Source organism: Zhurongbacter thermophilus (genome assembly GCF_026184435.1).
GTDB lineage: Bacteria > Coprothermobacterota > Coprothermobacteria > Coprothermobacterales > JAADFF01 > JAADFF01.
On sequence record NZ_CP046447.1, the window covers coordinates 403,700 to 634,385 of the forward strand.

Consider the following 230,686-nt stretch of genomic DNA (forward strand, 5'->3'; position numbering starts at 1 on the left):
GTTTTACTACAAAAAATTCCCACAACCTCATTCAGAATATATGCTTCGTCGAAAAGCCCGTTTATTTTTTGAGACTTCGCCTAATGATAGTAAGACATTGTATGAAATGCTTGTAAAAGAGAAAAAGAAACTGAGTTTAGGAGACATGCTTCGCTATGCTTATCTTCTTGGTCCTATTGATGGAAGAGCGTTTTTAAACAAGATTGGACAGCAAGAGCAAATAGAGATTTTACTGTCGCTTCCCGATAAGGATTTTGACTATATTATCGAATACCTTAAGAACTTGGAAGAGGCCCCGGTTTTTGAAGGTACTCTTACTGCTCGTAAATGGCGTTCGGAATATATTGCCTTGTCTGTTGAGGTTCTTGCACATCTCCTTGGCGGTGTTTACATGCCATGGTCGGACATGATTCTTCGCAGGCATGGTTTTCTCAAAGATAAATTAAAGATTCCATATTACTTATGGGATAGTGGCTATGCGTATGAATATCATTATGCTTACCTACCTCCGTGGTGGAGAATGGGAGTTGAATATTTAGAATATATATGGGGAGTGAGAATTCTCGTTTTGTCTCGTTCCTCTGCTGGCAAGAGACGTTGTATATGGGGAAGCCGTCATATATGTGCAAATATTGTCGATAGATATGATCGTTTGGCAAAGCCTATAGTAGAGGTGTGATAAGAAAAATGGCAACCGTTGTGATAAAAAAAGTAGAAGGGGAGAATGAATTTCAACATATCATTCCAAGGCTAACGGAGATACTTTTTTCTGCGTATCAGGAGTTTCCTGAGTATGGTGTTGAAAATGAGGCGGAAGCAGAACGTTACCTATGGTGGCTTTATAGAGCTGATCCTGATGGTATGTTTCTTGCTTATGTTGAGGATGAAATAGCAGGTTTTATTGCTTCTCACAGTCAATGGTGGGATAAATATATTGGTGTATTTGTGGGAGAGATTCACGAAATATCTGTTGATAGTGCTTTTCATGGAATGGGGATAGGTAGCCGCCTTATGAAAGTGGCGGAGGATTATTTTGTGGAGAATAAAAGAACGGTTGCAGGTTTATGGGTAGGTGTGAAAAATGATACTGCTATTAGATTTTATGAAAAGCGGGGGTATGTAAGGGCAGAAGTTAGAGGTCCTTGGCTGAGAATGAGAAAATATCTTGGAGGGGTTACTGGTGGCTAGAGATGTCATTGGTGAATCTGTTAAACGGTATATTCAAGCATTTGATGGTGTTGGAGAGACACTTACTGTAAGAGAAATAGCACAAAGAATCAATGTTTCTGAATGGGCTGTTTATAGGGCTTTAAAAGTTCTTGTTGAGAAAGGATATGTTAGGGAATCTCAGATGTATAAGAGTGGTAAAAGGGGAAGGCCTATTAAGACTTATACACTTACGGAAAAGGGCCATAGATTGAGAAAAGCGCTTGGTGGAGCAGTAGACGTTGCGGAAATTAGAGTTATGTTGCAACCAGCTTTTAGATTCTTGGATGACAGAAATCTTGTAAGATCTATAGCTGTTTTAGAGAGATTTCTTAATGATAGACGCAAGAATATAGTGGAGCGAAAGATTGCTCTATGTATGTGGGTTATATATCTTATTCAGTTTTCCAAGGATATGCTAATGATGCCGGATATATCAGATCTGAGGGATGATATTATTTTCAATGTTCTATTGTCTGAAGATGTACCCTCTATAGTAAAGGCTCGTTCTTTCCTCGGTTTAGTATGGCTGGTAATGCCGTACATTGGTAGTGTCAGGAAATTGGTAAGAATACCGGCAGAGATACAGATGTCAGATGATGAAATACTGGGATATGTTTATGTCAACTGGGGTAAGTTTGAAGAATTTGTATTTTCAATATATAAAGAGAGAAAAGGGTAATGGGAACTTCCCATTACCCTTTTATGATAGCCAAGCCTCCTTTAATTGTAAGCATGTCCAGCAGATTATATAAGTTATCGATCATAAATCGAGTGTACAGCCCTACAATGTGTTTTGATGTTGCCAGGGAATTGGCCTCTGAGTAGTTACTCATAACATTTTTAAGTTGTGTAAGAAGTAGTTCTGCTTGGTATCCTGATGAGCTAATAGATACAAATGTGTCAAGTATTAGTGGATATTTCCCTTCTTTCTCCAATTGCTGATTGATAGATTTTATCTGAGATATTTCCCAGCTGTATAACTTATCAAATGCTAATTTGTCTACTTGGAGTTCCGAAACTATAGTATCTGTGGTTGTCGGTGCCTTTAAAAGGATGCCTCGGCTTATATCTGTGTTTTCGCTTAAAAAGTCGGCAATGCCTTTGCTTTGTGCTGTTAGATATAAGAGATAAAATGCATCGGCGTCAGATTGAGATGCTACCTTCTTGTATCTTTCATAGTTGCTTGTTAGCCTATTAACAAGAATACTGCCAATTGTATTGGCTGCCAGCTTATACTTTTCTGTTATCTTGGTGGATATCTTACTCATTTCAGATAGTCCCTGTGTAGAAGTGGGATTATCTGGTAGAGAAATATCTAAAGATTGTTCTATATCTTTCCATGTATTGTTGCAGCGTTTGATGAGTTCTTTTCTTGAAAAGGTTGTGTTGTCGTTGATTGAATATTCCATTTGTTTAAGTGTAGATAGTACTTCTATACCAACACGTGCATATTCAGATGAATAGAGCATAAACATCATTGTGCTGTTATTTATGTTATTTAGCGTTACATCTTTTGATTTGTTTTCCAATATGTCGTTGGCGTTTTTGTACATATTAGTAGTGATATTTTTTAGATTGTATATTGACATGTATGTTGTTCCTATGTCTAGAACAATAGAGGAGCGTTTGGTATCTTTTATTTCTAGCAAGGATTTAAGTTCATTGTATGATGATTCCCATGCTGCAGCTTTGTCTCTAATAAATTCAACCTTACTTTTTGTAGATGTTTTTTCTTCTACTGTCTTCCAATCAATTAGTGTATATGCACCAGCTCTTGCCCTAACAAGTGCGTCAATGCCGGATATTGAAGAATTACCCATATCAATAGTGCCACTAACACCCTTTCCACTTTCTATGAGCTTGTTGAACATACTAAGATATCCCATAGACATAGCGTAAAGTCTGTCTTCTAATGTGGAAGATGCATTGTTCATAATCTCTCCTGCCTGATGTTCATCTATAGTACCTATCTTTTTCCATTGTGAGGTTTGTTTAAGCATGGTTAGTGTGTCAGATGCATACTGTCTACCCCATATATACATAGGCTCGGTAGCCTTGATGTTATCTAGAAAAGTTTTATTATTTTCGTAAATATTGGCTATGTTTTCCGTTTGTCTCTGTATAGCCATAAGTGCTTGGTAAGTTTCAGAATTATATTGGCGATTTGTTGTTTGGCGATGACCTACTGGTAGGAACACCCACACAACGCCAACAATTAGTGATAGTGAAACAAGTATTATTAAAAGTTTTTTGCCTCTTTCGTGCATATTAGCTTACTCCTCTCTATAGGCTATTTCTCCGTTTACGATAGTAAATTTGACTTTATTATATGGGTCTAATATACTGCTTGTGGTAATAATGATATCTGCGTCTTTACCTTCTTTTAGAGAACCTGTTCTGTGATCTATCCCCAATATCTTAGCTGGGTTTATGGTTAATGCCTTTATTGCATCTTTTTCGGGGAGTCCTGCTGCAACAGAATAGATAGCCATTGTTGGCAAGTGTTGAATAGGAACAACAGGATGATCCGTCATAAGAGAGAACAAAATGCCTCTCTTGGCTATTTCTCTTGGTGTTTCGAATGAAGCATTGGCAACTTCAGGTTTGAATCTATCTGTCATGTATGGGCCAAGGATTACGCCAACAACAATGCCATCCTCATAGGCTTTTTTAATGTAGTCGGCAATGATATGCCCATCCATGACATGATCGAGGGTAATTTTGATATTGAATTCCCTAGCTATGCGGATGGCACGAGATATATCATCGGCTCTGTGTGAGTGCACCTTTAGTGGTATTTCCCTTTTCAGAACAGGAATAAGGGCTTCCCATTTACCGTTCCACTCGGGCATTTTAGATAAATCGTCTCCCGCTGCTTCTTTTTTCTTCATGTACTCTAGTGTTTTCTGAAATGCCTCTCTCATGAGGTATGCCTCGGCCATTCTTGTGTATGGCATAGTGTTTCTCGGTCTGTACACCATTTTAGGGTTTTCACCAAATGCAGCTTTCATGGCAACGGGATCTTTAACAATCATGTCGTCTATAACATCTCGTTTGAGTGTTTTTAGGGCAACAAAGGTTCCTCCCAGAACATTGGCAGATCCTGGACCTGTTGCAACGGTGGTAATTCCAGCTTTTCTGGCGTCATCAAAACACATTTCTCTAGGGTTGATACCATCTACTCCACGCATTTGTGGGGTGATAGGTTCAGACATCTCATTGACATCGTCCCCCCTATCCCCGATGATTTCCTCATAGATGCCAATATGGTTATGGGCATCTATGAGGCCGGGCCAGGCATGAAATCCTTCTGCATTGATGGTAAAATCTGCGTCCTCAATGATACTTTCTTTCATCATGGCAATTTTTCCATCTTTGATGAGAATGTCTCCTTTAAAGTCTTGCCCCTCCGCAGTGTGAATCATGGCTCCTTTGATGAGAATTGTTTGCATAAAAAACACCTCCCTATAGTATTGATAGTTTTGTTATTATCTCACTATAATCTTTGAGACTATCAAATATTCCATTATATTCATCAGAGTTCCATATATATATGTGCTTGTATCCTGCAAGTACCATCGACTTTAAACATGCTTCGTCTACTGATATTCCTATGGTATTCCTGAACATACCAGGAGGGGGAACATGGGCAAATGCGAGTGGTGATGGTGGAATAAAAGACATTGAAGAAGATACAAGCAAATTATCAAACAGATAAAGAAAACCACTTATGGACAGAAGTTCTCTTATGTACTTTTCTGCTTCATAATCCATACCTACATAACCGCTAATGATTATATGTTTTTCTCTTTTCAGCTTTTCTAAGGATGACACGAAAGCATAGTCTACTTGGGGTGGGTATTCAAGTAAGGTTTCGAACCACAAAGGATATATAGAAGATACTTCTCTGGTATTGATGTTTAAGAAGGAGAGTACAGTGGCTAACTGGTGTTCTGGTGATGGAACTTTGAAATGTCTTTTGTATCGTTTAATAATTTCATCTAAGTACTCAATAGCTTTTTCTGCTTTGTTAATATGAACACCGTAGACCCTCGAGAGTAAATGTATCCTTTCGTGTTTTCTTTTATTACGAGCTTCCTCCTTATCGTTCCAAATAGTGCCTAAGAGGTCTAAAAGTAAAAAAGTATCAAAGCCCAATCTGGTCAGCCACCTCTTGCATGGCTTTGAGTGTGATGTCAATGAATGTTTCAAGATCTACCCCAAATTTTTCGCAGGTTTTTATAAGCTCGCGATTGGCTCCGGCAGCAAATCGTTTTTCTTTAAAGCGCTTTAGTACACTCTCGGTTTTCAGATCTTTGATTTTTTTACTGGGAAGAACGAGTGTAGAGGCTACAATTAGTCCTGTTAAGGGGTCAACTGCTCTTAGCACCTGTCCCATTAGGCTTTTAGGTTCTACACCATGGGCTTCGTTGTGGGTGTAGATAGCCCAATATATTTCCTCATCATCTATCCCTAATTCATCTCGAACAATTTCTGCACCTCGGATAGAATGTATGTTAATATCCTCTGTTTCCCCAAGATCTATATCGTGAAGAAGACCTGCTATTTCCCATCTCTGAGGATCTTCACCGAAATACTCTGCCCATGCTTTCATGGCAGCGGCGGTGGCAATCATGTGTTTAACGAGATTCTTCTTGGGAACCCTCTTTTTGATTTCTTTTAGTCCTTCTTCGTATGAAATCATCTTAATCACCTCTTCCACATTTTATCATTTTTGTGATACCCTATATATCCTAAGTCTAAAATCTCAGGCTTTGCTACAATTATACTGACTGATGTAAATTGAGAGGTGATAGTGGTGGGAAATACATCGCTTCGAAGAAAGATTTGGGAGACATTTATCGGTTATTTATTCCTTTCTCCAGTTATTATTATTAAGACCCTGTTTACATTTGCCCCATTTGTATTTGTTATCTACATGAGCTTCTTTGCGTTTGATTCTGTGCATATGACACAACCTAGTACATGGAAACCTGTTGGCCTGAGAAACTATGTTTACTTTCTCGTTCCTGCGTCTTCAAGAGTTGAGACAGGTCAGTTGAACATTACCGCTACATGGGAGGATAGAAACATTACTGTCGCTGGGAAAATTGGAAAGAAAGAGGTTTCTGGTATATTAGAATCTTCTGTTCCCGCTAGTGAAAAGATTATTCTTACCTTTACTGGTTCTATCTCATCTGATCCCAATAATTTTGGTACTATGAATGTTTTCATCAAGAGTAATACAGATAATTTACCCAATACTACTATAACTGGTAGTTTAGCTGTGGGGAAAAGGATATATACATTGTCCAACAGTAGTATAGAAGATGGATATATAACCCTTGCCGGTAAGTATGGTGAGGATATAGGCTTTGACCTTGCCGGTATTGTGAATTCCGATAGGCCGGCTATTGGTGGTGTGCATGTTAGCTCTGGTGCGGATCTTTTTTATAAATCTCTATGGTTTACTGTGAAATATGTGCTTTGGGAAGTGCCTATTCTCCTTGTTGTTGCTTTATTTGTGGCTATTCTGCTGTGGGGAAGACTGAAATACCTTGATTTGTATAGAACTGGTATCTTCTTTTCTTATGTCACACCGGCTGTTGCTACTGCTTTGATGTGGAAGGCCATGTTCTACAAGGATGGTTTCTTCAATCATATCCTACAGGCTATGCATTTACCTGTGCCAGGTATATCAACGGCTGCGGGACATGTGACTATGGCATGGTACCAAGTGATGCCTTGGGCTTTTTGGACATTGATTATTTATAGTGTTTGGAAGGGTCTTGGTTTTAATTCTCTAGTATTTTTGGCAGGTCTTATTAATATTCCTGAAGAGCTTATGGAAGCTGCCCGTGTGGATGGTGCCAATGAATGGCAGGTATTTAAAAGTGTTGTATTACCACTTCTATCTCCAACGATCTTTTTCCTTACCATGATTAATCTTATAGGGGCATTCAAAATATTTTCTCCTATACTTGTGTTGACTGGTGGTGGACCTAATAATGAGACAACTTCTATGGTCTACCTTGTGTATCAACTAGGTTTCCAAGACTTTGATTTTGGTAAGGCAGCTGCGGTTTCTGTGATACTCTTTGTCATCATTTTCATTGTGTCATTGCTCCAGAAGTATATTGGCGACAAAGTGGTTTTCTACGCAGGAAAGAAGGGGTGATTGACTGTGAAGGGCGCATTTAAATGGGTGAGATATTTACTGCTTACAATAGTACTTGTCATTAGTTTATTTCCTTTTTATTGGCTTGTGATGGTATCATTTCAGGCTAATCCTGAAGAGGAACTAAAGTTGACCCCTGATACAGGTGTTTATGTAGTGGAAACTTATGATAAAGATGGTAACCTCTTGCAGAGATATACCTATCCCAAAGAAAAGATCTCCGAAATGCCAGAGTATTTCAAAAATAATGATGGGAAGATTTTATACATAAAAAGAGACGACGATGGTAATGTGAAATTTGTCAAAACTTATCCTTCTTGGGATAAAGTGCCTGCGCGTTTTAAAGATGAGGCAGTGCTTGTGAAAGTAAAAAAAGAATCTATATATCTTGGAAACTATAAGGATGCGTGGAGTCAGGTAAAGAAATGTTATACTGACCCGAGAGAATTGAAATCATTGGATCCCCTTCTCCATAAAACATGGATGGATAGGGCTTTTAATGGTCTTTATAATATCATCGTAAAAGGAATCAATGCTGTGTTTGGGACACATATCAATCCTTACTGTATTACTTGGGGTAGATATTTTTACAATGCCCTTGTTCTTGCTACATTCCAGACAGTAGCTGTTGTGCTTGTATCTCTCCTTGGCGGATATGCGTTTGCAGAACTACATTTTCCTGGCAGAGATGCCATATTCCTCCTGCTTATAGGTACAATGATGATTCCCGGTCAGGTACTTCTTGTTCCAAGTTATACCATTATTAGTAAACTGGGATGGATGGATTCATATATGGCACTGACCATACCATGGATTGTCAGTATCTTTGGTATCTTCCTTATGAGGCAATTTTTCCTCTCTCTGCCACGCGATTATTGGGATGCCGTTAGAGTAGATGGCGGTAATCGTTTCCATTATCTCTTCTTGGTAGCATTACCTATGGCTAAATCTTTTGTAGCTACCATAGCTCTGCAAAGTTTTATTGGTGCATGGAATGCATTCTTATGGCCGTTTATTATGACCAGCCACAACGAATTCATTAGGCCTATTGAGGTTGCACTTGCCACATTTATGGGAGAGCAAACACAACTAGGACCACTAGCTGCGGCATCTGTTATAGCTATTGTTCCTGTTGTTATTATGTTCTTCTTTGCTCAGAAGCAGCTCATTGAAGGTGTTATGAAAGGTGGTCTTAAGGGGTAATAATATAAATGGAGTTGTTGTATCCTTTAAGTACCACCTAATATAAAAAGGAGGTGTACCGTATGAAGAAATTTATTACCATGTTGCTGGCAGTAACTATGGTTCTTACTATGGGTATTGTGGCTCCTGCATTTTCTACCCATAAGGCCAATGCTGCCAGTGTAGTAAAGATTGTTCTTCCTACAAAACCTGCAGCAGATGGAAAGTATTACATGGAGGTTAATGGAGAAAAGAAGGTTTTGGATGCTCCACCATTTATTTACAATGGTAGAACACTTGTTTCTGCTAGATGGGTGACCGAAGCCCTTGGTGCTAAACCTGCTATGTGGGATCCCAAGACAAGAGTTGCCGTTTTTGAGATGGATGTTGAGGGAGAGACCATATCTATCACTGTTCAGGACAAGGGTGATCAGTGGGTAAAGACCCCTCTTGGTAATGCTAAGGTGTTTTCTAATGAAGTTTATGTAAAGAATACCTTTGTTTCTGATAAGCCTGTTGCTGTAGTTCTTGATGTTCCCGCAATGAATCCAAAGAAGATTGGTCGTATTTATGTTCCTCTGAGATTTGTATCTGAAACATTTGGTGCCGCAGTTACATGGGATGCCAAGACCAAGTCTGTTGTTATAGAGTGGAATAAAGATAGCATTGTTAACCCAGTAGAGGTTACATTCTGGCATGCCATGAGGGCTAAGCTTGGAGATGCCCTTAATCAGCTTATTGATGAATTCAATATTACACATCCATATATTCTTATTAAGCCTGTTGCCCAGCCTAACTATGGTACTCTGTCTCAGAAGCTTTTGGCTGCTATTTCTGATGGTAAGCCACCTGTCATGGCACAGGCATATGAGAACTGGGTAGACCAGTATCTTAAAGGCGATATTCTGGAGGAAATGGGTAAATATATTGATGGTAAGGTTTCTGGTGTAGATCCACTCTATAAGGGTGACAGAGAGGATATTTTCCCCATCTTCTGGAAAGACACCTATCTTAGTGGTAAGCAGTACATGATGCCATTTAACAAGTCTCTGAGAGTTCTCTATGTTAATTCTGATGAACTTAAATCTCTTGGTGTAGAGGCTCCGAAGACATGGGAAGATCTTGCTGCCATTTCTAAGGAAATTACCGAGCAGACAAATGGTCAGAAGAAGGGTATTGCTGTTTATGTTGGTGCTGAGCTTTGGTACTCCATGGTACATGCATTTGGTGGTAAGGTTATGAATGACGATCTTACTGCATCTATGTATCCAAAGTATCCACAGGCATGGGAGAAGGCATTTGGATTCTTTAAAGACCTTATTGACCAGGGTTATGCATACATTGCTCCACCAAACTATGGTGACCAGAAGGAATTTGGTAAGGGCAATACCATTTTCTACATTGGTACAACAGCAGGTATCACATATGTTGACAAAGCTGTTGGTGGTAAATTCCACTATGATGTCTATCCACTACCAGGTGGAGCTATGACTGTTGAGGGTACAAACCTTGTCATGTTCAAGGGTTCTGAGATTACACCTGAGCAGCAGAAGGCTGCTTGGACCTTTATCAGATGGTTGACCTCTCCAATTCCACAGGCAAAGTGGTCTATGGCTACAGGTTACTTCCCAATTAGACAGTCTTCTTGGAAGCTTGATATTTATCAGGAGTATCTCAAGGATAATCCTTGGAGAAATAGATTCCTGCCAATATTCGAGGGTAAAGTTAGTGGTTATCAGCTTCTTATTACACCTGCAAGCAGTGCATGGGGTAAGGCAAGAAGAGATGTTAGCAACCTTGCTTCTCAGGTTCTGAAAGGACAGATTACTCCTAAAGATGCTGCTCAGCAGCTTCACAATAAGCTCCAGCAGTATATCCAGGAAGAAAATCAGTAATTGATGAAATATTCTGATACTAAGGGGGGGCATCGCTCCCCCTTTTCTTTTGATACAATACAAAGGCTATGAAAAGGGCGTGGAGTTATACAGTACTCTTAATGGGGATATTGTTTCTTATCTTAGGGTTTGCTTCCCCTTATTTGTGGTATTCTTTGCCGGTTAGCATGGAAGTTGGGGCTTTTCGGGTATACTCAACGGGAGAATCTCCGTACAATGTTATTATTGTATCTTCTATGTTTGATAGAGCCCTTTCTTATCGAGCTTACGCCTACAAACTTCAAGATAAAAATGTAGCCCTTGTTGAGTTTAAACAACCAATTCTCACGGCTTCAACGGTGAATTACTATGTAAAACAGATATCTTCCTTGGGGTCGACAGAAACTATATACATAGGCCAAGCCTTTGCTGGGGAAATAATTTCCCATTTTCCTAACTCTATCGTTGTATCTCCCACTACATTTACTATGACATCGACTATAGTTGTTGGTACATCGGATTTTGATGGTTCTCGTATAATAGCAGAGAAACTGGAGAAAAGAGGTATCCATGTTATATGGACAAAGGCTACCCATGTAACGATTCCATACGCTGATGGTATATGTAGGGCTTTGGGTAGTGAAGATTGTTCTTCTCTGTCGGGGCTGTTTTTCAAGATTGTTATGGCTATGATTGGTATGGTTTTTCTATTTTGGTGGCTGTATATGTCGTTAGGTGGTAAGCTTGAGCCTTCGTATGATGTACCTTCTGTTCGTGTATGGCTTTTGTTACTACTGCCTATGGTTGGCTTTGTCATTCCATTTGTTTTGAAGTTTTATAGATTGCCTATTCTTGGTATTGAGGAGCTATTGCCACTAGCAGGATTTGCCTTACTGGTTGGATTCTTTGCTGGTGGAAAGTACCGTTTTACCGATTTTGGTGTGGGACTCTTGCTGGCGCTTATTGTCTATGTGGTATTTATGATACCTATGTATTATCTTGGTATTATTCCGTATATAACTCTAAATAAACTAGCTGTGATACCAGTAATTGCCCTGTTTGTCTCACCATATACTGTAGCACTTGAGCGGTGGAGATATCATTTTAGCACTACGCCATTTGCAGGATTGTGGCTTCCCTTTGTTTATCTTCTTTTATGGTTTCCATTTTTATTATCGGCATTTTTCTATACCAGGCTTCCCTTTTACCATATCTTTTTCTACAGCTACAAATTCTTGTGGATACATATATTTATAGGATTTGTATCGTTACCATTCTTTAGAAAGCATCCAGACTATGTAGGTCTTATGAATGCCTATTTATGGGCCATTTATATGACGCTTCTTTTGGTGGAAATTGCTTAGCTATGAATATACTCCTTGGGTGCTTTGGCAATAGTTCTGAGAAGTTTATCCATATCTTCTTTCCATGATATAGATATACGCATGTGTCCTGTCATCCAGGATGGTTGTGCAAAAACCCTTACAAGTATTCCGTTTTCTTCTAAGAAGTATGAGAGTTTGTCGGGCTGGGCTACTCTTAGAAGTAGGAAGTTTGTTTCTGATGGATATACAACGATATCCATTTCCAGAAGTTTGTCTCTTATATCGTCTCTAATGTTTTCAATTTCTTCCCATACCCTTTCATAATCTTCTATATTCATAAGAGCTTCAAGAGCAGCCATTTGTGCTACTGGAGTGATATCTATATCACGACGTATTTTTCTTAACACTTCTATATTATCTTCATGAGAGATTACAGCCCCTATACGAAGAGAAGCCAACCCAAATGCTTGGGAGAAGGATCTAAGAATAATAAGATTAGGATAGTTCTCTATAAGGTCAGCTGCACCAATAAACGATGTATCGGCAAATGATACATAGGTTTCATCAATAATCAGTGGTACAGAGTCGGGTATTGTATCTAAAATATCCCATATGCGCTCTGCGGGTAAATATTGCCCTGTGGGATTGTGTGGGTTTGTGAGATATATACCGTGAGCATCATAAAGATCAAAGGCTTCTAATATCTCCTCAATTTCCAAAGAGTATATAGGAGTTGGTCTAACTGGAATGGGGTCTATACCGTTTATCTTCATTGTTTGATACGCATGTCCGTATGTAGGTATACGGTATACCATGCGAAAGTTTTTATAGGTGAATGTTCTTAGCACGCTGTCGAGGGCTGGGCTGGATCCAGGAAATAGCAGTATGTTTTCTGGTTTTACTCCTATTGTATCGGCAAATATTTCTACCAGTCGGGTCATTTCTCCATGTGGGAATAGGTTAAGTTTAGGATTTTCGGCCCATGTTTTTACTGCCTCTTCAACCTTAGGGTGAACATAGGGTAGCTCGTTCATGTGTAGTCTGATCATGTTTTCTGTATGTGGTTTGCGGTGATTTTTGAGAAATGGATCTTCCTGTATTTCAACAATGTGTGGATTAACCCATAGCCCTTTATTCATCTTCTTTTACCTCCAACCTTTTGACTTTATACCACGGTACATTACCTCTATTTTTTATTATGTCCCATAAAGCCAATGGAATGACAATGTATACATAGTGTAGAAATATTGTAGTCCATAAACCTTCAATGATAGCCTTCCCGATTGGCATATCCCTTTCTAAATTTAAACTTGCTATTGAGAGACCATATATGGCAAGAACAACAGGGACATATGTAACAAGAAATACCCACGATATATGGGTAAATATAGTGATAATAAGTACAGGGAGTACTGCTATAACAATACTGAAAAATATAAGAAGTGCTAATGCCATCATATCGCCCCATATAACACCGCTGATAGCCTCCATAATACCACCGGCAAACCACCGTATTTGTTGTTTAATGAAGTCGTGCCATGTGTATGGTAATTGAATAATCGTTTGTGGATAGTCTTTGAACCATAGCTTTTTCTTCATAAGGTAGAGCTTTGTAACAAGTGAAAAATCATCAACAAGAGTGTACGGATCCCAGCCGCCTATGGCTCTAATAACTTTCTTTTTAAAGAAGAATCCATTGCCTATAAGTAGAGAACGACCGATAAGACCTCCATGGGTGACAAGTTGTGCCCATGCAAACATGTTGTCTTGCATGCGTGTGAGAATATTTTGATTTCTGTTGAGACCTATATAGCCAGACAGCAGCACATCAACAAAAGGTGACATGATATAGGGTAGATGGTTTTCTATATAATTTTCGGGAAGTATTGTGTCTGCATCTATGACAAGTGCTATATCCCCTCTCATATAATCAAGTGCCTCATTGAGAGATTGGGGTTTGCGGGGTACTCCTTTTTTTCTGTATACTCTCAGCTGTGGTATTTCATCCATTAGTGATACAAGCAGTTCATATGTTCCATCGGTAGAATGGTCATCTATAACGATAATCTCTATATTTTTATGGGTTTGTTTGAGGAGCTTTCGAATGGTTGTTTCTATAACCTCTATCTCATTGTAGACCGGAATTATGATGCTGACAAGTGTCTCTTTGTCGTATGGTTCAGCCAGTTGTTCTAGCCGGTAGTTTCTATACATATAGTGGAGAAATCCAACCAACGCCGAGACAATAATAATAAGTATGTAAAACACAGATAAGCCGACGACTATATGTATAGGTGTAATTTCCACTATGCTCCCCCTTATTTAAATTGGTTCGTATGTAATACTACTGGCATTTTTAATACATTCCGGTAAGAAATACCAATTATTATCGGCTTTTACCTGCTCTATCTTACCATTTTGAATAATGTCTCTGATTATAAGGTCTCTAATAGATACAGTACTGCTGTGGAGTATACCTCTGTCCCTTGCCACTCTAAAGCCGAGGTATCCACCAGAACCACCGGCACGGTATGAATTGACAGCTACCTTATACTCCCTTTCTGGTATAAGATCTGCAGATACCCTCTCACCAAAGGGTTTAGACAGGTCTATAGTGTAGTGAAAGCCCCTGTAGATATCAAAGTTGTAAAAAGCCACAAGGGGGTTTCTTATTAAAGTTACCTTATCATCTTCGCACTGAAAGTCTTTAAAGTATTCTGCCGATTTTTCCAGCATATCCAGTATTTCTTTTCCTGTCATAGAGATAACATATAGGAGATTTTCATACGGATATATGCGGTAAATGTCTTTGATCTTTACAGGTCCTTTCTTCATGACAAATGGTTCTTTTCCCATGAAAGACTGAACACTGATATCTGCACCAGAGTATTTTTCCATAATATATAGCAGATACTCCATACCATCACTGTCTTTGACGGGAGTAAACTCCATATCATCTTCAAGAATACCAATTTCTTGGTTCATATATCTTACGGTAAAATTATGTAGCTCTTCTATAAACTGTGGTGTTTCCGTAATCTGCGATGGCACAAGTTTAATGTCTATGATATTAAATATGTTCTTGTCAATATTGACCGATACATGCATAAGGCCTTCTGCATATGGCGGTGGGGCTACTACCCATGTGTCGCCTATTTTTTGCGGTTCTTTTCTTTCATGGGTGTGTCCATGGAATATTAGAGGAAACTCACCTGGGAATGTCTGAAGTATTTCGTAAAGTGCATTTTCAAATGGTAGATGCCTTGTCTTTGCACCTGTTATAGGATCTTTTTCAAAGCCCATATGGGCAAGTAATATAACATGGTCAAAGTCTTCTTTTAATGTGGGAAGCCATCTTTTTATTGTCTGCACAGAGTCTTCAAATGTATACGGTTTGATATTGTCAGGATGTTCAAACCATGGTACAGCTGGTGTTGTAATGGCAAGGAGGGCTATTTTGACATCGCCAACATATATGGGTAGAAATGGTATAAATGCCTCTTTGTCTCCCCTGAGCACATTGGCCGCAAGATATGCAAACTTGCTGTGTCTAAATATGCTGTCTACAAAGTAGTAACCATAATTGAAGTCATGATTGCCTACTACAACACCGTCATAGCCCAATATCTCAAAGGCAGCCTTCATAGGATGACTTTCCGGACGATACATATATGTTGATATATGTGATATGGGACTACCTTGAAACGAGTCACCAATGTCTATCAAAGTAGTATGTCCGCTGTTTCTTACCTCTTCAATGTAGTTTTTTAGTCCCCATAAGCCTCTTGGTTTTCTCTCATCGGCAATATAGTCATATGCGTGAATATGTCCATGCACATCTGTTGTAGCAAGAATATTAAGGTGCAATGCTATCCCCTCCTGAGCCTCAAAATGGTTAACATTTCAATATGCCACGTTCTGGGAAACATGTCAATAGGTATGATTGTTTCTATTTCGTAATATTCGGATAGTAGGGTAATATCTCTAAACATTGCTGGTGGATGGCATGAAATATATGCTATCTGTCTTGGCTTATAATCAATAATCTTTTCTATGATTTCCTCTGAAATACCAGAGCGGGGAGGGTCAAGTACCAGAGTTTCTGTTCCCGGTAGTACATCATCGGCGACCTCTTCGGCCTTGTTAGGATATACGGTGATAGGAATCTTATTATTTTTACCATTGATTTTCATAGCCCTTGCCGATTCCCGGTTTGCCTCTACACCTATTCTGAAACCGTGATACTGGGCCAGTGGTAGCAGTAGTGCACCAACACCTGCGTACAAGTCTACGATCTTTTCTGATGGTTCAAGATGTGTTTTTAGTATATTAATGATGTGACTTAGCCCTTCGTTGTTTACTTGGAAAAATGCCCTTGGTGGGATAGTAATTTGCAGTCCATCAACTGTCTCTGTCAAACGTGAGTGGCCCCATGAGTTCCATATTTTTCCATGAAGTATTTCCCTATTGTTCTTGTTAATCATAGTGACAAGTCCTGCCCATTTGCCACGTGGAGGGAGTTTCTTGATGACAAAGCTCTCAGGTTCGTACATGACGATTATCATGAGCACCTTTCCACCGTGTTGTCGCATGACAACAGCCCTTGTTGTTTGAGGGAACTGTTCAACCTCGGCGAGTATCTCGGAGAATGACTTGGGTCCTAGAATACAGTCAAGGGTTGGAACAAGAGTTCGCTTGCCTCTTGACCAGAACCCCAATTTTCCACGGTAAAAGTGCCATGTGATGCGGTTTCTATATCTTACAGGCACTGTTGGTCTAATGTCTTCTACAGGTACACCTCCTAAGCCGCTACGGGATAACATGTCCTCTATCATGTGCTCTTTAATGGATAACTCATCTTCATAAGATACACTTCTAAATCGGCAGCCTCCGCACTGTGGGAATACCGGGCAATCTGGTGTCTTTCTCATGGGGGAAGGTTCGTTTATTTCCAGTAGTACACCAAAGTTGGTTCCCTTTTTACGCTGAACTATTTCATATGTGATTTTATCTCCAGGAAGTACATCGTCATCTATTAAAACAACACCCTCTTCAGGATCTCTTATAAGCCCATACCCACCATATACAATTTTTTCTACCTCGGCCATCTTCATAACTTATCCCTCCTATCTTATCTCTTATTCTATAATAAAGGGAAAGGAAAGGTGGAATGGATATGAAGTATACAAGGTATGTTGTTATATTTATGGTAATTGGTCTATTTGTGAGTGTGGCTTCTGTGTTTTCCGTTGCTTCTCAGGATAGTGGTATAGCTTGGATTTATCAGTCACCTCAGAAATATAGGGATCTATACCTTAGGGAGGCAGCTGTTTGTGGTGATATAGCTGTGATATCTCCTGTATCTGTTTCATCTGCTGGCGAGTTTTATCCGTTTACACAAGCTATAGATGTGCAAACTGGTAGTATTATGTGGACTGCCAGTGTAGGTGGTCATGTTATGTGTACCCGTGACGGGATATATCTCCTTGATGATTTTCAACATATTGCAAGGTATTTGTCTATATGGGGATATGTAGAGCGGGAAAGGTATGTCCCCGTGTCTCGTGGACGCTTTATGGTAAAAACGGACTATGGTATTGCCGTTTTGGAGTCTGATGGTACGGTGCTTATTATGGGAGCAGGTTTGACAGGTGGTGCATCTATTACAACATCGTATCCTCCAGCTATTGGTTCCCTGCTTGTGTCTGATGGGCAGATGCTCTTTTGGAAGACCCAAACAAATGACCACTATGCCATTGTAGGGTTTGATATTCTCCATGCAAAGGTGGTATGGGTAAAGCAGATTAATATCCACAAGTCTTATATGGCGCCATACGATAAGTACCTGTTTGTCAGTGGCTTTGAGAAGCTTTATGTTATAGACAAGATGAGTGGCAATATTCTACGCTCTTATGATGTGGCATATTATGAGCCGTATATTGTGGCTTCAAATGGAAAACTGCTTATTCCCCGTAAAGACTGGCTTGATGTGTTTGATAAAGACAACGGACTACTTGTTAGGGTTTATAAAGACAGCGACATGGTATTTTCTGCCTATTCTATAGCAGGTAGTCGTGTTATCAATGTAGATAGTGATGCTGGTAAAGCCTATGCCTGCACTATAACATCAGATTTGCAGTGCATAGCCCGTAAAGTCTGGACTTTTTCTGAAAATATGATTATGGGAGACAAGGTTTATGGTACAGGTCTGAACTTTGTTGTACCTGTCAAAGATGGATGGCTTGTATTTCTGACATATCGCACTGTACCCACAAGGTATATTAATGGCTATGAGGTTATATTCTTAGAGGATAAAGGGGTATCTCCCACAAATGAGTGGGAGACACCCTTTGGTGGTCCTGATGGTGATGGTATGCCGTAGATTATGATTTTTTCTTAGCCAGAAACTCTGGCACGATTTTACCATCTCCTGTAAGCACAAGCTTGGAGAAATATGCTTTGTGTTTGCCTCTACTGTATAACCTTACAGGTTTTTCTGTCTGTCCGTTTTCTAAGAGTTCTTTCATAATGTCGTGTGTTATTTTTCCGCCGTATGTGTTTTCTTCTACTACAAATGTGCATGTAGAAGGATTTTCAAGGGCACCTACACATGCATATCCTCTGTCAGTCTTAACGACATCCTTACCACACAGTGGACATTTACCTATGGCCTCACCCGATGTGGCTGTATGTTTAGGAGTCTCTTTTTCCTCTGCATTTTGTAGTGCAAATTCTGGCACAACCTTACCATCTTCTGTTAGCACAAGATGAGCCCTATAGCTTCTTCGCTTGCCACGGCTATATAACCTTACAGGTTTGGAAGTCTTTCCATTTTTTAGTAGCTCACGGGCCATATCTGGGGTGATTGTTCCGCCATATGTGTTTTTATAGATTTTGAAAGTACATGTTGGTGGGTCTTTCAGTGCATTTTCGCAGAAATAACCTTTGGACTTCACTATGACATTGCCACCACATAGTGGGCATTTGCCCACAATGGCATCTCTTTCTGTTGCCTCTGTGAGGTTTTCTCTAATCTTGTCAAAGTCTTTGCCTCTAATGGTTTCTATAATATGCCTTGTAAGGTCTACTACCTCGTTAATAAATTCTTCTTTTTTCTTCTTGCCCTCTTCAATAAGCCTCAATCTATGTTCCCATTCTCCGGTCAGTAATGGCTCTGTTAGTGTTTTTAGCCCTACACTTCTTAGGGTATCTATGAGCTCAATGCCTTTTCGGGTTGCCTTGAGGGCTTTGCCAACTCTCTCTACATAGCCCCTTTGAATGAGTGTCTCAATGATGGCAGCGCGAGTTGCCGGTGTGCCGAGTCCCTTGCCTTTCATGGCATCTTTGAGTTCTTCATCTTTAATGTCTCTGCCAGCCGTTTCCATCAGTTTAATGAGTGTTCCATCGGTATAACGGGCCGGTGGTTTTGTCTCTTTTTCCTCAAGCTTTATGTCTCTAACATTCAGTATTTCACCTTTGGTAACAACCGGTGTATTTTCCAGTCTCTGCATGTATGCTTCATAACTGCTGACCTTTTCTCCTTCTTCATCTTCACTAAAAGAGCTTTTTATAGAAAAAACATCGTATGGGTATATGGCAAGATATCCCCTGTTTGTCAGTATGCTTAGAGATGCTTTAAATGGTTCACCCGATATATCTATGTCTACATTTTGAGTAGTGTACTCTGCTGGTGGATAGAAAGAGGCAAAAAATCTTCGGGCTACCAGTTCATATGCCTTTTTCAATGTATCTTTCATGTTAGGATGAGGTTTTTTGCCTGTTGGCACTATAGCGTAGTGGTCTGAGACTTTGCTGTCGTCAAATAGTGATGGACGGTATTTAGCCGATATTCTAGCTACATCAAGTTCAGGAAACACATCGGCCAGCGCTTTGGCTATTTTACCTACCTCTTTTTTCATGGCACTGGGTAGGTGGTCAGAATCTGTTCTTGGATATGTGATAAGTCCCATTTCGTATAGATTTTGTAGGTAAGCAAGTGATGTTTTGGCTGTCCAGCCAAAGAGGGCTGATGCCGTTCTTTGGAATGTTGCCAGTCTAAATGGTAATGGTGGTTGTTTTTTTCTCTTGGATGACTTAACTGATTGTGCGATAGCTGTATCTGCCGAAGCCGCCTTTTCATATATTGTTTCTGCTTTTTTCTTATCCCATATCTTGCCATCACCATTGTCTCCTGCATGCCATGCACTAAATGAACCTTTTTTCTCCTCCAGTATGGCCTTAATTTTCCAATAGGGTATTGGTTTAAAGTTTTGGATTTCTTGTTCTCTGTCTACAATAATGGCTAGTGTTGGGGTTTGTACTCTACCTATAGAGAAGAGCTCTTTTCCCACGATAGTTATGGCCCTTGTGCTATTGATACCTACAAGCCAGTCTGCCTCACTGCGTGCTTCTGCCGCTTTGCCAAGGTTTTCCATTTCGTCTTCTTCTCTAAGATTTTTCATAGCCTTCTTTATGGCATCTTTTGTCATAGCTTGTAGCCATAATCTCTTAACGGGTTTATTGATGCCCAGTGATTTTTTGATATATCTAAAGATAAGTTCACCTTCTCTACCGGCATCCATGGCGTTAATAACGGTATCCGCATCTTTAAGGAGTTTCTTTATGGCCGTTATACGCTTTTTCGATGTTCCCTGTATTGGGGTAAGCTGAAATTCCTTTGGCACTATTGGAAGAAACATAAGTTTCCATGCTTTAAACTTTTTATCGTAGGCATCCGGTTCTGCCAGTGTATATAGGTGTCCCTGTGCCCATGTAATAATATAGTCGCCTACCTCAAAGTAGTCTTTTTCCTTTTTTGGTTTACCTAATGCTTTGGCTATGGTCTCTGCCACCGATTTTTTCTCTGTTATGATTAGGGTCTTACCCTTTTTCTTTGCCAAGGAGATCACCTCCTAAATTTACCCCTATTATATACAACATCCCGATATTTGGTGTGTGGCGGTATAATCATTATGTAAAAAACATAAGATTTGATAAGGGGGGATTTGCATGTTTGGCACTATTATGTTGGGCATCATTTTCTTGGTGCTTATTATCTTTATAGCTTCAGCTATAGTAATTGTTAGGCCTTATGAGGTTGGTCTCGTAGAGAGACTTGGAAAATTCTATAAAATGCTTTCTCCAGGTATCAACTTTGTTATTCCTATTATAGATAGGGTTATTAAAGTAGATATGAGAGAGCATGTTATAGATGTACCCCCTCAAGAAGTTATCTGTAAAGATAATGTTGTTGTGGTAGTAGATGCTGTTGTTTATTATCGTATCATAGATGCTCCTAAGGCTATTTACAATGTTGGTAATTATCTGCAAGCTATCATCAAACTGGCTCAAACAAACCTTCGTTCTATTATCGGTGAAATGGAGCTTGACCAGACTCTTTCTGGAAGAGAAGTTATCAATGCCAAGCTTCGTGAGGAATTGGATAAGGCAACAGATCAGTGGGGTGTTAAGGTAACCCGTGTTGAGATTCAGAAGATTGACCCTCCTGCATCTATCCAAGAAGCCATGGCAAAGCAGATGAAGGCTGAGCGTGAAAAGAGAGCCATGATTCTTGAGGCCGAGGGTATGAAGCAGTCTGCTATTCTGAAGGCCGAAGGTCAGAAAGAAGCTCAGATTCGTAAGGCTGAAGGTGATAAAATTGCCGCTATACTTCGTGCCGAAGGTCAGGCAGAAGCCATACGTAAGATTGTAGAGGCCCTGTCTACAGCAGATGAGAAATATCTTACTATCCAATATCTCGAGAAGCTACCAGAGATGGCTAAGCCGGGTAATATGCTTATTCCATATGATGCTCAGTCTTTGGCATCACTTCTGAAGACGATATCTTTTGTGTATAAAGATGGAGGCGATAAGTAATGGGGCATTTTCATATTGCCCTCTGGAATGCCTATTTTCTTATACTCCTGGGCATAGCCATTGTAGTACTTGATTTGTTTACTGTACTGTTTCTTACCCCTATTGGTGTTGCCCTTATTGTATGGGGAATTTTGGATATATTTGGTGCTCCTATAGTTGTGTCAGGTCTTGTCGCTATTATTACCTTGATTGTTGGTTATTATCTCTATGTTAAGTTTGCGCAAACGGTAAAACAAGGACAAGACTTTGGTTCTATTTCACTTATTGGTAAAGAGGGAGTCGTTAAGGAAATTTCCGATGATGGTAGTTTCATTGTAGAAGTCGATTTTGATATGTGGGTTGCCATTCCAGCTAAAGGTTATGAAAATAGGCAGTGGCGTGTGGGTGAGAAAGTTGTAGTAGAGGCTATAGATGGGGTAAAATTAATTGTTAAACCAAAAGAAGAGTAAAAACTGCGGGAGGGATTGAAGTGGAGGCAGGACTAGTAGGTCTTAAGTATAGTGGTAAAAGCACGATCTTTAAAGCACTAACGGAACATAAAGTTCAGACCAAAGAGGGTAGTGTTGTAAAAGGTGCTGCTACCGTTATGGATGAAAGACTTCTGAAACTGGCTGAGGTCTTTCATCCTAAAAAAATAACACCGGCAACAATCACATTTGTTGATGTGCCTGGCTTTACACCGGGTATGGATAAGAAGATGTATCACCAGTTTCTCAGTGAAGTTTCTAAGGTCGATCTCCTTATCAATGTTGTAAGGGCATTTGATGACCCTTATGCACCTCATCCACTTGGTGATATTGATCCTGTGAGAGATGCCACTGCTCTTGATGAGGAGCTACTGCTTAGGGATATGTCTTATACAGAGACAAGACTGTCTAATCGTAAGCTTGACAAAGATACAAGAGCTATCTTGGAGAAGATTCTTGCCTTTTTAGAAACGGAAAAACCACTCAGAGCTGGAGAGTTTTCTGATGAGGAATGGGCGTTTATACAGAGAGAAGGTTATCTAACGGCTAAACCTGAGATGTATGTACTCAATGTTGAAGATGGTTATGATGAGCAGTGGGAAGATGCCTTGCGTGCATATGCCGAAGAAAAAGGTGCACCGATGCTTGTGCTTAATGCCAAACTGGAGTCTGAGATTGCAGAATTACCGGAAGAAGAAAGGCAAGTCTTTATGGAAGAGTTTGGCATTACAGAGCCCGCAATCATGAGGCTTGCCAAAATGGCGATGGATATGATGGGACTGTCTTATTTCTTCACAGCTGGTGAAAAAGAGGTTAGGGCATGGACCATACGCAAAGGGGCCACTGCTGTAGAGGCAGCAGGAGCTATCCATACCGACATTGCCAAAGGATTTATTAGGGCAGAGATTGTTAGGTGGGATGATCTTGTAAAAGCCGGTGGTTGGAAAGAAGCTCATAATCAAGGGTTGGTGCGACTTGAAAAGAAAACGTATGTTATGCAAGATGGAGATGTAGCATTCTTCAGATTCAATGTGTAGGTGGTGTATATGAAGGTTAAAGTTGAGTTTTTTAATATGCTGAGAGACAAACTAGGTGGATTGAAATACATAGAAATGGAAGATGTCTCAACACTTAGAGATGTACTTCAGCGTCTTGATGAGATGTTCCCCCATATTAAAGGTGAGATATGGGATGGGAACAAGGTTAGAGATGACTACATCATAATGATTAATGGTAGGAATATGCTATTTGTTGGTAAGGAAGATGCACCTCTTAAAGATGGTGATGAAATCAGCATATTTCCGCCAGCAGCAGGAGGTTGATGTGTGTGGCATTTAGAAAGAAACTTGGTATTAAACACATTCTAGGTATCTTATTTGGAACGGCTATAGCATCGTTTGGTATGGTTGCTTTCTTACTTCCTAGAGACCTTGCCCCTGGTGGTGTGGGAGGTCTAGCATTGGTAACAAAAGCTGTGCTTCCTCTTCCAGATTGGGTTGGTATTGGTATGATTATGCTTTTTTATAACATTTTTCTGCTAATACTATCGTTTATTATTATTGGGCCTACATTTGGCATTGGCACCATTATTGGTACAGTGGCCTTTTCCTTCTTTATTGACCTGTTCAATAAACTGGGTATACCTCCTCAAGATGTGGTAAAGGAGTTGACAAAGGACCCGCTCCTTGCAGCTATCTATGGTGGTGTACTTGTTGGTGTAGGTTTGGGTATTGTCTTTAAATATGGTGGGTCCACAGGTGGCACTGATATTATTGGTATGCTTGTTAAACACTTCACAGGACTTCCTGTCGGTCAGGGAATGCTTATGGCTGATGGTACCGTTGTTACCCTGATGGGGATAGTTTTCAAGAGTTGGCAGGTTGTCTTGCTTGCCATTATCTCTATCTATATCACAGCTCTTGCTGTGGACATATTGCAGGAGGGTCTTGTAAAGAATAGAAAGTTCCTCATTATCACTGAGAAAGCCGAGGAAATGAAAAAGGCTATACTTGATGACCTTGGTCGTGGTGTAACGGTATTTAAGGCAGAGGGTGGCTATACTGGACAGCCGAAAGATGTGCTAATGGTTGTTGTTTCTCGTAAAGAGGTTGAAGACCTCAGAGAGCTCATTGCCTCTATTGATAAGAGAGCTTTCTATGTTGTCGAGGATGTTGCTATGACAGTTGGAGAAGGCTTTATTCCACATGATGCCATGTAGCTAGGTTGAATTTATACCAGCTGAGTAGATTTAGGAGGGCATATGCCCTCCTTTTTTCTTTTTAACAAAAGAATTTTGTGTGATATACTCAAAATGAATTTTGTCTGTATGGGGGGAAATATGGGGAATTATGCAGAAGTCTTAAATAGACTAAAGCAGTCATTTGGGGCAACATTTCCATTTTATGAGGGAAATCCCTATAAAGTTCTTATTTCGTGTATTTTATCTGCTCGCTCTCGTGATGAGAGAACATACCTTACTGCTGATAGATTGTTTGAAAAGTATCCAGAACCATGCCAGCTTGCTGAAGCCAAGCTGGAGGATGTACAAGATATCTTAAGACATTTGGGTTTATGGCGCGAAAAGTCCAAAAGAGTCATTGATGCGGCAAAGGTCATATGTGAGCTCGGATATGTACCCGATACATTTGAGGAGCTCACAAAGATTCCCGGTATTGGTCGTAAATGTGCCCATATAGTGCTTGCCTATGGTTTTGGCAAGAGGGTTGTAGCCGTTGATACTCATGTTAGGCGTATCTCCAAACGGTTGGGCATTGTGTCTCTTGATGCCAAAGATGAAGATATAGAGCGGGCATGGCTGTCTGTGCTAGGTGATGATGCCAAAGATATTAACCACTATCTTGTGGCACTCGGAAGAAAACTATGCGGACGTACGCCTAAGTGTAGTGAGTGTCCGCTTAATGATATATGCAAGAAACAGGGTGTATAAAAATCTTTCTTAGGGGGGATGCACGATGTCCGTATGGGACAAACTCTTTGGCGGTACTTCTCCTGTTGAGCTGATGATTCAGCATGGTCTTATTGTGGAAAGGGCTTCAGATCTTCTTCCTATTTTGTGGCGTAAGTACATTGCTGGTGAAGATTTTTCTGACATTGCAAAAGAGATCTACGACCTTGAGTCTCAGGCCGATGCCATCAAGCTAGAGATTAGGAAGATTCTCCATAGGGGATTTCTATACCGCTTTGAAAAGCATGACATTATTGAGTACATTAGAGTCCAAGATCGCATTGTTGATCTTATAGAAGATACCGCTAAGATTATGGGTCTTAATTATGTTGAATTACCGGAAGAAGCATCCAAGAAGATGGAGAATCTTATCGATTGTATTGAGAACATGATGGATGTGCTGAAGAAAGCTCTTAAGGAGCTGAGAAATGTTTTAGAGTCTGATTTTGCACGCAGAGAAGTAGGTAAAGAGAGACAGCTTGTGGAGGAAATGGCACAGCTTGAAAGTAAGATTGACGATGCCGTTTATGACTTTGGTAAGTGGCTGTATGCTCAAAAAAACACTATGAATCCTGTGGACATTATGTTTCTTAGAAATCTCGTGCTAACAATAAGTCATATTGCCGATGCCACGGAAAATGTGGCGGACAAAATCAACTCGATGCTGGGATAAAGAGGGGTGATGGGGGATGCATTTTCTTCTTATTCTTGGTTTTGCTATAGGATTTTTAATGGCTGTTGCCATTGGTGCCAATGATGCTGCAAACTCTATGGCTACGGCTGTTGGTGCCAAGGCTATTACGCCACGTCAGGCTATTCTTATCGCGGGTGTGCTTGAGTTTGTTGGTGCTACATTCTTTGGTAAGCAGGTGACAGAGACAATAAGGAAAGGTATTGTAGATCCAGCTAAGCTGTCGAGTTCTGATATTGTTGTTATAGGTTCTATGGCAGCACTCTTAGGGGCCGCCATATGGATTTTCTTGGCAACAAAGTATGGTCTTCCTGTGTCTACAACCCACTCAATTGTCGGTGGCATGATAGGCTACGGTATTGCTGCAGCAGGTTGGAGTGTTGTCAACTGGGATAAGGTTATTACAGTTACCATATCTTGGGTTCTTTCGCCTATTGTAGGTTTGATATTTGCATTTGTCATGTTCAAGTTACTGTCAGCTCTTATACTTCACAGTGATGATCCTGTAAAGAGCACAAAGATATGGGCCCCCGTTTTTATATCTTCAGCCTTTGTCATCATAGGTTTTTCGTTTGGCTTTAAGGTTATGCATGTGAGCTCATGGGCTGATGCAAGCATTTATGGTGTTGGATTTGGTGTTGTAGCACTGGTAGGTTCAATATGGTATGTGCTTTCTATTCTAAAGAAGGCTCAAGGTGATGAGTATAAAAAGGTTGAAGAGGTTTTTAGAATGGCTCAGGTATTTACATCATCATATGTAGCTCTTGCCCACGGTGCCAATGATGTTGCCAATGCCATTGCGCCTGTTGCCGCAATATACATAGCGTTGCAAACTGGTAAAGTGACGGCAACGGCAACAATTCCACGATATATTCTTGCCATAGGTGGTTTGGGTATTGCACTGGGTGTATGGTTGTTTGGTAGAAAGGTCATGACTACTGTTGGTGAAAAACTGACAGAGCTGACCAATACCAGAGGCTTTGTTATAGATTTTTCTACGGCAACGGTTGTTCTTGGTGCCTCTAACTTTGGTATGCCCATATCCACAACACATACTGTTGTTGGTTCGGTTTTAGGTGTAGGCTTTGCCCGTGGTGTGGGATCTGTTAACTTAGGACTGCTCCTTGAGATTGTGGCATCATGGTTCTTCACGGTGCCGGCCGCTGCCGTAGTCTCGTATATATTTTTCTACATATTGAAGTTTATTTTCCTGTGATATAGCATTGTATCTATAACACTGGGCGGGGGTATATCCCCGTCCCCTTTTGATATGCTAATAGCGAGGTGATGCGAAAATGAGAAGACTCTTGGTGGCTACATCTAATCCCCATAAACTGAGAGAGATGAAACAGCTTCTTGAGGGGCTGCCATATGATGTTCTCTCTTTGAGTGATGTTGACATAGATATTGTCATGCCCGAAGAAGATGGTGATACTTTTCGTGACAATGCCTATATTAAGGCAAGGGGCGTGTATGATCAGATAGTAGAGAAATACCCTGATATGTGGGTGCTTGCCGATGATAGCGGTATGAGTGTTGATGCACTTGGTGGTGCTCCCGGTGTGCATTCTGCCAGATATAAGGGGCTTTCTACACCCGAAGAAAGGCTGGAAGAAGTTTTGAGAGAGATGAAAGATGTGCAATGGGAGAACCGCACAGCCCATTTTATAACGGTGATGTGTCTTATTACACACTTTGCCGAAGTTTTTACAGAAGGTATTGTGGCTGGTTACATTACATTTGAGCCTAAAGGCAACAGTGGCTTTGGGTATGATCCCATATTTTACTATCCTCCTCTTGATAAGACATATGCCCAGATGAGTGCAGAAGAAAAGAATAGTATTTCTCACAGGGGTATAGCCAGTAGGAAAATGAAGGTTGTTCTTGAGAAGTTTGCACGGTAAAATGTATAAAAAGCAGGAGGCATGTCTATGAACTGTGGGGTTAGTAGCTAACATATGTATAACAGGTAAGATTACCACATACTACTGGATACTGTGTAGAGGCAGTTTCCGAGTTAGTTGTTTGTAAAAAATCCCCATTTACCGTTATCATATAAGTATGTGTTTCCTTGATGTTGAAAATATGGGAGGTGACATTTATGCCTATGGATATACCTAAGCATATAGACCCTAAAGATATTGAAGGCAAATGGTATGAAAGGTGGAAAAAAGACAAAGTTTTCCACGCAGAGGTAGACTGGAGCAAAAAGCCCTTTTCTATGGTGATTCCACCGCCTAATGTGACAGGCTCACTTCATATGGGGCACGCCCTCAATGTAACCCTCCACGATATTGTATGGAGGTTTAAACATATGCAGGGATATAACACTGTATGGGTACCGGGAACAGACCACGCCGGTATTGCTACACAGACTGTGGTAGAGAGAAAACTTCTTGCTGAAGAGGGTAAAACCCGCTGGGAACTGGGTAAAGAGGAGTTTATTAAAAGGGTATGGCAGTGGAAGGAAGAATCTGGCGGCCGTATCCTTTCCCAGATGGAGCGTATGGGTATATCTGTTGATTGGGATCGCCTACGCTTTACTATGGATGAGGTATGCTCTCGTGCGGTTAGAAGGGCATTCAAAACCCTTTATGATAAAGGGCTCATATATAGGGGAGATTATATCATAAACTGGTGTCCTCACGATATGACAGCTCTTTCTGATCTTGAGGTGGAGCATGAGGAGATAGATGGTTTTCTTGTGTATAGCAAATATCCATTTACCGATGGAACAGGCTACATGGTTGTTGCCACAACAAGACCAGAGACTATACCTGCCGATGTGGCGATAGCTGTTAATCCAAAGGCTGAGTATGTGCTTGTTGAGAAAGATGGTAAAAAATATTTGTTTGGTAAGGTTGTCGTAGATAATGATTCACTTGGTTGGGGTGAGTACAACGTAGTAGAAACCTATAAGGGTAAAGACCTTGTAGGTAAATTTGAAATGAAACTTCCTATTGGCCCTGAAGATAGGGTGATAGGTATTATTACCGATGAAGAGATTGACCCCGACTTTGGTACAGCTGCACTGAAGGTGACTCCAGCCCACGATGCTGTAGACTTTGAAATCGGTAAAAAGTATAATCTGCCCATTATCTCTGTTATTAACCTTGATGGCACAATGAACGAGCAGGCAGGGCCTGAACTTGCAGGACTTGACAGATTTGAGGCAAGAGATAAAGCAATAGAAATAATGGAGCAGAAAGGTCTTGTAGCCCTTAAGCAGCCTTATAAGATACCTGTAGGTAAGTGCTACAGATGTGGCACTATCATAGAACCGATGGTGTCTAAGCAGTGGTTTGTGAAGCTCACCGCCATGGTAGACGAGGCAAAGAAGACCGTTGAAGAGGGAAGAACACGTATTATCCCAGACAGATGGACAAAGGTGTACTTTGACTGGATGAACAACATCAAAGACTGGTGCATTTCCCGTCAGATATGGTGGGGACATAGAATACCAGCTTGGTATTGTAAAGATTGCGGCCATATTACTGTTGCGGAAGAGACACCAGAGAAATGTGAAAAGTGTGGTAGCACCAATATAGAGCAGGATCCCGATGTGCTTGATACATGGTTCTCATCTGCCCTGTGGCCATTTGAGGTCTTTGGCTGGCCTGAGGAAACAGAAGATCTGAAGTATTTCTTCCCAACATCTCTTCTTATTACCGGTTGGGATATTCTCTTCTTCTGGGTATCTAAGATGATATTTATGTCAGTGCACCTGACGGGTAAGGAGCCCTTTAAAGATGTCTATCTCCACGGTCTTGTCAGAGATGAAAAGGGCCAGAAAATGTCTAAGACAAAGGGTAATGTTGTTGATCCACTAGAACTTGTAGATAAGTATGGTGCCGATGGCTTGAGATTTGGACTTGCTCATCTTGTTAGCAAAGGACAGGACATTAAGTTATCTGAAGAGAAAATTGAGCATGGTAGAAACTTCATGACAAAGATATGGAATGCTTCCCGGTATATTCTTATGCGTCTTGATGGGGAAACCCCTGCTAGACCAGAAAATATGGAAAGCGAGTTAACTCTTCCATCTAAGTGGATACTGTCAAGGCTGACGCAAGTGAAAAAGCAGATGACAGAATTACTTGAAGACTATGAATTTGGTGCAGCGGCCCGTCTTATTGAAGATTTCTTCTGGAAAGAGTTTTGTGATTGGTATCTTGAACTGTCCAAATTTGAAGATACTGAGGCGACAAGGTGGACACTTCTTACCGTTTTAAAGGACAGTTTGAAGATGATACATCCATTTATGCCATTTGTCACAGAGGAGATTTGGAGTCTCCTGCCTGACTATGATGGCACATATATTGTTGAAAGTGGCTGGGTATCTCCTGATGAATATATGTGGGAAGATATCCTTGAAGAGGCAGATAAGTTTATGGAAGTAGTCAGAGGTATAAGGGCACTGAAGGCAGATATAGGCCTTGGCATGAAGAAAGTGCCTATGGTATATGTTAAAGGTGAGGGTATAGATGAGTTTATCCAGAGATGGGGTAAGTACATTGAAGGTCTTGCCAGACTGGAAAGCCTTGAGGGAGTAGACACAAAACCCCATGGTGCTTATTCTGTTGTTGCCCGTGATATTGTGCTGTATCTGCCCCTTGAAGGACTCTTGGATATTGAGGCAGAGAAAAAGAGACTCCAGAAAAAACTTGCTCAGCTTGAGAAAGAGATATCTCGTAGAGCGAAGAAGCTTGCCAATGAAAACTTTGTGAAGAAGGCCCCGGCAGAGGTTGTGGAGAAGGTAAAGGCAGAGCTTGAAGATCTCAGTAGTCAGAAAGAAAGGGTGCTTGAGCACCTGAAAGATTTAGAGGCATAAGAAAGGGGAGCTTCGGGCTCCCCTTTTTACATATTCAGATGCTTCCATATATCTTCTATGCGAGGTTTTACATCCTCCAGTATCCTATCTAGCTCTTCTATAGGGTGTGTATATATAAAAGGCTTATCCTTATGCCCCTTTTCATTTCTTATCATGTTTAGAAAAGCCTCTGAAAATGCATTGTTGGCAAATAGCCCATGTAGATATGTACCTATGATACGGTCTTTGTAGTACCCATCTGGTTTGCCATTTAGCATGAGAAAAGGTGAGTCTGTTTCTGTTATACCGTGGTGTATTTCATATCCCAACACAGCTATACCACCTATGACGGGAATATTTTTCATAACATAGCCCTTGCTGAGTCTCAGTATTTTATCCTGTCTAAAGATGGTACTGCCGGGTATTAGTTCCAGTCCTTTATATGCACCGGGTTTGTCCTCAATACCCTCTTCATCTACAATGCTTTCTGTTAGCATCTGAAAGCCACCGCATATGCCTATGATATATGCACCACTTTCCCATGCTTCCCTTATAGCCTTATCTATACCCATGCTTCTAACAAATCTCAGGTCTTCTACAACCTTTCTTGAGCCCGGTAGTATAACCACATCTGCATGTTCTATGTCCCTTATGTTTGTTGTAAATATGAGGTTGACATTGCCTATCAGTGGATCAAAATCATCATGATTGGCCATGTGGGGTGTTTGAATAACGGCTACAGTAATATCGTCTTGGTTGTGGGGTATATTTCTCTTCAGTGCATCCTCTTCGGGAAGATTGTGGTGAATATATGGTAAGACCACTGTGGGTATACTATATCTACGGTAGAGGTAATCTATTCCCTCTTTTAGTAGACTTTCATCTCCCCTAAATTTATTGAGAACAAACACCTTAATGTGATTTCGCTCATCCGGAGATAACAGCTCCATTGTGCCTACAATCTGTGCAAAGCTACCACCCCTGTCTATATCGGCCACGAGTATTCCGTCGGCGTCTGTGTACATAATGGGTCTCATATTGGTGATGTCATATTTTTTCAGGTTAATTTCTGCTGGCGAGCCGGCACCTTCTATAACAATGTAGTCGTGTGTTTTTATCAGTGTGTCAAGGTTTGCTTTTATAATCTCCCATAGTTTTTCGCGGTCTTTACTTACCCAATTTTTACTGTCTATACTGCCAGCAGGCTTACCGTTTATTATCATGTAAGACTCTGTAGGTGCCCCCGGTTTGAGAAGAATGGGATTGTATATAGGTGATGGAATAACCTCTGCTGCCAGGGCCTGATAGTATTGGGCAGAAGATATCTCATAACCTTCTGGGGTCACCTTGGCATTAAGCGACATATTTTGCCCCTTAAATGGCACTACATCGAGATGAAGAAACTTTTTCATATATCGTATGAGCAGTAAAGACAGTGTTGTTTTGCCGGCACCACTCATGGTGCCCAGTACACCTATAGCCTTTTTCATGCGAACAGTCCCACCTGAACTTCTTCCAGTGTATCGGCATCAATAAGTAAGGGTTTGCCGTGTATAGGTAGTGCCACATTGTATATGAGGAATGGATTTTCTGTTTTCCATACCCGGGCATGGTGACTATGTCCGTGAATGGTAATAGTAGGGGGATTGTCTCTGAGGGCATCACACAGCCGCATGCTTGTTAACCCACCCTTATCGTGGGTTTCTTCAATGGTGTTTCCACATACACCATAGTGGCTCAACAGTATTGTGTATGGTGTTTTGGCCTCTTTTACAGCCTGCTTTATCCACTCTATGCGCTTTTCATACCGCTCCTGTATGTCAGGTATATTTCTCATTTGCCAGCTTGTAGGTCTATCGAGTACACCTTCTGTGCCTATGATGGTGAAGTTCCCTAGAGTGTATGTTTCATCTTCTAAAAAGATAATATCAGGAAGAGCTTCCGGCAGGTGTTTTCTTACAAGTTCCTTGTCGGCATTGCCCCACACGGCGATGACAAGAGATGGCTTCCACACATGCATCATCTTTTCATACCACTCTATAAAAGGTTGGTAGACGGCCTTCTTGGTAAGGTCCCCGGCAATAAAAAGCACATCAATCTTTGGCAGTGGTAGTGTGAGCATGTGATAGGCATCACGGGCATACATAGGAATATGTATGTCCGATGTAAAGGCAAATATCACCTTTCTCACCTCTGTCCCATTTCTTTAACAACCTCATTAAGATGTTTCATGATTGTGTCTTCTATGATGGATACCGTATCTTCATCTGTTGCCGTTACATCTATGTCTATTTTGCCATCAAGAATATCTGCCACAACACGGCGTGCTGTTTCATAGCCTATGGCTTTAGCAAATTCTAAATCTTCTTCACTATTCCTGTCGAGCTGAAAATAGCTGATAACGCCCTCTTCACACACATCGGCTACCTTTGCTCCAAACTCTACAAGGTCAAGTATGTATTCCTTTTCCATCGCATATACCTCCTTTATATTCAATGTTTTTATGCATAGCCTATGCTTATGATACAATGAAAGTGTAGGTTATTCCTCATATTTAGGGAAGGGAGGGATGTTCTCTTGGCCCGCATAGGCACAATCCTCGGTGAGCCCGGGGAAAGACTTCTTTTAATGGGTAATGAGGCCATTGCCCGTGGTGTTCTTGAGGCCGATGCTGCCGTTGCCAGCACATATCCCGGTACTCCATCATCTGAAATTCTTATGGTTCTTTCAGAGGTAGCTCCCAAAGTTGGACTTTATGCTGAATATTCTACCAATGAAAAGGTTGCATTTGAGGTGGCTCTTGCCGCATCGTGGAATGGACTCAGGTCTGTTGTCACCATGAAGCATGTTGGTCTCAATGTTGCAGCAGATTCCTTTATGTCTGCTGCGTATCAGGGAACAAAGGGCGGTATGGTTGTAGTGACCGCCGACGACCCCAGCATGTGGTCTTCTCAAAATGAGCAAGACAACCGCATGTATGCCATGTTTGCCAATGTTCCTGTGCTTGATCCTATGGATCCACAGGAAGCCCTTGAGATGACAAAGTATGCTTTCCAGCTTTCTGAAGAGGTCGGTTCTCTTGTTATGCTTCGTCCTACAACAAGGGTCAGTCATACAAGGGCAGATGTTAAGATTGGTGATCTTCCGGAGAACAAGAAAAATGCCGTAAGACTCTGGGGACACTTCGAGAAAAATCCAGAGAAATATGTTGTACTTCCATCTCGTGCCAGAAGAATGCATCCAGAGGTTCTTGAGCGTATAGAAAAGGCAAGAGAAATTCTGGAAAATGCACCATTCAACTGGGAAGAGGGTAGTGGAGAGATAGGTATTATTGTATCTGGTATCTCCTATGTCTATCTGAAAGAAGCCCTTCACAAGCTTGGTATCGAAGATAAGGTTTCTATACTCAAGATAGGTACACCATTCCCTCTACCACTAAAGAAAGTGGAAAGCTTCCTCAGAAAGTTTGAGGGAGGAAAAGTGCTTGTTATTGAAGAGCTTGAGCCTATTGTTGAAAACCAGATTAAAGTTCTTGTGTACGATAAGGGTATTAATGTGGAGATACACGGCAAAGACTACATTCCTCGTATCTATGAGATGACAACACGCCGTATTATAGAGGCTCTTGAGAAGTATCTCGGTATGAAGCATGATGTAGACTTTGCTGCCATTGATGAGCATTTTAAAAAGGTATCTGAAAAATTGCCACCAAGACCACCGACACTCTGTCCTGCATGTCCGCATAGAAACACATTCTATGCTATTAAGCGAAATGCCAAAGGTAAAGGTATTTATACAGGTGATATTGGCTGTTATTCTCTTGGTGCGTTGAAACCTCTTGAGACAATGGATACTATTGTTTCTATGGGTGCATCTATAGGTCTTGGTACCGGTATGGCACATGCTCAGAAAGATAAGAGAGTTTATGCCATCATTGGTGATTCTACATTCTTCCACACAGGTCTATCTGCCCTTGCCAATGCCGTATATAATAAAGCACCCATGACAGTGGTTGTGCTTGATAACCGTATTACTGCTATGACAGGTCATCAGCCTGATCCCTCTACAGGACTGACTGCTACAATGGAGCCCACCAAGTTTATTGATATAGCCGAGATTGCTAAGGCTATGGGTGCAGATTATGTTGCTGTTGTGGATTCTTATGATATTCCAGAGCTTCTCAAGGTGCTTGAAGAGGCAGATAAACATCAGGTATCTGTTGTTGTTTCTAGACAACCATGTTCTCTTCTCAGGACTCGTATTCAGAGGAAGAAAGGCGAGTCTTGGCCACTTTATCAGGTTGATCCTGATAAGTGTACCGGTTGCAAGGTCTGTATTAATGCCCATGGTTGTCCGGCTATTTCCTTTGATAAGGAAAAGAATGTGGCAGTGATAGACGAAGTTATGTGTTGGGGATGCTCTGGCTGTGCTCAGGTATGTCCATTTGATGCCATTTATGAAAAACTGCCCGATGGTGGCAGAAAGTATGATGTCCTTGATGAAGAGAACAAGAGGAGGTGGCAGCAGTGGAATTCAATGTTGTAATATCTGGTGTAGGTGGTCAGGGTATTCTCACAGCTGAGCATCTCCTTGCCCAGACTGCTCTGAGAAAGGGATACAAGGTTAGAGCCGGAGAGATTCATGGTCTTGCCCAGAGATTTGGCAGTGTTGTAGCCTTTGTAAGATTTGGTGAGACTGTTTATGGCGGTAGTGTACCTGATGGTATGGGAGATCTTATTCTTGGGTTTGAGCCAGTAGAGACTATGAGATATATCAACTTTGTTAAAGATGGCGGTGTTGCCATTGTCAATACAAAGAAAATTCCACCTGTACAGGTTTCTATGGGGCTTTATGAATATCCATCGTGGGATGAAATTAAGTCTTGGCTTTCTGAGAGAAATATCAAACTTATAGGTATTCCAGCTGAGGATTTAGCATTAAAGGCTGGTAGTGCTCTTGCTGTTAATACTGTCATGGTTGGTGCCGCTATTAAGCTTGGCCTTTTGCCATTTGAGCCTGAGGATATCAAAGATACTATTAAGGAAATATTCCCAGCGAAACTCCACGATCTGAACTTCAAGGCATTTGACCTTGGCTACGAGGCAGAGCCTGAAATTGCATAAATGGTTAATAGTAGTAAATAAGTGTAGATAAGCAAAGAAGGGGACCATTCAGAGGTCCCCTTCTTTGCTTATTAAGGAATAATTCTTACCCCGTCTGGTGGTATCCACTTCACAGTGCTACCCATTGTCTCAGATATGAATCTGATTGGTACGAATGTTCGGTTTTCGTATATGAGGGGTTTAGCCGAAAGTGTAATATTCTTTCCATTGACGGATGCTACTTGAGAACCTTCATATACTGTCATAGTAATACTTTCCCCTGTGGGTTTTCTTACACTGAAAGATGTTTTACTGGTTAGTGCATCTTTCATGTAGAGCTTTATTATTTTACCTCCTCCTGTTATGGTGACAATACGGTTTTGTTTATCCCAGTCTACTTTGTACCCAAGTCCTTCTGCTACAAATCTTATAGGTACAAGGCTTCTACTATATCTTGGGTCTATAAATGGAAATACCCCTTTGTCCATATGAGAGACTTTACTTCCCTTGAGATAACTGCTATTCCATATTCTTAGTGTAATGGCATTGTTGTATGGAAATGTAGGCTCTATAATCTTCCCATCTTCATCCATACCCGATACATTGCCGTACACAATTTTGCCGGTATATGTCCAACCTGCTGTGAATAAAATATCATATGGTGATGAAGATATGGCCCAAAGTTCTTCTTTTGTGGAAGAACCTCCCCATGCCTTTTCATATCTTACTTTGCCATATTCTGTTAAGGAAGCTATATAAAAATCCTCACTACCTGAATATCCCTTTATCTCTTTGCTGGTGGTGTATCCAACAGCAACAGGTCCTAAAAATGTTGTTGTGATATCAAATAGCTCATCATCTGCAAGGCCTCCCAGCGGTTTTATCCATTTCAGCTTTCCGTCGTATGTCAGTGCTGCAACAAGACCATCAGACGATATACCATCTTTTCCGTGAAATCCCTTTATATCTCCTGAGAATGTTGTACCGGCTATGTACAGTCCTGTGCTATCACCTGTTATACCATAACCGTAATCGTAGTCCTTTCCGCCAAGTGTTTTTTTCCATATAATATTGCCCTCTTTGTCAAGTTTCATGACCAGTATGTCTGTAAGAAATTCGGAAGAGGTGCTACCAATAATGTATATATATCCATCTTTTACAAATATGTCACTAAGCTCGGTACTATCACCTACATGTATGCATTCAGACCATGAAAGATTTCCACTTGTGTCAAACATGGACACAAATCCTTCTCCATCTTCCCCGCATGTAAATGTGCCAGAGGTAGAGTTTGTGTTACCTATAACGACAAGATTATCATCGAGGTAATCGATACCACGAGGCTCATCTGTGCCATTGCCACCAAATGTTTTGAGAAATATTGTTTTTCCTGTTTTTACATCTATTTTGGCAAGAAAAACATCACTGGCGTTGTATCCATCGTCTACCGCACCTGTGGTATATATGTAGCCGCTATGTTCTATTGAGGCAATGCCTATAGCGCCACTATCGGGTAGTAGTGTTTTACTAAGTATCTTTTTGCCTAAGAGAGTCCAAACATCTATCTGAGGGTACTGACTCATGCTATAGCCTGTTGCTATGACATAGCCATCGCTGTAGCTTATAGATAAATAGGCATCGTCTCCGCTTTCATCATATGTAAAATTCCACAGTGATGATGCTTGAGAGATTGGCATGGATATAAGGGTTGTTATTGCCAAGAGTATAGCAACATATCGTATAACTTTCATACTACCACCTCCAAGTATATATACGCACAAAACCATGTATTTGTGACACTTTATGGGTTAGCCTCGTATGTTGCCGTAATAGTTAGTGTTACATGTATATCATCTGCAGAATCTTCGGTTGGTTTGAATTTGACCCATGCGTAGAAGGTGTTGTTAAGATTATTTATATCTGATAGTGGTATATCAGGCAATGTTATAGAAGTAAGCATGCCATTGTCATTGATATCCACATTGGAAGAGTCTAAATAGTAAGTATTTATTTCATTGCAATCGCCGTCAAATATGGTATAACCCCATGTATTGGTGTATATCTCGCTCTTAAAAATATCTATGATATACGACGGATTTGTATAAGCTATGGAGTTCTGATTTGATAAATATACTGTAAAAAGTACTTGATCAAAATAATCGCATTTACTCGTATAAAAATATGCCCAGTCATTTTTTTGTATTGTTATGCTAAGTCCTTGTAGTGTAGATGCACAGGTAGTAGATGGAGAAATTTCTAATATAGGTGAATATCTGTATCCCTCAGAGTCATCGTTGTAAAACCATACTGTGTATCTTTGTAGGGTATCATAACGGTATGCCATGTTTCCGTAACTTGTTATATAAACATCATAACGGTTGTATATTTCACAATATGGACATGATTCATTATTTCTACCTAAGACAGAATAAAGTTCTAAATTGTCTATAGATTCGTTGATGTTATCAAATTCTACATACGTGTATCCGTTACCATCAGATATTACATCTTTTGGTGTATCGCTGTTTAGTTGATATTGAGAAAAAACATCGGCTGTTGCCGTTGGGTATGTGATTGTTGTGTTTTCTTGTAGTTTCCACCTCGACCACCATAATTTTTTCTTCCATATTCCTATATACACTTTGTCTTTATCATCTGGTAGTTTTTCTATTTTGATTTTCTTAATGAAAGCATCAGAGGGAACAAGATTTCTGATAATATCTGTGTCATTAGGTTCTTTATATGCCCACTTTTTATTTAATGTTAGACTGCAAATTTGGTTCTTATTCTTTTCTGTTTTTGTGACATATGCCTTTGTTAATGTCATTGTTGTTGCCATTAAAATATCAGCAGGTTGAGATGTTACAGAGCCTTCTACTCTAAATAATCCTTCACAGCATCTAATAAGGGTAATACTGTTTTCTCTGTTTATTGTTCCCCAGTTGAGGTATGCTTTGGCGTTGACCGTTGTTAGTGGTATCCACACATTCTTTAATTCTTCTGGTATAGGTATGAATACATAATGGTATTGACCATCACTTGTTTGATATGCATTTGCTGCTGATTCTGTATACGTGTTTCCTAAATATGTATAATCTACTTTGGTTTGACTCCAAAGGGAGGCAATACCGTTATCTACCTTGACAACTATATAATTGCCTGTTGCTGTAGATATGCAACTTGGTAATATTTCATCTACGTTGTTAGGATTGGCAACTTCTACTACATCCACTATCTTAAACACACTTTCTACATTTATTGTTATGCTGTCCTCCCCAGTTAAGCCTGAAGCTGAAGCTATGGCCCTTATCGTGTATGTTCCAGGTGTTTGGGGAGCCGTACAAGAAAAAGTATATATATATCCACTGATAGATGTGGGATTTCCGCATGATACACCGCTTATATCTACAGTGGGCTGAACTCCTTGCCTGCTGGCGCCCACGAGGAGATATGACTCTACTGCGACTTCTATATTATCGCCAGGGCTATAGGTTGTTCCATCAAGCGGCGATGTGATATTAACGATGAGTTCTGTAGGTTCATTGACAAATAGGGTTATAGAGTCATCATTTGTAAGAGAGTTTTTCTCAGCCACAGCTTTAATTTCTATACTACCGCTGGCGTTTGCCGGTACAGTATATGTATAAGAATATGTGTCGTTGCTATTTCCAGAAAATATACGAACAAGATTTCCGCCGATATACAACTCTACGCTATCCACCGGATAACTTTGCCCATTTTCCACATAAAAAGCCTCTATCACAATATTGATATTGTCTCCAGGATTGACTTTAGTGCCATCTTCTGGTGAGGTGATTTTTACATATATGCCTTTTGTTGTGACATTAGTATGTATTGGAGCTACCAAGAATATAGGTAGCCATCCTGCTATAGATGGTTTTACTTCGATATAGGGACTACTCCCTATATATTTCTTTTCGTACTCTACATTGACCTGTCCCACAGCAGTGTTTTCTTGCTCGTTGGAGAGTGTAGCCAGAGCTATTGCTTTAGCTTTGGCCATTTCTCTATACCACTGAAGAGTTTCTGTCTGATATCTAAGAATAGATGTATTGGTGCCACTGCTCATAGACATATTAATGACAGGTATCATGAGGCTAACCAATACACCCAAGATAATGATAGAAACTAAGAGTTCTACCAGCGTAAAACCTCTTTCTTTTTTCTGCATACACATCCTCTCCTTGAGGATATTTTATCACTCTATATATGAAGAGTATTTTGCATATTTTAGTTAGTATTTGCAGAAAACCTATACCAAATTTTGCCAAATATCATAAAATAAAGACTGGACCATAGTATAAATGGGAGGTGAACTATATGGAGAAGAAGAAAAGAATTTACTTCTTTGACGAAGGTAGTGCAGAAATGAAACAATTGCTGGGTGGTAAGGGAGCCAACCTCGCTGAGATGAAGAGAATAGGTCTTCCTGTACCCCCCGGTTTCACAATTACCACAGAAGTTTGTCGTGAGTATTATGCTGTAGGTGGCAGGCTTCCTGATGGCCTTGAAGAAGAGATCATAGAGGCCATGCATAGACTGGAGAAGGAAGCCGGTGCTAAGTTTGGCGATCCTGAGAATCCTCTCCTTGTATCTGTTCGTTCCGGTGCACCTATATCAATGCCCGGTATGATGGATACTATTCTCAACCTTGGTCTCAATGATGAAACTGTTAAAGGTCTTGCTAAACTGACAAACAATGAGAGATTTGCATATGACTCTTATCGTCGTTTTATTATGATGTTCTCTGATGTTGTTCGCGGTGTAGACAGACAGCTATTTGAGGAAGCACTTGAAGAGATTAAGAAAAAATATGGTGCTAAAACCGATGCCGATGTGCCTGCTGAGGGTATGAAAGAGCTTGCCGAGCGTTCTAAAGAGATTTACAAGGAGCAGCTTGGAGAAGACTTCCCACAGGATGTGTGGAAGCAGCTTATTATGGCTGTAGATGCCGTTTTCCGCTCTTGGAATAATGAGAGGGCTATCCTCTACCGTAAGATTAATAACATTCCCGATGATATGGGAACTGCTGTTAATATCGTGAAGATGGTATTTGGTAATATGGGCGATGACTCTGCAACAGGTGTTGCATTTACAAGAAATCCATCTACCGGTGAGAAAGAGCTTTATGGTGAATATCTTATCAATGCTCAGGGTGAGGATGTTGTTGCCGGTATTAGAACACCAAAACCTGTTAAGGAACTTAAGAATGATATTCCACAGGCATATGACGAGCTTGTAAGAGTTGCTGAGATTCTGGAGAAGCACTATCGTGATATGCAGGATATGGAGTTTACCATTGAAAAGGGTAAGCTCTATATGCTTCAGACAAGAACCGGTAAGAGAACAGCAGCTGCCGCTGTGAAAATTGCTGTGGATATGGTTAAAGAAGGTCTTATTACCAAGGAAGAGGCTATTATGAGGGTTACACCTGAACAGATAGAAACACTGCTTCACAAGAGAATTGACCCAGCTGCAAAGAAGATTCTTATTGCTAAAGGTCTTCCAGCATCTCCCGGTGCCGCTACCGGTGCTGTTGTGTTTGATACACAGGAGGCTGTTAAGCTGGCAGAAGAAGGCAAGAAGGTTATTCTTGTTAGACCTGAGACAACACCAGATGACCTACACGGTATGGTTGCATCTCAGGGTATTCTTACCAGCCGTGGTGGTATGACTTCCCACGCAGCTGTTGTTGCTCGTGGTATGGGTAAGCCAGCTGTTGTCGGTTGTGAGGAGATAGACATTGATATGGAAAAGGAGCAGTTCACAGCACCAAATGGCAAAGTCTATAAGAAGGGCGATATCATTACCATAGACGGTTCTACTGGTGAGGTATTTGAGGGCGAAGTGCCTCTGATTGATCCTCAGATGAGCGGTGAGTTCAAGGAACTTCTTGACTGGGCCGATGAGATTCGCGTACTCGGTGTGTATGCCAATGCAGACAATCCCGAAGATGCCGCCAAGGCAAGGGAATTTGGTGCCGAGGGTATCGGTCTTGCCAGAACAGAGCACATGTTCCTTGGACCTGAAAGAGTGCAGATTGTGCAGCGTATGATTATGGCAGATACTCCAGAAGAGAGGAGAGAGGCCCTCAAGGATCTTGGTAAGCTCCAGAAAGCAGACTTTAAAGGTATTCTTGAGGCTATGGATGGTCTCCCAGTAACTATCAGACTTCTTGATCCACCACTGCACGAGTTCCTGCCTGCACCAGAGGAACTGGCAGAGGAGATTAGAAAGCTTGAAGATGAAGGTGCCCCAGCAGAGGTTATTGAGGAGAAGAAGAAACTCTATCACAAGGCTGTTGAGCTTGCTGAGCACAACCCCATGATGGGCTTCCGTGGCTGCCGTCTGGGTCTTATCTATCCAGAGATTTATGAGATGCAAGTAGAGGCCCTTATGGAGGCTGCAGCTGAGCTGAAGAAAGAGGGTAAGAACCCCATCGTCAAGATTATGCATCCACTGGTTGGTCATGTCAATGAGATGAAGAGACTAAGAGAGATGACCGATCGTGTGGCATTCCAGGTACTTGACAGAGAGGGTATAGACCTGAAGTACAAGGTAGGTACCATGATTGAGGTGCCTCGTGCAGCCCTTACTGCATATCAGATTGCAGAGTATGCTGAATTCTTCTCCTTCGGTACAAACGACCTAACACAGATGACATTTGCATTCTCCCGTGATGATGCAGAGGGTAAGTTCCTTGCTAAGTATGTTGAAGAAGGTATCCTTCCAAAGAACCCATTCATTGTTCTTGACAGAGATGGTGTGGGACGCCTTATTAAGATTGCTGTTACAGATGGAAGAAAGACCAGAGCAGACCTTGATGTGGGTATATGCGGTGAACACGGTGGTAACCCAGAGTCTATTGAGTTCTGCCATATTGTAGGACTTGACTATGTCTCTGCATCTCCATATCGTGTGCCTGTAGCCCGTCTTGCTGCAGCTCAGGCTGCTATTAAGCACCCAAAGAAGTAATGCTGTAGCAGTGTTCTATAGGAGGAGGGCCCCAGCCCTCCTCTTTCTTTTTGAAAGAAGTTTATAAACTATTCCTACATAAAACTTCAATGATAGAATAGTTGCAGAAATGAAATATGGGAGGTGAGTCGTATGAAGACATACGATGTAGTAGTAATAGGTGGTTCTGCTGCCGGTATTGTTGCTGCAGCAACTGTAAGGCAGACTTATCCTGATAAAAAAGTTGTTGTTATTCGTAAAGAGAGCAAGGTGTTAGTGCCTTGTGGTATTCCTTATACTGTTAAGACTGTCGGCGATGTGGATAAGAACCTTATTGCCGATACAGCCGTGACCGGTAAAGGTGCAGATCTTATCATCGATGAGGTTATAGAGATAATTCCCGATGAGAAAAAGGTTCTTCTCCGTTCTGGTGAAGAGATAGCATATGATAAACTCATTCTTGCTACAGGTTCAAAACCGGTATTTCCACCAATACCCGGTAGAGATCTCGATGGCGTCTTTACCGTACCTAAAGACTACGATGTGGTTAAAGAGCTAAAGTCCCGCATAGAAAAGGCTGAAAACATCGTTATTGTTGGTGGTGGCTTCATTGGTGTCGAATTCTCCGATGAGATTTCTGCTCTTGGTAAGAAGGTTACTATTGTGGAAATGCTTCCCCATGTTTTGGGTAAGGCATTTGACCCAGAGTTTGCTGAGATGGCAGAAGAAATTCTTAAAGAGAAAGGTGTTTCTATTAAGACCGGTGAGCTTGTTACAGAGATTGCCGGTGAGGGTGGAAAGGTTAAAGAGGTGGTTCTGAAAAGTGGGCAGCGTATACCAGCCGACCTTGTTATCCTTTCTATAGGTTATAGACCTAATGCCGATCTTGCCAAGAAGGCCGGTATTCCTGTAGGTACATTTGGTGGTATTATCGTAGATAATCTCGGTAAGACCCTTGTCAAAGATATTTATGCTGTAGGTGATTGTGCCGAAAACAGATGTTCTCTTACACCTAATGGTCTATGCCCTATGCTTGCATCTGTTGCTACCGCAACAGCCAGAAGAGCAGCCCTCAACCTTTACAACATTAAGGCTTTGCCAACAGCTGTGTTTGGTGCATTTGGCTTTTCTACTGTTGTTGGTGGAAGAACATTTGCCGCTGTTGGTCTCACTGAAACCGCTGCCCGTGAGCTGGGATATGACATCATCGTGGGTAAGTTTGAAACATTAGATACCCATCCTGGTAGTGTTCCGGGTTCTATGAAACAGATTGTCAAGCTTATAGCACTTGCTAAGACCGGACACATTATCGGTGCCCAGCTAACCGGTGGTAAATCTGTTGGTGAGCTTGTTAATGTGCTTGCAACGGCTGTTACAGCAGGTATGAATGCTTCAGAGTTGGCATTTACCCAAGTTGCAACGCACCCACTGCTTACCGCAGCACCAACAGTCTATCCTATTACTATGGCTGCTATGTCTATTCTTCATCAGATGTAAGAAATTGCGGTATAGACTGTCATAGGGAGAGGGCTGTTGCCCTCTCCTTTTTTCATTTTGTAACGATATGTTTCCCCTACCACTCTAAAGAGGGTGAAAGGGGGAGATGCATGTGAATATAAAACCACTTAAAATAGGTGATGTAACTATCGACATTCCAATCATACAAGGTGGTATGGGGGTAGGTATTTCTCTGCATCGCTTGGCATCTGCTGTGTCTAATGAAGGGGCACTAGGGGTATTGTCGGCTGCAGGTATAGGGTTTCTACATCCTATGTGGGAGAAAAATCCACGTAAAGCTAATATTATTGCTCTTGAAGAAGAAATAGATAAAGTTCGGGCCAATACAGAAAAACCTTTTGGAGTCAATATCATGGTAGCGTTGAGTGATTTTGAAAATCTTTTAATAACAGCTGTGAAAAAGGGAGTAGATGTGGCGATTATGGGAGCAGGCTTACCACTTCAAGTGATTTCTGCTCTTAGAAAGGCAGGTATTAAAGAGTGGAAAACAAAGTTTTTACCTATAGTATCATCGGGAAAAGCTGCGCGTATTATTTTTTCTTATTGGGATAAGCATTATTCTATTATTCCTGATGGTGTTGTTGTTGAGGGGCCAAAGGCTGGTGGGCATCTGGGATTTAAAAGGGAGGAACTGGAAAACCCACCAGATGTGTTTGATATTGTCAGAGATGTAAAGAGAGTTTTGGCAAGGTGGGAAGACAAATACGCTAAGCATATACCTATAATTGTTGCCGGAGGCATATGGGATGGAAAGGATATTTATAAAGCTATTAATGGCGTGGGTGCAGATGGTGTCCAGATGGCAACCCGATTTGTTGCAACTTATGAATGTGATGCCGATGAACGATTTAAACAGGCATATATCCAAGCGAAACCGGAAGATATTGTATTTATAAAAAGTCCAGTAGGACTTCCTGGCAGGGCTATAAAAAATAAGTTTTTGGAAGAGGTTGAAGCGGGGGTAAGAAAGCCTTTTACATGCCGCTGGAAGTGTCTGAGAACATGCGATTATCGCAAGGCTCCATATTGTATTGCTGAAGCTCTAACAAATGCTGCTAAGGGTAATCTCGAAAATGGCTTTGCCTTTGCCGGTGCTAATGCGTGGAAGGTGGATAAGATTGTATCTGTTAAAGAGCTTATGGACACACTTTTACAGGAATATCAGATGGCTATATCGGAGATGAATATATAGCAATCATTTTTACCGCTTCCCCTTATCCGTGCTAAAATAACAATATCAATACCTATGCACAGTGTTTAGTGCGGAAGGGGGAAGCGGTTATGACAAAAAATCCATTTGAAGCCTTCCAAAAGCAAGTAGAATCTGCTAGTGAACTATTGCATCTTGAACCTCATATTGTGGAACTTCTTAAATGGCCCAAACGTGTGCTTGAAGTGAGGTTTCCTGTGAAGATGGACGATGGTAGGACAATTATCTTTACCGGTTGGAGATCTCAACACAATGACGCATTGGGCCCCACAAAGGGTGGTATCCGTTACCACTGGGATGTAACCAAGGAAGAGGTAATGGCACTGTCAGGTTGGATGACCTTTAAGAATGCTACTGCCGGACTTCCATATGGTGGTGGAAAAGGCGGTATTCGCTTTAGAGATATGGATGGTAGTCCTATCAATCCCAAAGAGTTGTCTGATGCGGAAATAGAGAGAATATCTCGTGCTTTTGTTGATGCTATTGCTCAAATAATAGGACCTGAAAAGGATATCCCAGCTCCTGATGTATATACCAACCCTAAGATTATGGGTTATATGGTAGATGAGTATTCAAAGCTTCGTGGCTATTGGGCACCGGGCACATTTACTGGTAAGCCCCTTTCTATAGGTGGTTCAGAGGGTAGAGGTACAGCTACAGCTCGTGGTGGTTTCTTTATACTCAAAGAGGCTCTGAAAACTGTTGCTATGAAGTTTGAAGGACTTACCGCTGCCGTTCAAGGATTTGGTAATGCCGGATCCTATGAAGCATTATTCTTGTACGAGGCAGGGGTAAAGGTTGTTGCCGTTTCTGATTCTAAAGGTGGCATATACAATGGAGATGGTCTGAATATACCTGAAGTCATGCAGTTCAAGGCAGAAAGAGGAACAGTTGTCGGATTCCCCGGTGCAGAGAAGATATCCAATAGTGAGCTTCTTACCTTAGAGGTTGATATTCTTGTTCCTGCCGCTCTTGAAAATCAGATTACCGTTGATAACGCAGAAGACATAAAGGCGAAGTTTATATTAGAGCTTGCCAATGGCCCCACAACACCAGAGGCCGATGAGATTTTATATAAAAACGGTGTAATGGTGCTTCCCGATATACTTGCTAACTCTGGTGGTGTAACAGTGTCTTACTTTGAGTGGGTTCAGAATATCACAGGCTACTATTGGTCTGAAGAAGAGGTTGATAGAAGATTATCTGAGAAGATGAAAGTAGCATTTAAGCATGTGTTTGAAGCGGCAAAAGAATTTGGTGTTGATATGAGAAAGGGTGCATATGTAAGCTCTATTAGAAGGGTTGTCGAAGCTATGAAGGATAGGGGAATGATATAGTATGCCAGAGGGAAGTTGTTCTGTTGTTGTATATCCGGGCACTTATGACCCTATCACACTAGGACATCTTGATATTGTTAGAAGGGCATTGTCTATATTTGACAAGGTTGTCATTTTAGTATCGGAAAATGCCAATAAAAGAGTACTATTTGATATAGATGAGCGTGTAAAATTGGTGTACTTGTCACTTGAGGATGCAAATTTTCCTAAGAACCGTATCATAGTCGATAAAAACAGTGGGCTTACCGTAGAGTACATGAAAGCCCATGGGTACAGGGCAATGATTAGAGGACTTAGGGCTGTGTCAGATTTTGAGTATGAGATGCAGATAGCTCTTGCCAATAAGCATCTTAGAGATGATGTTGAGACGATATTTATGGTGTCAGATTTAAAATATCAGTTCCTACGCTCTACAATAGTAAGAGAGATAGCAAGACTGGGAGGTAAACTGGAAGGTCTTGTTACTCCTTCTGTTGAGAAAGCATTAAGAGAAAAATTTATGCGGAGGTGAGTGGTTGTGGATATACTGGTCCTCAACTCAGGAAGTAGTTCTATTAAGTTTCAGGTTATTAGCATGCCTGAAGAAAAAGTTATTGCTAAGGGTATTGTTGAGAGAATTGGACTTGAAGAACCATTTTTGAAGTATAAGAAGGGTGATGGTGAGTACCAGAAGTTTACAAGACCCGATAAGATAGATCATAAGATAGCGCTCCAGTGGGTGCTTGATACTCTCACAGATAAAGAAATAGGTGTTCTGGAAAGCCTTTCTTCTATTGGTGCAGTAGGTCACAGAGTTGTTCATGGTGGAGAGGCGTTTTCTGGTTCTGTTCTTATTACCGATGAGGTTATTAAGGCTCTGGAAGATAATATTGAGCTTGCTCCTTTGCACAACCCAGCTAATCTTATGGGTATCTATGCTTGCAAAGAGCTTATGCCCGGTACACCTATGGTTGGTGTCTTTGACACAGCATTCCATCAGACCATGCCTAAACATGCATACCTCTATGCTCTACCTATAGAGCTTTATGAAAAATATAGAGTTCGTCGTTATGGTTTTCACGGTACATCCCATAGGTATGTATCTCAGAGGGCTGCTGAGCTTGTTGGTAAGCCCATTGAAGAGCTGAAGATTATCACAGTCCATGTGGGCAATGGTGCCTCTGTGGCAGCTGTAAAATATGGTAAGTCTGTTGATACATCCATGGGTTTCACTCCACTTGAGGGACTTGTGATGGGAACTCGCTGTGGTGATATTGATCCTGCACTTCCTATTTGGCTACAGCGTAAATTTAATATGACTCCTGACGAGGTTGATCAGTATCTTAATAAAAAGAGTGGTATCTTAGGCCTAATGGGTGGTAAGACCTATGATATGAGAGAAGTCGAAGATGGATATCTTGCCGGTGAGCCAGATGCTACACTGGCATTTGAGATATATGCATATCGTATCAAGAAGTATATTGGTGCATATGCTGCTGCTATGGGTGGACTTGATGTTCTTGTCTTTACAGCTGGTGTTGGTGAAAATTCACCACCACTAAGAGAGCTTGTTTGCCGTGACCTTGAGTTTCTCGGTATTAAGATTGACAAAGAGAGAAACAATGTTAGAGGTACAGCACTAATTTCTACCGATGACTCTAAGGTTAAGGTCTTTTCTATTGCCACAAACGAGGAGCTTGTCATAGCCAGAGATACCTATGAGATTGTGACAAAGGAGGAGAAATAACTTGAAGGTCAATCTTCACAACTTTCAAAGAAGTGAAGAGGCGGAACTTATCTTTGATGGTGGGGATATACATATAGATGACCTCATTGAGGGAGAGGTTGTGTATCCGATTGGTGGAAAGTTAATACTCCATAAGATAGGTGATAGATTTTTACTTGATGGTGTTATTACTGTTGTGGTTAAGAGAAAGTGTGCTGTATGTGGAGAAGCCTTTGAGGATACACTGAGTATAAAGATTAGTGATGAGTTTGTTATTGGTGAGCCAGACTATGGAGAAGAAAAAGAAGTTGAGCTCACACAAAAAGATATGGACACATTCTACCTTAAAGATGGTATACTTGATGTTGAGTCGGTGGTGAGGGATTATATTATTACCTCTCTCAGCACCGTGCCGTTGTGCCCTGTGCACAAAAAGAAAGACAGGGAGCCTGTTATATACAATTTAGGTGATATAGAAGAAAAACCAGCCGATCCAAGATGGGCAGAGTTGAGGAAACTGTTAGAAGGAGGTGCTGAAGGTGGGAGTTCCAAAGAAGAAACCAACACGCAGAAGGGCAAGAAATAGAAGAGCACACTGGACACCACGCACAGTGACACTTGCCAGGTGTCCCAACTGTGGTGCCCTTGTTCCTGCACATATGGTATGCCCTGAGTGCGGTTATTACAAGGGAAGACAGTATATTAAGGTAGAAAAGTCTGAGAAGTGATGAGCTGTGAATGTAGTCTTAGCCGTTGATTTAAGAGGTGGCGACCACGGAGCAAAACCGATTGCTGATGGTGTAAAGCGCTTTTTGGCTGAGACTAATGATGTAGAGGTGTTGGCTTTTGGCCTTAAAGACGATGCACCCTATGTGGATGGGGTGCATCGTTTATTTTTCAGAGAGTGCTCTGAAGAGATAACAACTAACGAAAAACCAACATATGCTGTTAAAACAAAGAAGGATTCTACACTTGTAAAGGCAGTTGAAGCTGTTAAGGCCGGAGAGGCGTATGGTGTTATTTCTCCTGGTAGCACTGGGGCGGTACTCACTGCTGGATATTTGCTTCTTGGTCGCATTAAAGGTGTAAAGAGGCCGATGCTTGCAGCGCCAATGCCTACTCTCTCTGGTAATCCCTTTGTATTTGGTGATCTTGGTGCTAATGCCGATGTCAGACCTGATTTCTTTCCAGGATTTGCCATTTTAGGTAGAGTTTACTATGAAGCCTTGCTTGGCAAAGGTGATCCTTCTGTTTACCTTCTTAATATAGGTGAAGAGGAAGAAAAAGGTAAGCAACTAGTGAAAGAGGCTAGAGAGCTTCTTGAAAATTATCCGTGGTTTAGAGGATACGTAGAGCCACATCAACCATGGGATGGCGGGTATGATGTGGTTATTACAGATGGTTTTTCTGGAAATGTCTTCTTGAAAACGGCTGAAGGAGTATCCCATGCTGTTACAGGAGTTTTAAAAGAAGAGATAATGAAAGGTGGCTTTTTGGCAAAGATAGGGGCACTTCTGATGAAAAATGCCTTTAAAGAAATGAAAAGGCGTTTTGATTACAAGACATATGGCGGTGCACCATTTTTGGGAGTTAGAGGACTGGTTATGAAAATGCATGGTCGCAGTGATGAAGTGGCAGTGTATAGTGCAATGAAAGTTATGTATCGGCTTACTAAAGCAGATATTGTTGGTAGAATTGAAGAAAAGATAGCATCAGGGGGTGTATAAACATGGATGAGAAGAAGTTGACCCAGCAGGTTATTGAGGTTATCGCAGATACATTGTCTGTGAAAAAAGAGGCAATTAAAGAAGATACCAACCTTGTAGAGGAATTAGGTGTAGACTCTCTGGACATGGTAGATCTTGTTCTTGCCATGGAGCAAGAATTTGGTATAGAGATAAAAGATGAAGATATTACCCCCGATATAAAAACGGTGAGGGACATTGTGGCACTTCTTGGAAAATATCTTAAGTTCTAAGAAAGGGATATTTTCCGGGGAGTCTGACACCTTATATATAAGAATTAATTTCTGGCGTCATCCCAAAAAGGGAAGCTCTCATCTTCTTAGGCAAGCTCTAACCCATCCTTCATTTGATAGCAGAAAAAATTATGAGCGCTTGGAGTTTTTGGGTGATAGTGTTTGGGGGCTTATTGTTGCCAGTTATCTATTTGAAAAATACCCTGAACTTGATGAGGGTAGTCTTACACTGCTGAAGGCATATTTTACAAATAATAGTTTTATTAGTAAACTCTCTAAGAAAATAGGATTAGGACAACTTCTTAGGGTAGGTAAATCTTATAAGTTTCCCGTCTCTGAAAGTACGCTTGCCGATATTTTTGAATCGTTTGTTGCGTATCTGTATCTTACCTATGGTTTTGAAAGAACCAAACGCTGGGGTTATAAGGTCATGAACCATATCTTGCCATCCAAAGAGGAGATAGAAGAGATATTATTCTCATTTGACCCAAAGGGTAAGCTACAGGCAATACTGGGAAAGGAAGGTTTAATGCCAAGATACGATGTTGTGAAAGATGGAAAAATGTTTAGGGCTACTGTGTATATAGGTGATAAAGCTATAGCGCAAGGTATGGGACACAGTATTCGAGATGCAGAGAAAGATGCAGCTCATAAGGCACTAATGGTGTTGGTGAGAAATGGCAAAGCAGAAAAGTAAGCGTATTTATCCTATTTTTATACCATTTACCGGTTGTCGCTTTCGTTGTAGTTTTTGCAATCAATGGGCTTCATCTGGTGTATCACAGGATGAATATCGGAAGAAAATAGAACAATCTTTCGACTTTTTGATGCATTCAGAGAAGAAATACGATGAAGTCTCTATATACGGAGGAACTCCTTTATGGTCTGGTACAGGCTGGGATATTATGGAGAGACTTCAACCGTTTGTAGAGAGTGGAAAAGTAGGGGGTGTTCGTCTTTCTACAAGACCTGATTCCATTACCCCAGATATTATCCAGAAACTTGTTGATCTGCATGTAACAACTGTTGAGATTGGCATACAGTCACTATCAGACAAAGTGCTTCAGTGTGTCAACAGAGGACATACGGTTGCCGATGTTGAAAGGGCTATTTCATTACTTCACGATTCAGGGATTGATGTGATAGGTCAGTTTATGATAGGTTTACCCTGCGAAGGTGAAGAGATATACGATATTCCGGGGTGGGCTTGGAAGCACAACATTGCCGGTGTACGTATTTTCCCCCTGATTGTACTTGAAAATACGGAGATAGCAAGTTGGTATAAGGAGGGTAAGTATAAGCCTCTTGATGTCGATGAGGCTGTCTATAAATTGGCTCGTATTGTAAGGCAGCTTGAGGAATATGATATTCCTGTTATACAGATAGGTCTTCATTCTAGTAAAGAATTGCAGAAGGCTGTATTGGCAGGCCCATATGTGGGAAACTTAGGAGAGATGGTTCGCTCATTTATCAATTTTATGCTTGTAAATGAGGGTAAGATAAAAGAAGATGATGTACCTGTGTCTCAAAGACGTATGTTTGATAGATGGAGGAGGGTGATACAGCGTGGGAATACTTGATAAATTCAAAAAGATGTTTGCATTTGGCAAGAAAAAAGAGGAAAAGCCTGTAGAGAAAAAGGAGTCCATAGTGGCTGATGAAGATATTATCTTGTCTGATAAAGGAGCAGAGGTTGTTGTAGAAAAAGAAGAAACAGTAGAGGAGCCTTTGCCAAAGGAAGATGTGGAAGCTTCTGAGAAGGAAGTAGCAGAGGTAGTAAAGGAGAAAACAATAGAAACAACATCTCAGGAAGAAACACCTGCTTTAGAAGAGATTCCACCTGTTGAAAGTGTGGCTGGGACGCAGACGAGGACTACCACAGAGGTTTCAGAGGTTGAAGTTTCGGTTTCTTCAGAAGAGATAGAGGCATCTAAAGATAAAGCAGTGTTTGTATCTGAACCTGTAGAAGAGGTCAAAGAGGAAGAAGGCAAAGAAATATCTCCTGTCATAGACTTTTCTTCTATCCAGGTGATGTCCGAAGATGAGAGAGATGAGCTTTTGGCATTCCTTATAAAAGCAGACTTTGGCGTGATGCTTGCAGAGGAGCTTTTAGATATTGTTGAGGAGTATCCTCCCGAGGAAAGGGAGATGAGACTCCGTACCTTGCTGGCGTCATATCTTCCACCAAAACCAGAACCTATTAAGATTGCTTCTGAGCCGCCAACGGTGTATTACTTCTTTGGTGTCAATGGGGTAGGTAAGACAACAACTATTGCCAAGTTTGCCCATATTTTAAAAAAGAGGGGCAAGGTTATGGTTATTGGTGCCGATACATTTAGGGCTGCTGCCACAGACCAGCTTGGGCTGTGGGCTGAGAAAGTTGGTGTAGATGCTCATCTTGGCGAGCGTGGTGCCGATCCATCGTCTGTTATTTACACCGGTGTAGAAAAGGCAAAGGCGAGAGGATACGACTTTGTACTTGTAGATACAGCCGGTAGAATGTCTACCAAGAAAAATCTTATTGAAGAGCTGAAAAAAATGGAGAGGGTTGTTAAGAAGGTTGTGCCTGATGCTCCACATGAGAGTTTTCTTGTACTTGATGCTACCCAAGGGCAGGCGGCATTTAGACAGGCAAAGACCTTTATGGAAGCGGTTCAGGTTACCCGCATCATTCTTACCAAACTCGATTCTACAGCCAAAGGAGGTTTCATCTTCTCCATATGGAAGGAACTAGGGCTTCCTATAGCATTTCTTAGCTTTGGACAGGAACTTGAAGATTGGGTGGAGTACTCTCCATCTGTTATTCTTGATAATCTATTTGGAGAAAGTAGGTGAGGTTTATGGATATAGGAGAAATGATGTCTATAGCTTCTGAAGCAGCATATTTGGCTGGAGAGGTGCTTCAGTCTAAGTATCTTCATGTCAAAGATATAAGGGAGAAAACAGATATAACCGATCTTGTTACTGAGGCTGATAAAGAGGCCGAAAAGGTTGTGAGGGCCTATCTTGAGGGTGTACTTGATGATAAGCATTCTATTGTGGGTGAAGAGGGTGGTGGTAGCGCTACAGGTAGGTATGTGTGGTATGTAGACCCCCTTGATGGCACGGCAAACTTTGCCAAGGGAGTACCCATATTTTCCGTTAGTGTAGGTATGCTTGATGAGGGGCGTTTTTCTGTTGGAGCCATATATCATCCCACAGAAGATGTCCTTTATTGGGGGAGCGTTGAGGCAGGTGCGTGGATAAATGGAAGAAAACTTGTGCCTAGATACGAAGCAGAGATACGCGGAGCATATGTGGGGTTGGGATTTCCCCGTAGGTGTACAGAAGGTGCTAAAGATGCTGCACTTATATTTCAAGAGTATTCTGTACTGCATGCACGTAAACTGAGAAGCATTGGTTCTGCGGCTTTGGGACTTGCATGGGTTGCTGCCGGTTTTCTTGATGTGTATTTCCAGCCATGCCTTAGCATGTGGGATATGGCGGCCGGTGTTGCACTTGTACTGGCAGTAGGTGGTTCTGTGTATATTCATAAAGTAGATGATACAACTTATGGGGTATGGGCGAGTGGTAATAATGACCTTTACACTGCATATGCGGAAATTATCCCATACCTAAAAGAGTATGTAAAAGTGTAAAAAGTGTAACAGGTTAAAAGCAATAGAGGTATATACAGGGGGCATACATATGCCCCCTGTATTGTTTATATACATAAACTTTGTGTGGTATAATAGCCATGACAATGAAGTTTGAGGAGGGAATGATATGGAAAGAGTATACTTTGACCACTGTCGTAGTACATTTGTTGATACTGAAGTGATAAAAGAAATGAATATATGGATGACCGAGAAGTATTGGGCTCCTGCCCCTTTTACATCGACGGGTACTGAAGCTCAAGAAGCTATAGATGAAGCACAGGCTGTTTGGGCATCATTCTTTGGTGGTAAGCCGGAGGAGGTTCAGTTTGGTGCCAGTGAGGTGGTCCTTGCCAATGTTGCCATTAGAGGTATAGTGGAAGCATACTATAAAAAACATGATACTAAGCCACATATTATTACCACCGAAATAGAGGCAGGATCTACTGTTCTTTCTATACTGAGAAAACTGGAGAAATCCGGTAGAGCAGAGGTGACATATCTTAAAGTATCTAAGGATGGACTTGTATCACCCGATGATGTGAAGGCTGCTATCAAAGACAATACAGCTATGGTAGTTATGGCTGATGTCAACTTTATGGTTGGTACTGTTCAAGATGTTCCTGTTATTGGTAAAGCTATAAAGGAGAAGAAAGACGATGTGAGATTTGTCATAGATGCTACACGCTCACTAGGGCGTACGCCTCTATGGAAGTATGCAGACTTTGCAGATGTGGTATTTACCGATGCTCATAGAATACATGGGCCTAAGAACTCTAGTGTTCTATGGGTAAAAAGCGGTGTATCGATAGTGCCTATTGTATGGGGTACAGTAAAGCATTTTGATATTACACAGGATAAACCGGATATTCCTACCATTCGTGGGGGCATGAAAGCACTACAGATTTTGCTTGATGGTTATGAAGAGAAGTATAACAAGATGAAGAAGCTTCAAAGGATGCTCTTTGATGGAATATTGGAACGCATACCAGAGGTTCAGATTAATGGTCCATGGCCAGAGCACCGCAGCCCGTCTAATGTATGCGTGACATTTAAGTATATTGAGGGCGAAGCTGTGCAGATGTACTTTGATATGAATGGTATTGTTGTTGATACAGGTTCTGCGTGTGCTAATCCCTTCCTTCAGGCAAACCATGTTATACTGGCGCTTTACAATGATTATGCAAGGGCTCATGGTTCTATTAGGCTTATACTCTCGTGGCACAACACAGAAGAAGAAGTCCATAGATTTCTCGATGTAGCACCGGAGGTTGTTGCTACACTGAGAAGAATAAGTCCGGTTGCACCGGAAGTATATAAAAAGTAGGGAGTGATGTGGTATGGCAATTAAGTACAATGAGAAAGTTGTTGACCATTTTCTTCATCCAAGGAATTTAGGTAGGATAGAAAATCCCGATGCTGAGGCAGTAGTTGGTAGTCCTGCATGTGGCGACCAGGTGGCTATTTATCTGAAGATCGATCCAGAAACAGAAAAAATAGAGGATATAAAGTTTGAGTCTTTTGGATGCGCTTCCAATATTGCTACTGCATCGATTATCACGGAACTTGCCAAGGGTAAAACAATTGATGAGGCTATGAATATTACATGGAAAAAGGCAGTAGATGAGCTGGGAGGACTACCACCTATTAAATATCACTGTTCTGTACTTGCCGTTGATGGTTTAAGGTCTGCTATTAGACACTATCTTATGAAACAGGGACGCATCAAGCCGGAGGATCTTAATAGTGATCTTGTTAGAGGAGAACTGTACCATGTTATTTATCCTCCACTAGGTATAGATATTGTTTCAGCCAAGAGGGTAAAGTATATTGGTGTTGATGACGGAGTGGTAACAATAGATATTGCCTTTGATGACGAAGACCCATATCTTGACGAGATTAAGCATGAAATAGAAGAAAAAGTTAGTGTGTTGCCTGGGGTAAAGGAGATTAAGGTTAACAATGTCGGACTTTACGAATAAAAATGATTCTTATCGTTTGCTACTGGCGTTTATAGACAAAAAGGCTATAGGCAGGGCGCGCTTACTAACGGTCATTATAGCTACCGGTGGTGCCCTGTCTCTCATTGCCTTTTTGTGGTTGTGGCTCTTGCCACCATCTAATATGGCTGTTTTGATTTTCTTGGCTTCATTGGCTGTTATTACGGCTGGTGTATCTATAGTTCTTGTAATTGTCTATCTTGTATTGCTTGTAATGACTATGAATACGGGAAAGCCGTACATCGCATTTCCTACATTGAGCGTGGTAAAGAGAGTTATTCATGTCAAAGATGCTTTTATTGACTCATTGCCACCTGAAGACAGACCGAGGGCAAGAGAGATTATTGAGTACTGGGAAAAAACCCTTTATGATGGAGGTGAAGTAGAGTGAAAAAGGTATTAATTATTACAGGTCCTTTCTTTGAGGACATTGAGGTACAGTATCCTTACTACAGACTGAAAGAAGAAGGATATGAGGTTATTATTGCTGCCCCTGAGAGGGGTAGAGTGGAAGGTAAACATGGGTATGTTATTAATGCAGATTTGGCATTTGATGAGGTTAGACCTGCCGAGTATGATGCCCTTGTTGTGCCTGGTGGCAGGGCACCGGAGCGTGTAAGGCTCTACAATAGCGCCAAATCTATCGTTAAACATTTCTTTGAACAGAATAAACCTGTTGCCACAATATGCCATGGTCCCCAGGTACTTATCTCTGCCGGTGTTGTCAAGGATAGAAAGGGTACGTCTTATGTGGGAGTGCGCGATGACCTTATTGTTGCTGGTGTAGAATACCTTGATGAACCTGTGGTGGTGGATGGTAACTGGGTATCTTCCCGTCATCCTGGAGATCTCGATGTATGGATGAGGGAGTTTATCAAAGTTGTGGAGGCATAAGATATGGCACGACTTTTTAATGTTCATACGACCTGGGGCGAGGGCACATATACTCCCCAGCAGTGGATAGACTATGCACGAAAGCACAATATCGATGAAATTGTGTTTATAGACTTTGTTCCACCAAGCAAATGGGAGGAATACAAAGAGGATATGGAAAAACTTGATTTTACTGGTGTTAAGGTTTCTTATGGTGTTGAAGTGCCAGCTAAGGTGTTGAAGGATACACCGTCTAGTCTCCTGGAAATATTTGATATTATTGCTGTATCTGAGCGATGCTTTGGTAAAGATGATGATGTGCCTCGCATTATGGAAGATTTGCTCCTACAGTGGACGAAAAAACTGCCACTTATATACTGGATAAGACCAGGAATGTGGTATAAGGAATACGGAGATACATTGCTTGGGCTCGAGTATTATGTTGAAATACTTAAGAGGGTACCAGAGAATAAAATCATACTGGAAGTCAATCGTAGATACAATGTTCCACCGCCATATATACCTGCTTTACTGGATGAGTTGGGATATCGATTTGTTGTCGGTGTAGATGCAGGTTCTCCAGAAGAGCTGCCACAATATGAGATTCCTATACTAGGCTTTACATTTGCCGATGCAGAGGAGTAACCTCTGCATCGGTTTTTACTTCAACCTTTCGTATATATCTCTTATCTGTTCATGATACTGTTTAAATATTTCTAAGATTTGTGGGTTAAAGTGCTCAGGTTTTGTACGCCTGTCTCCTTCTAATATGATTTTTACAGATTCTTCATGGGTAAGCGCTGGTTTATAGGGTCTTTCATCGCGTAGTGCATCGTAGACGTCCGCGATGGAAACAATCTGGGCCTCTATAGGAATCTGATTACCCTTAAGACCAAAGGGATATCCGCTACCGTCGAATTTTTCGTGATGGTAGAAGGCAATATTCCTTGCAACCATAAAATGCTGTTTGTTGCCGAGAAGTTCTGCACCGAACTTTGTATGCTTTTTCATTAGTTCCCATTCTTCTTCTGTTAGTGGTCCTTTTTTCTGAAGTATTTTGTCTGGCACCATGATTTTTCCTATATCATGAAGCGGTGCAAATTTTCTTATTTGGTCTACAAGCATTGGAGGTAAATTCATTTTTTCAGCGATGAATCCTGCTATTTCTCCAACTCTTTGTATGTGTTTACCTGTTGTATCATCGTGTTTTTCAGCTATTCGAGCAAGTGTTGTTGCAAAGTTATAGTAAGCATCATATAGTTCCTTTTCACGTTGACTGGCATGCTCGTATGCACGTAGAGTATTTTCTCGTGCTCTCTGAAGTTGTTTTAGGAAGTCAGTGTTTTTGTCAATAATTTCTTGAATTTTCTGTGCCAATGTGTATATTTCTTTGGGAGCATCTTCGGCTATATACTGTAAGTCTTCCTGAGGAAGCTCATTTCTGGAAAGATCTAGTCCTTCTACTATGCTGCTGAGTTCTTCCAGTGGCATTGCTATATTGTGGGATATCTTCTTGGCTGCTTGTATAGACGTAGTGATCGAGACGATACTAACAAAAAGAAGGGCTATAATGAATGACACAATAAGCCATAATATGCTATAAGAGTGAATACTGAATACCATGTATAAATATCCGTTATCTACAGATTTGATATGAAATGGTGACACAACATATGCCCTTGTGATACCAACATGTTTAAATTGTGGTGTTTCTTGCGATGGAGGAACCATTTGAAATATGTTTGCTGGTAGCGTGGTAGTTACAATAACTGGCTGTAGTTTGTCAGTGTACAGATTTATTCCCTCTATACTACTGAAATTTTTCATGAATGCTCGTATAACGCTCATTGTCGTTTTGTATACAGGTTGCCGTTTACCGGCTATGTATTCTACTATATATGTACCAGACGCTGTTTTAACAACTCCAGTGAGTTTTATATCCATAGTTGGATATATCATTTGTACTGAGGTTATGGTAGGTGTTGTAACAGTGATATTTGTAGCTGGTCTTATAGTAATATTATCTGCTTTAATGCTGTCAATGCCTTGTTCCGAAGCGAGCGTCAGCTTCCTTTGAAAGCTTGGCTTGTAGTATACATTAACAAGTCTATCTACATAGGCATTAACAATATCAATTGTGGCCTCTTGTATAGATTTTACGCTGTTTGCCATGTTGTTATGAACGATAACGACGATTATGATAGAAAATACAGCTGCCACAAGTAAGGATAGGAATATAGACCAAATACGACTACGAAGTACCTCTTTTCTTATAAATTCTTCAAAGGTTGGTCGTTTGTTGTTTTCATCCATAGCATAAATATTTTATACTAACTGTGGAGGTGAATGATATGGAAAAATGGTTGGTTATCAGTGATACCCACGATAATATACCTATGTTAAAGAAATTGCCTGGAATTATAGAAAGCTATGGTATTACCCATATTTTTCATGCAGGTGATTTTATTGCTCCATTCGTAATGCCGTATCTATTGTTTGATGGAATTGAGTTTATAGGTGTATTTGGTAATAATGACGGAGAAAGACTTTTTATGTTAGAAAAAAGTCAGGGCAAAGTGAAGATTGGTCCCATAGAGATAGAGACTCCATATGGCAAGGTATTTCTTATGCATGAACCATATGCTCTTAATGCGGCCGTAAAAAGTCGTTTGTATTCGTTTGTGTTTTACGGGCATACTCATAAGGTAGATATTCGTAAGGATGGAGAAGTGCTTGTTGTTAATCCCGGTGAGTATTGTGGTTATCTCACCGGTCTTTCCACAGTGGCTATTGTGGATCCAGAAACAAAAGAGGTAGAGCTTATAGAGGTTGGTCATGTGGATCGTTAAGTCCCGTCCGGAGGATTTTATTGTTGTTGAGGATATAAATCTACCCTCAGATGGTGCGGGATATCACCTGTATTTTTTGAAGAAGTCTGGCCGTACTACACTAGCTGTTGTAAAAGAGCTTTACCGACGCTATGAAATGAAAAAGGGAGATATTCATTTTGCTGGTATGAAAGATAGAGATGGTGTTACATATCAATATATATCTTCTGTAAAAGATATGGGTAGACATGTAAAGGCAACTACCTATGAAATGTGGCATATTAAGGATGTAACTTCTCATGTTGATAGAAAGTCTTTGAGGGGCAATTACTTTTCTTTATTGATAAGAGGAGCTATTTCTATAGATACAGCTGTATTGTCGAGTGGATTTGTAAATTATTTTGACTATCAACGGTTTGCCGTGTTTTCAGAGGGAATGGCGGCACGACTGATACTAAAAAGACAATATAAAGAGGCATTGTGGACATTGCTGACACCGGGAACAAGATCTCTTATTAAAGAACCCTTTGACGTAGAAGATTTTCGTGAGTGTCGCAAATTATCACGTACTCCTTGGGAAAGACGACTATTTGACTTTTTGCGGAGAAAAGGACCGAAGTATAAAGAAGCCCTTCGGTATGTAGATGGGGATCAGCGTGCAATTAGTATGCTTGCGTATCAGTCGTATCTGTGGAATAAGACCGTTTCTAAACTCATAGAGCACTATGGGGAAGATATCCGTTATATAGATGTAGCTGGCCAACAACTTGCCGTTGCCCGTAATGTAAGAGTATCTTACAAGGTACCATTCATCACTTGGTTTCTAGCGGAAGAGTGGTGGGATTTACCAGAGGATGTAAGGCAGGCTATAAAAGAAGTGCTTGAAGAGGAGGGTTTTGCTGAACTATTTGAACTAAAGACGAAGGTTCATGGATATACGCTAGTACTGAGATATAGAAATATGATAGAGCAGCCTAATATTATTGCCAATGTTGCCAGTAAAGATGGTGTAAAACTGGTTTTTTTCTTGCCTACAGGCTCATATGCCACCATGTATGTCAAGCAACTAGCTGTGTATCACGATGAGATGGTTCAAGTAGGTGATGGGGAACAAGGAGCACAATAAAGCCTAAAATGCCTGCAATAATAAATGGTAGATGTTTATCTATTGCATACAGATAACCGCCGAGTAGTACGCCGATAGCATTTCCTATGTTTACCATAGATGAAATGATTCCTGTTCCAATAGGTTTTTCATGTTCCTCAAGAAATGGGAGAACTATACTTTGTGAACCACTGTATAGGCTTTCTGCCCATCCATGGGCAAAGTAGTATATACCTGCTGTAAGGAGGGAACTATGCAAGATAGAAAATGCCGAGATACTAACCCCTCCTGCCATGAGCTTAAAGAGAGAAATGGGGTTGAAACCTATGTAAGAAAGCAGGGGTAATGTCATGGAGGCGAGAGGTGAAAGAGATGCCAGTAGCCCTATGATTGCTTCCTTAATGCCTAAAGTATCTTTCAGGTATAGCGATATAACAACATTTGTCATACTGCCACCTAGTGCGATAAGCACTGTGAGTATTAAAGGCCACACAATTTTTCGGGCGACTACGATATAATTTGCCTGTTCTTTATGGTGTTCCCTCAAGGGGGGCATTGATGGAATGGCAATATATATTATAAAAGCAGCTATAGCTGCTAAAACAGCGTACGAGAGAAATATCAGGTTATAGCCCATATACTGTGCTATAGCACCTCCAATGGGAGGTCCTATAAGGAAACCCAGAGATATTCCACCTATGAATGTATATAGGGCTTTATAGGTATCTTCAGGATATACGATAGAAAAAATGTGTACTCTTGGTGGCATTTCCATGAAGGCCAAACCTTCGAATATAGCACCTAACATAACACCGTATATGGAATGAATCGTTAGATACGATAAGGCAGCTATGGACGACATAAACCATCCTATAGTGATAATGATACGAGGAGATATGTAGTGAGAGATAATAGCCCCTACATTAAGCGCAATAAGTCCTGCTATAGTTGATATGGCCATAACAATGCCAGCATGGACGGATGTTCCGCCAAGCTCGGATATATAAAGTGGCATAATTCTAAAAAATAAAGAGGCCCCTATAGCCCATAGAAATCCTCCCAGCGTTATAAGATACACTGTTTTCTTGCTTGCCATAATATATCTCCCCTCCCACGATGCGATATTATACTATACTTAGCATAGGCTTGAGGGGTGATCGCATTGATAAAAATTGGCAATGTATACAATATGGGGGATTTCTTTATGCCGCACATGGTGGAGCATGCTGAAAAAATCATGGCTACCTATGGTGCAGGTTTTGGTGTAGTAGGTTTTGAAGGAACAGATCTAAAAGGTTATCTTTTATGGATTATTGACAATATAATAAAAGGAATATATCCTGCTTGTGGACTTTATATAAAGGAATCATATATAGATTTTTACCGTCCTTCCGATAACATTTGGGTAAATATGTGGAGATTGGCAATGCATTTAAGCCCTATTGGTTTGGATGGTAAACTTGTGTTAATTCCATATGTAAATAAATATCCTTTTTATAAATTGGCTACTATAAGGCAGATTGAACAAACCATGAAAAGTAGTAATATCACCGATATCAATATGTTATCTATCTTTGAAAAAAAACTGTTTCAAACAAAGGTAGAGATTGTTAGTACAATGGCTAAGGAGGAATTAGCTCAGATAGATTGGTTGGTATGTCATTTATACAATGATCCTATGATGGCTTCTTTATCTGGTAGTTTGAGACGTAGATTCAAAACGACGGTAAGGGAGGTTTGTAATGATAAGCTCTAAGAAACTTCTTGTTAGTTTTTTGATTTTGGTTTTGGTTGTGCTTGTTGGGGCATGGTATGTACGTTATAAAATACATGAAAGGTCTGTAGAGGTGCTATCTGACGTTAGTGGACAGATGTATACTACGTTGCTTGCCCAATATGAAAGAGATGGCCTTTCAGATGATGAGGTAAGAACATTAGTAGGTTATCTTGCTCGTACCATCGCAATGGGTGTTTATCCCAATATGCAGATTAGAAATGTTGATATTGGTGATATACATACCGATGGTAAAACATTTTCTGCTGCTAATATAAAGGTTGTACTCGATAATGCCACTGTTGATATCGATAGTATTACATATGATGGTTCACAGACAGTTATATCTTTTTCAGTTTCTACAGATAGTAGTGGTGGTTTTTTGAAAGATATATCTGCCGGAAAGATATATATTCTATACTTAAATGATGGCAAGTGGAGACTTGGGAGGTGAAATTATGGATTTTCTAAAGGTGAAGTTTGTTAGGGATCCTATACATGGAGAGATAGAGCTATATCCTATAGAGAGCCTTGTTGCTGATACAAGGGCTATGCAGAGATTGAGAAAGCTATCTCAGCTTTCTGGTGCTGTATACACATATCCGGGGGCTACTCATACCCGTTTTGCCCATGCGCTTGGTGCTATGCACCTTAGTGGCCTCTATGCCAGGAGACTGTACCCCGGTGATGATAGGGTATTCACCCTTGCCCGAATAGCTGGCCTTGTTCATGACATAGGTCACGGCCCTTTTTCCCATCAGTTTGATGATACAGTTTATCATACTATGGGGCTTAAGAGGGGACATGATGATTATAGGGAAAAGTTGATATTAGAGATTTTACATAAACAGATGGAACAGCTGCTCCAACTAAAACCAAAAGCTTTTCGTGACCAATTTTATAGACATATGGAGTATATAGGATTCTCCCCAAAACCATCAAGTATTGAAGAACTTATGCATGAGGTGTTTAATGTCTTAGAGGGAAAGGATAAGGATGGTTACTCAGTTATGTTTAATATGGTGCAAGGACCTATTGGAGCAGATCGCATGGATTTTCTTTTGAGGGATGTCTACTATTCTGGTGTCAGAGGGGTAGGCTTTGTCGATTATCAGCGCATTATTAGACATACGGCGAGACGCACATACAAGGGTAAAGAAGTTATCGCCTACCATAAGAAAAATATTGATATGATTTCTTCTTTTCTCTTCACTAGATACATGATGTATAAGCATGTTTATTTTCATAAAACATCTCGTGCTGCAGATATTATGATACAAGAACTTTTAGAGCTAGCAGCTGATATATTGAAGTTGCCTGAGAAGGTTAAGGATACTGATGAATTCATGCAGCTTTCGGATGCCTACATCACTGAGGGGATTCGTTTCTTCTATGAGAATAGAGCACTCTTAGATGAAAAATCCCGTGCCAAGGTAGAAAAAGCTTATGAACTACTCAGAAGATTAGAAAGTAGGGATTTGTATAAACCTCTACTAGACACTATGAAGTACTTTGATGAAAGTGAACTGACGAAAAAGACTATTGTAGATCGTAAAGATATGGTGAAGTTTGAGATACAGGCGTTTATAGGCAAGATAAAGGAAAACATGGAAAATGTGCTTAGTAGTGTAGGCATTGAGGCGGAGGACAGACAGGAACTGAGCGATATACTAGAGCATTTTGATGAGATATTTATAGCCGATGTGCCCTACTATATCACTGTATTTGATCCTCGTGAGTTTACAGCCAATGATGTATTTATATACGATACAGATAAGGTATGGAGTTTGTCGGAGTATCTGGAAGAGGAATCAGAGCAACCTGTGCTTATGCATGGTGTAGTGTATCTTCTAAGGGTCTATCTAAGAAAGGATATCCGGAACTTGCTTGTGAAATATAATATTATTCCATCGTATGGGGGAGATAATGTTCCATCTACATTGTGGTAAATAGATAAAAAGGGGCTCACAATGAGCCCCTTTTTTGTTTTTATTTAAGATAGGCTATGAAGTAATCTTCTATGAATCTGAGGGCTTCTTTCCAGGTTTGCGGATTACCAATATCTATGTCCATGAGCCTCAAGAGCAATTGTCTGGGATTTTCAGAGCCTCCTGCTGCAAGAAGTTCTTTATACTTTTTTACGAAGTCTTGATATCCTTCTTTGTATCTCTTAAATATGAGAAGAGATACAAGCTCGGCTAAGGTATAAGAGTATACATAGAATGGTGTATGTAAGAAATGGGGGATACCTACCCATTCATCTTTATATGTTTCCGGGTAATCCACACTATCGCCGAAGAGCTTACCATATGTTTCGAGATAAAGCTCGGACAAATTGTCTGGAGAGGCCCCTTCTCTGGTTACCCTTCTGTGAGCTTCTTTTTCAAAGATGTAAAATGTATTCTGTCTAAACACAGTACCTATGATGTCTTCTATCTTGCCAGCAATCTCTGCTTCTATATTAATACCTTGACTTCTAAAGTAATCATGAAGCAAGAATTCACCAAATGTAGAGGCAACCTCTGCTAAGGCTAGTGGTGGATGAAAATTGAGAGGTGTTTGTTTGCCAGATAGTACACCGTGAACACCATGACCTAGTTCGTGAGCCAGTGTTGCTACATCTCTTGTTGTTCCTGTAAAGTTTACCATGACATAGACAGGTGCTTTTGGAGACTGATACATGCAGAAAGCTCCACCCATTTTCCCTGGCACAGATGGAGCATCTATGCGACTTTCCTCAAAGAACTCTGCTACAATATCGTGTATCTCTTTGTCAAATGATGCCAGTGAAGCAAGCACAGCCTCTTTTGCTTCTTCCCATGTAAATGTTTTCTCTTCTCCTATAGGTGCAAAGAGATCGTACAGAGGAAGTTTTTTTCCTGCTTTAATCTTTCCTGCTTTCCAAGACCAGTATTTCTGTGGTATATGCATGTTTTCCCATACGATATCAGCCATGGTATCTACAACTTCGTCGTCTACATCGTTTTCGACATTGCGCATTGATACGGGAGATGGATACTTTCTGAGGTCTGCCTCTTTGTCCCAGTCCATGGCAACTATGGTAAACAGTCCACCTAGTGTTTTTCTGTTTTCTTTAAGGATTGATAGCATAGTATCCCATGCCCATATTCTGTCTTCTCTTTTTCCTGACATACGCATGGAACGTATTTGGGGCATAGGTATCCATTGACCGTCTTTCTCTGCCCCTAGAGTTCCGCTGAGTGTGTCATAGAGCTTTACGGCTCCACCACGTCCTGTTGAGTTTTTTAGAGATATAATTTGCTCTCCCTCAGGAGAGAATGTGTGTGGAGCTTTTCTAACAAGCTTTTCAAAGAAATGTTTATATGTTTCTAGTGATGGATGTTCCATCAGGGATTTCAGGGTTTCTACACCAAGACCAATAAAAGCAGATGTGATTTTGGCGAGGTATCCTTCCAGCTCGCCAGATTCTGCCATCATGAGCCCCATGTATTTCTGAGCTTCGGGATCCTGGGTGTTTTCGGCATATTTCAAATAAATATACGCAGATGCTATGCCAACCTTGTGTAGCACCCTTTCGACTTTTTCTATAATATCTTTTATTTGTTCTGGATTGATAGGAGGAGAAATAGCCCTTTGTGTTTCTTCTGCAAGACTACGAGCTTCCTCTTTAGCCTCTTTCAATATAGCAATAGCCTGCTGAGCATTGTCAAGTAGCAAGCTCAAATCCCATCGTGGCAACTGTTTTTCCATATAGCATGCCTCCTTTCACAGATAGCATTTTACCATAGGAGGCAGAAAGTGCTTATAGGGAAGATTTGAAATTGATGAATTCAGGGTAGCGCGCGTTTTCTGCTAATTCTACTGTCTCTTTAAATATCTTTCTTACACTGATTTTTTTATCTTCATTGGGATAAAACATGAGTATGCCAATACGAATATCTTTAATGCCTTCAATATCTCTGAGCTTTTCTGCCAGCTTACTGCTCCACAGTATTATCTCGTCGTCGGTTATGTTTGGTCTTATTATCCATATCCCCTTTTCATTAATTGTGTATGTGTCTTTGCCATAGAGTTCGGGTACGATAAGTTTTTCTGTCAGAGATGGCTCTTTGGCTAGCTTAGAGGACCTTATAAATATAGAGGCAAACGGTGTTTCATTGGAAATGAGAGTGGTAATAAAATTTGCAGGGTGTTCTCGGTGTGTAAAGAGTGTTTCAGTGTATAGTCCAAACAAGGCAAAGATGAGAATGCTAGCTGTGCTTGTAATTAAAGAGGCTGTGGTGGACACTGAGTTGGTTGGAATAATAGCCTGTATAAAACTTTCGCCTATTAATGTGCTAAATAACACAATAAGCCAGTATAGTACCGGAAGAAGTTGAGTTGAGATTTGTTGGATGTTTGAAATCGTGATAATAAGTAGGGGAAAGGTTAGTATCATCCGAGCTATAGGATATGAATATTCATGATGAGTGATAATTAGGGGTAAAAGCAAACTTATGCCTACGATAGCAACTTCAATTAAGAGGAATATGGTTCTTTTTCTCGTGTATGTTATCTGCTGTAGGATAAGGGTTCCTATGGCAAGCGGAATGAAATATATTAATGACTTTTCTTCTATGCCAGATGCTGACAGTACTGATATGAAGAAAATTAGAAGACTTATCTCAGATAAAAACACGATATATTGATATTTGGAGTAGATATAAATTAACAATAAGGAGAAGAAGGCAATAGTGGATACAATTGTAATAGATTCATTTGCAACAAATTGAATCGTGCTATGAAGAAACATGTACTGTTTGACGTAATCCTTAGGTACAATAAGAGCATCTGCTAACCATCCCGCTCTGTCGCCAGTTGTGTATACAATTTTAAGGGTGTTCTCGTAAGTTAGAGATGATGGGGGAATGGTATAACTGATATTGTATGTGAAGGGATGGTGTCCCTTCGATATATTGGTAATACTGATTGCTCTACCGTTTATGAAGACTTGAGAAGGTATAAATCCTTCTTTTATAAAAAAGGTAGGATCCTTTATGGTAAAAATGTGATCTAGTTGAAATGTTGTTTGAAATATATATGTTGTTCCAGGATCTTTTGTTAATATTCCCTTTTCATAAATTGTTAATGTTGGTCCTTTAGTATGCCATACATCAAGAGATAAATATTGTGAGTTGCTTGCTCTGAGGCAAAAGGATGCTATGCCATATGAAAATATGAATATGGCTACTACAATAAGAGCCACCTGAGCGTATATAACATGTTTATCTATTCCTTTGAAACCTATTATCATTTTTCTCACCTGTTATATTCTACATTGACTTTCTAGCTGATAAAATAAGTGTGGAGGGAAAAATATGGTTAGTGATGATATAAAATCATATTTAGCAAGGGAGAGAGACGGTTGGGACACAATTATAGTGGCCGGACCTTCTGGTATAGGTAAGACATATTTGGTTCAAGAAGCAGCTCAGAGCTTAGGATATAAAGTTATCAAAATTAATCTTGCCTCGAGAGAGAACCCTGTAAAGTCTATAATCTCTGCCTTAGAGATGCACTTTGGAGACAAGTTTTCCGAAGAGAGTGGGATTTTATCTGTCACAGGAGTGAAAGGCTTACTTGTTGGGAATATGCCACTTGCTGAAGATGTTCTCTTAGGATCGCTTGCTTATTTTATCGAGTTGCTTCTTGAGGATGAAGAAAAGACCCTACTACTTATCGATGATATTCCCAAGATATACACAGGTTTTACTGTGAAATTACTTACAAGACTTAGAACGATATCTACTGGGAAAGGCCGTAAAATTGTAGCTGTTATGAGACAAAAACCTGATGTGCCTTTTCCCGAAGATAGCGTTGTGTTACTTGAAGAGGTGGACAAACAGTTATTTATAGAGCGGTTTGGAGAAACAGATGGATTTTTATTGTGGGAATTAACGGGGGCTAATTTGGGTTTGTCATCCTTTATTTCAGAAACGACTTCCTATTTTTCTGTTAGGAGGACTTTAGAGGGTATATTCTTTGATATTTATGAACAGCTTGACGAGAAAGATAGAGATGTTCTAAAGTACCTTGCGGTATGGGGCCTAGGGTATGATGGGTTTTTTACACTGGAATTTTATGATTCACTTGATGTTGATATGCAAAATGCAGTGGCACGTCTTGCCAAAAAACACATTGTGGAAATATTTGCCTACGGTGGTTTCCGTTTCAGGGCGTTACAATTTATGCATTATATTCTGAAACAAGTATCAGAAGATGAGAAATATCGGATAGCAGAAAATATTAAGAAAGTTATCGTTATGGAGAGAAAGGTGTTTCTCGCAAGAAGAGGATATTTTTCCCTTTATCAGATAGGTTGCTTAAGGATGTCTCGGTATCTTCTTGTAAAAACCTTAAGATTTATCAGAACCTCGGGTGGTGGAGGAAATACCGATATTCTAATAGGAATCAAAGAGCATTTTCTAAAAAGAACAGATGTTCCTGTAGAAGAGCTTTTATTTGTGGCTTCGTATGTTTGGTGGCTCGATATGTATGATAATCTACTTCTTGATGTATTTGCAAAGCACAAGAAATATCTCTTAAAACGTGCGTATCTTAGTAGATTTTATGGATTTTTAGAGCGATTGTTCCTAGGTACAAGAGATGTTTTTCCTCCTGTAGGTAGTAATTATGGTCCTGTTATCTCTTTTATCGATAAATTGGAAAATGCGTGGGAAACGCGGCAGTGGGATTCAAGTATTGATGAAGAGATAGAATCTTTAGGTGAATCTATTCATAGTATATGGCTGTTTGTTTATTATTATGTTAAGGCTCAGGTATCTAGTATGTCTCGTAAGATGGATTATGTTTATAAGGCGTACGAGATTGCTACCGATATGGAAAACCCCGTATTTATTGTGGAGGTTGTTAAACTTATACTTAGTATAAGTCCTCTAAGTAGATTTGAGGAACGTATAGAGATATTATCGAAGGCATATAGAATATCTCCTCCTACAAGCCACTTGTTTGAGAAGCTTGTCCCAGATATGGTAGAAAACTTTAGAGAAGTTTCGGAGAAATCTATTATTGACGAATTTATTGATTATGTCCATGTACAATTTAGGTCGTTACCGTATAAAGAGTCTCTGTTTTCCAAGGCTGTTTTTCATTACATGGTAAGTGGTAATCTTGCCCAAGCATTGATTTTTATCTCGTTGTTAGAGGAAATATCCACTAGTCCGGTTGTACCAACTTACCTGAGGGCATTACATGCAGTGCTTGTTGGTGATAAGACGAAATATAGAAATTACATAGAGGAACTTTCTACAATGACAGATATGTCGGATGAATACATTACACATCTTATGGATATGGCATCGGTATGGCTTGATAATGAACATCCTCATCTGCCTTACATAAGTCTCGATAAAGAGTCCCATATTGCCTTATGGTATCTGTCTTTTTGGACATACGCCGCTTACTATATAAATGGCAACGAGCTTGATGAAGGGTTAAAGTTTATAAATTCTGTTATCGAAAATCTGTCATCTGCTGGTATGGAGTTTACTAAACATGTTGCTTATGTATATAAAGGCCATATTCTTTATAAAAAAGGGGAAATACTACGAAGCAGGGAGTTTTTCAAGGCAGCGTACATGTTTTTTAAGAAGTCTGGTTATGAAGAGAGGGCTAGCAATCTTACTGCTATCTTGTCATATGTTAGGCCAGATCAAGGGGGAAGAGATTTATCTCCTAAAGATATCTATTTGTCTTGGTCCTACTACTATAGAAGGGTAGATGCTATAGCATCTTTATATGAATCACTTATAGACATGCTTCTTTATATAGCTGAATCTGATAGTGTTGATTTATTCCTTGATAGGCTTATTTCCGAGATGTTGTATATTCTTGTAGCAGAGAAGATTTTTATATTTGCCTATAAGGATGGAGAAATACGATACTTTAAGTCCTATGGTCTTGGATCTTCGGGTACCTCTTTTACCAAGACAGTTAAGCAGATTTTAAAGGAAGGAAGTATGATATCTCATAACCCGTCGACTCTTCAGGCTTTATACCAAGGCACTGACTACACAATAGGGCTATTTGCAGAGAGTCCATCAGCGGGAGTTTTTGATTCTATACATTTAGACATGGCTGAAAAGATCTTACGAATAGTTGAATCCGTGCTTGTTGGTAATGAGGTTAGGAGATTGGCTATATATGATTCTTTGACGGGTTTATTTACAAGGTGGTATTTCTTTATACGCTTCAGTGAGGAATTTGAAAGAAGTAAGAGAGAAAACAGACCGCTTGCTGTCTTGTATATGGATATAGATGATTTTAAGAAAATCAACGACAGATATGGTCATCTTGAGGGTGACGAGGTGTTAAGACGGGTTGGAAAGGTAATAAGGCAAAATGTGCGTACAGTAGATATGCCTGCCCGTTATGGTGGAGAGGAAATGGTTATTATGCTATCTGGTAGCAATATAGAGGATGCAGCGATGGTAGCTGAAAGATTGAGAAAGATGATAAAGTTAGAGTTTTCGGAGAAACCTTATAAGGTTACTGTATCTATTGGCGTTGCCGGTATCCCTGAAATGAAAGTTTCTTCTCCTGATAAGTTAATCGAAATGGCTGATATCGCCATGTACTACGCAAAGAGAACAGGTAAAGATAAGGTTGTTATATACTCTTCCGAAATGGAAGATAATTAACTACCGTATCTCCATACTTTTCTTCTGTGCTTTCTTGCCTTTGTAAAATACTTTGTTTTATTGCGTGGTTTCTTCGGCGGTGTAGGAGATGTGTGATGGCGTTTTTGTCGTTTGAAAATCTTAGCTATAACCCATAAAAAGAAGAGAATTATGGGAATTAAGGCATAAAGAGGGTATCCACTTGTTGGAGTTATAGTTTGTGGAGTATCAAAACACCAAATAGGTGAAATGTCCATGATTTTTGCAGATAATGTATCTAGAAAATGAAGAACAGATGGTGAAAAATGACAATATTTAACTTTTCCAGTAGATATCCACCATATAGTACCGTCTGAAAAGTCTATGCTAACATCATGGAGATGTAGTAAATTACCATGTAGGGTATAGAGCATGTTATTGACAATATAAGTTGTATTTTTATGCTTTATAAGGTAGGTATTGGAGCTTCTTTCCCTTTTTATTTCCAATGTACTGCTGATTGTGTAGATATTGCGTGTTATCTTTGTGGCGGTATGAGGTATTGTTGGATAGTATTTATCTTTGTTTATACCTATCCACAAAGTTTTCTTTGTTGTCGGTTTTCCCAGAAGCAATATTTTGCTTGCGGTTATCTGTAATGTTGCTGGTTCAGGCAGTGTGCTAGTATTCAGAATGAATTGTGGAATGGTGGATATAAGATATACATGTCTATCTGTTGTAATAAGAAAGTGGTCATAAGAGCCATAAATACTTGTAGGAGGTTCTGTTAGTGTTATAGATGAGGTGTTTTTATTTGACCATATGATTATGTTATATGGTTTTCTGTTTTCATGCCATAAAGCTACTGTATCTTCTTGTCCACATATAGCTTTTTTGGCACTGGTAGAAAACACTGGCTTATATGGTGGAGTTTTGTGTATTATGGATACATTGTCACCGTTATCGGTGACAACAACATAATGTTGGGTTTCGCATATTGCTTTGGGTATATCTAAAAACAGTGCTATAGATGTTGATACTAAAGCTTTATCCTGAAATACTGCGATAATTCTGTCCCATATCATAGGAGGAATAGGAATAGGGTGGTCTACACTGTGAAAACCCGATGTAGGTTTGAAATCCCATCGGTGTAGGCCGTATATCTGTCCGTTAGGACACGCCACATGAACCGTTGCTACAGTTGGGCTAATTTGAGAAGTGCCCCACAGAAGATGTCCGTTATCGCAAGGTAGATATATACCTCCATATGTGACAAATGTTGTTGGTGTATCCATCTCGTATATATTGATTCCGTCTTTAACTTGCACTAGCAGATACTTGTTATACATGACGATATCACGTGCGCCAGGTTCGTGATATCTATATATAAGATGAGGATACCCATCTATGAAATTCCAGACGAGAATATTATCTCTGAAGCATGTGTATAGATAGGGAAAAGAGAACCATCCACCTGTACCCGGCTGGCCAAGTATAAGTCTTAAAGTACCTACTGGTGAATGCCATATGATGGCTCCGTCTTTGAAAATTGGTTCTATCTCTTGAGCATTAACAGTGGAGGGGAAGATACTGATTAGTAATAAACTGATTAGTAGTGTCAGTGCAAGTTTTTTACTCATCTCTACACCACCTAATATTAAGTGTATCGAGGTATTGGTCTGTGACTATAAATGGTATAGAAATAAGTACATTGGTAATGTTGGGAGAAGGAGGTATCGGTGCACTCCATGTTCCCAGTTTCATAATGTAGCCTGATATAGGGGACATGGCATAACTACCTCTAACAATGAACTTGTCCGGAAAAGTTTTCATTCCTTCATAAGATATGGTTCGACTTTCTATATCGTATTTATAGTGAGCGAATATAGTGGTGTTTGTTGCGGAGAATGCAATGAAAATATCATTGCCTATGCCTCCTATGGAGATATCTGTTAGCTTTTTAGCTTTTCTTGCTAGTGTCCAATCGTCAAACAATATTTTGTGCTTTTTGGTTTCTATGTCTTTATGGAATATGTAAATAGTATATATAGGACCCCAGAAATGAGAAATTGTAGCTGTTATGGCTATGTTGTCAACAAACCATATGGGATCATTTGTTATTATTGAAGAACCCGTTTGAGTTTCTTGGTATATGATGTGGTCTCTGGTATACCATGTTTCTTTACCAGATATATATAAATCTTCTCCGATATGGAGAGGAACTTTCTTATAGTGATATGTAGTGGATGTATCAGTTATTACTGGTGGCGTACCGTTATGGAGAGCTATGTTGTCTATTGTAGGATAAACTTCCACATGTGGAGTATGTAATATGTCGGTGTCACTTGATGTGTATATTTCTAAATCTATCTCTTTGCCATGGGCTGATGCGATGAGTTTATTGTCTTGGCTCTTTATTTTTTTTAGTATAGGTAAGGAAATGTTTTTCAATTTTCTTATACATGAGGAGTCATAAAGATATACTTCTACTGTATCTGTAATAGTACTGTATATTACGAGAGTATCTCCATACAACTGTGTTTTATAAGGTATGTTTTTTAGTACATCAAAGGAGAAATTACCCACTCTTATCCGGGGTGTTCTCATATAGTATGATTTTATGCGCAAATTATTATCGTAAGTAAAGATACCGGTTTGACTTGTTGAAAGATATCCTTTTTCATGTTGAAACAATACACCGCTTTGTGGAACAACGACTATTCCAAACAGCACGAAGAAAGTTGCCAGCTTATTAATGAGTGCCTTTATTGTCTTAATATCCATTGTTTTTTGTTATTTCCTGACAGAGCAATACCTACAATAGCCCATGTAAACACCATATGAGGTATGACTTCAAAGTGGTTGTTGGCAAATGATTGAATAAGGAAGGATAAGAATCCTACCATACTTCCCCATATTATGTAGTAATCAGTACTTTTGTTTTGAATGGAAAAGAGGCTCTTCATGAGCTCCATAAATATGGAGATTAGCCACCACATAAAAGTAATGAGTCCTATGATTCCTAGTTCTCCCAAGATCCTCAGATACAGCATATCTATCCTAAATTTACCGCCTAATCCCAAATTCCATGCTGTTATACTTCCGAAAGTTCCAGGTCCAGAGCCCCATATAGGGTATTGTTTCCAGTGTTGGAGTTCTACTTTCCACTGAAATAATCTTCCACCTAACGCACTTTTGTATCTATAATATGGAGAAAGTAGACCGAGAAATCGTTCTCTTATAGGAGGAATAATTAGTGACGAGATAGCGCCTGCCGCTATCCATCCTATGGCGAATCTTGCATTGATAAATAAAAGACCTATACTTGCTGCGATAATGAAGGCGAGTAGGGAAGCACGAGAAAGGGTAAAAACATGTGCTGTTAGATGTATAAGTAAAAGTATACCGTATATGTATCGGACCTTGGTTCTACATCCTATGGTTAGACCAAGTAGTATTGCTTCTACTCTTTCCATGAACGAAGCAAGGATATTGGGGCTGACAAATATGGCAAATGCTCTGGTTGTTTCTGTGTCAACGAGAGAATCCACCCAGTCTGGAGGAATAGGAACTTGGTTAATGTATTGGTAGATGCCTAATAATGCCATGGGAATAGTTGATATAAGTAGTGGTAATAGTAATTCTTTGGGTTTTATATCCGATACTGAAAGAAGTAAAAGTATCCCATATGGTAACAAAAGCCTTCTAATAGTGTCTTGAAGCACCCATATAGACACATTGTTGATACCTGCACTAATGAAAAACACACTTGAGAATATGGCAAACGGAATCCATAGTTCCTTTTTCTTCATAATATCTGGTAGTTTTATGAGGACGAGCATCCATACAATCAATATAAAAATATCATCCCATATACTGCTTATGGGATATATGTGTATCTTGTGTTTAAGAAGATAGTCAATCCATGGAAATAGAAGTGCTATCCACATGACGGCTCTGTATAATATGCTCATCATGGGCATGTCACCTCTATTATTCTGCCCCAGACACGCCAGTTATGGCCCCTGATTTCTAAGCTGCTTCCTGATAGTGCTTCTTTACCGTTAATTTTTATGGGTATTTCTCCACTGATAGGCGATACAGTTAATATAACATCGGTTTTTGTAGGATCAGGAAAGGCCTTAATTCCCTTCGGTGTCCATCCGTATATGAAAGGATGTGTGGTTTTAATGTCTTTTAATATCAGTACTTTTTGTCCTAATACATCGTAAAGTGCTTCATTTATTTTCATGTTTTTAATGACAGATGGGTAAACACTGCGGGCAATAATTTTATAGTTACAGTTGTTTGTACTTGGTTTTTCTAGATAATCGGGGGCTCGTGTAAAAGCTCCTGTTTGAACATCTACAACGATACCATCAAATTTCCATATATACGATTGAATTCGTATGAGATTTCCAAGAAGTGCTAAGTTTTTGCCTACAGGAGGAACAGTTGCGCTAAGTGGTTCTATGTTTCTGATTTTTAGATATATGTTGTATGTGTCTTTGGATTCTGCGACTGTTGCTGATTGTGGGGTGGGTATTGCTTTTAGATATGGTTTCACTTGTTTGTCTACGACAATGTATGTAGGTTTGTCTGATATGAGTATGGGGTCATGTATCCTTATATTGGTTGCAAGCTCTTTGGGTACGTTTCGCCATACAAGCGTTATGGTAGCGGTATAGCCAGTATCAGCAGTTTTTTGAGGAGATTTTATAATTTTCCATAGGTAGAATATGATCGAGAATATGACAACCAAAATAACTATGCTTAGGATTATATCAATGGTATGTTTTTTCTTTCTAGGCATTTACGGTCCCTCCCATGATTTCTATCATTGTTTTATTAATATTATGCCAGTCCCACTGTTTGGCAAATTTGGAAATGGCCTCTTTGTTAGGAGGATTATTTTCAATATCTTGAATATGTTTTAGTATATCCTCCTTGTTTTTATATACATATATACCCGGGCCTTGAGGTATCGAAGGAAGATTTGAGATGATTGTTGGAATACCCGCTGCCAATGCTTCATATAACTTTAAAGGATTAATTGCTTTGCTGAAACGGTTTTCTGTTTTAAATGGCATGAGGGCTATGTCGGAGTGATAAACAGCGGCAGCTACTTCTTCTTGAGGTTTGAATGGAATAAAGTGCAGGTTATTAATTTCTAGATTAGCTATAGAAGTTGCATTGCCAGATAGTTTACCTATAACGATGAAATGGTAATGAGGTAGCGCTTTTACTATATCTAAGAAAAGTTTGTGGTCTATCCATGGTCCCATATGCCCATGAAATATAATACGCGGATGGGGGATATTTTTGATAAAATCAGGTTCTTTATGTGGACCTTCCCACATACTGGTATCAGTACCGTTAGGGCGTATGTAAATAGGTTTACCGTAGTGTTTTCGTGTATCCATAAGAACAGGTGCTGTTACCACTATACCATCTACTATGTGTGCCATTTTGTTTTCGTACACTACGGTATCTTGACGAGGTTTTCCATCTTCGCTATATAGTATCTCATCATACACAAAATATAAGGCTTTAGCTCCTGCTAATTTCAGTGCTATAGCCCATGGAATATGAAAAGGTGATACAAGTATACCGATATCTGGTTTTATATAGCTAATTATAGGTTTTATCCATTTGACTAAAAGATTTGTAGAAAAGAGTTTTTCTGGATATAGCAATGGAAACCGTATTACACTAAGTTTCTTATTTATATCTTTCTTGATAGGTATAGGTGGTGGTAGTTGCCGTTGCATACCTCGGATGGGATAAGTCAGGATGTCATAACTTCTTTCTATAACGTATACATGTTGTATTTCATTGTGGGTAGATAAATCTAAAAACATTCTTTGCCACCTGTGACCCTCCCACGGACCTGTTAATGTCCATAGTACTTTCACTGTTCTCCCTCCATCTCAATAACACGAACGAGTTTCCTCCATCGTGGGGTTTCTATATACACAGAACCACCTATAACAAACTTTGGAATAAGACCTTCGTGAAGTGGCACTGCCTTAAAAGTTATTTCCCATACCTGGGGATTATCTATAATTCGTATTGTTCCTGACGGCATAACCATAGCACTTTTGAGGGACTGAACGGATACAGATGCCACCTTCATAATGGGATTCCTCATTGTGTCTATAATAATATCTCCAGGTTTTACCATATGGGCTATTTCGGGTATGGATGTTGTGTATCTGAAAACTACAGTAGGTGCAGTATGGCCGGCTGTTGATGGTACCATCCATATTGCCAGTCCTAGTATCATAAAACTTATAATCACTGCTGCTATGAGATTGAAGAACAGTTTCATGTTCTATTCCTCCTATGATTTATTTATATATCAAGGATTATTATATGCTTTACCAATCACCATAAATGTATACAAATATACATGATTGACATGTCGCAAAAACTTGGTATACTTACTATTGCCTGCCTGGAGAAAGGCACGGCGAGAAAGCGGGAACGCGACCAAGCAGGGAACGAAAGGAAAAGGCAGCGAAAATACCCCGTGAAGGTATTTGAGACTGCCGTACTCCGCAAGTGATACATGAGCTTGGGGATAAAAACTTTCCATGAATAGAAACGAAAGGCCGTGAGGTCTTGAAGATAAAGTATGTCATGGAGGGTTTGATCCCGGCTCAGGACGAACGCTGGCGGCGCGCCTAACACATGCAAGTCGAGCGATCGGCCCGCAGCCCTTCGGGGCAGCGGGTACGGAGCGGCGGACGGGTGAGTAACGCGTACCTGACCTACCCTCCAGAGGGGGATAGCCACGGGAAACCGTGGGTAATACCCCATACGCTCCTGCTGGGGCCAGGTTATTTAAAAGGTGACCTGGCTAAGGCAGGAGGAAAGCGTTTAGCGCTGGAGGATGGGGGTGCGACCCATCAGCTAGTTGGTGAGGTAACGGCTCACCAAGGCGAAGACGGGTAACCGGCCTGAGAGGGTGGACGGTCACACCGGGACTGAGACACGGCCCGGACTCCTACGGGAGGCAGCAGTGGGGAATATTGGGCAATGGGGGAAACCCTGACCCAGCGACGCCGCGTGGTGGAAGAAGCCCTTCGGGGTGTAAACACCTGTACAGGGGGAAGAGGAAGGACGGTACCCCTGGAGCAAGGGACGGCTAACTACGTGCCAGCAGCCGCGGTAAGACGTAGGTCCCGAGCGTTGTCCGGAATCACTGGGCGTAAAGGGTCCGTAGGCGGATTCCTAAGTCCACTCTGAAAGCTGCCTGCTCAACGGGCAGAGGAGGGTGGAAACTAGGAGTCTAGAGGCAGGTAGAGGCAGGTGGAATTCCCGGTGTAGCGGTGAAATGCATAGATATCGGGAGGAACGCCAGTGGCGAAGGCGGCCTGCTGGGCCTGGCCTGACGCTGAGGGACGAAAGCTAGGGGAGCGAACCGGATTAGATACCCGGGTAGTCCTAGCCGTAAACGATGATGGCTAGGTGTCGGGGGGTTAGACCCTTCGGTGCCGCAGCAAACGCGATAAGCCATCCGCCTGAGGAGTACGGTCGCAAGGCTGAAACTCAAAGGAATTGGCGGGGGCCCGCACAAGCGGCGGAGCATGTGGTTTAATTCGACGCAACCCGAAGAACCTTACCAGGGCTTGACATGCTGGGGCAAGCCCGCCCGAAAGGGAGGGGTGGGACCTGCTAAGCAGGTCCACCCAGCACAGGTGTTGCATGGCTGTCGTCAGCTCGTGTCGTGAGATGTTGGCTTAAGTGCCGCAACGAGCGCAACCCCTGTCCCTAGTTACTCCTTGCCAGTAAGGGGGCAAGAGGACTCTAGGGAGACCGCTGGCGAAGAGCCAGAGGAAGGGGGGGACGACGTCAAGTCATCATGGCCCTTATGTCCTGGGCTACACACATGCTACAATGGATGGGTACAACGGGAAGCGAAGCCGAGAGGTGGAGCGAAGCCCTAAAAGCCCGCCGTAGTTCGGATTGTGGGCTGCAACTCGCCCACATGAAGCCGGAGTCGCTAGTAACCGTGGATCAGCAAAGCCGCGGTGAATACGTTCTCGGGCCTTGCACACACCGCCCGTCAATCCACCCGAATCAGGGGCACCAGAAGGCTGGTGACCGGTAAGGGCCGGCTGAAGGTGTGTCTGGTGAGGGGGGATAAGTCGTAACAAGGTAGCTGTAGCGGAAGCTGCGGCTGGATCACCTCCTTTCTAAGGAGAGAGAAGTTCCCTGCGAGGTCGCGTTCCCGCATACGCGGTGGGCCCTTAGCTCAGACGGTTAGAGCGCGCGCCTGATAAGCGCGAGGTCCGAGGTTCGAGTCCTCGAGGGCCCACCAAACGTGGTGGGGACGTAGCTCAGCTGGGAGAGCACGGGCTTTGCAAGCCCGGGGTCACGGGTTCAAGTCCCGTCGTCTCCACCACAGCGCGCACGCGACAAATTGGGGTTAAGGTAGAGGGTAAGAAAGTGAGAAGATAAAACGAGCACACGGTGGATGCCTTGGCACCTGGAGCCGAAGAAGGACGTGGCAGGCTGCGAAAAGCCTGGACGAGGGGCCTGCACCCGGTAGTAGTCCAGGATCTCCGAATGGGGAAACCCGATGTGCGAAAGCACATCATCCATACCTGAAGCAAGTAGGGTATGGAAGGCAAGCCGGCGAAGTGAAACATCTCAGTAGCCGGAGGAGGAGAAATCAACCGAGATTCCCTAAGTAGCGGCGAGCGAAAGGGGAAGAGCCCAAACCCACAGGGTGAAGAAGCCGGCAGGCGTTGCCCTGTGGGGGTAGCGGGACATAGCTAGGCGTGGCTGCCGACACGCCGCGGAGTAAAAAACCTAGTGTATAGCCGAACCAGCTGGGACGCTGGGCCGAAGAAGGTGAAAGCCCTGTAGGCGAAATGCACTAGGCTCCGTGAGCTATGATCCCAAGTACCCCGGGACACGAGGAATCCTGGGGGAATCAGGGGGGACCACCCTCCAAGGCTAAACACTCCAGGTGACCGATAGCGGAGAAGTACCGTGAGGGAAAGGTGAAAAGCACCCCGGAGAGGGGAGTGAAAGAGGACCTGAAACCGTGTGTTCACAAGGGGTACGACCGGATCTAAGGATCCGGAAGTGCATGCCTATTGAAGAATGAGCCAGGGAGTTCATGTCAGTGGCGAGGTTAAGGCGCTGGAGCGCTGGAGCCGGAGGGAAACCGAGTCTGAAAAGGGCGAAAAGTCGCTGGCATGAGACCCGAAGCCGCACGATCTATCCATGCCCAGGGTGAAGGCCGTATAACAGCGGCTGGAGGCCCGAACGGGTTCGGGGTAAAATCCGTTCCGATGAGGTGTGGATAGGGGTGAAATGCCAATCGAGTGCGGGGATAGCTGGTTCTCCCCGAAATGCATTTAGGTGCAGCCTCACGGATTGCCTGCTGGAGGTAGAGCTACCGATTGGGGTAGGGCCACAGAAGTGGTACCGAACCCAGTCGAACTCCGAATGCTGGCAGGCAGAAGTGGGAGTGAGTATCCGGGGGACAAGCTCCGGAGGCGAGAGGGGAACAACCCAGACCGTCGGCTAAGGTCCCGAAGTCTGTGCTAAGTGTTGCAAGAGGAAGGATGTGGGACTGCGAAGACAGCCAGGAGGTTGGCTTAGAAGCAGCCATCCTCTAAGGAGTGCGTAACAGCTCACTGGTCGAGCGGTTCCGCGCCGAAGATATAACGGGGCTAAAGCACAGCACCGAAGCCACGGAACTATACAGGTCTGCGGATCTGTATAGTTGGTAGGGGAGCGTTCCCTGCGGGGTGAAGTCACACTCGTGAGAGGTGATGGACTGCAGGGAAGTGAGAATCCTGGCATGAGTAGCGAGAGGTAGGTGAGAACCCTACCGCCCGGAAGCCCAAGGGATCCTACGGAAGGCCAATCCACGTAGGGAAAGGCGGGACCTAAGGTGAGGCCGAAAGGCGTAGCCGATGGATAGCCGGTCAAGATTCCGGCCCCACCCACCTGGAGGCTGAGGCGGGACGCAGGAGGTGCAGCACGCCGGGGAAGGGAACACCCGGTCCAAGTCCTGAGGCGAGGAGGAGTAGGCAAATCCGCTCCTCCGGTAAGCTGAGGGATGACGGGGAGCCCCATAAGGGGTGAAGGTGTGACGTGCCAGACTGCCGAGAAAAGCGTCGCAGCCGATGAAAGGTGGGTGCCCGTACCGGAAACCGACACAGGTGGGCAAGGTGCGAAGCACCAAAGGGTAGCGAGCTAACCCCAGTCAAGGAACTCTGCAAAATGGCCCCGTAACTTCGGGAGAAGGGGCGCCCGAGTAGCTTGACCCCCGCTAAGCTTAACAGTGGAGCGGGGTGTAGGGCGAAAGGGCCGCAGGAGATGGGTCCTGGGGACTGTTTACCAAAAACACAGCTCTATGCGAAGGCGAAAGCCGAAGTATATGGGGTGAGGCCTGGCCAGTGCTGGAAGGTTAAGGTGAGGGGTTATCCCCCGGAAGGGGGAGAAGCTCCGAGCCGAAGCCCCAGTAAACGCCGGCCGTAACTATAACGGTCCTAAGGTAGCGAAATTCCTTGCCGGGTAAGTTCCGGCCTGCATGAAAGGCATAACCACCGGGACACTGTCTCGACTGGGGGCTCGGTGAAATTACAGTGGGGGTGAAGATGCCCTCTACCCGCGGCAGGACGGAAAGACCCCGTGGAGCTTTACTGCAACCTAACATTGCCTATTGGGTGGCACTGCGCAGGATAGGTGGGAGGCTAAGAAGGCCCGCTTTCGGGCGGGCTGGAGCCGCCGGTGAGATACCACCCTGTGCCACTTGATGGGCTAACGACGCTCCGTGAAGCCGGAGGTCGGACAGTGTTAGGCGGGCAGTTTGACTGGGGCGGTCGCCTCCCAAAAGGTAACGGAGGCGTCCAAAGGTCACCTCAGGCGGCTTGGAAACCCGCTGATGAGTGCAAAGGCAGAAGGTGGCTTGACTGTGAGAGCGACAGCTCGAGCAGGTGGGAAACCAGGGCTTAGTGACCCGGCGCGCCTAAGTGGAAGGGGCGTCGATCAACGGATAAAAGCTACCCCGGGGATAACAGGCTAATGGGGCCCGAGAGTCCACATCGACGGCTCCGTTTGGCACCTCGATGTCGGCTCGTCCCATCCTGGGGCTGCAGCAGGTCCCAAGGGTTGGGCTGTTCGCCCATTAAAGGGGCACGCGAGCTGGGTTCAGAACGTCGTGAGACAGTTCGGTCCTTATCCGCCGCGGGCGCAGGATACCTGAGGGGAGGTCGGCCTAGTACGAGAGGACCGGTCGGCAGGGGGCGCTGGTGGATCGGTTGCACTGCCGAGTGCACAGCCGAGTAGCTAGACCCCCGAGGGATAAGCGCTGAAGGCATCTAAGCGCGAAGCCCATCCCGAGACGAGGTATCCCACTCCCTAGAAGGGAGGTAAGGGACCTGGGAGACTACCAGGTAGATAGGCCGTAGGTAGAAGCCCCGCGAGGGGTGAAGCCGAGCGGTACTAATATCCCGAGGGCTTCTCACTTTTAACTCTACCTTAACCCCATTTGTCGCGTGCGCGAATTAAAAATAGTGGGTCTGTGCCCACGTCGTGGGGGTACACCCGGCAACATGCCGAACCCGGAAGTTAAGCCCACGAAGGCCGATGATACTAGTCACCGCGAGGGGCTGGGAAAGTAGGCCGGTGCAGACCCACTATAAAGGTGAGAGGGAGCCGCTGGAAAGTGGCTCCCTTTTTTCGTTTTGAGGAAAGATACAAGAGGTAGTGGATACGGATGGATAGAAAAATGGACTATAGGAATTGGTAAGATATACAAGAAAAGGAACAGAAAGTAAGAGCAAACTATAGTGTATGGAAACATGAAACATATGGATTCTTGAATAGAGGATTGTGTTGTTGATACGTAACTCGTATGAAGATGTACTGATGTTCTAATGGGTTAATGGGTAGTTGTTTTAATATGAGGGGTATAGAATTCTCTCGTTTCAGGAATTTTTACTACTGAAAATCTTTTTAGTTTTCATGTATTATTTTTTCTATCTGATGGACTACAGTTTTCTAAAATATTGACCGTTTCAAGCTGAGGTTTATGGTTAATATCACTTTTATGGAGATCCTGTGTTATTCGTTTTTGATGGAGAACGTGTTTATATTTATACATAGATTTGTCTTAGTGATACTCTTCTAATACAGATCTTTATTTTTAAGTTGTGTTTGATGGATAAAGGTTTATAGTGTGTATGTGTGGTATGCAATGAAGCATGTCTCAGCCACAAACTTTAATAGGTGTTGATATATCTGTAATTCAACTGTGCTATCACATGAGGTTGTTTTCATATATTTCGTCAAATACTTTGTGATAGCGTGCAAATATGTCTAGTATTTCTGGATCAAAATGTTCAGGCATTACTCTGCCATCGCCTTTAAGTATTATGTTTACAACTTCATTGTGTTTCAAAGCTTTCTTATAAGGTCTAGGTGATCGAAGTGCATCATATATATCCGCTAGGGCAACAATACGGGCTTCTAATGGTATCTCGTTTCCCTTTAGTTTGTCTGGATATCCACAGCCATTATACTTTTCGTGGTGCCAGCGGGCTATGTTTTTAGCCATTTCCATTTCATTTTCTTCTTCTCCTCCTAGTATTTCCCATCCGTAAATCGTATGCTTTTTCATTATTTCCCATTCTTCTTTGGTCAAAGGACCTGGTTTGCGAAGAATATGTTGTGGGATAAGTATTTTACCTATATCGTGTAGTGGAGCGAATCGGCGTATGTCTTCGATAAATTCCTCCCTCATACCAAGTTTTTCTGCTATAAATGCCGAGTACTCTCCAACGCGAACAATATGTTCTCCTGTTTCATTATCAAATTGTTCTGCTAGTCGTGCTAATCTTCTGGCAAAGAAATAGTAAGCTCTCTTTAGGCTTTGCTGTTTCTCTTCGAGCTCCTTATAGGCATCTTCGAGAAGAATATTGTTATAAACGAGCTGCCGTTGAGTTTCTAAAAATTCTTCTATGGTTTCTTCAAATGTTTCTGTCATCTCTTCTATTTCTAAGGCATTACTTTTAAATGAAAGCAACTCATTTTTAAGGTGTTTCAAGAAGTCGGCTATGGCCTGAGGAGATTTTTTATCAACAGTTTTCCATTCTTCAAGGGCTTTAGTAATGATCTGTATATCATGGCTAATATGTTTGGTTATGAGAAAGGCAGTAAGTCCTGAACCAGTAAGAAAGATGATAACACCAATTGTTATAAGAAACATAACCACAGAAAATTCTTTTAGAAGAGGGGTAAAATCTAAAGTCAAATATATGATATATGGTTGAGGAATATAAATAATATCTGCTCTTGACGATTTGGGGAGAGAGGTTAACCATACAGAAATTAAAGATCGCTTTTCTGGTACCATAAGAAACCTTGTTTCTGATTCAAATATATTACTTTGTTCTATTGTGAAGAGTTTATCTGGGGTAATATTTATGTTCTGAATTTCTTTGGGAAGGGGAGAGTATATTTTATTGGGATAGATAATCTCTATGTTTTGCACCACATCTATATCGTTGACTATCTTCTCCACTGATGAGCGGAGAATCATTTTCAGATTAATGTCACTATGCACTTCAGTTCCTAGTGCTAGTAATTTTCCATCTTCTATAGGGGCAAATATGAATTTATAAAATGTCTTTCCATCGGCGAGACCAGGAATGAATGCTCTTGGAGATGCTATTTTCCCGGCAGATGTGACAGATGCTACCTGAGAAAAGAAAGGGAAATCATCAAATGATATATTTGAGAATAATGTGCTATTGCTAAGAATAACGGTACCTGTTGGTGATAATATCAGTTCTACAACATCTGAACATTGTGTCTTATCGGCTATGATATCCTCATTATCGATGTAGGAAAGACAGGTTAGTAGATGATTTTCTGTTGATAGTTCTTCTTTTTGGAGTATCTTGTCAAACATAGATAAGGTTATTTCTGTATTTTTGGTGATGAGATATTCCATTATATGGGTATCGTGATAAACTACACTTTGGGCAAAGAACCATGTTCCGGCGTATACTACAAGGGCTACGAGAAGGGCGTATCCGAGCAGCTTAGAATATAAGATTGTAAATAGCGATCGTTTTTTTCTTTGCCTATTCATCATATGAATATTATACCTGATCCTGAGGTAATATTAAAAATGGAAATTATGTTAAGGGGGTGGTTGTATGCATCCGTATGTAAAACTTGCCAAGGATGCTGTTGAGGAGTGGGTACTCCATGGGAAAAAGATACCTGTGCCTGATCCGTTGCCTGAGGTGTTTCAGAGAAGAGCTGGATGTTTTGTAACACTCTACAAAAATGGACAGTTAAGAGGATGTATTGGTACGATACTACCTGTTTATGAAAACTTGGCAGAAGAAATTATCGAGAATGCCATAGCGGCTTGCAGTAGGGATCCTAGATTTTATCCTGTAGAACCTGAGGAGCTTCCCTATCTTGAATATAAGGTGGATGTGTTATCGGAGCCTGTGCCTGTCAAGTCTATTGAAGAGCTTGATCCTAAAAGATATGGAGTGATTGTTGTGTCTGCCGTATCCCCTTATAAAAAGGGAGTGCTTTTGCCAGATTTGGAGGGAGTTGATACTGTAGAAAAACAGCTGTCCATCGCCATGGCGAAGGCAGGCATTCATCCTGATGAACCTATCGAAGTATATAAATTTACTGTAGAGAGGTATGGTGAAGATGAATAAGTATGGATTTTTTCAAGAAATAGACAAAGGGGTATATAGGTGTACAGCATGTCCATTTAAATGTATCCTTAAGGAAGGAGTACGAGGTTATTGTGGTGTTAGAACTGTTGTTCATGGTAAACCTGTATCTCTGATGTATGGCTATCCGGTATCTATTGCTGTCGATCCTATAGAAAAAAAACCTCTTTTTCACTTCCATCCGGGTACGAAGGTGCTTTCGTTTGGAACACTGGGGTGCAATATGCGTTGCAAAGGATGCCAGAACTGGGAGATTGCCCATACAAAACCTGAGGAATGGAGATATCAGTTTTATCACATTGAGCCTCAAGAAGTACCGTATCTTATGAAAGAAACAGGGGCCAATGGTGTAGCTTTTACTTATAACGAGCCAACAGTGTGGGCTGAATATGTTTATGATGCTTCCTACGAGGTGAAAAAGGCAGGAGGGTATACTGTTGCCGTTACCAATGGGTATTTTTCTGAAGAAGTTAGGGAAGCGTGGGCTGAGGTAGTTGATGCTTATGCGATTGATTTAAAGGCTATGTTCAAGGAAACATATGCCAAATTTGCTCCAGGTATCAAGCCCGAAATTGTCCTGGATAATATCAAATGGTTATTTAATAGGGGTAAGCATATTGAAGTTATCGTTAATTTAATGCCAGGTGTCAATGATAGTGATGAAGAAAGAAAGGCAATGATAGATTTTCTTGTTTCTGTGTCTACCGATATTCCTTTTCACATTACGAGGTTTTATCCTATGTATCAAATGAGAGATATTCCTCCTACTCCTATTGAGGAGCTATTACAATTTAGAGAAGAAGCCAAAAGTGCTGGTCTAAAATATGTATATGTGGGTAATGTTAGAATAGAAGGAGTAGAGGATACCTATTGTCCTAATTGTGGAACTCTACTTGTAAAAAGAGAGGGTTTCTGGGTATCATTAAATAAGATTGACGATGGAAAGTGTGTAGAATGCGGATATAAAATATATGGAGTATGGTAGGAGGTGCAAGTATGTTTACCCTTGACTTAGGAATAGATTTGGGAACTGCAAATACACTTGTATATGCTGCTAATCATGGCATTATTGTGAGAGAGCCATCTACTATAGCAGTTGCGGTTAGAGATAGAAAGGTATTGGCTGTCGGAAAAGAGGCCTACAATATGGCTGGAAAGACTCCTGAGAATATTGTTGTTGTTAGACCTCTTAAAGATGGTAATATTGCCGATTATGATGCCACTTTGGAAATGATTAAGTATTACATCAAGAAGGCAAAAGAGGAGTTGAAACTTATACCCTTTATTCCTAGAAGAATGAGGCTAGTTATTGGTGTGCCTTCAGGGGCAACACAAGTTCAGAGAAGAGCTGTGGAAGAGGCAGCCGAAGCTGCTGGGGCTCGAGAGGTTTATCTTATAGCAGAACCTATGGCTGCTGCTATTGGAGCAGGCCTTCCTGTTGAGAAGCCACAGGGTAATATGGTAATGGATATTGGTGGTGGTACGACTGAGATTGCCACTATATCTTTAGGAGGACTTGTTGAGGTTAAGTCTGTTAATGCTGCCGGTGACGCCATGAATCAAGCTATTGTTGATTATATGAGAAATCAAGAGAAATTGTTTATTGGTGAGAGGACAGCGGAAGAGATTAAAATTCAAATTGGTAAGGCTCATCCCGAGGTTACCGATAAAGAAATGAAGGTAACGGGTAGGGATGTAACATCTGGTCTTTCCCGTTCTGTATTTGTTAATTCTACTCAGGTGCTTGAGGCTATACAGCCTATACTTGATGAGATGGTAAAGGCAGCGTGGGAAACCCTTGCCAACACTCCACCAGAACTTCATAAAGATATTGTTGAAAATGGTCTTTGGCTTACAGGTGGTGGGGCATTGTTGAGGGGACTTGATAGGCTACTTAGGGAAAAATTAAATGTACCAGTAAGAGTAGCTGATAATCCACTGGAATGTGTTGTTATTGGTACAGGTAAGGTCTTGGAGAATGTTGATCTCTTAAAGGCTGTTCTCGGCGAGAATCGGTGATAGAATGTGTCTTTGAGGCAAAAAGAAAGAAAGGTTATACTGTATGGTGTAATAGCCATTATAGCCTTTCTTGTTGCTATGGCTCCTATTTATTACAATGTTGCTAGATATGCATTTAAGCCTGTGTGGTATGTATCTTCTTGGATTGGTGAGTTTGGATATAGGGTGTCTCAGGCTTGGGAATGTTTTACAATAACTTCTTCGGTGAGTATTAGCGAAGAAAAGACAAGGGTGTATACTGCTACTGGTGCTTACACCTACGGGTATATTACAGAAGTACGATGGTTAGGAGATATCAAAGAGTTTTATGTTAAGACAGCTACGAAAATCCCCGCAGGTCTTGATGCGGTTGTTGTTTCCGCAAAGTCCAGAGGATTTGTAGGTAAGATTGATACATGTGATGCTTATGGTTGTTGGGTGATTAGTTTATGGGATAAAAGACTTAATTTACCTACTTTCCTAGGTCCTAGTGGTTATATTGGTTGGTTGAGGTACACGGGTAGAAAGTGGCAATTTCATTCTGTTAGTGCGCCATTAGAGCCTGTAGAGAGAGGGCAAGAGGTATATTGGTTAGGTAATCCTATGGTTCGTATCGGGAAGACAACTTCGACTCTGTCTATAGCTACTGCCAATGTATCCCCTATCCAAAAGGAGTTTTTATACACACCCGTATTTATTTATGTTGAGGTGAGTACGAGGTGATAAAGGTAGGCTATTGGATAAGACTTGTTTTGGAGATATGTTTCTTGCCTACACATACTTTATATGTTTTTCATGATTATCTTTCTGGATTTGAAGGATATCTTGTTTATTTAGTTGTGGGATTAGGTTTTTTATACGATATGGCTATGGGTTACGGGGTGATGTTTACGGTGTTTGCGTTATTCCTTGTGTTTTTACAGCATAGTGAAAAAGTACTTTCGCCATATGAACTTTTTATAATATTTACCGTGGCTTGGCTGTTTGTTTTGCTATATAGAGGATTCCCTCATATTTATACTCTAATAGCGATGACCTTTTTCTTATGGGAGGTTTATGTTAGTGTCCGGAAAAAGAGACTTATATATTAAAACTTTTATGTTTCTTGGCTTTATTGTGGTTGTTATGTTGTTTTTAACTGTTCGTATATATATACTTCAGGTTGTCAACGGAGATTCCTATAGAAAACAGGCAATTGCTAATTATACACGAATTATCTATATACCAGCTCCCAGGGGGACAATTTATTCTGCTGATGGGAAGGTGTTGGCAGAGGATAGATATCTTTATACCTTATCGGTTGTTCCTATTAGAATGAAAGATGATACTTTAAAGAGAATATCAGAGGTGTTTCATATTGGAGAGGATATTTTAAAGCAAAGATTAGAAGGCACAGGTAAATATCCTTTTCAACCTGTTCCTTTAATAAGAGAACTTGATGGCAATGAAATATGGCTTGCCATGAAGCTTGCCCAGTACGATCCTTCTATACAAGTAGAAGCCTTACCGCAGAGATATTATCCTTATAAGGATTTGTTTGCCCACGTTGTAGGTTATGTAGGGCAGATTACCAAGGAAGAATTATCCCATCTTCCTAGTACTGATTATCGACCTGGTGATGTTATTGGAAAAATGGGAGTAGAAAAGGCATATGAAAAGGAGCTTAAGGGGCAAAAGGGTATTCAAGAAGTTGTTGTGAATGCAAGGGGACAGGTATTATCATCTAAGATTGTCAAAGCTCCAGTTAAAGGAAAAGATATTTATTTGACTTTACAGGTTGATGTTCAAAAACATATACGGGATGTATTTATTAATGGAAAATTGAAAAGCGGAGCTGCTATTCTTGTTGAACCAATAACAGGAGATGTTATTGCATATTATTCTCATCCTTCATTCGATCCTAATGTGTTTGTAAGAGGTGTTAGACCATCGGATTGGCAGAAATGGTCTAAGTATAACAATCTGTATGATAGGGTTATTGCAGCACGAGTGCCGCCTGCATCAACATTTAAAGTGGTTACTGCCCTTGCAGCCCTTCATACAGATGTGATTACTCCTAATACGGTTCTTCCCGATCCGGGATATATCAAGTTGGGATCGTTGGTATTTCATGACTGGTCTTATCCCCGTAGTCATGGATATCAGACTGTTAAAGAGGCTATCATGAATTCATGTGATGTATTCTTCTGGCAGTTGGCTTTGAAGATGAAACCTGAGGATATATATAATACCGCCCATGATTTTGGTATGGACGAAAAACCCTATATTGATATACCCGGTGGAGTGGCTGGTATTATTCCAACTCCTGAGTGGAAAAAAAGAACATATGGGGAAAATTGGTATGTAGGAGATACTCTTAATATGGCTGTAGGGCAAGGAATGGATGCTGTGGCTCCCATACATGTATTGCAAGTTTTTGTGGCTATTGCTGGAGATGGCATTTTACCGTTTTTACATGTTAAAAAAGATCCGGAATATCATCCACCTAAGACGGCGGCTATGAAATATGCCCCATACTTTGATGTTATAAGACAAGGCATTCGCTTGGTTGTAAAGAGGGGTACAGCACGTATAATAAATATTAAAGGTGTTGATTTAGGTGCTAAAACGGGTACTGCGGAGATAGGACTTAAGCATATATATCACACGTGGCTTGCATACATGTCGCCAACGAAAGAAGGTCATGTAAAATATGTTGGGGTGTTCTTTGCTGAAAAGACACCGTTTAAGAGTTGGGATTTGGGTAAAAGAGTGAAACCATTTTTAGAATGGCTGCTGGTAAGGAGGGCAAGCGGTGAGGGATGAGATGAAGCTAGAATTTCTTGGAGGTAGAGTTTATAGGTTGCATGTTGGAAAGGCAGATAGGTTCGACATTGTTAGATATATCTCGGATATGTATCGCTCGAATCCTGGTGATTTTGAAGATGTAAAGCTTGAAGTTGTATATAATATAGCCCATCCCTTATCTACTAAAGACAAAAATTTTATTAAATGGCGTATAAAGAGTTTTACTGCAGGTAATATTACTGTGTCATTTCTAGAAGAGGGGGAACTTGTGTCTAATGATAGAGATGGTGATAAGGTCATTCCTTTGAAGCCTGTCCAATCTGATATGGATATGTTAGTTGATGAAATAACGGAAGGTGTTGAGGAATCATCTATAGATGATATACCAACACTCGTTCTTGGCACATTGCGTTCTGGTTCTGAGATTGATACAGGAAGGGAAGTTGTTATTCTGGGAGATGTACATCCTGGTGCTGATATCTATACGGAAGGGCCTGTGATTATTCTGGGAACATTGTCGGGTAGGGTTTTTGTACTGTCAGATAAGGCATATGTTATTACTAGGAGATGTATAAATGGTATGATTGTCTTTGAAGGCAGGGCATATGAATGTGAAAAAGATACTAAAGATGATGAGTGGCTTTTGTTTTTACCAGACGGTGGAGGAGTTGAAATTTATACCGATAAAATTGGATCGCTAGCAAGGAGGGTTAAACGGTGGCTGGAAGAATAATAGTTGTGACATCTGGTAAAGGTGGCGTTGGAAAAACTACTTTTACTGCTAATGTGGGTTATGCTTTAGCTGAAAAAGGATATAAGGTTTTACTTATTGATGGTGATGTGGGACTTCGTAATCTGGATGTTCTATTAGGTTTGGAAAGAAGAGTTATTTACAACATAATGGATGTCATTACAGGTCGAACAGAGCTTTCTAAAGCCCTTGTTAAAGATAAAAGGGTACCGGGTAATCTTTTCTTACTTCCTACTAGTCAGACAAAGTTCAAAGAAGATATTCCTGAAGAAGCTTTTGTGAACATTGTAAGAGAGGCTAGAGACAAGATGGGTTTTGATTTTATACTTATTGATTCTCCGGCAGGTATAGAGTATGGATTTCGCCTTGCTGCTAAACCAGCTGAAGAGGCTATCATTGTTACCATTCCTGAGATTACTGCTATTAGAGATGCCGATAGAGTTATCGGTCTTTTAGATAACTATGGTATAGAGAAAAGAAGTTTGGTTGTCAATAGAGTGGATATAGCGGAAGTAAAAGAGGGTAACGTTTTATCTCCGCAAGATATTTCTGATGAGTTATCTGTTAAACTGCTTGGTATTATTCCTATGGATAAGATAGTAACAGAGGCTACAAATGAAGGTAAGCCTGTTATTGTTCTTGAGAAGGAAAGAGGGAAAGCCACGTTAGCTGGTAAGGGTTTTATGAGTACGGCAGAGAGAATTATTGATGAGAATGCTCCCTTATGGGATCCTGTTGAGGAATATGTACCTTCCTCGGGTGGCATACTAGGTTTCTTCAAGAATCTTCTTGGTGGTTCTGGGAGGTAATCGGCTATGGCATGGTGGAAGAGTTTATGGAAAAACAAGGGAAAAAAGTCGGCAGATATAGCTAAAGAAAGGCTTCATGTGATGCTGCTTCATCAAAGAGGACTTCTATCCAAGCAAGATTTAGAGAGTATGGAGAAGGATCTTATAGAGGTTTTATCCAAGTATTTAGATATCAATCCCGGTGAGATCGAGTTCGAGATTAAGAAAGTAGACGAAAAATATCAGGCCATTAGCTTTATTATTCCTGTTACATCTAAAAAGTGATTTCTATAGAAGCTCTGCGTAAATACCTGAAGAAGTGGTGTGGTTTTCTTTTGGCATTAACTATTATTGTCTTGATGTCTGCATCAATCATTGCCCTTATTGCTGCATCTCAGTGGGGTATTCATATAACAATGCTTCCGCGACTTGCAAAGTTGCAGATGATATGGTTTGCTATTTCTATATTGGCCTTTATAGTTTTATATCTATGGGTTGATTTCGATTTTGTTGTAGAAATAGCACCATTAATAGCTTTGCTGGTTATTGGATTGCTTTTATGGACCAAAATCATGGGAGTGTCTATTTATGGTTCACGAAGGTGGGTTGCTATAGGTAGCTTTACTTTGCAACCATCTGAGTTTGCTAAGATATCCTCTTTGTTAATGACAGTATATGCCTATAGATATAAGGAAGATTTGATAAGAGTTACTATTAGTGTTATTCTTATACTCATAACTTTAGGACTTATTATCGTACAACCTGATTTGGGTACTACTATTCTTATAGCTTCTGGTGTGCTCGTATCAGTCTTCTTTATGGGGATACCGACAATAATCTTTTTAGGAGCAGTGGCTTTCATGGCGATATTACTTCCTATTTTGTGGAACCATTTAAAGGAGTATCAGAAACTAAGGGTGAAGTATTTTCTTAATCCGGCTATAGATCCTCATGGTCATGGTTACAACATTATACAGGCGCTGACTGCTGTTGGGGCAGGTGGTGTCAGTGGTATGGGAATTTACAATGCTACCCAGGCAAAGTTTGGTTTTCTACCTGTTGCCACAGCAGATTTCCTGTTTGCCTCGTATGCCCAAGCTGTCGGTTTTATCGGAGTGATAGTTCTTTTTATAGCATATGGGGTTTTGTTTTTCTGCTTGTGGTTATATGGTTTTACCACAGATGATATAGGAAGAAAAGCTTTTATTTATGGAGCTTTATGGATATGGTTTTTTACTTTTTGGGTTAACATTGGGATGAATATAGGAGTTATGCCTGTGACTGGTGTTCCGCTTCCGTTTTTTTCCTATGGTGGTACCCAGACCCTTGCTAACTTCATAATGCTCGCCCTTATAATGCAGGCAACAAGGGAAAAGGTTGTTGTTGATAGTATAGAAAAATTGAAATTTGGTGAGGATAAATGATAGATAGATTGACAAGAAAACAGCTGTATAGTGTGAAAAAACCTGGTAGGTATATTGGTAAGGAGTATGGAGGCATAGTCAAAGAGCATTATGATGTATCGTATCTGTCTGTATATCCTGATTTATATGAAGTGGGGATTTCTTATTTCGGTTTGCATATATTCCACTTTATGATTAATGAAATTAGTTGGGCTTATCACGATTATGCTTTTGTTCCTGCTCCTGATATGGAAAGACTTATGAGAAGGGAAAACATCCCTCCTTATGGAATGCAGTCGTATAAATCTGCAGTCACTTTCGATGTGATAGGTTTCCATGTTCTTACGGAGATGAATTTTACTAATATTCTTCTGTTTTTAGACTTGGCGGGAATACCACTGAAAACAGAGGATAGAAAAACAGGTGACTGGCCCCTCATTGTTGCCGGAGGTCCGGCTATTTCTAATCCTGAACCCATGGCAGATTTTATAGATATTGTGTTTATTGGAGATGGAGAGGTTAATATACCACCTTTTTTGAAAATTATTAAAGAGGCTAAGAAAAAAACTTTTCCTCGTGAGTGGATTATCGATAGAGTTTATAGAGATATTCCCAGTGCTTATATTCCATCTAAATATGATGTAGATTTCCGTAGTATGGAAGTTATTAAGCTTGATGGTAAGTTTGTCAAAGGTGCAAGAGCGTCTAGAGATGAGATGTATATTCCCAGAAAAATGCTTGTTCCCAATATTGAAGGTATACAAGAAAAGGCCACCGTGGAGATTTTCAGGGGATGCACAAGAGGGTGTAGGTATTGTCATGCAGGACAATATTATCGCCCTGTTAGAGAAATTGATTATAATCAAGCAGTATCGGTTCTTAAAGATATTATTAGCTATACAGGTTTTCTAGATGCTGGGGTTCTTTCTCTGTCTACTATGGATTACTCGGCCATCGAAGAGTTTGTTACTCTTCTAAAGAATGATTCCTATTTTAGCGATGTACGCTTTACATTACCATCTCTCAGAGTAGAATCTTTATATGAAAACTTGCTGGAAATGGTCGATCCTCACCATTCCATTAACTTAACTATTGCTCCTGAGGTGGGAAGTGACAGATTGCGCAGAGTTATTAATAAAGACTTTACCAATGAGCATGTTCTTGAGGCTATAAAACGTTTAGGGGAGAGGGGTTGGACCAAATTTAAGTTTTATTTCATGCTCGGTTTGCCAACAGAGACCGATGATGATGCGGCAGAAATAGCAAAGATGCTTCTCAGAGCGGATAATATTTTGGCTACTTTAGGTCATCGCAAACGGAATATATCTGCCACTATTGGTTTGTTTATACCCAAGCCTCATACACCATTTCAATGGACTGCTCAAATAAGTTTGGATGATTACAGCAGAAGATTATCTATTATTAAACGTATGGTAAGAAAGAGAAGAAAGATAACAGTCCGAAGTCATCCTTCTTTCATATCAATTGTTGAGGGAGTGCTTAGCAGAGGTGATAGGCGACTAGGTGATGTGATATATAAAGCATATAAACTGGGTGCTAGACTTGATGCGTGGGATGAGCATTTTAATGAAGATGCATGGAGGGAGGCATTTTCAGATATAGATGTCGAAGCATATCTTGGTTATAGAGGACTTGGATGGACATTACCATGGGATAGAATATGGGTAGGTATGTCTAAGTATCACCTTAAGAAAGACTGGCAAAGGGCTATTCGAGGGGAGATTTTACAAGACTGTAGACTTGGATGCTATGGATGTGGTGTGTGTGATTTTAAAAAGATATATAATACGCTTGTATTTGAAGGAAGATTGCCGGTGATTGCTCATGAGTAAATTAACATTGTTTTTTACCAAAGAGTATCCTCAAAGCTTTCTATCTTATAGAGACTACCTAAGACATATTATATACGCTCTTCGAAGAGCTGGAGCTGAGTTTTCTTTTTCAGAAGGTTTTCATCCTCGTCCGCAGATTTATTCAGTGGCATCTTTATCTCTTGGTGTCGAGAGTCGTATAGAACCGGTATCAGTGGAATTGAGAGCCCCATTCGATGATGAAGTGTTGCCACTGGTTTTGCCTGTAGGGATACATTATCTTGGAAAAATTGATGGATATATTGAAAGTTATTTAGCGTTGTATAGATATAAAAATACATACTTTTTACTTTCTCATCCTAAAGAGGGATTAGGTAAGTTTATCAAGGAGAAAAATATACCACCTTATGAGATAATAAAAGAAGACATTATTACTGCCAGTGGTTCTATGCTGTATTATTTGGGGGTGAAATAGGTGGCCATTACCATTGAGCGTGAAGATTTACCAGAAGAGCTATCTCGTATACTAGATTACTCTATTAATATTAAAGCTACTGATGTTCATTTTCGGGCTGGAAAACCTGTGTATATGAGGATAGCGAAGCATATGATTCCTTTTCCAGAGCTGGGTAGCTTTGATAAGAAAAAACTGGAAACCTTTGTTGATGCTTTGCTGAGTAAAACAGTTAAAGGAGTTGTAACCTCTCGAGGACAGGTGGAAACATCATTCAATTATGCTTCTGTAGCAAGATTTCGTCTCACAGTGTTTCTTAGCATGGGAAGGTTTGCACTCTCGTTTAGATATATTCCTATAACTATTCCTACTCCTGAAGAACTCCACTTGCCTGAAACTGTAAAGAAGGTTGTTGATTTTTCTGATGGTATTGTTTTGGTTGTTGGTCCTACAGGTTCTGGTAAAACAACAACTTTGGCATCTATGGTAGATCTTATTAACGCTCAGAGAAAGCTTCATATACTAACACTTGAAGATCCTGTAGAATATTTCTTTGAAGATAAAGAGTCACTTGTGACTCAACGTAGTTTGGATAGTGATTCTAGTGATTTTAAGACCATGCTTAGAGAAGCTCTTAGAGAAGATCCAGATGTTATAGTCATTGGTGAGATGCGTTCTATGGAGGATTTTGAGTTTGGCATACAGGCGGCCGATAGTGGTCATCTTGTGTTTGCCGCTGTTCATACTGTTGATACAGTTCAGACAATTCACCGTATTGTAGATGCTTTTCCTCCTATTGCACAAAGGCAAATACGCGATTCATTAGCATCGCTTATAAGGGCTGTTTTTGCCCAGAGGTTATTGCCTTTGAAGAACAATGAAGGTGTTGTTCCAGCTGTTGAGATAGCTTGGGGTAGCCATATAGAAAAGCAGATTCGTGAGAACAATATAGACCAAATTTATGACATTATAAAAAATGGAAGAGAACTTGGAATGCAGACATTAAATCAGGCTATTGCTGAGCTTGTGGCCAAAGACATGGTTTCCCCAGAGGAAGCAATGATGGCAACCCATAGACCTAAGGAACTAGCTCTTCTATTAAAAGGCTTTACTGGTACGGCATTAGGAGGTAGTGCTGTTGACTGGCTTATGGATGACTAAAGATGTAGAAAACCGTCTTCGTGCTTATGCTGAGATGGTGCTTCGCTATGGAAAGAGTTTGACTTCCCATGATAGTTTTGAAGAGGTATGGGCCTTATCAATTCTTGATAGTGTAATAGGTTGGCAGCATGTTAAAGAGTCGTGTCAAGCGTACAGATGTGATACTGTTACAGATATTGGTAGTGGAGCAGGTTTTCCTGCTATTGTTATAGCTATATTGGAGCCGCAAATTACAGTAAGAGCCATTGAAAAGAAAAAGAAGGCGGTAATTTTTATGGAGATGGTTAAAGATAGGTTTCAGCTTAAAAACTTTTTTCCTCAGTGGACAGATATTACAAAGGAAAGAATTACAGAAGGTATAGTTACATCAAGAGCTGTGGCTCCTCTTGATGAGTTTTTATCTCTTATTAATAGCTCAGTCTTTACTCCCCTTTATCTATGGAAAGGACCAAACTGGATGTCCGAATTTAAAAAGTATCGTAGTGTGTGGTATCCTTTTCATGAGGTAGGGTATGAGCTTACCATTGGTAGAGAGAAGAGAAAACGGATTATAGTGGGGTTGAAGAGGTATGAGAAGAACTAGACGAGATAATACAAGAAAAAAAGTTGATCGAACGAAAAATGCTGTTGAAAGAACGGTAATTTTAGACGAACATGACAAAAAGAATCATGTAAGTCGGAAAGGTTCATGGCTTAGGTACTTATTTACTGTTTTTATTGGTGCTATGGTTGTTGTAGCTATTTTGTTGTTTTTAACTTATAAATCCATGACAGTACTTTTTCCATGGATATTTGGAAACCATAGTGACACTAAGACTGATGTAATTCAGAAAACTTACTTAAATATTGCGATTCCCGTTTTTCAAGAAGGGAAGATAACATATGAAAAGAAGAAGATTGCCGATGCTGGAGAAGAGTTTACCATTTCTTATGTATATTCTCAATTTTCAGAACATAACGGCTTTACTTTAGGATACGATACCAAGAATAAGCTAAGAATTATATCTGTGGAGAAGGGAACATCTGGTTGGGAAGTTTATTTATCTGGTAGTGGAATACCGTTTTATACCTCTTGGCGTATAAGGCAACAGATATGTCAAGCCTTGGATAATATAGAGCAAAATATCAATGAACATGTTATTTTGTATTATGATGGTATGAACATAAGAAAGTTTATTCCCTGTGATGCTAAGGATGGTTATATGGTTTTCTATGTTCGAGGTAGTAGTGTAAGGGCTCGTTGGATATATGACGAAGCAATCAATAAGTCTGATTTGACATCATACTTCATGACTGTTCTTAAGATGGCTTCTCAGCTTGGGGATACAGACTTTATAGATATGGTGACTTCGGTATCATTTGAAAACAATGTCTTAACAGTTAAAGTGAAAAAAGGTTCTTTTGCCGGTGCAGATCCATATGTGAGGTATGCTCTTATATACAACATGATGTACCTTTATCCTTATATTTCTACTATTCGTGTGGAAGATGAGAAAGCTTTGCCATACGTAGATACAAGATTGGACCCAATTTTGCTTGTGCCCACAACGGGAGACGATTTCTTAGCCCGAATGGGAGATAGATTGTCTTTTACTAAGCAGCTGAGCGATACTTTCCCTGTTATTAATTCGGTAAAGATCGGTAATGGAAAAGCTGTAATTGATTTGAAGTATATCCCTTCAAGAGAGATAACACAAGCTATATTGCGAAGTACTATCTCTGCTAAAGAGGTAACTAGCGTTATCTTAACAATTGGTGGTAAATCTGTACCTTTTTGGGCCGATCCGTTTGAGGAAGATTTCTGATTGATTTACAAGAATATTGTGATTTCTGCTTGTTATGTATAAGTTCTTTTTGATAGCCGTACCCTTATCTTTTGTTGTATATATCCATGGAAATGGATTATGAAATTTGCCTTTATATATACATGTTTTACTATTTGGTGTTCCTAAGAGAGGTTGTAGAGGTCCATTTGTGCCTATGCGCTGAATTTGTAATATATCTGTTAGAGATACCTTTCTCACGAAAAACATGTGGAATAACGCACCGGTATGGGTATAGTTGTGATTATATACAAGGTTTAAATATGATCTGATAGTTCTATATGCTATGTTGCTAATAGATGGTGGTTTTGATAGTCCTAGAATACGTCTGAAGATATATTCAATATATTTCGGATCATGCTTTTTCGCCATAGCTTTTAAGTAATTAATGTTTCTTTTCATAAACAACAGGCGATGCAGTTCTCCATTGTGTGGTAAGTGAGATATATGTTTCTCTGTCCTTTTCTGAATATCTTCCAGATTTTTCACTAGTGAATATGCGCTTGCTTGAAATAAAGCTTCATAGTATGGATATACTTGTTTCCACAAATTTATGTTTCCATAAGGGTGGAAAAGTGAGCATTCGGGGTGAGAATATTCTTGTAAAGGGTGTTTGATGTTTCTAATATTCAGAAGATACATGTATAAACTTATGCTGTGGTCCCATATACTAACACTGTATGCCGGCCTATTGTCTGTTGGGCAATACGATAATATTGGTTTGTATATCTTGTTTATAACTTCTACCTTATCCTTCATGTATCCGTTAATGAGGATCTTAAGGTTTTTTGCTAAAAGTTTTTGCATGTGCGGAATTTCTGAGATACTGCATTTAATCGTTTTTCCAAAGAAGTTCATTTGTATCATGTGGTCTTTTACTGGTGTACGGGTCTGCACTGGAGGGGGAAATGAAAAGTTTTTTATATGATCTTGTCTATCTGCTTCTTTAAATATCTTCAGTGTTCCAGTAACATAGCTATCATGATGTTTTGTCATTATATCGAGGTATGTTATATCCGGTGCCCATAATGTAGATTTCTCTAAAATACTCCTAATATATGGGTACTTATCTAGAAGTATATGAGCGTGCATGTCAGGTATGTAACTGTTATTTTCTTTAGATAAAAAATATTCAAGAGATACTTTTCCCAGATCATGAATGATGGCCGATATAAGAAGGTCTAAATTAACGATTGTCGCTTCCAAGGAAGGTTAAAACCCCCTCGGCTATTGATTGTGCAATAGCAGATTGGTAATTATCATTGAGTAAAATGCTAAGATCTTGGCTATTTGTCATGTATCCTGTCTCTATGAGAACTGATGGTGGCCATCCAGATAGTATAATTAGTTTCATGTATTGAGGATCCTTATGCTTTGGAATAGGACTTATCAAATCCATAGACTTGTCTATAGATTTGGCGAGGAACCTATCATATGCTTTGCGATAGTAGATTTCATATCCTCGTATGGATTTTGAGTAGGGATTGGCATTAGCATGGATACTAATAACAACATTGGGATGAAGTAGGTTGATCATATGAACCCGTTCTGAAAGATATGGAGTTTCAGGATTATTTTCTTCTGTACGAGCCATGTATACTTTGATTCCTTTGCTTTCTAGTATGTTTTTCAGTTTCAAAGCAATAGCAAGGTTTATCCGACTTTCGTAGTATTGCCCCACAATGGCCCCCATATCATAGTAACCATTATCATAGGTTCCATGCCCTGGTGATATGTAGACGCTAAGAGGTTTATTATAGGGAGGAAGACCTATATAAGATCTTAATTCGTTCCGAGTATTCATTATCTTGGCGATATATTTGTTGTATGTTGTACCTATAGAATCTTTGCCTTCTGTTTCATTCCAGAGGGCTTGTAGATAGCCTGTGTCTCCTAAAAGATAAGCACCAAGGGCTCCGGCTTCAGTACCCCATGTTCTCATCTTGTAATACATGTAATATGTACCTGCTGCAATATTGTTGTCAATATCGTATATGGCATTTGTACTTGTGTCTAGACCTAAAAAATTTGCTATGGGCTGATATACAAAATCCTTTAGTTGCATAAGGCCTTTAGCATCGCTTTTGCTGCGTGCATAAGGTTTAAATTTACTTTCCCATCTCATTTGGGCGAGTATAAGCAACGGATCAATGCCAAAGGTTTTACTCCATTTGGCAGTGCTGTATGCAATAGATTTTACCGTTTCTGTTGGTGTACTTATTTCATGATGGCGTGTGTATGCCATCAGAATTTTATATAGTTCTTCGCCAGACAAGAATATGAAAGTTTCTCCTCTTTCTGATTTTGGTATCAGCTTGATGTCTGCAACTATAATATGTGGTGTAGAAGTTTGACTTTCCGTAGGTGTTGTTGTTTGACTTCCTGTTTCTGTTCCTGTAGATGTGCTTGCTGTTGACGGAGTGGAAATAAAAAAGTCGCGGGGTGCTATAATGAGACTTTCGTCTGTCGAAGTGGCAATGTAGTTTGTTGGAGTGACAATAGTTATTGGGTATGTAGTAAGTAGAGCGATAGATGAAGAGTTTGTCGATGATGCACTGCCAACAGTTGTATCTGGAAACTTGTATATCTTGTAAAAGTTATCACTTATTTGTTTCATATGTAGTGGGGCAGGTGTCAGTTTGACGAAGTTTCGACCTATTTCTATATTAATGAGTTGAGGTGTGGCAATGGCAGAGACCGATAAACTAAGAAAGCTTCCGATTATTGTTAATGCAATGATTACAGCTATGTATGTTTTTCTCATGGCTCCAAATGAATTATACATGACTACTGATATAATATATAGGCATTATGCTATGGGAGGGATAAATAGTGAGCGTAAAAAAGAAGATTTTATACATAGTATCCTTTTTAATTTTAGGAGTGATTATTGGTGTTGGGTATTGGGCCTATACTGTAGGTAGTGCTAATGTTTGGAATGGTAAGGGTACAGTAGAAAAGAAAGACGAGGGTACAGTTAAAGGTGAAGGCAAAGAATTATATGTAGAGGTTTATGTAGACAAATATGTGACTCAAACTGGAACCCTTGTATTAGATGGAAACAAATTCTATGTTCTTACGAGGTCTGGTACTATAGCTCCCGATGCTTCTAATGTTATTGCTATAAAGTCGCAAACAGGTCGTATTATTACCCAGCGTAACGCCAGATGGTATAGAAATAAGACTGTTTCCGTTATTGTAAAAGTGAAAGAGAAGCTTCTTATATATCCTGATAAGGCTACAGATGTTGTTTTTATAGATCCGGTATCTGGTAAAAAGATTCCAGCCGATAAACTGGCAGAATATAAAGGGAAACAGATCATTGTTGTCCGAAAGATTACAAAACCTGCGGTGTGGCTTGTTGCAGGTATTGACTCCCGCAATGGTATTCTCTATGGTCATAATGATTCTGTAATGCTTCTTTTCATTAATCCCAAAACCAGTAGTATCACTATCCTCTCTATCCCACGAGACACTATTGTGTACATACCCCGTCTGAAATCTTATACAAAGCTGGCCCATGCCTTTATCTATTCGAGAGCTGGTGACCCACAAGATGGTGCTCGATCGCTTATTGAAACGCTCGAGTATAACTTTGGTGTGCATATTGACCGCTATATAATCTTTTCATTTAAAGGTGTGGCCGATGTTATTGATGCCATTGGAGGTATTGATGTACATCTTGATAAAAGAATATGCTGTCATAGCCATGATTGGGCTTGTCGCGGAGGTACATGTCTTGGGCCGGGAGAGGTTCATCTTGATGGTAGAAAATTCCTTGTTTTCTGGCGTTCCCGCACGAGTGATATAGAGCGTGTTGAAAGGCAGATGAAATTTCTTACATCTCCTGATGTGAAGAATCAAGTTATGGAAAAGTTATCTTTATCTCTTGCCGATGAGTTGATGAAGATATGGGGTAATGAGATTGTTTCTGATACCTCTCCAGATAAATGGATCAAGCTTGCATATGATATTAGAGATTATCATATCAGGTCGGAATCACTAAAAGTTTATGATGTCTGGGGATGTTACGCCGCTGATCTAACTGTAGAGGTATCGGCATTGAAGTATGACGATGCATGGCTGAAAGACTTTTATATAAAGGTCTTTGGTCCAGAGCTAGCATCTGAGTATATAAAGGGGATACATCCTGATAGGACAGTAGGTCAATTGGGACATTGTGTCAAACCTGAGACCCCATCAACTTCTACAACATCTACACAGACGACAGGGACACAAACGCAAACGTCTTCACCTTCCTTGAACCCATCTGGTCAGTCAGGTACACAACCGGCAACTACTACACAGACTGCTACGGAAGTAGAGAAAACCAGTGCTACATCTACTAGGTCTTCTACAGTAACTGAAACATCTACCACATCAACGGCTACGATATCTACGGGAACAGAAACTTCTGTTTCTACATCGTCTACATCTACTACGGCTACAGGTGGTACACCGTGAGGAATATGAAAGAAGCTACAGGAGATTTGTTATCTTCGGCTGCTCCCAGTGTTAAAGCCTACCTGAGGTTAAGAACTCTATGGAAGGATATCATGCGTATACACAAAGGTAGAAAGGTGCTTGATTTATCATCTCTTACGGAGCCACTGGGTATATATACCGAAGAACTTCATGTGGGGGCATATTCTCCTGCTGTTGCTTCTGCTATTAAGAGGTATGAAGGTGAGTTTTTGAAAACCTTGAAGAAGTATGGTTTTCATGTTAGCAGCTTGAAGATAAAGATTGTTAAACAAGGTAGAGATAATAATATAGAAGGTGAGGAACAAACTGCCCATAATAAGTTTGTCAGTTTTTCTGATGAGGAAATTGAAAAGGCTAGTCGTTTGTTTTCTATGATAGATGACAACGACATTAAAAAAAGGTTGGCAATCATTTGGTTGAAGAGTCAGAGAGGAGGTAGTGCGTGTGGGAGAGTATAAAGCGGATAATATTGTTGTTTTAGAGCAGATAGAGGGTGTTAGAAAAAGGCCGGCTATGTACATAGGTAGCACCGATTGGCGTGGCCTTCACCATCTTGTATGGGAAATACTTGACAACTCTGTTGACGAGGCAATGGCAGGTTATGCCGATAAGATAGTGGTAACCCTTCACACCGATGGTTCTGTTTCAGTGGAGGATAACGGAAGAGGTATTCCTGTAGACGTCCATCCTAAAACAGGTAAGTCTGCACTAGAGGTTGTTTTTACCAAGCTCCATGCTGGTGGTAAATTTGATAGTAAAGCATATAAAGTATCTGGTGGTCTTCACGGTGTTGGTGTTACTGTTGTTAACGCTCTCAGTGAATGGCTTGTGGTTGATGTATGGCGTGATGGTAAGCATTACAGAATGCGTTTTGAAAGAGGTAAGGTTGTAGAACCGCTTACTGTTGTCGAAGAGGGGATAGACAAGAGAGGGACTCGTGTCAGATTCAAGCCTGATCCTGAGATATTTGAAACAACAAAGTTCGACTATGATATTATTTATGATCGTTTGGAAGAGTTGTCTTATCTCAATCCCAAGGTAAAGTTTATCCTAATTGACGAGTTTACCGGTGATAGCAAAGAGTTTTATTCCGAAGAGGGTATTAAAGAGCTTCTGTTAGAGATTATAGGTCAAGCAAAGCCTATCCTTTCAGAAAGTGTTTATTTTAAGGGTGAAGGAGATTCTCCCGATGGAAAAGCTCATTTAGAGGTTGAGGTAGCCTTTCAGTATGTAGAAAATGATGGAGAAACCATATATTCATTTGTTAACTCTATTCGTACCGCCGATGGCGGTACCCATGTCTCAGGTTTCCGAAGAGGACTTGTCAGGGCTATAAATGACCTTGCTCGTAGAGAAGGTGTGTTGAAGGATAAGCAGTCTTACACTGCAGAGGATGTAAAGGAAGGGCTTAGAGCTGTTGTATCTGTTAAGCTTCCAGAACCTCAATTTGAAGGGCAGACAAAGGGTAAGCTTGGCACTTCTTGGGTACGTTCTGTGGTGGATAAAATCACATATGATGCAGTTGATAACTACTTTGCCACACGTACCTCTGAGCTAAAGGCCGTTCTTGAGCGTATAGAGCTAGCTAAAAGGGCAAGAGAGGCTGCGAGAAAGAGTCGAGAACTTGTGAAGAAGCAGGCAAAGAGAGCTGGTGGCCTTCTCCCTGGCAAACTGGCTGATTGTTCAGATAAAAATCCTGAGCATAGGGAGCTGTTCATCGTTGAGGGTGATTCAGCTGGTGGTAGTGCCAAGCAAGCAAGAGATAGGGCCCATCAGGCAATACTTCCCCTTCGAGGTAAAATCCTTAATGTTGAAAAAGCGTCACTGGATAAAATACTTTCTAACAGGGAAATTCGTGACCTGATATCGGCTATTGGAACAGGTATTGGTGATGATATTGATCTTTCTAAGCTAAGATATAACAAGATTATTATCATGACAGATGCCGATGTTGACGGTGCCCATATTAGAACTCTGCTTTTGACATTTTTCTACCGTTTTATGAAACCACTTGTTGAAAATGGACATGTATACATAGCTCTTGCTCCACTTTATAAGGTTGAGTGGGGAAGAGGTAAGAATAAGAAAGTACAGTATATATACTCTGACGAGGAACTTGAAAAGCTTATAAAAGAATTAGAAGATCAGGGAATTGAGAAGTATGAAATTCAAAGGTATAAAGGTCTTGGTGAGATGAATGCTGAACAGCTTTGGGCTACAACGATGGATCCTCGTAGAAGGGTACTTCTTCAGGTAACTGTTGATGATGCAGAGGAGGCCAATGAAATAATGAGTATTCTTATGGGAGAGAAAGTTGAGCCCCGTAGAAAATTTATAGAAGAACATGCACTTGAAGTCAAGAATCTTGATATTTAGTTTGAGGTGATGTGCGGTGGGTATGTTTGATAATGTCAGATATAGGAACTTAACAGATGAGTTGAAACAATCCTATCTTGATTATGCAATGTCTGTTATTGTGGGAAGAGCTCTTCCCGATGTTAGGGACGGCTTAAAGCCTGTTCAGAGACGCATTTTGTATGCTATGTACGACATGGGTAATTTACCTGATAGACCGTATAAAAAATCTGCCCGTGTTGTCGGTGAAGTACTTGGTAAGTATCATCCCCATGGTGATAATGCCGTTTACGATGCTCTTGTGAGAATGGCACAAGACTTTAATATGCGTTATCCTCTTATAGATGGGCAGGGTAACTTTGGTTCCATGGATGGCGATAGCGCTGCTGCAATGCGTTATACAGAGGTAAGACTTCACAAGATAGCACTTGAGATGTTAAAGGATATAGATAAGGATACTATCGATATGATGCCAAATTTCGATGGCACATTAAAAGAACCTGTAGTTCTTCCAGCACTTCTTCCCAATCTTCTTGTTAATGGTTCTAGTGGTATAGCCGTTGGTATGTCTACGAGTATACCTCCTCATAATTTAGGAGAGGTGGTTGATGCTCTTATTAAGGTGCTCAGAAATGAGAATGTTACCATTGATGAAATAATGGGTGTGCTTCCTGCTCCAGACTTTCCTACAGGTGGTATTATTGATGATCCAGAAAGGTTGAGACAAATTTATAAGACGGGTAGGGGAACATTCCACCTTAGGGGAAAATGGAGAGTAGAAGATGGACGTGGCGGAAGAAAACTTCTTGTTATTACGGAGATACCTTATCAGGTTAACAAGGCACACCTTGTTGAATCTATAGCCAAACTTATTGTTGATGGCAAACTTCCTGGTGCAGATGAAGTGCGAGATGAGTCTAACAGGCATGGTGTACGTATTGTTGTGGAACTCAAGCGTGGTGCTTCACCAGATGTTATTGTAGACCAGCTTCTGAGGTATACCAATCTCAGAATCTCGTACAGCGTTATTCTTGTCGCTATTGTCAATGGTATGCCAAAACAGTTGTCTTTGCTTGATATACTCAAAGAGTTTATTGCCTTTAGAAGAGAGGTTGTTGAAAGAAGAGCTCGTTATGATCTGAGAAAGGCTGAGGAGAGACATCATATTGTAATTGGACTTCTCAGGGCACTTGATATTATTGATGAAATCATTGCCCATATTAGGGGGTCAGAAAATGCAGAGGAGGCTAAGATAGGGCTTATAGAAAAGTTTGGATTCAGTGAAGCCCAGGCTACAGCCATTTTGAATATGCGTTTGCAGAGGTTAGCTAAACTTGAAAGAGATAAGCTTGTAGATGAGAAAAATAAGCTGGAGGAGATTATTGCATACAATAAGCGTATTCTTGAGGATCCCCTGTTTAGGGATAGTGTTGTTGAAAGGGAACTTAGGGAATTAAAAGAAAAGTATGCCGATCCAAGAAGAACAGAGATTGGTGGATATGTAAGAAAAAATGCTGATTTGCCTGCTGTTATGCAGAGGGTAGAGCTTCTTCTTGGTGGTTTCATTAGGAGAGTTAGCCCAGAAAAGGATGTACATGAAGAATGCATCATGTGTGTAGAGGTACCTCTTAATGGAGAGATTCTAATTATCACTAATCATGGTAGAGCATTAAGAATGGAAGTTGCACATCTGCCTGAAGGGACAAGAGGTAAGAAAGGGGCCAAAGTAGGCGATATTTTCAATATGGCTGCTAGCGAGGATGTTATTGGACTGAAAGCCCTCGATAACGAGAGAGATATTCTTCTCATCACGGCAGGAGGTAGAGGCAAAATAGTTCCTGGAGATGTACTCTTAACCAGTCGTGGCAGGGTAACAACAATTATGAGCCTTATTCCTGGAGATGAACTTGTGTTTGCCGAGGATGTACCAGAAGATAAAGATCAGTTGGTTGTTGTTACGAAAAATGGTAAGGCTTCCCGTTATAAGATAGGGGAAATTTCTGTTCAAGGAATGAATGCACGGGGTAGTAAGCTAGTTAAGACAACAGATAAAGATGCTGTTGCGGATGCAGATTTCCACGATTCTTCTGATAGCGATGCGTTGTTATTTACCATGACCCGTAAGGGATATGGAAAGGCTACAAATATTGAAGATATTCCCTTGAGGCACCGAGGTAGTGGTGGTGTTATTCTTCAAAGGGTAGATAGTACTACTGGTAAAGTCGTTCTTGCTAAGGTTGTTGACGATGATGTGTCTGAAGTGCGTGTTATTACCGATGAGAGAGTATGGAGTATTCCTCGAGATGGTGACACATTACCTGTTATGGGAAGAGGTGCCAGGGGCAAGAAGATAATGAAAGGAAATGTGAAGGTAATAGGAAAGGTGATGTGAGATGCCCCATGAAATGATAAATCTTGAAGAAGAGGCCAAACAGAAAGAGCGGGTTATCATAGCCGCTTTGGATAGGGGAAGTGCCTCTTATACATCAGATATACTTGATGAAATGGAGCGGCTGGTAGAAACAGCTGGTGGAGAGGTGGTAGGTAGGGTGGTGCAGAGGAGAAAATATCCGCACCCTGCCTACTACTTTGGGAAAGGAAAACTGAGAGAAATTAAAAGATATGCAGAAGCCCTTTCCGCTGAAACCCTTATTGTTGATGGAGAACTGACAGCTTCCCAAAAGAGAAATATAGAGGATATTACCGGGTTGAAAGTGGTCGATAGAACTCAGCTTATCCTTGATATATTTGCACAGCATGCCACTACTGAAGAGGGTAAATTGCAGGTAGAGCTTGCTCAGCTTGAGTATAACTTGCCAAGACTTGTAGGCATGGGGAAGGAAATGAGCAGGTTAGGCGGTGGTATTGGTACGAGAGGACCTGGTGAAAAAAAACTTGAGGTGGATAGAAGGCGTATACGCAGACGTATTTCTGTTATCAAGAGGCAGCTAGCAGATTTGGAAAAGGACCGTGAGCTCAGAAGAAAGAAGAGAAAGCGTGAAAACAAGATTGTGTCTTTAGTAGGTTACACCAATGCCGGTAAATCCACACTACTAAGAAGGTTATCAGGAGACAAAGATGTATTTGTGGCAGATATGCTATTTGCAACCTTAGCTCCGACAATGAGGAGAGTTGCATTGCCTTCTGGTAGGACGGTTATCTTTGCTGATACTGTAGGTTTTATTAGGCGACTTCCCCATACGCTTATTGAAGCGTTTAAGGCAACACTTGAAGAGATAAAAGAGTCGGATCTTGCCCTTATAATACTTGATGCTACAGATGAAAATTATAAAGATAAACTGCGTGTAGTGAAAGGTGTATTAAAAGAAATAGGTGCTGAAAAATTACCTTTAATGCTTGTTTTCAATAAGATAGACCTTTTAGACAAGGAAGATTTGGAAGATTTAAAAAGAGAGTATACAGATGCACTCTTTGTTTCAGCCAAGACTGGTGAAGGGATAGACAAGCTACTGGAGGCTGTTGATGAAAAACTATTTGGTGAATCCATTTCTGCGGAAGTCTTTGTACCATATGATAAGACTGGTGTTTTATGGAGTTTTAAAGATAAACTTCAGATAGAGAAGTTGGAGTCTTTTGAACATGGAGAAAAATATAAAGTTGCTGGACCCAAAGAGGATATTAAAATGCTTATAGGAAAGCTTGGGGGTGAGTAGTGTGTTTTTTAAAGATGTTGAGCCTGTGATGAATGAGACAACAAGGAAACTGGGTATGTATACATCTATGGTTATAGGGCTCAGAGATGTGCTTGAGAGCGTGGCTTGGGAAGTGTTTCATGGACTTATCCATGATGAAGAGGCACGTAAACAGCTTGATGAACTGATTGCGGGTAAACCCCATGCATCTGAAGTGTATGATTTTATCCATTCTGATTCCTTTCAGGAAATCATCAAGGCTGTTATCAATGGCTATATAACTGATGTTGTGCCACCATATATAGCTGCTGTTTGGGATAAAGACGAAGAAGAATTTACCAAAATTCTATATACATTTGATCCTAAAGAGGCTGTAGAAAAGAGTGTAAATCCTATTCTCGACATTCTTACTGTCATTGTGCTCATGTTCGCGGAAAAAGGTCAAATAGAAGCAAATGATGTGGTTTCTGCTGTTCACCATGTTTTATCTGGTGGTGCAGGAGGCGATGTGTCTTGAGATGCCTTCTTGTTTCCACTTCTCCCCGTAGGAAAGAACTTTTTCGCTATATATGTGATGAGTTTGATGTTGTTTCACCTCATTATGAAGAAGAACCTTACAACGGCGGAGATATTAATGAGTTTGTGCTTAGGCAGGCCAAGGGTAAGCTGGATAGCGTAACATGGGAGAATTACGATGTTGTTGTTGCCTCTGATACGGTAGTATATATTCCATCTTCAGATATGTTACTTGGAAAACCTAAAGATGAAAAGGATGCTGTTTTTATGCTGAAAATGCTTATGGGGAGAACTCATAGTGTTATAACTGGTGTTGCTATTAAGGTTGATGGAAAATTACATCTTATTCATGAAACGACACAGGTAAAATTTCGTATTGTGCCAGACAAGTTTATAGAGGAATACGTTTCTACAGGTTTGCCCCTTGACAAGGCGGGAGCCTATGGCATACAGGATTCATATGGAGCAATACTTGTTGAGTCTATTATTGGTGATTACTATAATGTTGTAGGTTTTCCTGTTGGTAGGGTATGGGAAATTTTAAGCCCTTATATTGCGTCTTAGCTCTTTAATAAGTAGTAGTATAAGTGCCAGTATTCCTACCCATGGTATGACATTGTAGATAGGGGCAATCATTGATATACTTTTGAGCCATGATGCTATAGTGCCACTTGTGAACATATCGTGAAGACTTGTAGATAGCCCACTATAGCCTGCTATGACAAATATAGATGCTTTGCCACCGATTAGTGCTCCTATGCTTGACGATATTATTGCTATGTTGAGTGTTGTCAGCACTATAGTTATAAGTCCGCCTAATGAAAATTTCCCAACCAACAGACTATCACTAAGATATATACCTGTGGTGAATACGGATGTAATAATCCAAATGCTAACAACCTTTAGTCCGGTGTATATCATGGGGTTTATGGGACGCATTCTGATATAGGTATAGGTTTTATCGGATAGATCGGAATTATATAGTATAACGGCGATAATAGATAAGACAAGTAGGGTGATATTACTTGTGAAGGTATTGTATATACTGTCTTTTATGGTGTGTTTTATGTATATACCGCTAGTGTATGATGTGATATTCCATATGATAATTAATGTGGCATATAGCATACCAGCTATGATGGCAGTTATATTGTGCTTAAGCATATATTTTATGTTGTACCATTGCAAAATTAGATATCTCATGTTAGATCACCACGCATTGTCAAATATTCGAAAAGTTTTTCTAGCTTGACATCTTCCGGACTAAACATTTTTATCGATATGTTATCCTGAACTGCTATTTGAGGTATAGCTGTGGATAGCTCAGAAAAAGAAAAGGTCTCTACTGTTATACCGTCTGGTGACTCAATTTTTCCCATATGGATAAGTTTTCGCTCAAACAATGTGTTAATAAGTTTTATTGGATCAGAAGTCTCTATATATACTTTATAGGGCACATCGGTGAGTAGTTTTCTTATACCCTCAGGAGTGCCTTCTGCTACAATATAACCTGTTTTCAATACAACAATGTTGTGGGCTATCATTTGTACCTCTTCAAGTATATGAGAGCTGAACACAATGGTTTTTTCTTTAGCATAAGATAGGATAAGATTTCGCAGTATTTTTCTACCATGTGGGTCAATACCACTGAAAGGTTCATCAAGTAATAATATAGGTGGATCACCCAGTATAGCAGCTGCAAACTTTATACGTTGTTTCATACCTTTGCTAAGACTGCCAATAGTTTCTTTATGGTATCTTGTCATACCAACTATGTCGAGAACCTTGTCCACTTCTTTTTGTTCTGCTTTTAGTGTTATTGCCTGCCATGTCAAAAATTCTCTTATTGAAAATCGCTTTGGTAAATGGGCGTTCTCCGGGAGTAGACCTATATATTTTCTAACACTATGGTTATAATACGGCGATTTGCCATTTATTTCTACCCTGCCTGCAGATGGTCTCATAAGACCTGCTATTATGCTTATTAGTGTTGTCTTGCCAGCACCATTAGGTCCTAAAAGTCCTGTAATACCTGTATTTAGAGTTAGTGATATGTCTTTTAAAACGGGTCTTGTGCCATACCATTTATTGACGTTTTTCACAACTATCTCCATAAGGTTTTCCCCCTGTAAATGAACGCCAAAACCATAATGCCCATATAGAGGACACTGTTAAGAAGAAGGTCTGACATGGGTGTGTTTTCTAAAGAGAATATGACACTGGCTACATTAATAGAACTTGTTGCAGTGTATGATATGTTTGCTATTTCGGTAATGATAGACAAGATTATACCTAGTACCATAGGATATATAGCAGATGCAATACTACTAAATGATGGTTTTTTCATGAGTATTGAAAATGTGACAATGATGTTTGTGGCAATCAGTGATGCCAAGAACCATTTAAAGGATTCATTGATAAACATGGTGAATGTTGTCCATGCTGGGACAAACTGAGGAAATAATGAAATGCCACCAAGAAATAGTATGAAAAATGCCACAAACATAGGAAGGAATAAGAGTGATAGAGTTACACCATATAGTGCTAACCACATCCCTTTATCCATCTTTCTGTATCGCATAAATGTAGGATAATCAGAAGATGTAATAGTGGATATGAGAAAAGAAGCTGCTATAGCTATCATAAAGTATAGAGGAAATGAAGCAGATGTAGCGACTGCCCCATAATCAATATCAACCTTATGACTAACGTTCGCCTTTAAATATGAGAAAAATAACTGTGCTACAGCGCTAATAGTAGGAATTGCGAGTACAGAATACAATACAAACTTTGTAAATCCTCCCCCGAATTTTGTTAATATATGTTTGAAATAGCTGAATAACAAATAGGATGTTCGCATTAGTATACTTGTGCGTTTGCCACGGTACGGCTTAAACGACAGGTCATATATTCTACTCATGTGTAACCACCTCATATATGTCTTCTTCTAGAGGTTCCAGCTTCCAAACGGGTAATTGGTAATCGGCGAGAATCCTAAGTATATTGTCTGGGTTATCTGTGTTGATAATGGCTGATACATCAGAAAGCTTCTTTCCGGGAAGATGTTTTAGCAATATATCAGGTGATGATGTTTCTACTATATATGTATCATGTTTTATAAGATTGTTTATCTCTATATCCGAAATAACTTGTCCATTGTCTATTGAAATAACCCGTTGACATACCTGTTTAATGTCTGTAAGTATGTGGGTAGACATCAGTACTTTTATTCCTAAATTACTTATAGTGGATATGAGAGATAACATATGTTTGCGTGATAGTGGGTCAAGTCCTGATGTAGGTTCATCGAGGATGACATAAGAAGGCCCATGAATAATGGCTTGGGCAAATACCACCCTTTGTAAGGTTCCTTTAGACAAAGTTTTAATCTTGCTATCTCTGTATGCGTCTAATTTCAAGTTGATAAGTAGTAAATCTGTTGTTTTATATGCCTCTGTTAGAGGAAGGCCGCCAGATACTGCCATGTCTATAAGAAACTCACTAACAGACAATTCTTCTGGCAATGTAGGAATCTCTGGAAGGAAACCCATAACAGTATCTTTGGGGATGATAATTTCTCCACTCCACGGTTTTTTAAGACCAAGGAGTAATTTTACCAAGGTAGATTTACCGGCTCCATTAGGACCAACTAGCCCTTCACAGGGGTATTTTCCTAGCGTTAGTGACAAGTTATTGTATATTGGTTTCCCCTTTTTATAGCCAAATGTTAAATTACGTATCTCAATAATAATGACTGGTGCCTCCTTTATTTTGTACAGCAAATAAAGACAATGTTAGTATAACATATAAAGACTTTTGATACTACTCTCCCTCTATAAATTCAATGAGTACATCTCTCAAGGTAGTTAATTCCTTTAGCGTGACAGATTCTTCAGATGTGTGTGCTTTCCACAAACTCCCTGCTCCGAAGATAATGGGTTTTAGTCCTTTCATATAGAGATTGGCGGCATCGGTCCAACTTCTCATAACAGTAAATTCTGGTTCTGAGCCTACAGCCCTTTTGTACGCTTCTTTTAGTCTTATGACAACATCTTCGTCGTCATCAATGACAATGGCCTCATCCATGTCTACAACTTCAATTTCTGTGTCTTCATCAATGTATTGGCTAAGTTCTTCAAGTGCCTTCACTGGAGAAATGCCTGGTTGTAGGATAAAGTTTAATCTTAATATAGCCTTGTCTGGTACCCTATATATGACAGAGCCTCCCTTTATTTCTTGTAAGAGATAAAGTGGGGGATAGAACAAGGGATGCTCTGGTTTGACAAATGAAAGGTTTTCTACATTTTGTAGAAATGCATAAAGCCTTTCCAGTGCGTTATTGCCCTTTTCTGGATGGGCTCCATGTGCTGATTTGCCGTAGAATGTAACAACAACCTCTAAAAATCCTGCTTCAATATTGGCAATCTTTAGATCCGTGGGTTCCAGTACCAGCGTATAGTTGCTTGGTGGAACTTCAAGTACTCTTGAACCTAGCCCTGTTTCTTCCTCGTCTACAACGAATGCTACTGTAACCGGATCTTTGGTTTTTGCTAGTGCTGCCAGAAGAGCTGCTATTAGTCCTTTGGTGTCAATAACTCCTCTGCCGCGAAGCATGCCACTTTTTTGAAGATACAATTTATCAGTGTCCTCATCGGCTGGTACGGTATCCATGTGTGTAACTATGAGAACCCCGTGATTTCCTCTTTTTCCGATAACATTAAATCTGCCTTTTTCTACTTCTTGCGTATGAACTTCCATATCCATAGAACGAAGAATAGCGGCTAAAAACTTACCAATTTCTTCTTCCTGTCCTGTTGTTGATGGAATAGACATAAGGTCTTTTAGTAGTAGTAAAACATCGTGCATGCTACATACCCCCTTTAACTTACTAACTCATTATATATTACTTAGCCTTGGAAGGGGTAAGCATCGTCTTGATGGTCATAAGGATAATACGGATGTCAAGAGGAAGTTTCGGTCTTGAGAGTATATATATGAGATCGTATGTTAATTTCTCTTCTGGTGGTGTATCGTACTCTCCATATACCTGAGCCAGTCCCGTAATACCCGGTTTAACCATAAGTCTCATTCTGAAAAGTGGTAGTTCTTTTTCTATTTTTTTGTACATCTCAGGTCTCTCGGGTCTAGGTCCTACCGTTGACATGTCTCCTATAAGTACATTAAAAAATTGGGGTAACTCGTCAAGACGGGTTTTCCTGAGGAATTTACCTACTTTTGTTATGCGAGGATCATCTTCTGTGGCAAGAACGGCTCCTGTATATTTTTCAGCATTGGGTATCATGGTACGGAATTTAATGACTTTGAAGGGTTTACCATTTCTTCCTAAGCGAGTTTGCAAATAGAAAATAGGACCCGGGCTGTCTATGTATATGGCAGCTCCAATAAAGGGCAGAAGTATAACTGTAATCATACTTCCAATAAGTCCCATGATTATATCCATAACACGTTTAAAAAATCTTTCTGCTGGGGATATGATAGGGGCTGAATAATATAGAATGGGGTGACTACCCAGAGATAGAAATTTTGATGCATGAAGAACGATATCGGCCGGCTTGGGTTTTATAAAGATATCCTTTCCCTTTTCAATAGCTTTGAGAAGTAAAAGTGCCTCTTGTTCACTTTTTATCGAAGATGCTATTACAGAATCTACCTTGTCAATAACCTCTGGTGAATTGATGGGTATACCAGATATATTGTCTATATGAGTTTCTCCAATAACTCCAACTGTCTTTTTTATCCAAGATAATCCCAGCTTTCTTTCTATGTATATAGCTATCGTTAACATAATAATCTGGAGAATGAAGGCTATTAAGAGAATAGAGCGGGGTAGGGCGAAGGCATGTAAGAAGTAGTTAAAGGTTGACCATATGAATGTTGTAATTAATGAGGCGGCGGCGAATCCAGAGATTTCTTCTAAGGCAGAGAGGTTGATACGGGGATAGTTATCCATAATGAGGGAGATGAGTATGAATGCTAAAAGAGTTAAAGGAAATATACGTGAAAAATCCGAAAAATTTTTTTGTGGGAAAGGATAGCCGAAGCGTATGAAGAAACCTATATAATAGCTTACTGTAAATATAACAAGATCCCTTATAAAACGACGTATATGAATCATGTGTTTATTAATCCCCCTATAATGTCTTCATCTGTTATGCCATATTCTTTTATCTTTTTAAATAGTGCCTGTCTAGATATACCCAATTTCTTTGCAGCTTCTGTTTTATTGCCACGGCACTGCTTTAGTACATTAATAATAGTCTCTTTTTCTACCTGTTTTATAATATCTTTTAAAGAGACAAATTTACCGTCGGGAACGGGAATTGTTGAAAGTGTATTACCCTTTTCTTCCTCCGACTCAGATGTGTCAGATAGATTTTCCAGTTTCTTCCCTAATTCTTGGGGAAGAGCATGCACATCAATGTATGCATTAGCTGACATGGCAATTGCCCTTGCTATAATATTTTCTAGCTCTCTAACATTACCAGGATAATCATAGCTGGTAAGCAAGTCCATAGCCTTTTTTGTGATGCCTTTAACTTTAATGCCATAGGCCTTAGAGTATTTAGAAATGAAGTAAAAAACAAGTTCGGGTATATCTTCCTTTCTTTCTCTTAGCGGAGGAATGTGAATATGTACAACATTAAGTCTAAAGAGAAAATCTTTGCGCAGTTTCTTCTCCTCTACAAGTTTCTGTGGATCCTCGCTAGAGGTGCCAATGAATCTGATATCAAGGGGGATTTCCTCATTATCTCTTTGTATACGTTTTTCTCCAATAATGGGTAATAAGAAACCTTGTGCGGCAAAGCTAAGGTCGCCTATTTCGTCAAGTAGTACAGTTCCACCTTGAGCGGAAAGTATTTTTGCTGTTATCTCTCCACTTTCTATGGTTTCCTCGGTGATGGCAGAACACGGTATATGTATGAACGGTTTGTCAGCTCGAGAGGATACATTGTGTATGCTTCGTGCTACATGTTCTTTGCCTACACCACTTTCTCCTGTGATAAGTATATTGACAGGTGATTCGGCAATTTTTCCTATAATTTTAAAGATATTCTTCATGGCGTCAGATTTACCTACAAGTATGGAAGATGACGGTTCAGATGACGGTGAAAGCACTTCTACTTCTCTAAGTGATTCCCTATAGGCCATAGCTTTGTGAAAGATATCAAGGATGTCTTCAATATCGAAGGGTTTGACAATATATTCAAAGGCTCCTTCTTTCATAGCTGTAATTGTGTGATTTGCGTCTCCATAGGCGGTAAGCATTATAACCGGTGTATTGGGTAGCAATTTTTTTATCTTCTTCAAAGCTTCCATTCCATCAATACCGGGCATACGAATGTCAAGAAATACAACATGTGGTTTGTTTATGCGGGCAATATCTATTGCCTCGCCTCCGTTACGGGCTTCTATGACAAAAGCCTCCTCCTCAAGTATTTCCTTGAGAAGGAGGCGTACACTGTCTTCATCATCCGCTATGAGTACTGTTGGTTTCTTGGCCATAGACTCACCTCTTTTTATGAGGCCTTTGCCTGTTTCTTGCGATATATTTCAGGTCTCAAGTCGAGGCCTCCGCCAATACGTTTTTCTGTTTCCTTATCAAAGAAATGACTTTTTGTCATGTCAAATAGTAGCTCTTTGCTTTCTTCAGGTTCAATGAGTGTAAGCGGAGAAACATGTCCTATAACTTTGAATCTTCCTCCAACCTCATAGTGGGCAAAAGTTTCTGCGCCCAATCTTTCAACAACTTTGACTGTTCCTTTTACTATCCAGCTATCATTGATCTCCTTGTGGTACTCTTCTTTAAGATGTACATCCTCAGGTCTAATACCAAGGATAATATTTGTTGGTGCGTTTTTCTGCTTAAGAAGACCTGCTATGTCTTCTGGTATGTGTAGTTTAATATCTCCTTCAGAGACAAACCACATTTGTCCATTTTCTTCGACCAGTTGTCCTTCAATGAAGTTCATTGGAGGAGAGCCGACAAAACCGGCAACGAATATATTGGCAGGTATAGAGTATATTTCAAGAGGGGTTCCCACCTGTTGAATTTCTCCTTTTTTCATAACTGTTACCCTTGTGCCTAGTGTCATTGCCTCTACCTGGTCATGGGTAACATATATGGTAGTAACACCCAACTGTCTGTGAAGTTCGAGAAGTTCAGCTCTTGTTTGTACCCTCAATTTTGCATCAAGGTTGGACAATGGCTCATCCATAAGATATGCCTTAGGTTGCCTGACAATTGCCCTTGCCAGGGCGACACGCTGTCTTTGACCACCAGATAGTTCACCTGGTTTTCTGTCAAGGAGCTCTTCGATATGAAGCATTTTTGCCGCTTTCAGTACCCTTTTCTTGATTTCGTCTTTTGGGATTTTTCTCAGTTTTAGGCCGAAGGCTATATTATCAAATACTTTCATATGTGGGTATAGGGCATAGTTCTGAAAGACCATAGCAATGTCTCTATCTTTTGGGGGAAGGTTATTAACGACTTTACCATCGATGAGTATTTCGCCCTTGGTAATGTCTTCCAATCCTGCAATCATGCGGAGCGTTGTTGTCTTACCGCAACCAGATGGCCCAAGGAAAACCATAAATTCTCCATCCTCTATTTTTAAATTTGCATCTTTAACAGCGATAACCTCTCCTTTTTTTGTGGGAAATATTTTCCATACATGATTAAGAACAATTTCTGCCATAGTGCATCCTCCTTTCCTTAACGGGTATAATTGTAAGGAGCAGCTTTACCCGGTCCACTAAATTGATTTTTTAGCCAATCCCAGTAATTAGATTCTATACTAAATGATGGTACACCGCTGGTATTGGCAAATTCCTCTGGATTTTCATATCGCTCTTGTATGAGGGCTTGCTTTTGTGGTAGGTAAACCATATAGTAAGAATACAAGAAACCCACGAGTAATATGGTTATAACTGTCAGCACAACAAATCCTAATATGTTTTTCTTGATATATTTCAATACTTCCTTCATGGCTACCTACCTCCTCAGTGTTATCATTATAAACTATACCTTCTTAATAGAAGATACCAGAGTACTAATACTTTTAAGTATACCTACAAGTTCTGGGGTGGCACCTTCTTCTGCAATAATATCCTCAAGTTCATGAAGGTCACCGTAGATTTGAGAGATGAGTTTTAGAGCTTCGCTGGTGGCATCTCTTCTAATAGGCACTGGGTATCTTTCTGGCATGTCAGGTTTAAGAACAACCGAATCTTTGTACTGAGGAATGAGAACCTTATATCCCCTTTTCTTAAGTAAGTTGGCAAAGGCCAGTCTTTGATCATCTTCACCATGGGTTAAAATGAAGTATGGTTTCGTCTTAAAGAATGTAGCCCATGTTAAAAGATCATCTCTGTCTGCATGGGCAGAGAAACCATTAATAGTGAATACCTTTGCCCTGACCTTAACTGGTTCTCCAAATATCTTTACAGTCTTGGCACCGTCAACGATAAGACGACCCAGTGTGCCTTGGGCTTGATAACCTACGAATATAAGTGTAGTTTGTGGTTTCCACAGATTATGTTTAAGATGATGTAGTATGCGTCCACCTGTGCACATTCCACTGCCAGCTATTATTATGGCGCCGGACACATCATTAAGCTTTTTAGACTCTTGAGAACTTTCTACCATGTGTAGATTGGGAAGATTAAATGGTGAGTCTCCGTCGATGAAATATTTCTGGATATATGGTTTGTAAGAGGCTTTGTACTCGTTATATATTTCCGTTGCTTTGCTAGCCAATGGACTATCTAGATATATAGGGACATCTTTAGGAAGCTCTCCTGATTCCCAGAGTAGCCTTAACTCGTATAGTATTCTTTGGGTTCTTTCTACGGCAAAAGATGGTATGAGGATGTTGCCACCATTTTTTAAACCGTTGACTATAGCGTCGCGAAATTCTTTTCTTGTCTCTTCAAGACTTTTATGTTTACGCCCGCCGTATGTTGTTTCCATCACAACATAATCTGCCTCTTCAATGAGAGTAGGGTCATGAAGCACTTCATTGGGTATTTGACCCAAATCTCCTGAAAATACAATTTTTTCGTTATCCATATGGTCCCATATCTCTACGCTGGCGGCGCCGAGTATATGTCCTGCATCTCTAAATCTTATTTCTACATGCTCATTTAGTGGATATCTATTGTCGTATGATATAGGAACAACAAGGGGAAAAACTTTTTCCACATCTTCTGTTGTATAAATAGGCTTGATTTCAGGAAGCCCTTGGCGTACCCTTTTCTTGTTGATACGTTTAATTTCTTCTTCTTGTACATGGGCAGCATCTAGGAGCATAATTCTTAATAGTTCAGCTGTTTGTGGGGTGGTTATGATTTTCCCTTTAAATCCCCGCTTGACAAGAAGAGGAAGTCGCCCCGAGTGGTCAAGGTGAGCGTGGGTGAGTATAACATATGGTATTTCTGATGGTTTAAATGGAAATGGAGCGTCGTTTTTGTGTTCGGAATGGCCCTGAAACATTCCACAATCCACAAGAAACTGAATATTGGTGTCGTGAACAAGATAACATGATCCGGTAACTTCACCGGTTGCACCTAAAAATGTAATTTTCACTGTGTATCCCTCCCTAAGTGGTAATAAAAAATGCGTTTACTGAAGGCATTGGGAGTTTCTCCCCTGCCTGGTTCATCTGGAGCGCTACCTATAATACTGTCCATATGAGATTCTAAATCTTCTATTGCGTGAACGATAAGGGCCTCTGGGGTCAAAGGAACAACTGGTGACCCTTTTTCACGCTCGCCATGATGAGACAATACTATATGCTTGAGCGCTGTTAGTTTTTCTGGTGCTATAGGTATGTATTTAGATACCTCGATAAGGAGTTCGTATCCCATAGCGATATGTCCAAGAAGTTCTCCTTCTTCGGTCCATCCTGTGCCAGGAATTTCTCTTTGTTCTAAAATTTTGCCTATATCGTGGATAAGTGCGCCAGCAACGGCAATGTCTCTTATAACAAAGTCTTTGTATTCTAAGGCAATTTTTTCGACAAGTCGCGCTGCTTTCACAGAGTGTTCAAGTAAGCCTCCAATTCTGGCATGGTGTATCTTAGAGGCAGCAGGATAATGCCAGATACGTTTTAAAGTGCTATATAGTTCTGAAGGTATATCTTTTCCAAAGAAAATACCAAGAAGTAGGTTCTTTATCTCATTGTCCTGTGTTCGATTAATAAGATCTTTTAACTGGTTTTCTATATGTATAAGTTCTTCTTGGCTGAGTGAAGGAAACAGATGTTTTTTTGCCTCAGGAGATAGTTCATCGATACTATATGTATTCATTATCTCTGTCATATAGAATGTTTTATTGCCGTTATAATTGCCTACATTACCCCTGACACGAATAATGCTTCCACTGCGAGGAGGCAGAGGGGATTTTAGAAATGCATTTATGCTTCCCGATTTGTCATTGATAATTAGTCGGGAAAAACGCTCTCCTTTTTTCGATGAGAATGTATATGCCTGTGATACATAAACAAGAACGATAACATTTTCCATGCCTTCCTTGAGCTGGTCTATCTTTTTAATCTTTTCTAGATTCACTATCTCGCCTCCTTTAATATTTTATGTGTTACCCATGCCATTGCAACATGTTCAATAGCCTCTAATTTATAATACGCATCCCATAGGCTGGTAGTAGATACTACACTAATGCCATGTTTTTCCATGAGTACGGCAATAGCTCCTTCTGCAATTCTATTGGAGATGTCTTCTGCTAGCTCATTGGTACCTGATGGAAAGAAAGGAGATATTGCTATTTTCCCTATAAGCATAGAAGTTTCAGGAAAAAGATGGGTGGGTATGTTTGTAGGACCAATTGAGAACCCCATAGCGTATGGGGGATGAGCATGTACCATGGCTTTTAGATCGGCATTTTTTTGGTAGGTGTATAAATGCATTTTATATTCCGATGATGGTTTGCCTTCTATAAAATTACCATTGATGTCGATGATGGCTATATCTTTGGGTGAAAGATTGACTTTGGGAATGCCACCGCGGGTGATATAAATAAGGTCATTTACTCTTATAGATAGGTTGCCTCCGTATCCACCGTTGAGATTCTTTTCATAAAGCCTGCCAGCTACGTCTATTATTTCTTGTTTAATATCATCCATACGCATCACCTCAATTTTATACGCCTTCTATGAAAATTGTAGCAATAAGTAGTATATTTATATGGGTAGTTGGAGGTGATGTCATTTTATGAGTATAGAAAGTTTGTGGGAAGATTATGTAGATGAAACTGTTAAAAAGCTGAATTTACAGATAGGATATTTGAAAAACGAGCTTGATACTATTCATCATACATATGAGAGAAAATTGGCGCATATGGAGAAAGCTGCTCTTGAAAAGTTTATGCAAGATCTTCTACCTGTTCTTGATGATATATGGCAGGGAGCAGTTCATGACAGCTCATGGGCTATGGTATGGGGAAAATTAAAAAATATCCTATCCTCCCATGACATTAGAGTCATCGATAGTGTTGGTATGGATTTTAATCCTATGGAACATCAAGTTGTTGCTATGGTGGAAGGGGAGCGGGGTAGTAGTGGAAAAGTGGCTGAAATTATCAGGCCCGGCTACAAAATGGGTGATTTTCTACTGCGTCCTGCTCTTGTAAAAGTGTATAAATAACATTTGGGAGGTGGAAGTAGTGGTTAATTATGATGCCGTTAAGATTCACTATGAGGTAGTTACTTCTGATTATTATGTCGAAGATGAGGAGATTGCATTTGTTGATGTTGTATTTGGTCAGAGCGAGAAATTTAGAATGAAACCTGTGGGTGTCCTAGACTATAAAGTATGGATACCTGCAGATGATGTGGAAAAGGTTAGAAGACATGCAGCAAAGGTTGTTACCCGTGTGAGGCAGGATGGTAGCGATGTTTTGAAGGTTAAACTACCTGTTAAATTAACGAAAGAAGAACTATTTGCCATTATTGAGGGTATTGGGCTCAGTGCTTACCAGTTTGTAGACTTTAAATCTGAGGGAGTCAAGGAGCCCAAAGAGGTTGTCTTCCTTGTGCCGGAAGGAGAAGGCTACGAACCAACCGTTGAAAAAGCCCTCATTATGGTAGAGGCAACAAACTATGCCCGCACTATTGCCAACCAGCCTGCCAATGTAGCTGACCCAGATTGGTTTGAAGATGTTGCCCGTAAGCTTGCCGAAGAATATGGTTTTGAGATAGAAATTCTTCGTGAAGAAGCCTTAAAACAGGAGGGATACAATCTTATCCTTGCTGTTGGACAGGGTAGTGTTAAAGAGTCTCGCATTATTCGTCTCACCTACAAAAATGGTGTACCTAAAAAGAAGCTTGCCTTTGTTGGTAAGGGTCTAACATTTGATGCTGGCGGACTTGACCTCAAGCCACCGACAGCTATGGATGGCATGAAATTTGATAAGAGCGGAGCCGCTATGGTGCTTGGTATTATGAGGGCAATTGCCAAGTTGGGGGTGAGTGATGTAGAGGTTCATGGTATTCTTGCCCTTGCTGAAAATATGCCAGATGGCGCTTCATATCGTCCCGGTGATGTTATTAGAGCAAAGAATGGAAAAACTGTTGAAATTACTAATACCGATGCGGAAGGTAGGCTGGCTCTGGCATCAGCACTTCAGTATGCCGATGGTTTGAAACCTGATATAACTGTTACAATGGCAACCTTAACAGGTGGTGCTGTGGTTGCACTGGGTTCCTATACTGCAGCTATATTTAGCAATTCTGATGATATTGTTCAAAAAGTTAGAAAGGTTACCCAATACACAGGTGAGAAGATGCATAGAATGCCGCTGGATGAAGATCTTAGAGAAAATATGAAAAGTAAGGTTGCAGATATTGTTAATAGTGCAGGTAGAGAAGGAAGTCCTGTGACAGCAGCTCTCTTCCTGAGAGAGTTTATACCCCAAGATACGGCATGGCTACATATAGATATTGCCGGTACGGCAACAACAAAGAAGCAATGGCATTACAATCCTCCAGGCTCTACAGGATTTCCAGTAAGAAGTATGACAGCCCTTGTGGAGTTGATAAGCGGTGAAAGGTAAGTTTACATTACTGGCAGTTATTTTAGTATCTCTTGTATTTGCATTTGTGTCCTGTGGGCAGGTTTCTGCCCCACAGGACTTTTCTCATACCTTTTCACTGAAATGCGATTATGGAGTGCATGAGGAAGGTCCTGAAGCTATACGATTGTTTCATGATGCATGTATTTCACCATGGAACACACATATTTATCCCTTGATGAATGTCAACTTCAAAGAAGTAAAGTACGCCATAGCGGTGTCTACCAGTAAGACCCAAACAGCTACTCTTCTTGTACTGTCTACGCCCGATGGAAAAAGGTGGTCTATTCTCCATGCAGAAAAGGTTGTTGTTAAAGCACCTTATACGACTTTTTCAGGTGATATTAAACTTACAACGACATTAACAATGGCTCGAGCCATAGAGTTTGCTATTGATGGTAAGCGTGTGTCTCCTGAGCATCCCGATGGTGTTATGCTTATTTATAGTGAATTTGTTCTTCCCCGTTATAAACGCCCACGGTGTACGTTGCAGAATAGGGCTATTGGTTCTCTTGTGTCCACCTATCTTTACAGAAAGGTATGGGTACATGATATCGGATGTCAGGTATATGTAGAAAAATTGCCTATAAAGGTAAGAGTTATTAATGCCCCCGCGACAGCAACGGTATATGTTCTTACAGAAACTGGTACATTATCAAGGGATTGGCAAGTTGTTGGTACTATGTCTCTTCCATCTGAGGGGATAGTTTATACATCTACATTCACAGTTAACGGTAATGTGAGATTTGTGAAAATACAAACATCCCAGCTTTCTGATTATTCCTGGGTGGTTACCTCTAAGATAGGATCTAAGAAATAAGGAGGTGATAGTATGCCAGTTATAAAAGTACAGGGTGGTAACTGGGAGCGTTACGACAGATTGGTATGGAAAATTGTTGAAAAGGCAGTGGCATTGCTAGGTGGTCCGAGGCATCTGATTCTTCATCGTAATCTCACATGGCTTCCTTCTCTCGTAGAGGCAGCATATGTATGGCTTCTCTATGACATGGGTAAGAAAACCCAGAAAGAGATCGCCGCTCTCTTGGGACTTACACCAACTACTGTTTCCAAGATACTTTCTGCCAAACCTGAGGAAGTACGAAAGAAAATAGAAGAGGGAGCAGATATTGATACCCATGTAGCTGGTGGATTAGCTCGTTGGGCATATGAGGAGCTAAAGAAGGAGTGTGATTTGTAGTGAAAAGGGAATTGGGTTCGCTGAAATCTCTCTTACTTGATGCTGTGTTTGTTGCCACAGCTGTTGTGTTAGCAACTGTTTTGCATGCTATTGGTGGTAGAGTGGCTGGTACCATGTGGGTACCTATGTGGTGGGGAGCGTTTGTAGCAGGTATGCTTCTTGGACCTATTCATGGTTTTGTTGTTGGATTTTTAACACCACTTGTATCATTTATCGTTAGAGGAATGCCACCATATCCGTTCTGGCTTATATTTGCCATAGAAATTGGTATATATGGTTTTATGTGGGGAGCATCGTCTGCAATCATAGGAAAAATCAATCGGGATAGTTATGTTTCTCTCTATATTTCTTCTGTTATTGGCTTTATAATGGGTAAACTCGCAGCGGCACTTGTCTTAATGTTTGTTATTCCTCCCCTTGCCCCGAAAATGGCATCAAATTTCTTTGTCGCCTTTATGAGTGTACTTGTTTACTGGACTTTGAAGTCTTTACCTGGTATAATACTCATTCTTGCTATAGGTCCCATAGTTGTGAAGCAACTTAGTGCTATAGTAAATGTGGATAGCAATAAATTCGAAAATCGTTTGGAGAGTGAGTAAACATGGATACAGGCAGAGAGGTTAATATACGAAAGTATCTTGCCATGTGTGGAATAGATTCCCGTCGCAAGGTGGAAAAACTTATAAGAGAGGGTAATATCCGTATTAACGGAAGGCTTGCTAAGCCTACCGATAATGTAAAAATTGGTGTGGATAGGGTAACACTGGGTGGTAAGGTGCTAAAACCAGAACCTCCTGTCTATATTCTTTTTCATAAGCCCAAAGGTATTATTACCTCTAAAAAGGATGAAAAAGGTCGTATGACTGTCATGGATATGCTTCGTGGTGTGGTTATGGCCAATATCTTTCCTGTTGGTCGCCTTGATAGAGACAGTGAGGGGCTCCTTCTCATTACCAACGATGGGGATTTTGCCGATCTTATGTTGCATCCTCGTTATGGTAAAGAAAAGATATACGAGGTATTTGTTGATGGACATATTACGGCTAAAGATATTAAACAGATGAAAGAAGGTGTCTCCACTGGTGGCGAGTTATTAAAAGCCAAGGATGTCAAGATTCTTAGAAAGGGAATGGGAAAGACACTGCTTGAAATCACTTTGTCTGAAGGGAAGAAAAGACATATTAGACGTATGCTGGGTGCTCTAGGAAAGAAAGTTATTACACTCAAACGTATTTCCTTTGGCCCATTCACACTGAAGGGTATTCAGAAACCGGGAACATATAGATTTTTAACTGACAAGGAGATAAAGAACATCGTTGAACCATTGAAAAAGCAGTTTTATGAAAAACAAAGAACACGGAAAGGGCGTGGCAATAACCATCACCGCAGAAGGGGTGGGAGGCGATAGCCGTGAAGCTAACAATTCTTTATGATAATGAACCGAAAAATGGTTTAAAGCCTGATTGGGGTTTTTCTGCCCTTATAGAGACCGATAGTGGTAAAAGAGTGCTTTTTGATGCTGGAGAGAAACCGGATATTCTGAAATACAATATAGAAACACTGGGAATATTGAAGCCCGGTGAGTATATAGATCATCTTGTTATATCTCATGCTCACCACGACCATATAGGTGGTCTCCCTTATGTGTTTTCTGCATTTTCTATAGGGCATGTATGGTTACCCCGTGATGCTGTTATTGCAGGTATTCCTGACGAATCCATGGTTCATAGAGATGCAGAAGGTTGGATTGAAGAAGGTGTATATCTTCTAAAGAACCTGCCTTCTCGGGCAATTATGGAACAGGCCCTATATCTTAGAGGCGATCATGATGTGCTTCTTGTTGGTTGTAATCATCCAGGTCTTTATACAGTTCTTGAACAAGTTAATAGTCGCATGGGTAAATATCCCGATTGGGTCATTGGAGGACTTCATCTGTATAGAACTCCTGGTCATATTATAGAGAAGATGTGGAATGATCTGCGATATAAACTAAAAAAGGTTGCCCCATTGCATTGTAGTGGTGATAGAGCGAGACGAAGACTTGCTCTTGATTGGAAAGAAGGATATCTTGATGTAGGATTGGGAGACACTATAGAAATATAAAAAGGGGGCACGAGCCCCCTTATTTTATTTCTTCAAAACCTCGGGATTAACAATATTTTCAGGTATTTTTCCCGTTAGCACGGCTACGATACTAGATGCTGCCATCTGAGCCATCTTTCCCCTTGTTTCTTCTGAAGCACTGCCTATATGTGGTGTTAGTACAACATTATCCATTTTTATAAGCTCGGGATGGATCTTAGGTTCATGTTCAAAGACATCAAGTCCTGCTCCTTTGATTTCTCCATTTTTTAGTGCCCACACAAGCGCCTCTTCATCTACTATAGGGCCGCGGGCGATGTTTATGAGATAGGCACTATTTTTCATCTTTTGGAATGCCTCTTTGTTTAAGAGGTGTCTATTTTCTGGTGTTAGTTTGGCACATATTACAATAAAATCACTTTCTTTTAGCAGAGTATCCAAGTCTGCTTGTTTTGCATTTAGTTGTCTTTCAGTTTCCTCATCAGCTTTTATTGGATCATAGTAGAGCACGTTCATATCGAATCCTTTTGCCCTTTTAGCAACAGTTCTGCCTATGCGACCAAATCCTATGATTCCCAATGTTTTACCGTGAACATCTGTGCCCAGCATAAGCATAGGCCCCCATGTTTTCCACTGTCCACTGCGAGCATATTGGTCTGCCTCTACAACTCTTCTTGCAATAGCCATCAATAGTGCCCAACCAAAATCTGCTGTTGTATCGGTAAGTACGCCCGGGGTGTTAGTAACGATTATCCCCCTCTTTGTAGCCTCATCGATATCAATATTGTCGTATCCTACCGCATAGTTAGCTACAATTTTTAGGTTTTCTCCTGCAGCATCGAATACTTCTTTATCAATCTTGTCTGTAAGAAGACTGAGTATTGCGTCAGCTCCTTGTACTCTGCGCAACAGTTCTTCTCTACTTGGTGGAAGTTCATCTTCATGAATGTAGATGTCCCATCCCCTCTCTTTTAGAAGTTTTAAACCTTCTTCTGGTATTCGCCTTGTGACATAAATGTACGGCATATTCTCCCCTCCTTTACATATTTCTCACAAGTATGGTAGCATTAAAGTGAAAAATAGGAGGTGAAAGTAAACTTGAAGATTGTAGTGGCATTCAATGCATTTAAGGGAAGTCTATCTCCCGTGCAGGCGGGGTACCACTTTATAAAGGGATGGAATAGTCGTAGAAAATCAGATGAAGTTATACATTTTCCTATAGCCGATGGTGGAGATGGTACTCTTGAGGTGTGGAAGTATCACTTTGGTGGCCAGATAGAGTATGTAGATGCACACGATCCATTGATGAGACCTATTAAAGTCCCCGTCTTGGTTGATGACAATTGGGCTATGTTTGCTATGGCAGATGTTTCAGGTTTAGCATTGATCAATGACGAGCAGCGTGATGCTAGAAAGACAACAACATATGGCATGGGCGAAGTTATTGCCAGCCTAGTTAAAAGGGGTATCAAGGATATTACTATTAGCGTTGGAGGTAGTGCTACGGTTGATGGTGGAATAGGGCTATTGCTGCCTCTTGGATTTCCAATACACACTGATGGATATAAACTAAAACCTGAAGGACAACTCCTTTTACATGTAAAGGATATAGATATTCCCCGTAATTTAGGATTAAATATCACTGTTCTTTCAGATGTTGACAATCCGTTGGTAGGCGATATGGGAGCTGCTGTAGTATATGGTCCTCAAAAAGGCTTGTCTGAAGAAGATATACCGGTATTTGATGAGGCATTAAATAAGTGGGGGAGACTTGTAGAAGAAAAAGCGGGTGTTTCCATTTTAGGTAAACCTATGTATGGGGCTGCAGGTGGTGTATCTGTAGCACTACACCTGTTGGGTAGTGTAAAAACTGTTAGTGGCATAGAGTTTCTACTAGCTAAAGCGAATTTCTCTGAAAAGATAAAGGGAGCACATGTTCTCTTTACAGGTGAAGGTAAGATTGATAGGCAGACCTTTATGGGTAAAGCTCCGTATGGTGTAGCCCAAGCATTTAAAAAGATAACAGGTGGTAAGGTGATAGGTATTGGTGGCAGGGTAGAGCATGAAGAGATAGACTGGGGTGTATTTGATAGTGCTTTTACTTTAGTGTGTGGTCCTGTTAGTGTTCGGTATGCTATGAATCATGCCGATAGACTTATGAGAGACATTGCCTTTAGTTTAGCAGGTATGTTTTAATGAAAATAAAAAAGGGGGGCGATTGCCCCCTTTTTTATTTAGATACAGCGTTTTTGATGTGACTCATGAATACTGGTTCAGGAACAGCACCTTCAAACTGTCCCTTACCCATCTCATCACCAAGACCAATAACAATCTTGGGTACGCCGTAGACCTGCCACTCCTGAGAGAGTTTTTCAAACTCCATAGCCTCAATAGTAGCTGCTTCTATAATGTTTTTAGAAGCATATGCCATCTGATGGGCAAGTCTAGCTGCTCTTGGGCAGTAAGGGCAAGATGGTGTAACAAATACCCACAATCTTACACCTTCTGGTAGTTTCTCAAGCTCCTGTACAGTCTTAGGATTAAGACCATGGTCACCATTGCCAAGCATTATGATGTCCTCAAGAATTGTTGCAAACTCATAACCGGCTGGGATACCATAGAAACGGATGCCATAATCATTGCCCTCATGATCAAGCAAAATAACGCTTGTCATAAGTGGATAACCATATGGCTGAGATAAATAATACTTAGAAATTTCTTCTTTCTGTTCAGGATACCTGAGAATCTCAAGAGACAGCTTATCGGGAACGGCTGCAACAAGTTCCTCAAATAGTTCCTCTGTTGTTTCTGTGTACTGATTTTTTGGTATATCAGGCAGATCAATGCCCTTAGGTGGATTGACAAGTACCACCTTTACGGGATTCTTTATCCCGCTAAGTCTCTCTTTTACGGCTTTAATTTCATTTTCTCCTAAAAGTCCCACAAGACTTCACCTCCAAATAATCTTCTGTGCTATCTACATAAAGTTAGGTAGCCTTAAAATTATACCATATACTCTCTCTGTACTTTTACCAGAATAACATAACTTTGATACAATTTACCAGGTGGAGGTGATAATGTGAGGGATATCATAAGCATCGAAGATGCCATTAACCAGTCACGAATAAAAACCGTACTTCTTTTTATACTGATGTTTCTTATTTCTGCTGCCTTTGGCCTTGCCGTTGGTTATCTAACTGGTGATATGACATGGGGTATTACCCTTTTTGTGGGGTTTTTAGTATATCAGCTTGTTTTTATTATATTTGCACGACCTATCACACTTGCAGCTGTAGGAGCAAGACCATTATCTCCCGATGAATCATTGAAAGCACAGATGGTGCACAATATTGTCGAAGAGCTTAGTATTGCTGCAGGTCTTCCCAAACCTGAGGTGGGTATAATAGAAAGCGATGTACCCAATGCTTTTGCCACAGGAATGTCGCCCAAAAGTGGTATTGTTGTTGTAACTCGTGGCATTATGGAAATGATGAATAGAGATGAACTTGCTGGAGTGCTTGCCCATGAATTATCTCATATAAGGCATCGTGATATCGTTGTTGGTACTATCGCTGCAGTACTGGCTATGAGCTTAATGCTCGCTGTAAGAATTCTGATGAGGCTGACATTCTGGGGAGCATTTGGGGGCAGAAGAAGTAGAGATAGAGAAGATAGAAATCCCCTTGGTATGATTCTTGCCATTCTTGTTATTATTCTTGCACCTATTGCTGCAATGATGGTAAGATTTGCCATATCCCGCGAGAGAGAATATATGGCAGATGCTGGTTCGGCTATGATTACTCGCAATCCTGAGGCGTTGGCTTCGGCCCTAGAGAAACTCAAGATGTATCATGAATATTCCCGGCAAAGGCTTCGTGTGCCAGAAGAGTTTTCTCATATGTTTATATTTGATCCTCTTTATGGTATATCGTCTATGCTTTCAGGACTGTTCTCTACACATCCGCCTATTGATGAAAGGATTAAAAGGCTGAGGAGTATGACTGCATTATGATAGATATAACAGTGCCACATGTGGGGGGTTTTTACTGGTGGGACGATAAACCACCAGTTGTAAAGATGAGCTCTTCAGAGAAGTTTACTATAGGATATCTTTATATGTCTCTTCATAGTGGAACCCATGTAGATTTGCCAATGCATGTTGGTCTTGATCAAGAAGTTGTCTTAAAGGACATTTATAGTGTACAGGTTGTGGGAATAGACAAATTATATGAAGTAGATTTAGCGGGTGTTGATGGTATTCTTATAAAAACAGGGCAGGGTTTATCTCTTATGAATAGAACTATCGATAAAGACTACGTAGCTTTGAATGAAGAGAAAGCACACTATCTTGTGTCCAAGAAAATGCTTCTTGTAGGTATTGAAGCACCTTCTATTGAGAGGTATTCAGGTGATGGTTATATTCACACGTTATTTTTAAAGAAAGGAATCCCTATCTTGGAGAATATCAATCTCGAGTCTGTAAGAGAGGGTAAGTATAAAATGTTTTTATTTACACTGTCTATTGTCGATACTGTTGATGCATTGCCGGCTGTTGCTAAACTTGTGCATGTTGGGAGGGATGAATAGATGACGGCGACAATAACACTCTTTGGTATATCGGGTGATATATTGCTCTATGCTGTATTAGCAGTTGCATTTGTACTTTTTATTGTAGATATTGTTCTATGGTTTTCTCAGCGAGAATCTTATAGATGGTATGTAGGGCATCCCTATGAACCTGAGGATTATCTACTTCCCCCGATTTTGGGACAGCAGAAATTTTATTATGTTGATAGTATTGCAGCTTCGTTTTACAGGTTGATAAAAGATGGCTATCTTAAAGTTGTATTTGCAAAAGATAAGGCCATTATGGGGGAAATGACAAAAATAAAGATAAAAAAAGTTGATACTCCGTCAGATAAGGTTTTGGCTTCCATTTATGAATTAATTCCAGATTTGGTATCAGAAAGCGGATTATTCGGAGAAACACAGACAGATACCATCGATGTAGATGACTTGTATTCACATTTTGCAAAGATAGATAAGCGACAGTTTTGGGAGAAATACATGCAACTTGTTGATGATGCATATGAGGAAAAATATGGTAAACCACGAAAGAGTATAAAGGGTATTACCTATCTTATTGGAGCTTTTTCCGTATTATGGGCAGGAGTATCTGCATATGTGACGTATCTTACAAGAGAAGTTAACATGTATTATGTAGGTTATACCGTGTCTGTATTACTTGTGTTGGTTGGTCTTCTTATGTTCCGTATACATTACATGTGGTCTCCAACTGCTAAAAAGTTTCGAAGCAGATGGTTAGGTTTTAAAAAAGCTGTGGTAAGCGGAAATGTAGAGATAGATAATTTTTATGATTTGCTAGGCTATGCCTTAGCATTAGGTATTGTAGAACACTATTTAGATGTGGTGAAAAATCAAATTATTGATGGTAAAGTGAAAGTGGGTAAACCACCATTTGCTGAAACGGAGAAGTTATCATTTTCTGATATTAGAGCACTTGTAGGTGCAGTTAATATGCTTGCAGGTTCTTTGGGAGGCACTGGGAAGCTGTGGAAATAAAGAAGATAAAGTATGCGTATTTTCTCGTTTATGATGACAAGACTGTTCCTATTGAACCGGAGATAGTTGAAGAACATGAAAGATTGGAGAAAAAACGCGTAGTTATCCCTTCAGAAGCAGAAGGATTATATGTAAAGGCACTTACTAAAGGAATTTCACCTGTTAGAGAGCGTTTATATATCTCCGGAGCCATCTCTAAGACAGTAAAAGTAGAGGGTTCCCCCTTCCTGGATATACAATTTGAAGATCGTTATGCTGGAAGTTTAACGCTAATGGTTACTGAAGCGGGAGAGATTTTTATTCCGTCGAAACTTGTGAAAGCCTCATTGCAGATAGATATGGGAAGCAAACTTGTATTGGCTGGGGATTTAAAGAAGACGGAGGTAAAATTACGCAGGACATCATCTTTAGTTGTTAGGCGTCCCATTGTAGATAGCATTTTATCTGGTGATTTGGCTTCTTTAGTTATAGATGTGCCTGGGGAAGAATTTTACACATATAGTAGCGTTTGGAATGTGAAGGTTTACAAGATTGAATTTAAAGTTAAAGAACCGGGTGAGGGTGCTCGTATATATTCTTCTAGATTTCATCTATCAGCTAGTGATGCAGTTCTTCCATATTATTTATGTTTTACAGACACAGTAGGTAAGGTTGATATATCGCTTATGTCATTTATAGGTGAAAAAGTAGAAGTTTATGCTGGTAATGGCATGGAATTCCAAGGGGTATTTGCAAGTAATGTTTCTCCTGTAAATATGATACGGGAGCATTTTACCGTCTTATGGCATGATATATTTCCTGGTGAACTTCATTTTTCTGGTAGTGCTTATACAGACGAGATTTCGCGTAAGGGGTTATTGTATGCAGCTCTTGCCCGACAGCCCGAAAAAGACTATAGCATACTCATTGATATGCTTGGTTTTTATGGTCTTAGGGCACGCATGTTTATACCTTTCGATATGAGGATTTCTGAAAGTGTATTGTCTATATTAGAGTCTCTAAAAGATATTCCTGAGGAAGAAATGCCTATTGGGAATTATATTTCTTCTGATGGGAAAACTGGTATTAGTTTTTCCATAGTATCTTTTTCATTTCCTATAACGTTTGCTGGTACGGTACTTGATCCTGATGATTATGTTATTATCAAGATGTTTGGTGAAGACAGAATATATAAGTTAATGTTGCCTCGTGAAAGGTTAATAACCCTTATGAGAGGGTGGAATAATATGGAAAAGGAGGTATGAGTGTGAGGAAAGGATTAGTGCTGTTTTCAGGAGGGCTTGATAGTCTGGTAGTGGCATTACTTCTTAAGAGGTATGGAGTCCCCTTTGAGGGGGTGTATTTTGATGTGCCATACTTTGGCAGTGCAGATAGAGTGCGACGGCTAGCCATGATCCATGATATCCCTTTAAATGTCATTGACTTTTGGGACGACATGCAAAATATTATCCGAAAACCTCGCTGGGGATACGGTAGAGCACTTAATCCTTGTGCCGATTGCCACTTTGAAATGATCAAGAAGGCACTAAAGATGAGACATCTTTTTGGAGCCGAGTATGTTGTTACCGGTGAGGTGCTTGGAGAAAGACCCATGTCTCAAAGACGTGAAATCCTTGATGACCATCTTAATTATCTTGGTGATGATGCCGATTTGCTGCTGCGACCAATGTCAGCACGACTTTTGCCACCATCAAAGCCTGTTAGAGAAGGTTGGGTCCCTGATGAAATATTACTTGATTTCAAGGGGCGAAATCGTACACATATCATAGAACTTGCCGAGAAACTTGGTGCTAAGGAAATACCTACTCCAGCTGGTGGTTGTTTACTAACAGAGCATGTATATGCGCGTAGGCTATGTCTTCTTTTAGGATTATTAGATTATGTGCCACGTGACTTTGTATATATGTTGAAAATAGGAAGACATCTTATCAAAGATGGTGGAAAGCATTGGCTTGTTATAGCCCGTAATAAGGACGAATCTACAGAACTAAAAGCTGTTTATAATAGGCAGGGGATCTCATTAGAGGGTGTACAGACAGGACCATTTGCCGTATATTATACCTTTGATGCAGATCCTTTACCTTATGATGAAATGGCTTCCTATGTTGCATATTACTCATCTAAGATAAGAAAAATGGGAGCTGCTGATTATCGGTATGGCGATGGTCAACTTGTTCATGTTGTTCCTAAAAATCCTGAGGAGCATGGCTGGATACATCTTAGTGAAAAGAAAGTTATGTGTCCTCTAAAGGGGAGACTCCTATGAGGGTAAAATTATTTGCCAGATTTAGAGATATTCTTGGTGAGTATGTAGAAATAGAAAATGTGCGAACGGTAAAAGACTTGAAATCATATCTTCGGGCGTTATTGGCCCAGCAAGGATTAGATGATATTCCTATACTTGTTGCTGTCAATGGCTCGTACGTGGATGATAGTTATGAAATAAAACCTGATGACGAGATAGTAGCATTTCCACCTGTATCTGGGGGGTGACTTCTATGGCTAAACTTCATAAAGAACAAATAGTATATGAAATACCTACTATTCCGGAGGTTGGAGCGTGGGTAATTTTTCGCGGTGTTACACGGGCTGATGGGAGATATGGTAAGACATTGGCTTTGGAGTACGATGCCTATGAGCCTATGGCGATTAAAGAGATGCAGCGTATAGAGGAAGAAGCTCAAAAGAGATTTAAAGTTTTGTTTGTAGAGATACATCATCGACTGGGTAGAGTTGAGGTTGGAAATGAATCGATGATTGTTATTGTTGGTGCAGCACATAGAAGAGAAGCATTTAAGGCTGTAGAGTGGGTGGTTGATGAGGTAAAGCATAGTGTACCTATTTTTAAAAAGGAGATTAATGAAGAAGGAGAGTTTTGGATAGAAGAAGGAACACCCGATAACAGGGGAGAGGACTAAACCTCTCCCTTTATAAGAATTTTCCCTATGGGAATATCATCTACTAGCCATTCATAACAATGCCAGCCTTCCCATGTTTCTCTTTCGCAAGCTTGCAATATTCCGGGTACGATATCGTTGATATTCTTTCCGAGAAGATCATCAATTGATTTGTTTACAAGGGTAGCAAATGCTCTATTGACCTTGTTAATAATACCATTTTCATCTATGGCCACTAGTGGATACGGGGCTGAATCGATGATGCCAAGCCATTCGGCTCTTGACTCCTCTAGCTTCTGTGTCCATGTAGCCTTTTCCTCTTTGAGTTGAATCCACATTCTAATTGTTGATTTTAGATGTTCCTGTATTTTGTCTCCTAAAATGAGTGTATATTCTTCACCAAAGTATGAAATGCTAAAGCTATCGACCTCGGGAATATCTTCCTTACCATAAATGATTTTTCCGTTCTTTTCTACTCTTGTTGGTATGCCACTGCGTTCTAATATCATTGCTAATGTGATAACGAGATTTTCTTCTGTGTCTTCTCTTTTCAGCATATGCTCCACGATGCCTTTTAATAGTGCACTCTCTTTGGCCCGCATTTTTAATAGAGATTCTAGTTTCTTAGCGTATAAAATGTTGCTAGCGTATATGCTCACGAACCTAGTAACGAGTTTTAAGAAATAGGTATTTGATTTAATAGATTCAGGAGATAGTTCTGGTGAGGTTGATAATACCACAAGCTTGTACTGCTGGTCTCTAATATCGAACTTGAGTATGAAGAAGTGAAGTTGAGATGCTTCATCATAGAAAATAGAGTCTTCTTTATCTAGGTATCGCTTTATTGTTTCAATATAATGTTCTACTCCATCGTGTGAGGCAAAGACAATGTTATTGTCCTTGTCTAATAGGAATGCCTTTTCCATACCAGAGATTTTGGCTGCAAACACAGTAAATTGCTTCAACAATGCGTCGATATCTGTGATAGTAATTGCTGTTTCTATAAACTGTAGCAGTTCCCTGAGCTTTACCATTTCTGATAGATGGGTTTCTATAACCATCATATTTTCCATGTATATGCCCAGTGATGGGGCAAGGTTTTCCAGAATAGATGTGACATTACTCTTTTCATTATCTGGTATTTCTTTGGGGAAGTACAGTACAAGTATGCCTTTATTTTCTTTAAGGGCTATGAGGGGAACGACTAGAATAATTCCGTCTTCCACTCCAAGTGTTGATGCGATAGGATCTGCAGATGCAGGTAAAAATGTAGTTTTGCCTAATAGGAATGCTTGAACTATTCCTGGTGAGATGGATGGGGCAGGTTTGGGTTCACCGGCGTATGCAACAAGTGATAACGAATCTGTCTCTGGCACATATTTATATAGATAAACTCCAGAGGCATCAAATGCATCTTTTGTTTTTATAAGAAAGTTTTTTAGTTGAGTGGTAAAATCACTTCCCTCTTCTGGTACTCTAAAAAATGCAAGTAGTGTAGATAGGAAATCGTTTTGTTTTTCTAGTTGTGTTTTTAGTGAACGTTCATTTTCATATAGATATGTCAATTCTTCTTGTTGAGCCATAAGCTGTTCGCTCATAGCGGTTAGCTCTTCTCTGGCAGCCATAAGTTCATTCATCTGGTATTCCAGCTGATTTCTTTGGTCTTCCTTTTCTTTAATCAGGGTGCGTAATCTCCTAGTAGCATTTGTTAACTGTATGTGATAGGCAAAACCTACACTGATAATACCTATAACCGCTAATAGGATGTAGTAAAGCAATTTGCTTCTAGAAAATGTTTGTTCTTCTTGTCCGAACCATTTGCTGTTGATTTCTGCCAGTATTCCTTTTTCGGACATTTCCTTGATGATTTCATCAATTTTGTAGGCTAAGTCTTCATGATTTTTATTGATGGCTATAGCATGCCATTTATGACCTCCTGGAAAATCTATGGGTAGTGGATACACTTGACTACTGGCATCTTTAAAGTAGTTATCTAAGTAAAATTTGACAATGTACTCATACCCCATGAGAAGGTCAATCTTGTTTTCGAGTAAAGCTTTTATGGCCTCTTCTACGCTAGGATACTCCTTGATAAAAAGTGAAGGAAAATTTGACCTTACATATGATTCTGCAGATGAGTTTTCAAGTACACCTATTGTTAAAGGGGATACTGGGTTTTTTAAGTCGTCGATGGATTTGATATATTTATGTTTTATTGTGTACATTTTATATGTCAATATGTGGAGTGGCATAGTGAAATAATACTTTTTCTTCCGTTCTGGGGTTATGCTCAGCCCCATAATGACCTGTATCTTATCTTCATCGAACATTTTCATGATCGTGGGACCAGCTTCCACTATAGCTTCAGCATGATATCCCTCTTTTTCCAGTTCTTTTTTGATGTAATTGTATATGTCTACATAAAAACCTTTTACTTTTCCATCTTTGTCTTTCCATGAATATGGAGGAAAGTCCTTATCAATACCGAAATAGACGGTTTGTCTTTCTGGTTCTGCGTAGGTTGCGGGAGTAAGAAAACCTAAATAAACAGCTAACAATGCAAGTATGATGTACAGTAGTAGCCACTTTTTCTTCTTCACCAGTCTTCCTCCCTGTATACAGGTAGTGTCATAGAGTATTATATCAAGGGGGTGATATTTTGAGAGTAGAAATTAAGGACCATACAGCTGATGCTTTACTTGCAGTTGAGGGACATTCTTTAGAGGAAATTATAGAGGGATTTATCATTGGTTTGTCAGACTATGTCTGGGGAAATACAGATTGCGATGATGTGAATATTGTTATTTCCCTATCAGGTGATGGCCCTGATATGACCTTTGCGTTGGTATCTCTTCTTTCAGATCTTTTGTATCTTATAGAAACAGACAATATAAAAGTTGTTTCTCTTGAAGATATTGCTTATAGCCGTCGAAATAGTTTGGTAAATATAACTGTAAGGATTAAAGCTTGTAAGGGGAAACATCCCACTGGTGAAGATGTTAAAGCTGTATCTTTCTCAATGAGGTGGGACGTCTCTGTTATATTAGATTTGTGAGGTGAAGTATATGAAAGGTCTCAAAGAGTTAAATAAGTTTGTGTATGAAATACCAAGAGAAGGTGGTATGCGTGTCCCTGCACGACTTTATGTATCTTCAAGATTGTTGGAGGCTGTAGAAGATGGTGCTATTACACAGCTAAAGAATGTTGCTACTCTTCCAGGTATTGTAAAGTATGCTATTGGTATGCCAGACATCCACTGGGGTTATGGGTTTCCTATAGGTGGTGTAGCGGCCTTTGATGTTAATGATGGTGTTATTACCCCTGGTGGTATAGGTTTTGATATTAACTGCGGTGTAAGGTTGATGCTAACCCCTTTAACTTGGTCTGATTTGCAGAGCAAGTTGGATCGGGTTCTTACGGCTATCTTTAATTCTGTCCCTGCAGGCGTAGGTGCCGAGAGCGATTTGAAATTAAAACGGGTTGATATGGAACGAGTACTAAGATTCGGTGCTAGATGGGCTGTGGAAAATGATATGGGACTGTCGGAGGATTTGGATAGGACAGAAAATCGCGGTGAGATGATAGAAGCCGATCCTGATGAGATTTCTGGAAAAGCCTTTGATAGAGGAAAAAAGCAACTAGGAACATTGGGGGCAGGCAATCACTTTATAGAAATTCAAGTAGTTGAAGATATTTTTATGCCAGATATTGCCCGTCAGTGGGGACTGTATGCCGATCAAGTTGTTGTGATGATACACACAGGCTCTCGTGGTTTAGGACATCAAGTTGCCACTGACTGGATTAAGACGGTGGCATATGCTATGAAGAAGTACGGCATAAAGGTACCAGATCCACAGCTTGCAGCTGTTCCTTATTCATCAAAGGAAGGTATGGCATATTTCTCTGCTATGGCTGCTGCTGCAAACTTTGCATGGGCAAACAGGCAGATTATCATGCATAGAGTGAGAAAGGCATTTGTTAAGACATTGGGTATTGCGTACGATGAAATGCCTCTCCTTTACGATGTAGCCCACAATATAGGAAAGATTGAAAAGCATGTTGTTGATGGCGCTGATAAGCTGCTCGTGGTTCATCGCAAAGGAGCTACTAGGGCGTTCCCTGCTGGTAGGGAAGAGCTATCAGATGTGTATAAAGAGACAGGTCACCCTGTACTCATTCCAGGTGATATGGGCTCTGGTTCCTATGTGCTTGTTCCTACGGAGAAGGCCCTTGAAGAAACCTTTGGCTCTTCAGCCCATGGAGCCGGTAGAGTGCTTTCTCGTAGGCAGGCATTAAAGAGGCATAAGGGGACAGATATTATTTCCCAGCTTGAAGAAAGGGGCATACTTGTAAAGTCTGCTTCTAAGAGAACAGTGGCCGAAGAGGCTCCCGATGCTTACAAAGATGTAGATGAGGTGGTCAATGTTATAGATAGGGTTGGGATTGCTCGAAAAGTTAGTAGACAGATACCTAAGGGTGTTGTGAAAGGATAAAGGAGGTGATACCATGCTGAAGTTTGATTTTTCAGGACTTTTAAAAGAAAATATTGGTGAGCATGGTGTATCGCTTGAAAATATGAAGAGCGATACAGATTTGATGAACAGGTATATTGAAGAAGTTTGGCAGGAAGCACCTGGTTTTACAAGACTTCCATATGAAGATGTATCGTACATCGAAGAAGCATTAAAGCCTTTTAAGGAATACAACTTTGATGATGTATTGGTGCTTGGCATCGGTGGTTCTGCTCTTGGTACTATAGCCACAAGGGATGCAATAAAGGGTGTTTATTACAACGGTTTACCCAAAGATGAGAGAGATGGATATCCAAGATTATGGGTGCCCGATAACGTAGATCCTTACTATGTAGGAAAACTTCTTCATATGCTTAATCCTCAAAAAACTCTTGTTATTGTCATCAGCAAATCGGGGAGAACTGCTGAAACTGCTGCTGAGTATCTCATAGCCAGAAAGTGGCTGGAAGATGCCGGTGTTTCTCTGAAAAAGCATCTCATATTTATAACTGACCCTGAAAAAGGTGTGCTAAGAAAGATAGGCAGTGCCGAGGGAATTACCATGTTTGATATACCTCCTGATGTTGGTGGTAGATTTTCCGTGCTGACTCCAGTTGGGCTTGTGCCACTTTACATGGTTGGTGTAGATATAAAAGCTCTGGTAGATGGTGCTAAGACTATGGCAGAGCGCACCAAGAAACCATTTATGGAAAACCCTGCTGCACTTATAGCATATACTCATATGTATCTATTTAAAAAGGGTAAGAACATGGCTGTGATGTTTGCGTATTCCAATAATCTTGCCAATGTTGCCGATTGGTATAGACAGCTGTGGGCAGAGTCACTTGGTAAGAGGTATACCCTTGATGGTAGAGAGGTATTTACAGGGCAGACTCCTATTAAGGCTATTGGTACCACCGACCAGCATTCACAGGTTCAACTTTACAATGAAGGTCCCTTTGATAAAGTTATTACATTTCTAAGGGTTGAGGACTTCGGGATAGATATCCAGATACCCAAGGACATTCACGAAGATATCACCGATCTTGATTATCTCAAAGGTAAAACCCTTAAAGAGCTGATACTGGCTGAGCAATTTGCCACATACCTTGCCATTACAGACAACGGTAGACCAGCGATGCAAGTTATCTTCCCTAAAATAGACGAGGAGCATATAGGTCAGTTCTTCTTTGTATACGAATTTGCAACTGCACTGGCAGGAAAGATTCTCAATATTAATCCTTATGACCAGCCCGGTGTTGAGGCAGGCAAAAACGCCACATATGCCCTTATGGGTAGGGAAGGATATGAAAAACTTGCACAGCAGATAAAAAGCAGGCTAGGGGAGATGAAGGTGTTTGAGCTGTAAGTATTTTAGAGCACAGCGGTGGAATAGGTTTAAAGAAAGCATGAAAAGACCTGCTATCGTTGTTGTTGATATGCAGATGTGGTTTACACATGTTGGTTCTCCTTTGTATTTTTCTGAAGCCGACCGTGTTGCCGATAAGATAGCTTCTTTTCTTGAAGATATTAGTGGTTGTGATGAGGTGCCTGTGATTTTCACTAAGCATGTGGATATGGAAAATGGTCCTATGCACCGTTGGTGGGGGAATGTACTTGATGAATACTCACCCTATGCCGATATAGATAGACGCTTCCAAGGATTTGCCAAATATGTTGTCAAGAAGTCTACCTATGATGCCTTTTACAACACCCTCCTTGACGATATTCTTGTCAAGGAGAGTATTGATACACTGATTATTCTTGGTGTAAGAACACATCTGTGTGTTGATACAACGGCCCGCAGTGCATTTGTTAGAGGATACCATGTTGTTGTGCCATGCGATGGGGTAGCCGATAAGCCCCACGATGTGCATGAGTGTGCTTTAAAAAATCTGGCGTATGGCATTGCCCATATACCGCCCCTTGATGAGGTAAGAAGGTGGCTGGGGATAGTGTTATAGCACTATCCCCAGCTCTTTGATGTATTTGTAGCCTCCTTCTAAATCCAGCTCACTTTCCTTGACATATCGCAATATGAACTGACCACAATTTGAACCGACGAGGTTTTCTTCTGTATCTCCAACAGATAATATGACATCGTACCCATACTCTTTTAGTTTATCTACAAAGTCTTTGTGCTTCATAGGAAGCCCTGTTTCAAGGTCTATGTCATTGGTCATATGATTTTTCTTAGCACTTACAGTGGGATTGATAGGTGTAATCTTAATGAGGAAGATATCAGGTGAGAAGTATTCTCTAATTACCTCTGCGTCGGCCTTGTTTTCCTGTGCCAATGCAAAGTTTAGCGTGATTTTTAAGCCACCCTCATCGTAGAACTCTCTGCCGAAATCTGCTATTTTCTCAAAGTCCCACTTCTTTATGGGTATAATTTCATTTCTCTGATTTGTGTCTGTAGAGTGAATGGAAAACTGCATCTGGAAATTGTGTGGAAAGTGCTCTTTTTTCACCTGAATAAGCCTTTCAAAGAATGCATCTGTTCCTATTGGTGCCACAGTTGATAGTGAGGGAAAGAAGTTATCATATTTATCTTTGAGCCACAACATGGCATCAATAACAGCCATGTTGAAAGAGGGTTCTCCCATGCGTGCAAACTGCACTTTGAATTTCTTGGTATCCGGTTTTCCGTGCCATACATCATTTACGGCGTATTCCACCTGAGAGATTAGCTCATCGGTATCTAGTTTGCCGTTGTAGAAAAATCCTGCATCGCACATCTTACAGCCAACGGGACATCCAATGAGCGATGAGATAATAACAACCCACTTGCTCTTTGCATCTCTTGTTGGTCGTGACTCAACAAATTCCACAAGGTTCCCCTTGTCGGTGTATCCAATATAAACGGTGGATACACTGCTGGGCACTTTGTGTATGATTTCCATATGTTCACCTCCGCTCTTTTATGGCTATATCCATGACGGCTTTTATGCCGTCACTTATGGCTATGGTTGTTTGTCTAAATATGCCCGATGCCACATCACCAATAAGATACAGATTCGGTGTATCTTTGGGGTATATCTTGTCGTTAGGTATTCTTCCTATGGCTATCAAGATGGCATCGGGAGAGAATGTTCCGGCTGTTGTCAGTAGTGTTGAGCTGTTGCTGTCAAGTATAGAACCTTTTACAGTTTTTACCCCACTTCTTATTGCCTCTTCTACAAGTATGGGAAGTGCCTTGGGTTTGCTTCTGTGTAGTATGGTGACATTTTTTATCCCGAGTATGTTTTTAGCCGTGAGGCTGTAGTCAAATGCAATATCCCCACCTCCAACAATCAGTAGATTATCAATGCCTGATGGTAGTAAAGAAGGGTAGTAGTAAACATGCTTGAAGTTCAGAGGGAGTGTCTTGGGAATGGTGCCTGTGGCCCCTATAACATACTGACAGGTATAGCTCCCTTTGTCTGTTTCTATGAGATAGGAATTGTTGTTGTACTTTATGCTTAATACTTCTTCTTTATGGTAGGCTATGCTCCATCTATTAAGATGTTTGGTGAAAATGTGCTGAAGATATTTACCACTGATACCGTTTGGGAAATACAATGTGTTTTCTACACGATAAGCCTCTCTGATAAGACCTCCTGGTGTATCTTTTTCAAATGCAAGGAAAGATAAGTTATACCTTTTTAGCATGACAGATGCCGCAATTCCCCCTGGTCCCATCCCTATAACGCATACTTTATGCATAACACGACGATTATAACAAAAAAGGGATGGTCTACAGACCATCCCCATTATGCTCATATATTGACTGTTAGTCTTTGTACAAGAGGTACATTGACAATATGACAAGCACTGTACCAAGTATCATATTCCATGTAATATGTTCTCCTAAAATAAGCCATGCAAGAGTTCCTGCTACTACAGGTTTCAAGAAAAACACTGTGGTGCTTCTATGAACTCCGGCCAGTTCCATGCCTTTAAAATATAGTATGTATCCTATGCCTGTTATGACAATACCTATCCATAAAAGGGCAATCAAGACTTTTGTATTGGTATACATAGCCGGTACAATTATTGGTTCTTTTCTTAGAAGCATCACAATAAGATAGGTTATTGTTGCCCACACGAATGTAAAAAAGATATTAGTGTATTTGCTAACTTCATGATTTTTCATCTTTGACAGTACGGAGTAAAGTGAGAATATAATTGCGGCAAATAGAACTAGGGTAAGTCCCCACCAGTCTACATGTTTAACCCCAATAATTTTATGAGCCGATATTGTTGCTATACCTACAATACCCAAAATAACGGCATGCCATAGATATTTGCCTCCCTTTTCCTTGGCTATTGTATGTCCAAAGATGACAGTAAAGATAGGGTTTGCAGAAAATATTAAGCTTGCCAACGCCGCAGATCCTAAAACAGATATTGATTCGACTAATGCGAGGAGTGATATGCTTACAAGAATGCCTAACTCGGCGAAGTGTAAATGATCTTTAAAAGTTAAGTTGTCTTGTTTGAAGTTATTTAGCATGAAGGGAAGCAATATTAATGCTGCTATACCAAATTTGGCAAGATTTACATGAGTGGCATCAACGCCACTACCTGTCAGGGCAATCTTGGAGGCAACTTCGTTAGAGCCAAATATAATTGCTGTAATGATGAAAAATATATACCCCATCAGGGTTTTATTCATCTTTCGAGAACCTCCTTAAGTATTAATGGTATTTCGCTGGGTATATGGGCAACACGACCTCCTGCATTTTTTATTGCTTTTTCTTTAGCCTCGATGGTATCTGCTTCTCCAGACACTATGGCACCGGCATGTCCCATGCGTTTACCCTTAGGTGCTGTTCTACCGGCAAAGTATGCCACAACGGGCTTAGTAAATTCACTTTTGATATACTGAGCTGCATCTATTTCGCTACTTCCTCCAATTTCACCTAGTATGACCACGGCTTCTGTTTCTGAATCGCACTGAAATCGTCTTAGTGCTTCTACCATTGTCATTCCTATAATGGGGTCTCCACCTAAGCCAACAGCTGTTGATACTCCAAGTCCACTATCACTAATAAGCGATGATATTTCATACATCAGTGTTCCGCTGCGAGATAGGATACCCACTTTTCCCTTTTTAAATACATGGCCTGGCATGATACCGAGTTTTGTTTCACCGGGATTAATGATACCGGGACAGTTGGGACCAATGACTGTGGCACATTGTCTTCTTGCCACTTCCATAATATGTAAGGCATCATTCACGGGGACATGTTCGGTAATAATGACGACAAGCTTAATACCATTTTTTAAAGCTTCCAGTGCTGCATCTTTGACAAAGGGACCAGGTACAAAGATGATAGAGGCATCTATGTCATGATTATTGACAGCTTCCTCTACAGTATCATAGACAGGTACCCCATGTACTTCAAGACCACCTTTACCGGGAGTAACCCCTGCCACAATCTTGGTTCCATAATCGAGCATTAGCTTTGTATGATAAGAGCCGTATCTTCCAGTAATACCTTGAACAAGCACTGTCGTGTTTTTATCTACTAAAATTCCCATTATTGTCCCCTCCTTTCATAGGCAATTTCCACAGCTTTCTTGGCTGCTTTTTCCATGTTCATGTACGCCTTAATGCCGTTGTCGGCAAGTATTTTTCTACCAATATCGTCGTTGGTGCCTATAAGACGTACGACAACAGGAGGGGCATCTGGAGTCTTCTTTAGAAACTCTACAATGGCCTTGGCTATTTCATCACATTTGGTTATTCCACCAAAGATGTTCATGAATATAGACCTTATACCTTGTTTCTTATTGAGTATTTCTAGGGCTTTAACCGTCTTGTCTTTGGTCGCTCCACCACCAAGGTCCATAAAGGATGCCGGCCTACCGCCAAAGTATGTGATAAGGTCCATACTGGCCATAACAATACCAGCTCCACACCCAACAACGCCAATATCTCCATCAAGTTCTACAAATGCGATACCTGCTTCTTCGGCCTCTTTTTCTAACTGTGTCTTTTCTTCATCTTCGGCAGATGGTAGCTCAGGATGCCTATATAGGGCATTGTCATCTATGATAACGACGGAATCAAGAGCCATAAGTTTACCATCTACTCTTGCCAATGGGTTTATCTCAGCAAGTAGGGCATCTTTTTCTCTAAATAGCCTGTAAAGTTTGGCGGCAATGTCTGCCAGGGCTGGCATATCTTCTTTGGGAAACCCCAGTTTTTTGGCGACTTCTCGGATCTCAAAGGGCATTAGCTCAAGTGTGGTGTAGGGATGGAATGTAATAATCTTATCTGGTGATGTCTTAGCCAGCTCTTCAATGTCTACACCGCCTGCTTCGCTAATAATAACCACTGGTGCCTTTGCCCTTCTGTCAAGGGTGATACCAAGGTAGTATTCCCTTTCCACATTGACCTTAGGGGCAATAAGCACTTTCCTAACAGCTTTGCCCTTGATTTTCTTGTGGAGAAGTTCGTCAACGACTTTTTTCAGTTCATCGAAGTCCTTGGCAAAGAGAACTCCACCGGCCTTTCCTCTGCCTCCTACAAGAACTTGTGCTTTGACAACGACGGGGAATGTTAGGGCGTTTTTAATGTAGACGAGCTCTTCAACAGAAGAGACAAGATGATAAGGTGGATGGGGAATACCATACTTAGAGAAGAGGTCCATGCCTTGATACTCATGTAGTTTCATAAACTACACCTCCCTTACCCTCGCTCAGGAGGGTTATTTGTCTTGCAGATGGCAGGTTTCCCGGCTTCCGGATCGTCCTTAGGCTTCGCCTTCCCAGGATACCTCCCAGTGGCATGTTGAAGCCCTTGTCCCCGGTCACGGTGGCGAGTCCGCCGCGGATTTTCACCGCGTTCCCTTTTACATCACCATCTGCAAATACTTTATTCATTATAAATTGCATAAATGGGTAGGTCAAGAACTTTTATATGTCTTCATAACATAAGGAAGATATACAATTACTATATACAGGTAATATAAGGAGGAGGGAGACTATGGGTGGTTATTATATGCTTGTTTTACATACCCATCTTCCGTGGGTAAAAAAGGCCGGCAAGTGGCCTTTTGGGGAAGAGTGGCTTTATGAAGCGATATTTGATTCTTATATTCCGTTATTGATGACATTTAAAAAACTTTCTGAAGAAGATGTTCCATATAAGGTTGCTGTTAATATAACTCCTGTTGTTGCTGAAATGCTCGAAGATACTTATCTTCAAAATGAGGCATTTGATTATATAGAGGATCTTATAGATAGGGCAGAAAGTGATGTTAAAACTAGAGATATGCCCTATAGGGAACTGGCTCGTTTCTGGCTAGATCATTTTACAAGGCTTAGAGATTTTTATCTTGATATAGACAAAGATGTTGTTGGGGCATTTCGGGAGCTGGAAGAAAAAGGCCATATAGAGTTATTCACATCTGCTGCTACCCATGGTTTTCTTCCCCTGCTTGGGACAGATGGTTCTATTAATTTACAGGTTGGTGTAGGAGTTCAGAGTTTTCAAGATAGAGTTGGTAGAAGACCTAAAGGATTTTGGATGCCTGAATGTGCTTATAGGCCTAAAGAATATGCTATCCAAGGAGATAAGGTTGTTGAGAGACCGGGAATAGAATACTTTTTGGAGAAACATAATGTAGCATTTACTATTATTGACCATAGAGCACTAAGAATAGACCGTATTGCTATAGAAAATGGTTATATGCCTTCTGTGCCTGAAGGAGAGTATCTCAGTATGCAACCCTATTACCTTGCCGATTCTTCTGTTGTTGCATTTCCGCGACATGGAAGGCTGTCTGAACAGGTATGGTCTGCAGGTATAGGATATCCTGGTGATGGTGATTATCTTGAATTTCACAAAAGGGACAGTGAAACGGGATTGAGATACTGGCGTATTACGGATAAGAATTTTGATCTGGGCTATAAAGATGTGTATCATCCCGAGTGGGCAGATGGAAAACTTCGGCTCCATGCTAAAGATTTTGTTTCAAAGGTGGAAGATGTACTTTGGGAGTATGAAAAGAAATATGGTGCAGGTGGCTATGTTCTAACAGCCTTTGATACCGAGCTTTTTGGACATTGGTGGTTTGAAGGACCCAAATTTCTTTATCATATGATTAAGTCTATGGTTTCTAGTGGTATAGATGTGGTCTCACCTTCAGATTACTTGGAAAGAAGCGAAGTTGGGGCTCGTGTGTATCTACCCAGAAATTCCTGGGGTTACATGGGGACATTCTGGGTTTGGAATAACGATAAGGTGGCATGGATGTGGAAACCCCTTTATGAAAGTGAAATATTGGTGAAAAAGGCCCTTATGGAAGGTAAAAAAGATAAGAGAATAATTAGACAGATGTTAAGAGAGCTTCTTATTCTACAGGCCAGTGATTGGCAGTTTCTTATTACCACGGGAGGAGCCGTTCATTATGCCAAAGATAGATTTATGCTTCATAAGGAAAGGACCGATACACTAGCAAATGTTCTTCTGGGTAAAGCAGAGATTGACGAAGATACTCTGGCCATGTGGGAAGACGAAGATAGCCTTTTTGAAGAGATAGACGAAAATCTATATTTGGAGGTGTAGCCCTGTGGGAAACGTATATTTTATACTTGGCATACACAACCATCAACCCACAGGTAACTTTGACCATGTTTTTCAGTGGGCATATGATCATGCATATAAACCATTTTTAGAGGTGCTGAAGCAGTATCCGGAGATAAAAATATCTATACATCATTCTGGTCCACTTGTGGATTGGCTTTTGGCGAAACATATTGATTATATTGAGGAGTATAGAAAACTTGCATCTGAAGGTAGAGTAGAGATTATGGGAGGAGCTTACTATGAGCCTATCCTTCCCATTATTCCCGATGAAGATAAGATGGGCCAATTGTTGCTCATGAAGAAAAAGATGAAAGAGATATTAAACTATAATCCTGTTGGGGTATGGGTGCCTGAAAGGGTATGGGAACCATATCTTCCGAAATTTATTGCCGGAGCTGGCTATAAATATGTTGTTCTTGATGATGTTCACTTTCTGTACGCAGGTCTAAAAGAAGAAGACCTCACATGGTTTTATGCCACTGAGGATAGTGGGAAAGTTGTTATGGCTTTCCCTGATCTTCAAATTCTTAGGTATATGATTCCGTTCCATACAGTGGAGAATATAGAACACTATTTTCGCTCGTTTGCAGACAGAGATGAAGATGTCATATTGGTAATGGCCGATGACGGTGAGAAATTTGGCGTTTGGCCAGGTACATATAAGCATGTGTATGAAGAAGGATGGCTCCACAGATTCTTTGAAATGCTCACTCGTCTTATGGAAGAGGATTGGTTCCATATGATAACCTTTGAGAAGGCTGTGGACCACTTTAGACCTAAAGGTAAGGTGTATATGCCAACGGCCTCTTACATAGAGATGACCGAATGGGTGTTACCACCGGATATGTCTAAAGAATTTGAGGCCCTTATCAAAGAAAGACAAGATATCAAGGCATATCTTCGTGGTGGTCACTGGCGCATGTTTTTCTCAAAGTATTACGAATCTAACCTTATGAAATCGCGTATGTTAGAAGCGAGCAAGGTTGTTTCTTCTACCGATGATGCCGAGAGAAAAGAGTCGGCCAAGATGTATCTATACAGAGGGCAAACGAACTGTGCATACTGGCACGGAGTATTTGGGGGGTTGTATTTACCTCATCTTAGAAGGGCAATATATGAAAACCTTATTAAGGCAGAGATGGAGGCATTAGGAGACAGTAAACGTATAGAAGTAATAGAAAAGGATTTTGACAGCGATGGATATCCGGAAGTTATTGTTCGTAGACCAGAACTCTTTGCCGTCGTAGATACAGAACATGGTGCTCTTATAGAGCTTGATTTCTATGCAAAGGCAGAAAATCTTATCAATGTTATGAGTAGATATAAAGAGGCATATCATGATAAAGTTTATGAGGCGGTATCCCCCGATGAGCTTGACGGTACGAAGACAATCCATGAAGTTGTTCTGGCCAAGGAAAAAGACCTTGCCAAATACCTTGTGTATGATAAATGGCACTACATGGCATTTCTTGATTTTGTAGGTAATTATGAACCAAATGCTTTCTTCAGGGGAGAAGTGAACGAGCTTCCCTATACTTATAATAGGTGGCATATATCCGATATTGGTGCGGTATTTTCTTCTGTAATAGGTCGTAAATATATTCGTATTCTTGAAGATGGCGTAGATGTGTCTTACGATATGTCAGAAAATATAACAGTGCTTGTTCCGATAGCATTTTACGATCCTTCTATTACTGTAAACATTGATGGGCTGTCCCATCCTGTTTCTTCTGTTTTAGATATTCACAAATCATCAATATTTGTTGAGGTGCCATTCTTAGGTATCAAACATATATTTATGACAGATGGTGAAATCATAGGATCTTATCCTATCTTTACTGTTTCCAACTCTGAAGCCGGATTTGAAAAGGTGTATCAGGGAACGGTTTTCGTTATAAAAATAAAGACTGGCAGCATAAAGTGGGGGGTGACTGAAATATGAAAAAGTTATATCTAGCGTTTGTTTGGCATCATCATCAGCCATATTATCGTGATCCAGAGAGAGATTTGTTTATCGTACCGTGGACACGACTCCATGCCACAAAAGATTACTACACTTTGGCAAGGGATATATCCCGATACGACAATTTGCGCATGACTATAAACTTTGTGCCATCACTACTTCTTCAGATGAAGGAGTATACAGAAGATGGTATTGTTGATGAGTGGCTTGAGGTTTTACGTAGAAAGTCTTCAGGTTGGAGTTGGGGAGACAGGAGATTTATGGTAAAGAACTTCTTCCGTGTCAATAAAGATAGAATATTTCCACTTCTTCCTAGATACAGCGAATTGTGGAACTACATTGTGGACAGAGGTGAGGACACAGCTCTTCGTGAATGGTCTTTGCAGGAGTTTAGGGATTTGGCTGTGCTTTTCCATATAGCATGGATAGACCCTGATACATGGGAGGAAAATCCTGAGCTAAAAGCTCTTGTTGATAAGGGTAGAGAATATACAGATGAAGACATTGATAAGCTTATTGATATTATCTTTGATATTATGAAAAAGGTTGTACCTATACATAAGCAGTTATGGGAAGAAGGTAAGATAGAAATTATATATTCTCCTTTCTTCCACCCGATACTCCCTTTACTAATTGATAACTATAAAGCACGTACGACACTACCATTTTCTCGCTTGCCACTGTTTAGATTCTCTTATCCTGAGGATGCACGATGGCATGTTCAGAATGCCCAGTCGTTAACCAAGGAAACATGGGGTAAAATTCCTGAAGGTATGTGGCCCTCTGAACAAGCCGTTTCTACCCGTACACTGTCTATTCTTGCTGAAGAAGGTGTTAGGTGGGTTGTTACAGATGAAGAGATTTTGGCAAAGACTCTTCATATGCCCCCCTTTAGAAGAGATTCTGCAGGTGTTGTAGATCATCCGAAGATGCTTTATAGGCCATACAAGCTAATATCTGGTGGTAGGTCTATTTATGTGTTCTTCAGAGATAGAGTACTGTCGGACCTCATAGGATTTGAATATCCCAGATGGGAAGATGGAGATGCAGCAGCTAAAGATTTTATGGAAAAACTGTACAACATTTATTCTCGTCTTGAAAAAGAAGATGGTGACTTTATCATTACTGTTGCACTTGACGGTGAAAACTGTTGGGAGCATTATCCTGAGAATGGTCGTAAATTTAGAAAGGCACTCTTTGATATGCTTAGTAGGGAAAATTGGATAGAGACCATTACCCCGGGGGCATTTATGAAAGAAAGTGATATGAGACCTGAAGAGATCGATAGAATATACAGTGGTTCTTGGATATTTGCCACATTCCACACATGGATAGGTGATCCCATGAAGAATATGGCTTGGGATTACTTGTCGTGGGTTAGAAGAGACTTTGAATGGATGCTCAAGCGTGGTTGGGGTGATACAGATAAAGCCCATTTCTATCTTATGGCTGCTGAGGGTTCTGATTGGTTCTGGTGGTATGGAGAGCCTCACCATGCTGAAGAGGAGAGAGATTATGATGCCCTCTTTAGATCTTATCTAAAGTCTGTCTATAGGTATATGCTTGCTGAACCACCAGAATTTCTGGATATATCAATATATGATAGGGTGTGATAAACATGACAGTAGGAGAGTTAGAGAAATACCTCAACGAATATCTTAAAGCATCGGAGTTCGAAGATTTTACATTTAACGGTATCAATATAGGTAAGCGAGATTGGGAGATCAAGGGGGTTATTACAGCCACCGATTATGAAAGATCTCTTGTTGATGTTGCTAAAAATGAAAATGCCAATGTCATTATTGTTCATCATGGTTTGTGGTGGGGAAAACCTTATACCATTACCGATGAGGTTTACGATGATATGGCGTATCTCATGAAGCGTGATGTGGCACTTTTGTCTTATCATTTACCTCTTGATGCTCACCCAGAAGTAGGTAATAACGCTTATATACTTGGGGCTCTGGGTGTTGAACCTGATAGATGGCAACCTATGGATGTTGGCTTTTATGTTGATGTGGATATAACAGTAGCCGATATTGTAGCAAAACTGGAAAAGGTTTTGGGTATGCCAAAAGATGTATGGGAATTTGGAGATGGTAATGTACGAAGACTGGGAGTTATTTCAGGTGCTGGAGGTTCATTCTTAGGAACGCTGCTTGATCTTGGTGTGGATACATATATTACTGGTGAGATTTCATATCCCCAGTGGCGAGATTTTCGTAGATATGGTATAAATGTACTGTTTTATGGTCATTATAAAAGTGAAACAGGTGGACCAATACTGCTTTCCAAACATATTGAAAAGCAGTTTGGAATAAAGTCCCAGTTTGTAGATATATATGAGAGGGCTATGTAATATATGAAAGAGTTTCAACCAAAAGATTGGAGCGAGTTTATTGGCAATAAAAAGGCCGTTAAACTACTAAAGGGAGCATTCAATAGTGGTATTCGTTCAATCATACTATATGGTCCTGTTGGTGTTGGAAAGACAACGGCTGCCACTCTTCTTGCCAAGGAGAGTGGCGCCTTATATTTTCAGATGGATGGTAGTCGGTTTTCGAAGTCTGAGCTTGACAAGATTCTCAGATTTGGTAACGTTTTGTTGTTTATAGATGAGATTTCCAGACTCAACCGCACAGCTCAACACAGCTTACTCATACCAATACAGGAAGGTAGACTTGTTCTCATAGGTGCATCGTGGGAAAATCCGTGGAAAATGCTTATTCCTCCGCTTAGGTCTCGTTCTGTACTCATTGAGTTTAAACCTCTGTCATTTTCAGAGATGAGGGAACTTCTTGATATGCTCAAAGAAAAAATGGATATCGATGTTCCTGATGATGTTGCCAGAATTCTTATTCGTTCTGCCGATGGAGACATAAGAAGGCTGCAGAATCTTATAATGTTGTGGCATAACACGGGTATGCTTGATGATACTCTTGCTGGTGGTGTATCTGACAAGGACGAGTTTTATGATGTTATTTCTGCCATGATAAAAAGTATCAGGGGGAGTGATCCTGATGCGGGGGTTTACTACCTTATGCGTTTTATAGAAGGTGGGGGATCCCCTGAATATGTTGCCAGAAGACTGGTAATACTAGCCTCCGAAGATATTGGCAATGCCGATCCGAGAGCACTTCAGATTGCCACCAGTGCCATGTATGCTGTAGAGCATGTTGGCATGCCGGAAGCCCTGTTTTTCTTAGTACAGGCAGCGGTATATCTGGCAACGGCACCAAAATCAAATGCCACTTTAGAAATTATTAAGAATACCCGTGAAGTACTTGAAAAATATAGGACTGTAGAAGTCCCATCCCATCTTATCAATAGAAGGGGTAGTGGTTATAAATATCCTCATGCCTATGGTGGCTGGGTTAGTCAGAGGTATATGCCTTATGGAATAGAAAAAACCGACCTTGTTGTATACAAGGCCGGTTATGAGAAGAAAATGAGAGAGAGGCTAAAAATTATTCGGAAAGAGCACGAATCTTCTGGGCAATCTCCTCATCAAGACGACTAAGCTGTAGTCGTGCTTCTTCGGAAAGGAGTGCTAAAAGTTCCTCTCTGGCTTGTAAGGCTATGTGTTCTTTTCTTCCTGTGTGATCTATACCATCAAGGTCTCTCCATGATATCTTTTTCCCTTTGTGTAGTACATCGATATCACATATTCTCTCACCATTTTCTAAGAATTCTAGTCCCATCATGTACCACTTGATTTTCTGTATATCTTCAGGAGTTAGTAGTTTAATGAGATATACAATGATTTTCATGAGAAAACGAGGACTATCTGTTGTAAACCGTTCTCCTACAATGAATCCAAGACTTAGGTCTGTAATAACCGTGTATATTCTTTGTCTTTGTAGGTCATATAGGTTGTGGTGATCGTAAATTGTAATCCCCAGTTCTTTTAGTGTATCTTCTGATATTGTCTCCATAAATATCTTTACAATGTTCTTTTCAAGAAAGGTACTGGTAAGATATTTGTCTCTGTGTACAAGAATAACCTCTTCATCTAACTTAATACTTACAGGACGTGAGAGACTTTCTGTTGTTACATATACAATGGTATCTTGGACCTCACCAACTTCTACTCCTTTTACAAACATGAATTTATGGGAGTAAAGTTCGTTCATAAGCTTATCTTTTAATGCTGTGATATGCTTGTTGCTAATAGCTTTGAGAAAAATGATACCCGGTCCTAAATCGATGCGGGTAGCATCATTCAAGATACCGTTATTGAAGAGGTTTGTTATCGTTATATCACTGCCCCATGGTGCAACAAATGTGTGTATAGCATCCTCAATGCGTGTTTTGGCTTTGTTGGCTTCTGTAACAAAGACAATGGTATTGGTTCTCGATGCTTCTGAGAATGCTTGCTGCGGTGAAAAATATTCAGCTAGATTGAAATTGTTTAGTTGTTTCGCCATCTCTTCCGTGTTTTCTGCCCTGATAAATAACATATCAGGGCCCTCTGTGAATAAAATCACTTCCATCACCCCATCTTAATTTTCTATATTTGTTAGTTCCCTTGGGATAGGGAACATAAAACACTTGTTTATCCTTGCTGATGATGTGTATATTATGTATCCCATTGAGGCATCTACTCAATTCTAAAAGATTTTCTGTCGGTTGATGCCCGAATAGTATGAACTCTACATCTTCGGGACATGTGGGAGGTTTATGGGCTAGAAGAAAAGATATATCATTTAATATGACTTTATACGGTTCATTGACGATATGTGCCAAAGACAAGATAGAGGAAAGTATTTCCTTATCGTCATGATTGCCTACAACTATATAAGTGCTTTCTAAGTAGTCTGATAAGATATTGCGAAATTCTCTTACCGCTTCTCTGTATATATTTCTCAGTCTCATTGGAGCGTTTTCTAATTTTATATCGTCGGCTATGTCTCCTGTGTGAATAATATATGAGGGTTGAACAGTATTGATAAGATATTTAAGCCACCTGTATATAGGTCTTGGGGTATCGCTGATATGTAGGATTCCACCTTTAGCATGTTCAGGTATGCTTGGAATTCCAAGTATTTTTTTCTTTAGTGTTTTTAGCATTCCATTACCTCCCTATGGTATTATTATAGTAAGAAATATGCGGAGGTGATTGTTGATGCGTTATATCAAGAAGATGTTTGGCTTTGTTAACGGTATAGCAGCGCTGGTAGGTTGGATGTTTATAGGTCTTCTAGTAGTGGCATTTATTACTGGTAAAGAACCTGTTATATATCTCGCTGATCCTGCATGGGATGAGGAAGATTGGGAAAAACTTCTTGAAGAGATTGAGAAAGAGGAAGAGGAATTACCTTATGAGGAAGAAGAGACTGAGGAGGAGAGCGGCGAGGACATTTCCGAGTAGAAGTGAGAGAATAGTTTTTATTGTTTCTAATTCCAATAGTCCAGCTATAAGGGCACCGGTAAAAGCACCGGTGCCCGGCAGTGGTATACCTACAAATAGGGTGAGTGCAATATAACCCCATTTTTCGTAGTTTCTAATAAATTCCTCTTTCTTTTTTTCTACTTTTTCAATGTACGAAGGTATCATATACCTCAAAATTTTTATGAGAAGTTCTCCTAAGAAAAATGTGAACACACCAAGTATCGTAGAGCCTATTACGCATATTGTAAATGATAAGAACCATGGAAGTTTTAGGCTCCAAGCTAATATCATGCCGCCTCTTAGTTCCAGCACCGGCGTCATGCTGGTTATGAACACTGCTATAATATGTCTAATATCCATAGTATTAATAGTATAAAGGAGGACCGAGGTGAAATACATAGCAATTGTTAAAGATAATGATAGATACAGAGCTGTTAGGCAGTCTTTGAGCCTTCTCCATAGCAGGGTAGAGCCTAATATTCCCAAAGATATAGTTGTTATCAAGCCTAACTTTGTCGATGTTAGGTATCCCCTTGCATGCACTCATCCTGTTGCCGTTAAGGCTGTAGTTGACCATTTAAGGGAACTAGGTGTACGAAGTATTGCTGTTGCCGAAGAATCATCAGTTGGTAGAACGGTAGAAGCGCTAGAAAATTTTGGTTATAAGGAAGTTCTGAAGGGATATTCATGGGTGGAGCTTGTTGCTATTGAAGAACTAAGTGAGAAAAAGAATCCACAGATACCATTTGAGATTTTTAAGTGGGATAGAAGTATTCAGACAATATATCTCAATGGTTATCTTGTCAATGCTCCATATCTTGTTTCGATAGGGCCACCTAAAACCCATGATACTGTTATTGTTACGTTGGCACTGAAAAATATTGCCATGGCTATACCTAAAGGTCGAAATAAAGGAAAGGTGCATCAGGGATATGGCATTATCAATATTAATATTGCCATGTTGGCAAAGAGAAAAAGGGCAGATTTGGCTATTGTCGATGGGACAGTTGCTATGGAAGGCGATGGACCTGTTTATGGGACGGCGAAGAATTGGGGGACGGTGTTTGCCTCTCATGATATTGTGGAACTTGATAGTGCTATCACTTATGCTATGGGCTTTGCACCAACAGAGATAGGTTATCTATATGCCCTTTATAAGATGGGAATAGGTGATATCTATTTTAGAAATGTGGAATTCCTTGGTGAAGATATAGAGAAGGTAAAAACATCTTTTAAACCTCATAGGGAATATTCACTTATGAAGAGGTGGCTTGACAGCGCATATCAGGAGCTACTGGGCAGGTTAACCGCCCAGTAGCCTTCCAAGTATACCTCCCTTTTTAGGAGTTAGGTCTACCTTGATAGGTTTATTGTATGTGGCCGCTATCTGCTGGACAGATGTTGTGGTCATCTCACTTAACATAAATGAGATGTATAACTCGCTCCAATTTTTCATGTGACGATATTTAATGACATGTTCTATCTTGCCTCTTAATAAAGATTGAAAGATACCTTGTTCTACAGGTACTTCCATGAACATCATAATCTCCTGCTCTTTATGTTTTCCCAATCTTGAAGGGTTTTCGGGAATTATACCTATAGCTCCGTTGATACCTATAGATCTCACAGCAATATCGAACGTTTCTTCACTGTCTAGAATTGTTAACTTACCGGGGAGCATGAAACGGTGAAGTTCAGGAGGATGTTGCGTGAGTTCTACTGGGGTTGTCTTGATACTAATCTTAGCAATGCCGTTCTCGTGTAAAGAGACTATACCAGTTAGATAAAAACTTTTTTCATTGTTTACTGATGTCACAATCACATCGCAATCAAAGCCTGTTTTAATAAATGCTTCTCCTATTTCTGGGGTGAGGGTAATATTGTAGACATCTATTATATCCGCTTTACCCATAAAGGCACCATGCCACTTGTCAGATGTGTAGGATACAAATACTGGGTCACCACTTTTAATAATGTCATACCATGGACTCATGCTACAGCCCTCCTTTCTGAATATATTTTACAAGGTTTTACATGAATTTGCGAATTTTCTTTCTGTCGATGTCTTTCAGTATATTGAGTTTCTCTTTAATACTGGAAGGTAAGATTTCAGTTTTTATTGTTGCAGTATCTCTTAGGAGGGCTATGAGCAGTTGATGCTTTTCTTTTTCTGATAAATTGTCAATAAGCGGGATAATGCCACTAGCCCATACTTTTTCTTCTATGATGCTGTTGGGTGCAGATGTGTGTGTGATTGTTTTGCGTAATTCTGCATGCTTGTCGATGAGCTTGTTGGCCATAGCATCGAGCTTGTTTGCAAGAGATTTCAGCTCCATGCCTAGTTTTCTATACTGGTATGCGTGGTCAAGTCTTTGTGAGATGTTTTTGATTTTACTCATAATATTTGCTTCTTTAGATAACCTAAAATATAGCGGGCATCGGAATTTATATTCACATAGCCCACAAGCGTCGGAAGGATGAGGTTGAGGGTTATCCTTGCTTGCTTTAAGAAGTTTTACTATAAAGTCATGCGTTTGTGTGAGTTCTTTTTCTGTTATCTGACTTTTTACTACCTTGGGTTTATCTCCACCCAAATATACATCTCTAACTTCTATAGGAGGATTCATAATGCCAAGAGTGTATGCCATATATGCATATATCTTTAGCTGTATGTGGTGTTCTTCGGCACTAAATGAGCCTGTTTTCCAATCTATGATGGTGTTACCGTATCCAAAGTCTAATATACCGACAATGATGGTTGGTATTTCTCTTATGAATACCTCAAGTTTTTCCTCTATAAGTATTGGTACATTATCGGGTATATCAATATTGGTTATATATTCAAGGGCGTTTTGGACCATACGAAATGCCTCTGATAGCAATGCTTTATCGCCTATCATTTGTTTTATTAGAGGGTCATGCTGGCTTTCTGCAGAAAACATGAGCAAACCATCGATTTGTATAGGAGTTTTATTTAGTATGGCTTTTGTTCCTTCGGCTATGGCCCCGTGAACCCATGTACCGAATGATGCTTCTATAGAAGAAGAGTTTATAGGATACATTTCCGACAGCTTAATGTACAAGGGACATCCTTTTGTTAGTGTTGTTACAGATACTCTATCCATCATGCTCTTATTATATCCTACTTGTCAACTACGGGATACACATGATATAATACTTTGCGTCGGAGAGGTGTCCGAGCGGCCGAAGGAACCCGCCTGGAAAGCGGGTGAGGGTTAATCGCCCTCCGAGGGTTCAAATCCCTCCCTCTCCGCCATTTTTCATTTTGACCCCTTAATGGGGCAGGACCACTGCAAGGGTAGGGTGCTGAACCCCGCCAGGCCCGAAAGGGAGCAACGGTAGGCACCTGAACCCTGTGCCGGTGGTATCCTGCTCCATTAAGGGGCTCTTTTATTTTTGCGCTTTTGTTTAATCCTCATAAGTAACATGTAACTTTGAATAGATGAAGCAAATATACCTATAGCAATGAGAATTAATATTAGTGGACCTAATATAGGATGGGCTTTGACAAGTTTATCTACCAGGTCATATATATTCACTAGCCGTCCTCCTTATCGTTATTTTCTTCGAGTTTTTCCTTCTCTTCCTTGTTCTCTTGTTCAGTAATAAGTTTTTCTATTTCCTCTTGAGAGAGTGTTGTTTTTGGGGTGTCTTCTTGTGCTAATATGGCTGCTGTTTTGTCTACCATCTCAGAAGCTTTTTCTTGCTGTGTTGTGTAGTTCTCAATATCTTCATGGGATAGATTGGATTGTGTAAGTGTGTCTTGAGGAGCATTTTGCTGGTTTACTGCTTCTGATGATACATCTTCTGTAGTTATTGGTACTTCTTCATATTCACTGGTCTGCTGTGCGAATAATTTTTCAATCTCTTCTTGTGATAGAGAAGTAGCTTTGTGAGTTTCTTGAGTAGTATTGTTTTCTGATGTCTCTTGTTGTTTGGCTTTTTGAGATTCACTATTCCAATCTGTTTTTGGGGATTCTGGTTTATCTTCTTTTACTTGTTGTTCGGTAAGTATCTTTTCTATATCTTCTTGAGAAAGAGTGTTAGATGTAGATTCTTGGTTGCCTTCCTGAGCTTCTGCCTCTTGAGATGATTCATTGGTTTGATGTATTTCGTCATGTGGTGTTTCTTCATCTGATATTGCTTTTGTTTTCTGTTCAAATAGTTTCTCTATCTCCTCTTGAGAAAGGGTAGTTGGATATGTTGATTCAGATTCATGAGAAGTGTTATCTATATCTTTCAACTTTGTAGAAGTTTTTTCTTTTTCATCGGTTTCTTGAGGATTAAGATTTTCCATTTCTCTTTGAGGTATTGTGGTATCTGAAAAATTTTCTTGTTGTGGGATTTCTTCTTTTATTGATGTCTCTTCATCTTTCTGAGTTTTTTCTTTATGTTCTTCAGAAGGAGTAATTATTGTTTCGTCTTGGGATAAAGTCGAAATTGTTTTTGGCGAACTTTCTGTTATGGCTTCTGAAAGAGTAGTCTCGTTATCTTGGGTTTCTGTCCCTTGTGATGATATTTCTTCTGGCTTTTCTTCTTGTTCATTTAAGTCTTTCAATGCAGGTTTTTCTATATCTTCATCCGATAATGCTGGGATAAGATCGTTGTTTTCTAAAGTCTCTTTTGCCTGAGTGTTAGCTTCTCTGTTTGGCTCAGATAGAGAGGCTGGAATTGTGTCTTCGGGGATAATTTCTTCTCCGTGCATGCCAACTTTTTCTATATGGCTGATAATAGTTTCTGTGGTTTTCTTTAGCATTTCATCGGTTGGATGAACCTTAGGTTTTCTTGTCTTCTCTTTGAGAATTTTTAGTTTTTCTGATATGACCTCATGAACATGTTTGCCTATTTCTGCAAGTTTACCCAAGGTAGATGATAATACCGATTTGATGTTGTTCATAAAGTTTCTTAGTTTGATAGTCTTTGCTATAAATAATTTCCTTACATGTTGTGTTGTTTCTATTTCTCGGATTTCTTTCTTTTCTGCAGATTGTTGTTGCTCTTCTTCTTGGGTTTTTCCCTCTGTTTCTGCAGTATCCTTGTTCTTTGCGGAGATTTGAGATAGTTTGTATTTAAACAATACTGTTTTCTTTAGTTTGGTAAGGAGCATACCAATATTTCCAAATATAAGGAGAGTTGGGAAATGTGTAGTTTTTTTCCACAATAATTTTATTCGAGGTATTAGAAAGATAAGGAGTAGTAGTACTGATGATATACCTATAACAGCTATTAACCCGATTTTCAAAAAGGTCATCCATTTATTGGTAGTACTTGTGGTGGTACTTGTACTGGCTGTTTTTTGTGTTTCTGTAGTTGATGTTATAAGTATTGTTGGATCATCAATAGGCGATGTTAGCATGGGGATTCCTAATCCGGCAATGTGTTTTCGGAAGTACGATTTACTAATGTGTGTATATATCTTAGGAAAAAGTATGGTTGTGCTTGGATAAGTGTAATCTAATATCTCAAGGGCTGTGACAAGTTTAGTGTGATCCCCTGTAATACCTTCGGATAGTTTGATAAAAAAGTTAGGATAGTTCCAGTGAGAAAATGGGAAATCAGGTGATGCTAAAGTGTAAGGGCTCGTGCTTCCACCTACAGGAATAAGAATCATATTCACATTGGGAGGACTATGCATGAGAGTATAAGTAGAAACGATTTTTATATCGACGTGTATACCTATTTTATTCCATCTTTCTGTTATCTGCTTTGCTGTGTCTGTAAGATGTGGGGGTACTGCTAATGTGAGGTTTTTTAATCTGTTAATATCTATACTGTAATTATCTATAAACTCGTTGACGTTGAATACCAATCTGTCAATGTGGAGGCTGGAGTGGCACAACGGACTTTTGATAAGACATGGGGTTCCCGCTGTCCCTGTTGTACTGAGTTTTTCGTAAGGTAGTGTTGCAATAAGCAGGTATCTGTAAGGCCATGTGGTAAATGGTTCTTTCTGTGTGTTGAATACAAGCCTTATAGCTACATTGTATTGTTGCGTGCCATTGATTGAAGGATAGGTTATGTAGTTGGATGTTTGTGCTATTGTACTTGTAAATATCAAAGTTTCTGGGTATGGAATATACCCTTTGTACATGGGATTATGCTTTAATAATATGCTACCGCTGGAGGTATTTACTATATAGTACATGCCACTACCCCAAAAAGCATGGTTGATTGTAATGTCAAGAGTTCTTAGATACTTAGGCAGTATGAAGATGTTTGATGTGACATCACGTGCAAAGTTACTATCAGGTTTAAATAGATGAAAGACAACAGTATTGTTAGAGGCTGTTTCTACACTTCTGATATTGCTAATAAGTAACCATATAGTAGCTCCTCTCCGGTGGTTTATAGGCATATGTAATAGATAGTTGTATGTTTCGACAACGTCTGTAGCGGTAATAGGGGTACCGTTTTGCCATACAAGGTGTTTTTTGATTTTGAAGGTCCACAATGTGTCTGATGATGTCCAGCTTTCCGCTATCACAGGGTATATCTGCCCGTTTTCATACCATGTTAGCGGTTGCCATATGAGAGAGGAAAGCCAGAAATCTGTTGGGCTTTCAATGAGTAAGGGATCTGGTCTGTGTATGTCTGGAATACCAATAATTTCAGCATTATCAACATTGTCAGCATATATAGACGGTGATAGAATACTCAATATTACCAACAAGAATACTATAACTTTAAATACGTTTTTCATATTGTCACCTTCTTTTCTGCCATACAAACTGTATATGCTGGGCATTCCCTACAAATTCAACATGTCGGTTAATTTGAAATTCAACAGATATACCATGATTAATATCGGAAATTGGCTCATCTTCTGTAAAAGCAACCAGCTTGAAGATCATGTCTTTGTGAATAAATCCATAGTATTCTGCAAGCTGAGGAATGTCTGTATACCGAAAGGTTTGTGTCTCAAACTGGAAAAATTTGTTGCCTATAGTTGTTTTTCCTGTTTTTACAAGCTTTTCTATGTCTAGCTGTGAACCATGTTTTAGTACGTCTTTGATAAAGAAGTGAAAATTATCTACAGATGCTATTAGATATCCCCCTGGTTTAAGAATACGGTGTATTTCCCTCATAGCTTTTTCGAGATTGCCTACATAACTAAGGACATCGCCCATGGCTATGGCCATATCAAAATAATGGTCATTAAATGGTATATGTTCCGCTCTAGCTATTTCTATTGGAATATCTGGATTCTTTCTTTTAAATTCTCCAACCATGTTGGGAGCGGGTTCGATAGCAACGATTGATTTTACAAACGATTTTAAGTAGTAGGTATATGTACCTGTACCTGCCCCTATGTCTATAAGTGTCATATTAGATGATAGATACTGCTTAATGTGTGCAAGAGAAACAGAAAGTTCAACTAGCCAATAGGATGTTTGATATTCGCTATCGTAAATTTTCCCCAATTGGTTGTAATAGTTTATAGCATTTGTCTTCATTACTTGAATAACCCCTTTTCTAATATGGTACATGAAAAGTGCACATAAAAAGATGAAAGGAGATGATACATGTGGGTGTAGCTTCTTACAAGAAACTTCAGATTTTGTTCCGTAGGGGTGTTGGCCTTGATATTGATAAGAGCAAGGCAGAGAGGATTATTGAGCATACAGAGAGGGTGCTGAGGGATTTGTTTGACATTGCAATGGAGAAGGCCGAGAGAAGAAAAGCCGAGGAGGTAGTTCTCGACGATATTCCTCTAACAAAGGGAATTAAGGAATATATGAAAAAGTTCCATGAGCTTGAAGAGGAGATTGATGTTGAACCTATCATCGCCTATCTTAAGCTTGGTAAATGGGTACCACTATCTAAAGAGGTTGTCGATATATTGCCCGAGCTTGTTGGCACATTGCTCTTGTTATCTGGTCGTGTTATCAAGACAATTTCCGAGGACACACGTAAACCCACCGCTACTGAGGTAGAAAAGGCTTTATCTGCTATCGACCTTATTCTATAAGGGGGGATATGTGTGAAGCATAGAGTTTGGGTTGATCCAGAGGTACTTACAGAAAAAGAAGAAATGGCCTTGGGAACACTGGTATTTGAGACATTGGGCCAGCCAGAAAAGGCAAGAGAGTATAATGTCAAGCTCTTGAAGAGATTAGGAATAGACCTGCTTTATGGTATGAAGGGTGGCCAGATGACATATTTTTCTGCTCCTACTTCTGACAATAGGCAGCCTGGAGATACTTATGAAGACGAAGAGGGTATACAATATGAAGTCAAATCTGTTGTAGAGGAACTTCCTAAAAATGCTAAATTATGGGCTCATATAGAGGGTTACCATGGTATGGCATATTTGATAGTGAATTTGGTAATAGAGGACGATAATTTGGAAGAGCCACAGGTTATAGAGGTTGTAAGAACTCCAGCTGCTAGTTTAATGCTTGCTTTCTTTAAGAAAAACAAATGGGCTCATCTAATTGATGCATTTCACAGTGTAGGTGTAACAGTGGCATTTGAGAAGAGTAGAGGTCATAAAGGAAGACTTCACACATTTGATGAGCTGCCTGGTGTGGCAAGAAGATTTCTTAGAGAAGCTCGCAAGCTTGAAAAGAAAGTGGGATTTGGTCGTATAGAGTTTGCTTATCTTGGAGAAAATAAAGATGGAGATATGAGATATCGCATGAGATGGATGTTACCCACCGTAGCATTATTTGATAGAAATATTGCCGAAAAGGCTGATAAGGTTCTTGCACTTTTGAAGTAATACATCTCCCTCTAGATTGGAGAGAGCGGATATCCGCTCTCTTTTTTCTTTTTGACAGGTAAAATGATATGTGCCTGAAAAGGAGGGAGACGATATGAAAATAGCAATTTTAGGAGCTGGAGCTAGAGAACATTCTATAGCCAAAGCATTTATAGATAGTGGATTTGATACGCTTGTTGTTCCCGGTAATGATGGAATGAAATGGAGTGGTATTCCTATAAAAAAAGTGCAAGAAACAGCAGATGAAATACTTGATGCCACAATATCATTTGCACCAGATATTGTTATTGTTGGGCCTACTGAATACATGGTTCTTGGTATTGTTGATAAGTTAAAGGCCAAGGGAATAAAAGTTATTGGAGCTACATCAAAGTCTGCAATGCTCGAGGCCGATAAGGTATTTGCTAAAGAATTTATGGTAAAACATTCTATACCGACTCCCCGGTTTCGTATAGTACATACACTTTCACAGCTTGAAAGAGCGCTAAAAGAATTCGAACCACCGTACGTAATAAAAATTCCTACACTACAGGGAGGTAAGGGTTCTTTTATTTTGCCAACTATATCTGAAGCCTTAGATATAGGAGCTAAAGTGATTACATCGGGATTTGAGGGCATGTGGAGTGAAGGACTTGTTGTTGAGGAGTTTACACCTGGTGAAGAATATGCTGTTCAGGTTCTTATTAGCTCGGGAGACTATGTTATTCTTCCCATGGTTTGGGAATATCAGAGGTTATATGACCATGGTAGGGGACCTAATACAGGTGGTATGGGAGCGGTGGCTCCTATACGTATAGATGACAGGTTATTTGGTCTTATTAAAGACCTTGTTGGTAAAACGATTAAGGCTATGTTGAAGGAATCTCTTGCTTATGAAGGATTCTTATATCTTGGTGTTATGGCAGCAAACAATGGTATTAAAGTGCTGGAATATAATGTCAGACTTGGTGATCCTGAAACTGAGGCTATAGTACCGCTTGATAGTGCCGGATTTGTTCGCATGATAAAAGATACAGCTTTTGGTAGATTACCTGAAAATCTTAAGCCTTTTGGTGCTAGTGTTGCATTGTCACTTGTTTCGGAAGGTGCACCTTATCATTACACTGACAGTGTGTTGAAAATAGTTGGCAGCATGGAAAATATATATTTTGATCATGTCCAAGAAGAAGAGGGGATGCTCCATGTATCAGGTTGGCGTCCCTGTGTTGTGGTGGGTAAAGGCAATACATATAATGAGGCTGTTAAAGAGGCTTATAAAAAGGCAGAGGAGGTTATATTTGAGGGCAAGCTTTATCGTAGAGATATCGGTGAGAGTTTGCTGTAAAAGGATATATTTGCAGTATAATATATCACTGTATTAGTACTTCGCTTGGGGGGTACATATGATTTATATAAATTGGGCAGTTTTGTGATATAATATTCCTTCGCATGGTAGGTATGCCATGTGTTTGTTTTTATATTTTGCTTTGGAGGGGTGATGGGGCTTGGAAATGACAAAACGAGTCACGGTACAAGAGCTTATTGGGAAAAAGGAAGTAACGAAAGTTCCCAACTGGAAGTATCCCGATTTTCTTGAGATTCAGCGTAAATCCTTTAACGATTTTATCAAGAAGGTAGTAATGGGAGAAGAAAATGAGGGTAGAGAGAATGAAGTTCCCAAGATTCATTGGGGTTGGTTTGAAAGACTCCTTAAAAGGTTTTCTCCCATTGAATATGGTAAATGGAGATTAGAATTTATCGACTTTGCCTTTGAGGATATCAAGGTAAAGATAGCCGGTGAAGAGCGGGTTCTTGATCCTGAAGAGTGTCGTTATCAGGGAAGGGACTATGCCAAGGCTATCAGGTTAAAAACCCGTATTACAAACTTGGAGACAGGTGAAAGCCGCGAAGATTGGGTTAACATGGGCACTCTACCATGGATGACCGAGAGAGCGACTTTTATTGTCAATGGTGTTGAGCGTGTTATTGTAAATCAGATTATTAGAAGCCCCGGTATATACCTTCAGATAGGAGAAAGAGAATGGCTTGCCAGTCTCATTCCAGAAACAGGTACCTGGGTAGATGTTTCTCTGAAGGAGAGAAAACAGGGTAATACTAATCGTACAAGATATACCATTACCCTGGACAGAAAGTATAAAAATATTCCTGTTTCTCTCTTTATGCGTGCTTTCGGATATGTATCCGACTTTTCTATTAAAGAACGTCTTATGAAGTCTCTTGAAAGAATAGATGACCCAGCGATGAAGGGTACCATTGAGCATATTCTGCAGACAAACATGGAGCAAGATAATATTCATGAAATATGGAATATTCCTTCTATATACGATAGACTTGTCAAGCTTCTTGATGGTGCGGAAGTTGTTTCAGATGTTGCATCTTCTCACTATGCTATCTCTGCAGGTACTGTACTTGATGAAAGACTTCTCAGAAAGTTCTTGGAACATATATTACCCGAACAGATAAAGACAGGTATGTTTAAGATGACTGTCAAGGTTCCCGCTAAAAACCTTACAGAGATCAGAGCAGCGGACCTCGTTGGATGGAAAGTTGCTAAAGATGTTGTTGTCAGTTCTACTCCAGGAATGCCTGTTCCCATAGCACCAGAGGGATGTTTCACGGCATTTGCCGATGGTAAGTTTGTGTATGTTTGTGATGATGGTGTTGTCGATGCTACCTCTGGTGAGTATCTCTTTGAGATAGGCGATGAAGATGACGAACATGTCTATGAAATATTAATAGATGGTATTTATGATGAAACAGGTAATAAGGTTTTTCCGTTTATAAAACTTGATATTGATCCTGCCCTTATAGAGGAAGGATGCCAGTACTTCTTTGATGCCTCCGACGACACCCTATATGCTAAATGTGGAGATAAGGTTATTAACGCTGAAACTGGTGAGGAGATAGAGATAGGTTCTTCTATTGTCTGGCAAGCGGGTGAAATTAAAGAAGAGGATGTCAAGCGTTTTGAGGAACTTGTTATCAGAAGTGGAAGAGTGGACTATGTTTACTTTGATGTTCCATGGGAAAAGATTGTCAGTGATGCCGCATATATCTCTATCTATTCTCTCCTCAATATTACGACTACTGCTGAAATGACACATCCCAGAGAGGCAAGAGAAAGAGTAAGAAGATTCTTGTTTGATCCACAGAGAAACTACCTTGGTGAAGTAGCTCTTTACAGAATAGCCCGTAGATTTGGCCATGAGATAAAGGAAAACCTTACAGAAGAAGATCTTGTTGAAATGTTTGCCTTGCCACTAAAACTCTATGCAGGTATTGAAGAGCCTGATGATATTGACCATCTAGGTAATAGAAGGGTTAGGGCTGTCGGTGAGCTTATTTATACTAGTCTTATACAGGGCTTTAAAGTTCTTGTCAATAGGGTTGTCAGAGACAATATGCTGTCTTATACCGATGATGCTATTCCTAAACCTTCCCGTTTCCTTTCATATAGACCACTTCAGAAGCAGCTTAAGCTATTCTTCCAGGGACAGCTTGCCCATTTGCTTGATGACACCAACCCACTGGCATCTTTGACCCATAAGAGAAGAATTACCGCTCTTGGTCCTGGTGGTATTCCAAGGCAAATGGCTAAAGGTGAGGTGCGTAATATACATCCAAGTCACTATGGAAGACTGTGTCCTATTGAAACACCAGAAGGTCAAAACATCGGTCTTATCAACTCTTTGGCACTGTATGCCAGACTTAATGAGTATGGCTTTATTGTTGAGCCATATCGCCGTGTGAAGAATGGTGTTGTTCTTGATGGGGATGATAATGTTGTATGGCTTGATGCCCTTGAAGAAGAAAATGAATATATTGCCCCCGCTGATGTCGATGTTAGACCTGTAGATGGAGGCTGGGAAATTGTTCCCGACATTGTTGTTGTGAGACATAAGGGTAGATGGGTTGAGGTGCCTAAAGAGAAGGTCACACTGATGGATGCAGGTGCTAACCAGATGTTCTCTGTTACGACCTCTTTGATCCCGTTTGTTAACCACAACGATACAAACCGTGCTCTGATGGGTTCTAACATGCAGAGACAGGCTGTACCTCTTATTAAGCCTACAGCACCAAGAGTTGGTACAGGTCTTGAGAGAAAAGTTGCCATGGAATCAGGAGCATCTATTGCATTTAAACCTGAGAGATATCCTGATTCTGTAGCATATATTGAATATGCCGATAGTAAGCGTATTGTGTACCGTGAGGTACCTTCTGATATTGTTGATGTTTCCGAGTGTGATGATATTACATGTCCTAAGAGGGAAATTATCCTAACCACATTTAGAAGAAACAATAAAGATACAGCAACCCACTACCGCCCAGCTGTGAGAAAGGGCGATGTGGTGCTGCCCGGAGGTGTGCTTGCCGATAGTTTGCACTCCCAGGGTGGAGAACTGGCACTGGGTAAAAATCTCCTTGTTGCCTTTATGCCTTGGGAAGGATACAACTACGAAGACGCTATTCTCATTAGCAGACGTCTAGTCAGAGATGATGAACTGACATCTATCTTTATTGACGAATATACTGTTGAGGCAAGACGTATATCCACCGGTTCTCGTAGATCCCGTAAGGGCTCATCTGTTATGGTAGAGGAAATTACCAGAGATGTACCCGGTCTTTCCGATGAGGAAAAGAGGGACCTTGGTGAAGATGGTATCGTGAGAATTGGTGCTTGGGTTGAACCGGGCAGCATCCTTGTAGGTAAGGTTACGCCTCAGCCTGAAGAGAAGGAAGAGGCAGAGGTTAAACTTCTTGCACACATCTTCGGTGAGAAGATTGGTAGGGTAAAGAATACCTCTCTGAGAATGCCACCAGGTGAGAGAGGTGTTGTTATCGATGTCAAGGTCTTTGAAGAAGATAAAGGCTATGACCTACCTGCTGATGTTGTTAAGGTCGTAAAGGTTTATGTTGCCCAGAAGAGAAAGATTAAAGAGGGTGATAAACTGGCAGGTAGATACGGAAACAAAGGTGTTGTCGCAAGAATTCTTCCTGAAGAGGATATGCCATATCTTCCTGACGGTACTCCTGTTGATGTTGTTCTAAACCCACTTGGTGTCCCATCTCGTATGAACTTTGGTCAGGTATTGGAAACACACCTTGGTCTTGTTGCAAGACTCTTAGGTGTAAATATTGAAATTCCTACATTCAAGAGTCCTTCAATGGACGATATGTGGAAGGCCATAGAGCTTGCCAATGAAAAAATGAAAGAAAAATATGGTATTGAGATGAGCTCTCTCGGTAAGTTTACGCTCTACGATGGTCGTACGGGTCTACCATTTGAAAGAGAAGTGATGGTTGGTGAAATGCATATTCTTAAGCTTATTCATATGGTTGATGACAAAATGCATGCCCGTGCAACAGGTCCTTATGCCCTTATTACGCAGCAGCCACTGGGTGGTAAAGCCCACTTTGGTGGTCAGCGTGTGGGTGAAATGGAGGTATGGGCTCTTGAGGCTTATGGTGCAGCTTATACATTACAGGAAATGCTTACCATTAAGTCTGACGATGTAGAGGGTAGAAAGAAGGCCTACGATGCTATCGTTAACGGTAAACCAATTGAGGAGATGGGTGAGCCCGAATCCTTCAGAGTTCTTGTCAAAGAGCTTCAGGGACTTGCCCTTGCTATAGAGGAAATACAGTTCCATAAAGGAAAACAGCAGCCCAAACTTGGGGCTGAAGAGACAGAAGAATAAGTGAGGGGTGAGGACGCCTATGGACAGGATAAAGAAGAAAAGGGTTCGCAAATTTGATGCCCTAAAAATAAGACTGGCATCTCCCGATGACATTCTCAAGTGGTCTCATGGTGAGGTTACACAGGCTGAGACCATTAACTATAGAACATACTTGCCTGAAGAGGGCGGTCTGTTTTCACAGCGTATTTTCGGTCCTATTAAGGACTATGAGTGTGCTTGTGGAAAGTACAAGGGCAAGAAGTATGAAAATGTAGTATGTGAAAACTGCGGTGTTAAGGTGACGACATCTAAGGTGCGTAGAGAGTGGATGGGACATATTACTCTTAACGCACCTGTAGCTCATAGATGGTATTATGGTAAGTCCCCTTATCCACTACCAAGACTCCTAGGTTTGAAGTACCCAGAGGTTAAGGATATTGTTTACTTGAACCTGAACCTTGTTGCCGATGACGGTGGTCCATTTGTTCCCGCCGGTGTTGTTGTAGACGGCGAGGGCGAGCTCAAGGTGAAAAACTGGTTCTTAAACTTCAGCCGTGATCTTGAGGAGATAAAGGGGTCTTCTCGTATACCGTCTAATATCCCAAGGGTCAAGAAGGAGCTAAAAGAAAAAGTTGTTATCAAGGGTGAGCCACGCTTTGTAGCTGGTCCTAAGGCTATCGAGGCTATTTTCTCTATGCTGTATGAGGAAAACTATCCTGTGAAACTCTATGTTGACCTTTCTCAGGTATGGAAAGCTCGCAAGCGTCTGAGAGAGAAAGTGGAAAACTTCCTTATGTCTTTCCTTGGAATTACCAAAAAGGACATTAAGTCCATTCTCGATGGGGAAAAGAAGATATTCTTTGGCGAAGGTGGTATAGATGTTATTGATAAGAAGAAGTACCTTCTTTTGACAACCGATGACCAGAACAAAGCATTTGATGGTTATAAGGCTTTTGCCGCTGCGCTTTTAAAAGATTACCTTGATGGTGGTAATAAACTCCAGGAGTTTGCCGAAATTGTATCCCGTATACCCAACAGATATGGTAGATGGGAAAGACTTACCAATAGAGGGCAGGATATAGGTCTATCTGCAGAAAGATGGTATCCCAATGAGGAATCCCTTGGGTCTTTAAACATGCTAAGTGTTTTTCTTCCCAAACTACTCATTGTTATAGATTCCAAGGAGCGTAAGGCATATAAGTGGGGAGAAAAAGAGTACATAGAGGCATATCTAAACGATTATGAAGGCCGTTATGAGTACTTTGTCAGCCCAGAAGATGCCGAAAGATATCTCACCAATATTTCTAAGGGGCTTGATGAAAATGAGGTAGCTACAATAGATATCACCGATGAGGAAGGTGCTATTCTCTTTGAGCAACCACGTATCCAAGTTTCCGATATTAGAATTAATATTACAGGTCTTGATGTGCTAACTGACGATGTTGCTAAAAATATCAAAAGGATTATGGGACCAGAGTTCAAGTTTGGTATGGGTGCTGAAATAGTGCAGCAGGTGCTTGAAAAAGACTTTGATAATCAGGGGAATCAGCTGCAGCTATGGGTTGAGTATCTCAAACATCTTGAAAGGGTTGTTACTAGTGAATCACAGCGTAGAAATATTGTTAGAAGGCTAAGTGTTATGGAAGCATTCCTTCACTCTGAGTCGCGACCAGTCTGGATGATTCTTACTGTTATCCCTGTTATTCCACCTGAGCTGAGACCTATTATTCCACTTGAGGGTGGTAGATTTGCCACTTCTGAACTTAATGACCTCTATAGACGTGTTATCAACAGAAATAACCGTCTGAAAAAGATGATGGATAAGAGGGCACCAGAGATTATCTTGAAGAATGAAAAGAGACTTCTTCAAGATGCCGTAGATGCCCTTCTTGATAATAGTGGTAAAGAGAAACCTGTTACGGATTCTTCTGGTAGACCGCTGAAGTCTCTTACTGATATCCTTGTTAAGAAAGAAGGTCGTTTCAGAAAGAATCTGCTTGGTAAGCGTGTTGATTATTCTGGTCGTAGTGTTATCGTTATTGGTCCTGAGCTGGAACTTGACCAGTGTGGTCTTCCTAAGGAAATGGCCGTTGAACTATTCAAGCCATTCCTTATTAACAGGCTTATCAAGAGGGGTATTGCTGAAACATTTAAAGAAGCCCGTGAACTTATAGATCGTAGGGACGATAGCATATTTGATGCCCTTGAAGAGGTTGTGAAGGACCACTACGTACTCCTTAACCGTGCTCCAACACTTCACAGACCTTCTATTGAGGCTTTTAGGCCAGTTCTTGTTGACATGAAAGCTATCTCTATTCCTGCCATGGTCTGTCCACCATTTAATGCTGACTTTGATGGTGACCAAATGGCTGTTCATGTGCCACTGAGTGACCAGGCACAGGCAGAGGCAAGACTGATAATGGCATCTTCTCTAAACTTCATTTCACCAGCCAATGGAACACCGCTTGCCGCACCTTCTCAGGATATGGTGCTTGGTATTTACTATCTTACTATGCCGTTTGAAGGTGTTAAGGGTGAAGGTAGCGTTATTTCATCTGTAGACGAGGCATTTATTAGGTATCGTCTTGGTAAGGCAGACCTCCATGCTTGGGTATGGTATCCACTCATTGCCTCTAAAGAAGAGATTGAGAAGATGAAATCAGAAGGTAAAAAAGGTAATACTACTATCGGTCGTATTATCTTTAACTACGAGATAGGCAAACGGATGAAACAGTATGGACTTACACGATACCTCGGTAAAGGATTCGAGATATTTAAAGAAGATGCTGATGAGAAATATAAAGGGCCAAGACTGGATTTCGTTAACGAAACACTCGATAAGAAGAAACTGAAAAAGCTTATTACCGAAATGGTGGACATTATCGGTATTGCAGACATGAAATATTTCCTTGATGTAATTAAAGATATTGGTTTCCACTATGCAACCGTTTCTGGTTCTACTATATCTTTGCAAGAGGTTCAGGTTATGCCCGGCAAAGATGAAATACTTAACAGAGCCCTTGAGCAGGTTGAGCGTATTAACGAGGCATACGAAGACGGTATTATCAGTTATGAAGAAAGAATACCATCCATTATTGAGGTATGGCGTAGGGCATCTGAAGAGATTGAGGCCAATCTTCGTAAGCTGATGTCAGAAAGCGCACCAGATAAACTTAACTCGCTGTATATCATGATTATCTCTGGTGCAAGAGGTAATGTTGACCAGCTGAGACAGTCTGTGGCATTTAGAGGTGCCGTATACGATGCTACAGGTAACATTCTAGAGATTCCTGTTAAATCTTCATACATAGAAGGTCTGACTGTTCGTGAATACTTCGACTCTACCTACGGTGGTAGAAAAGGTCAGGTTGATACGGCTCTGTCTACATCTCTTGGTGGTTATAACACAAGGCGATTTGAGGAAGCTGTTCATGCCATCGTTGTTAGAGAAGATGACCACGAAGTCAAAGATGTTGATCTGAATGTCTATCAGGGTAGAGATCTAGCCCACGAGATTATGGGTAGGCTTGCTGCTGAGGATATTGTGGATAGCCAGACAGGTGAAGTGATTGTTAAGAAGTTTGAGCTCATTGATGAAGAGAAGTTTGTGCAAATACAGAATAAGGCCGCAGGTAAGGTTAAGGTATTTACCGAGCTTATGTGGGTTGATGTTGATTCCTTCCTCGATGATGAGAACTTCCTTGAGAACCTTATCCACAATAGGTTTAAGCTTGCTATGGATATCGTATTGAAGAATGGGGATTCTATACCTGCTGGTACTGTCATTACACCAGTGCTTGTGCATAAACTAAAGAAGATATTAGAAGATAATGGCTACGAGCCCAAAGTTCTTGTTAGAAGAATAGACGGTATTATGTTTAGAACCCTGAAGAACCTCGAGGGTGATAATATCAAAGACTTCTTTGCAAGAATTAAGGGTAGATTCCTAGCCGATGATGTGGTATCTCCAAAGACTGGTGAGGTGCTTGCACAATCTGGTCAATATATAGACAAAGAACTTATTGATAAGTTTAGAGAGCATGGAGTAGACCATGTGTACATTAAGAGTGCGCTAACATGTAAGACAGAATACGGTGTATGTGTGAAGTGTTATGGTGAAGACCTTGCCAGACACGCTATTGTTGAACGTGGCGAGGCTGTTGGTATTGTTGCTGCTCAGTCACTTGGTGAACCGGCTACACAGCTGACACTCAGAACATTCCACACTGGTGGTACTGTTGGTGCTAAGAGTGAGGAGATTACATCTGAAGATTCTGGTTTGCGTCTGGTTGAGGCGGTATCAACAACTCCTGATTCTGGTCTTAATAAAGATGAGCGTAGGTTCCTCCAGAGTATTGTCAAACCTATTACCGACTTCTACAAGGTAATTCGAAATATAGATGAGCGTATTAGGGCTGAATTTGATAGTGCAAAGGAAGACATACTTGTTAAAGAGATAAGCAACCTGAAAGAAATGACAAGCAGTGAAGAGAAGGCCCTTCGTGTGTATGTAAACGATTTTCTTGACAGTTATATGAATGGTCTGCTTTCCATAATGGAGACCATACAGACTCTTATCAATAATGAATTTAACTGGAGAGGTCTCAGTGCCGATATCTATGAATACATCTTTGAACAGATAGATAATCTTGATAAGGTGTTTGCTCCTGCAGTGCTTGAAAATCTGAAGAAAGGTATAGATGATATTGTATCCAACGATGATATTACATCAAGACTATCAAGAAAGATAGAGTCTTACCTTGCTTCAATATCTGCAAGGTTTGTTGAATATCTTGCCAAGCTACCTTCTTGGTTCCTTATGACAGCTGGTATCAAAGGTAGAAATGCCGAAGAGGTTAAGGCGCTTTATGACAGAATTATTGGTATGGGAGTTAAGGATATCACCGATGATGCCCGTAAGGAACTTGTTGGTCTTATCAAAGGTTTATTTGAAGGTGATGACATCTCTGTTAAGGAATTTGTCTACGAACAGTTTGTTGGTCTTGACCCAACAATGGAGATTCTTGACCAGAAGAGGGCAAAACTTCAGCCATTGGCAATGCTATCCTCTGTTGATGGACACGTTGTCGAAGTTGAAGTGAAAGATAAAATGATGTATGTGATTACCAAAGACGAGTTTGGATCTTATAAACTGGCCTTTGCATGGATGCCATTTAGATATCTTGACCCTGTACTTGGAAGAGAGGTTGATATTAGATTCAGACCGAGATTCAAAGAGGGAGATTATATCCTTCCAGGTGACCTTATGGTTGTCAGTAGACAGAGAGGTTTCCATAGACCAGTTGTCAGATATCCAAGAGTGTTCTTGCAGATGCTTCTTGATAACTTTGGTTTACAGGCTGTTGCCGACTTCTTGTTCTCCTCTATCGAAGGTATCTATGTTGACTTCCAATTTGATATCAACGATAAGCACTTTGAGGTTATCATGTCTCAGATGCTTAGTAAGGTTGAAGTTTATGACGATGGTGACAGTGATATCCTTGTTCCGTTCCATGATGTTGACCTGTATAGGTTTGAGGCCGAGTATAGGTATCTTAAGACCAAAGGTCTTCTCACCCCTAGGGGTAAGCGTAAGATCTGGGGTACAAAAGATGTCGGTAAACTGTCCGAGTCTTGGCTGGCTGCAGCATCTTATCTTGAAACAGCTACAGCCCTTATTAATGCCGCTATTGCATCTAAGGTTGATAGGCTTGTGGGAATGAAAGAGAATGTTATTGTTGGTTCCATGATTCCTGCAGGTACAGGTATATACGATGACAGTCAGTTTAAGATTAGAGTAGAGGGTAAAGAAGAGATTATTGAAGAGGAGTAACAATTCTGCTTCTATATACAAGGGGGGGACTTTGTCCCCCCTTGTTTTATATTGTGGGGTGGTGCTTGTGAACGTAAGGCAATTGATAAAAAGGCCGTATAAAAGGGCTATAGTATCGCTTAGTGGCTATTTTAGAGGTAATATTCCAGCTGATAGTGATACACTCGTTATAGGGGTGGATAGGGGGACCCATCATCTGCTTGAAGAGGGTATCATGCCTCACATTGTGATTGGTGATTTAGATTCCATATCACGCATGGATTTGATTTCTACACTGAGGGGAAAATCGGTTCCTTATTTTCTCGTTTCTAACTGGGATAAAGATTATACTGATGGACAACGTGCCATCGAAATCGTTTATACTGTGGGTATAAAACATCTAACTATTATCGGTATCATGGGAGGGGAAATGGACCATTTTTTAGGGAATCTATCTTTGTTTAGTATGTATAGCCACATGTTTGATACGATGGTAGGCTATACAGGGTATCAGACCATAGAGCTTGTAGAAGGTCAGAAAACATATGCTTTGCCTAAAGGTACGTCTATTTCGTTTGTTCCCTACGATGATGAGGTTACTCTCACACTTCGTGGGGTGCTCTGGGAAGTTGAAAATAGATTATTTAAACGCGAAAACTTACCACCTATTTCCAATATAGTTGTCAAAGATAATGTTGTTATTGATAGTGACGGGAAGTTATGGGTTATTATTGGCCGTGAGGATAAACCATATTTGTTAAAATACCCTCAGGGAAGGTGATGTATATGAAAGGAGTTGCTATTGTTGGAGATCATAATAGTGGAAAGACAACTCTGGGTAAGAGGATACTTCAAGTTCTGAAAGAAAGGGAATATAAGCCCTTTGTTTTCAAACATGCACCACATACAGAGCATTTTGCCGATGAGGGTAAAGATACAGAGCAGTATTTATCGGTTGCTGATACTGTTGTTGCTACTGGTAAAGATATTTATGCTGTTTATGCCAAAGGGCATCTACCCATCCATAAACTGTTTGCCTTAATGAGAGATTTTGGTGCAGATTTTCTTTTGTATGAGGGGACGCCTCACGGGTTACTAATTCCCTGGCTTAAGGTTGGTAATGGAAAGGGTGATAGTCTGTATACACTATGGCATGTGGAGAGTCCACAGTCACTTACAGACGAAGAAGTGGAAGAACTTGTTGATGATATTTTGTCCAGGACATGGACTATTCCGATGATGCTAAATTGTGGAAAGTGTGGGGTGGACACATGCCAAGAATATGTAGATGCCGTTCTGGCTGGTGAAGAGCGAACATGTGAACTGTGGGAAAGTACAATGCGTATAATCATTGATGGTAAAGAAGTACCCCTTGTTCCTTTTATCGAGAAACTCTATCGTTCTGTTATAGAATCACTCGTTAATAACCTGAAGGGAGTGCCTCGAGATTATCACTCTGTAGAGATTTATTTGGGGAGGGAAAAACATGAAGATTGAAAAGTATGCAGTTATTACCCCCGAAGCAATAGCTAAGTGGATAGAGAAAGACATGAAAAATGTGTATGGCGTAAAACCTGCCAGCTCATGGCATCCTTCTCAGTATGTTGAACTTTTTAAAGAAAAAATTCATGCATACAGGCCTGGAATATTTGTTGGCATAGAGCATAATGTTCCACATATCATATTGCATGTTGTCATCAAAGGCCAGATGCCTATTGCTGTAATAGTGAAAAATCTTAGAGAAGTGATAGACTATACCCTTAGGGAAAAAATGAGCATAAGAAAATATATGCTTGATATAAAACTACATGTCTCATAGTGGAGGTGAAAGATGGTGAAGCCAGTGGTTTCTGCTAAGGACCTTAGAGAACTATTTGTTGGTGGTATAAATGCAGTAGAGAAGTATCGCGATAAAATAAATGATCTTAATGTGTTTCCTGTTCCTGATGGAGATACGGGTACTAATATGTACCTAACGCTTCAGAGTGTAAAGGCACTTATGGAGAGGGAAAATCCCACAACCTTTTCTCATCTTGGTAGTGTTATCGCTAGTGGTAGCTTGACAGGTGCTAGGGGAAACTCAGGTGTTATTCTATCTCAGATATTTAAGGGGTTTGGAAATTATCTCAAGAAATTTAAGGAGCCTGAGATGAAACCTGAGCATTTTATAGAGATGTTAGACTGTGGCAGAAAAACAGCTTATTCCTCTGTTGTAAAACCTGTTGAAGGTACAATTTTAACGCTGATTAGGAGAGTATCTGAGGAGCTATATCCTCAAAGAAAAAAGTATATAGATTTTGAAAATATGTTTGAAGACCTTATAAAAGTGGCTAAGGAGACAGTAAAGCTGACTCCAACCATGCTCGATGTACTGGCTGAAGCAGGTGTTGTCGATGCAGGAGCTTACGGGCTTACTATTTTCTTTGAGGGTATGCAGTCGGCTCTTACAGGTAAGGAGATTATTATATCTGAAGAATTTACCCCTGATAAGAAGCCTACTCTTATGATGGAGGGTGAAAGTAAATATCCATTTTGTACAGAATGTTCCGTTGTATTTGACGATAATTTTGATTTAGAATCGTATCTTGTGGAAATCGGTGATTCCATTGTTATAGGTAAAGATGGAGATGTTGTTCACTTCCATGTTCATACCGATAGACCTCTTGAAGTGTTATCTGAGGTTGCCAAGCATGGTCGTATTATCAAGATAAAGGTTGACAATATGGATGCCCAGATGGAAGGACTGATGGCTGAAGAGAAGAAAAAAGATCTCGCTATTGTTGCCGTTGCCGATGGCGAAGGTTGGGCTGAGATACTTCAGAGCTTGGGGGTTGATGTCATTGTATCTGGTGGTCAAACGATGAATCCTAGTGTTAGACAGCTTGCCGATGCTGTTAAGCATGCGCCCGCCGATACGGTTATACTGATGCCAAACAATAAAAATATAGTAGGGGCAGCCCATCAGGTAGATAAGCTTGTTAAGAAAAATGTGTATGTTATTCCAACCCATTCTATGCAAGAAGCTGCTGCCATACTCATGAACCTCGAGCCCGGTATGCATCCCGATGAGATACTACAAATTGCACGAGATGTGCGTGATGACATTATAGTAGGTTCTATTACAAGAGCAGTTAGAAAGTCAAAGATAAATGGTAAAGATATTAAGGAAGGCATGGCGCTTGTTATTGTTGATGATGATTTGCTTGATGTAGCTGATACAGTAGAAGAAGCTCTTCGTAAACTTATTGAGTATATGGTTGAAGAGAAGGAAGCATCTATGGTTTCTGTGTTTGTGGGGGAAGATAAGACGGTAGAGGAAACAGAAGAGCTTTTAGAAGAGATTATTGGCGACAATGAAGATGTGGAATATGAGGTTCACTTTGGAGGGCAAAGGGTATATCCCTATATGGTGCTAGGTGAGGTGTAGTGAAGCAAGAAAAATTATATCAAGAGCTGAAGCCTATTCTTCAGGATGTTTTGAAGAAAAAAAAGTTTGCGTTAGAAGATAGACAGAAGGTTATATCTCTACTTGATAAGTATGCTCGCTATTTGCCTCCCGCTTTGGCTATTAGTGCTAAGAATATAGCTCATAAACTTCGCCTGTGGCATGAAATGGATAAAGTTGATAGAGGAGGGGCTGTAAAGTCCCTCCTTAAATTTTTGGATATGCTTTCTGGTTATAAAAAGGAACCCCAGTCCAATGGAGCAAATATTTTTTCAGGTGAGCGTGATGATACTCTTGTGAAGAATACTATCAGGTGGCGTAAGAAGTTTATTGAGAAGGCTGTTAAAGAGACCAAAGTTAAAGAGCGTCCGTGGAAAATAGATGTAAAGTATGTTAAGGGGGTAGGACCTAAGAAGGGAAGGGCATTAAAGGAGAAGCTTGGAATTTCTTCTGTATGGGACATGTCTCATCTTTTACCATTGAGGATAGAACCACGTGTTGCCAAGACCGGTGTTTCTCCCGATGATCTTGATAAACTTGTAACTCTTGAAGGAGTTATTGCTTATATAAAACCTGTTCCTGTTAAGAGCGGAAGGAAACTAACGATAGTAGCACTGAAGACATCGGCAGGGCAGATTGCTATCAAGGTATGGGGTAGCCAATACTGGGTGAAGAACATAAAAGCTGGTGATAGAGTTAAGGTAACAGGCAAGCTAAAAAGAGATAGAAAATTAGGACTTACCTTGGAGGGGGTTAATTCTCAGAGAATAAAGAAATTGGATACATCTATGTTTAGTCAGGAGATAGATGTTGAGACTTATGCCAACTTTCCTTTTGAGGCTATATATCCTACCTTGTCAGAAATATCACAAGGTTCAATGAAGAAAATTGTTAGAAATGCTTTGAGGAAGTATATGGGAGCCATTGATGACATACTTCCTGCTCGTCTTGTTCGTCAACTTGATGAAGATAGGTCGTATAGAGAAAATCTAATGGCACTTCACTTTCCGGTGAGTTTGGCAGAATGGGAAGATGCTAGGCGAGCCTTGGCGCTAAGAGAAATATTTGCTATACAACTTGTTCTTGCCTACCAGAAAAAGGTTATTAAGGGTAGTGAAGGTATATCTTATACGGTAAAGCCCGAGTGGGAAGAGAAATTTTTCTCCTCTTTGCCCTTTCAATTTACCGATGACCAGATGAGGGCGTGGGAAGAGATAAAAGCAGATATGCAAAGCCCTCATCCCATGAATAGACTTTTACAGGGTGATGTTGGTTCAGGAAAAACGGTTGTTGCCGCTCTCGCCACATATATAGCGGCAAAGAATGGAAAGCAGGTTGCTATACTTGTACCTACATCTGTTCTCGCGGGGCAGCACTACATGGTGTTCAAGAAATATCTTGAACCATTGGGTGTTGATGTAGAACTTCTTCTGGGTTCAATGAAGACATCGGAGAAAGAGAAAATTCGTCACATGATACGATCTGGTATGACCAGCGTTGTTGTTGGAACTCATGCCCTTATACAGGAAGATGTAGAGTTTAGAGATTTGGGATTTGCCCTCATCGACGAGCAGCATAAATTTGGTGTTATACAGAGGGCAAACCTTCTTGCAAAGGCAAGAAATATTATGCCAGATGTGCTTGTCATGACAGCAACCCCTATTCCAAGAACTGTGGTTATGACAGTTTATGGTGATCTTGATGTTTCTACCATCAAACAAATGCCACCGGGGAGAGCTGGTGTGAAGACTATATGGAGGCGTTCCAAGTATAGAACACTTGTATATGCCGATGTGAAGAAGTTTCTTGATAAAGGAGAGCAGGCATACATTGTTGTGCCGTTTATTGAAGATTCGGAATATGAGGCATTTAAAAACGTGATGTCTCTTGAACAGGTGCTGGAGATTGTTAGTCAGCAGTTTAAAGAGTATCGTATAGGGGTGCTACATGGTCGTATGACGGAAGCGGAAAAGCAAGAAGTAATGAGGCAATTTAGAGACCATGAGATAGATATCCTTGTTGCCACACCAGTCATTGAGGTTGGTATTGATGTGCCCAATGCCACAGTCATGGTAATAGAAAGTGCCGATCATTTTGGGCTTGCCTCACTGCACCAGCTGAGGGGAAGGATAGGTAGAGGTAATAAACCAGGTGTTTGTTATCTTATTGCCGACCCTAAGAGTGAAGAAGGTAAAAAACGCATGGAAATTATGGTGAAATACAGTGACGGTTTTAAAATAGCAGAAGAAGATTTGAAAATGCGTGGGCCTGGTGAATTAATTGGCACAAGACAACATGGTTTTTGGGGTATGAATGTGGCGGATCTTTTAAAGGATACCGACCTTATAGATCCTGCAAGAAAGCTGGCATTTCAGTATGTCGAAGAAGTTGATAATATAAAGACAGATGCACCATATCTGTGGGACTATCTAACACATGTATTTGGCAAAGATAAAATGGAACTTATTGTTGTAGGTTAGGGGGGAAGAGTGTGAATATAAGGTCGCTGGCAAAAAAAACGTTGTTGATGGTTGAGCCCTTTAATGTCGAGCCGATAGAGGGTTATATAAGGTTGTCTCTCAATGAAAATCCTACATTGCCTCCGATGGTTGTAAAAACGGCTTATGAAAAGGCATGGGAATACGTTAACAGGTATACCCCTTTAGAGATTCTCGAGGAGTTTAAAGATGAAGTATCTCTTTACAACAATGTATCTTCACACAATATATTTGTTGGACCGGGTGCAGATAGTATATTGACATATATTGCCGATGCATTTTTATGGGAGGGAAAAGTTGCCTCCATGCTTCGATTTACATATCCTGTATATGCGGAAGAAACCATTAAGCGTGGTGCCAAGGTTGATTTTATTCCCATGGATGATACATTTAGCTCAAAGTTAGAAGATATTATAGACCATGCCAAAGAGGCAGATGTTTTGTTTTTATGTAATCCCAATAATCCCACTGGAAATCTGGTGATTTTTACACTTGAGGAGATGGAAGAAGTTTTAAAGGTATCGAAAGGTATCGTTGTGGTAGATGAGGCATATTACGAGTTTTCCGGTTTTAGTGTAGCACCACTGGTTTCTAAGTATGATAACCTTATTGTTGTTCGAACTTTCTCCAAGGGGTTTGCCATGGCAGGTTTGCGTATAGGTTATGCTATAACATCTCCCGAAATTGTTGACATACTAAGTCGTGTTTCACAACCCTATGTCGTATCTACAACATCTATGGTTGTGGCTACTGAGGCACTGAGATATTCCCGTTATGCGTATGAGAATGCTAGGAAACTAAAAGATAGCCTGTATAAAATCAAGCAGACTCTAATGGGTATGGGGCTGAAAGTTTATCCCTCGGTGACCAATTTTCTTGTTGTAGAAGCTCCCGCTGGAACATGGAAGAGACTGAGACGGAATAGGGTTCTAACCAGACTCATATATGCCGACATGGAAAATCGCAAGGAAGTTATCCGTATCAGTGCCGGTGACCGTATATCTGTTGGTAAATTTCTTAAGGTTTTTGCGGATATCGTGTTGGAGGATAAATGATGCTGCGTATTATTGGTGGAGAGTTGGGAGGCAGGTACATCAAAAGTGGTTGGCATAAACAGAGTGGACTGAGACCACTTGCTGAAGTCTTTAGGGGAGCATTGTTCAATTCTCTGGGAACTTTAGTGGAAGATTCCATTTTTCTTGATGCGTTTGCCGGTACGGGAGCTGTTGGTATTGAGGCTATTAGTCGAGGTGCTAAGAAGTCTATTTTTATTGAGAAACACAGAAAAACAGCATCTCTTATTAAAAATAATCTGAAATCACTGGGTGTTGAGGACAGGGCAGAGGTCATTGTTGGAGATGTTCTTAGGATATTACCCTCGTTAAGAGAGGATATAAATATTGCCTTTTTTGGTCCTCCATATGATAAAGGTTTTATTCCCAAGATATACGATACCTTGCTGAAGTGGGATAAAACTCCCATGTTAAAGAGGATCATCATCCAATCGTCTCCCCGTGAGTGGCAAGATCATGAAGCGTTTGAAGTTGTTAAAGACCTTAGTCGTGGTGATACTGTGCTCAAAATACTGAGATACAAGGGGTGATTGTATGATTAAGCTTATTGTCTCCGATCTTGATGGCACACTGCTTGATAGCAAGAAAACAGTACCTCAGTGTCATATAGATGCTATTAAGGAAGCCCTTGATAATGGGAAAATTGTAACCTTTTTCACAGGTAGAAGCAGGCATTCAGCCAACAGCGTTGTAGGTCATATTAATCTTGATGTGCCCATGGTATTCCAAAATGGAGCATTAATTACCCATGGTTTTTCTAAGAATATTATTAGGGCATTACCTCTAAGAGGAGATGTTGCCCGTAGGGCATATGAGCTTGCTAAGGATATGGGCATATTTTATGTTTTGTATACTGACTTTTTTGATGAAAAAGACATGGTAATGGAAGAGCCATACAGTGGTGTAGAACTGAGAGATTACTTTGATGCATCATCGTGGAGACATCGTTATGGTGATGTTTTGGCATATATAAAAGATAATGTAGCCCAGATTGCCCTTGTGGGTGAAGAGGAGAAGATAAGGGAGCTAATAGAGATACTCTATACAGAATTCGGTGACAAGTCATTTTCTCCAGTAAAGACAAGAGCAGAAAAGCATGAGTCTTTCTGGGAGTTATTCGGTTATGGTACAGGGAAGGAAGAGGCTTTGAAATTTCTTATGAAATACTTTGATGTAACTTCTAACGAGGTTTTGTTTATGGGAGACGGTTACAACGATATTGGTATCATGCAGCTTGTAGGCTATCCTGTTGCTATGGTCAATGCTCCAGATGATGTAAAAAAACATGCAAGGTATATTGCCCCATCAAATGATGAATGTGGGGTGGCATGGGCAATAAATAATATAGCTTTGAAATAATAAAAAAGGGGGGGACTTATAGTCCCCCCTCTGTTTTTGTTTGTTGAGTTTTTTTACACCTGTGCCATCTTAACAGCAAGGGCAATGGAGTAGAACTTGCTCTCGGCAGAGTCTGCACGTGATGTTAACACTACTGGTGCTGTTGCCCCTACAACAACTCCTGCCATTTTAGCACCGGCACCAAATGTAAAGGATTTGTAGAGGATGTTACCAGCCTCGATATCAGGTACTATAAGCACATCGGCTTTACCGGCGACAGGAGATTCGATGCCCTTGTGTTTTGCTGCCTCTTCACTAAGTGCATTGTCAAGTGCCAGTGGGCCATCAACAATGCAGCCCTTTATCTGCTTCCTACGGTTCATAACGGCTAAAGCTGCAGCCTCGATAGTTGCTGGCATGGCTGTAGAAACTGTTTCTACAGCTGCCAATACTGCCACTTTAGGCTCTTCAATATCAAGTGCGTGAGCAACCTTTACGGCATAGTTGATAATGGTAACCTTCTGATCTAATGTTGGAGCTGGAATCATGGCTGCATCACTAAGAAGGAGAAATCTATCGTAAAGAGGTAGTTTGAATACGCCAACATGGGACAATAGAGCCTTTTCACCGGGGCGCAGTCCCCACTCTTTGTTAAGTACAGCCTTAAGGAATGTAGCTGTATGAATGAGTCCTTTCATAACAACATCTGCTTCCCCGTTTCTTACGAGTTTTACTGCTTCTGCAGCGGCAGCAGCGTGATCATCGGTGTGAAGTACCTTTATCTTCTCACCGTCTTCAGATAACCCTACCTCTTCGAGCTTCTTGAGGATAGGTTCTTTTTCTCCCACTAGATAGAATGTTGCTATTCCCTCATCAAGTGCCATTTTTACAGTTTTGATAACTTCTGTGTCATCAGCCTGGGCAACGGCTACTCTGACAGATTTTCCTGTCTTTACCTTCGCTATTAGCTCATCAAAGTTTTTCAACATACTAATTCCCTCCTTTTTGTTGGTATACCTCTTTTATTATATTACCCTCACAGGGGCGTAGGCTGTTGCTATAATTAAACTTAGGATTTCCTTTTGAAGGGAGGCGATAAGGTGGACGGAATAATTGAGTGCCTTCCCGTTCATCAAGGCAGAGTTCATTTACACATTACCGATGAGATGAAGTCCTACAAGTATTTGAAGCTTGTGGGAATAACCTCATCTGGTAAGAAAATTCCTTTCCGTACTATTATCTTAAACAACACAGAACATTATGATTTTGACATCCCCCCGTACCAAACATTTAAAGAAGTATGTGTTGTTCCAGCCAAGCTTTTTTATCACGAACCACGTCTGTTTTCTGTTAATCCCGATGATCCTCTTGAAGGTCGTGATAAGAGAGAGCATGAAGATCGTATTCCAATTGTTTTTATTCATGGACTGTGGAGGGTGGAGCTAACTCCTCCCGATAAACGTTTTGGTCGTTGGTATTATGAGACAAAGTTTCAAACCTTTTTACACTTTATAAGTGCCCTTAGACCTTTTAGGAACAGGGTAAAAATCTATGCCTATGTTTATCCTGCTCATTACTTGACCCTGGAGGAACATGCTCAGAACCTTATTGACCTGATGAAACGCAGTAAAACTTTATCTTCTACACCTCCTATTCTTATTGGGCACAGTTTTGGTGGACTTGTAGCCCGTGAGGTTGCACGGAAGTATCCTACTAGAAGTGTTGTTACTATTGCAAGTCCTCATAAAGGCACACCTATTATTGATTACATGTATATGTCTTACAGCGATTTTAAAAGATTATGGGGACGTATGCGTGAGCTTATGATGGGGTTGTATCAGATTCGTGAGATGCTTTTTGCATCGGAGCAATTTGTCGTGTCTCCTGCTCATGAATATTTGTTATGGCATGACGAGCCTTATGTATGGAAAGACAAAGTCCCCGTGTTTACGGTAGCTCCGTGGTTGGAGATAGATGTATCTCCTGAGATCATTGCCTCCATGCTTGAGGAAGCCCAAAAAAATCCTGCCTCTGTTGGCAGTTATCTATTTTCGGCAAGACTTATGGCATTCATGGGTCAGCATATGGGATATGAAAACTGGTCTAACAACGATGGTGCTGTACCCATGGAGAGTAGTAGAGAAGGGATTATAGGTGATATGGTAGAAAAATTGCCCCATATCATGGGGGATCATGAGACCCCACTAAGGGCTACCGACTATTTTATTCAACATATCTTACCTGCTGTTATTACATAAGAAGGAGGAGTGGAGTATGGGATGTAGATTTAAGATGCGTATTATGGGTTATGTATTCGACTGCGAACAGCTATCTTGGGCTTTTTATGACTGGGCTAATTCTGGTTATTCTACGGTTATTACAACAACGGTTTTTCCTATTTACTTCCAGAATCAGATGGAGGCATTTATAAAGGGTCGTCTTGGTGAGGATTTGGGGAAAGTCAGGGAATGGCTTTCTCAGTTTTGGACAAGCAATAATATTGCCGATAAAATAGGTGATGAAGATTTACTTAAGCAGATTAATGATGTCAAGAGTTCTATGTCTGCTAGTGGTTTGAATCCCTCTGATGCCGATAAGTTTCTTCAGTATGTCAAGGATAACAATCCTAATCTTTATCATTCTATTGTTGAGAAGTGGAAAGATCATGTTTCATCGGCACAGGCTTTTGCCACTCTTAGTCTGATAAATTCTATAGGTACGGCAATAATGGTTGTTTTAGCACCTATTATTGGTGCCCTTGCCGACACCCTTAGTGGTAAGAAGAAGTTTCTAACATTTTTTATATTAACTGGAGCATTGTCTAGTGCCGGTCTTTATTTCTTCACAAAGCCTGATCTGTGGGTACTTGGGGCAACCTTGTATGTGATATCTGCCATATCGTTTGCATCGGCTAATGTTTTTTATGATTCATTGCTTCTTGATGTATCCCATGGTGAGCCTACTGTGATGGATATATTATCCTCCTTAGGTTATGCTGTGGGCTATATCGGGGGTGGTATTCTTCTTATTTTGTCATTTATTGTCATTATGATTATGCCCGATAAAGCTCTAGCTTCTCGTATTTCCTTTGTTATGGTGGGTGCCTGGTGGCTTTTGTTTTCTCTTCCCATCATTCTCTTTGTCAAGGAGCGTCAAACAGATTACGACCATAAACTATCTGTTGGTGAGGTTATAGGCAAATCTTTTGGAGATTTATGGGGATCCTTGAAAGCCCTTGCAAAGAGTAGAGATGCTCTCTTGTTTATCCTTGCGTATATTCTGTATATAGATGGTGTATCTACTATTATTAAGCTCTCTGCAGGTTATGGTAAATCTTTAGGATTGGGCACAACAGCACTAATTGGTGCTATTGTTATGGTTCAGTTTGTGGCATTTCCGTTTGCTCTTCTGTATGCTTATATGGCAGATAAAATTGGTGCAAAGAAGTCTATACTTGTGGCTATAGGAGTTTACACATTTATCAGTGTATGGGGATATTTCCTTGATACTGTGTGGGAGTTTTGGATTATGGCATTCCTTGTTGGAACTTCTCAGGGTGGAATTCAGGCTCTTAGTCGTTCATTCTTTGGTAGATTTGTACCTGATGAAAGGTCTGCACAGTTTTATGGTTTGATGAGCTTTACCGGTAAGTTTGCAGCTATATGGGGGCCATTGCTAGTTGGTATTGTTACTGGAACCACCAACAACCAGAGGTTAGGAATACTATCTCTCTCCATTATGTTCCTGTTAGGTGCTGCTATCATGCTAATGGTTCCAGACGAACCAGAAAAAATATCTGTCTAATCTTAGTCTACTATCAAGGGGGAGCCTTTAAGATAGGCTCTCCCTCTTTCCACTGTTTCTTCTATTGCACGGTTGACAAGGTATATAACATCTTCATGATGAATTTCTCCATTATATATCCATGCTTTTCTATTAATATTTAGTGGGTCTTTAAATGGTATATGTCTAATACCTTGACACAAATAGGATATTCCCAACTTAGATAGACTGTATGCGAGTCCCTCGATGAGTATTGGCGCATAGTCGTATGTTTTTTGGTAGAGTAACATGTATCTATATGCTGCTGAGTAGTAGCCCACGAGATATGGTTTTTCAATAGGAATAGATTTCATGCTATCCCGCATGGCAATGTCTATATGGTAGGGTATTTTATCAGGCAATGCAGTTGATATCTTGAATCCGATGAAAGGTTTACCTATATATTCCATATATGCCCTGTCAATGGCCCTTTCTAACTGTCCATGGGTAATACTATCTTTAGTTCGTGCATTGATATATGGGTGTAGGAACTCGTCAAGTATGTAGTGGGAGGCGTATGCTATGGCAAATGCTGGGTATTCTTTTCGAAGGTTTTCTCCTAATTGCCTTATAAACAGGGGGGCATTTCTGGGATCATGAAGTGCTTTGCCGAATATATAGATGTCTTTCTCAAATGGCATATATAGAAAGATATCTGGACCTTGGCTACCTAATACAATCAACTTCATTGTTTGTTTGCCGAGCATTCCCAGTGTCTTTGCAACTTTTAATCCCACTATACTGTGTAAGAACTCTGATGGCATGTTATCACCCCCGCCCTTTTATTATGCCACATGCATAGAACATAAGAATATTAGGTATTTTATAAATGGTATTGTGTCATAATACAAATAAGGGGGTGGTAGGTATGGGGTGGATATATGGACCTGTTAACAATGTTGAGGATATTGCCAGAATCAACTGTATTATTCGTGATGAGATGATGATTGCGGAGTCTCCTGAGGTTCTTACTGAGCTTAAAAAGCGTTCAGATTATTTATGTACACTAACACATTCTCCATTTTGGAAGAAGAAATTTGGAGACAAGATTGATCTTTTGAAAGAAGAGGCTATTAAACAGAATAGGGCTACAGTACGTCTTGCCAATATGATAGCTAAGGTAAGGGGATGGAACAAAGAATATTCTCCATGGGGGAAAGACAAGTATCCTGATTTTGAAAAGCATCTTCAGGAAGTTGTTGATATGCTTCTTGAAGAGATAGAGAAATCAGTTTATGAAGACAAGACCCAGATAGAGGTCGATATTAGAAAACTATTCTGTCAGATACGTTTCAGCATGTTATATGCAGATAGCAAGGAAAAACTGTACGCTCTAAAGAAAAAGGCAGAGGTATGGGTTTTTACGACATTTGGAAAAATCTTTGTTATGCTTTTCGATGTGGATGCTTTGGTCAAATTGAGGGATATGACAGTTGCTGAATTTAATAGGACTATAGATTTGGCCAATATTGTTGCTGAATATAACGGTTGGGATATAGAGTTTGAGTACTTCAATGAGAGTGACATGGAGCAGGAAGAAGATATCGAGGAGTATATTGAAAGACTTGAGGAGGAAGAGAAAAAAGCCTCTGAGTATATACCGACAGAGGCAAAATATGGTGATGCAAAAGTTTTATGGATTGTATACGAACTACCAAAGGTAAGAAGAGGTAAAAAGAGAAGGGCTAAAAGAGTATATTTACCTGCTGATGCCGAAGATATTCAGTTTGAGGGGCCAGATTGGTTCGAGACACGATTTGGAAGGAGAGTATGGGGTATTAAAATAACATACACCAAGACTATAGGACCTAGAGTCATAAGAAGGGGAGACATGGAAATAAGCATTGGTCCAACTAAGGTCAAACGTTCGAAGATTGTTTCATTACCAGAAGGTGTTACGGAGTACGAGGTTATGGACACCAGACCTGCCGATGCCATGGCAATAGCATAAAGGAAAACAATTTGATTAAGGTATAAGTGGGGGCATAATGCCCCCATTATTTTATTGATACAATAATGATATGAAACCGAGAGAAAAGATCATTAATTTAGGAGTGGAGTCTCTTAATGATGAGGAGCTATTAATGCTCTTTATTGGCAGTGGTTTTAATGGACTTACAGCCCGTGATATAGCACGAAGTCTTTTAGATGAATTCCGCTCATTGAATGATGTTTTTCGAGCATCTCCTGAAGAGCTAATGAATATAGAAGGTGTTGGTGTTGCTATATCTTCAAGGCTTGTGGCTGTTGGTGAGATTATGAGGCGTGGAATTCATAAGCCTTTACTGCAGGAAGAGTATGTAATTATTATGTGTGCAAATGAAAATACAGGGATTTTTATAACGGGGATAGATAATGAAATTACTATTGCTTGGGATTTAACGCAACTTCCATGTAAGGATGTTGTTTTGTACCATAGTCATGGAAAAGAGAAAATGCCATCAATATCTGATGAGTGGTTAGTTCTTTACCTTAAAGAGAAGGGCCTAAATGTTATAAAGTATGAGATTATGACATCTAATATGGATATTTATGATGTATTATCAAAAGTAGATTATATGAAGGGGGAATAGCGTATGAAGATAGGGTTTGCCCAGATGTTGCCTAAATTGCTTGATCTTAGTGGCAATTTGGAGAAAATAAAAGCGCTGATGACATCTGAAGATTATGATGTTTTGGTGTTTCCAGAGCTTGCTACTACAGGCTATGTATTTGAAAATATAGATGAAGTATGGAATGTTGCCATGTCTGTAGATGAACTGGTAGACTTTGTGACATCTGTAAAAAGGCCGGGACTTATTGTAATAGGATTTGCAGAAAAGTATGGCGACAAATTATTTAATTCATCTGTAGCCATAACTCCTGAAGGTGATTACTATTTGTATAGAAAGATTCATCTCTTTGATAGAGAAAAGTTATGGTTTTCTCCGGGTAATCTTGGTTTTACAGTATTTGATTGGCGGGGATATAAGTTTGGCATGATGATATGCTTTGACTGGATTTTCCCCGAGGCTATGCGCACGCTGGCTGTGAAAGGAGCGGATCTGGTACTTCATAGTGCCAACCTTGTACTTCCTTACTGTCAGAATGCTATGACAACAAGGTGCCTTGAAAATCATGTATTTGCCATTACTGCCAATCGTATAGGTGAAGAAAGAGGTGTAAAGTTTACGGGTATGAGCCAGATTACAGGCGTTAAGGGAGATATTCTTCTAAGATATTCTCCCGATGGAGAAGGTCTGGGATTTGTTGAAGTTAACTTATTTGAGTCGCGAGACAAACGTATTGCCACACTGAATAACATTATGCTTGATAGAAGACCAGAATGGTATTTAGACCTTACAAGGGGGGTATAAACTATGCCAATAAAATTTGGAACAGATGGCTGGCGTGATCTTATAGGTTTCGATTACAATGCTGAAAACATTGTTCGGGTGTCAAGAGCTGTTTCTCAATATTTTCAGAAGCTTAATAAAGGTAGTAAAGTTCTTATAGGCTATGACAACCGCTTTATGTCTGAAGAGTTTGCCCAGGTGATTGGTAGGGTATTCGATTCTGATGGTTATGAGGTTCATATATTTGAGAAACCTGTGCCAACCCCACTGCTTGCATGGTCTGTTAAGCATAAGGGATATGCTTTAGGTATTATGTTGACCGCTAGTCATAATCCTCATTATTATCATGGATATAAGGTAATCCCATGGCATGGCAGCCCTGCTGAGAAGGATATTACCGATGGTATACAGGCACTTATAGATCTGGATGCCCCCGTTTCTGTTGACTTTCCCTATGAAAAGAAATATCTTATTCCCGTTCCCGATGATTACCTTCTTGCTGTAAAGTCATTTGTTGGTGATATTAAGACGGATATGCGTATCGTATATTCAGCCATGCATGGTGTAGGAGCAGGTTTTACTGATAGGGTCTTGAAATCTTACGGGCTCCATGTTTCTACAATCCGTAGTGGTAGAGATCCCTATTTTGGTGGTATAATTCCTGAACCCAAACCACAGTATCTTTCCGATCTTGCACAGATGGTCAAAGGTTTTGGTGCTGTTGGATTGGCCAACGATGGAGATGCCGATAGGTTTGGTCTTGTTGATGAAAAAGGAAATGTTGTTAATAATAACTGGTTTCTCGCCGCTATTGCATGGTACCTCTACGAGATCAAGAAGATGAAGGGTAATATTGGCCGAACCGTAGCTACAACGCATATGCTTAACAATATCGCTAAAGCTTATGGCTACAGCTGTGTGGAAACCCCTGTTGGTTTTAAATGGTTAGGCAAGGAAATGAGAGAAGGTAATATTTTCTATGGTGGAGAAGAGTCTGGTGGGCTGGGTATAGCTGAGCATGTACCAGAAAAAGATGGTGTTATTGCCGATGTTATGTTTGTTCATGCCCTTACATCATTTGGTGGTACTGTTTCCGAATTTATGCAGTTCTTGCAAGATAGATTTGGGCCGTTAGTATATGAAAGAAGAGATTATCATTTATCTCAGGAGCAGAGAGCCTATGTAAAGGCTATGTTGGAGTCTGAGGAATTACCTTCTTGGTTAGATAATGTTAAAGAGGTTATTCGCAAAGATGGACTGAAAGTTATTTGGGATGATGGGGCATGGCTTCTTATTAGACTGTCTGGCACGGAGCCTGTCATTAGGGTCTATGTAGAAGCTCAAGAGGAGGATAGGTTAGAAGAGATACATACCTTGGTGGTGAAAAATGTTTTAGAAAGATGAGGTGATGTAGGTGTCGATTAACATATTAGATGTATTAGCTATTTTGTACTTAATTCTTGCCGTTGTTGATGGATGGCGGAAGGGGGTTTATACTCTTTTCAATATACTTGCCCTTGTGCTGTCAGGCTTGTTTGCCAAGTTTTGGTATGGCTTCATGCTTTCTTTTCTTAATAGCGCATTTGGATTTGAATCTTCTATAGCAAAATATGTTAGTGATTTAGTTCAAGCTAATCCTCAAAATCTGAAGCTGTTTGCTCAGTTTTTGGGAATGCAAACAGATATTACTGTGCAGGTTGCCGATGTTAGCCATAAAATAGCTGTACTTCTTGCTATGGCCCTTTCATTTATAGCCGCTTATATTATATTGCGTATCATCTTCCTTTTCTTCTCAGGAAAAGCTTCAGAAATGCTTTCTATGAAACTCTTCGGTGTGCTTGTCCATCTTATTATTGCCGTGGTTGTTATTACCATAGTCTTCGACATTTTATGGGCTTTGTCTTTTCAAATAGAAGGACTTCGTAACCTTATGTTGACAAGTAAGATATGGCCTCTTGCATCTTATATTAACGCCCTCCTGTTGTCACTGATATGATTATATGAGCTATTTGTGTGAAGAGTTATAATGTTAGCGTATCTATAGTCTATTCATAAGGGAGGGATGGCTATGAAAAACTCAGTAGGTCTAGTTATTGCTGTATTAATTATTTCTGTATTGGCAGGAGTACTTGGTGGCTATATGGTGGCCGACTATGCTATAGCAAATTATGTAGCTACCCATGGAGCATCATTTAGTGCTACAAGCACATGTTCTGAGGGTACATCTACTTCTACACCTGTGGTGGTAGGAAATAGCACGCTGAACATGCCTTCACTTGCACCACTTGTTGCTAAGGTAAGACCGGCAGTTGTTCACATTGCTGTTGTGTCTTATGTTGAACAATTTAATATATTTGGTGGCTACAGTGTTGTTCCGCAGGAAGGTTTGGGTTCTGGCTTTTTCATAAAGTATGATGGAAAGTACTACGTTGTTACTAATAGACATGTTGTCAAAGATGCAGATAATGTTACCGTAAAGCTTTACGACGGTTCTGCATATAAGGCTAAAGTATTGGGTACTGATGATTGGTCGGATATAGCGGTTTTGAAGCTGATTAATTTCCCCAAAGATAAACCTATTCATTATCTTGAGTGGGGAGATTCTTCTAAAGTAAAGGTTGGAGATTTTGTCATAGCGGTGGGGAATCCGTATGGTTTCGATTACACTGTAACATTTGGTATTATCAGCGGAAAAGAGAGAACAATTAATGAGGGTAATGGCGTAGTAGTTTATGATGCACTTCAAACTGATGCCGCTATTAATCCCGGTAATTCTGGTGGACCGCTAGTTACCATGGATGGTAAAGTTGTGGGTATCAACACGGCTATATATGCCCAGGCTCAAGGTATAGGCTTCTCTGTTTCTGCCAATACAGCAAAAAAAGTTGTTGATGATATTCTGAAGTATGGACATGCCAGATGGCCATATATTGGTATTTACATGGTGGATGTTAATGAAGATATGAAGGAAAAGCTTGATTTACCGTTTGAAGGTGGGGTATATGTTGCTAAAGTGGTTCCAGGTTCTCCTGCTGACAAGGCTGGAATCCAGAAGGGTGATATTATTATTGCTCTCAATGGCGAAAAGATAGAAAATTCTGATACTTTAGCTAGGGATATTCGACAGAACTATAATCCTGGTGATACTGTGACACTAAAAATTTATCGTGATGGGGAGTATATTGAGAAAACTATTGTTCTAGGTGAAAAACCTAAGCAGCAGGGACGGTGACAATGGTTAGGCTTATAACTGTTGGAAAGCCCAAAAAAGGCTTTGTTGCCGATGGCATAAAGGAGTTTGAAAAACGGCTTCATCCATATAGTGTGAAGTTAGAGTTTATAAGGGAGGGCGGTATACCCCGCTCTCCTTCTCTTTATGAGGAGACTAAGCGGAAAGAATGGCATACTGTTGTAAAGAAGATAAGGCCTGCGGAAAAGATATTTCTCTGGGATAGCAGAGGGGAGTTATGGGACACAGATAGACTTGTTGATTTTTTGAAACAAAATATGACTCATAGTGGTAAGATAGCAATGGTTATAGGGGGCCCTCTTGGGTTTCCTGAAGAGGCGTATAAAGAGGCGGATTATATTGTTTCTTTATCAAGATTTACTTTTACCCATCAGATGGCGATTTTAATGGTTCTAGAACAGTTATATCGTGCATACAAGATTATTTCTGGGCAGCCTTATGCTTATTGAGAAAATTGGAGCATTTTCGAGTATTGTGGCGTAAATTTGCGAAATATTGAGTATAATTGTAAAAATACAGCTTGACAAAAGACAATTAATGATATATAACAGTATATAGTCAAAAATACTGAAAGTTTATGTGAGGTGAGAAAACACATAGGAAAGGAGAGTGATGGGAATGATCAATACCATCGGTCGTCATTATGTCGTTGAGGCTTCTGGTTGCAACCCAGAGGTTATTAATGACATGAAGAGAGTAGAGGAAATTCTGGTTCAGGCAGCAAAGCAGGCCCGTGCTTCCGTGGTTACTACTGCTTTCCATAGATTCTATCCTCAGGGTGTTAGTGGTGTAGTTGTTGTTTCTGAATCTCATATTGCTGTTCATACATGGCCTGAAAAAGGTTATGCTGCACTTGATATTTACACTTGTGGTGATCATACTATGCCTGATGAAGCAGTGAAGTATGTTCTCAAAGAGTTTGGAGCAACAAGTGCACACATCACCTATATCGTAAGAGGTCTTGAAAGTGAGGACAAGAAGGATTTGTATCTTCACGAACTTGAGACCAAGGAGGAGAGGCTAGACAATGTCAAAGAGAAATTGGATATGGTTCTATGATGCCTTTGCACCATCTGAAATTCATGTTCACGGCATATCTAAAACATACTTTGTAGGCGAGACCCAATATCAAGTTGTTGAGGTTGTCGAAAATCCTTATTATGGGAAAATGCTTATTTTAGATGGTGATGTCCAGTCATCACTTCTCGATGAATTTATCTATCATGAAGCCCTTGTCCATCCAGCGCTACTTGCTGTAAAAGAACCAAAAAAAATCATGGTACTAGGTGGCGGAGAGGGGGCAACTCTGAGAGAACTGTATAAGCATAAATCTGTTGAACATGTGACAATGGTTGATATTGATGAAGAAGTTGTTTCTATATGTAAAGAGCACTTGCCGGAGTGGCATCAAGGTGCGTTTGATGATTCTCGCACACATCTTGTTATTGCCGATGCCGGTAAAGTTGTCAGAGAATCTGAAGATAAAAGTTATGATGTTGTTATCAGCGATCTTGTAGAGCCTTTTGACATGGGTCCTACATATCATTTGTTTACCAAAGAGTTTTTTGAGCATATACATAGAATGCTTGCAGACGATGGTGTGTTTGTACTTCAAGCATCTATTCTACGGATGGGTACTATGCTTATGCATGCAGCTATTAGAAAGACTCTCCAGCAGGTATTTCCTGTTGTGAGGTCATTTGCGGCATATGTTGGTTCATTTGATGTGCCTTGGTCGTTTGTTATTGCTACTAAAGGGGAAGACCCAAAGCAGTGGACAATTGAACATGTCAATAATATGATCAAAGAGCGTATCTCTGGTGAGCTGAGATTTTATGATGGTGAGTCTCATGTGCATATGTTTATGCTTCCTAAATACGCTCGTACGTACTTTGAAACGGAGGATATACCAATACTGACAGATGAAACAAAGATTAATTTACCGTCTAAACTTGGTATGTTGCCTCATGATTAATGCTATCCTATGCGGAAATATGGTATATTAAAGGGGGAGCATGGGCTCCCTCTTTTTCTTTTGATGTAATATAATGGTAGAAAATATTATGGAGGTGGTTTGTTTGGACGACCCTCTACCAAGTAGATGTTACCTTGCTGAAACCTCTCTTGTGTTAGCTTCACCATACTTTATCTGTCCACGAGGTGATAAAAATGGGCTCCTCTAATTATGTTTCATCGATTCTTGTAATATTGCTTGCCTTGGTTTTTAATGGCATTCTTGCTGCTTCTGAAATAGCCTTTGTCTCCATGAAAAGACACCGTATTAAGAGGTTAGTAGAGGAAGGTTATCGACCTGCGCGTATTCTAGAGAAGTTTTCAGAGGATACAAGTAAGTTTTTCACGACTATACAATTTGGCATTTCATTTGTAGGATTTTTATCCTCTATGGTTGCAGCCCAATCATTTGTTGAGCCCCTTGTTCAATGGTTGCACTCGATACATCCAGGAATATCTATATCACTGTTATCTGCTGTTGTCAATGTGCTTATGTCCATATTGCTTGCTCTGATATTTATGATATTTGGAGAGCTTGTTCCTAAATCTCTTGCTTATCATATGAGTGAAAAGGTGGCATTAAAAACAGCCACATTCCTCAATATTATTTACACGATTTTTATGCCCTTGATTTTCTTTGTGTCATCTATCGTTAATGGAATTTTGAAATTATTTGGTATTAGCGAAGTATCATCTTATGCTATATCTGAAGAAGATATCAGGGATATGCTTCAAATAGGTGAGTCTCAAGGAGTTATTGAAGAGACAGAAAAGGAAATGATATATTCCATATTCGAGTTTGGTGACAAGGTTGTTAGGGATGTCTTTGTACCTAGACCATATCTGTTTGCCATACCTATTACAAGTACCCTTGAAGAAGCACTTGATAAACTCCTTGAATCTGGTCACTCCAGAGCGCCTGTATACGGTGAGAATTTAGACGATATTAGGGGGATTATTCATATTAAGGATGTTGTGAAGGCCATATATAAAGGAGCAGGCAAATCTATAAACGATATTCTTAGAGCTCCATATTTCATTCCTGAAACATGGCCCCTTGTTAAAGCTTTTATGGAGATGCGGAAAAATAGAGTTGTTATGGCTATTGTTATTGATGAATATGGTACGGTTTCCGGTATTATTACGATGGAAGATATACTTGAGGAAATTGTTGGAGAGATTCGAGATGAGTATGATGTTGAAGAAGATCCCATAAAGGTTGTAGAAGAAACAGATACATATACGGTTTATGAAGTCCAAGGAATTGTTTCCTTAAAGGATATAGCAGAGGAGCTGGAGGTAGAACTTGACGACAAAGAGGTTGACACTATTGGTGGATTTGTTATATATAAGCTAGGCAGGTTTCCCAAGGTAGGAGATGTTATAGAAATTGAAGGTGGGATTACTCTAGAAGTTGTCGATGCAGATAGTAGAAGGGTACGCAAAGTAAGAATAAAAGTGCCTAAGCATAAAACCAACACTGAGCACGAACGTTAAGGTCTTGAAAATATGAGTAAAGCAAGACAAAGAAAAGGGGGCTTATGCCCCCCTAATTTTATACTTCTATAAATCCAGCTTCTTTTAGTCTAAGGAGTACAGATAATGTTTCTCTAGTACCTATACCGGAACGCTCTGTAAGTTGTTTGACCGTTTTTTTGCCGTCGAGTAGTGAAAATACAAGCCAATCGGTAAGACTTAGTGTGCTTCCCATAGTGTCTATCATAACATTGTCCGCGAGTATCTTGGGTACAGCATCCATTGGAATGGTCTCTTTGAGGAATTTCAACTGTTCTCTATATCTAGGAAGCTCCAATGCAATAGTGTCAATAGGAAATTCTATTTTCTTTGGGAAATTATCATATGTATCGAATGATACTGCTAGCTCTCCTTTTTCTGCCGTGAAGAAAGTAAGAACTAAATCTTCATGATACTTTTTCTGGGCTACGCTTCTTAAGAAGGGGGTCTGAACGAATAGCGGGTGATTGTTTAGTATTTTTTCATACCAGATGTTGTGGTGTTCTATAATATCTGGTATTTTTTTAAATGGGTCGAATTTGAATAGAGAGCCGTCGGAGAGCCCTCCTCTGGGAGCCCTTGCTATGAAGTGTACAACGTTTTCACGAACAGGGATGAAATAGATGAATTCATCATCTTGATAAATCATGTCAAATGTATCCCTTTTGGAACGGGGAAGTGTTAGTGTTAGCTCTAATGAAATCTCATCTAGTGTAGACCTTAAAATTGGTGGCATAGATAACCCCTCCTTTTATAAGAGATCACCGATAATATCGGCGATTTGCGATGCATATCTGGTAAGTATTGTGACCAGTAAGCTCGTATTGCTTCGTTTTGAAGTTATGACGGATATTAATACTTTGTCATTGACTTTACGAGTTACTAGGATTTCTTCTGACGAATATGTGGCAGAGTACTCAAAATCACCTGCAAGCACTCCCTCACCTATTTGCTCGGATATGGCAAACAGAGAGGAAACCATTGCTGCTAATCTCTCTTGAAGTTCAGTATCTGGTACTGTACTAACCAAATGAAATCCGTCAACAGTGGATACGATAGTAGCCCTTATTCCTGTTGAGGTTAGTTCTATTCGTTTAAGAATTTCTGCAATTTCTGACTTTACATTGTCTGGTAACATGGTTATCCCTCCCCGGCCTTTTCCATTTCTTCAAACCATTCGAGAACAGTCTGTGCCAGTGCTATAAGAACATCTCTTACACTCTTTTTATCTGTTGCCACACAGGGTACTATTTTGATATTAGGCGGAAGTCCCATCATGTCTCTTATCTTATCAGGTGGAATAGCTCCTTCCATATCTTGTTTGTTGGCGGCAACGACGAAGGGAACAGGTGCATAAGCAGAAAATGTTCGGATTATATCCTTGGCTTTCTCTATGGACTGAGGATCTGTGCTATCTACCATTACAATATAACCTAGCATATCTCTACTAAGAATTTCCCACATATGTTTAAATCTTGATTGCCCGGGGGTACCAAACAGGTATAAAATGAAATCTTCATCAAGTGTTAATTTACCGTAATCTATAGCAACAGTAGTTGTCTCTTTGATTTTTTCCTCTGGGTTGGTGATAGGTTGGTCTGTATTGACAACACCTATCTCTGATATAGTTCTAATAAACTCTGTTTTGCCAGAGTTGAATGGGCCTGTGACAACGACCTTGATATCACTCATGATTCGTACCCCCTTATAGCTTCTTTTTCAGCAGATCTATAAAACGTTGGATGACACCTTTCGAGTAAGGCCCTTGTTTTTTCTTCTTAGTATCTCTCTTCTTAGGTTGAAGTATCCCGAGTTTTAATAGTTCTGTAAGTCTTGCCTTGATTTCTGCTTCGTCCATATCAGGATGGCTGGCATGTATTTCTTTGATGATATCTTTCGCCCTTTTTGTGGATGTCTTTACCATCAAAAATATTTGCCATGATAAGTCATCGAGTTCTGGATGTTTGACAAGTATACTGGCGGCCATCTGAGATACCTCAAGATAGTCATCTTCACTACCGACAAAGCGTTTGAATTCGTTTTCCTTCTGTAGTCTATTCCTTACATCATCTAATATTTCAGATATATGTGTTGGTGGTAGTTTGGTAACGACATTTTCGGGTATTTTAAAGTTTGGCAAGAACATAATCTTGGCATTGTTCCATCCTAGCATGGTTTTTACTTTATCCATAATAAATTGTCTGGCTGCATATACTTCGCCGGAGTTGCGTTCGAGATATTCGGCATATTCTTTCTTGGTGACAACATCCCATTCTCTTTGCACAATTTTCGTAAGCATATTTTCATCAAGATTACGTGCATACACGATATACTGTGCTAAAGAGTTTGGTAGTTTAGAGGTTAAAGCTATTGATATCCATCCTCCAGCAATGTTGATAAGACCTGCCTGATATGTATTGGTACGGTAAATCATAATTACTGCATCATTTTGTTTCCTTTCAAGATATGAAAGCAAATCAAGCAAACTGATTGTGTTTGTATCCATTTTTATCATCGTTCAGCACCTCTAAGAGTGGTCCTTTTTTTAATAAGTGAACTAATCCCGACAAATAGTGCTACAACTGCGGGAACGGAAAAGTGCATATATGTACGGAAAAGTACTGTAAGTAATTCATCGGTTCCCAATGCCATATACATAATATGAGAAAGCTCGAAGTCTTCTCGGGCAACAATGGGTATAAGTAGATTAGATAGTAGGAGATAGACAAGAACGGTATATGCTTTGCTGGTAAATCCGACATCCATAAATATTGTTTTAAGGGCGAGGTCGGCAGGCATGAAGCTAAGGCTAACGACCATGCCTACAAATAATAAGAGACCACCCAGTGTGGTTTTTAACATACTCCATGGGCTAAGGGTAGTAATGGGGTATGCTAAGATAAGAATTTTTATTACCAGCGATATGTTGAAAAATGTTTCAGAAGAAAGACCACTGAAAATATATGGAAGCTCCCATAGAAGAACTGCTATTGCATGTATTACTCCAGTAGGAAGCATCCATAAAACACTCCATAAAATCATTGCGTAAGTGTATATAACACCAGTTGATAGATGACCAAATATATTTTGTATTCCCCTCATGTTTGTTATTATACCAAGTGGAGGGATAAATCCAAGATGGTAAATAACATATTGAAAAATATTCCTGTAGATGGTGTAAAACATTTATATGTTGATAACACAGTTTTAGATACTGTAGTTAACGATATATATCCTTCATTACCTTATAAATCTCTTTATGATTATCAGTACGAGATATTAAATACTATTTCTCATAATAATGTGTTTGTTAGTGCTCCTACAGGTAGCGGTAAGACATTGGCATTTGCCCTTGCCTATGCTCGTATGAGAGAGCACCGTCCAGATGCTACTATGCTTGTTATATATCCACGTAAGGCATTGGCAAGAGATCAGATGATTGCCATCGGAGAGATTTATAATTATATTCCCCATATGAAGTCGGTTAAGCTTATGGCCTATGATGGAGATGTGTCATCACTTCAGAAAAGGGAAGCTTTGCTTGGTGCCGATGTCATTGTCTCTAATTTTTACGGTATCCATGTTTATCTGGCCAATCATGGTTCATGGGCGAGGTTTCTGTCTAAGCTTTCTCTTATTGTTATAGATGAGACTCATTTGTATTCTGGTGTATTTGGTACACATGTTTCTTATGTCATTCGGAGACTTAGAAGACTGGCATCTATGTATGGAGCATTTCCTAAGTTTTTACTCTTGTCTGCTACAGTTTCTGAACCTGATAAATCGGGTGAGCTGCTTGTTGGTTTGCCGTTTGTCTCTGTAGAGGTTTCTGGTCTGTCTATGCACTCTAAAGATTTATATTTTCTTACAACATCTTCTGGTAAGGAGAAACGACTGCTTGTATCACTTATACAGCAGCTTATAGATTACGGATATAGGGGCATGGTATTTTTTAACTCTCGAGAGGAAATGGAACGTATTTACTATGCTATGAGAACTGGGGAGTATGGCGATGAGGTTGCACCATATCGTGCAGGGTATGATGCCGATGAAAGACGGAAGATAGAATCTGTCATGCGTAATGGTGATATATCTTTTCTTTTGACAACTTCGGCTATGGAACTGGGTATTGATATTGGTGATATTGATGTGACGGTTTTATACGGTTTTCCTACGACAGGTTTTTCCTCTTTTTGGCAGAGGGTCGGACGTGCGGGAAGAAAAGCACACGGATATGTCTTTACAGTACTGAAATCGTCCAATGCTTTGGATATGTATATTTACGACCACCCGGAGATGGTACTAAGTAGAAGAGGAGAACCTCTTCACCTGGATATTACCAATGAAGACATAGGAGAGAAGCAGATCAGATGTGCCGCGTGGGAATATCCGCTGAAAAAGGATATAGATAGTCGATATTTTCCGCGTGAAATAATAGATGTTTTTCTCAAAAAGCATAAAAGCAAGCTTATAGTTTCTGATAAAGGGGTAGTACTACTTGATGCTAAACCACATCATGAGGTGTCACTTGATGAGGGTGATAGTGTCAGTTTCCACATTACCGATATGGAAACAGGTAACATGATAGAAAAAGTGCAGATGTGGAGAGTGTTGAAAAAACATTATCCTGGTAGCACCTATTTTTATATGGGAAAGTCTTATCTTGTAGAGCTTATAGATTTAGATAAAAAATTTGTAGGTGTTAAACCTGTCCATGGCATATCTGAAACTATGCCTGTAGGTTGGGAGGATATTCGTGCTATTAATGTAGCAGCCAAAAAGAAAGTAGGAAGTAGGGAAGTTTATCAAGGAATTTTGGAGATAGAATCGTATACCGTAGGTTATTCCGATAAAACAGGTGTGTATCTTTATAATGCTCCTCTATATCGCAAATTTTTGACAAAGGGAGTATGGTTTGATGTTTCTCGTGATGATTTAGAAGTATCGTCATCTATGCTTCATTTGCATATACCCATGCTTGGAACAGCTTCTATTACTCAAGATGAGATATTTGCTGGAGCTCTTCATGCACTTGAGCATATTCTTATCAATGTCTTGTCATTAATATCTATATCCCCTGATGATGTTGGGGGATATTCTATTCCGTCTATATATAGACATATTGTGGAAGAGATGCAATTTTCCTCTATCGTTTATGTTGAAGAGAGGCAACAATTTCCTAGGGTTACATTAGATATTAAAGACCAGGCTAGAGTGTATATATACGACGGTCATCCAGGTGGTGTGGGTATAGCCGAGCGAATCTTCGATAAGTTCGAAGATGTTGTCGTATATGCTGCTCGTCGTCTTGATGATTGTTCCTGTAAAAAGGGATGTCCTGCATGTGTTATGAGTCATCAGTGTGGTAACGGAAACAGACCGCTTAATAAACTCGGAAGTAGGTCTTTACTTCGAACACTTTTTCTGGTATAATCATTTTGCGACTGGCAAGAGTCAGGGTTAGGCTGGAAGCCGGGATAGCTCAGTCGGCCAGAGCGGGTGATTTGTAATCACCAGGTCGCGGGTTCGAGTCCCGCTCCCGGCTCCATGAAAAGGGGCGGTGAGCCCCTTTTTCTTGTTTTGTTGGATTATATTGTTAAATAATTGTTTTTAGTTATGTGTGAACGATGTTTATATGTGTGGTATGATTGTGTTGTGAACAATGTTTATGAGGAGGTGAGATGTATGGAAAATGCCATACATGTGGAAAATTTGGTAAAGAAGTATGGAAACTTTGAGGCTGTTAAAGGTATATCGTTTGATGTTAGGAAAGGGGAGCTATTTGCCTTTCTTGGGCCTAACGGGGCTGGTAAATCCACAACAATTAATATTCTTGTGACAGTGCTGAAACCCACATCGGGTATTGTTTATGTAGCTGGTCATGATGTTGTTAGAGAAAAGTTGCAAGTGAGACAGCGTATAGGTGTTGTATTTCAAGATCCATCTCTTGATTCTCGTCTTACCGTTGAGGATAATCTTAAGATACATGGCTATGTTTATGGTATTTATGGCAGAGAACTTCAGAAACGTATGGATGAGGTCCTAGATATTGTTGAGCTTAAAGGAGTCAAAAAAAGACTTGTGAAACATCTATCTGGTGGTATGAGAAGAAGACTTGAAATAGCTCGTGGACTAATGCATACACCACAGGTGTTGTTTTTAGATGAACCAACAACAGGTCTTGACCCACAAAACAGAGCTAAAATTTGGGATTATGTGGAAAATATCCGTACCACTGGAACAACGGTGTTTTTTTCTACTCACTATATGGATGAAGCAGAATATGCTGATAGAGTTGCTATTATGGACCATGGAAAAATTCTTGCCCTAGATACGCCAGATGCCTTGAAGAAAGGCATTGGTGGCAATATGATTGTTATTGGTGTGAAAAAAGACAAAACTGATAGTGTGTTGGAAAAACTAAAGCAGATGGGCTTTACACCACATAAGGCAAATGATGGCAAGATATGGATACCTGTATCTGACACGGCCTCAACAATTCCACAGCTGTTTAGTGCTTTGGGAGATGTCATTACTGAGGTTGATATTCGTATACCAACGCTCAATGATGTGTTCCTCACATTGACAGGTAGAGAGCTGAGAGATGACGAGTCTTCTCCGGAGAAATTTGTTCCAATGAGGTTTAGGAGGTGATTACCATGGGGCTTAGAGTAGCTTATATTGTGTGGTGGAGAGAGCTTCGTCGTTATATGCTTGATAGAGGAAGAATGATAGCCATGTTCTTTCAGCCATTGATGTTTCTTATTGTTATGGGCTATGGTATTAACAGCGTTTTCCCTAAAGATCTTATGGGGTTTGACTATATGAAATTTTTATTTCCTGGTATCTTGGCTATGACAGTATTTATGACGGCATTTATGGGAGGTATTACTGTTATCTGGGATAGAGAGTTTGGATTCTTAAAGGAGCTTATGGTAGCCCCGGTCAGACCGACTTGGGTTGTAGTTGGGCGGATATTGGGTTCTGCTACTGTTGCTACTATTCAGGGAATTATCTTTATGATAATAGGCTATTTTCTTGGTATACGTCCCGATCTTATGATGACATTGAAAATTGTTGCCACGACCTTTGCCCTTGGTATTATGGTTGGGGGATTAGGCATATATATGGGTAGTGCTATGAAAACTACAGAGAACTTTATGGCACTGATGAATATGATTGTTCAGCCTATGTTATTCTTGTCAGGTGCATTTTTCCCTATAGATAATATCCCCAACTGGCTTAAGTGGTTTGTGTATGTCAATCCGCTAACATATGCTGTTGACCTGATGCGGCATATTACTGCATCTATGATAAAAATAGAGACACTTTCAATGCCACAGATACCGCAGAATTTACCACCTCAGGCTATGCAAGCTCTTAAGCCTATTATGGATATGCTTAATTCACTGATGTCAACGAGACCTAATGTGACACACTTTTCTATGCAAACCGACATACTTGTAATGGCAGGGTTTACTGTGGTGTTTGTTTTGCTTGCTGGTTGGAAGTTTGCCGTATCTGAAGGGGTGTAAGAGAAGTATTGACAGGGTGGGGGGTTGATGATATAATACTTTTGCGACTTGAGGGTGGGGCCGTAGCGCAGTGGGAGCGCGCCTGCTTGGCATGCAGGAGGCCACGGGTTCGAATCCCGTCGGCTCCACCACCTCTTAGGAACCACCCCCTACTGATACAGGGGCCCACACTATGGGTCCCCATTTTTCGTTTTGTAGTACCTTTTCGTTGTTAATAATTTCTGCCTCATGTTTTCTGCGTATACTAGGATTTCCATTTTGGGCTATCGGGCATGGAGTTTAGAATATCTGGAAATACATATTTCCTGATGTGGTTAATTGTTTTAAAATCGGTGAAAATGCAACAATTTGTTACATTGAATACATTTCTCTCTATGTTCTGTAGAGAAAATAATAAAGGGAGGGGATTTCCCCCTCCCTGACCCTGCGGGAACGGTTATGTAATATACCGTTATTATCTGAAGAGCTGAAGGACGCTCTGAGGAGCAGTGTTGGCCTGGGCGAGCATTGCTGTAGCAGTCTGCTGGAGAATCTGATCTCTTGTTGCATACAGCTGCTCTTTGGCCATGTCTGCGTTGTAAATTCTGTTCCAAGATGCCTCTACGTTGACCTGTGCAATCATGACAGTCTCTTCCTTGGCCTGCAGACGAGCCTGCAGAGCACCAATACCTGCAATCCACTCAGATGTCTTACGAATAGCTGCATCAACTTTCTGGAGTAAGACGTTGGCAGAAGCGTTTACATTGTTAGAGTCAGTTACGCCAGATATACCAGCCTCTCCGGCAACACCCAAGGAAGCATAGACGTCTGCCACAGTAAATTGGGCGGATGCAGGTGTGAGTCCTTGTGTGGAATCATAGACTTTAGCGGACACGGCAGTAGTTGTATCGTCGGCAGTTGTTATCATAATACCAAGCTTGTCTGCATTACCTGCCCAATCTGTCCAAATGGACTCATCGTTTGTAATTGTTCCGTTATTGAATACAAACTTGAACTGTCTGTCCCATGTTGTTGTCTCAAAGGAATCTGCTCCTGTTTGGAACTTGAATGTAGTAGAAGCAGAACTGGTTGTGTCTGCTGGTTTGGAGTCATCAAGCAGACCGATGTCGTTCCATCTGGTCTCGTGGGCAATACGCACAATTTCGTGCATGTACTCTCTGACCTGCTGGGCAATAGCGAGACGCTCTTCTGTGCCCATTGTATCGTTTGCTGCCTGGGAGATCTTGTCACGGATATCAAGGAGTAGGTCCTTGATCTTTGTCAAACCACCCTCGGCAACAGAGAGCATGTTCTTGGCATCAGAGATGTTGTCAAGGGCAACACCAAGACCACGGCTTCTTGCTTTCAATTTTACTGAAATTCTGAAGCCCGCAGGGTCGTCTGCGGCCTTGGTGATACGTACGCCTGTTGCCAGGCGCAGCTGTCTGAGAGCCAGGTCATTGTTGACCAGCTTCAGGCTGTTCAGGGCATTCATAGCCCCAATGTTAGTGTTAATACGAGTGAGATCGGCTAATGCCATCTCCACTCACCTCCGTCCATGGATTGATAGTCTCCCCATCCTTGGGGAGCCATTATTATTATCGGAGGAACTCTTCAATATTTAATACCCCTGAGTTAGAATATAGACATGTGGAGGTGATAGGTGTGAAAGTAATGGTAGGCGATAATGTTTTGGAGCTTAGTGATAAGCTGTCTATTAAAACACCACTTGGTGTCTATGATGGATATGTTCTTGATATGATGTCTTCTTCCTCTGCCGGTGTGATTGCTGCGGAGGTGGATGGTGGTGTACTTATTATCAAAGGAGGCACTGTTGATGATATAGCTATTCGTGGATATATAGATATTCTTGTCCTTGACAGTGTACAAGTTGCTTATTTAGAGGCAAAGGTTGGACAGATGATCTTTATGGGGAGTGCTGTGGAGAGGGCGCAAGTTCAGGTGTCTGATGTTTTAGAGATATCTCGTAGTAGTGTTGCGAATATAGATATTGTAGCAGAGCATCTCAAGCATTTTCATGTACGACATAGCGATATAGCGAATCTTATTTTAAAAACAGATAAGATAGATAGTTTGATTCTGTATGGTACACGTAAAAAGCCTATAAACATTAATGGGGGCAAATGGGAGATAGGTGCAGTGGATACGATGTGGGTTAGTGGTAATCAGCTTTGGGATAAAGGCTTTAGATTAGAGATAGATCATTACAGACATTTCTTAGGTGAGAGCCTAAAATATGTAGAACTCAAAGATGCCTATGTTTCCAGATGGCTGGAAATGTTGATAGCATATAGAGATGTAGAGAGAGAGTTTTCTGAACTCTTGTAAGGGGAGGGGATAAAAATGATAGACAGAGAAGTTTTGAGACAATGGTTTGAAGACCATAAGATGGAGGCTGCTCAGGTTCTTATGGATTTCATCAAAACGGCCCCTGTTAACCCTCGTAGTGGTGAGGGAGGTAAGGGAGAAATTGAAGCTGCCAAGGTGCTTAGCGGTTATCTTGAGAAGTGGGGTTTTGAGGTAAACCGTATAGATGCAGAAGATCCTGAGTTTGGTCCAAGACCTAATATATGGACTGTTCTTGAAGGTGAAGACACATCAAAGACTGTATGGCTTATTGGTCATATGGATGTGGTCTCTCCTGGTGACCTTTCTCAATGGGATACAGATCCATTTGAGCCTGTTATGACAGAAGACGGTTGGATTATAGGTAGAGGCTCTGAAGACAATGGACAGGGTATTGTATCCAGTATGTTTGCACTAAGGGCTATGAAAGAACTGGACATTAAGCCTAAATACAATGTTGCCGTGTTGCTGGTTGCCGATGAAGAGACAGGTTCAGATTATGGCCTTGCCTACCTTGTGAAAAAAGGTCTGTTTAAAGAAATTGATATGGCTATTGTTCCCGATGGTGGTACACCCGATGGTCACTTTATTGAAGTGGCTGAGAAATCTATTCTGTGGCTACGCTTCACTGTGAAGGGCAAGCAAGCACATGCTTCCATGCCACCGGCTGGTGTTAATGCCAGAAGGGCAGCATCTTACCTTGCTGTGTATTTGGATGAGTATCTTCACGATGTCTATGCTGATAGGGATAACCTCTTTGAACCACCATATTCTACATTTGAGCTGACAAAGATAGAATCCAATGTAGATAGTGTTAATATCATTCCCGGCAAAGATGTATTTTACATGGATATGCGTATACTTCCCCAGTGGAAACTTGATGATATTATCGACGATGTGTATTCCATAGTTAGCAAGGTGGAGTACGAGTTTAAAGTGTCAATTTCTGTTGATGTTGTTCAGAGAAATGATGCTGCACCCCCCACATCTCCCGATGCTGAGATTGTGAGAAGGCTGAAAAAGGCGATAGAAATAGATAGAAATATAACCCCTGTTGTTGGTGGTATTGGTGGAGGCACAGTGGCTGCTCATCTAAGAGAGGTTGGTGTGGATAGTGTTGTATGGGCAACAATAGAAGAGTTTGCGCATCAGCCTAACGAGAGGGCACATATAGATAATCTTATTGGTGACGCACGCACATTTGTGCTCACACTAACACTTGATGAGTTTTAAGGAGGGTGCCATTTGCAGGTATACATAGATTTACATGCACTGATTCACAATGCGAGATATATATTAAGTAAAACCGGTGATAAACAGGTTGCTGCTGTTGTTAAGGGAGATGCCTATGGTCATAGTATCTCCCTTGTTGTTCCTACACTTGTATCACTCGGTATCACTCGTTTTGTGGTGTCTAACCTTAAAGAGGCATATGCCGTATGGAATTTAGGTGCCCAGTGGATACTTGTTTTACACCCGTCACTAGAAGATATTAAAGAGCTTGAGTATTTGCCTGCACCGCTAAATAGTGCTATTCGCATAGCTGTATGGGATTTTTCAATACTTGATATTGTTCCCCATCATGTGCCTGTGCATATTGCACTCTCAACAGGATTTGGTCTTGGATTAGAAGAGATACCGGATAAGTTTTCTAACATTTATGTTGAAGGAATTATGGGGCATATGCCATTTTTAGATGACACATATGATCATCAAATACTTCGTGAGAAAATATATCAGTCTTTCGTTGATAGTGCTAAATATTATGCGGAGAAACACCATATTCCCGAAATACATCTTTGTAATAGCGCCACACTTTTTTATTTGAGTGGTTGTAAAGACACGACAATGGTTAGAACAGGTGTTGGTATTTATGGATACATAGAGGCCAGTAGTAGTAGACCAGAGTTAAAACCTGTAATGTACCAGGTTGGTGAGATTATTTCCATTAAAGATGTAAAGAAAGGTGATACGGTGTTTTATGGTAATGTTGCGGAAAACAATATGACGATTGCATTTGTAAGAGCAGGTTATGGTGATGGCTATGCAGGAGGTCATTATGCGTATCATGTTGGTAGCAAACAATACATTTCCCGGGTATTCGATTTAACCATGAATGTGACGGCATTTGATGTATCTGGTGTCAGTGCCAAAGTGGGGGAGAAGCTCTTGCTCTTGGGGAATAAAGCTAGGATTAGAGCCGATGAGGTTGGTAAACAAACTGGTGTTTCTACAGAAAAAGTTTTAACGAAGGCAGGACTATCCCGTAGGATAGTCCTGCCTGAGGATATTAAAGACCTCTTACAATCATAACAGGAGTTTGCTGATCTTGGTTACCAGCGGGGTTATCCATAAGCACATCTTCAAGAAGTTTTCTATCAACACCATCAGATGCTCCAACAACCCATGCACCGGTGAGGTCATTGGCATCAACAATAGCTGCTTCAAGGCCTGTTACCTCTTTAATTTTCATAGCCACGGCATCAGAATCTTCAGGACCTAAGATGATGTAGTAATCATATGGTGCCAAACTGGCTGGCATATCGTCTATAAGGGCAGCCTGGTCACCGGCTGTTTTATAGAACATACCTCTTTTACCTGTCAGTCTGCCTATGGCACCATATATTGCTGCCTTTAGTATAGGTAGGGTTCCCGTTTCTTCTATAAGTACTTGCATAGCCATAGGGTTGGCAAGTGGGGCAAGGAGTGCAAATGGTTCGCCGTGATGTTCTTTAAGACTGTGGAAGGGATTGCGTTTTTCTACGAATGATGCTAACAGCCAAGCTAGAGGGCCATAACCTACACCGTCGGCCATGTAAAACATACCCTCAGTGATGGCCGCCACACATGATGCTATTACAATAATATCTCCGTCTTGCCTTATATTTCTTGTGTATAGATCTGCTATGTCCCATATTTCGTCTCTTTCATCAACGATCTTTGTCTTTATAGGTATCTTTTCTACGTGTGGGTATTTTTGTTTAACCTCGGCAACCCATTTATGCTCTCTGGCATCTATTTTTACGCCAAATATGTCTTCGTACATCTGCCTTAGTTTGTAGTACTTGGGAGATACGGCTATGCCCATTTCCATAACATGTTTTGCCTTATCCTCCATACCTTTGATGAGGTATATTGTGGCGAGGTTGATAAAGTCGCTTTCGTAAAAGTTGGATGGGGTTAAAGCCAAAAATCTTTCATATAGCTCAAGTGCTCTATCGATTTCTTCTCTTTCCATATACACCTTGGTTAACCTTTTATATACGTAACGGGCTGGATCAATAGTGCTTTTCGTAATTTCATCTTCCATTTCGAGAATTTCCTCCCATATTTCTATACCCTTGTCTTTTTCGTCTACAAAGAAGTAATACAGGTCTCCGAGGAATATGCGAGCCCATAAGTTAGAAGGTTGTATTTTAATATATCTACGATATAGCTCTATTGCCAGGTTTTCTTTTTGTTCTTTTAATAGAAAGAAAGCATATAATCTCGTAAGTCTTGCATCAGGTTCCATGTCAAGGTGCTTTTTAACGGCTCTTTTGGCTAATTCATGATGTCCTTTTTTCCACAAGTATCTTGCACCGCGATAGATAATGTAGGGATTATCTACATAACCACTTGTGATATAACGAGCATATTTTTTGTCGGCTAATTTTTTCTGCCCTATAAAGTCAAGCATCTTGCCATATATCACTTTGTATCACCTCTGAATGTATAGGATTGCCCACATACTTATTAGTGTGAGCATATACTCAATTACCATAATATCAAGTTTTTCGAGTATTCTTGGTATATGTTTAGGATGAAGCATCAGGAAGATGGCAAGACCTATCGCTATAACAATGAAGCTTTCGATTAATGCCCACGAAGATAGAGCATAATTTATGTATTTGATACCAACAAAAACTGTGATGGTTGCGAAAATGAGATAATGGGAGGGGATTTTTAAAATGCTCTTTCTGTAGCCAATGCTAGCTAGCTTCGCCATGCTGGCTACTGTACCAATGGATGCCAGTATCAACGCTATTTTTCCATATAATGGCATATGGTGGATAATGATGCTCTTGCTTATAAAACCGCTAAATAGAGGTACTCCGGCTATACCTAATATGCCAATGAGTAAAAATATGTATCTGTACATAGGAAATTTAGCATGTTTTAGAGCTTTGATGTCATAATGTCCAGTTTCTTCTACCTGATCGCCAACGGTAAAGAACAGTAGCGACTTAAATATACCGTGGTTAAATGCATGTAGAGAACCGTATATAGGACCACCGGCAAGTACATATCCCATCTGAGATATGGTGTGAAATGCTAGTATACGCTTGACGTTAGATTCATTGTATGCAAGGATAACACCTATGAGTGCTGACAGTAGGGCTATAAAAGTTATGGGAATGTAGGCATGTTTTAGTATTGGGGTGCTAGTGAGCCTAAAGATGACAATGCTCCCCATTTTCACGAAGCTACCAGACAGTATGGCGGATACCTCTGTTGGAGCGAGGCTATGAGCTGCAGGTAACCACATGGAAACGGGAAATACGCCAGATTTTAATAGCAAAGGAACGATGAGCATAGATGCTATAATTGGCGAGATTTCGCCACTTATGCGGGTAATATCTAGTGTTCCTGTATGCATATAAATAAGTCCTACGGCTGTAAGATACATGGTAAAAGCAAAGTAGCTAATCATGAGATACTTAAGTGATGCCCATAGATGTTTCCAGTTTTCTTTCATTGCAATAAGGATGTAAGCGATGATAGAAGAAAGCTCTAACATGACATATATATTAAAAAGGTCAAGTGTAATGGCTGATGTATTGAGGGTTGATAGCAATATACTGGTGAGAAAGTAAAACAGGGGAGGATAGTTCTTCTTAAACGAAGAAATCCAACTTGTTCCTATCACGGTAACAAATAGAAGAGTGTATATAAGTGATAGGTTATCAAAGCGTAAATGAATGCCTCTTAGTATCCATCCACCTGTGTATTCATCCATTGGCATGGCAAGCATGAGTTTGTAAATAATAAGTAGGTCCAAGAGAACTGTAAGAGTTGCCAATATCTTATGTATTACCTTTGTTCTGAAAAGCAAAAATAATGGTGCAAATAACATGGGTACCAAAGTCAAAAGTGAAGGATAGACATGAATATCAATGCTCACGGTCTATATCCTCCTGAAGTTTTTTACTGCTTAGAGTTCCTTTTTTGAGACTTATTAACATGGTGAAGACCAGTGCCAGTGACATAGTTGCAAAACCAATAACAATAGAGGTAATGATAACAGCTTGTGGTAAGGGGTCAGCATATGGACCATTGGTATTAAGAATTGCTGGTATGCGATGCTTTAGTCCTGCAATAGATACAAACAATACTACAACTCCGGCATTCATAATACCTAGAGATAGGAGCTTTAAGAGTATATTGTCTTTCCAAATTATGCCAATGCCACCTATAGCAAATATTACAACGGCTATGGCAATGTAAATCATCAGAATACCCCCCTATGCTTGATGAATGTCTGGGCTATTGTAACGGCACCAATAAGCACCTTGATGCCTATCAGTGTATCAACTATAGAAATGATTCCACCGCTGACAATGTGTCCTGGTGTTCCAAGTGGAAGGAAATTCTTCATGGGATACATGCCTATAAAGATGGGAAGAAGCACCAGCGCAAATATAGTTGCAAGAATGCACATTTCCCATATAGCCATATATGTGTGGTTGAATTCTTTTTCTATATCTTCCATTGGCATGGTAAGAAACACTAAAACGGCTCCTGTAGCACCGACGATACCACCAACAAATCCTCCACCTGCACTAATATGTCCGGCAACCGCTATATACATACCCGTAATGAGAGACGCTCCAAATATAAGATCTGTATATATGATAATAGCCTTTTCCCGCATGGGTTTGTGTTGTTCCAAAGTTGGCATATGCCCCAATAGATGTACAACTCCCTGTACTGCAACAGTAAATACCAATATCTCAAAGAGCGTATCAAAGAGTCTGTATCCCAAGTAATAAGCTGCTATGACATTGATAGCGCCCGTATCTTTGACTGCTCCTGTAACATTGTCAGGTTGAATATATGATATGGTTTCAGCTGATATAAGAAGCATGACAATAAACATGCCAAATAATATAACTGATATCAACCTAATATTCTTCATCGCTATCACCTACAAGAAAGTCTTCTAAACTTTCGTATATATCTTCACTATCGGTTTTTACATATATAGCAAATCCTCTTAAGTGATATGGTAGTGGAGTATATCCGGGTAGAGACAGATTGTCTTTCAGCCCTCCACATATGATGTCAAATTGAAAGGATCTGTCGGTTTGTAAATCTTTATGAGAAGGTGTTTCTGCAATACGGGTAATTTCTAAATGCATAGCATTTTTGTCGGCAAATCGTTTTAGCAGATGATATTCACTACCTGCAAAGCCTTCTCTTGTTCTATAGAAAAAAGGTTCTTTTCTTATATATGCTACTTTTATAGAACCTCGGTGCTTCATTGCAACGATATAAATAAAAGTTGTGAATACAGCACCTAAAGTGGCTTCTGCCATAGCAACATCAGGGGCTCCCATTGCATAGTAGTATGTAGCCATAGTGATACTAAATGCCCCCATAAATATAATGGCACGCATGGGATTATGACTTAAAACAACTCCTATGGCAAATACAATTCCCATAATTCCTAGCACAATTTCCATATTAGTCTCTCCTCAGATAGAAGGCTCTTGCTAATATATGGCTTGTCATAGGCCCTAATATGGCATATAGAAGTAACATAAAGATTGTTTTCCATATGTCATGAAATTGGAAGATAACGCCAAGGAGAAATAGCAACATACCTACAGTATCTGATATGGTTAAGAAATGTAGTTTCTCCATGTAATGTTTCCTGTACCACATACCCAATGTGCCTATAACCATGAATATGGCACCTATTGTAAGTAGTATGTTTGAGATAATTTGCATATTAGCTCCTCCTTGAGTTGAAATAAGCTAGTATCATTAATCCACCTATACTGAGCATCATATAAGCTATGGCTGCATCTATGGCCCATTCTGCGCCGATAATAACAGAGAAGAGAATCATTAAAGCAATGAGTTTTACCGTTAGACTGCTATATCCGAGAAGCATTTCCCATGGATTATGAGCTTTAACGATATATAAGCCACTTAGAATTGCCGCAAATAAAATAATGTATCCTACTATGTTCATCGTTTGTGCACCTCGTGTATGTATAACTCTCCTGACTTGCTGTCATAGTCAAAAACAATTGACATAGGGGTTGCTGTAATATTGATTGTTTGTGAAAATACGTCCTTTGTGTGGACTTGTCTATGAATGACTTTACGTTTTAATTTATCTGTAAACCCTATGGTCAGTACAATGCTTTCGTAGATACCTTTGATGAGAGATATGGGATATCGTTGCAAGGTACGGCTAATGTCTCCCAGATGGCTGTGTATATCCCTTTTTTCCAATATCCAACTAATTCCAATAGATAATATAAACCCAATGACCAGGTCTTCTCCTGATCGTCCCCCCATTATGTACCATATGAGAAGCAAAAATATCACCCACATACATATATTTTAAGGGAGAATACGTTATATGCGGTCTTATATAGTGGGGCTTGACACACATCTCAATATTTGATATACTACCTCTTGCAAGGTCGCGGGGTGGAGCAGCCTGGTAGCTCGCCGGGCTCATAACCCGGAGGTCGCGGGTTCAAATCCCGCCCCCGCAACCAATTCTCAGTGGCGGCGTAGCTCAGAGGTAGAGCAGGCGGCTCATACCCGCCGTGTCCGGGGTTCGAATCCCTGCGCCGCCACCATTTTGCTTTTGAAAAATGTTTTATGCGGTGTAAAATACAGTAGGTAGCGAGTTTAATGTATAAGAGGTGTGGTCTGTGCTGGAAGTAGAGATAGAGAGTTTGGAGCATCTTGGTGATTTGCTTGATGAATACTTAGTGCGAGCTTTTTGGATACTATATACAATGTTTAATGTCTATCCTCCTTATGGAACGAGGCCACGCTTTGATGAGCTTGTTAACATGCTTTACGATAACCTCGCAAACGGGAAGGTAGATATCAAGTTCATTGTTTCGGAAAACGGTGAGGTTGAAGGAGTTATATTTATAGGTTTGGATTCTTTGGGTATGATTGTTTCTCGTAAAACAGTTTACCTGCGTTGGATAAAGACGATAGAAGTATAAGGGGGTATGTTATATGTTTGGTAGAAAAGCTAAGATTGTTGTTACAATGGGTCCTGCTCTTGAAACAGAAGAGAAGATAAAAGAGGCAATACTTGCTGGTGCAGATGCATTTCGCTTAAATTTTTCACATGGTAGCCATGAGGAGCATTATAAAAGATTTACTCTTGTTAGAAAGGTGTCAGAAGAGCTGGGAGAGTATATTCCAGTTATTCAAGATATTCAGGGTCCCAAAATTCGTATTAAAGAGATCGAGGGAGGACAGTGTGAACTCAAAGATGGTGACACCGTTGTGTTGTCATCTAAAGGAGATGTAGGAGACTGCCATATCCTATATGTAGATTATCCATATCTTGAAAACGACTTAAAGCCAGGTGCATCAGTATTTATAGACGATGGAAAGATAAAGCTGAGGGTTACCCAGAATACCAAAGAAGGCGTTGTGTGCGAAGTTGTAGCAGGAGGCATTGTAAAGCCGCATAAAGGAGTAAATATCGTTGGTGTTAACCTTACTATTCCCAGTGTGACAGAAAAAGATAAGAAAGATGTGCTCTTTGGAATAAAGATGGGAGTAGATTATATTGCCCAATCATTTGTCAGAAGCCCTGATGATGTTATGGATCTTCGCAATTTTCTTGTTCTCAACGGTGGTAAAAACATTGGTATTATTGCCAAGATAGAGAAATATGAAGCAGTAGAAAACTTAGAGTCTATTATTCTTGTGGCAGATGCTGTACTTATTGCCCGTGGTGATCTTGGTGTAGAAGTGCCTATTGAAGAGGTGCCTGTTATACAGAAAAAGATTATCAAGATGGCTAGAAAGTATGCTAAGCCTGTTATCACGGCAACTCAAATGCTGGAATCTATGATTTCATCTCCTATGCCTACAAGGGCAGAGGCAACCGATGTTGCCAATGCTATCTTTGATGGTACCGATGCCGTTATGCTTTCTGCAGAGACGTCTGTGGGTAAGTATCCTATAGAGACTATTAAAACCATGTCTCGTATTATTAAGAGGGCGGAAAAAGCCCTGAAAAATGGAGAAGTGCCATACTATGAGAAAATTATGCCTATGGCCGGTTTTACCGACGCCATTGGTTTGGCAACATGTGAACTTGCCAATACGACATCTGCGAAGGCTATTATTACATCAACTGAATCTGGTAGAACAGCTAAGCTTGTTGCCAAGTATAAACCACAAGCATATATTGTTGCAGCGAGCCCAAGAGAAGAGACATTGAGGAAATTAGGTATTGTTTGGGGAACATATCCGCTTTATATACCTCCGTTTTCTAGTGTAGATGCTTTACTTTCATCTATTATCGATGAAGCCGGTGCTAAGGGATATCTTGAAAGTGGTGATGTGGCTGTCATTACGGCTGGTGATTTTGTTGGTGTTGAAGGCACCACCAACCTTATTAAGATAGCGACTTATACTCCTGTGATTGCCAGAGGTATAGGCATTGGATCGGGCTTTATTGTAGGTCGTATTACTCGTGGAGAAACAGATGGAGAGGTTCTAGTCGTTGATGATATAGCATCTATAGAACAGGTAGATGGACATGTTAAAGTCATTCTTGTGAAGAAAAAAGACTTTGGAGTTAGTGCCAATATACCCGCAGGTATGCCTATGGTTATTGGGGTTGGGGATGCAATTGATACACTAAAAGATGGAGATCTTGTGTCGGTGGATGTATATCGAGGTATTGTTTATGGCGGACAAATTATCAGAACCGGATAAAAAATCGCAGCTTAGTATCGGCGCTGTTATAGAATCTATGCTTGTTGGCATACAAGTAGCTCTTATCATATTGGCTCTTTGGACTGTTGTAGCGCTGGCGGTGCATACTTATTTGATAAAAAAGTCTGTTATGACAATTAAACAGGTTGCAGGTAGACAGGTGAAACCTGTGTGGTTTTATGCTGATGTGGATAAGCTTCGAGAAGATGTTGCACTAGAATATTTGCTTATGACAACAACATCTACAGGTATGATTATAGTTATTCCGGATGATGAAAATGGTAGATAAAAAGATTGTTGAGAGACAAATAGGGCGGAAGTTAACATTTCCATTTTTTGTTGTTGTTCGGTGTAGATATGGATGTCCTGTTGTTGTTGCATCAGCTCCGCTGTGGAAGGCTAAACCCTTTCCAACAGTATTTTGGTTAACATGCCCTATCTTAAATAAGGCGGTAGGGGCATTAGAATCTGAAGGATACCAAGATTCGTTAACTTATAGTGGAGAAGATAGAAAGTTTCTATTTACAAGGCTGTATCTAGCCGGAGTTTTAGGGGTAAAAGAAAAGGTAACTTTTTACCCTAAGTGGGGGAGAATAGCAGGGGAAAGGCTAGGCCATATTAAATGCCTTCACGCTCACCTTGCGGTCTTTCTTGCCACAGGTGAAGGCCCAGGTAAATTTGTGTGGTATAAGGTAAGAGACAAAATGGAAAAGTGTAATGGACCCGAGGTGTATCTTGGTATTAGTAAGGTGAAGGTAGAGGAGGGTTAGCTATGAATGGAAGATTGCACCCAGATGCAGAAAAGGTGCTTAGAAAAGCAATAGATTTACAAAATGAGGCAATAGGCAAGAGATTATGGGCAGATGCCTATTCTTATAACAAAGTATCTCCCTTGTTTGTGTTTCTTGCCATTTTGAAATTGGAAAAGGCTTCTGAAGCCGGAAAGCTGTTGTTGAGGAGAAAACCACCAACGATATTGAGATTTGTTCTTGATAAGCATATGAGAACGAGGGAGCCACACATATCGTTTGTTAAGACATCTGAAATGTTTGCTAGGGCTTCCAGTCTGGCCAAAGACAGATATATTACATCTGTTGATTTGTTGGTAGCGGCATCAGAAGTTGACAATATGGTATACAGCGTGCTTCATTCTATGTTTGGTTTGGACCGCATTGAACTTGAACGTATGTTTAGACAATGGGAAAGGGAGAGGGGACATCTATTTACAGAGGTAGAGGATAATACAGATCCATTGTTCGATATGTTTGTTGATGATTCTGATGAGGACGGATTTTATGATGATGAGGATGATGAGGAACTATATGATGAACGCGATGATATGGAAAATGAGGGACCAAGAGGTAGGATGCCATTTCGAAAGGGACCTGGTAGAAAAAAAGATACTTTAGAAGAGGCTCTGAAATTTATCACTAACTTTGGCCGTGACCTTACCGAGGAGGCCAAGGCCGGTAAACTTGAACCACTTATTGGTAGAAAAAAAGAGGTTTTAGAGCTCATTGAGATATTGGGTAGGCGAATAAAGAGCAATCCACTTATTATTGGTAATCCCGGTGTTGGTAAAACGATGATTGTTCATGGTTTAGCCTCTCGTATTGCATATGGTGAGGTTCCCGATTACCTTAAAGATGCCCATATCATAGAGCTTGCAACATCTGCCATTGTAGCCGGTACAAAGTACAGAGGCGAATTCGAGGATAGACTGAAAAAGATTATTGATTTGGCTGTGAAATACAGGAATAATATTATATTGTTCTTTGATGAAATCCATACATTAATTGGTGCAGGTTCTGCTGAGGGAGCTCTTGATGCTGCAAATATCCTTAAGCCAGCATTGGCAACAGGACAGCTTCGGGTTATTGGGGCTACAACTTATGAGGACTATAAGAAACGCTTCGAAAAGGATTCTGCCCTTGTTAGAAGATTTGTTCCCGTATATATTGATGAACCTAGTATTGAGGAAACAAAGGAAATACTCCTTGGTACACTTCATCTATATGAGTCTCATTACAATATCACTATTCCTCCAGAGCTCCTGGAGCCTATAGTCAAGTTGTCTAAACGTTATATATCCAGTAGGTATTTGCCAGATAAAGCGGTAGATGTACTTGATAGGGCGTGTGGTCGTGCAGCACTGGAATATTTAAACTTGAAAGACACAGCTTCTATGCTTGGAAATAGCATAGCCCGTGAGGATGAGATGTTCTCTCAGGGCTTTGTAGCCGGTTTTAAAGAGGAGACTATTAATCGCCAGATGCTCTATGAAAAATTGAGATATAAAGGTGAGGCAACACTGCGTATTGACCATGTGCTTGATGTTATTTCTGATATGTCTGGGGTGCCTGTGTCTCGTATATCTGATGATGAGGTGAAGATGCTACGTAATCTTGAAAAGTTACTGAAATCTCGCGTTGTGGGACAAGATGAGGCTATACAGAAGGTTGCTAAAGCAGTTAGAAGAGGTAGACTTGGTATACGCAACCAAAATAGACCTGTTGCAGTATTCCTATTTATGGGGCCAACAGGTGTGGGTAAGACGGAGCTTGCCCGTGCTCTTGCAGAAATTGTATATGGTAGTGAAGATAACATGATAAGGCTTGATATGTCTGAGTATATGGAGCAACATTCAGTATCTAAGCTCTTTGGTTCTCCTCCTGGTTATGTAGGATACGGTGAGGGAGGTCAATTGACGGAAGCTGTAAGACAGAAACCTTATTCTTTGATTCTTCTTGATGAAGTCGAAAAGGCCCATCCAAGGGTATGGGATACATTCCTGCAGGTATTCGAAGATGGTTTTATGACCGATGGTCAGGGTAGAAAGGTTGATTTTAGAAATACTATTATCATTATGACATCTAATGTTGGTGCCGAAAAGCTTAAAGAGGCACGAATGGGATTTGTTGGTGATAGTAGTAAGGAAATCAATGAGATACTGGCAGGTGAGTTAAAGCGTACATTTAGACCCGAGTTTCTTAACAGAGTTGACTCTGTGGTCTTCTTTAAGCCGCTAACAAAAGAAGATATGAGAGAAATTCTGTATATTACCATATCAAAGTATAAGACAGCCCTTGATGAGAAAGGAATTCGCTTTAGGTTAACCCGTCGTATGGAGGACTTACTCCTTGAAAAGGGATTTGACCCAGAGTATGGAGCAAGGCCGATAAGAAGGGCTTTGGATGAGTATCTGTTTAATCCCATTGTTGATTATTATCTGGAGCATGGTGAGGATGCAGTTTCTGGTAAAGAACTTATTATTGATTGGGATCCTAACAAGAAAGAGGTTGTTATTGATATCGATAACAATGCCTCTGGGAGTGAAAAGGCTCAAAAGCATGAGGTGGCAGGTACGGGAGTATGAGAAAAAAGGAGAAAGGCTTTATTTGTACAAACTGTGGTTATAAAGACAAATATTTTCATGTTGTCTGTCCCAATTGCGGGGCAGAGGATAGTATGATAGAGATAGAAAAGTATTTGGAGAAAGAGGGGAGTGAAAGCTCCCCTTCCGTTTTTTTATTATCCGATATTAAGGAAGAAAAAATATACCGTTATCCTACCTTGTGGCGGGAACTGGATTATGTCTTAGGTGGTGGTATTGTCAGTGGCAGTGTTATTCTTCTTGCTGGACCACCTGGTGTTGGTAAATCTACACTGGCGTTGATGCTAACAGATGCCTTTCAAAGTCCTATGTATATATCTGGTGAAGAGAGTTTATCCCAGGTGGGGGCTCGTGCAAGACGTATAGGTGTTAAAGATCGTGTAGCCTTTGCGTTTGCCACATCGTTTGATGAGATACAGGCTATTGTAAATAGTCGTAATATTGATCTACTTGTTATAGATTCACTGCAGGTTATGAGGGCCCAGAAGAATGTTTCATTTGTCAGTCACAATGAGGCACGTATTTTCATGTCAGAGCTGGTCTCCCTTGTGAAGAAAAAAGGTATTACCACTCTCGTTTTAGGACATGTTACAAAGGAAGGGGCTGTTGCCGGTCCTAAAACGGTTGAACATCTTGTTGATGTGGTTTTATACCTAAACACCACATCCCGCTCCAGCATCCGCAGTTTGCATGTAGGAAAAAATAGGTTTGGCCCCAGTGATGGAGTTATGTTTATGCAAATGACTGAACAAGGAATTATTCCACTCAGTGAGAAGGTTGTTCTTAGTGAAAGTGGTGAGGTAGGACAGGCCTATACAGTTGTTATGCAGGGTAACACTCCTAGTATTATCGATATTCAGGTACTTATTACCCCTTCCTATACCAATGTGCCACGTCGTGTTATTGGTGGTTATCCCAATGATAAGTTTTATTTATTACTCGCTGTTTTAGAGAAAAAACTCGGGTTAAAGTTATACAATAAAGATGTATTTGTTAAGGTTTCTGGCGATTATTTTTGGAAAGATTCTGGTATAGACATTGCTATTGTTGCTGGCATATTATCTGCGTATTATAATGTTGCTTTGCCTGGTAATGTTGTTTGGATAGGTGAGGTCGATTTGCTAGGCCGTGTAAGATTTCCTGAGAATGCAGATGTCAGGAAGAATGTTATATCATCTGCCGGTGGTAGTGTAGCAGATGTTAGTAGTATTCATGATGTAAAAACTCTTATTCAGAGGTGGCGATAAATGAAGAAACAGAATGTTTTTAATGAATCATTGTTTTTCTTGCTTCTTGTTATCATTTATGTTCTCATTGGTATTACTACCGCCCGTGTTATCATTGAAATGCTTCATTTTGCAGAAAAAATCACTCCTCAGACGCAAAGTCAGATTACCATTGGAGCAGTAGCATTTGCTATGATTCTTGCATTTTTTACAAGAGGGCTTGTGAAAAAGTGGATGCACGATTTTTCAGAGACTATTAAGCATACCGACAGGGCTACTGTTATGTCTATTCTTTTGGGTATTATTACCGGATCTGTCTTTGCTATTCCATTTGCCTTGGCATTTAGTAAGTATATCTATATTGTTCTTCTAATTACCTTACTTTCACAAGTGTTTTTTAGTCTTATTTTTTATGTCAAGCGATATGAAGCGTTTAAAGGTGCGGAAGTTTCTACTGGAGAAGGTGATGTGTGTCAACCTTCGTATATCTTAGATACCAGTGTTCTTATTGATGGGCGTATAATACGTCTTGTTGAGAATACTGATTGTCTTGATGGTACTATTTATATTCCCGACCTTGTTATGAACGAACTACGAAAGATTGCAGATAGTAAAGAAGAATCTTCTAAAAGACAGCGTGGGCGTAGGGGAATGGAAGTAGTGGAGAAACTTAGGAAGCTTAGACCGAAGAAGGTGATATTCATCAAGACAGGTAGGGGAAAACCTGTTGATGAAATTCTTATTGATGAGGCAAAGAAGAGAAAGGGTTATCTTGTAACGACGGATTTTAATTTGGAACATACTGCTAGACCTCAAGGAGTTAAAGTTATAAATTTCAATGAGATTTTCTATCTACTTGCACCAGAAGTTATGCCGGGTGATGAGATTGAGGTGAAACTTGTTAAGAAGGGTAAAGAGCCATATCAAGGAGTAGGTTTCCTTGTTGATGGCACAATGGTTATTGTCCAAGCTGGAGAGTTCCATATTGGAAAAACGGTTAGGGTAAGGGTGCAAAATGTTAAGCAGAGTCAAACTGGACGTATACTCTTTGCAACAATTATAGATGAGGAGGAAGTGGGTAGTGCCTAATTATCTGGTGCTTCTGGGGGGAGGCAAGTCTACTCGCTATGGTAAAGATAAGCTTTCTGAAAAGTTTATGGGAAAATCTGTTGTAGATATACTGTTTTCCTCTATACCTTGGCAATTATTTGACGAAGTTGTGTGGGTTGGTAATGCTAGCAAGGTCCCTGCCAAATATAGGAGGCAAGTTATCGTAGCACCACCGGGTGAGACTAGATATCTTTCAGTAAAAAACGGATTGGATAAACTCAATGTGGATGACGGCGACAAAGTTCTTATCCACGATGGTGCCCGATTTCTTGCTAGCCACAGTATGTTTGAAAGAGTTATTGCTTATCTTGATAGGTGCGATGTTGTCTATCCTGCAATACCACCTACTGATGCACTTCGCTTTCACCATGAAAATGAAATTAAAACTGTGAGTAGAGAGCATGTTTATAGGGTGCAAACTCCTCAAGGATTTAGGGGAAATGTTATCAAAGCTATTGTTCAAAGTGAGCATAAAGATGTATACGATGAGGTCATGATTGCAGAGAAGTTGGGCTTTCGCATATGTCGTGTTGATGGTGACATTACCAATATAAAACTGACATATCCAGAAGATATTCGTCAGATGGAAAAATGTATTTCGCGATTTATTCCTATACAGTCTATTGGTATAGGATTTGACAGTCATATGGTTGGTGAAGGTGGCTTTCTATATGTTGGTGGAGTAAAGGTTTCTGATGAATATCACTCTATAGGATGGTCTGATGGCGATGCACTTCTTCATGCCACTGTTGATGCTATTCTTAGTGCTTATGGCGTTTCTGAAGATATCGGTAGCCTGTTCCCTCCAGGGAACATGGATTATAAAGGCATACGCTCTACTGAGCTGTTAAGCCGTGTTGTGGAAAAATATGGGCCTGTGAGTCAGATGTCTGCTGTTGTCATTCTTAGCAAGGTGAAACTGAAATCGTTTAGATCTGCTATCATAGAAGAGATAAAAAAGTTAATAGGGGCTGACAAGGTGGCTATCACCTTTAAAACAGCCGAGGGATTTGATGACAATCTGTATATAGCATATGTAATTGTTAGTGTTGTAAGGAGGGATGAAGCATGATTAAAGAGATTCGTATTATGGATACACAAGATAGAGAGTATAAAGTATTTTCTCCTGAAGATGATAAAGTTTTTCCGATGTACGCATGTGGTATTACACCACAGTCTCATCCCCATATAGGGCATGCCCGTGTGGCTGTTGTGTTTGATACCCTTGCCAGACTGCTTACCAAGATGGGATTTGATGTGAAGTATGTTTCCAACTTCACCGATATAGACGATAAAATTTTAGCCAAGTCCAAGGAAGAGGGGGTTGATCCCCTTGTCATAGCAGAGAGGTATGAAAGAGAATATTATCGTGCTATGGATGCTTTAAATGTGCGTGGTCCGATGATATACGCAAGGGTATCTCAGCATATAGAAGATATCATTAAGGCAGTGGAAACACTACTGGATAAGGGATATGCATATGAGGCTCCTGATGGAGTATATTACTCTGTTGACAAATTTCAGGGATATGGCAAGCTCTCTCACCGTAACATAGATGAGCTGATGGCTGGTGCCCGTATAGAAGTGAATCCGCACAAGAAAAATCCTTTGGACTTTGCCTTGTGGAAAAGGGTAGACGAAAACGACTTTGGCTGGCGTTCTCCTTGGGGTAAAGGCCGTCCCGGTTGGCATATAGAATGTTCTGTAATGTCTGTGAGGTATGCCGGCTATCCACTGAAGGTACACGGTGGAGGAGAAGACCTGATATTCCCCCATCATGAAAACGAAATAGCCCAGTCAGAAGCCCTTTATGGTGGAAGATTTACCATTGCGTGGATGCATGTTGGTATGCTGTCTATCAAAGGTGAGAAGATGAGTAAGTCTCTTGGCAATATCTTCGCCCTGAAGGATGCCATCAAGGTGTTTGATCCCATGGCACTGAGACTATTTCTCTTGTCTACATATTATCGTTCACCTCTTGATTACACTCCCCAGTCTGTCCAGTCTTATGAAACGGCTTTAAAGAAGGTTAAGAGGGCAAAGGATATTGTGGAAAGTTCTATTGATAGTTCTGTATCTAAAGAGGCTTTCCTGCCTCACTATGAGGCCTTTTATAAAGCTCTTGCAAATGACTTTAACACAGCAGAGGCCATTGGACATTTCTTTAAGTTTGTGGGCGAAATCACATCTGCTGGTGCTGTTTCTGAAGAGGTCAAAGATATGTTTACCGATATGCTTGAGGTGCTCGGTATTGAAAATATAGAAGATGTGAAGACAGGGGGAGCCGATAAATTTATTGAATATCTACTTGACTTGCGTAATCGCTTTAGAAAAGAAAAAAAATTTGACATAGCCGATGAGATTAGGGATTATCTCAAAGAAAATGGTGTTGTAGTAGAAGACACACCCAGTGGTACAAAGTGGTGGTGGGCATAATGTCTGATAGGAAGTCTTCAGGTGCTTATAGGATATGGGGCCTCCATGTCGTTCAGGAGGCCCTTTCTGAATCTCCCGATATGATAGAGAAGATATTTATTGATAGGGCATATCGTTCTCCGGCTGTAAAAGAGGTTATTTATCAGGCTAAAGAATTGGGCATTCCTGTAGTGCAGGGCAAATTTCCCGAGAAGATTGGTATGCAGATGGGGGTTGTTCGCTTTCACGATATAGATACCCTCAACCCTGCCAAAGATAAGCTTGGTCTTGTGCTTGATGGTATTACCGATGAGGGAAATATTGGATCTATCTTTCGTAGTGCAGCGGCATTTGGAGTATCCTTTGCCATTGTGCCTAAAAGAAGGTTTGGTTCTATATCGCCAGCTGTTGCCCGTATATCCCAGGGTGGAGTGTACAAGGTAAAGATTATAAAGGACAATTTGGAACCTGCACTGAAAAAGCTTCAGGAGATGGGATACTGGATATATGCCACCAACCTTGATGAAGATGCCCAGCCTCTTTATAAGGCAGATATTGCGGAAAATGCGGTTTTTGTCATGGGTAGAGAAGACAAAGGTGTAAGTAAAACGTTGCTAAAGCTGGCTGATGAACATATTTATATACCGATGGTGGGAATGCAAAGCCTCAATGTTGGGGTTGCCACCGGTATTGTACTTTATGAATACAGAAGGCGATGGCAACCCCAGAGGTAGTTATATATCTCTACAACCACACATGTTGGTAAGGTTAGCCAATTCTATGAGTGATGCTGGTGGTGTGCTCTTTGTAGAGAATAAATCTTCATATGGGGTAAAGATGGCATCAAGACCATGTATGCCAACCATTCCATTTTTCTTTCCCTGAAGTAGCATTTCTACAGCATGATGTCCTAAAAATGTAGCGACGAACGAATCAAAGGCTGTTGGAACACCACCACGCTGTATATAGCCCAAAACGCTGACATTGATGGTGATATTGTTTCCAACCACGTCTCTTATTTCTTGCGCATATGTAAATCCGTCAGAGACACCTTCGGCAAGCACTATTACACTGCTTGAGGTTTTTCTTAGAGCACTTTGCCTTTTAAGGAGACATTTTCCTATAAATTCTGCACTTATGGGATTTTCTGGAAATACGATAAAGTCTGCACCACTGGTAAGGCCGGCAAACAGTGCAATAAAGCCGGAGTGTCTTCCCATTACCTCTACAACAAATGCCGTATCTTCTGTCTTTGCTATGTCTCCAATTTTAGCAATGGCATTTCTGGCAACATGTACAGCTGTGTCAAATCCAATAGTAAAGTCTGTACCTGAAAGGTCATTATCTATAGTGCCGGGAAGTCCAATAGTAGGAATACCTAGTTTGGAAAGTTCCCATGCCCCGTGGAGAGAGCCGTCTCCACCGATGATGATAAGGGCATCAATGTCATTAGCTGTGATGATGTCAAGAGCATATCGTTGCCATTCTAACTTTAGAAATCGTTTACTGCGAGATGTACCTAAAATTGTACCTCCTTTGAATGCTATACCTCTCACCTTATCTAGAGAAAGGGGAACGAGGTCTTCATCAAGAAGACCTTCGTATCCCCTCTTAATTCCAAGAATATCAAGACCTCTAGCTATTGCCGTTTCAACAATACTCATTATGGCTGCATTCATACCGGGGGAATCTCCACCCGATGTCATTACCGCTATTCTTTTTATCGCCACAACTATCACCCCCGGTAGTATTTTACCCTTTATTATTCTTCAAATAGAGGTCTGTAAAGCTCTATGATGTGAGATGGAACAGGTCTAATTCTACCAACAACAGACTCAAGCGGTAGTGGGGCTAATTTTCCGTCTTTGACACCAACCATGTAACCAAACTCGCCCTTTTCAATCAGCTCTGTTGCCATAAGTCCCTGTCCCTGAGGTACTATTCTGTCTATAGGGGATGGGCTACCTCCTCTTTGAACATGGCCTAATATGACATGTCTTGTAGGAATACCCAGCTCATTCTCTATAATCTTAGCTATACGCTCAGAAATACCTCCTAACTGAACATGTCCAAACTCGTCAACAGGTGTCTTGTCAAGGTCCTCGTCTGCCAGTATTACACCTTCGGAAACAACTATGAGAAGGTATTTCTTTCTATCATATTTTTTCTTAAGGTTAGAAAGCAGCCTTGGCAGATTAACAGGCTCTTCGGGAATAAGTACTGCATCGGCTCCGGCACCTACGGCTGTAAACAGGGCGAGCCAGCCAGCATGTCTACCCATTGTCTCAAGTACAATGGCTCTCTTGTGAGACTTGGCTGTATCTTTTAGCCTTTCTGCGGCATCAATGGTAATTTCTAGTGCTGTGGTAAAGCCCAAAGTATATTCTGTTTCTGGAACATCAAAGTCAATGGTCTTAGGAATACCAACAATAGGAAGTTTAAAGTCACGATAGAGCTTACCGGCAACACCCAGTGTGTCTTCTCCGCCTATAGCAACAAGGGCATCGAGGCCCAGTGTTCTAAAGGAGGTAACAACTTCTTCTGGACTGTGTGGTTCTTTGTATGGATTAGTTCTTGATGATGTGAGAATAGTTCCACCTGTTCTTAGAATTTCGTCGACATCTTCTAGTTCCAAGTTTCTCCATATAGGTGGATTCAGTATGCCTTTCCACCCTTCTTCAATGCCTACAACTTCCCAGCCTCTCTGTTTAGCTCCAAAGACAACACCACGAATGGCTGGATTGAGACCGGGACAATCTCCGCCTCCTGTAAGAATACCAATACGCTTTATAGCCATAACGATCCCTCCTTTTTACCTCTGTTATGTTTATACTTTACTATATATAGCATGTTTTCTTGGAGGTGGGGATATGAGTGCTAAAGAATTTGATAATAGCACAGATGTTGACATTCTAATACAAGATGAAAACTTGGATATCATTGTGTATCGGATAGCAGATGATGTATATTCTGAAGAAGATCCTATGAGTACGCCAAGGGTTATGTCTAATGTTGTTAAGATGATTAAAGCAGGAATTACGTTGATACTCGATTTTACCGAAGTTGACTATCCTGAAAAGGATAGAATACTAACAGCTGCTCGGGGAGCAGCGCATTACTTGGATGGTAGCGCCGTTAAAGTTACTGAGGATATATATGTTGTGACAGGAGTAGATGTTGGTATCAAACAGTGGCCAAGGAGGAGATAGTGTAGTGGAAACTATGCACATTTGTGAGGTAGAGAAGCTTACTCAGGTTTTTACATACTTTGATAAAAGACCTTTACTTGTTTTGTTATATGGTCCTATGGGAGCTGGTAAAACAACTATTGTAAGGGAGTATCTAAAATATCTAGGCTATAAGGGCAGGGTAAAGAGCCCGACATTTACATATGAAATTGTTTACGACGATTTGGGTGTTTCCCATATAGACCTATATCGTCTTACTGGTCATGAAACAGATATTGTCGATGAAATTGTAGATAGATTAGAAGCTGGTTATATTGTTTTTATTGAGTGGCCTGACAGATTGGAGGAAGAAATTAAAGATGTAGAAGAAGAATTTTCTACAGTGAAAGTGCATATAGATATTGAGTCGGAGGACTGCCGCAGTATACAGATAGAGAAAGTAATTTAGGTTGTAAGTATACTAACCCTAAAAAAAGAAGGAGGGGATATCCCCTCCTTTATTTTCTTGGTAGCCCCAGCGGGAATCGAACCCGCACCACCGGCTTGAAAGGCCGGTATACTAACCATTATACGATGGGGCCACCTTTGCACACTCTCGCGACCCATGGTGGGCCCGGGAGGACTCGAACCCCCAACCTTCCGGTTATGAGCCGGTGGC

Annotated in this window: 207 protein-coding genes, 9 tRNA genes, 3 rRNA genes, 1 other RNA gene, 3 pseudogenes and 1 riboswitch (2 of these 224 cut by a window edge); of the genes and pseudogenes, 148 read left to right on the plus strand and 75 right to left on the minus strand. The window is 40.4% G+C overall.

Annotated features, from left to right (window positions below):
* The 3 genes in view from GM182_RS01810 to GM182_RS01820 are tightly spaced (each overlapping or abutting the next) and all read left to right on the plus strand, a layout consistent with a single transcriptional unit that may run on beyond the window.
* Positions 1–679, plus strand: the 3' portion of a protein-coding gene (locus tag GM182_RS01810; RefSeq protein ID WP_449186896.1) for a hypothetical protein. 413 nt of this gene lie to the left of the window's left edge; only the last 679 of its 1,092 coding nucleotides appear in the window; the start codon falls outside the window, past its left edge; its stop codon occupies positions 677–679.
* Positions 676–1,188 (plus strand): GNAT family N-acetyltransferase, encoded by a 513-nt coding sequence (locus GM182_RS01815; RefSeq protein WP_449186897.1) that lies wholly within the window; start codon positions 676–678, stop codon positions 1,186–1,188. Before GM182_RS01810 ends, GM182_RS01815 begins: the two co-directional genes overlap by 4 nt.
* Positions 1,181–1,888: a helix-turn-helix transcriptional regulator gene (locus GM182_RS01820; protein WP_449186898.1), complete on the plus strand. Its 708-nt coding sequence runs from the start codon at positions 1,181–1,183 to the stop codon at positions 1,886–1,888. The genes GM182_RS01815 and GM182_RS01820 overlap by 8 nt, the downstream gene beginning before the upstream one ends.
* A gap of 13 nt (positions 1,889–1,901) precedes the next feature.
* On the opposite strand, the gene GM182_RS01825 is transcribed toward GM182_RS01820, so the two are convergent.
* The 4 genes from GM182_RS01825 to GM182_RS01840 are packed head-to-tail and all read right to left on the minus strand — an operon-like array spanning position 1,902 to position 5,914.
* Complete coding sequence (locus tag GM182_RS01825) at positions 1,902–3,476, minus strand: hypothetical protein (RefSeq protein ID WP_449186899.1); 1,575 nt, start codon at positions 3,474–3,476, stop codon at positions 1,902–1,904.
* Between the two features lie 6 nt (positions 3,477–3,482).
* On the minus strand, positions 3,483–4,661 hold the full coding sequence (locus tag GM182_RS01830) for an amidohydrolase (RefSeq protein WP_449186900.1): 1,179 nt from the start codon (positions 4,659–4,661) through the stop codon (positions 3,483–3,485).
* 13 nt (positions 4,662–4,674) lie between these two features.
* Entirely contained in the window at positions 4,675–5,367 is a 693-nt protein-coding gene (locus tag GM182_RS01835) for a hypothetical protein (protein ID WP_449186901.1), read from the minus strand.
* The gene (locus GM182_RS01840; protein WP_449186902.1) at positions 5,357–5,914 is read right to left on the minus strand and encodes an HD domain-containing protein; all 558 of its coding nucleotides are present in this window, start codon (positions 5,912–5,914) and stop codon (positions 5,357–5,359) included. The genes GM182_RS01835 and GM182_RS01840 overlap by 11 nt, the downstream gene beginning before the upstream one ends.
* A gap of 114 nt (positions 5,915–6,028) precedes the next feature.
* On the opposite strand from GM182_RS01840, the gene GM182_RS01845 reads away from it, so the two are divergent.
* The 4 genes from GM182_RS01845 (at position 6,029) to GM182_RS01860 (ending at position 11,807) form a co-directional block, all read left to right on the plus strand.
* Positions 6,029–7,387 (plus strand): carbohydrate ABC transporter permease, encoded by a 1,359-nt coding sequence (locus tag GM182_RS01845; protein ID WP_449186903.1) that lies wholly within the window; start codon positions 6,029–6,031, stop codon positions 7,385–7,387.
* 6 nt (positions 7,388–7,393) lie between these two features.
* Positions 7,394–8,590 (plus strand): carbohydrate ABC transporter permease, encoded by a 1,197-nt coding sequence (locus GM182_RS01850; RefSeq protein ID WP_449186904.1) that lies wholly within the window; start codon positions 7,394–7,396, stop codon positions 8,588–8,590.
* Positions 8,591–8,652: 62 nt separating this feature from the next.
* Positions 8,653–10,464 (plus strand): extracellular solute-binding protein, encoded by a 1,812-nt coding sequence (locus GM182_RS01855; protein ID WP_449186905.1) that lies wholly within the window; start codon positions 8,653–8,655, stop codon positions 10,462–10,464.
* A 155-nt stretch (positions 10,465–10,619) separates the two neighbouring features.
* On the plus strand, positions 10,620–11,807 hold the full coding sequence (locus GM182_RS01860) for a hypothetical protein (RefSeq protein ID WP_449186906.1): 1,188 nt from the start codon (positions 10,620–10,622) through the stop codon (positions 11,805–11,807).
* Here GM182_RS01860 and GM182_RS01865 read toward each other — a convergent pair.
* The 4 genes from GM182_RS01865 to GM182_RS01880 are packed head-to-tail and all read right to left on the minus strand — an operon-like array spanning position 11,804 to position 16,882.
* The gene (locus tag GM182_RS01865) at positions 11,804–12,907 is read right to left on the minus strand and encodes a pyridoxal phosphate-dependent aminotransferase (RefSeq protein ID WP_449186907.1); all 1,104 of its coding nucleotides are present in this window, start codon (positions 12,905–12,907) and stop codon (positions 11,804–11,806) included. The genes GM182_RS01860 and GM182_RS01865 overlap by 4 nt on opposite strands.
* A complete protein-coding gene (locus tag GM182_RS01870) occupies positions 12,900–14,075 on the minus strand; it encodes a glycosyltransferase family 2 protein (protein ID WP_449186908.1) in 1,176 nt (391 codons plus the stop codon). The genes GM182_RS01865 and GM182_RS01870 overlap by 8 nt, the downstream gene beginning before the upstream one ends.
* 15 nt (positions 14,076–14,090) lie before the next feature.
* A complete protein-coding gene (locus GM182_RS01875; protein WP_449186909.1) occupies positions 14,091–15,635 on the minus strand; it encodes a bifunctional metallophosphatase/5'-nucleotidase in 1,545 nt (514 codons plus the stop codon).
* Positions 15,636–15,637: 2 nt separating this feature from the next.
* Positions 15,638–16,882, minus strand: a complete 1,245-nt coding sequence (locus GM182_RS01880) for a class I SAM-dependent RNA methyltransferase (RefSeq protein ID WP_449186910.1) — start codon at positions 16,880–16,882, stop codon at positions 15,638–15,640.
* Positions 16,883–16,944: 62 nt separating this feature from the next.
* On the opposite strand from GM182_RS01880, the gene GM182_RS01885 reads away from it, so the two are divergent.
* A complete protein-coding gene (locus tag GM182_RS01885; RefSeq protein ID WP_449186911.1) occupies positions 16,945–18,150 on the plus strand; it encodes a hypothetical protein in 1,206 nt (401 codons plus the stop codon).
* 1 nt (position 18,151) lies between these two features.
* Here the strand turns inward: GM182_RS01885 and GM182_RS01890 are convergent, their stop codons facing one another.
* Positions 18,152–20,668 carry a DNA topoisomerase 3 gene (locus GM182_RS01890; protein ID WP_449186912.1) on the minus strand — a complete coding sequence of 839 codons (2,517 nt, stop codon included), beginning with the start codon at positions 20,666–20,668 and terminating at the stop codon, positions 18,152–18,154.
* A gap of 109 nt (positions 20,669–20,777) precedes the next feature.
* Between GM182_RS01890 and GM182_RS01895 the strand changes: the two genes are divergently transcribed.
* The 10 genes from GM182_RS01895 (at position 20,778) to GM182_RS01940 (ending at position 30,598) form a co-directional block, all read left to right on the plus strand.
* On the plus strand, positions 20,778–21,644 hold the full coding sequence (locus GM182_RS01895) for an SPFH domain-containing protein (protein ID WP_449186913.1): 867 nt from the start codon (positions 20,778–20,780) through the stop codon (positions 21,642–21,644).
* The gene (locus GM182_RS01900; RefSeq protein WP_449186914.1) at positions 21,644–22,093 is read left to right on the plus strand and encodes an NfeD family protein; all 450 of its coding nucleotides are present in this window, start codon (positions 21,644–21,646) and stop codon (positions 22,091–22,093) included. The genes GM182_RS01895 and GM182_RS01900 overlap by 1 nt, the downstream gene beginning before the upstream one ends.
* 20 nt (positions 22,094–22,113) lie before the next feature.
* A complete protein-coding gene (ychF, locus tag GM182_RS01905) occupies positions 22,114–23,148 on the plus strand; it encodes a redox-regulated ATPase YchF (protein WP_449186915.1) in 1,035 nt (344 codons plus the stop codon).
* Positions 23,149–23,157: 9 nt separating this feature from the next.
* Positions 23,158–23,433, plus strand: a complete 276-nt coding sequence (locus GM182_RS01910; protein WP_449186916.1) for a MoaD/ThiS family protein — start codon at positions 23,158–23,160, stop codon at positions 23,431–23,433.
* A 5-nt stretch (positions 23,434–23,438) separates the two neighbouring features.
* The gene (locus GM182_RS01915) at positions 23,439–24,329 is read left to right on the plus strand and encodes a YitT family protein (protein WP_449186917.1); all 891 of its coding nucleotides are present in this window, start codon (positions 23,439–23,441) and stop codon (positions 24,327–24,329) included.
* A gap of 120 nt (positions 24,330–24,449) precedes the next feature.
* Positions 24,450–25,058, plus strand: coding sequence for an endonuclease III domain-containing protein (locus GM182_RS01920; RefSeq protein WP_449186918.1), 609 nt, complete (start codon positions 24,450–24,452; stop codon positions 25,056–25,058).
* Between the two features lie 25 nt (positions 25,059–25,083).
* Complete coding sequence (locus tag GM182_RS01925; RefSeq protein WP_449186919.1) at positions 25,084–25,749, plus strand: DUF47 domain-containing protein; 666 nt, start codon at positions 25,084–25,086, stop codon at positions 25,747–25,749.
* A gap of 16 nt (positions 25,750–25,765) precedes the next feature.
* A complete protein-coding gene (locus GM182_RS01930; RefSeq protein WP_449186920.1) occupies positions 25,766–26,983 on the plus strand; it encodes an inorganic phosphate transporter in 1,218 nt (405 codons plus the stop codon).
* A 79-nt stretch (positions 26,984–27,062) separates the two neighbouring features.
* Complete coding sequence (gene rdgB / locus GM182_RS01935; protein ID WP_449186921.1) at positions 27,063–27,671, plus strand: RdgB/HAM1 family non-canonical purine NTP pyrophosphatase; 609 nt, start codon at positions 27,063–27,065, stop codon at positions 27,669–27,671.
* Positions 27,672–27,868: 197 nt separating this feature from the next.
* Complete coding sequence (locus GM182_RS01940; RefSeq protein ID WP_449186922.1) at positions 27,869–30,598, plus strand: valine--tRNA ligase; 2,730 nt, start codon at positions 27,869–27,871, stop codon at positions 30,596–30,598.
* Between the two features lie 26 nt (positions 30,599–30,624).
* On the opposite strand, the gene GM182_RS01945 is transcribed toward GM182_RS01940, so the two are convergent.
* The 3 genes from GM182_RS01945 to GM182_RS01955 are packed head-to-tail and all read right to left on the minus strand — an operon-like array spanning position 30,625 to position 33,049.
* Positions 30,625–32,067 carry a cobyric acid synthase gene (locus GM182_RS01945; RefSeq protein WP_449186923.1) on the minus strand — a complete coding sequence of 481 codons (1,443 nt, stop codon included), beginning with the start codon at positions 32,065–32,067 and terminating at the stop codon, positions 30,625–30,627.
* Positions 32,064–32,759 carry a metallophosphoesterase family protein gene (locus tag GM182_RS01950; RefSeq protein WP_449186924.1) on the minus strand — a complete coding sequence of 232 codons (696 nt, stop codon included), beginning with the start codon at positions 32,757–32,759 and terminating at the stop codon, positions 32,064–32,066. Before GM182_RS01950 ends, GM182_RS01945 begins: the two co-directional genes overlap by 4 nt.
* Positions 32,760–32,764: 5 nt before the next feature.
* Positions 32,765–33,049, minus strand: coding sequence for a hypothetical protein (locus tag GM182_RS01955; protein ID WP_449186925.1), 285 nt, complete (start codon positions 33,047–33,049; stop codon positions 32,765–32,767).
* Between the two features lie 156 nt (positions 33,050–33,205).
* Between GM182_RS01955 and iorA the strand changes: the two genes are divergently transcribed.
* Positions 33,206–35,122, plus strand: a complete 1,917-nt coding sequence (gene iorA / locus GM182_RS01960; protein WP_449187268.1) for an indolepyruvate ferredoxin oxidoreductase subunit alpha — start codon at positions 33,206–33,208, stop codon at positions 35,120–35,122.
* Complete coding sequence (iorB, locus tag GM182_RS01965; RefSeq protein ID WP_449186926.1) at positions 35,104–35,700, plus strand: indolepyruvate ferredoxin oxidoreductase subunit beta; 597 nt, start codon at positions 35,104–35,106, stop codon at positions 35,698–35,700. The genes iorA and iorB overlap by 19 nt, the downstream gene beginning before the upstream one ends.
* 71 nt (positions 35,701–35,771) lie before the next feature.
* Here iorB and GM182_RS01970 read toward each other — a convergent pair whose 3' ends face one another.
* Together GM182_RS01970 and GM182_RS01975 are read right to left on the minus strand one after the other, a co-directional pair.
* A complete protein-coding gene (locus GM182_RS01970; RefSeq protein ID WP_449186927.1) occupies positions 35,772–37,430 on the minus strand; it encodes a stalk domain-containing protein in 1,659 nt (552 codons plus the stop codon).
* A 50-nt stretch (positions 37,431–37,480) separates the two neighbouring features.
* A complete protein-coding gene (locus tag GM182_RS01975; protein ID WP_449186928.1) occupies positions 37,481–39,871 on the minus strand; it encodes an Ig-like domain-containing protein in 2,391 nt (796 codons plus the stop codon).
* A gap of 149 nt (positions 39,872–40,020) precedes the next feature.
* Between GM182_RS01975 and ppdK the strand changes: the two genes are divergently transcribed.
* The 19 genes from ppdK (at position 40,021) to GM182_RS02070 (ending at position 57,555) form a co-directional block, all read left to right on the plus strand.
* Complete coding sequence (ppdK, locus tag GM182_RS01980; RefSeq protein ID WP_449186929.1) at positions 40,021–42,675, plus strand: pyruvate, phosphate dikinase; 2,655 nt, start codon at positions 40,021–40,023, stop codon at positions 42,673–42,675.
* Positions 42,676–42,807: 132 nt separating this feature from the next.
* Positions 42,808–44,151, plus strand: a complete 1,344-nt coding sequence (locus tag GM182_RS01985; protein WP_449186930.1) for an FAD-dependent oxidoreductase — start codon at positions 42,808–42,810, stop codon at positions 44,149–44,151.
* A gap of 106 nt (positions 44,152–44,257) precedes the next feature.
* A complete protein-coding gene (locus tag GM182_RS01990; protein ID WP_449186931.1) occupies positions 44,258–45,364 on the plus strand; it encodes an NAD(P)H-dependent flavin oxidoreductase in 1,107 nt (368 codons plus the stop codon).
* 89 nt (positions 45,365–45,453) lie between these two features.
* Positions 45,454–46,719: a Glu/Leu/Phe/Val family dehydrogenase gene (locus GM182_RS01995; RefSeq protein ID WP_449186932.1), complete on the plus strand. Its 1,266-nt coding sequence runs from the start codon at positions 45,454–45,456 to the stop codon at positions 46,717–46,719.
* A gap of 1 nt (position 46,720) precedes the next feature.
* A complete protein-coding gene (gene coaD / locus GM182_RS02000; RefSeq protein WP_449186933.1) occupies positions 46,721–47,230 on the plus strand; it encodes a pantetheine-phosphate adenylyltransferase in 510 nt (169 codons plus the stop codon).
* A gap of 6 nt (positions 47,231–47,236) precedes the next feature.
* The gene (locus GM182_RS02005) at positions 47,237–48,445 is read left to right on the plus strand and encodes an acetate/propionate family kinase (RefSeq protein WP_449186934.1); all 1,209 of its coding nucleotides are present in this window, start codon (positions 47,237–47,239) and stop codon (positions 48,443–48,445) included.
* A gap of 1 nt (position 48,446) precedes the next feature.
* Positions 48,447–49,010: a YceD family protein gene (locus GM182_RS02010; RefSeq protein ID WP_449186935.1), complete on the plus strand. Its 564-nt coding sequence runs from the start codon at positions 48,447–48,449 to the stop codon at positions 49,008–49,010.
* Positions 48,964–49,152, plus strand: a complete 189-nt coding sequence (rpmF, locus tag GM182_RS02015) for a 50S ribosomal protein L32 (protein ID WP_449186936.1) — start codon at positions 48,964–48,966, stop codon at positions 49,150–49,152. Before GM182_RS02010 ends, rpmF begins: the two co-directional genes overlap by 47 nt.
* A 6-nt stretch (positions 49,153–49,158) precedes the next feature.
* Positions 49,159–50,151, plus strand: a complete 993-nt coding sequence (plsX, locus tag GM182_RS02020) for a phosphate acyltransferase PlsX (RefSeq protein ID WP_449186937.1) — start codon at positions 49,159–49,161, stop codon at positions 50,149–50,151.
* Between the two features lie 2 nt (positions 50,152–50,153).
* Positions 50,154–50,402: an acyl carrier protein gene (locus GM182_RS02025; RefSeq protein ID WP_449186938.1), complete on the plus strand. Its 249-nt coding sequence runs from the start codon at positions 50,154–50,156 to the stop codon at positions 50,400–50,402.
* Positions 50,380–51,099, plus strand: coding sequence for a ribonuclease III family protein (locus tag GM182_RS02030; protein ID WP_449187269.1), 720 nt, complete (start codon positions 50,380–50,382; stop codon positions 51,097–51,099). The genes GM182_RS02025 and GM182_RS02030 overlap by 23 nt, the downstream gene beginning before the upstream one ends.
* Positions 51,080–51,982, plus strand: coding sequence for a radical SAM protein (locus GM182_RS02035; RefSeq protein ID WP_449186939.1), 903 nt, complete (start codon positions 51,080–51,082; stop codon positions 51,980–51,982). Before GM182_RS02030 ends, GM182_RS02035 begins: the two co-directional genes overlap by 20 nt.
* Positions 51,969–53,237: a signal recognition particle-docking protein FtsY gene (gene ftsY / locus GM182_RS02040; protein ID WP_449186940.1), complete on the plus strand. Its 1,269-nt coding sequence runs from the start codon at positions 51,969–51,971 to the stop codon at positions 53,235–53,237. Before GM182_RS02035 ends, ftsY begins: the two co-directional genes overlap by 14 nt.
* 5 nt (positions 53,238–53,242) lie before the next feature.
* The gene (locus tag GM182_RS02045; RefSeq protein ID WP_449186941.1) at positions 53,243–54,040 is read left to right on the plus strand and encodes an inositol monophosphatase family protein; all 798 of its coding nucleotides are present in this window, start codon (positions 53,243–53,245) and stop codon (positions 54,038–54,040) included.
* A 127-nt stretch (positions 54,041–54,167) separates the two neighbouring features.
* The gene (locus GM182_RS02050) at positions 54,168–55,364 is read left to right on the plus strand and encodes a cysteine desulfurase family protein (RefSeq protein ID WP_449186942.1); all 1,197 of its coding nucleotides are present in this window, start codon (positions 54,168–54,170) and stop codon (positions 55,362–55,364) included.
* 13 nt (positions 55,365–55,377) lie between these two features.
* Positions 55,378–56,019: an iron-sulfur cluster assembly scaffold protein gene (locus GM182_RS02055; RefSeq protein ID WP_449186943.1), complete on the plus strand. Its 642-nt coding sequence runs from the start codon at positions 55,378–55,380 to the stop codon at positions 56,017–56,019.
* The gene (locus GM182_RS02060) at positions 56,000–56,428 is read left to right on the plus strand and encodes a hypothetical protein (protein ID WP_449186944.1); all 429 of its coding nucleotides are present in this window, start codon (positions 56,000–56,002) and stop codon (positions 56,426–56,428) included. Before GM182_RS02055 ends, GM182_RS02060 begins: the two co-directional genes overlap by 20 nt.
* Positions 56,425–56,931 carry a type 1 glutamine amidotransferase domain-containing protein gene (locus GM182_RS02065; RefSeq protein ID WP_449186945.1) on the plus strand — a complete coding sequence of 169 codons (507 nt, stop codon included), beginning with the start codon at positions 56,425–56,427 and terminating at the stop codon, positions 56,929–56,931. The genes GM182_RS02060 and GM182_RS02065 overlap by 4 nt, the downstream gene beginning before the upstream one ends.
* A 3-nt stretch (positions 56,932–56,934) precedes the next feature.
* A complete protein-coding gene (locus GM182_RS02070) occupies positions 56,935–57,555 on the plus strand; it encodes a hypothetical protein (protein WP_449186946.1) in 621 nt (206 codons plus the stop codon).
* A gap of 15 nt (positions 57,556–57,570) precedes the next feature.
* Here GM182_RS02070 and GM182_RS02075 read toward each other — a convergent pair whose 3' ends face one another.
* Entirely contained in the window at positions 57,571–59,223 is a 1,653-nt protein-coding gene (locus tag GM182_RS02075) for an HD-GYP domain-containing protein (RefSeq protein ID WP_449186947.1), read from the minus strand.
* Between the two features lie 38 nt (positions 59,224–59,261).
* Between GM182_RS02075 and GM182_RS02080 the strand changes: the two genes are divergently transcribed.
* Together GM182_RS02080 and truD are read left to right on the plus strand one after the other, a co-directional pair.
* A complete protein-coding gene (locus GM182_RS02080; protein WP_449186948.1) occupies positions 59,262–59,759 on the plus strand; it encodes a metallophosphoesterase in 498 nt (165 codons plus the stop codon).
* A complete protein-coding gene (gene truD / locus GM182_RS02085) occupies positions 59,746–60,864 on the plus strand; it encodes a tRNA pseudouridine(13) synthase TruD (protein WP_449186949.1) in 1,119 nt (372 codons plus the stop codon). Before GM182_RS02080 ends, truD begins: the two co-directional genes overlap by 14 nt.
* Here the strand turns inward: truD and GM182_RS02090 are convergent.
* Entirely contained in the window at positions 60,797–61,939 is a 1,143-nt protein-coding gene (locus GM182_RS02090; protein WP_449186950.1) for an MFS transporter, read from the minus strand. The two genes, truD and GM182_RS02090, sit on opposite strands and share 68 nt — an antisense overlap.
* Positions 61,940–62,047: 108 nt before the next feature.
* Between GM182_RS02090 and GM182_RS02095 the strand changes: the two genes are divergently transcribed.
* The 3 genes from GM182_RS02095 to GM182_RS02105 are packed head-to-tail and all read left to right on the plus strand — an operon-like array spanning position 62,048 to position 64,566.
* The gene (locus GM182_RS02095; protein ID WP_449186951.1) at positions 62,048–62,599 is read left to right on the plus strand and encodes a hypothetical protein; all 552 of its coding nucleotides are present in this window, start codon (positions 62,048–62,050) and stop codon (positions 62,597–62,599) included.
* Complete coding sequence (locus GM182_RS02100; protein ID WP_449186952.1) at positions 62,586–63,071, plus strand: hypothetical protein; 486 nt, start codon at positions 62,586–62,588, stop codon at positions 63,069–63,071. Before GM182_RS02095 ends, GM182_RS02100 begins: the two co-directional genes overlap by 14 nt.
* 4 nt (positions 63,072–63,075) lie before the next feature.
* Positions 63,076–64,566, plus strand: a complete 1,491-nt coding sequence (locus GM182_RS02105; protein ID WP_449186953.1) for an HD domain-containing protein — start codon at positions 63,076–63,078, stop codon at positions 64,564–64,566.
* A gap of 40 nt (positions 64,567–64,606) precedes the next feature.
* On the opposite strand, the gene GM182_RS02110 is transcribed toward GM182_RS02105, so the two are convergent.
* Positions 64,607–66,349 carry a M3 family oligoendopeptidase gene (locus tag GM182_RS02110; protein WP_449186954.1) on the minus strand — a complete coding sequence of 581 codons (1,743 nt, stop codon included), beginning with the start codon at positions 66,347–66,349 and terminating at the stop codon, positions 64,607–64,609.
* Positions 66,350–66,401: 52 nt separating this feature from the next.
* On the minus strand, positions 66,402–67,892 hold the full coding sequence (locus tag GM182_RS02115; protein WP_449186955.1) for a hypothetical protein: 1,491 nt from the start codon (positions 67,890–67,892) through the stop codon (positions 66,402–66,404).
* A gap of 64 nt (positions 67,893–67,956) precedes the next feature.
* Between GM182_RS02115 and GM182_RS02120 the strand changes: the two genes are divergently transcribed.
* Positions 67,957–71,298: a diguanylate cyclase gene (locus GM182_RS02120; protein ID WP_449186956.1), complete on the plus strand. Its 3,342-nt coding sequence runs from the start codon at positions 67,957–67,959 to the stop codon at positions 71,296–71,298.
* Here GM182_RS02120 and GM182_RS02125 read toward each other — a convergent pair.
* The 6 genes from GM182_RS02125 to GM182_RS02150 are packed head-to-tail and all read right to left on the minus strand — an operon-like array spanning position 71,295 to position 77,587.
* Entirely contained in the window at positions 71,295–72,896 is a 1,602-nt protein-coding gene (locus GM182_RS02125) for a hypothetical protein (RefSeq protein ID WP_449186957.1), read from the minus strand. The two genes, GM182_RS02120 and GM182_RS02125, sit on opposite strands and share 4 nt — an antisense overlap.
* Positions 72,889–74,040, minus strand: a complete 1,152-nt coding sequence (locus tag GM182_RS02130; protein ID WP_449186958.1) for a hypothetical protein — start codon at positions 74,038–74,040, stop codon at positions 72,889–72,891. Before GM182_RS02130 ends, GM182_RS02125 begins: the two co-directional genes overlap by 8 nt.
* Positions 74,022–75,233: an O-antigen ligase family protein gene (locus tag GM182_RS02135; RefSeq protein WP_449186959.1), complete on the minus strand. Its 1,212-nt coding sequence runs from the start codon at positions 75,231–75,233 to the stop codon at positions 74,022–74,024. Before GM182_RS02135 ends, GM182_RS02130 begins: the two co-directional genes overlap by 19 nt.
* On the minus strand, positions 75,230–76,069 hold the full coding sequence (locus GM182_RS02140) for a DUF4330 family protein (protein ID WP_449186960.1): 840 nt from the start codon (positions 76,067–76,069) through the stop codon (positions 75,230–75,232). Before GM182_RS02140 ends, GM182_RS02135 begins: the two co-directional genes overlap by 4 nt.
* Entirely contained in the window at positions 76,062–77,171 is a 1,110-nt protein-coding gene (locus tag GM182_RS02145) for a glycosyltransferase (protein ID WP_449186961.1), read from the minus strand. The genes GM182_RS02140 and GM182_RS02145 overlap by 8 nt, the downstream gene beginning before the upstream one ends.
* A complete protein-coding gene (locus tag GM182_RS02150; protein WP_449186962.1) occupies positions 77,168–77,587 on the minus strand; it encodes a hypothetical protein in 420 nt (139 codons plus the stop codon). The genes GM182_RS02145 and GM182_RS02150 overlap by 4 nt, the downstream gene beginning before the upstream one ends.
* 308 nt (positions 77,588–77,895) lie before the next feature.
* Between GM182_RS02150 and GM182_RS02155 the strand changes: the two genes are divergently transcribed.
* The 5 genes from GM182_RS02155 to rrf all read left to right on the plus strand — a co-directional run bounded on the left by GM182_RS02155 (position 77,896) and on the right by rrf (position 82,920).
* A 16S ribosomal RNA gene (locus tag GM182_RS02155) occupies positions 77,896–79,457 on the plus strand.
* 48 nt (positions 79,458–79,505) lie between these two features.
* Positions 79,506–79,582: transfer RNA gene (locus GM182_RS02160), tRNA-Ile, on the plus strand.
* Between the two features lie 8 nt (positions 79,583–79,590).
* A tRNA-Ala gene (locus GM182_RS02165) sits at positions 79,591–79,666 on the plus strand.
* 45 nt (positions 79,667–79,711) lie between these two features.
* Positions 79,712–82,752 (plus strand): 23S ribosomal RNA (locus GM182_RS02170).
* A gap of 51 nt (positions 82,753–82,803) precedes the next feature.
* Positions 82,804–82,920: ribosomal RNA gene (gene rrf, locus GM182_RS02175) — 5S ribosomal RNA — on the plus strand.
* The 16S, 23S and 5S rRNA genes sit together here with 2 tRNA genes alongside, the layout of an rRNA operon.
* Positions 82,921–83,545: 625 nt before the next feature.
* On the opposite strand, the gene GM182_RS02180 is transcribed toward rrf, so the two are convergent.
* Positions 83,546–85,384, minus strand: coding sequence for an HD-GYP domain-containing protein (locus GM182_RS02180; RefSeq protein ID WP_449186963.1), 1,839 nt, complete (start codon positions 85,382–85,384; stop codon positions 83,546–83,548).
* 64 nt (positions 85,385–85,448) lie between these two features.
* Between GM182_RS02180 and amrA the strand changes: the two genes are divergently transcribed.
* From amrA to GM182_RS02250, 14 genes are all read left to right on the plus strand, one after another.
* The gene (gene amrA, locus GM182_RS02185) at positions 85,449–85,973 is read left to right on the plus strand and encodes an AmmeMemoRadiSam system protein A (RefSeq protein ID WP_449186964.1); all 525 of its coding nucleotides are present in this window, start codon (positions 85,449–85,451) and stop codon (positions 85,971–85,973) included.
* Positions 85,957–86,976 carry an AmmeMemoRadiSam system radical SAM enzyme gene (amrS, locus tag GM182_RS02190; protein WP_449186965.1) on the plus strand — a complete coding sequence of 340 codons (1,020 nt, stop codon included), beginning with the start codon at positions 85,957–85,959 and terminating at the stop codon, positions 86,974–86,976. The genes amrA and amrS overlap by 17 nt, the downstream gene beginning before the upstream one ends.
* 11 nt (positions 86,977–86,987) lie before the next feature.
* Positions 86,988–88,010, plus strand: a complete 1,023-nt coding sequence (locus tag GM182_RS02195) for a rod shape-determining protein (RefSeq protein ID WP_449186966.1) — start codon at positions 86,988–86,990, stop codon at positions 88,008–88,010.
* Between the two features lie 12 nt (positions 88,011–88,022).
* On the plus strand, positions 88,023–88,712 hold the full coding sequence (locus GM182_RS02200; RefSeq protein ID WP_449186967.1) for a hypothetical protein: 690 nt from the start codon (positions 88,023–88,025) through the stop codon (positions 88,710–88,712).
* A gap of 339 nt (positions 88,713–89,051) precedes the next feature.
* Positions 89,052–90,794, plus strand: coding sequence for a penicillin-binding protein 2 (gene mrdA, locus GM182_RS02205; protein ID WP_449186968.1), 1,743 nt, complete (start codon positions 89,052–89,054; stop codon positions 90,792–90,794).
* Positions 90,784–91,509, plus strand: a complete 726-nt coding sequence (locus GM182_RS02210; RefSeq protein WP_449186969.1) for a septum site-determining protein MinC — start codon at positions 90,784–90,786, stop codon at positions 91,507–91,509. The genes mrdA and GM182_RS02210 overlap by 11 nt, the downstream gene beginning before the upstream one ends.
* On the plus strand, positions 91,494–92,336 hold the full coding sequence (gene minD / locus GM182_RS02215; protein ID WP_449186970.1) for a septum site-determining protein MinD: 843 nt from the start codon (positions 91,494–91,496) through the stop codon (positions 92,334–92,336). The genes GM182_RS02210 and minD overlap by 16 nt, the downstream gene beginning before the upstream one ends.
* Positions 92,337–92,342: 6 nt before the next feature.
* The gene (gene minE / locus GM182_RS02220; RefSeq protein ID WP_449186971.1) at positions 92,343–92,600 is read left to right on the plus strand and encodes a cell division topological specificity factor MinE; all 258 of its coding nucleotides are present in this window, start codon (positions 92,343–92,345) and stop codon (positions 92,598–92,600) included.
* A 50-nt stretch (positions 92,601–92,650) separates the two neighbouring features.
* On the plus strand, positions 92,651–93,739 hold the full coding sequence (locus GM182_RS02225; protein WP_449186972.1) for an FtsW/RodA/SpoVE family cell cycle protein: 1,089 nt from the start codon (positions 92,651–92,653) through the stop codon (positions 93,737–93,739).
* Positions 93,736–95,571, plus strand: a complete 1,836-nt coding sequence (locus tag GM182_RS02230; RefSeq protein ID WP_449186973.1) for a TIGR03960 family B12-binding radical SAM protein — start codon at positions 93,736–93,738, stop codon at positions 95,569–95,571. The genes GM182_RS02225 and GM182_RS02230 overlap by 4 nt, the downstream gene beginning before the upstream one ends.
* Positions 95,564–96,025 carry a DUF2344 domain-containing protein gene (locus tag GM182_RS02235; protein WP_449186974.1) on the plus strand — a complete coding sequence of 154 codons (462 nt, stop codon included), beginning with the start codon at positions 95,564–95,566 and terminating at the stop codon, positions 96,023–96,025. Before GM182_RS02230 ends, GM182_RS02235 begins: the two co-directional genes overlap by 8 nt.
* Positions 96,026–97,165 (plus strand): type IV pilus twitching motility protein PilT, encoded by a 1,140-nt coding sequence (locus GM182_RS02240; RefSeq protein ID WP_449186975.1) that lies wholly within the window; start codon positions 96,026–96,028, stop codon positions 97,163–97,165.
* Positions 97,143–97,748: a 16S rRNA (guanine(527)-N(7))-methyltransferase RsmG gene (locus GM182_RS02245; protein ID WP_449186976.1), complete on the plus strand. Its 606-nt coding sequence runs from the start codon at positions 97,143–97,145 to the stop codon at positions 97,746–97,748. The genes GM182_RS02240 and GM182_RS02245 overlap by 23 nt, the downstream gene beginning before the upstream one ends.
* The gene (locus tag GM182_RS02250) at positions 97,735–98,970 is read left to right on the plus strand and encodes a hypothetical protein (protein ID WP_449186977.1); all 1,236 of its coding nucleotides are present in this window, start codon (positions 97,735–97,737) and stop codon (positions 98,968–98,970) included. Before GM182_RS02245 ends, GM182_RS02250 begins: the two co-directional genes overlap by 14 nt.
* On the opposite strand, the gene GM182_RS02255 is transcribed toward GM182_RS02250, so the two are convergent.
* Together GM182_RS02255 and GM182_RS02260 are read right to left on the minus strand one after the other, a co-directional pair.
* A complete protein-coding gene (locus GM182_RS02255; protein ID WP_449186978.1) occupies positions 98,911–100,194 on the minus strand; it encodes a hypothetical protein in 1,284 nt (427 codons plus the stop codon). The two genes, GM182_RS02250 and GM182_RS02255, sit on opposite strands and share 60 nt — an antisense overlap.
* Positions 100,175–101,752: an N-acetylmuramoyl-L-alanine amidase gene (locus GM182_RS02260; RefSeq protein ID WP_449186979.1), complete on the minus strand. Its 1,578-nt coding sequence runs from the start codon at positions 101,750–101,752 to the stop codon at positions 100,175–100,177. The genes GM182_RS02255 and GM182_RS02260 overlap by 20 nt, the downstream gene beginning before the upstream one ends.
* A 68-nt stretch (positions 101,753–101,820) precedes the next feature.
* On the opposite strand from GM182_RS02260, the gene GM182_RS02265 reads away from it, so the two are divergent.
* Genes GM182_RS02265 through GM182_RS02295 form a run of 7 tightly spaced genes read left to right on the plus strand, consistent with a single transcriptional unit; the run spans position 101,821 to position 110,561 of the window.
* Positions 101,821–103,452 (plus strand): LCP family protein, encoded by a 1,632-nt coding sequence (locus GM182_RS02265; protein ID WP_449186980.1) that lies wholly within the window; start codon positions 101,821–101,823, stop codon positions 103,450–103,452.
* Entirely contained in the window at positions 103,449–103,931 is a 483-nt protein-coding gene (locus GM182_RS02270) for a hypothetical protein (protein ID WP_449186981.1), read from the plus strand. The genes GM182_RS02265 and GM182_RS02270 overlap by 4 nt, the downstream gene beginning before the upstream one ends.
* Positions 103,918–105,849 carry a DNA topoisomerase (ATP-hydrolyzing) subunit B gene (gene gyrB, locus GM182_RS02275; RefSeq protein ID WP_449186982.1) on the plus strand — a complete coding sequence of 644 codons (1,932 nt, stop codon included), beginning with the start codon at positions 103,918–103,920 and terminating at the stop codon, positions 105,847–105,849. Before GM182_RS02270 ends, gyrB begins: the two co-directional genes overlap by 14 nt.
* 22 nt (positions 105,850–105,871) lie before the next feature.
* Complete coding sequence (locus tag GM182_RS02280; protein ID WP_449187270.1) at positions 105,872–108,220, plus strand: DNA gyrase/topoisomerase IV subunit A; 2,349 nt, start codon at positions 105,872–105,874, stop codon at positions 108,218–108,220.
* A gap of 1 nt (position 108,221) precedes the next feature.
* Positions 108,222–109,502 (plus strand): GTPase HflX, encoded by a 1,281-nt coding sequence (gene hflX, locus GM182_RS02285; protein ID WP_449186983.1) that lies wholly within the window; start codon positions 108,222–108,224, stop codon positions 109,500–109,502.
* 1 nt (position 109,503) lies between these two features.
* Positions 109,504–109,998: a hypothetical protein gene (locus tag GM182_RS02290; RefSeq protein ID WP_449186984.1), complete on the plus strand. Its 495-nt coding sequence runs from the start codon at positions 109,504–109,506 to the stop codon at positions 109,996–109,998.
* Positions 109,995–110,561 (plus strand): Maf family protein, encoded by a 567-nt coding sequence (locus GM182_RS02295; protein WP_449186985.1) that lies wholly within the window; start codon positions 109,995–109,997, stop codon positions 110,559–110,561. The genes GM182_RS02290 and GM182_RS02295 overlap by 4 nt, the downstream gene beginning before the upstream one ends.
* Here the strand turns inward: GM182_RS02295 and GM182_RS02300 are convergent.
* Genes GM182_RS02300 through GM182_RS02355 form a run of 12 tightly spaced genes read right to left on the minus strand, consistent with a single transcriptional unit; the run spans position 110,538 to position 122,158 of the window.
* The gene (locus GM182_RS02300; protein ID WP_449186986.1) at positions 110,538–111,200 is read right to left on the minus strand and encodes a hypothetical protein; all 663 of its coding nucleotides are present in this window, start codon (positions 111,198–111,200) and stop codon (positions 110,538–110,540) included. The two genes, GM182_RS02295 and GM182_RS02300, sit on opposite strands and share 24 nt — an antisense overlap.
* On the minus strand, positions 111,197–112,111 hold the full coding sequence (locus GM182_RS02305; protein ID WP_449186987.1) for an ABC transporter ATP-binding protein: 915 nt from the start codon (positions 112,109–112,111) through the stop codon (positions 111,197–111,199). Before GM182_RS02305 ends, GM182_RS02300 begins: the two co-directional genes overlap by 4 nt.
* Complete coding sequence (locus GM182_RS02310) at positions 112,102–112,917, minus strand: hypothetical protein (RefSeq protein WP_449186988.1); 816 nt, start codon at positions 112,915–112,917, stop codon at positions 112,102–112,104. Before GM182_RS02310 ends, GM182_RS02305 begins: the two co-directional genes overlap by 10 nt.
* Complete coding sequence (locus GM182_RS02315; protein ID WP_449186989.1) at positions 112,910–113,779, minus strand: ATP-binding cassette domain-containing protein; 870 nt, start codon at positions 113,777–113,779, stop codon at positions 112,910–112,912. Before GM182_RS02315 ends, GM182_RS02310 begins: the two co-directional genes overlap by 8 nt.
* A gap of 40 nt (positions 113,780–113,819) precedes the next feature.
* On the minus strand, positions 113,820–114,863 hold the full coding sequence (locus GM182_RS02320; RefSeq protein ID WP_449186990.1) for a M20/M25/M40 family metallo-hydrolase: 1,044 nt from the start codon (positions 114,861–114,863) through the stop codon (positions 113,820–113,822).
* A gap of 37 nt (positions 114,864–114,900) precedes the next feature.
* On the minus strand, positions 114,901–116,133 hold the full coding sequence (locus GM182_RS02325; protein ID WP_449186991.1) for a sugar transferase: 1,233 nt from the start codon (positions 116,131–116,133) through the stop codon (positions 114,901–114,903).
* Complete coding sequence (locus GM182_RS02330) at positions 116,130–117,521, minus strand: sigma-54-dependent transcriptional regulator (protein WP_449186992.1); 1,392 nt, start codon at positions 117,519–117,521, stop codon at positions 116,130–116,132. Before GM182_RS02330 ends, GM182_RS02325 begins: the two co-directional genes overlap by 4 nt.
* Before the next feature lie 14 nt (positions 117,522–117,535).
* Positions 117,536–118,714: an ABC transporter ATP-binding protein gene (locus tag GM182_RS02335; protein ID WP_449186993.1), complete on the minus strand. Its 1,179-nt coding sequence runs from the start codon at positions 118,712–118,714 to the stop codon at positions 117,536–117,538.
* 17 nt (positions 118,715–118,731) lie between these two features.
* Positions 118,732–119,004 carry a hypothetical protein gene (locus GM182_RS02340; RefSeq protein ID WP_449186994.1) on the minus strand — a complete coding sequence of 91 codons (273 nt, stop codon included), beginning with the start codon at positions 119,002–119,004 and terminating at the stop codon, positions 118,732–118,734.
* 33 nt (positions 119,005–119,037) lie between these two features.
* The gene (locus tag GM182_RS02345) at positions 119,038–120,603 is read right to left on the minus strand and encodes an MBL fold metallo-hydrolase RNA specificity domain-containing protein (protein ID WP_449186995.1); all 1,566 of its coding nucleotides are present in this window, start codon (positions 120,601–120,603) and stop codon (positions 119,038–119,040) included.
* Positions 120,600–121,586 (minus strand): HD domain-containing protein, encoded by a 987-nt coding sequence (locus GM182_RS02350; protein WP_449186996.1) that lies wholly within the window; start codon positions 121,584–121,586, stop codon positions 120,600–120,602. The genes GM182_RS02345 and GM182_RS02350 overlap by 4 nt, the downstream gene beginning before the upstream one ends.
* A complete protein-coding gene (locus GM182_RS02355) occupies positions 121,586–122,158 on the minus strand; it encodes a class II aldolase/adducin family protein (protein WP_449186997.1) in 573 nt (190 codons plus the stop codon). Before GM182_RS02355 ends, GM182_RS02350 begins: the two co-directional genes overlap by 1 nt.
* Before the next feature lie 88 nt (positions 122,159–122,246).
* Here GM182_RS02355 and GM182_RS02360 point away from each other — a divergent pair, with 88 nt between their 5' ends.
* Genes GM182_RS02360 through GM182_RS02390 form a run of 7 tightly spaced genes read left to right on the plus strand, consistent with a single transcriptional unit; the run spans position 122,247 to position 127,405 of the window.
* Positions 122,247–122,678, plus strand: a complete 432-nt coding sequence (locus GM182_RS02360; RefSeq protein ID WP_449186998.1) for a nucleotide exchange factor GrpE — start codon at positions 122,247–122,249, stop codon at positions 122,676–122,678.
* A 19-nt stretch (positions 122,679–122,697) separates the two neighbouring features.
* On the plus strand, positions 122,698–124,086 hold the full coding sequence (locus GM182_RS02365) for a leucyl aminopeptidase family protein (protein WP_449186999.1): 1,389 nt from the start codon (positions 122,698–122,700) through the stop codon (positions 124,084–124,086).
* Positions 124,076–124,924, plus strand: a complete 849-nt coding sequence (locus GM182_RS02370) for a hypothetical protein (RefSeq protein WP_449187000.1) — start codon at positions 124,076–124,078, stop codon at positions 124,922–124,924. The genes GM182_RS02365 and GM182_RS02370 overlap by 11 nt, the downstream gene beginning before the upstream one ends.
* A gap of 12 nt (positions 124,925–124,936) precedes the next feature.
* Positions 124,937–125,302, plus strand: a complete 366-nt coding sequence (locus GM182_RS02375; protein ID WP_449187001.1) for a hypothetical protein — start codon at positions 124,937–124,939, stop codon at positions 125,300–125,302.
* Positions 125,302–125,901 (plus strand): ECF transporter S component, encoded by a 600-nt coding sequence (locus GM182_RS02380; RefSeq protein ID WP_449187002.1) that lies wholly within the window; start codon positions 125,302–125,304, stop codon positions 125,899–125,901. Before GM182_RS02375 ends, GM182_RS02380 begins: the two co-directional genes overlap by 1 nt.
* 2 nt (positions 125,902–125,903) lie before the next feature.
* Positions 125,904–126,710 carry a pseudouridine synthase gene (locus GM182_RS02385; protein ID WP_449187003.1) on the plus strand — a complete coding sequence of 269 codons (807 nt, stop codon included), beginning with the start codon at positions 125,904–125,906 and terminating at the stop codon, positions 126,708–126,710.
* Positions 126,711–126,712: 2 nt separating this feature from the next.
* The gene (locus GM182_RS02390; protein WP_449187004.1) at positions 126,713–127,405 is read left to right on the plus strand and encodes an MBL fold metallo-hydrolase; all 693 of its coding nucleotides are present in this window, start codon (positions 126,713–126,715) and stop codon (positions 127,403–127,405) included.
* 24 nt (positions 127,406–127,429) lie between these two features.
* Here GM182_RS02390 and GM182_RS02395 read toward each other — a convergent pair whose 3' ends face one another.
* A complete protein-coding gene (locus GM182_RS02395; RefSeq protein WP_449187005.1) occupies positions 127,430–128,410 on the minus strand; it encodes a 2-hydroxyacid dehydrogenase in 981 nt (326 codons plus the stop codon).
* 72 nt (positions 128,411–128,482) lie between these two features.
* Here GM182_RS02395 and GM182_RS02400 point away from each other — a divergent pair, with 72 nt between their 5' ends.
* A complete protein-coding gene (locus tag GM182_RS02400; RefSeq protein WP_449187006.1) occupies positions 128,483–129,580 on the plus strand; it encodes a glycerate kinase family protein in 1,098 nt (365 codons plus the stop codon).
* A gap of 34 nt (positions 129,581–129,614) precedes the next feature.
* Here GM182_RS02400 and pdo read toward each other — a convergent pair whose 3' ends face one another.
* Positions 129,615–130,328, minus strand: coding sequence for a protein disulfide oxidoreductase (gene pdo / locus GM182_RS02405; RefSeq protein ID WP_449187007.1), 714 nt, complete (start codon positions 130,326–130,328; stop codon positions 129,615–129,617).
* Between the two features lie 135 nt (positions 130,329–130,463).
* Here pdo and GM182_RS02410 point away from each other — a divergent pair, with 135 nt between their 5' ends.
* The 7 genes from GM182_RS02410 to GM182_RS02440 are packed head-to-tail and all read left to right on the plus strand — an operon-like array spanning position 130,464 to position 135,885.
* Entirely contained in the window at positions 130,464–131,396 is a 933-nt protein-coding gene (locus GM182_RS02410; RefSeq protein WP_449187008.1) for a M48 family metalloprotease, read from the plus strand.
* Positions 131,393–131,971, plus strand: a complete 579-nt coding sequence (locus tag GM182_RS02415) for a cyclase family protein (RefSeq protein ID WP_449187009.1) — start codon at positions 131,393–131,395, stop codon at positions 131,969–131,971. Before GM182_RS02410 ends, GM182_RS02415 begins: the two co-directional genes overlap by 4 nt.
* Positions 131,972–132,967 carry a DUF2207 domain-containing protein gene (locus GM182_RS02420; protein ID WP_449187010.1) on the plus strand — a complete coding sequence of 332 codons (996 nt, stop codon included), beginning with the start codon at positions 131,972–131,974 and terminating at the stop codon, positions 132,965–132,967.
* Entirely contained in the window at positions 132,958–134,211 is a 1,254-nt protein-coding gene (locus GM182_RS02425) for a hypothetical protein (RefSeq protein ID WP_449187011.1), read from the plus strand. Before GM182_RS02420 ends, GM182_RS02425 begins: the two co-directional genes overlap by 10 nt.
* Positions 134,212–134,213: 2 nt before the next feature.
* Positions 134,214–135,233 carry an adenine nucleotide alpha hydrolase family protein gene (locus GM182_RS02430; RefSeq protein ID WP_449187012.1) on the plus strand — a complete coding sequence of 340 codons (1,020 nt, stop codon included), beginning with the start codon at positions 134,214–134,216 and terminating at the stop codon, positions 135,231–135,233.
* A complete protein-coding gene (locus tag GM182_RS02435) occupies positions 135,230–135,460 on the plus strand; it encodes a MoaD/ThiS family protein (protein WP_449187013.1) in 231 nt (76 codons plus the stop codon). Before GM182_RS02430 ends, GM182_RS02435 begins: the two co-directional genes overlap by 4 nt.
* A 5-nt stretch (positions 135,461–135,465) precedes the next feature.
* Positions 135,466–135,885, plus strand: coding sequence for a molybdenum cofactor biosynthesis protein MoaE (locus GM182_RS02440; protein ID WP_449187014.1), 420 nt, complete (start codon positions 135,466–135,468; stop codon positions 135,883–135,885).
* Here GM182_RS02440 and GM182_RS02445 read toward each other — a convergent pair.
* Positions 135,882–138,464, minus strand: coding sequence for a transporter substrate-binding domain-containing protein (locus tag GM182_RS02445; RefSeq protein ID WP_449187015.1), 2,583 nt, complete (start codon positions 138,462–138,464; stop codon positions 135,882–135,884). The genes GM182_RS02440 and GM182_RS02445 overlap by 4 nt on opposite strands.
* A 59-nt stretch (positions 138,465–138,523) precedes the next feature.
* Here GM182_RS02445 and GM182_RS02450 point away from each other — a divergent pair, with 59 nt between their 5' ends.
* Genes GM182_RS02450 through GM182_RS02465 form a run of 4 tightly spaced genes read left to right on the plus strand, consistent with a single transcriptional unit; the run spans position 138,524 to position 142,339 of the window.
* Complete coding sequence (locus GM182_RS02450) at positions 138,524–138,919, plus strand: archease (RefSeq protein ID WP_449187016.1); 396 nt, start codon at positions 138,524–138,526, stop codon at positions 138,917–138,919.
* Between the two features lie 10 nt (positions 138,920–138,929).
* Complete coding sequence (locus GM182_RS02455) at positions 138,930–140,357, plus strand: RtcB family protein (RefSeq protein WP_449187017.1); 1,428 nt, start codon at positions 138,930–138,932, stop codon at positions 140,355–140,357.
* 13 nt (positions 140,358–140,370) lie between these two features.
* A complete protein-coding gene (locus GM182_RS02460; RefSeq protein ID WP_449187018.1) occupies positions 140,371–141,744 on the plus strand; it encodes a glucose-6-phosphate isomerase in 1,374 nt (457 codons plus the stop codon).
* Positions 141,734–142,339 carry a cysteine hydrolase family protein gene (locus GM182_RS02465; RefSeq protein ID WP_449187019.1) on the plus strand — a complete coding sequence of 202 codons (606 nt, stop codon included), beginning with the start codon at positions 141,734–141,736 and terminating at the stop codon, positions 142,337–142,339. Before GM182_RS02460 ends, GM182_RS02465 begins: the two co-directional genes overlap by 11 nt.
* On the opposite strand, the gene GM182_RS02470 is transcribed toward GM182_RS02465, so the two are convergent.
* From GM182_RS02470 to sucC, 5 genes are read right to left on the minus strand one after another with little or no spacing between them, the layout of a single operon-like run.
* On the minus strand, positions 142,334–143,278 hold the full coding sequence (locus tag GM182_RS02470; RefSeq protein ID WP_449187020.1) for a radical SAM protein: 945 nt from the start codon (positions 143,276–143,278) through the stop codon (positions 142,334–142,336). The two genes, GM182_RS02465 and GM182_RS02470, sit on opposite strands and share 6 nt — an antisense overlap.
* A 4-nt stretch (positions 143,279–143,282) precedes the next feature.
* Positions 143,283–144,137 (minus strand): NAD(P)/FAD-dependent oxidoreductase, encoded by an 855-nt coding sequence (locus tag GM182_RS02475; RefSeq protein ID WP_449187021.1) that lies wholly within the window; start codon positions 144,135–144,137, stop codon positions 143,283–143,285.
* A 10-nt stretch (positions 144,138–144,147) separates the two neighbouring features.
* Complete coding sequence (locus tag GM182_RS02480) at positions 144,148–145,032, minus strand: DMT family transporter (RefSeq protein WP_449187022.1); 885 nt, start codon at positions 145,030–145,032, stop codon at positions 144,148–144,150.
* Positions 145,029–145,901 (minus strand): succinate--CoA ligase subunit alpha, encoded by an 873-nt coding sequence (gene sucD / locus GM182_RS02485; RefSeq protein ID WP_449187023.1) that lies wholly within the window; start codon positions 145,899–145,901, stop codon positions 145,029–145,031. Before sucD ends, GM182_RS02480 begins: the two co-directional genes overlap by 4 nt.
* Positions 145,901–147,040 (minus strand): ADP-forming succinate--CoA ligase subunit beta, encoded by a 1,140-nt coding sequence (gene sucC, locus GM182_RS02490; RefSeq protein ID WP_449187024.1) that lies wholly within the window; start codon positions 147,038–147,040, stop codon positions 145,901–145,903. Before sucC ends, sucD begins: the two co-directional genes overlap by 1 nt.
* 33 nt (positions 147,041–147,073) lie before the next feature.
* Positions 147,074–147,245: riboswitch (cobalamin riboswitch) on the minus strand.
* 106 nt (positions 147,246–147,351) lie between these two features.
* Here sucC and GM182_RS02495 point away from each other — a divergent pair.
* Genes GM182_RS02495 through GM182_RS02515 form a run of 5 tightly spaced genes read left to right on the plus strand, consistent with a single transcriptional unit; the run spans position 147,352 to position 154,439 of the window.
* Positions 147,352–148,935, plus strand: coding sequence for a 1,4-alpha-glucan branching protein domain-containing protein (locus GM182_RS02495; RefSeq protein ID WP_449187025.1), 1,584 nt, complete (start codon positions 147,352–147,354; stop codon positions 148,933–148,935).
* Between the two features lie 4 nt (positions 148,936–148,939).
* On the plus strand, positions 148,940–150,898 hold the full coding sequence (locus tag GM182_RS02500; RefSeq protein WP_449187026.1) for an alpha-amylase/4-alpha-glucanotransferase domain-containing protein: 1,959 nt from the start codon (positions 148,940–148,942) through the stop codon (positions 150,896–150,898).
* Entirely contained in the window at positions 150,895–152,532 is a 1,638-nt protein-coding gene (locus tag GM182_RS02505) for a glycoside hydrolase family 57 protein (RefSeq protein ID WP_449187027.1), read from the plus strand. Before GM182_RS02500 ends, GM182_RS02505 begins: the two co-directional genes overlap by 4 nt.
* Before the next feature lie 5 nt (positions 152,533–152,537).
* Positions 152,538–153,278 carry a Nif3-like dinuclear metal center hexameric protein gene (locus tag GM182_RS02510; RefSeq protein ID WP_449187028.1) on the plus strand — a complete coding sequence of 247 codons (741 nt, stop codon included), beginning with the start codon at positions 152,538–152,540 and terminating at the stop codon, positions 153,276–153,278.
* Between the two features lie 3 nt (positions 153,279–153,281).
* Positions 153,282–154,439, plus strand: a complete 1,158-nt coding sequence (locus tag GM182_RS02515) for an AAA family ATPase (protein WP_449187029.1) — start codon at positions 153,282–153,284, stop codon at positions 154,437–154,439.
* Here the strand turns inward: GM182_RS02515 and GM182_RS02520 are convergent.
* Together GM182_RS02520 and GM182_RS02525 are read right to left on the minus strand one after the other, a co-directional pair.
* Entirely contained in the window at positions 154,387–155,379 is a 993-nt protein-coding gene (locus GM182_RS02520) for a hypothetical protein (RefSeq protein WP_449187030.1), read from the minus strand. The genes GM182_RS02515 and GM182_RS02520 overlap by 53 nt on opposite strands.
* 1 nt (position 155,380) lies before the next feature.
* On the minus strand, positions 155,381–155,989 hold the full coding sequence (locus GM182_RS02525; RefSeq protein ID WP_449187031.1) for a metallophosphoesterase: 609 nt from the start codon (positions 155,987–155,989) through the stop codon (positions 155,381–155,383).
* A gap of 55 nt (positions 155,990–156,044) precedes the next feature.
* On the opposite strand from GM182_RS02525, the gene GM182_RS02530 reads away from it, so the two are divergent.
* Entirely contained in the window at positions 156,045–156,290 is a 246-nt protein-coding gene (locus GM182_RS02530) for a hypothetical protein (protein WP_449187032.1), read from the plus strand.
* On the opposite strand, the gene GM182_RS02535 is transcribed toward GM182_RS02530, so the two are convergent.
* Complete coding sequence (locus tag GM182_RS02535; RefSeq protein WP_449187033.1) at positions 156,234–156,602, minus strand: small multi-drug export protein; 369 nt, start codon at positions 156,600–156,602, stop codon at positions 156,234–156,236. The two genes, GM182_RS02530 and GM182_RS02535, sit on opposite strands and share 57 nt — an antisense overlap.
* Positions 156,603–156,699: 97 nt before the next feature.
* Between GM182_RS02535 and GM182_RS02540 the strand changes: the two genes are divergently transcribed.
* Entirely contained in the window at positions 156,700–157,629 is a 930-nt protein-coding gene (locus GM182_RS02540) for a DUF362 domain-containing protein (protein ID WP_449187034.1), read from the plus strand.
* Here GM182_RS02540 and GM182_RS02545 read toward each other — a convergent pair.
* A complete protein-coding gene (locus tag GM182_RS02545) occupies positions 157,615–158,304 on the minus strand; it encodes a PDZ domain-containing protein (RefSeq protein WP_449187035.1) in 690 nt (229 codons plus the stop codon). The genes GM182_RS02540 and GM182_RS02545 overlap by 15 nt on opposite strands.
* Before the next feature lie 37 nt (positions 158,305–158,341).
* Positions 158,342–159,439: a PD-(D/E)XK nuclease family protein gene (locus tag GM182_RS02550; protein ID WP_449187036.1), complete on the minus strand. Its 1,098-nt coding sequence runs from the start codon at positions 159,437–159,439 to the stop codon at positions 158,342–158,344.
* Between the two features lie 58 nt (positions 159,440–159,497).
* On the opposite strand from GM182_RS02550, the gene GM182_RS02555 reads away from it, so the two are divergent.
* Positions 159,498–159,588: transfer RNA gene (locus GM182_RS02555), tRNA-Ser, on the plus strand.
* A 23-nt stretch (positions 159,589–159,611) separates the two neighbouring features.
* Positions 159,612–159,710: signal recognition particle sRNA small type (gene ffs / locus GM182_RS02560), an RNA gene on the plus strand.
* Here ffs and GM182_RS02565 read toward each other — a convergent pair.
* The 3 genes from GM182_RS02565 to GM182_RS02575 are packed head-to-tail and all read right to left on the minus strand — an operon-like array spanning position 159,710 to position 163,786.
* Positions 159,710–159,871: a hypothetical protein gene (locus tag GM182_RS02565; RefSeq protein ID WP_449187037.1), complete on the minus strand. Its 162-nt coding sequence runs from the start codon at positions 159,869–159,871 to the stop codon at positions 159,710–159,712. The two genes, ffs and GM182_RS02565, sit on opposite strands and share 1 nt — an antisense overlap.
* Positions 159,871–163,032: an ABC transporter substrate-binding protein gene (locus tag GM182_RS02570; RefSeq protein WP_449187038.1), complete on the minus strand. Its 3,162-nt coding sequence runs from the start codon at positions 163,030–163,032 to the stop codon at positions 159,871–159,873. The genes GM182_RS02565 and GM182_RS02570 overlap by 1 nt, the downstream gene beginning before the upstream one ends.
* A 4-nt stretch (positions 163,033–163,036) precedes the next feature.
* On the minus strand, positions 163,037–163,786 hold the full coding sequence (locus GM182_RS02575) for a class I SAM-dependent methyltransferase (protein WP_449187039.1): 750 nt from the start codon (positions 163,784–163,786) through the stop codon (positions 163,037–163,039).
* A 71-nt stretch (positions 163,787–163,857) separates the two neighbouring features.
* On the opposite strand from GM182_RS02575, the gene GM182_RS02580 reads away from it, so the two are divergent.
* The 15 genes and pseudogenes from GM182_RS02580 to GM182_RS02650 all read left to right on the plus strand — a co-directional run bounded on the left by GM182_RS02580 (position 163,858) and on the right by GM182_RS02650 (position 184,919).
* Positions 163,858–164,301, plus strand: coding sequence for a DUF1931 family protein (locus GM182_RS02580; protein WP_449187040.1), 444 nt, complete (start codon positions 163,858–163,860; stop codon positions 164,299–164,301).
* A gap of 12 nt (positions 164,302–164,313) precedes the next feature.
* Positions 164,314–165,054 carry a TIGR00703 family protein gene (locus GM182_RS02585; protein ID WP_449187041.1) on the plus strand — a complete coding sequence of 247 codons (741 nt, stop codon included), beginning with the start codon at positions 164,314–164,316 and terminating at the stop codon, positions 165,052–165,054.
* 94 nt (positions 165,055–165,148) lie between these two features.
* Positions 165,149–166,378 (plus strand): phosphoribosylamine--glycine ligase, encoded by a 1,230-nt coding sequence (gene purD / locus GM182_RS02590; RefSeq protein WP_449187042.1) that lies wholly within the window; start codon positions 165,149–165,151, stop codon positions 166,376–166,378.
* Positions 166,379–166,544: 166 nt separating this feature from the next.
* Positions 166,545–170,753, plus strand: coding sequence for a DNA-directed RNA polymerase subunit beta (gene rpoB / locus GM182_RS02595; RefSeq protein ID WP_449187271.1), 4,209 nt, complete (start codon positions 166,545–166,547; stop codon positions 170,751–170,753).
* 19 nt (positions 170,754–170,772) lie between these two features.
* A pseudogene (locus tag GM182_RS02600) lies at positions 170,773–171,147 on the plus strand (hypothetical protein); the annotation flags it as partial.
* Between the two features lie 1,104 nt (positions 171,148–172,251).
* A pseudogene (locus tag GM182_RS02605) lies at positions 172,252–173,697 on the plus strand (RNA polymerase subunit beta); the annotation flags it as partial.
* A gap of 114 nt (positions 173,698–173,811) precedes the next feature.
* Positions 173,812–176,565, plus strand: a pseudogene (locus tag GM182_RS02610) (hypothetical protein); the annotation flags it as partial.
* A gap of 67 nt (positions 176,566–176,632) precedes the next feature.
* Positions 176,633–177,325, plus strand: a complete 693-nt coding sequence (locus tag GM182_RS02615; RefSeq protein WP_449187043.1) for a thiamine diphosphokinase — start codon at positions 176,633–176,635, stop codon at positions 177,323–177,325.
* 5 nt (positions 177,326–177,330) lie between these two features.
* Positions 177,331–178,041 (plus strand): molybdopterin-guanine dinucleotide biosynthesis protein MobB, encoded by a 711-nt coding sequence (locus GM182_RS02620; protein WP_449187044.1) that lies wholly within the window; start codon positions 177,331–177,333, stop codon positions 178,039–178,041.
* The gene (locus tag GM182_RS02625; protein ID WP_449187045.1) at positions 178,031–178,363 is read left to right on the plus strand and encodes a hypothetical protein; all 333 of its coding nucleotides are present in this window, start codon (positions 178,031–178,033) and stop codon (positions 178,361–178,363) included. The genes GM182_RS02620 and GM182_RS02625 overlap by 11 nt, the downstream gene beginning before the upstream one ends.
* Positions 178,364–178,378: 15 nt before the next feature.
* On the plus strand, positions 178,379–179,971 hold the full coding sequence (gene fakA / locus GM182_RS02630; RefSeq protein WP_449187046.1) for a fatty acid kinase ATP-binding subunit FakA: 1,593 nt from the start codon (positions 178,379–178,381) through the stop codon (positions 179,969–179,971).
* A complete protein-coding gene (gene recG, locus GM182_RS02635; protein ID WP_449187047.1) occupies positions 179,971–182,469 on the plus strand; it encodes an ATP-dependent DNA helicase RecG in 2,499 nt (832 codons plus the stop codon). Before fakA ends, recG begins: the two co-directional genes overlap by 1 nt.
* Positions 182,470–182,480: 11 nt before the next feature.
* Positions 182,481–183,542: a pyridoxal phosphate-dependent aminotransferase gene (locus tag GM182_RS02640; RefSeq protein WP_449187048.1), complete on the plus strand. Its 1,062-nt coding sequence runs from the start codon at positions 182,481–182,483 to the stop codon at positions 183,540–183,542.
* Positions 183,542–184,090 carry an RsmD family RNA methyltransferase gene (locus GM182_RS02645; RefSeq protein WP_449187049.1) on the plus strand — a complete coding sequence of 183 codons (549 nt, stop codon included), beginning with the start codon at positions 183,542–183,544 and terminating at the stop codon, positions 184,088–184,090. The genes GM182_RS02640 and GM182_RS02645 overlap by 1 nt, the downstream gene beginning before the upstream one ends.
* 4 nt (positions 184,091–184,094) lie before the next feature.
* Entirely contained in the window at positions 184,095–184,919 is an 825-nt protein-coding gene (locus GM182_RS02650; RefSeq protein WP_449187050.1) for an HAD family hydrolase, read from the plus strand.
* Positions 184,920–184,972: 53 nt separating this feature from the next.
* Here GM182_RS02650 and GM182_RS02655 read toward each other — a convergent pair whose 3' ends face one another.
* Positions 184,973–185,887 (minus strand): bifunctional enoyl-CoA hydratase/phosphate acetyltransferase, encoded by a 915-nt coding sequence (locus GM182_RS02655; RefSeq protein WP_449187051.1) that lies wholly within the window; start codon positions 185,885–185,887, stop codon positions 184,973–184,975.
* A gap of 111 nt (positions 185,888–185,998) precedes the next feature.
* Here GM182_RS02655 and GM182_RS02660 point away from each other — a divergent pair, with 111 nt between their 5' ends.
* Positions 185,999–187,156, plus strand: coding sequence for an esterase/lipase family protein (locus GM182_RS02660; protein WP_449187052.1), 1,158 nt, complete (start codon positions 185,999–186,001; stop codon positions 187,154–187,156).
* A gap of 16 nt (positions 187,157–187,172) precedes the next feature.
* Positions 187,173–188,702 carry an MFS transporter gene (locus GM182_RS02665; RefSeq protein WP_449187053.1) on the plus strand — a complete coding sequence of 510 codons (1,530 nt, stop codon included), beginning with the start codon at positions 187,173–187,175 and terminating at the stop codon, positions 188,700–188,702.
* A 2-nt stretch (positions 188,703–188,704) separates the two neighbouring features.
* Here the strand turns inward: GM182_RS02665 and GM182_RS02670 are convergent, their stop codons facing one another.
* Positions 188,705–189,484, minus strand: a complete 780-nt coding sequence (locus GM182_RS02670) for a zinc dependent phospholipase C family protein (protein WP_449187054.1) — start codon at positions 189,482–189,484, stop codon at positions 188,705–188,707.
* Positions 189,485–189,588: 104 nt separating this feature from the next.
* Here GM182_RS02670 and GM182_RS02675 point away from each other — a divergent pair, with 104 nt between their 5' ends.
* From GM182_RS02675 to GM182_RS02720, 10 genes are all read left to right on the plus strand, one after another.
* Complete coding sequence (locus tag GM182_RS02675) at positions 189,589–190,671, plus strand: hypothetical protein (RefSeq protein ID WP_449187055.1); 1,083 nt, start codon at positions 189,589–189,591, stop codon at positions 190,669–190,671.
* Between the two features lie 70 nt (positions 190,672–190,741).
* The gene (locus GM182_RS02680) at positions 190,742–191,293 is read left to right on the plus strand and encodes a UPF0758 domain-containing protein (protein WP_449187056.1); all 552 of its coding nucleotides are present in this window, start codon (positions 190,742–190,744) and stop codon (positions 191,291–191,293) included.
* A 3-nt stretch (positions 191,294–191,296) separates the two neighbouring features.
* Entirely contained in the window at positions 191,297–192,076 is a 780-nt protein-coding gene (locus tag GM182_RS02685; RefSeq protein WP_449187057.1) for a nitrilase-related carbon-nitrogen hydrolase, read from the plus strand.
* Positions 192,077–192,079: 3 nt separating this feature from the next.
* Entirely contained in the window at positions 192,080–193,459 is a 1,380-nt protein-coding gene (locus GM182_RS02690; protein ID WP_449187058.1) for a phosphohexomutase domain-containing protein, read from the plus strand.
* A gap of 10 nt (positions 193,460–193,469) precedes the next feature.
* The gene (locus GM182_RS02695) at positions 193,470–194,051 is read left to right on the plus strand and encodes a hypothetical protein (protein WP_449187059.1); all 582 of its coding nucleotides are present in this window, start codon (positions 193,470–193,472) and stop codon (positions 194,049–194,051) included.
* Positions 194,052–194,123: 72 nt separating this feature from the next.
* The gene (locus tag GM182_RS02700; protein ID WP_449187060.1) at positions 194,124–195,287 is read left to right on the plus strand and encodes a S1C family serine protease; all 1,164 of its coding nucleotides are present in this window, start codon (positions 194,124–194,126) and stop codon (positions 195,285–195,287) included.
* Between the two features lie 2 nt (positions 195,288–195,289).
* Positions 195,290–195,754, plus strand: coding sequence for a 23S rRNA (pseudouridine(1915)-N(3))-methyltransferase RlmH (locus GM182_RS02705; protein ID WP_449187061.1), 465 nt, complete (start codon positions 195,290–195,292; stop codon positions 195,752–195,754).
* 172 nt (positions 195,755–195,926) lie between these two features.
* Entirely contained in the window at positions 195,927–196,364 is a 438-nt protein-coding gene (gene speD / locus GM182_RS02710; protein ID WP_449187272.1) for an adenosylmethionine decarboxylase, read from the plus strand.
* Positions 196,333–197,280 (plus strand): fused MFS/spermidine synthase, encoded by a 948-nt coding sequence (locus GM182_RS02715; RefSeq protein ID WP_449187062.1) that lies wholly within the window; start codon positions 196,333–196,335, stop codon positions 197,278–197,280. Before speD ends, GM182_RS02715 begins: the two co-directional genes overlap by 32 nt.
* Positions 197,281–197,474: 194 nt before the next feature.
* Entirely contained in the window at positions 197,475–198,815 is a 1,341-nt protein-coding gene (locus GM182_RS02720; RefSeq protein ID WP_449187063.1) for a hemolysin family protein, read from the plus strand.
* 58 nt (positions 198,816–198,873) lie between these two features.
* Here the strand turns inward: GM182_RS02720 and GM182_RS02725 are convergent, their stop codons facing one another.
* The 5 genes from GM182_RS02725 to GM182_RS02745 are packed head-to-tail and all read right to left on the minus strand — an operon-like array spanning position 198,874 to position 201,935.
* Positions 198,874–199,569: a hypothetical protein gene (locus tag GM182_RS02725; RefSeq protein WP_449187064.1), complete on the minus strand. Its 696-nt coding sequence runs from the start codon at positions 199,567–199,569 to the stop codon at positions 198,874–198,876.
* Positions 199,570–199,584: 15 nt separating this feature from the next.
* Positions 199,585–199,971, minus strand: a complete 387-nt coding sequence (locus tag GM182_RS02730; protein WP_449187065.1) for a roadblock/LC7 domain-containing protein — start codon at positions 199,969–199,971, stop codon at positions 199,585–199,587.
* Positions 199,972–199,973: 2 nt separating this feature from the next.
* Positions 199,974–200,525 carry a GTP-binding protein gene (locus tag GM182_RS02735; protein ID WP_449187066.1) on the minus strand — a complete coding sequence of 184 codons (552 nt, stop codon included), beginning with the start codon at positions 200,523–200,525 and terminating at the stop codon, positions 199,974–199,976.
* 13 nt (positions 200,526–200,538) lie between these two features.
* Positions 200,539–201,348, minus strand: a complete 810-nt coding sequence (locus GM182_RS02740) for a hypothetical protein (protein ID WP_449187067.1) — start codon at positions 201,346–201,348, stop codon at positions 200,539–200,541.
* Positions 201,345–201,935 (minus strand): hypothetical protein, encoded by a 591-nt coding sequence (locus GM182_RS02745; protein WP_449187068.1) that lies wholly within the window; start codon positions 201,933–201,935, stop codon positions 201,345–201,347. The genes GM182_RS02740 and GM182_RS02745 overlap by 4 nt, the downstream gene beginning before the upstream one ends.
* Before the next feature lie 36 nt (positions 201,936–201,971).
* On the opposite strand from GM182_RS02745, the gene GM182_RS02750 reads away from it, so the two are divergent.
* The 5 genes from GM182_RS02750 (at position 201,972) to GM182_RS02770 (ending at position 206,499) form a co-directional block, all read left to right on the plus strand.
* Complete coding sequence (locus GM182_RS02750; protein ID WP_449187069.1) at positions 201,972–204,266, plus strand: DEAD/DEAH box helicase; 2,295 nt, start codon at positions 201,972–201,974, stop codon at positions 204,264–204,266.
* Positions 204,267–204,304: 38 nt separating this feature from the next.
* Positions 204,305–204,381: transfer RNA gene (locus tag GM182_RS02755), tRNA-Thr, on the plus strand.
* A gap of 137 nt (positions 204,382–204,518) precedes the next feature.
* The gene (locus tag GM182_RS02760; protein ID WP_449187070.1) at positions 204,519–205,487 is read left to right on the plus strand and encodes an efflux ABC transporter ATPase subunit, DrrA-related; all 969 of its coding nucleotides are present in this window, start codon (positions 204,519–204,521) and stop codon (positions 205,485–205,487) included.
* A 5-nt stretch (positions 205,488–205,492) separates the two neighbouring features.
* Positions 205,493–206,368, plus strand: a complete 876-nt coding sequence (locus tag GM182_RS02765) for an ABC transporter permease (protein ID WP_449187071.1) — start codon at positions 205,493–205,495, stop codon at positions 206,366–206,368.
* Positions 206,369–206,424: 56 nt separating this feature from the next.
* Positions 206,425–206,499 (plus strand) — tRNA-Ala (locus tag GM182_RS02770).
* Between the two features lie 323 nt (positions 206,500–206,822).
* On the opposite strand, the gene GM182_RS02775 is transcribed toward GM182_RS02770, so the two are convergent.
* On the minus strand, positions 206,823–207,887 hold the full coding sequence (locus GM182_RS02775; protein WP_449187072.1) for a flagellin N-terminal helical domain-containing protein: 1,065 nt from the start codon (positions 207,885–207,887) through the stop codon (positions 206,823–206,825).
* Positions 207,888–208,012: 125 nt separating this feature from the next.
* On the opposite strand from GM182_RS02775, the gene GM182_RS02780 reads away from it, so the two are divergent.
* The 3 genes from GM182_RS02780 to GM182_RS02790 are packed head-to-tail and all read left to right on the plus strand — an operon-like array spanning position 208,013 to position 211,027.
* Positions 208,013–208,696, plus strand: coding sequence for a hypothetical protein (locus GM182_RS02780; protein ID WP_449187073.1), 684 nt, complete (start codon positions 208,013–208,015; stop codon positions 208,694–208,696).
* Between the two features lie 15 nt (positions 208,697–208,711).
* A complete protein-coding gene (locus GM182_RS02785) occupies positions 208,712–209,947 on the plus strand; it encodes a M20 family metallo-hydrolase (RefSeq protein WP_449187074.1) in 1,236 nt (411 codons plus the stop codon).
* A 12-nt stretch (positions 209,948–209,959) separates the two neighbouring features.
* Complete coding sequence (locus GM182_RS02790; protein ID WP_449187075.1) at positions 209,960–211,027, plus strand: alanine racemase; 1,068 nt, start codon at positions 209,960–209,962, stop codon at positions 211,025–211,027.
* Here the strand turns inward: GM182_RS02790 and GM182_RS02795 are convergent.
* The 8 genes from GM182_RS02795 to GM182_RS02830 are packed head-to-tail and all read right to left on the minus strand — an operon-like array spanning position 211,005 to position 216,307.
* A complete protein-coding gene (locus GM182_RS02795; protein WP_449187076.1) occupies positions 211,005–212,408 on the minus strand; it encodes a hypothetical protein in 1,404 nt (467 codons plus the stop codon). The two genes, GM182_RS02790 and GM182_RS02795, sit on opposite strands and share 23 nt — an antisense overlap.
* 6 nt (positions 212,409–212,414) lie before the next feature.
* Complete coding sequence (locus GM182_RS02800; protein WP_449187077.1) at positions 212,415–213,878, minus strand: proton-conducting transporter transmembrane domain-containing protein; 1,464 nt, start codon at positions 213,876–213,878, stop codon at positions 212,415–212,417.
* The gene (locus GM182_RS02805; protein ID WP_449187078.1) at positions 213,868–214,206 is read right to left on the minus strand and encodes a cation:proton antiporter subunit C; all 339 of its coding nucleotides are present in this window, start codon (positions 214,204–214,206) and stop codon (positions 213,868–213,870) included. The genes GM182_RS02800 and GM182_RS02805 overlap by 11 nt, the downstream gene beginning before the upstream one ends.
* Positions 214,206–214,892: an MnhB domain-containing protein gene (locus tag GM182_RS02810; protein ID WP_449187079.1), complete on the minus strand. Its 687-nt coding sequence runs from the start codon at positions 214,890–214,892 to the stop codon at positions 214,206–214,208. Before GM182_RS02810 ends, GM182_RS02805 begins: the two co-directional genes overlap by 1 nt.
* Positions 214,879–215,439 carry a Na(+)/H(+) antiporter subunit B gene (locus GM182_RS02815; RefSeq protein ID WP_449187080.1) on the minus strand — a complete coding sequence of 187 codons (561 nt, stop codon included), beginning with the start codon at positions 215,437–215,439 and terminating at the stop codon, positions 214,879–214,881. The genes GM182_RS02810 and GM182_RS02815 overlap by 14 nt, the downstream gene beginning before the upstream one ends.
* A 1-nt stretch (position 215,440) precedes the next feature.
* Positions 215,441–215,707 carry a cation:proton antiporter gene (locus GM182_RS02820; protein WP_449187081.1) on the minus strand — a complete coding sequence of 89 codons (267 nt, stop codon included), beginning with the start codon at positions 215,705–215,707 and terminating at the stop codon, positions 215,441–215,443.
* A 1-nt stretch (position 215,708) separates the two neighbouring features.
* Positions 215,709–215,954, minus strand: coding sequence for a hypothetical protein (locus GM182_RS02825; protein ID WP_449187082.1), 246 nt, complete (start codon positions 215,952–215,954; stop codon positions 215,709–215,711).
* The gene (locus GM182_RS02830; protein WP_449187083.1) at positions 215,951–216,307 is read right to left on the minus strand and encodes a Na+/H+ antiporter subunit E; all 357 of its coding nucleotides are present in this window, start codon (positions 216,305–216,307) and stop codon (positions 215,951–215,953) included. Before GM182_RS02830 ends, GM182_RS02825 begins: the two co-directional genes overlap by 4 nt.
* Positions 216,308–216,415: 108 nt before the next feature.
* Here GM182_RS02830 and GM182_RS02835 point away from each other — a divergent pair.
* From GM182_RS02835 to GM182_RS02890, 12 genes are all read left to right on the plus strand, one after another.
* Positions 216,416–216,492, plus strand: a tRNA-Met gene (locus GM182_RS02835).
* Between the two features lie 9 nt (positions 216,493–216,501).
* Positions 216,502–216,576: transfer RNA gene (locus GM182_RS02840), tRNA-Met, on the plus strand.
* A gap of 75 nt (positions 216,577–216,651) precedes the next feature.
* A complete protein-coding gene (locus GM182_RS02845; RefSeq protein ID WP_449187084.1) occupies positions 216,652–216,957 on the plus strand; it encodes a hypothetical protein in 306 nt (101 codons plus the stop codon).
* 13 nt (positions 216,958–216,970) lie between these two features.
* Positions 216,971–218,695 carry a pyruvate kinase gene (gene pyk, locus GM182_RS02850; RefSeq protein WP_449187086.1) on the plus strand — a complete coding sequence of 575 codons (1,725 nt, stop codon included), beginning with the start codon at positions 216,971–216,973 and terminating at the stop codon, positions 218,693–218,695.
* The gene (locus GM182_RS02855) at positions 218,667–218,984 is read left to right on the plus strand and encodes a hypothetical protein (protein WP_449187087.1); all 318 of its coding nucleotides are present in this window, start codon (positions 218,667–218,669) and stop codon (positions 218,982–218,984) included. The genes pyk and GM182_RS02855 overlap by 29 nt, the downstream gene beginning before the upstream one ends.
* Positions 218,974–219,465 (plus strand): DUF501 domain-containing protein, encoded by a 492-nt coding sequence (locus GM182_RS02860; RefSeq protein WP_449187088.1) that lies wholly within the window; start codon positions 218,974–218,976, stop codon positions 219,463–219,465. Before GM182_RS02855 ends, GM182_RS02860 begins: the two co-directional genes overlap by 11 nt.
* 2 nt (positions 219,466–219,467) lie before the next feature.
* Positions 219,468–222,071 (plus strand): ATP-dependent Clp protease ATP-binding subunit, encoded by a 2,604-nt coding sequence (locus GM182_RS02865; RefSeq protein WP_449187089.1) that lies wholly within the window; start codon positions 219,468–219,470, stop codon positions 222,069–222,071.
* Entirely contained in the window at positions 222,068–223,336 is a 1,269-nt protein-coding gene (locus GM182_RS02870) for a DUF7125 family protein (RefSeq protein WP_449187090.1), read from the plus strand. Before GM182_RS02865 ends, GM182_RS02870 begins: the two co-directional genes overlap by 4 nt.
* A complete protein-coding gene (locus tag GM182_RS02875) occupies positions 223,337–224,404 on the plus strand; it encodes a PIN/TRAM domain-containing protein (RefSeq protein ID WP_449187091.1) in 1,068 nt (355 codons plus the stop codon).
* The gene (locus GM182_RS02880) at positions 224,397–225,497 is read left to right on the plus strand and encodes a 2-C-methyl-D-erythritol 2,4-cyclodiphosphate synthase (protein WP_449187092.1); all 1,101 of its coding nucleotides are present in this window, start codon (positions 224,397–224,399) and stop codon (positions 225,495–225,497) included. The genes GM182_RS02875 and GM182_RS02880 overlap by 8 nt, the downstream gene beginning before the upstream one ends.
* Positions 225,494–226,861, plus strand: a complete 1,368-nt coding sequence (gene cysS, locus GM182_RS02885; RefSeq protein ID WP_449187093.1) for a cysteine--tRNA ligase — start codon at positions 225,494–225,496, stop codon at positions 226,859–226,861. The genes GM182_RS02880 and cysS overlap by 4 nt, the downstream gene beginning before the upstream one ends.
* Positions 226,861–227,574 (plus strand): TrmH family RNA methyltransferase, encoded by a 714-nt coding sequence (locus GM182_RS02890; protein ID WP_449187095.1) that lies wholly within the window; start codon positions 226,861–226,863, stop codon positions 227,572–227,574. The genes cysS and GM182_RS02890 overlap by 1 nt, the downstream gene beginning before the upstream one ends.
* On the opposite strand, the gene GM182_RS02895 is transcribed toward GM182_RS02890, so the two are convergent.
* Together GM182_RS02895 and GM182_RS02900 are read right to left on the minus strand one after the other, a co-directional pair.
* Positions 227,575–228,570 (minus strand): ATP-dependent 6-phosphofructokinase, encoded by a 996-nt coding sequence (locus tag GM182_RS02895; RefSeq protein ID WP_449187096.1) that lies wholly within the window; start codon positions 228,568–228,570, stop codon positions 227,575–227,577.
* A 32-nt stretch (positions 228,571–228,602) separates the two neighbouring features.
* The gene (locus GM182_RS02900; protein WP_449187097.1) at positions 228,603–229,637 is read right to left on the minus strand and encodes a 6-phosphofructokinase; all 1,035 of its coding nucleotides are present in this window, start codon (positions 229,635–229,637) and stop codon (positions 228,603–228,605) included.
* 73 nt (positions 229,638–229,710) lie between these two features.
* Here GM182_RS02900 and sepF point away from each other — a divergent pair, with 73 nt between their 5' ends.
* Positions 229,711–230,049 carry a cell division protein SepF gene (sepF, locus tag GM182_RS02905; protein WP_449187099.1) on the plus strand — a complete coding sequence of 113 codons (339 nt, stop codon included), beginning with the start codon at positions 229,711–229,713 and terminating at the stop codon, positions 230,047–230,049.
* 13 nt (positions 230,050–230,062) lie between these two features.
* Entirely contained in the window at positions 230,063–230,476 is a 414-nt protein-coding gene (gene tsaE, locus GM182_RS02910) for a tRNA (adenosine(37)-N6)-threonylcarbamoyltransferase complex ATPase subunit type 1 TsaE (RefSeq protein WP_449187273.1), read from the plus strand.
* A 58-nt stretch (positions 230,477–230,534) separates the two neighbouring features.
* Here the strand turns inward: tsaE and GM182_RS02915 are convergent.
* A tRNA-Glu gene (locus tag GM182_RS02915) sits at positions 230,535–230,609 on the minus strand.
* A 24-nt stretch (positions 230,610–230,633) separates the two neighbouring features.
* A tRNA-Met gene (locus GM182_RS02920) sits at positions 230,634–230,686 on the minus strand; it runs 23 nt beyond the window's last position.

Bases quoted from the DNA above. Each gene is read 5' to 3' on its own strand.
- GM182_RS01825 (WP_449186899.1), bottom strand. From the start codon at position 3,476: ATGCACGAAAGAGGCAAAAAACTTTTAATAATACTTGTTTCACTATCA.
- GM182_RS01830 (WP_449186900.1), bottom strand. From the start codon at position 4,661: ATGCAAACAATTCTCATCAAAGGAGCCATGATTCACACTGCGGAGGGG.
- GM182_RS01840 (WP_449186902.1), bottom strand. From the start codon at position 5,914: ATGATTTCATACGAAGAAGGACTAAAAGAAATCAAAAAGAGGGTTCCC.
- GM182_RS01855 (WP_449186905.1), top strand. From the start codon at position 8,653: ATGAAGAAATTTATTACCATGTTGCTGGCAGTAACTATGGTTCTTACT.
- GM182_RS01865 (WP_449186907.1), bottom strand. From the start codon at position 12,907: ATGAATAAAGGGCTATGGGTTAATCCACACATTGTTGAAATACAGGAA.
- GM182_RS01880 (WP_449186910.1), bottom strand. From the start codon at position 16,882: ATGAAGATGGCCGAGGTAGAAAAAATTGTATATGGTGGGTATGGGCTT.
- GM182_RS01885 (WP_449186911.1), top strand. From the start codon at position 16,945: ATGAAGTATACAAGGTATGTTGTTATATTTATGGTAATTGGTCTATTT.
- GM182_RS01895 (WP_449186913.1), top strand. From the start codon at position 20,778: ATGTTTGGCACTATTATGTTGGGCATCATTTTCTTGGTGCTTATTATC.
- GM182_RS01900 (WP_449186914.1), top strand. From the start codon at position 21,644: ATGGGGCATTTTCATATTGCCCTCTGGAATGCCTATTTTCTTATACTC.
- GM182_RS01910 (WP_449186916.1), top strand. From the start codon at position 23,158: ATGAAGGTTAAAGTTGAGTTTTTTAATATGCTGAGAGACAAACTAGGT.
- GM182_RS01920 (WP_449186918.1), top strand. From the start codon at position 24,450: ATGGGGAATTATGCAGAAGTCTTAAATAGACTAAAGCAGTCATTTGGG.
- GM182_RS01925 (WP_449186919.1), top strand. From the start codon at position 25,084: ATGTCCGTATGGGACAAACTCTTTGGCGGTACTTCTCCTGTTGAGCTG.
- GM182_RS01930 (WP_449186920.1), top strand. From the start codon at position 25,766: ATGCATTTTCTTCTTATTCTTGGTTTTGCTATAGGATTTTTAATGGCT.
- rdgB (WP_449186921.1), top strand. From the start codon at position 27,063: ATGAGAAGACTCTTGGTGGCTACATCTAATCCCCATAAACTGAGAGAG.
- GM182_RS01940 (WP_449186922.1), top strand. From the start codon at position 27,869: ATGCCTATGGATATACCTAAGCATATAGACCCTAAAGATATTGAAGGC.
- GM182_RS01945 (WP_449186923.1), bottom strand. From the start codon at position 32,067: ATGAAAAAGGCTATAGGTGTACTGGGCACCATGAGTGGTGCCGGCAAA.
- GM182_RS01955 (WP_449186925.1), bottom strand. From the start codon at position 33,049: ATGGAAAAGGAATACATACTTGACCTTGTAGAGTTTGGAGCAAAGGTA.
- iorA (WP_449187268.1), top strand. From the start codon at position 33,206: ATGGGTAATGAGGCCATTGCCCGTGGTGTTCTTGAGGCCGATGCTGCC.
- GM182_RS01970 (WP_449186927.1), bottom strand. From the start codon at position 37,430: ATGAAAGTTATACGATATGTTGCTATACTCTTGGCAATAACAACCCTT.
- GM182_RS01975 (WP_449186928.1), bottom strand. From the start codon at position 39,871: ATGCAGAAAAAAGAAAGAGGTTTTACGCTGGTAGAACTCTTAGTTTCT.
- ppdK (WP_449186929.1), top strand. From the start codon at position 40,021: ATGGAGAAGAAGAAAAGAATTTACTTCTTTGACGAAGGTAGTGCAGAA.
- GM182_RS01985 (WP_449186930.1), top strand. From the start codon at position 42,808: ATGAAGACATACGATGTAGTAGTAATAGGTGGTTCTGCTGCCGGTATT.
- GM182_RS01990 (WP_449186931.1), top strand. From the start codon at position 44,258: ATGCATGTGAATATAAAACCACTTAAAATAGGTGATGTAACTATCGAC.
- GM182_RS01995 (WP_449186932.1), top strand. From the start codon at position 45,454: ATGACAAAAAATCCATTTGAAGCCTTCCAAAAGCAAGTAGAATCTGCT.
- coaD (WP_449186933.1), top strand. From the start codon at position 46,721: ATGCCAGAGGGAAGTTGTTCTGTTGTTGTATATCCGGGCACTTATGAC.
- GM182_RS02025 (WP_449186938.1), top strand. From the start codon at position 50,154: ATGGATGAGAAGAAGTTGACCCAGCAGGTTATTGAGGTTATCGCAGAT.
- GM182_RS02035 (WP_449186939.1), top strand. From the start codon at position 51,080: ATGGCAAAGCAGAAAAGTAAGCGTATTTATCCTATTTTTATACCATTT.
- GM182_RS02045 (WP_449186941.1), top strand. From the start codon at position 53,243: ATGGATATAGGAGAAATGATGTCTATAGCTTCTGAAGCAGCATATTTG.
- GM182_RS02050 (WP_449186942.1), top strand. From the start codon at position 54,168: ATGGAAAGAGTATACTTTGACCACTGTCGTAGTACATTTGTTGATACT.
- GM182_RS02055 (WP_449186943.1), top strand. From the start codon at position 55,378: ATGGCAATTAAGTACAATGAGAAAGTTGTTGACCATTTTCTTCATCCA.
- GM182_RS02060 (WP_449186944.1), top strand. From the start codon at position 56,000: ATGTCGGACTTTACGAATAAAAATGATTCTTATCGTTTGCTACTGGCG.
- GM182_RS02070 (WP_449186946.1), top strand. From the start codon at position 56,935: ATGGCACGACTTTTTAATGTTCATACGACCTGGGGCGAGGGCACATAT.
- GM182_RS02075 (WP_449186947.1), bottom strand. From the start codon at position 59,223: ATGGATGAAAACAACAAACGACCAACCTTTGAAGAATTTATAAGAAAA.
- GM182_RS02080 (WP_449186948.1), top strand. From the start codon at position 59,262: ATGGAAAAATGGTTGGTTATCAGTGATACCCACGATAATATACCTATG.
- truD (WP_449186949.1), top strand. From the start codon at position 59,746: ATGTGGATCGTTAAGTCCCGTCCGGAGGATTTTATTGTTGTTGAGGAT.
- GM182_RS02090 (WP_449186950.1), bottom strand. From the start codon at position 61,939: ATGGCAAGCAAGAAAACAGTGTATCTTATAACGCTGGGAGGATTTCTA.
- GM182_RS02095 (WP_449186951.1), top strand. From the start codon at position 62,048: ATGCCGCACATGGTGGAGCATGCTGAAAAAATCATGGCTACCTATGGT.
- GM182_RS02100 (WP_449186952.1), top strand. From the start codon at position 62,586: ATGATAAGCTCTAAGAAACTTCTTGTTAGTTTTTTGATTTTGGTTTTG.
- GM182_RS02105 (WP_449186953.1), top strand. From the start codon at position 63,076: ATGGATTTTCTAAAGGTGAAGTTTGTTAGGGATCCTATACATGGAGAG.
- GM182_RS02110 (WP_449186954.1), bottom strand. From the start codon at position 66,349: ATGGAAAAACAGTTGCCACGATGGGATTTGAGCTTGCTACTTGACAAT.
- GM182_RS02115 (WP_449186955.1), bottom strand. From the start codon at position 67,892: ATGATAATAGGTTTCAAAGGAATAGATAAACATGTTATATACGCTCAG.
- GM182_RS02120 (WP_449186956.1), top strand. From the start codon at position 67,957: ATGGTTAGTGATGATATAAAATCATATTTAGCAAGGGAGAGAGACGGT.
- GM182_RS02125 (WP_449186957.1), bottom strand. From the start codon at position 72,896: ATGAGTAAAAAACTTGCACTGACACTACTAATCAGTTTATTACTAATC.
- GM182_RS02130 (WP_449186958.1), bottom strand. From the start codon at position 74,040: ATGGATATTAAGACAATAAAGGCACTCATTAATAAGCTGGCAACTTTC.
- GM182_RS02135 (WP_449186959.1), bottom strand. From the start codon at position 75,233: ATGATGAGCATATTATACAGAGCCGTCATGTGGATAGCACTTCTATTT.
- GM182_RS02140 (WP_449186960.1), bottom strand. From the start codon at position 76,069: ATGCCTAGAAAGAAAAAACATACCATTGATATAATCCTAAGCATAGTT.
- GM182_RS02150 (WP_449186962.1), bottom strand. From the start codon at position 77,587: ATGAAACTGTTCTTCAATCTCATAGCAGCAGTGATTATAAGTTTTATG.
- GM182_RS02180 (WP_449186963.1), bottom strand. From the start codon at position 85,384: ATGATGAATAGGCAAAGAAAAAAACGATCGCTATTTACAATCTTATAT.
- amrA (WP_449186964.1), top strand. From the start codon at position 85,449: ATGCATCCGTATGTAAAACTTGCCAAGGATGCTGTTGAGGAGTGGGTA.
- amrS (WP_449186965.1), top strand. From the start codon at position 85,957: ATGGTGAAGATGAATAAGTATGGATTTTTTCAAGAAATAGACAAAGGG.
- GM182_RS02195 (WP_449186966.1), top strand. From the start codon at position 86,988: ATGTTTACCCTTGACTTAGGAATAGATTTGGGAACTGCAAATACACTT.
- minE (WP_449186971.1), top strand. From the start codon at position 92,343: ATGGCATGGTGGAAGAGTTTATGGAAAAACAAGGGAAAAAAGTCGGCA.
- GM182_RS02230 (WP_449186973.1), top strand. From the start codon at position 93,736: ATGATAGATAGATTGACAAGAAAACAGCTGTATAGTGTGAAAAAACCT.
- GM182_RS02235 (WP_449186974.1), top strand. From the start codon at position 95,564: ATGAGTAAATTAACATTGTTTTTTACCAAAGAGTATCCTCAAAGCTTT.
- GM182_RS02250 (WP_449186977.1), top strand. From the start codon at position 97,735: ATGAGAAGAACTAGACGAGATAATACAAGAAAAAAAGTTGATCGAACG.
- GM182_RS02260 (WP_449186979.1), bottom strand. From the start codon at position 101,752: ATGAGAAAAACATACATAGCTGTAATCATTGCATTAACAATAATCGGA.
- GM182_RS02280 (WP_449187270.1), top strand. From the start codon at position 105,872: ATGTTTGATAATGTCAGATATAGGAACTTAACAGATGAGTTGAAACAA.
- hflX (WP_449186983.1), top strand. From the start codon at position 108,222: ATGCCCCATGAAATGATAAATCTTGAAGAAGAGGCCAAACAGAAAGAG.
- GM182_RS02300 (WP_449186986.1), bottom strand. From the start codon at position 111,200: ATGAGATATCTAATTTTGCAATGGTACAACATAAAATATATGCTTAAG.
- GM182_RS02305 (WP_449186987.1), bottom strand. From the start codon at position 112,111: ATGGAGATAGTTGTGAAAAACGTCAATAAATGGTATGGCACAAGACCC.
- GM182_RS02310 (WP_449186988.1), bottom strand. From the start codon at position 112,917: ATGAGTAGAATATATGACCTGTCGTTTAAGCCGTACCGTGGCAAACGC.
- GM182_RS02320 (WP_449186990.1), bottom strand. From the start codon at position 114,863: ATGCACGATGTTTTACTACTACTAAAAGACCTTATGTCTATTCCATCA.
- GM182_RS02325 (WP_449186991.1), bottom strand. From the start codon at position 116,133: ATGATTCATATACGTCGTTTTATAAGGGATCTTGTTATATTTACAGTA.
- GM182_RS02330 (WP_449186992.1), bottom strand. From the start codon at position 117,521: ATGGCCAAGAAACCAACAGTACTCATAGCGGATGATGAAGACAGTGTA.
- GM182_RS02335 (WP_449186993.1), bottom strand. From the start codon at position 118,714: ATGGCAGAAATTGTTCTTAATCATGTATGGAAAATATTTCCCACAAAA.
- GM182_RS02340 (WP_449186994.1), bottom strand. From the start codon at position 119,004: ATGAAGGAAGTATTGAAATATATCAAGAAAAACATATTAGGATTTGTT.
- GM182_RS02355 (WP_449186997.1), bottom strand. From the start codon at position 122,158: ATGGATGATATTAAACAAGAAATAATAGACGTAGCTGGCAGGCTTTAT.
- GM182_RS02360 (WP_449186998.1), top strand. From the start codon at position 122,247: ATGAGTATAGAAAGTTTGTGGGAAGATTATGTAGATGAAACTGTTAAA.
- GM182_RS02375 (WP_449187001.1), top strand. From the start codon at position 124,937: ATGCCAGTTATAAAAGTACAGGGTGGTAACTGGGAGCGTTACGACAGA.
- GM182_RS02385 (WP_449187003.1), top strand. From the start codon at position 125,904: ATGGATACAGGCAGAGAGGTTAATATACGAAAGTATCTTGCCATGTGT.
- GM182_RS02395 (WP_449187005.1), bottom strand. From the start codon at position 128,410: ATGCCGTACATTTATGTCACAAGGCGAATACCAGAAGAAGGTTTAAAA.
- GM182_RS02415 (WP_449187009.1), top strand. From the start codon at position 131,393: ATGATAGATATAACAGTGCCACATGTGGGGGGTTTTTACTGGTGGGAC.
- GM182_RS02420 (WP_449187010.1), top strand. From the start codon at position 131,972: ATGACGGCGACAATAACACTCTTTGGTATATCGGGTGATATATTGCTC.
- GM182_RS02435 (WP_449187013.1), top strand. From the start codon at position 135,230: ATGAGGGTAAAATTATTTGCCAGATTTAGAGATATTCTTGGTGAGTAT.
- GM182_RS02440 (WP_449187014.1), top strand. From the start codon at position 135,466: ATGGCTAAACTTCATAAAGAACAAATAGTATATGAAATACCTACTATT.
- GM182_RS02455 (WP_449187017.1), top strand. From the start codon at position 138,930: ATGAAAGGTCTCAAAGAGTTAAATAAGTTTGTGTATGAAATACCAAGA.
- GM182_RS02460 (WP_449187018.1), top strand. From the start codon at position 140,371: ATGCTGAAGTTTGATTTTTCAGGACTTTTAAAAGAAAATATTGGTGAG.
- GM182_RS02470 (WP_449187020.1), bottom strand. From the start codon at position 143,278: ATGGAAATCATACACAAAGTGCCCAGCAGTGTATCCACCGTTTATATT.
- GM182_RS02475 (WP_449187021.1), bottom strand. From the start codon at position 144,137: ATGAGCATAATGGGGATGGTCTGTAGACCATCCCTTTTTTGTTATAAT.
- GM182_RS02480 (WP_449187022.1), bottom strand. From the start codon at position 145,032: ATGAATAAAACCCTGATGGGGTATATATTTTTCATCATTACAGCAATT.
- sucD (WP_449187023.1), bottom strand. From the start codon at position 145,901: ATGGGAATTTTAGTAGATAAAAACACGACAGTGCTTGTTCAAGGTATT.
- sucC (WP_449187024.1), bottom strand. From the start codon at position 147,040: ATGAAACTACATGAGTATCAAGGCATGGACCTCTTCTCTAAGTATGGT.
- GM182_RS02495 (WP_449187025.1), top strand. From the start codon at position 147,352: ATGGGTGGTTATTATATGCTTGTTTTACATACCCATCTTCCGTGGGTA.
- GM182_RS02505 (WP_449187027.1), top strand. From the start codon at position 150,895: ATGAAAAAGTTATATCTAGCGTTTGTTTGGCATCATCATCAGCCATAT.
- GM182_RS02510 (WP_449187028.1), top strand. From the start codon at position 152,538: ATGACAGTAGGAGAGTTAGAGAAATACCTCAACGAATATCTTAAAGCA.
- GM182_RS02515 (WP_449187029.1), top strand. From the start codon at position 153,282: ATGAAAGAGTTTCAACCAAAAGATTGGAGCGAGTTTATTGGCAATAAA.
- GM182_RS02520 (WP_449187030.1), bottom strand. From the start codon at position 155,379: ATGTTATTTATCAGGGCAGAAAACACGGAAGAGATGGCGAAACAACTA.
- GM182_RS02525 (WP_449187031.1), bottom strand. From the start codon at position 155,989: ATGCTAAAAACACTAAAGAAAAAAATACTTGGAATTCCAAGCATACCT.
- GM182_RS02530 (WP_449187032.1), top strand. From the start codon at position 156,045: ATGCGTTATATCAAGAAGATGTTTGGCTTTGTTAACGGTATAGCAGCG.
- GM182_RS02535 (WP_449187033.1), bottom strand. From the start codon at position 156,602: ATGATATTAGCTTGGAGCCTAAAACTTCCATGGTTCTTATCATTTACA.
- GM182_RS02545 (WP_449187035.1), bottom strand. From the start codon at position 158,304: ATGAGTCCATGGTATGACATTATTAAAAGTGGTGACCCAGTATTTGTA.
- GM182_RS02550 (WP_449187036.1), bottom strand. From the start codon at position 159,439: ATGATGGATAGAGTATCTGTAACAACACTAACAAAAGGATGTCCCTTG.
- GM182_RS02570 (WP_449187038.1), bottom strand. From the start codon at position 163,032: ATGAAAAACGTATTTAAAGTTATAGTATTCTTGTTGGTAATATTGAGT.
- GM182_RS02575 (WP_449187039.1), bottom strand. From the start codon at position 163,786: ATGAAGACAAATGCTATAAACTATTACAACCAATTGGGGAAAATTTAC.
- purD (WP_449187042.1), top strand. From the start codon at position 165,149: ATGAAAATAGCAATTTTAGGAGCTGGAGCTAGAGAACATTCTATAGCC.
- rpoB (WP_449187271.1), top strand. From the start codon at position 166,545: ATGACAAAACGAGTCACGGTACAAGAGCTTATTGGGAAAAAGGAAGTA.
- GM182_RS02620 (WP_449187044.1), top strand. From the start codon at position 177,331: ATGAAAGGAGTTGCTATTGTTGGAGATCATAATAGTGGAAAGACAACT.
- GM182_RS02625 (WP_449187045.1), top strand. From the start codon at position 178,031: ATGAAGATTGAAAAGTATGCAGTTATTACCCCCGAAGCAATAGCTAAG.
- GM182_RS02645 (WP_449187049.1), top strand. From the start codon at position 183,542: ATGCTGCGTATTATTGGTGGAGAGTTGGGAGGCAGGTACATCAAAAGT.
- GM182_RS02650 (WP_449187050.1), top strand. From the start codon at position 184,095: ATGATTAAGCTTATTGTCTCCGATCTTGATGGCACACTGCTTGATAGC.
- GM182_RS02655 (WP_449187051.1), bottom strand. From the start codon at position 185,887: ATGTTGAAAAACTTTGATGAGCTAATAGCGAAGGTAAAGACAGGAAAA.
- GM182_RS02665 (WP_449187053.1), top strand. From the start codon at position 187,173: ATGGGATGTAGATTTAAGATGCGTATTATGGGTTATGTATTCGACTGC.
- GM182_RS02670 (WP_449187054.1), bottom strand. From the start codon at position 189,484: ATGCCATCAGAGTTCTTACACAGTATAGTGGGATTAAAAGTTGCAAAG.
- GM182_RS02675 (WP_449187055.1), top strand. From the start codon at position 189,589: ATGGGGTGGATATATGGACCTGTTAACAATGTTGAGGATATTGCCAGA.
- GM182_RS02680 (WP_449187056.1), top strand. From the start codon at position 190,742: ATGAAACCGAGAGAAAAGATCATTAATTTAGGAGTGGAGTCTCTTAAT.
- GM182_RS02685 (WP_449187057.1), top strand. From the start codon at position 191,297: ATGAAGATAGGGTTTGCCCAGATGTTGCCTAAATTGCTTGATCTTAGT.
- GM182_RS02690 (WP_449187058.1), top strand. From the start codon at position 192,080: ATGCCAATAAAATTTGGAACAGATGGCTGGCGTGATCTTATAGGTTTC.
- GM182_RS02700 (WP_449187060.1), top strand. From the start codon at position 194,124: ATGAAAAACTCAGTAGGTCTAGTTATTGCTGTATTAATTATTTCTGTA.
- GM182_RS02705 (WP_449187061.1), top strand. From the start codon at position 195,290: ATGGTTAGGCTTATAACTGTTGGAAAGCCCAAAAAAGGCTTTGTTGCC.
- GM182_RS02715 (WP_449187062.1), top strand. From the start codon at position 196,333: ATGTCAAAGAGAAATTGGATATGGTTCTATGATGCCTTTGCACCATCT.
- GM182_RS02720 (WP_449187063.1), top strand. From the start codon at position 197,475: ATGGGCTCCTCTAATTATGTTTCATCGATTCTTGTAATATTGCTTGCC.
- GM182_RS02725 (WP_449187064.1), bottom strand. From the start codon at position 199,569: ATGCCACCAATTTTAAGGTCTACACTAGATGAGATTTCATTAGAGCTA.
- GM182_RS02730 (WP_449187065.1), bottom strand. From the start codon at position 199,971: ATGTTACCAGACAATGTAAAGTCAGAAATTGCAGAAATTCTTAAACGA.
- GM182_RS02735 (WP_449187066.1), bottom strand. From the start codon at position 200,525: ATGAGTGATATCAAGGTCGTTGTCACAGGCCCATTCAACTCTGGCAAA.
- GM182_RS02740 (WP_449187067.1), bottom strand. From the start codon at position 201,348: ATGATAAAAATGGATACAAACACAATCAGTTTGCTTGATTTGCTTTCA.
- GM182_RS02745 (WP_449187068.1), bottom strand. From the start codon at position 201,935: ATGAGGGGAATACAAAATATATTTGGTCATCTATCAACTGGTGTTATA.
- GM182_RS02750 (WP_449187069.1), top strand. From the start codon at position 201,972: ATGGTAAATAACATATTGAAAAATATTCCTGTAGATGGTGTAAAACAT.
- GM182_RS02760 (WP_449187070.1), top strand. From the start codon at position 204,519: ATGGAAAATGCCATACATGTGGAAAATTTGGTAAAGAAGTATGGAAAC.
- GM182_RS02765 (WP_449187071.1), top strand. From the start codon at position 205,493: ATGGGGCTTAGAGTAGCTTATATTGTGTGGTGGAGAGAGCTTCGTCGT.
- GM182_RS02775 (WP_449187072.1), bottom strand. From the start codon at position 207,887: ATGGCATTAGCCGATCTCACTCGTATTAACACTAACATTGGGGCTATG.
- GM182_RS02785 (WP_449187074.1), top strand. From the start codon at position 208,712: ATGATAGACAGAGAAGTTTTGAGACAATGGTTTGAAGACCATAAGATG.
- GM182_RS02805 (WP_449187078.1), bottom strand. From the start codon at position 214,206: ATGATTTACATTGCCATAGCCGTTGTAATATTTGCTATAGGTGGCATT.
- GM182_RS02810 (WP_449187079.1), bottom strand. From the start codon at position 214,892: ATGAAGAATATTAGGTTGATATCAGTTATATTATTTGGCATGTTTATT.
- GM182_RS02815 (WP_449187080.1), bottom strand. From the start codon at position 215,439: ATGGAAATTGTGCTAGGAATTATGGGAATTGTATTTGCCATAGGAGTT.
- GM182_RS02820 (WP_449187081.1), bottom strand. From the start codon at position 215,707: ATGCAAATTATCTCAAACATACTACTTACAATAGGTGCCATATTCATG.
- GM182_RS02825 (WP_449187082.1), bottom strand. From the start codon at position 215,954: ATGAACATAGTAGGATACATTATTTTATTTGCGGCAATTCTAAGTGGC.
- pyk (WP_449187086.1), top strand. From the start codon at position 216,971: ATGTTTGGTAGAAAAGCTAAGATTGTTGTTACAATGGGTCCTGCTCTT.
- GM182_RS02855 (WP_449187087.1), top strand. From the start codon at position 218,667: ATGGCGGACAAATTATCAGAACCGGATAAAAAATCGCAGCTTAGTATC.
- GM182_RS02860 (WP_449187088.1), top strand. From the start codon at position 218,974: ATGGTAGATAAAAAGATTGTTGAGAGACAAATAGGGCGGAAGTTAACA.
- GM182_RS02865 (WP_449187089.1), top strand. From the start codon at position 219,468: ATGAATGGAAGATTGCACCCAGATGCAGAAAAGGTGCTTAGAAAAGCA.
- GM182_RS02870 (WP_449187090.1), top strand. From the start codon at position 222,068: ATGAGAAAAAAGGAGAAAGGCTTTATTTGTACAAACTGTGGTTATAAA.
- GM182_RS02875 (WP_449187091.1), top strand. From the start codon at position 223,337: ATGAAGAAACAGAATGTTTTTAATGAATCATTGTTTTTCTTGCTTCTT.
- cysS (WP_449187093.1), top strand. From the start codon at position 225,494: ATGATTAAAGAGATTCGTATTATGGATACACAAGATAGAGAGTATAAA.
- GM182_RS02890 (WP_449187095.1), top strand. From the start codon at position 226,861: ATGTCTGATAGGAAGTCTTCAGGTGCTTATAGGATATGGGGCCTCCAT.
- GM182_RS02900 (WP_449187097.1), bottom strand. From the start codon at position 229,637: ATGGCTATAAAGCGTATTGGTATTCTTACAGGAGGCGGAGATTGTCCC.
- sepF (WP_449187099.1), top strand. From the start codon at position 229,711: ATGAGTGCTAAAGAATTTGATAATAGCACAGATGTTGACATTCTAATA.
- tsaE (WP_449187273.1), top strand. From the start codon at position 230,063: ATGCACATTTGTGAGGTAGAGAAGCTTACTCAGGTTTTTACATACTTT.